The sequence below is a fragment of the Curtobacterium sp. PhB115 genome, from assembly GCF_003752025.1.
In the GTDB taxonomy this organism is placed as follows: domain Bacteria; phylum Actinomycetota; class Actinomycetes; order Actinomycetales; family Microbacteriaceae; genus Curtobacterium.
The window spans coordinates 113,468-298,122 of sequence record NZ_RJKR01000008.1 but is presented as its reverse complement, the minus strand read 5'-3'; the positions used below and the strand labels follow the sequence as shown (position 1 = coordinate 298,122).

The 184,655-nt window shown below is 71.7% G+C and carries 189 protein-coding genes, 2 pseudogenes and 1 riboswitch (1 of these 192 cut by a window edge); of the genes and pseudogenes, 87 read left to right on the top strand and 104 right to left on the bottom strand.

Going from position 1 to position 184,655, the window contains the following annotated elements; translation table 11 throughout:
• The 6 genes from ccsB to EDF19_RS12940 form a co-directional block, all read right to left on the bottom strand.
• On the bottom strand, nt 1-938 hold a 938-nt coding region (gene ccsB, locus EDF19_RS12965), incomplete at its 3' end, for a c-type cytochrome biogenesis protein CcsB (protein WP_260217164.1).
• Between the two features lie 5 nt (nt 939-943).
• Nucleotides 944-2,647, bottom strand: a complete 1,704-nt coding sequence (locus tag EDF19_RS12960; protein WP_260217159.1) for a cytochrome c biogenesis protein ResB — start codon at nt 2,645-2,647, stop codon at nt 944-946.
• Complete coding sequence (locus EDF19_RS12955) at nt 2,631-3,329, bottom strand: cytochrome c biogenesis CcdA family protein (RefSeq protein WP_123681313.1); 699 nt, start codon at nt 3,327-3,329, stop codon at nt 2,631-2,633. Before EDF19_RS12955 ends, EDF19_RS12960 begins: the two co-directional genes overlap by 17 nt.
• A 45-nt stretch (nt 3,330-3,374) precedes the next feature.
• The gene (locus EDF19_RS12950) at nt 3,375-3,992 is read right to left on the bottom strand and encodes a TlpA disulfide reductase family protein (protein ID WP_123681276.1); all 618 of its coding nucleotides are present in this window, start codon (nt 3,990-3,992) and stop codon (nt 3,375-3,377) included.
• Complete coding sequence (locus tag EDF19_RS12945) at nt 3,989-4,645, bottom strand: histidine phosphatase family protein (protein WP_123681275.1); 657 nt, start codon at nt 4,643-4,645, stop codon at nt 3,989-3,991. The genes EDF19_RS12950 and EDF19_RS12945 overlap by 4 nt, the downstream gene beginning before the upstream one ends.
• A gap of 68 nt (nt 4,646-4,713) precedes the next feature.
• Entirely contained in the window at nt 4,714-6,204 is a 1,491-nt protein-coding gene (locus tag EDF19_RS12940; protein WP_123681274.1) for a SulP family inorganic anion transporter, read from the bottom strand.
• A gap of 42 nt (nt 6,205-6,246) precedes the next feature.
• Here EDF19_RS12940 and EDF19_RS12935 point away from each other — a divergent pair, with 42 nt between their 5' ends.
• Entirely contained in the window at nt 6,247-6,648 is a 402-nt protein-coding gene (locus EDF19_RS12935) for a MerR family transcriptional regulator (RefSeq protein WP_395860184.1), read from the top strand.
• Here EDF19_RS12935 and EDF19_RS18825 read toward each other — a convergent pair.
• Together EDF19_RS18825 and EDF19_RS12930 are read right to left on the bottom strand one after the other, a co-directional pair.
• Nucleotides 6,625-6,849, bottom strand: coding sequence for a hypothetical protein (locus EDF19_RS18825; RefSeq protein ID WP_148071100.1), 225 nt, complete (start codon nt 6,847-6,849; stop codon nt 6,625-6,627). The genes EDF19_RS12935 and EDF19_RS18825 overlap by 24 nt on opposite strands.
• The gene (locus EDF19_RS12930; RefSeq protein ID WP_123681273.1) at nt 6,818-7,171 is read right to left on the bottom strand and encodes a hypothetical protein; all 354 of its coding nucleotides are present in this window, start codon (nt 7,169-7,171) and stop codon (nt 6,818-6,820) included. The genes EDF19_RS18825 and EDF19_RS12930 overlap by 32 nt, the downstream gene beginning before the upstream one ends.
• 195 nt (nt 7,172-7,366) lie before the next feature.
• On the opposite strand from EDF19_RS12930, the gene aspS reads away from it, so the two are divergent.
• Nucleotides 7,367-8,707: an aspartate--tRNA(Asn) ligase gene (gene aspS / locus EDF19_RS12925; protein WP_123681272.1), complete on the top strand. Its 1,341-nt coding sequence runs from the start codon at nt 7,367-7,369 to the stop codon at nt 8,705-8,707.
• A 168-nt stretch (nt 8,708-8,875) separates the two neighbouring features.
• Here the strand turns inward: aspS and EDF19_RS12920 are convergent, their stop codons facing one another.
• From EDF19_RS12920 to EDF19_RS12900, 5 genes are all read right to left on the bottom strand, one after another.
• Complete coding sequence (locus EDF19_RS12920; protein WP_123681271.1) at nt 8,876-9,169, bottom strand: Dabb family protein; 294 nt, start codon at nt 9,167-9,169, stop codon at nt 8,876-8,878.
• Nucleotides 9,166-9,420, bottom strand: a complete 255-nt coding sequence (locus EDF19_RS12915) for a glutaredoxin family protein (RefSeq protein ID WP_123681270.1) — start codon at nt 9,418-9,420, stop codon at nt 9,166-9,168. The genes EDF19_RS12920 and EDF19_RS12915 overlap by 4 nt, the downstream gene beginning before the upstream one ends.
• An 87-nt stretch (nt 9,421-9,507) precedes the next feature.
• On the bottom strand, nt 9,508-9,606 hold the full coding sequence (locus EDF19_RS12910) for a 30S ribosomal protein bS22 (RefSeq protein WP_003792170.1): 99 nt from the start codon (nt 9,604-9,606) through the stop codon (nt 9,508-9,510).
• 109 nt (nt 9,607-9,715) lie between these two features.
• Nucleotides 9,716-9,910: a helix-turn-helix domain-containing protein gene (locus tag EDF19_RS12905; RefSeq protein WP_017888579.1), complete on the bottom strand. Its 195-nt coding sequence runs from the start codon at nt 9,908-9,910 to the stop codon at nt 9,716-9,718.
• 137 nt (nt 9,911-10,047) lie between these two features.
• Nucleotides 10,048-10,563 carry a helix-turn-helix transcriptional regulator gene (locus EDF19_RS12900; protein WP_123681269.1) on the bottom strand — a complete coding sequence of 172 codons (516 nt, stop codon included), beginning with the start codon at nt 10,561-10,563 and terminating at the stop codon, nt 10,048-10,050.
• Between the two features lie 74 nt (nt 10,564-10,637).
• Between EDF19_RS12900 and EDF19_RS12895 the strand changes: the two genes are divergently transcribed.
• The gene (locus EDF19_RS12895) at nt 10,638-12,080 is read left to right on the top strand and encodes a TrkH family potassium uptake protein (RefSeq protein WP_123681268.1); all 1,443 of its coding nucleotides are present in this window, start codon (nt 10,638-10,640) and stop codon (nt 12,078-12,080) included.
• Complete coding sequence (locus EDF19_RS12890) at nt 12,073-12,768, top strand: TrkA family potassium uptake protein (RefSeq protein ID WP_260217157.1); 696 nt, start codon at nt 12,073-12,075, stop codon at nt 12,766-12,768. The genes EDF19_RS12895 and EDF19_RS12890 overlap by 8 nt, the downstream gene beginning before the upstream one ends.
• 86 nt (nt 12,769-12,854) lie before the next feature.
• Here the strand turns inward: EDF19_RS12890 and proC are convergent, their stop codons facing one another.
• The gene (gene proC, locus EDF19_RS12885; protein ID WP_123681266.1) at nt 12,855-13,685 is read right to left on the bottom strand and encodes a pyrroline-5-carboxylate reductase; all 831 of its coding nucleotides are present in this window, start codon (nt 13,683-13,685) and stop codon (nt 12,855-12,857) included.
• A gap of 64 nt (nt 13,686-13,749) precedes the next feature.
• Here proC and EDF19_RS12880 point away from each other — a divergent pair, with 64 nt between their 5' ends.
• Nucleotides 13,750-14,706 carry a cation diffusion facilitator family transporter gene (locus tag EDF19_RS12880; RefSeq protein ID WP_123681265.1) on the top strand — a complete coding sequence of 319 codons (957 nt, stop codon included), beginning with the start codon at nt 13,750-13,752 and terminating at the stop codon, nt 14,704-14,706.
• Here EDF19_RS12880 and EDF19_RS12875 read toward each other — a convergent pair.
• Nucleotides 14,687-15,121: a nucleoside deaminase gene (locus EDF19_RS12875; RefSeq protein ID WP_123681311.1), complete on the bottom strand. Its 435-nt coding sequence runs from the start codon at nt 15,119-15,121 to the stop codon at nt 14,687-14,689. The two genes, EDF19_RS12880 and EDF19_RS12875, sit on opposite strands and share 20 nt — an antisense overlap.
• A 76-nt stretch (nt 15,122-15,197) precedes the next feature.
• Here EDF19_RS12875 and upp point away from each other — a divergent pair, with 76 nt between their 5' ends.
• The 5 genes from upp to EDF19_RS12850 all read left to right on the top strand — a co-directional run bounded on the left by upp (nt 15,198) and on the right by EDF19_RS12850 (nt 20,802).
• Nucleotides 15,198-15,833 (top strand): uracil phosphoribosyltransferase, encoded by a 636-nt coding sequence (upp, locus tag EDF19_RS12870; RefSeq protein WP_071290729.1) that lies wholly within the window; start codon nt 15,198-15,200, stop codon nt 15,831-15,833.
• Nucleotides 15,834-16,355: 522 nt separating this feature from the next.
• Entirely contained in the window at nt 16,356-17,126 is a 771-nt protein-coding gene (locus EDF19_RS12865) for a winged helix-turn-helix domain-containing protein (RefSeq protein ID WP_185022831.1), read from the top strand.
• 339 nt (nt 17,127-17,465) lie between these two features.
• Complete coding sequence (locus EDF19_RS12860; RefSeq protein WP_185022830.1) at nt 17,466-17,978, top strand: MarR family winged helix-turn-helix transcriptional regulator; 513 nt, start codon at nt 17,466-17,468, stop codon at nt 17,976-17,978.
• Complete coding sequence (locus tag EDF19_RS12855) at nt 17,975-19,324, top strand: deoxyribodipyrimidine photo-lyase (protein WP_123681264.1); 1,350 nt, start codon at nt 17,975-17,977, stop codon at nt 19,322-19,324. The genes EDF19_RS12860 and EDF19_RS12855 overlap by 4 nt, the downstream gene beginning before the upstream one ends.
• Complete coding sequence (locus EDF19_RS12850; protein ID WP_123681263.1) at nt 19,321-20,802, top strand: serine hydrolase; 1,482 nt, start codon at nt 19,321-19,323, stop codon at nt 20,800-20,802. Before EDF19_RS12855 ends, EDF19_RS12850 begins: the two co-directional genes overlap by 4 nt.
• Nucleotides 20,803-20,820: 18 nt before the next feature.
• Here the strand turns inward: EDF19_RS12850 and EDF19_RS12845 are convergent, their stop codons facing one another.
• Nucleotides 20,821-21,792 (bottom strand): carbohydrate kinase family protein, encoded by a 972-nt coding sequence (locus EDF19_RS12845; RefSeq protein ID WP_123681262.1) that lies wholly within the window; start codon nt 21,790-21,792, stop codon nt 20,821-20,823.
• A gap of 138 nt (nt 21,793-21,930) precedes the next feature.
• Between EDF19_RS12845 and EDF19_RS12840 the strand changes: the two genes are divergently transcribed.
• A complete protein-coding gene (locus EDF19_RS12840; protein WP_123681261.1) occupies nt 21,931-22,506 on the top strand; it encodes a hypothetical protein in 576 nt (191 codons plus the stop codon).
• 97 nt (nt 22,507-22,603) lie between these two features.
• Here EDF19_RS12840 and EDF19_RS12835 read toward each other — a convergent pair whose 3' ends face one another.
• From EDF19_RS12835 to EDF19_RS12815, 5 genes are all read right to left on the bottom strand, one after another.
• Nucleotides 22,604-23,218 carry a superoxide dismutase gene (locus tag EDF19_RS12835; RefSeq protein ID WP_111084300.1) on the bottom strand — a complete coding sequence of 205 codons (615 nt, stop codon included), beginning with the start codon at nt 23,216-23,218 and terminating at the stop codon, nt 22,604-22,606.
• Between the two features lie 44 nt (nt 23,219-23,262).
• Nucleotides 23,263-23,772 (bottom strand): flavin reductase family protein, encoded by a 510-nt coding sequence (locus EDF19_RS12830; protein ID WP_123681260.1) that lies wholly within the window; start codon nt 23,770-23,772, stop codon nt 23,263-23,265.
• Between the two features lie 310 nt (nt 23,773-24,082).
• Entirely contained in the window at nt 24,083-25,657 is a 1,575-nt protein-coding gene (locus EDF19_RS12825; protein WP_260217156.1) for an MFS transporter, read from the bottom strand.
• Nucleotides 25,658-25,821: 164 nt separating this feature from the next.
• Nucleotides 25,822-26,853: a LacI family DNA-binding transcriptional regulator gene (locus tag EDF19_RS12820; RefSeq protein WP_123681259.1), complete on the bottom strand. Its 1,032-nt coding sequence runs from the start codon at nt 26,851-26,853 to the stop codon at nt 25,822-25,824.
• On the bottom strand, nt 26,832-28,868 hold the full coding sequence (locus tag EDF19_RS12815) for an aldo/keto reductase (RefSeq protein WP_123681258.1): 2,037 nt from the start codon (nt 28,866-28,868) through the stop codon (nt 26,832-26,834). Before EDF19_RS12815 ends, EDF19_RS12820 begins: the two co-directional genes overlap by 22 nt.
• 202 nt (nt 28,869-29,070) lie before the next feature.
• On the opposite strand from EDF19_RS12815, the gene EDF19_RS12810 reads away from it, so the two are divergent.
• The 5 genes from EDF19_RS12810 to EDF19_RS19190 all read left to right on the top strand — a co-directional run bounded on the left by EDF19_RS12810 (nt 29,071) and on the right by EDF19_RS19190 (nt 33,204).
• The gene (locus tag EDF19_RS12810; protein WP_260217154.1) at nt 29,071-30,381 is read left to right on the top strand and encodes an ABC transporter substrate-binding protein; all 1,311 of its coding nucleotides are present in this window, start codon (nt 29,071-29,073) and stop codon (nt 30,379-30,381) included.
• Nucleotides 30,378-31,412 carry a carbohydrate ABC transporter permease gene (locus EDF19_RS12805; protein WP_123681257.1) on the top strand — a complete coding sequence of 345 codons (1,035 nt, stop codon included), beginning with the start codon at nt 30,378-30,380 and terminating at the stop codon, nt 31,410-31,412. Before EDF19_RS12810 ends, EDF19_RS12805 begins: the two co-directional genes overlap by 4 nt.
• Nucleotides 31,409-32,323 carry a carbohydrate ABC transporter permease gene (locus EDF19_RS12800; RefSeq protein WP_123681256.1) on the top strand — a complete coding sequence of 305 codons (915 nt, stop codon included), beginning with the start codon at nt 31,409-31,411 and terminating at the stop codon, nt 32,321-32,323. The genes EDF19_RS12805 and EDF19_RS12800 overlap by 4 nt, the downstream gene beginning before the upstream one ends.
• Before the next feature lie 95 nt (nt 32,324-32,418).
• Nucleotides 32,419-32,967 carry a TetR/AcrR family transcriptional regulator gene (locus EDF19_RS12795; protein WP_123681255.1) on the top strand — a complete coding sequence of 183 codons (549 nt, stop codon included), beginning with the start codon at nt 32,419-32,421 and terminating at the stop codon, nt 32,965-32,967.
• Between the two features lie 66 nt (nt 32,968-33,033).
• Nucleotides 33,034-33,204 carry a hypothetical protein gene (locus EDF19_RS19190; RefSeq protein ID WP_159574085.1) on the top strand — a complete coding sequence of 57 codons (171 nt, stop codon included), beginning with the start codon at nt 33,034-33,036 and terminating at the stop codon, nt 33,202-33,204.
• 91 nt (nt 33,205-33,295) lie between these two features.
• Here EDF19_RS19190 and ribH read toward each other — a convergent pair whose 3' ends face one another.
• The 3 genes from ribH to EDF19_RS12780 are packed head-to-tail and all read right to left on the bottom strand — an operon-like array spanning nt 33,296 to nt 35,114.
• Nucleotides 33,296-33,775 (bottom strand): 6,7-dimethyl-8-ribityllumazine synthase, encoded by a 480-nt coding sequence (ribH, locus tag EDF19_RS12790; protein WP_123681254.1) that lies wholly within the window; start codon nt 33,773-33,775, stop codon nt 33,296-33,298.
• The gene (ribB, locus tag EDF19_RS12785) at nt 33,772-34,461 is read right to left on the bottom strand and encodes a 3,4-dihydroxy-2-butanone-4-phosphate synthase (protein ID WP_123681253.1); all 690 of its coding nucleotides are present in this window, start codon (nt 34,459-34,461) and stop codon (nt 33,772-33,774) included. Before ribB ends, ribH begins: the two co-directional genes overlap by 4 nt.
• Nucleotides 34,461-35,114, bottom strand: coding sequence for a riboflavin synthase (locus EDF19_RS12780; RefSeq protein WP_123681252.1), 654 nt, complete (start codon nt 35,112-35,114; stop codon nt 34,461-34,463). The genes ribB and EDF19_RS12780 overlap by 1 nt, the downstream gene beginning before the upstream one ends.
• 90 nt (nt 35,115-35,204) lie before the next feature.
• Nucleotides 35,205-35,339: riboswitch (FMN riboswitch) on the bottom strand.
• Between the two features lie 592 nt (nt 35,340-35,931).
• On the opposite strand from EDF19_RS12780, the gene EDF19_RS12775 reads away from it, so the two are divergent.
• Nucleotides 35,932-36,462, top strand: coding sequence for an AAA family ATPase (locus tag EDF19_RS12775; RefSeq protein WP_123681251.1), 531 nt, complete (start codon nt 35,932-35,934; stop codon nt 36,460-36,462).
• A 61-nt stretch (nt 36,463-36,523) separates the two neighbouring features.
• Here EDF19_RS12775 and EDF19_RS19185 read toward each other — a convergent pair whose 3' ends face one another.
• Together EDF19_RS19185 and EDF19_RS19180 are read right to left on the bottom strand one after the other, a co-directional pair.
• Entirely contained in the window at nt 36,524-38,539 is a 2,016-nt protein-coding gene (locus EDF19_RS19185; protein WP_185022829.1) for a cell wall anchor protein, read from the bottom strand.
• 84 nt (nt 38,540-38,623) lie between these two features.
• On the bottom strand, nt 38,624-39,940 hold the full coding sequence (locus tag EDF19_RS19180; RefSeq protein ID WP_185022828.1) for a hypothetical protein: 1,317 nt from the start codon (nt 39,938-39,940) through the stop codon (nt 38,624-38,626).
• Nucleotides 39,941-40,051: 111 nt separating this feature from the next.
• Here EDF19_RS19180 and EDF19_RS12765 point away from each other — a divergent pair, with 111 nt between their 5' ends.
• Nucleotides 40,052-40,483: a GNAT family N-acetyltransferase gene (locus EDF19_RS12765; RefSeq protein ID WP_123681250.1), complete on the top strand. Its 432-nt coding sequence runs from the start codon at nt 40,052-40,054 to the stop codon at nt 40,481-40,483.
• A 25-nt stretch (nt 40,484-40,508) separates the two neighbouring features.
• Here EDF19_RS12765 and EDF19_RS12760 read toward each other — a convergent pair whose 3' ends face one another.
• Together EDF19_RS12760 and EDF19_RS12755 are read right to left on the bottom strand one after the other, a co-directional pair.
• Entirely contained in the window at nt 40,509-41,036 is a 528-nt protein-coding gene (locus EDF19_RS12760) for an Lrp/AsnC family transcriptional regulator (RefSeq protein ID WP_123681249.1), read from the bottom strand.
• A 9-nt stretch (nt 41,037-41,045) separates the two neighbouring features.
• A complete protein-coding gene (locus tag EDF19_RS12755; RefSeq protein ID WP_123681248.1) occupies nt 41,046-41,612 on the bottom strand; it encodes a TetR/AcrR family transcriptional regulator in 567 nt (188 codons plus the stop codon).
• A 116-nt stretch (nt 41,613-41,728) separates the two neighbouring features.
• On the opposite strand from EDF19_RS12755, the gene EDF19_RS12750 reads away from it, so the two are divergent.
• Nucleotides 41,729-43,204 (top strand): MFS transporter, encoded by a 1,476-nt coding sequence (locus EDF19_RS12750; RefSeq protein ID WP_123681247.1) that lies wholly within the window; start codon nt 41,729-41,731, stop codon nt 43,202-43,204.
• A 79-nt stretch (nt 43,205-43,283) separates the two neighbouring features.
• Here the strand turns inward: EDF19_RS12750 and EDF19_RS12745 are convergent, their stop codons facing one another.
• Together EDF19_RS12745 and EDF19_RS12740 are read right to left on the bottom strand one after the other, a co-directional pair.
• The gene (locus EDF19_RS12745; RefSeq protein ID WP_123681246.1) at nt 43,284-43,790 is read right to left on the bottom strand and encodes a hypothetical protein; all 507 of its coding nucleotides are present in this window, start codon (nt 43,788-43,790) and stop codon (nt 43,284-43,286) included.
• A 35-nt stretch (nt 43,791-43,825) separates the two neighbouring features.
• Nucleotides 43,826-44,215: a DUF5997 family protein gene (locus tag EDF19_RS12740; RefSeq protein ID WP_123681245.1), complete on the bottom strand. Its 390-nt coding sequence runs from the start codon at nt 44,213-44,215 to the stop codon at nt 43,826-43,828.
• Nucleotides 44,216-44,248: 33 nt separating this feature from the next.
• On the opposite strand from EDF19_RS12740, the gene EDF19_RS12735 reads away from it, so the two are divergent.
• On the top strand, nt 44,249-45,067 hold the full coding sequence (locus tag EDF19_RS12735) for a LysR family transcriptional regulator substrate-binding protein (RefSeq protein WP_185022827.1): 819 nt from the start codon (nt 44,249-44,251) through the stop codon (nt 45,065-45,067).
• Nucleotides 45,068-45,130: 63 nt separating this feature from the next.
• Here EDF19_RS12735 and EDF19_RS12730 read toward each other — a convergent pair whose 3' ends face one another.
• The 5 genes from EDF19_RS12730 to EDF19_RS12710 form a co-directional block, all read right to left on the bottom strand.
• Entirely contained in the window at nt 45,131-45,946 is an 816-nt protein-coding gene (locus EDF19_RS12730) for a DJ-1/PfpI family protein (RefSeq protein WP_123681243.1), read from the bottom strand.
• Nucleotides 45,947-45,984: 38 nt separating this feature from the next.
• Entirely contained in the window at nt 45,985-46,635 is a 651-nt protein-coding gene (locus EDF19_RS12725) for a DNA-3-methyladenine glycosylase I (protein WP_123681306.1), read from the bottom strand.
• A gap of 38 nt (nt 46,636-46,673) precedes the next feature.
• Nucleotides 46,674-47,090, bottom strand: coding sequence for a VOC family protein (locus EDF19_RS12720; protein WP_123681242.1), 417 nt, complete (start codon nt 47,088-47,090; stop codon nt 46,674-46,676).
• A 302-nt stretch (nt 47,091-47,392) separates the two neighbouring features.
• On the bottom strand, nt 47,393-47,728 hold the full coding sequence (locus EDF19_RS12715; protein WP_123681241.1) for a hypothetical protein: 336 nt from the start codon (nt 47,726-47,728) through the stop codon (nt 47,393-47,395).
• A 23-nt stretch (nt 47,729-47,751) separates the two neighbouring features.
• A complete protein-coding gene (locus EDF19_RS12710; RefSeq protein ID WP_123681240.1) occupies nt 47,752-49,422 on the bottom strand; it encodes a sodium:solute symporter family protein in 1,671 nt (556 codons plus the stop codon).
• A gap of 139 nt (nt 49,423-49,561) precedes the next feature.
• On the opposite strand from EDF19_RS12710, the gene aroQ reads away from it, so the two are divergent.
• Both aroQ and EDF19_RS12700 read left to right on the top strand, forming a co-directional pair.
• Nucleotides 49,562-50,002, top strand: coding sequence for a type II 3-dehydroquinate dehydratase (gene aroQ / locus EDF19_RS12705; protein WP_123681239.1), 441 nt, complete (start codon nt 49,562-49,564; stop codon nt 50,000-50,002).
• Between the two features lie 28 nt (nt 50,003-50,030).
• Nucleotides 50,031-51,083: a Gfo/Idh/MocA family protein gene (locus EDF19_RS12700; protein WP_123681238.1), complete on the top strand. Its 1,053-nt coding sequence runs from the start codon at nt 50,031-50,033 to the stop codon at nt 51,081-51,083.
• 131 nt (nt 51,084-51,214) lie between these two features.
• Here the strand turns inward: EDF19_RS12700 and EDF19_RS12695 are convergent, their stop codons facing one another.
• On the bottom strand, nt 51,215-51,811 hold the full coding sequence (locus EDF19_RS12695; RefSeq protein WP_185022826.1) for an NAD(P)H-dependent oxidoreductase: 597 nt from the start codon (nt 51,809-51,811) through the stop codon (nt 51,215-51,217).
• An 89-nt stretch (nt 51,812-51,900) separates the two neighbouring features.
• On the opposite strand from EDF19_RS12695, the gene EDF19_RS12690 reads away from it, so the two are divergent.
• Nucleotides 51,901-52,368 carry an MSMEG_6728 family protein gene (locus EDF19_RS12690; protein WP_123681236.1) on the top strand — a complete coding sequence of 156 codons (468 nt, stop codon included), beginning with the start codon at nt 51,901-51,903 and terminating at the stop codon, nt 52,366-52,368.
• Between the two features lie 4 nt (nt 52,369-52,372).
• On the opposite strand, the gene EDF19_RS12685 is transcribed toward EDF19_RS12690, so the two are convergent.
• From EDF19_RS12685 to EDF19_RS12655, 7 genes are all read right to left on the bottom strand, one after another.
• Nucleotides 52,373-52,663, bottom strand: coding sequence for a hypothetical protein (locus EDF19_RS12685; RefSeq protein ID WP_123681235.1), 291 nt, complete (start codon nt 52,661-52,663; stop codon nt 52,373-52,375).
• Between the two features lie 238 nt (nt 52,664-52,901).
• Nucleotides 52,902-53,168 carry a hypothetical protein gene (locus tag EDF19_RS12680; RefSeq protein WP_148071099.1) on the bottom strand — a complete coding sequence of 89 codons (267 nt, stop codon included), beginning with the start codon at nt 53,166-53,168 and terminating at the stop codon, nt 52,902-52,904.
• A 79-nt stretch (nt 53,169-53,247) separates the two neighbouring features.
• Nucleotides 53,248-54,423 carry a cysteine desulfurase family protein gene (locus EDF19_RS12675; RefSeq protein ID WP_123681233.1) on the bottom strand — a complete coding sequence of 392 codons (1,176 nt, stop codon included), beginning with the start codon at nt 54,421-54,423 and terminating at the stop codon, nt 53,248-53,250.
• A 2-nt stretch (nt 54,424-54,425) separates the two neighbouring features.
• Complete coding sequence (nadC, locus tag EDF19_RS12670; RefSeq protein WP_123681232.1) at nt 54,426-55,304, bottom strand: carboxylating nicotinate-nucleotide diphosphorylase; 879 nt, start codon at nt 55,302-55,304, stop codon at nt 54,426-54,428.
• Nucleotides 55,301-56,959: an L-aspartate oxidase gene (gene nadB, locus EDF19_RS12665; protein ID WP_123681231.1), complete on the bottom strand. Its 1,659-nt coding sequence runs from the start codon at nt 56,957-56,959 to the stop codon at nt 55,301-55,303. The genes nadC and nadB overlap by 4 nt, the downstream gene beginning before the upstream one ends.
• A 32-nt stretch (nt 56,960-56,991) precedes the next feature.
• Entirely contained in the window at nt 56,992-58,263 is a 1,272-nt protein-coding gene (nadA, locus tag EDF19_RS12660) for a quinolinate synthase NadA (RefSeq protein WP_123681230.1), read from the bottom strand.
• 8 nt (nt 58,264-58,271) lie between these two features.
• Nucleotides 58,272-58,970: an NrtR DNA-binding winged helix domain-containing protein gene (locus EDF19_RS12655; RefSeq protein ID WP_123681229.1), complete on the bottom strand. Its 699-nt coding sequence runs from the start codon at nt 58,968-58,970 to the stop codon at nt 58,272-58,274.
• A gap of 142 nt (nt 58,971-59,112) precedes the next feature.
• Here EDF19_RS12655 and EDF19_RS12650 point away from each other — a divergent pair, with 142 nt between their 5' ends.
• The 3 genes from EDF19_RS12650 to EDF19_RS12640 all read left to right on the top strand — a co-directional run bounded on the left by EDF19_RS12650 (nt 59,113) and on the right by EDF19_RS12640 (nt 62,310).
• Nucleotides 59,113-59,394, top strand: a complete 282-nt coding sequence (locus EDF19_RS12650) for an acylphosphatase (RefSeq protein ID WP_260217152.1) — start codon at nt 59,113-59,115, stop codon at nt 59,392-59,394.
• A 143-nt stretch (nt 59,395-59,537) separates the two neighbouring features.
• The gene (locus EDF19_RS12645) at nt 59,538-61,019 is read left to right on the top strand and encodes an MDR family MFS transporter (protein ID WP_123681227.1); all 1,482 of its coding nucleotides are present in this window, start codon (nt 59,538-59,540) and stop codon (nt 61,017-61,019) included.
• Nucleotides 61,020-61,062: 43 nt separating this feature from the next.
• A complete protein-coding gene (locus EDF19_RS12640) occupies nt 61,063-62,310 on the top strand; it encodes an FAD-binding protein (protein WP_123681226.1) in 1,248 nt (415 codons plus the stop codon).
• A 112-nt stretch (nt 62,311-62,422) separates the two neighbouring features.
• On the opposite strand, the gene EDF19_RS12635 is transcribed toward EDF19_RS12640, so the two are convergent.
• Nucleotides 62,423-62,917 carry a 2'-5' RNA ligase family protein gene (locus tag EDF19_RS12635; protein ID WP_123681225.1) on the bottom strand — a complete coding sequence of 165 codons (495 nt, stop codon included), beginning with the start codon at nt 62,915-62,917 and terminating at the stop codon, nt 62,423-62,425.
• Nucleotides 62,918-63,054: 137 nt separating this feature from the next.
• Here EDF19_RS12635 and EDF19_RS12630 point away from each other — a divergent pair, with 137 nt between their 5' ends.
• Genes EDF19_RS12630 through EDF19_RS12620 form a run of 3 tightly spaced genes read left to right on the top strand, consistent with a single transcriptional unit; the run spans nt 63,055 to nt 65,761 of the window.
• Entirely contained in the window at nt 63,055-64,011 is a 957-nt protein-coding gene (locus tag EDF19_RS12630; RefSeq protein WP_123681224.1) for a MetQ/NlpA family ABC transporter substrate-binding protein, read from the top strand.
• The gene (locus tag EDF19_RS12625) at nt 64,011-65,093 is read left to right on the top strand and encodes a methionine ABC transporter ATP-binding protein (RefSeq protein ID WP_123681223.1); all 1,083 of its coding nucleotides are present in this window, start codon (nt 64,011-64,013) and stop codon (nt 65,091-65,093) included. Before EDF19_RS12630 ends, EDF19_RS12625 begins: the two co-directional genes overlap by 1 nt.
• 50 nt (nt 65,094-65,143) lie before the next feature.
• A complete protein-coding gene (locus EDF19_RS12620; RefSeq protein WP_123681305.1) occupies nt 65,144-65,761 on the top strand; it encodes a methionine ABC transporter permease in 618 nt (205 codons plus the stop codon).
• A 393-nt stretch (nt 65,762-66,154) separates the two neighbouring features.
• Here the strand turns inward: EDF19_RS12620 and EDF19_RS12615 are convergent, their stop codons facing one another.
• On the bottom strand, nt 66,155-66,931 hold the full coding sequence (locus EDF19_RS12615; RefSeq protein WP_123681222.1) for an endonuclease/exonuclease/phosphatase family protein: 777 nt from the start codon (nt 66,929-66,931) through the stop codon (nt 66,155-66,157).
• Between the two features lie 133 nt (nt 66,932-67,064).
• Entirely contained in the window at nt 67,065-68,498 is a 1,434-nt protein-coding gene (locus tag EDF19_RS12610; protein ID WP_221180665.1) for an MFS transporter, read from the bottom strand.
• 149 nt (nt 68,499-68,647) lie between these two features.
• On the opposite strand from EDF19_RS12610, the gene EDF19_RS12605 reads away from it, so the two are divergent.
• From EDF19_RS12605 to EDF19_RS12580, 5 genes are all read left to right on the top strand, one after another.
• Entirely contained in the window at nt 68,648-69,850 is a 1,203-nt protein-coding gene (locus tag EDF19_RS12605) for an alanine racemase (RefSeq protein WP_185022825.1), read from the top strand.
• Nucleotides 69,850-70,695 carry an IclR family transcriptional regulator gene (locus tag EDF19_RS12600; RefSeq protein WP_123681219.1) on the top strand — a complete coding sequence of 282 codons (846 nt, stop codon included), beginning with the start codon at nt 69,850-69,852 and terminating at the stop codon, nt 70,693-70,695. The genes EDF19_RS12605 and EDF19_RS12600 overlap by 1 nt, the downstream gene beginning before the upstream one ends.
• Complete coding sequence (locus tag EDF19_RS12595) at nt 70,692-71,669, top strand: sugar kinase (protein WP_123681218.1); 978 nt, start codon at nt 70,692-70,694, stop codon at nt 71,667-71,669. The genes EDF19_RS12600 and EDF19_RS12595 overlap by 4 nt, the downstream gene beginning before the upstream one ends.
• 82 nt (nt 71,670-71,751) lie before the next feature.
• Nucleotides 71,752-72,411, top strand: coding sequence for a bifunctional 4-hydroxy-2-oxoglutarate aldolase/2-dehydro-3-deoxy-phosphogluconate aldolase (locus tag EDF19_RS12585; RefSeq protein WP_148071098.1), 660 nt, complete (start codon nt 71,752-71,754; stop codon nt 72,409-72,411).
• Complete coding sequence (locus tag EDF19_RS12580; RefSeq protein ID WP_260217151.1) at nt 72,408-74,033, top strand: amidohydrolase family protein; 1,626 nt, start codon at nt 72,408-72,410, stop codon at nt 74,031-74,033. Before EDF19_RS12585 ends, EDF19_RS12580 begins: the two co-directional genes overlap by 4 nt.
• A gap of 109 nt (nt 74,034-74,142) precedes the next feature.
• Here the strand turns inward: EDF19_RS12580 and EDF19_RS12575 are convergent, their stop codons facing one another.
• On the bottom strand, nt 74,143-74,544 hold the full coding sequence (locus EDF19_RS12575) for a RidA family protein (protein ID WP_260217150.1): 402 nt from the start codon (nt 74,542-74,544) through the stop codon (nt 74,143-74,145).
• Nucleotides 74,545-74,742: 198 nt separating this feature from the next.
• Here EDF19_RS12575 and EDF19_RS12570 point away from each other — a divergent pair, with 198 nt between their 5' ends.
• Nucleotides 74,743-75,984 carry a mannosyltransferase family protein gene (locus EDF19_RS12570; protein WP_123681214.1) on the top strand — a complete coding sequence of 414 codons (1,242 nt, stop codon included), beginning with the start codon at nt 74,743-74,745 and terminating at the stop codon, nt 75,982-75,984.
• A 152-nt stretch (nt 75,985-76,136) separates the two neighbouring features.
• On the opposite strand, the gene EDF19_RS12565 is transcribed toward EDF19_RS12570, so the two are convergent.
• The 3 genes from EDF19_RS12565 to EDF19_RS12555 all read right to left on the bottom strand — a co-directional run bounded on the left by EDF19_RS12565 (nt 76,137) and on the right by EDF19_RS12555 (nt 79,047).
• Nucleotides 76,137-76,625 (bottom strand): pyridoxamine 5'-phosphate oxidase family protein, encoded by a 489-nt coding sequence (locus tag EDF19_RS12565; protein ID WP_123681213.1) that lies wholly within the window; start codon nt 76,623-76,625, stop codon nt 76,137-76,139.
• A 460-nt stretch (nt 76,626-77,085) separates the two neighbouring features.
• The gene (locus EDF19_RS12560; RefSeq protein ID WP_123681212.1) at nt 77,086-77,709 is read right to left on the bottom strand and encodes a hypothetical protein; all 624 of its coding nucleotides are present in this window, start codon (nt 77,707-77,709) and stop codon (nt 77,086-77,088) included.
• Between the two features lie 228 nt (nt 77,710-77,937).
• Nucleotides 77,938-79,047: an LLM class flavin-dependent oxidoreductase gene (locus EDF19_RS12555; protein WP_260217149.1), complete on the bottom strand. Its 1,110-nt coding sequence runs from the start codon at nt 79,045-79,047 to the stop codon at nt 77,938-77,940.
• Between the two features lie 175 nt (nt 79,048-79,222).
• Here EDF19_RS12555 and EDF19_RS12550 point away from each other — a divergent pair, with 175 nt between their 5' ends.
• Nucleotides 79,223-80,131 carry an SDR family oxidoreductase gene (locus EDF19_RS12550; RefSeq protein WP_123681211.1) on the top strand — a complete coding sequence of 303 codons (909 nt, stop codon included), beginning with the start codon at nt 79,223-79,225 and terminating at the stop codon, nt 80,129-80,131.
• 553 nt (nt 80,132-80,684) lie between these two features.
• Here EDF19_RS12550 and EDF19_RS12545 read toward each other — a convergent pair.
• Nucleotides 80,685-81,476 (bottom strand): NRDE family protein, encoded by a 792-nt coding sequence (locus EDF19_RS12545; RefSeq protein WP_185022824.1) that lies wholly within the window; start codon nt 81,474-81,476, stop codon nt 80,685-80,687.
• A gap of 64 nt (nt 81,477-81,540) precedes the next feature.
• Between EDF19_RS12545 and EDF19_RS12540 the strand changes: the two genes are divergently transcribed.
• The 10 genes from EDF19_RS12540 (at nt 81,541) to EDF19_RS12495 (ending at nt 90,564) form a co-directional block, all read left to right on the top strand.
• On the top strand, nt 81,541-82,809 hold the full coding sequence (locus EDF19_RS12540) for a phosphopantothenate--cysteine ligase family flavoprotein (protein ID WP_123681303.1): 1,269 nt from the start codon (nt 81,541-81,543) through the stop codon (nt 82,807-82,809).
• Nucleotides 82,810-82,870: 61 nt separating this feature from the next.
• Entirely contained in the window at nt 82,871-83,269 is a 399-nt protein-coding gene (locus EDF19_RS12535) for a hypothetical protein (RefSeq protein WP_123681209.1), read from the top strand.
• The gene (locus tag EDF19_RS12530; protein WP_185022823.1) at nt 83,266-84,057 is read left to right on the top strand and encodes a YqjF family protein; all 792 of its coding nucleotides are present in this window, start codon (nt 83,266-83,268) and stop codon (nt 84,055-84,057) included. The genes EDF19_RS12535 and EDF19_RS12530 overlap by 4 nt, the downstream gene beginning before the upstream one ends.
• Nucleotides 84,054-84,611, top strand: a complete 558-nt coding sequence (locus EDF19_RS12525) for a DUF1810 domain-containing protein (protein ID WP_311317111.1) — start codon at nt 84,054-84,056, stop codon at nt 84,609-84,611. Before EDF19_RS12530 ends, EDF19_RS12525 begins: the two co-directional genes overlap by 4 nt.
• Nucleotides 84,612-84,692: 81 nt before the next feature.
• Nucleotides 84,693-85,343, top strand: coding sequence for a GntR family transcriptional regulator (locus EDF19_RS12520; protein WP_123681207.1), 651 nt, complete (start codon nt 84,693-84,695; stop codon nt 85,341-85,343).
• A 185-nt stretch (nt 85,344-85,528) separates the two neighbouring features.
• Nucleotides 85,529-85,984 carry a MarR family winged helix-turn-helix transcriptional regulator gene (locus EDF19_RS12515; RefSeq protein WP_123681206.1) on the top strand — a complete coding sequence of 152 codons (456 nt, stop codon included), beginning with the start codon at nt 85,529-85,531 and terminating at the stop codon, nt 85,982-85,984.
• 350 nt (nt 85,985-86,334) lie between these two features.
• Nucleotides 86,335-87,216 (top strand): phospholipase, encoded by an 882-nt coding sequence (locus EDF19_RS19175; protein WP_185022822.1) that lies wholly within the window; start codon nt 86,335-86,337, stop codon nt 87,214-87,216.
• A gap of 127 nt (nt 87,217-87,343) precedes the next feature.
• Nucleotides 87,344-88,510, top strand: coding sequence for a low temperature requirement protein A (locus tag EDF19_RS12505; RefSeq protein WP_123681205.1), 1,167 nt, complete (start codon nt 87,344-87,346; stop codon nt 88,508-88,510).
• A gap of 227 nt (nt 88,511-88,737) precedes the next feature.
• Entirely contained in the window at nt 88,738-89,301 is a 564-nt protein-coding gene (locus tag EDF19_RS12500) for an NAD(P)H-dependent oxidoreductase (RefSeq protein WP_185022821.1), read from the top strand.
• 111 nt (nt 89,302-89,412) lie between these two features.
• A complete protein-coding gene (locus tag EDF19_RS12495) occupies nt 89,413-90,564 on the top strand; it encodes an FAD-dependent monooxygenase (RefSeq protein WP_123681204.1) in 1,152 nt (383 codons plus the stop codon).
• Nucleotides 90,565-90,631: 67 nt separating this feature from the next.
• On the opposite strand, the gene EDF19_RS12490 is transcribed toward EDF19_RS12495, so the two are convergent.
• Nucleotides 90,632-91,576 carry a PrsW family intramembrane metalloprotease gene (locus tag EDF19_RS12490; protein ID WP_123681203.1) on the bottom strand — a complete coding sequence of 315 codons (945 nt, stop codon included), beginning with the start codon at nt 91,574-91,576 and terminating at the stop codon, nt 90,632-90,634.
• Nucleotides 91,577-91,729: 153 nt separating this feature from the next.
• Here EDF19_RS12490 and EDF19_RS12485 point away from each other — a divergent pair, with 153 nt between their 5' ends.
• The 4 genes from EDF19_RS12485 to EDF19_RS12470 all read left to right on the top strand — a co-directional run bounded on the left by EDF19_RS12485 (nt 91,730) and on the right by EDF19_RS12470 (nt 94,095).
• Nucleotides 91,730-92,446 carry a YoaK family protein gene (locus EDF19_RS12485; RefSeq protein WP_123681202.1) on the top strand — a complete coding sequence of 239 codons (717 nt, stop codon included), beginning with the start codon at nt 91,730-91,732 and terminating at the stop codon, nt 92,444-92,446.
• Nucleotides 92,447-92,637: 191 nt separating this feature from the next.
• A complete protein-coding gene (locus tag EDF19_RS12480) occupies nt 92,638-93,255 on the top strand; it encodes a hypothetical protein (protein ID WP_123681201.1) in 618 nt (205 codons plus the stop codon).
• The gene (locus EDF19_RS12475) at nt 93,239-93,625 is read left to right on the top strand and encodes a nuclear transport factor 2 family protein (protein WP_123681200.1); all 387 of its coding nucleotides are present in this window, start codon (nt 93,239-93,241) and stop codon (nt 93,623-93,625) included. Before EDF19_RS12480 ends, EDF19_RS12475 begins: the two co-directional genes overlap by 17 nt.
• Nucleotides 93,626-93,627: 2 nt before the next feature.
• Nucleotides 93,628-94,095: a hypothetical protein gene (locus EDF19_RS12470; protein WP_148071097.1), complete on the top strand. Its 468-nt coding sequence runs from the start codon at nt 93,628-93,630 to the stop codon at nt 94,093-94,095.
• On the opposite strand, the gene EDF19_RS12465 is transcribed toward EDF19_RS12470, so the two are convergent.
• From EDF19_RS12465 to EDF19_RS12455, 3 genes are read right to left on the bottom strand one after another with little or no spacing between them, the layout of a single operon-like run.
• Entirely contained in the window at nt 94,023-94,955 is a 933-nt protein-coding gene (locus EDF19_RS12465; RefSeq protein WP_123681198.1) for a family 1 encapsulin nanocompartment shell protein, read from the bottom strand. The two genes, EDF19_RS12470 and EDF19_RS12465, sit on opposite strands and share 73 nt — an antisense overlap.
• Entirely contained in the window at nt 94,952-96,073 is a 1,122-nt protein-coding gene (locus EDF19_RS12460; protein ID WP_123681197.1) for a Dyp-type peroxidase, read from the bottom strand. The genes EDF19_RS12465 and EDF19_RS12460 overlap by 4 nt, the downstream gene beginning before the upstream one ends.
• Entirely contained in the window at nt 96,070-96,882 is an 813-nt protein-coding gene (locus tag EDF19_RS12455; protein WP_123681196.1) for an aquaporin, read from the bottom strand. The genes EDF19_RS12460 and EDF19_RS12455 overlap by 4 nt, the downstream gene beginning before the upstream one ends.
• 157 nt (nt 96,883-97,039) lie before the next feature.
• Between EDF19_RS12455 and EDF19_RS12450 the strand changes: the two genes are divergently transcribed.
• Nucleotides 97,040-99,646 carry a helix-turn-helix transcriptional regulator gene (locus EDF19_RS12450; RefSeq protein ID WP_123681195.1) on the top strand — a complete coding sequence of 869 codons (2,607 nt, stop codon included), beginning with the start codon at nt 97,040-97,042 and terminating at the stop codon, nt 99,644-99,646.
• A 119-nt stretch (nt 99,647-99,765) separates the two neighbouring features.
• Here EDF19_RS12450 and EDF19_RS12445 read toward each other — a convergent pair whose 3' ends face one another.
• On the bottom strand, nt 99,766-100,989 hold the full coding sequence (locus EDF19_RS12445) for an MFS transporter (protein ID WP_123681194.1): 1,224 nt from the start codon (nt 100,987-100,989) through the stop codon (nt 99,766-99,768).
• Between the two features lie 258 nt (nt 100,990-101,247).
• Here EDF19_RS12445 and EDF19_RS12440 point away from each other — a divergent pair, with 258 nt between their 5' ends.
• Entirely contained in the window at nt 101,248-104,121 is a 2,874-nt protein-coding gene (locus tag EDF19_RS12440) for a LuxR family transcriptional regulator (RefSeq protein ID WP_185022820.1), read from the top strand.
• Here EDF19_RS12440 and EDF19_RS12435 read toward each other — a convergent pair.
• The gene (locus EDF19_RS12435) at nt 104,051-104,653 is read right to left on the bottom strand and encodes an acetolactate decarboxylase (RefSeq protein ID WP_123681192.1); all 603 of its coding nucleotides are present in this window, start codon (nt 104,651-104,653) and stop codon (nt 104,051-104,053) included. The two genes, EDF19_RS12440 and EDF19_RS12435, sit on opposite strands and share 71 nt — an antisense overlap.
• 160 nt (nt 104,654-104,813) lie before the next feature.
• Between EDF19_RS12435 and EDF19_RS12430 the strand changes: the two genes are divergently transcribed.
• Together EDF19_RS12430 and EDF19_RS12425 are read left to right on the top strand one after the other, a co-directional pair.
• Nucleotides 104,814-105,173 carry a UBP-type zinc finger domain-containing protein gene (locus EDF19_RS12430; protein WP_123681191.1) on the top strand — a complete coding sequence of 120 codons (360 nt, stop codon included), beginning with the start codon at nt 104,814-104,816 and terminating at the stop codon, nt 105,171-105,173.
• 118 nt (nt 105,174-105,291) lie between these two features.
• Nucleotides 105,292-106,539 (top strand): MFS transporter, encoded by a 1,248-nt coding sequence (locus tag EDF19_RS12425; protein WP_123681190.1) that lies wholly within the window; start codon nt 105,292-105,294, stop codon nt 106,537-106,539.
• A gap of 36 nt (nt 106,540-106,575) precedes the next feature.
• Here the strand turns inward: EDF19_RS12425 and EDF19_RS19170 are convergent, their stop codons facing one another.
• The 3 genes from EDF19_RS19170 to EDF19_RS12410 all read right to left on the bottom strand — a co-directional run bounded on the left by EDF19_RS19170 (nt 106,576) and on the right by EDF19_RS12410 (nt 108,776).
• Nucleotides 106,576-107,112, bottom strand: coding sequence for a phosphotransferase (locus EDF19_RS19170; protein ID WP_185022819.1), 537 nt, complete (start codon nt 107,110-107,112; stop codon nt 106,576-106,578).
• A gap of 366 nt (nt 107,113-107,478) precedes the next feature.
• Nucleotides 107,479-108,150, bottom strand: a complete 672-nt coding sequence (locus EDF19_RS12415) for a DUF4166 domain-containing protein (protein ID WP_123681188.1) — start codon at nt 108,148-108,150, stop codon at nt 107,479-107,481.
• Nucleotides 108,147-108,776: an SRPBCC family protein gene (locus tag EDF19_RS12410; protein ID WP_260217146.1), complete on the bottom strand. Its 630-nt coding sequence runs from the start codon at nt 108,774-108,776 to the stop codon at nt 108,147-108,149. The genes EDF19_RS12415 and EDF19_RS12410 overlap by 4 nt, the downstream gene beginning before the upstream one ends.
• Nucleotides 108,777-108,791: 15 nt before the next feature.
• On the opposite strand from EDF19_RS12410, the gene EDF19_RS19165 reads away from it, so the two are divergent.
• From EDF19_RS19165 to EDF19_RS12400, 3 genes are all read left to right on the top strand, one after another.
• On the top strand, nt 108,792-109,022 hold the full coding sequence (locus tag EDF19_RS19165; RefSeq protein ID WP_185022840.1) for a hypothetical protein: 231 nt from the start codon (nt 108,792-108,794) through the stop codon (nt 109,020-109,022).
• 414 nt (nt 109,023-109,436) lie between these two features.
• On the top strand, nt 109,437-110,648 hold the full coding sequence (locus EDF19_RS12405; RefSeq protein WP_123681186.1) for an MFS transporter: 1,212 nt from the start codon (nt 109,437-109,439) through the stop codon (nt 110,646-110,648).
• 107 nt (nt 110,649-110,755) lie between these two features.
• The gene (locus tag EDF19_RS12400) at nt 110,756-111,205 is read left to right on the top strand and encodes a DUF4279 domain-containing protein (protein WP_148071095.1); all 450 of its coding nucleotides are present in this window, start codon (nt 110,756-110,758) and stop codon (nt 111,203-111,205) included.
• Nucleotides 111,206-111,223: 18 nt separating this feature from the next.
• On the opposite strand, the gene EDF19_RS12395 is transcribed toward EDF19_RS12400, so the two are convergent.
• From EDF19_RS12395 to EDF19_RS12380, 4 genes are all read right to left on the bottom strand, one after another.
• Entirely contained in the window at nt 111,224-111,562 is a 339-nt protein-coding gene (locus EDF19_RS12395) for an ASCH domain-containing protein (protein ID WP_123681184.1), read from the bottom strand.
• 79 nt (nt 111,563-111,641) lie between these two features.
• Nucleotides 111,642-111,896 carry a hypothetical protein gene (locus tag EDF19_RS12390; protein ID WP_148071094.1) on the bottom strand — a complete coding sequence of 85 codons (255 nt, stop codon included), beginning with the start codon at nt 111,894-111,896 and terminating at the stop codon, nt 111,642-111,644.
• 46 nt (nt 111,897-111,942) lie between these two features.
• On the bottom strand, nt 111,943-112,632 hold the full coding sequence (locus EDF19_RS12385; RefSeq protein ID WP_123681182.1) for a hypothetical protein: 690 nt from the start codon (nt 112,630-112,632) through the stop codon (nt 111,943-111,945).
• A 12-nt stretch (nt 112,633-112,644) separates the two neighbouring features.
• Complete coding sequence (locus EDF19_RS12380) at nt 112,645-113,922, bottom strand: NAD(P)/FAD-dependent oxidoreductase (RefSeq protein ID WP_123681181.1); 1,278 nt, start codon at nt 113,920-113,922, stop codon at nt 112,645-112,647.
• Nucleotides 113,923-114,123: 201 nt separating this feature from the next.
• Between EDF19_RS12380 and EDF19_RS12375 the strand changes: the two genes are divergently transcribed.
• Complete coding sequence (locus tag EDF19_RS12375) at nt 114,124-114,666, top strand: hypothetical protein (RefSeq protein ID WP_148071093.1); 543 nt, start codon at nt 114,124-114,126, stop codon at nt 114,664-114,666.
• On the opposite strand, the gene EDF19_RS12370 is transcribed toward EDF19_RS12375, so the two are convergent.
• The 5 genes and pseudogenes from EDF19_RS12370 to EDF19_RS19535 all read right to left on the bottom strand — a co-directional run.
• Entirely contained in the window at nt 114,647-115,477 is an 831-nt protein-coding gene (locus EDF19_RS12370; protein WP_185022818.1) for a helix-turn-helix transcriptional regulator, read from the bottom strand. The genes EDF19_RS12375 and EDF19_RS12370 overlap by 20 nt on opposite strands.
• A 123-nt stretch (nt 115,478-115,600) precedes the next feature.
• Entirely contained in the window at nt 115,601-116,575 is a 975-nt protein-coding gene (locus tag EDF19_RS12365) for a GlxA family transcriptional regulator (RefSeq protein WP_123681178.1), read from the bottom strand.
• A 161-nt stretch (nt 116,576-116,736) separates the two neighbouring features.
• Nucleotides 116,737-117,624 carry an AraC family transcriptional regulator gene (locus EDF19_RS12360; RefSeq protein ID WP_185022817.1) on the bottom strand — a complete coding sequence of 296 codons (888 nt, stop codon included), beginning with the start codon at nt 117,622-117,624 and terminating at the stop codon, nt 116,737-116,739.
• Nucleotides 117,625-117,666: 42 nt separating this feature from the next.
• Nucleotides 117,667-117,864 (bottom strand): hypothetical protein, encoded by a 198-nt coding sequence (locus EDF19_RS19400; RefSeq protein WP_260217145.1) that lies wholly within the window; start codon nt 117,862-117,864, stop codon nt 117,667-117,669.
• A 26-nt stretch (nt 117,865-117,890) separates the two neighbouring features.
• Nucleotides 117,891-118,520, bottom strand: a pseudogene (locus EDF19_RS19535) (helix-turn-helix domain-containing protein); the annotation flags it as partial.
• A gap of 57 nt (nt 118,521-118,577) precedes the next feature.
• Between EDF19_RS19535 and EDF19_RS12350 the strand changes: the two are divergent.
• Entirely contained in the window at nt 118,578-120,989 is a 2,412-nt protein-coding gene (locus EDF19_RS12350; RefSeq protein ID WP_123681176.1) for a helix-turn-helix domain-containing protein, read from the top strand.
• 109 nt (nt 120,990-121,098) lie between these two features.
• On the opposite strand, the gene EDF19_RS12345 is transcribed toward EDF19_RS12350, so the two are convergent.
• From EDF19_RS12345 to EDF19_RS12335, 3 genes are read right to left on the bottom strand one after another with little or no spacing between them, the layout of a single operon-like run.
• Complete coding sequence (locus EDF19_RS12345) at nt 121,099-121,407, bottom strand: hypothetical protein (protein ID WP_123681175.1); 309 nt, start codon at nt 121,405-121,407, stop codon at nt 121,099-121,101.
• Nucleotides 121,404-122,072 carry an Asp23/Gls24 family envelope stress response protein gene (locus tag EDF19_RS12340; RefSeq protein WP_148071092.1) on the bottom strand — a complete coding sequence of 223 codons (669 nt, stop codon included), beginning with the start codon at nt 122,070-122,072 and terminating at the stop codon, nt 121,404-121,406. Before EDF19_RS12340 ends, EDF19_RS12345 begins: the two co-directional genes overlap by 4 nt.
• On the bottom strand, nt 122,069-122,623 hold the full coding sequence (locus EDF19_RS12335; protein ID WP_123681173.1) for an RNA polymerase sigma factor: 555 nt from the start codon (nt 122,621-122,623) through the stop codon (nt 122,069-122,071). The genes EDF19_RS12340 and EDF19_RS12335 overlap by 4 nt, the downstream gene beginning before the upstream one ends.
• Nucleotides 122,624-122,780: 157 nt before the next feature.
• Between EDF19_RS12335 and EDF19_RS12330 the strand changes: the two genes are divergently transcribed.
• Complete coding sequence (locus EDF19_RS12330; RefSeq protein ID WP_123681299.1) at nt 122,781-123,431, top strand: MOSC domain-containing protein; 651 nt, start codon at nt 122,781-122,783, stop codon at nt 123,429-123,431.
• Between the two features lie 76 nt (nt 123,432-123,507).
• Here EDF19_RS12330 and EDF19_RS12325 read toward each other — a convergent pair whose 3' ends face one another.
• On the bottom strand, nt 123,508-123,894 hold the full coding sequence (locus EDF19_RS12325; RefSeq protein ID WP_123681172.1) for an MmcQ/YjbR family DNA-binding protein: 387 nt from the start codon (nt 123,892-123,894) through the stop codon (nt 123,508-123,510).
• Between the two features lie 130 nt (nt 123,895-124,024).
• Here EDF19_RS12325 and EDF19_RS12320 point away from each other — a divergent pair, with 130 nt between their 5' ends.
• Nucleotides 124,025-124,324, top strand: a complete 300-nt coding sequence (locus tag EDF19_RS12320) for an excalibur calcium-binding domain-containing protein (protein WP_221180663.1) — start codon at nt 124,025-124,027, stop codon at nt 124,322-124,324.
• A 57-nt stretch (nt 124,325-124,381) separates the two neighbouring features.
• Here the strand turns inward: EDF19_RS12320 and epsC are convergent, their stop codons facing one another.
• Nucleotides 124,382-124,966, bottom strand: a complete 585-nt coding sequence (gene epsC, locus EDF19_RS12315) for a serine O-acetyltransferase EpsC (RefSeq protein ID WP_260217142.1) — start codon at nt 124,964-124,966, stop codon at nt 124,382-124,384.
• Nucleotides 124,963-125,901, bottom strand: a complete 939-nt coding sequence (gene cysK, locus EDF19_RS12310; protein WP_123681170.1) for a cysteine synthase A — start codon at nt 125,899-125,901, stop codon at nt 124,963-124,965. The genes epsC and cysK overlap by 4 nt, the downstream gene beginning before the upstream one ends.
• 150 nt (nt 125,902-126,051) lie before the next feature.
• Here cysK and EDF19_RS12305 point away from each other — a divergent pair, with 150 nt between their 5' ends.
• The gene (locus tag EDF19_RS12305; protein ID WP_123681169.1) at nt 126,052-126,723 is read left to right on the top strand and encodes a DUF899 family protein; all 672 of its coding nucleotides are present in this window, start codon (nt 126,052-126,054) and stop codon (nt 126,721-126,723) included.
• Between the two features lie 73 nt (nt 126,724-126,796).
• On the opposite strand, the pseudogene EDF19_RS12300 reads toward EDF19_RS12305, so the two are convergent.
• Nucleotides 126,797-127,839: pseudogene (locus EDF19_RS12300) on the bottom strand (dipeptidase).
• Nucleotides 127,840-127,898: 59 nt separating this feature from the next.
• Between EDF19_RS12300 and EDF19_RS12295 the strand changes: the two are divergent.
• Nucleotides 127,899-128,474 carry a GNAT family N-acetyltransferase gene (locus EDF19_RS12295; RefSeq protein WP_123681168.1) on the top strand — a complete coding sequence of 192 codons (576 nt, stop codon included), beginning with the start codon at nt 127,899-127,901 and terminating at the stop codon, nt 128,472-128,474.
• Nucleotides 128,471-128,995, top strand: coding sequence for an SRPBCC family protein (locus EDF19_RS12290; RefSeq protein ID WP_123681167.1), 525 nt, complete (start codon nt 128,471-128,473; stop codon nt 128,993-128,995). Before EDF19_RS12295 ends, EDF19_RS12290 begins: the two co-directional genes overlap by 4 nt.
• Here the strand turns inward: EDF19_RS12290 and EDF19_RS12285 are convergent.
• The 9 genes from EDF19_RS12285 to EDF19_RS12245 form a co-directional block, all read right to left on the bottom strand.
• Nucleotides 128,962-129,795, bottom strand: coding sequence for a MurR/RpiR family transcriptional regulator (locus EDF19_RS12285; RefSeq protein ID WP_123681166.1), 834 nt, complete (start codon nt 129,793-129,795; stop codon nt 128,962-128,964). The two genes, EDF19_RS12290 and EDF19_RS12285, sit on opposite strands and share 34 nt — an antisense overlap.
• A complete protein-coding gene (locus tag EDF19_RS12280) occupies nt 129,792-131,051 on the bottom strand; it encodes an allantoate amidohydrolase (RefSeq protein ID WP_123681165.1) in 1,260 nt (419 codons plus the stop codon). The genes EDF19_RS12285 and EDF19_RS12280 overlap by 4 nt, the downstream gene beginning before the upstream one ends.
• The gene (locus tag EDF19_RS12275) at nt 131,048-132,295 is read right to left on the bottom strand and encodes an alanine--glyoxylate aminotransferase family protein (protein ID WP_123681164.1); all 1,248 of its coding nucleotides are present in this window, start codon (nt 132,293-132,295) and stop codon (nt 131,048-131,050) included. Before EDF19_RS12275 ends, EDF19_RS12280 begins: the two co-directional genes overlap by 4 nt.
• Nucleotides 132,296-132,338: 43 nt before the next feature.
• Complete coding sequence (gene allB / locus EDF19_RS12270; protein WP_123681163.1) at nt 132,339-133,769, bottom strand: allantoinase AllB; 1,431 nt, start codon at nt 133,767-133,769, stop codon at nt 132,339-132,341.
• The gene (locus tag EDF19_RS12265) at nt 133,766-134,530 is read right to left on the bottom strand and encodes an aspartate/glutamate racemase family protein (protein WP_123681162.1); all 765 of its coding nucleotides are present in this window, start codon (nt 134,528-134,530) and stop codon (nt 133,766-133,768) included. Before EDF19_RS12265 ends, allB begins: the two co-directional genes overlap by 4 nt.
• Before the next feature lie 47 nt (nt 134,531-134,577).
• Complete coding sequence (locus EDF19_RS12260) at nt 134,578-136,134, bottom strand: NCS1 family nucleobase:cation symporter-1 (RefSeq protein ID WP_123681161.1); 1,557 nt, start codon at nt 136,132-136,134, stop codon at nt 134,578-134,580.
• 156 nt (nt 136,135-136,290) lie between these two features.
• Nucleotides 136,291-136,788: a GNAT family N-acetyltransferase gene (locus tag EDF19_RS12255; protein ID WP_221180662.1), complete on the bottom strand. Its 498-nt coding sequence runs from the start codon at nt 136,786-136,788 to the stop codon at nt 136,291-136,293.
• A 4-nt stretch (nt 136,789-136,792) separates the two neighbouring features.
• Entirely contained in the window at nt 136,793-138,196 is a 1,404-nt protein-coding gene (locus EDF19_RS12250) for an LLM class flavin-dependent oxidoreductase (protein WP_221180661.1), read from the bottom strand.
• Between the two features lie 84 nt (nt 138,197-138,280).
• On the bottom strand, nt 138,281-138,649 hold the full coding sequence (locus tag EDF19_RS12245) for a VOC family protein (protein WP_123681160.1): 369 nt from the start codon (nt 138,647-138,649) through the stop codon (nt 138,281-138,283).
• 62 nt (nt 138,650-138,711) lie between these two features.
• Between EDF19_RS12245 and EDF19_RS12240 the strand changes: the two genes are divergently transcribed.
• The 7 genes from EDF19_RS12240 to EDF19_RS19160 all read left to right on the top strand — a co-directional run bounded on the left by EDF19_RS12240 (nt 138,712) and on the right by EDF19_RS19160 (nt 144,343).
• Nucleotides 138,712-139,158, top strand: a complete 447-nt coding sequence (locus tag EDF19_RS12240) for a MarR family winged helix-turn-helix transcriptional regulator (protein ID WP_123681159.1) — start codon at nt 138,712-138,714, stop codon at nt 139,156-139,158.
• Nucleotides 139,159-139,258: 100 nt separating this feature from the next.
• On the top strand, nt 139,259-139,816 hold the full coding sequence (locus EDF19_RS12235; RefSeq protein WP_185022815.1) for an HdeD family acid-resistance protein: 558 nt from the start codon (nt 139,259-139,261) through the stop codon (nt 139,814-139,816).
• A gap of 30 nt (nt 139,817-139,846) precedes the next feature.
• Nucleotides 139,847-140,317: a universal stress protein gene (locus tag EDF19_RS12230; RefSeq protein ID WP_123681157.1), complete on the top strand. Its 471-nt coding sequence runs from the start codon at nt 139,847-139,849 to the stop codon at nt 140,315-140,317.
• A gap of 21 nt (nt 140,318-140,338) precedes the next feature.
• Complete coding sequence (gene glsA / locus EDF19_RS12225; protein WP_123681156.1) at nt 140,339-141,373, top strand: glutaminase A; 1,035 nt, start codon at nt 140,339-140,341, stop codon at nt 141,371-141,373.
• Nucleotides 141,370-143,049, top strand: coding sequence for an MFS transporter (locus EDF19_RS12220; RefSeq protein ID WP_260217140.1), 1,680 nt, complete (start codon nt 141,370-141,372; stop codon nt 143,047-143,049). Before glsA ends, EDF19_RS12220 begins: the two co-directional genes overlap by 4 nt.
• A complete protein-coding gene (locus EDF19_RS12215; protein ID WP_123681155.1) occupies nt 143,049-143,885 on the top strand; it encodes a class II glutamine amidotransferase in 837 nt (278 codons plus the stop codon). Before EDF19_RS12220 ends, EDF19_RS12215 begins: the two co-directional genes overlap by 1 nt.
• A 287-nt stretch (nt 143,886-144,172) precedes the next feature.
• On the top strand, nt 144,173-144,343 hold the full coding sequence (locus EDF19_RS19160) for a hypothetical protein (protein WP_185022814.1): 171 nt from the start codon (nt 144,173-144,175) through the stop codon (nt 144,341-144,343).
• A gap of 142 nt (nt 144,344-144,485) precedes the next feature.
• Here the strand turns inward: EDF19_RS19160 and sufU are convergent, their stop codons facing one another.
• The 5 genes from sufU to EDF19_RS12190 form a co-directional block, all read right to left on the bottom strand.
• Nucleotides 144,486-144,935, bottom strand: a complete 450-nt coding sequence (sufU, locus tag EDF19_RS12210) for a Fe-S cluster assembly sulfur transfer protein SufU (protein ID WP_123681154.1) — start codon at nt 144,933-144,935, stop codon at nt 144,486-144,488.
• The gene (locus EDF19_RS12205; protein WP_123681153.1) at nt 144,932-146,281 is read right to left on the bottom strand and encodes a SufS family cysteine desulfurase; all 1,350 of its coding nucleotides are present in this window, start codon (nt 146,279-146,281) and stop codon (nt 144,932-144,934) included. Before EDF19_RS12205 ends, sufU begins: the two co-directional genes overlap by 4 nt.
• Before the next feature lie 144 nt (nt 146,282-146,425).
• The gene (locus tag EDF19_RS12200) at nt 146,426-146,638 is read right to left on the bottom strand and encodes an antitoxin (RefSeq protein WP_123681152.1); all 213 of its coding nucleotides are present in this window, start codon (nt 146,636-146,638) and stop codon (nt 146,426-146,428) included.
• A gap of 143 nt (nt 146,639-146,781) precedes the next feature.
• Nucleotides 146,782-148,065: a chloride channel protein gene (locus tag EDF19_RS12195; protein ID WP_123681151.1), complete on the bottom strand. Its 1,284-nt coding sequence runs from the start codon at nt 148,063-148,065 to the stop codon at nt 146,782-146,784.
• Nucleotides 148,066-148,084: 19 nt separating this feature from the next.
• Nucleotides 148,085-149,068 (bottom strand): magnesium and cobalt transport protein CorA, encoded by a 984-nt coding sequence (locus EDF19_RS12190; RefSeq protein ID WP_123681150.1) that lies wholly within the window; start codon nt 149,066-149,068, stop codon nt 148,085-148,087.
• A 163-nt stretch (nt 149,069-149,231) separates the two neighbouring features.
• Between EDF19_RS12190 and EDF19_RS12185 the strand changes: the two genes are divergently transcribed.
• A complete protein-coding gene (locus EDF19_RS12185) occupies nt 149,232-150,050 on the top strand; it encodes a tryptophan-rich sensory protein (RefSeq protein ID WP_221180660.1) in 819 nt (272 codons plus the stop codon).
• Nucleotides 150,051-150,106: 56 nt separating this feature from the next.
• Here the strand turns inward: EDF19_RS12185 and ald are convergent, their stop codons facing one another.
• From ald to EDF19_RS12165, 4 genes are all read right to left on the bottom strand, one after another.
• Nucleotides 150,107-151,207, bottom strand: a complete 1,101-nt coding sequence (ald, locus tag EDF19_RS12180) for an alanine dehydrogenase (RefSeq protein WP_123681294.1) — start codon at nt 151,205-151,207, stop codon at nt 150,107-150,109.
• 125 nt (nt 151,208-151,332) lie between these two features.
• Nucleotides 151,333-152,721 (bottom strand): FAD-binding oxidoreductase, encoded by a 1,389-nt coding sequence (locus tag EDF19_RS12175; RefSeq protein ID WP_123681149.1) that lies wholly within the window; start codon nt 152,719-152,721, stop codon nt 151,333-151,335.
• A gap of 51 nt (nt 152,722-152,772) precedes the next feature.
• On the bottom strand, nt 152,773-153,732 hold the full coding sequence (locus EDF19_RS12170; protein ID WP_123681148.1) for a helix-turn-helix domain-containing protein: 960 nt from the start codon (nt 153,730-153,732) through the stop codon (nt 152,773-152,775).
• 48 nt (nt 153,733-153,780) lie between these two features.
• Complete coding sequence (locus tag EDF19_RS12165) at nt 153,781-154,743, bottom strand: sugar-binding transcriptional regulator (protein WP_260217138.1); 963 nt, start codon at nt 154,741-154,743, stop codon at nt 153,781-153,783.
• Between the two features lie 191 nt (nt 154,744-154,934).
• Between EDF19_RS12165 and EDF19_RS12160 the strand changes: the two genes are divergently transcribed.
• Complete coding sequence (locus EDF19_RS12160) at nt 154,935-156,686, top strand: glycerol-3-phosphate dehydrogenase/oxidase (protein ID WP_123681146.1); 1,752 nt, start codon at nt 154,935-154,937, stop codon at nt 156,684-156,686.
• Nucleotides 156,687-156,774: 88 nt separating this feature from the next.
• Here the strand turns inward: EDF19_RS12160 and EDF19_RS12155 are convergent, their stop codons facing one another.
• Together EDF19_RS12155 and EDF19_RS12150 are read right to left on the bottom strand one after the other, a co-directional pair.
• A complete protein-coding gene (locus tag EDF19_RS12155) occupies nt 156,775-157,431 on the bottom strand; it encodes a histidine phosphatase family protein (RefSeq protein ID WP_123681145.1) in 657 nt (218 codons plus the stop codon).
• Nucleotides 157,432-157,563: 132 nt separating this feature from the next.
• Nucleotides 157,564-159,084 carry an MFS transporter gene (locus tag EDF19_RS12150; protein ID WP_123681144.1) on the bottom strand — a complete coding sequence of 507 codons (1,521 nt, stop codon included), beginning with the start codon at nt 159,082-159,084 and terminating at the stop codon, nt 157,564-157,566.
• Between the two features lie 210 nt (nt 159,085-159,294).
• Here EDF19_RS12150 and EDF19_RS12145 point away from each other — a divergent pair, with 210 nt between their 5' ends.
• A complete protein-coding gene (locus EDF19_RS12145) occupies nt 159,295-159,819 on the top strand; it encodes a DinB family protein (protein WP_123681143.1) in 525 nt (174 codons plus the stop codon).
• Here the strand turns inward: EDF19_RS12145 and EDF19_RS12140 are convergent.
• Nucleotides 159,816-160,778 carry a sugar-binding transcriptional regulator gene (locus tag EDF19_RS12140; protein ID WP_123681142.1) on the bottom strand — a complete coding sequence of 321 codons (963 nt, stop codon included), beginning with the start codon at nt 160,776-160,778 and terminating at the stop codon, nt 159,816-159,818. The genes EDF19_RS12145 and EDF19_RS12140 overlap by 4 nt on opposite strands.
• 109 nt (nt 160,779-160,887) lie before the next feature.
• On the opposite strand from EDF19_RS12140, the gene EDF19_RS12135 reads away from it, so the two are divergent.
• The 4 genes from EDF19_RS12135 to EDF19_RS12120 all read left to right on the top strand — a co-directional run bounded on the left by EDF19_RS12135 (nt 160,888) and on the right by EDF19_RS12120 (nt 164,432).
• Nucleotides 160,888-161,385, top strand: a complete 498-nt coding sequence (locus tag EDF19_RS12135; RefSeq protein WP_123681141.1) for a ribose-5-phosphate isomerase — start codon at nt 160,888-160,890, stop codon at nt 161,383-161,385.
• An 80-nt stretch (nt 161,386-161,465) separates the two neighbouring features.
• Nucleotides 161,466-162,533 carry an outer-membrane lipoprotein carrier protein LolA gene (locus EDF19_RS12130; protein ID WP_185022813.1) on the top strand — a complete coding sequence of 356 codons (1,068 nt, stop codon included), beginning with the start codon at nt 161,466-161,468 and terminating at the stop codon, nt 162,531-162,533.
• Nucleotides 162,534-162,583: 50 nt separating this feature from the next.
• Nucleotides 162,584-163,546, top strand: a complete 963-nt coding sequence (locus EDF19_RS12125; protein WP_123681293.1) for an ABC transporter ATP-binding protein — start codon at nt 162,584-162,586, stop codon at nt 163,544-163,546.
• Complete coding sequence (locus EDF19_RS12120) at nt 163,533-164,432, top strand: ABC transporter permease (protein ID WP_395860112.1); 900 nt, start codon at nt 163,533-163,535, stop codon at nt 164,430-164,432. The genes EDF19_RS12125 and EDF19_RS12120 overlap by 14 nt, the downstream gene beginning before the upstream one ends.
• A 70-nt stretch (nt 164,433-164,502) precedes the next feature.
• On the opposite strand, the gene EDF19_RS12115 is transcribed toward EDF19_RS12120, so the two are convergent.
• From EDF19_RS12115 to EDF19_RS19510, 4 genes are all read right to left on the bottom strand, one after another.
• Nucleotides 164,503-165,564, bottom strand: a complete 1,062-nt coding sequence (locus EDF19_RS12115; RefSeq protein ID WP_123681139.1) for an NADP-dependent oxidoreductase — start codon at nt 165,562-165,564, stop codon at nt 164,503-164,505.
• Nucleotides 165,565-165,720: 156 nt separating this feature from the next.
• Nucleotides 165,721-166,650 (bottom strand): metallophosphoesterase, encoded by a 930-nt coding sequence (locus tag EDF19_RS12110; RefSeq protein WP_123681138.1) that lies wholly within the window; start codon nt 166,648-166,650, stop codon nt 165,721-165,723.
• A 135-nt stretch (nt 166,651-166,785) separates the two neighbouring features.
• Nucleotides 166,786-169,362, bottom strand: coding sequence for an alpha-L-rhamnosidase (locus EDF19_RS12105; protein ID WP_123681137.1), 2,577 nt, complete (start codon nt 169,360-169,362; stop codon nt 166,786-166,788).
• Between the two features lie 61 nt (nt 169,363-169,423).
• Entirely contained in the window at nt 169,424-170,284 is an 861-nt protein-coding gene (locus EDF19_RS19510; protein ID WP_123681136.1) for an AraC family transcriptional regulator, read from the bottom strand.
• 143 nt (nt 170,285-170,427) lie between these two features.
• Here EDF19_RS19510 and EDF19_RS12095 point away from each other — a divergent pair, with 143 nt between their 5' ends.
• From EDF19_RS12095 to EDF19_RS12065, 7 genes are all read left to right on the top strand, one after another.
• Nucleotides 170,428-170,619: a ferredoxin gene (locus EDF19_RS12095; RefSeq protein ID WP_123681135.1), complete on the top strand. Its 192-nt coding sequence runs from the start codon at nt 170,428-170,430 to the stop codon at nt 170,617-170,619.
• 2 nt (nt 170,620-170,621) lie between these two features.
• Nucleotides 170,622-171,923, top strand: a complete 1,302-nt coding sequence (locus EDF19_RS12090; RefSeq protein WP_185022812.1) for an NAD(P)/FAD-dependent oxidoreductase — start codon at nt 170,622-170,624, stop codon at nt 171,921-171,923.
• Nucleotides 171,924-171,951: 28 nt separating this feature from the next.
• Complete coding sequence (locus tag EDF19_RS12085) at nt 171,952-173,253, top strand: cytochrome P450 (RefSeq protein WP_123681133.1); 1,302 nt, start codon at nt 171,952-171,954, stop codon at nt 173,251-173,253.
• 165 nt (nt 173,254-173,418) lie between these two features.
• On the top strand, nt 173,419-174,786 hold the full coding sequence (locus tag EDF19_RS12080; protein ID WP_221180659.1) for an extracellular solute-binding protein: 1,368 nt from the start codon (nt 173,419-173,421) through the stop codon (nt 174,784-174,786).
• Entirely contained in the window at nt 174,783-175,760 is a 978-nt protein-coding gene (locus tag EDF19_RS12075) for a carbohydrate ABC transporter permease (protein ID WP_208320968.1), read from the top strand. Before EDF19_RS12080 ends, EDF19_RS12075 begins: the two co-directional genes overlap by 4 nt.
• Nucleotides 175,757-176,701, top strand: a complete 945-nt coding sequence (locus EDF19_RS12070) for a carbohydrate ABC transporter permease (protein WP_123681131.1) — start codon at nt 175,757-175,759, stop codon at nt 176,699-176,701. The genes EDF19_RS12075 and EDF19_RS12070 overlap by 4 nt, the downstream gene beginning before the upstream one ends.
• Before the next feature lie 13 nt (nt 176,702-176,714).
• The gene (locus EDF19_RS12065) at nt 176,715-179,384 is read left to right on the top strand and encodes an alpha-L-rhamnosidase (RefSeq protein WP_123681130.1); all 2,670 of its coding nucleotides are present in this window, start codon (nt 176,715-176,717) and stop codon (nt 179,382-179,384) included.
• A gap of 118 nt (nt 179,385-179,502) precedes the next feature.
• On the opposite strand, the gene EDF19_RS12060 is transcribed toward EDF19_RS12065, so the two are convergent.
• The 3 genes from EDF19_RS12060 to EDF19_RS12050 form a co-directional block, all read right to left on the bottom strand.
• A complete protein-coding gene (locus tag EDF19_RS12060) occupies nt 179,503-179,934 on the bottom strand; it encodes a DNA methylase (protein ID WP_123681129.1) in 432 nt (143 codons plus the stop codon).
• A gap of 151 nt (nt 179,935-180,085) precedes the next feature.
• Entirely contained in the window at nt 180,086-180,427 is a 342-nt protein-coding gene (locus tag EDF19_RS12055; RefSeq protein ID WP_123681128.1) for an L-rhamnose mutarotase, read from the bottom strand.
• Nucleotides 180,424-181,785 (bottom strand): MFS transporter, encoded by a 1,362-nt coding sequence (locus tag EDF19_RS12050; RefSeq protein WP_221180658.1) that lies wholly within the window; start codon nt 181,783-181,785, stop codon nt 180,424-180,426. Before EDF19_RS12050 ends, EDF19_RS12055 begins: the two co-directional genes overlap by 4 nt.
• A 606-nt stretch (nt 181,786-182,391) precedes the next feature.
• Between EDF19_RS12050 and EDF19_RS12040 the strand changes: the two genes are divergently transcribed.
• Together EDF19_RS12040 and EDF19_RS12035 are read left to right on the top strand one after the other, a co-directional pair.
• Nucleotides 182,392-183,402, top strand: a complete 1,011-nt coding sequence (locus EDF19_RS12040) for a LacI family DNA-binding transcriptional regulator (RefSeq protein ID WP_123681127.1) — start codon at nt 182,392-182,394, stop codon at nt 183,400-183,402.
• A 271-nt stretch (nt 183,403-183,673) separates the two neighbouring features.
• A protein-coding gene (locus EDF19_RS12035; protein ID WP_123681126.1) for a LacI family DNA-binding transcriptional regulator crosses the window boundary here: on the top strand, nt 183,674-184,655 show its 5' portion. The gene runs 104 nt beyond the window's last position; the window shows 982 of its 1,086 coding nt (coding positions 1-982); the start codon lies at nt 183,674-183,676; its stop codon lies off the right edge, out of view.

Genomic DNA, 184,655 nt, shown 5'->3' with positions numbered 1-184,655 from the left:
GACCGCGCACCGCGCCAGCCGCGGGTCGCACGGGCGTGGATGTACCCGGCGTAGACGACCCAGATGATGAAGGTCCAGACCTCCTTGGTGTCCCACCCCCAGTAACGACCCCAGGCCCGCTCGGCCCAGACCGCACCGGCGATGAGCGTGAACGTCCAGAGCACGAAGCCGACGAGGAGCACGCGGTAGGTCAGGACCTCGAGACGGTCGGCGTCCGGCAGCGTCGCCATGAAGCGGAGCTTGCCGGAGGCGGTCCGGCCCTGGCGGTAGGTCTGCACGAGCTGCGCCACCGCGAGCCCGGCGCCGAGGGCGAAGAACCCGGTGCCGGCGATCGCCACGAACACGTGGATGACGAGCCAGTACGACTGGAGCGCGGGCTGCAGCGGGACGACGGGGACCCAGTAGTTCACCGTCGCGATGCCGAGCAGGATGATCGTCAGGCCGGTGATGAAGACGCCGAGGAACTTCAGGTTCTGCCAGAACTGCACGAGCAGGAAGATCAGCGTGATCAGCGCCGTGCCGGTCAGCGAGAACTCGAACATGTTGCCCCACGGCACCCGGTCGGCCGCGATGCCGCGGAGGACCACCGAGCCGACGTGCAGCACGAGCGCGAGGATCGTCATCGCCATGCCGACGCGCTCGAACTTGGTGCTGCCGGAACCGGAGCCCGATCGGCCGGCGGGGGGCGCTGCGACCTGCTCGAGGACGACGGTGCCGCCCTGCACGGTGGCCACGGTCTTCGCCGAGCGGGCCGCGCCCGCCGAGGCGGTCGCCGCTGCGTCGGCTCCGTCGACGTCGCCGCCCGCGTGCTTCGCGGCCGCGGTCACGTCACCGGAGCGTTTCGCCATGTCCAGCGCGAACGAGATGAACGCGACCACGTACACCGCCATCGCGGAGTAGGTGAGCACGACCGAGTAGGTCGCGAGGTTCGTGGTCATGTCGTTCACTGGGGCATCCTAACTCCGAGGTCCGACGTGTGGCGTTGTGCGATGTCCGCGACGGCCCGTTCGAGGTTCGGGTCCTCACCGCGGGCGAGACCGGCGTACTCCAGGTCGTACTCGCCGTGCTCCGCACCGGTGCGCGGGACGGCCTTCACCCAGATGCGTCGACGCGGGACGAACAGCGAGGTGAGCAGCCCGAGGGTCGAGAGCAGCGCGAACCCGGCGACCCAGGCCTGGGACGGGTCGTCGTGCACGTCGAGCGACACGTAGCGCTTGACGCCGTCGAACGTGATCGATCCGGCGCCGTCCGGCAGCTTCTTCGTCTGGCCGGGCTCGAGCGCGATGCTCGCGGTGTCGGACTGACGACCGGCGATCTGCGTGAGGCCCTTGGTGTCGAGCGTGTAGACGCTCTGCGGCACGCCGTCGTCGAGCCCGAGGTCACCCGTGTAGACCTGCAGCGTCAGCAGCGGGTTCTGGGTGTCGGGGTACGCCGAGGCGTAGGCGCCGGTCGAGGTCTTCGTCGCCGTCGGGTAGAAGAACCCGACCATGCCGAGCTGGTCCGGCACCGAGTCCGGCACCTTGATGACGCCGGTGGACGTGTAGTTCGCGTCCTCGGGCAGGAAGGGGACGACGTCCTTGAACGCCACGTTGCCCTCGCCGTCGCGCACGGTGACCTGCATCGCGTAGCCGTTGCCGAGCAGGTACACGTTCGTGCCGCCGACGTGCAGCGGGTCGTTCACACCGAGGCGGCTCGTCTTCGCCTCGCCGCCCTTCTCCTTGCTCGTGACCGTCGCCGAGTAGTCGAGCGCCTGTCCGAGGGCGTCGAGGTTGCGCTCCTCGTACTTCGTCACGAACTTGTCGAGCGTGAGGTTGTAGCCCTTCAGGTTCGACTGCGAGAACCAGCGGCCCGGGTTGAACGAGTCGTAGGAGCCGAGCACGTTCGAGAACGTCTGGCCCTCGACCAGCAGGCGCTGGCCGGTGAAGCCGAACCCACCGCCGACGCCGACCGCGAGCAGCACGCCCACGAGGGCGGCGTGGAACACCAGGTTGCCGGTCTCCCGCAGGTATCCGCGCTCCGCGCTGACCGAGTCGCCGAACCGCTCGACGCGGTACCCGGACCGCTTCAGGACGGCCATCGCGCGCGTCACGGCGTGGTCGACGGACGGGAGGCCCGTGGCTGCGTCCGTCGCGCGGGCACCGTCGGCGAGCGTGTCGGGCTCGACAGCCACGGTGCGGAAGCCCGCCAGTCGCGTCAGGCGGACGGGGGTCTTCGGCGGACGGGTGCGCAGCGCCTGCCAGTGGTGCTTCGTGCGGGGCACGATGCAGCCGATCAGCGAGACGAAGAGCAGCAGGTAGATCGCCGAGAACCACACCGACGTGTAGGTGTCGAAGACCTGGAGCTTGTCGAGGATCGGGTACAGCGTCGCGTGGTCGGCCTTGTACTGGACGACGCCGTTCGGGTCCGCGGTGCGCTGCGGCACGAGCGACCCCGGGATCGCCGCGAGCGCGAGCAGCATGAGGAGGAAGAGCGCCGTCCGCATGCTGGTGAGCTGCCGCCAGAAGAACCGGAGCGTGCCGACGAAGCCGAGCTTCGGCTGGTTGATGCCGGTGTCCGTGGGACCGGAACCGTCGACGTGGTCGGACGGTCGCTGCGGGTCCGACGTGGTGTCGGTGGAGTCGATGTCGGGTTCAGACCGCGGGGACAAAGCTCTGGATCACCGCCCCCACGCTCGACATGACGGTCGACCAGATTCCGGTGACCATGAGCAGACCGATGACGATCAGGATCGCTCCTCCGATGATGTTGACGGTGCGCATGTGGCGCTTCACGGCGCGGATCGCCCCGGTGGCCCAGCCGGCACCGACGGCGACGAGCACGAACGGGATGCCGAGGCCGAGGCAGTACGCGACTCCGAGCCACATGCCCTGCCAGGCGCTGCCCGACTGCACGCTGAGCAGGTTGATCGCCGCGAGGGTCGGGCCGAGGCACGGGGTCCAGCCGAGGCCGAACACGATCCCGAGCAGCGGCGCCCCGACGAGTCCGGTCGCCGGGGTCCAGCTCGGCTTGATGGTGCGCTGCATGAAGGTGAACCGGCCGACGAAGACCAGGCCCATCGCGATGACGACGACGCCGAGGACCTGCGTGATGAGGTCCCGCCAGCGCACGAGCCAGAAGCCGAGCGCACCGAACACGGTCGTGTACGCCACGAACACGGCCGTGAAGCCGAGGATGAAGAGCAGCACCCCGAGCACGACGCGACCCCGGCGCTGCCCGCCCTCGGCGATCCCGCCGACGTACCCGAGGTAGCCCGGGACGAGCGGGAGCACGCACGGCGACAGGAACGACACGAGCCCGGCGAGCGCGGCCACGGGCAGCGCCACGGCCATCTGGCCGCTCAGGATCGCGTCGGCGAAGGGGTTGGTGGCCACGGGTCAGGAGGCCTTGCCGGCGTCGAGCTCGTCCGTGATCAGGGTCGTCAGGATGCTCGTGCCGTCGACGGCGCCGAGGACCCGAGCGGCCACGCGGCCCTTCGTGTCGAGGACGATCGTCGCGGGGACGGCGTTCGGGGCGATCTGCCCGGACAGCGCGAGCTGCATGTCGCCGGAACCGGCGTCGAGCACGGTCGGGTACTCCACACCGAAGGTCCGCTCGAACGCTGCGGCGGTGCCGGCCTCGTCGCGGACGTTGACGCCGATGAAGACGACGTCCTGGTCGGCGGTCTTCTCGTGCACCGTGTTGAGGTACTTGGCCTCGGCACGGCACGGCGGGCAGCCGGCGTACCAGAAGTTCAGGACGACGACCTTGCCCTTGAGCGCCTTCGACGAGACGGCCTTGCCGTCGGAGTCCTTCGTCTCGAAGCTGACGGCGTCGGAGCGCTTGTCTGCGGCGACCTCGGTCACGGCACCGTCACCCGAGATGTAGTTCTGGGTGGTGCCGTTGCCGTACTGCTTCGAGAGCGAGTCGTTGCCCGACGAGCACCCGGTCAGGGCGAGGGCCGCAACCACGGCCGTCGCTGCGAGGACCGCGAACCGCTTGCTGGTGACGCTCACACTGCTCCTTCGTCGATGGCGGTCGCGCGCAGGTCCTGCGCGGGATCCGTGTACCCGACCTCGGTGAACCGACCGGTCGGCGTGGCGGGCACCCGCTCGACGGTGGTGATGCTCGACAGGTCGCAACGGCGCTTCCGGGGGTCGTGCCAGAGCGACTCCCCCGCCAGGCGGCGGTGGACCATCCAGATCGGCAGCTGGTGGCTGACCAGGACGACGTCGCCCTCGTCGACGCTCTCCCAGGCGGTGGCCATCGCAGCGACCATGCGGTTCGCGATCGACTCGTACGCCTCGCCCCAGCTCGGCCGGAACGGGTTCGCGATCCACGGCCACTCGGCCGGACGGCGGAGTGAACGCTTCGTGAAGCCGGGGGGCTGCCCCTCGTACCGGTTCGTCGGCTCGATGAGCCGCTCGTCCAGGGTCACGTCGAGACCGTAGGCCTCGGCCCACGGCGCCGCCGACTCCTGCGTGCGCTGCAGCGGGGAGGCGACGATCCGGCGCACGTCGACACCAGCGTCCTTCCAGGCAGTCGCGGAGGCCAGGGCCATCTGCTTGCCGAGGTCGCTCAGTCCGAAGCCCGGGAGCCGGCCGTAGAGGACGCGGTCCGGGTTGTGCACCTCGCCGTGCCGGACGAGGTGGATTCGGGTGGCGGGCATGGGCTCCAGTCTAGGTCGCTCACCGGTTCCCACCCGCCCCTCAGCGGATTCCCCGGATGCGGAAGCGCTCAGCCGAGCTCGCCCGAGAGCCGTTCGTGCAGGGCCCCCGAGGCGGTGTCGAGGTGCACGACCTCGACGGTGGAGCCGTGCTTCGCGAACCGCTGCTCGACGCCGTCGAGGGCGGCGACGGTGCTCGCGTCGAACACGTGCGCGTCCGACATGTCGATGACCACGTGCTCCGGGTCCTCGGCGTAGGAGAACCGGGTGACGAGGTCGTTGGACGACGCGAAGAACAGGGCACCGCGCACCCGGTACCGAACGGTCCGGTCGTCGACGGGTTCGCGGACGACCGTCACGACGTGGGCCACCCGGCGCGCGAACACCAGCGCCGCCACCACGACGCCGACCATCACGCCGGTGGCGAGGTTGTTCGTCGCGACGACCACGACCACCGTGATCACCATCACCGCGGTCTCACCGAGCGGCATCCGGCGGAGCGTCCGCGGGCGGATGCTGTGCCAGTCGAACGTCGCCACGCAGACCATGAGCATCACGGCGGTCAGCGCGGCCATCGGGATCCGGGCGACGACGTCGTGCAGCACGATCGTGAGCACGAGGACCGAGGCACCGGCCACGAAGGTCGAGACACGGGTCCGGGCACCGGCGGTCTTCGCGTTGATCACCGTCTGCCCGATCATCGCGCAGCCACCGGTGCCGCCGAAGAACGCGGACGCGATGTTCGCGACACCCTGACCCCACGACTCCCGCCACTTGCTCGAGCCGGTCTCGGTGATCGAGTCGACGAGCTGCGCGGTGAGCAGGGTCTCGATGAGTCCCACGATCGCGACGCCGAACGCGTACGGCGCGATGATCCGCAGCGTCTCGAGGGTGAACGGCGTCGCGATGCCGTTGAACCCCGGGAGCGCCGTCGGCAGCGCGCCCTCGTCCCCCACCGTCGGGACCGCGATGCTGAACAGCACCGTGATGGCGGTGATCACGACGACGGCGATGAGCGGTGCCGGCACGGCCTTCGTCAGGAACGGGAACCCGATGATGATCGCGACGCCCAGGGCGGTGAGCGGCCAGACGATCAGCGGCACGTCGTGGCCGAGCAGGTTGGGGAGCTGCGCGGTGAAGATGAGGATCGCCAGGGCGTTGACGAACGCCACGTTGACGCTGCGCGGGATGAACCGCATCAGGCGTGCGACCCCGAGGAACCCGAGGACGAGCTGGAACACACCGCCGAGGACGATCGCGGGTACGAGGTACTCGATGCCGTGCTCGCGGACGAGCGGGGCGATGACGAGTGCCACCGAGCCGGCCGCTGCCGAGATCATGGCGGGCCGCCCGCCCACGATCGAGATCACGATCGCGATGATCACGCTCGAGAAGAGGCCGACCGCGGGGTCCACCCCCGCCACCACGGAGAACGAGATCGCCTCCGGGATGAGCGCGAGCGCGGTGACGATGCCGGCAAGGACCTCACGCGTGAGCACCCGGGGTGAGCGGAGTGCCGAGAGGACGCTCGGGGCGGAGGGGGCGTGCGTGATCACGGACATCGATCGGAACTCTACCCTCACGTGAGGGTAGAGTCGTGCACCGTGAGCAGCACCGACGTCCCCGACAGCATGCACATCGGTGAACTCGCCGACCGCGCGGGGATGTCACTGCGCACCATCCGCCACTACGACGAGGTCGGGCTGCTCGTCCCGAGCGGTCGCACCACCGGCGGGTTCCGCGTCTACACGGCCCAGGACCTCGAGCGACTGCTGGTCATCCGTCGCATGAAGCCGCTCGGGTTCACCCTCGACGAGATGGCGGAGCTGCTCCGGGTCGTCGACGGGCTGGCCGCGAAGCACCCCGACGACGAACCCGTCCTGGCCGCGAGACTGGACGAGTTCCTCGAGGACGCCCGCGCACGGCACGCGAAGCTCGTCGAACGGGCCGGCATGGCCGAGGAGTTCATCGGCACCCTGGGCTCACTCCGCGCCTCGCTCCCCTGACCGCTCGTAGCGAGCAAGCCATCGTCGTTCCGCTTCGGCCGCTTCTTCCGGGGTGTACTCCAAGCGCGCTTCGACCCGTTCGAACATGGCGATGATCTTCCGCGCCTTTCGTCTCGGGTAGGCATCGAGGATGACCTGGTTGAGCCGGATCTGAGCACGCCGGCGTTCCTCACCCGTCATGTGCATGAACATCCGTTGCATCACGTTCCTCCTTGCCGAGCGTCCTCACGAGCACGATCGCACCCGGATCGTCGATCCGTCCATCAATCTGCATGTCGTACATCGCCCGTGCGACCATCCGGCCGATCTCGCTCTTGCCCACATCGTCCGATGCGACCATCTCCGCCATCCAGACGGCCTGTTGCCACACGTGCGCCCGCTCGGCCGATCGTTGGTCGCGACGCCACCGGACAAGCGACCAGATCGTCGCGGTCCCCGTGCCGACGAGCGTCAGCAACGCGCCCACGACGATCGCGATCGCCGCGGGCGGCCAGGCCGCGAGCCCCTCCGTCCCACCCGTCACTGGGACCCCCTCTCGTCTCACGACCTGGCCACGTCGAGAACGCTACGGATCCTGCGGAAGCACCACGGGCCTCCCGTCAGACCTGTGGACGACGCCGGACGCGAGCCGACCTGTGGAGGACCGACCGGGGCGCCGGACCGCGCGCGGAACCCGCCGACCAACGCGCCGGGACGCAGACGGTTAGACTCGACCACCGTGATCGAACGCACCCGCATCGCCGACCTCGCTGCCCTCCCCGACGGCCCCGTCTCCGTGGCCGGATGGGTCGAGACCGTCCGAGACCAGAAGAAGGTGCAGTTCGTCGTCCTCCGCGACGAGACCGGCGCCGTCCAGCTCGTGAACCCCGCCACGCGCGAGGCCGAGGACGGTGACGACGCCGCCCAGGCCGCGCTCGCCACCACCACCGAGATCTCGGGCCTCGCCCACGGCACCTTCATCCACGCCACCGGCACCCTGAAGCACGACGAGCGCGTCAAGCTCGGCGGCCTCGAGGTCAAGGTCGGCTCGCTCCAGGTCGTGAGCGCCGCGATCCCGGAGACGCCGATCGCCGACGACTCGTCGCTGGACAAGCGTCTCGACTGGCGCTTCCTCGACCTGCGCAACCGCAAGCAGAACCTGATCTTCCGCATCCAGACGACGCTCGAGCACGCGTTCCGCACCTACTGGGTGGACCGCGACTACATCGAGATCCACACGCCGAAGCTGATGGCCTCGGCGTCGGAGTCCCGTGCCGAGCTCTTCCAGCTCGAGTACTTCGAGACGACCGCCTACCTGGCGCAGTCGCCGCAGAACTTCAAGCAGATGGCGCAGCCGGCCGGCTTCGGCGCAGTGTTCGAGATCGCCGACGCGTTCCGCGCCGACCCGTCGTTCACGAGCCGCCACGCGACCGAGTTCACCAGCATCGACGCCGAGTTCTCGTGGGTCGAGTCCCACGAGGACGTCATGGCGATGCACGAAGAGGTCCTGGTCGCCGGCATCACCGCGGTCAAGGAGAAGTACGGCAAGGACATCGAGGAAGTCTTCGGCTTCGAGCTGCAGGTCCCCGCGACGCCGTTCCCCCGCGTGACCCTGGCCGACGCCCGCAAGATCGTGGCGGACAGCGGCTACGACGTGGTCCGAGCCGACGGCGACCTCGACCCCGAGGGCGAGCGCCGTGTCGCCGCCTGGGCAAAGGAGACGCACGGCTCGGAGTTCGTGTTCGTCACCGAGTACGACGCCTCGATCCGGCCGTACTACCACATGCGGAAGCCGGGCGACCCGTCGCTCACGAACAGCTACGACCTCATCTTCAACGGCGCCGAGATCTCGACGGGTGCCCAGCGTGAGCACCGCGTCGACGTGCTCGAGGCGCAGGCCGTCGAGAAGGGCCTGGACCCGGCCGAGCTCGGCTGGTACCTCGACTTCTTCCGCTACGGCGTCCCGCCGCACGGTGGGTTCGGCATGGGCCTCGCGCGCGTGCTGATGCTCATGCTCGGCGAGCCGTCCATCCGCGAGGTCACGTACCTCTTCCGCGGCCCGACGCGCCTCACGCCGTAGTCACGTCGCGCGGCGCCCGCGCGAGCGCACGTCGCGCGGGGCCCGCGCGAGCGCACATGGTGAGCAGAAATGGTCGCCTCCCGATGCGGGAGGCGACCATTTCTGCTCACGAAGCGCCGCAGCGCACGTAGCGCACGCAGCGCCGGGGGGCGGGACGGGAGGCCCGGCTCAGCTCTCCCAGTCGATGGCAGCCCGCCCCGTGACCAGCCCACGGATCTCGGCCGCGGCGGCCTGGTGCTCGGGGTGCACCTGGTACTCGTCGAGCCCGGCGAGGTCGTCGAACGACGCGACGACGGCGACGTCCTGGTTCTCGCCCGGGTAGGCGACGTTCTCGACGACCTCGAGGGACCGGATCGAACCGATGGTGCCGGTCAAGCCGGTCAGGAGTGCACGGATCCGTGCGATGGACTCGGCGCGGTCGAGGTCCTCGCGCAGGGTCCAGGAGACGACGTGGGAGATCATGCGCGGGCCTCGGCCTTCTCGAGCGCACGTGCGAGCCGGTCGGCGTCGACGTGCCAGTTGCTGTGGACGCGCCCGTCGACCAGGACGACCGGGATGTCCTCCGCGTACTCCTGGCGGAGGGCGTCGTCGTCGAGGATCGAGCGTTCCTGCAGGGTGACCCCGGGGTGTTCGGCGACGACGCGCTCGACGATGGGTCGGGCGTCGTCGCAGAGGTGGCATCCGGGCTTCGTCAGGAACGTCACGGCGGGCATGCCCCCAGCGTAGTCCGGGAACGCGAAAGCCCCGGCGAACCGGGGCTTCTCGTGCAGGTCTTCCGACCCGCGCAGACCTTCTTCGATCTACTTCTTGTTGCGACGCTGGTGACGCGTCTTGCGAAGGAGCTTGCGGTGCTTCTTCTTCGCCATGCGCTTGCGACGCTTCTTGATGACAGAACCCATGTGGACCTCGCTCGGACTGATGCTGATGTACGGACACCGGGCCGAAGAGACCGCGGAAAATCAACCTGGGCGAGTCTACCGGCTGCCCGCTGTGATGTCGAACGGGCGCTCAGCCGACGTCCGCCACGCCACCGCGCAGCACGTCGGCGACAGCCGATTCCGGGACGCGGAACGATCGACCGAACCGGATGGCGGGGAGCTCACCGGCGTGCACCATGCGGTACACGGTCATCTTCGAGACGCGCATCATCTCGGCGACCTCAGCGACGGTGAGGAAGCGCACGTCGTCGAAACTGCCGGTCATGATCCGCCTTCGGGGACTCGTGCGCCGGGGCGCACGGGTTGGTGTGACCTGTGTGGTCACTGGTAACTGTAGAGGCGCGTGGGACCCGGTGTCCAGGTGCAGTTCCGGCCGACCCGACCGCCACCGCGGGGCACGGTTCAGTCCTCGTCGCCCCGGCGGGTGAAGCGCTTGCGGCTGCGGTCGACGACCCGCTCCCAGCCCTGCTGCGCGCCGGAGATCGCGGCGGTGGCACGGTACGACGCCTCGGCCATCACGCGTCCGAGTTCGGTGCCGACCTCGACCGTGGCCTTGCCGGCCACGCCGTTGCGTCGGATCGACACCGGCTGGCCGTCTGGCGTCCACGCCGTGGTGGCCGGCGTGCCGTCCGCGTCGACCGCGCCGGTGAACGGCAGGACCCAGTCCTCCAGGTGCACCAGTGGCTCCGGGTCGAGCCGGTAGTAGCGGTGCTGCCCTTCCTCGCGACTCGTGACGAGCCCGATGTCCCGCAGCACGCGCAGGTGCTTCGACACCGTGGGCTGGCTGACGCCGAGCCGTTCGACGAGCTGGCCGACGCTGAGTTCCCCGCCGGTCACGTCCGACCCGTACGCGGCGAGCAGCGCCCCGAGCAGTTCTCGCCGGGTCGGGTCCGCCACGACGGAGAAGATGTCGGCCATGGGGGCAAGGCTAGCCGGGCCACCACGGATGTACCATGACGAACCGTCCTCGCCCATGTCCCCGGAGGCATACGATGCTCGACCGCACGGAGCCGGTCCCACTGCGGGTGGGCGGCACCCGGAGACGGACCACGCGGTTCGGACGCGTGGCCACCGTGCTCCGCTCGTCACCGTCGCGCTTGGCGATCCTGGTGTTCATCGCGCTGATCTTCCTTTTCACGGTGCTCTTCATGACGCCCTGGGCTGCGGCGGACCGCGCCGGGACCGACTTCGCGGACGCCCTGTTCACCGCTGCCTCGGTGGTGTGCGTCACGGGCCTCTCCACCGTCGACATGGCCACGCACTGGTCGGTGTTCGGCAAGGTCCTGGTCGTGATCGGCACCCAGATCGGCGCCGTCGGGGTCCTGACCTTCGCGTCGATCCTCGGGCTGTTCGTGACCAGGAAGCTCGGGCTCCGCGCCAAGCTCATGGCGGCAGGCGACTCGAACCCGCTCCGGACCCACCACGGCGCCGTGCCCGAGGGCCAGGCGGTCCGCCTCGGCGAGGTCGGCACCCTGCTGGCGACGGTCGCGGTGAGCACGCTGACGATCGAGATCGCCCTCGGCCTGCTGCTGCTGCCCTCGGTGCTGATCGCCGGGATCCCGTTCTGGACCGCGGTCGGCGACTCCTTCTACTACGCCGCGATGGCCTTCACGAACACCGGCTTCGCGCCGAACGCCGACGGCCTCACCCCGTTCGCCCACGACTACTGGTTCCTGTCACTGCTGATGGTCGGCGTCGTCGCCGGGTCGATCGGCTTCCCGGTGATCCGTGCGCTCACGAAGCAGCTCCGGACGCCGCGCCGCTGGCCGATCCACGTCAAGCTCACCCTCGCGACGAGCGCGGTCCTGCTCGTCGGCGGCGCCATCGTCTACATCGCCCTCGAAGCGTCGAACCCCACCACCTTCGGCGAGGAGGGCGCCGGACGCACGGCGTTCCAGGCACTGTTCCTGTCGACAATGACCCGTTCGGGCGGCTTCTCACTCGTCGACTTCGACCAGCTGAACGGCTCGAGTCTCCTCGTCACGGACATGCTGATGTTCATCGGCGGCGGCTCCGCCTCGACCGCCGGCGGCATCAAGGTCACGACCCTCGCGGTGCTCTTCCTCGCCGCGGTCGCCGAGGCCCGCGGTCGCCGGAGCATGGAGGCGTTCGGTCGCCGGATCCCGAGCGACGTGCTGCGGGTCGCGGTCGCGGTCGTGCTGTGGGGCGCCACGATCGTCGCGGTCGCCACGGTGGTGCTCCTGCAGATCACGCACGAGTCGCTCGACCGGGTCCTGTTCGAGGTCATCTCCGCGTTCGCGACGTGCGGGTTGTCGTCCGGGGTGTCCGGGAACCTGCCGGAGTCCGGCAAGTACGTCCTGGCGGCCACCATGTTCCTCGGCCGGGTCGGTACAGTGACCATCGCCGCAGCCCTGGCCGCGAGTCAGAGCCGGCAACTGTTCCGCCGTCCCGAGGAGAGGCCGATCGTTGGCTGACCGAACCCGCTCGTCGCACCAGCACGGTGCCATCAGTCACGACGCACCCGTGCTCGTCATCGGGCTCGGCCGCTTCGGCGCCGCCACCGCCGGGCAGCTCGAACGGCAGGACCGCGAGGTCCTCGTGGTGGACACCGACGCCGGCCTGGTGCAGAAGTGGTCCGACCGGGTGACCCACGCCGTGCAGGCCGACGCGACCGACATCGACGCCCTCCGGCAGATCGGCGCGCAGGACTTCCCGATCGCCGTCGTCGGCACCGGAAGCGACCTCGAGTCGAGCGTCCTCATCACCGCGAACCTCGTCGACCTCGGGATCCCGCAGATCTGGGCGAAGGCGATCAGTCGCTCGCACGGCACGATCCTGTCGCGGATCGGCGCGAACCACGTCGTCTACCCGGAGCGTGAGGCCGGCGAGCGCACCGCACACCTGGTGTCCGGTCGCATGCTCGACTTCATCGAGTTCGACGACGACTTCGCGGTGGTGAAGATGTTCCCGCCGCGGGCCGTGCGCGGCAAGGACCTCGCCACGACCGTCATCCGCACGCGCTTCGGCCTGACCGTGCTCGGCATCAAGCCCCCGGGCAGCCCGTTCGTGCCGGCGACCCCGGAGAGCATCATCGGCGAGGACGACGTCATCATCGTCTCCGGTTCGGAGACGGACCTGGAGCGCTTCGCCGCGTTCGAGTGAGGACCACCAGACGGACGGGAGGCCCGTGGCGACGCCGCCACGGGCCTCCCGTCCGTCTGTGGCTGCGCCCACGACGCGGTGTGCGTCTACGACGCGGCGATCTCCTCGGCCCGCGCGATCGCGGCGCGCGACGCGCGGAGGAACGTGTCGGACAGATCAGCGTCCTGCAGCACCGCCACAGCACGCTCGGTGGTGCCCTTCGGGCTCGTGACCGCACGCCGGAGCTCGGCCGGCGACCGGTCGGACCGCTCCAGGAGTTCGACGGCGCCGCGCACCGTCCCCTGCACCATCACAGCCGCCTGCTCGGGCGTGAAGCCGAGCGCCTCGGCCGCCTGCTGCCACTGCTCGACGAGCAGGAAGACGTAGGCGGGGCCGGAGCCGGAGACCGCCGACAGCGCGTCGAGCTGCGCCTCCGGCACCTCGATGACCTGTCCCGACGCCGTGAACACCGACGACGCGAGCGCGACGGCCTCGGCGTCGGCCGATCTCCCGGCGCTGATGCCGGTGACGCCGTGCCCCACGCCGATCGGGGTGTTCGGGAGCGCCCGGACGACGCGGACGCCATCGGGCACCTTCGCCTCCATGCTCGCGGTGGTGGTGCCGACCGCGACGCTGACCAGGACCGCTCCCGGTTCGAGGTCCGCCGCGACCTCGTCGAGCAGGTCCGCGATCATGTACGGCTTCACGCCGACCACGACGAGGGCTGCGCCACGGACGGCATCACGGTTCGCGTCCGGGTCGGTGTCGCTCGCGGTGGCGTCGAGTCCGCGCTCCCGGTGGGCGGCGGCGGACTGCTCGGACTTCGTGGTCAGGGTCACCGTCCTGGGGTCGAGTCCGGCGGCGAGCAGGCCGTCGAGGACCGAGCCGGACATGGAGCCGACGCCGAGCAGCGCGGTACGGGGCAGGTCGATCGTCATGCTCCCGACCCTACCGACCGCCCTCGCCTAGGATCGTCTTCCAGATCGGGAGAAGGGGACAGCTGTGAGCGCTTCTGGAGGCACGAGGGCGATCCTCGCCGCACTCGGTGCGAACGTCGGCATCGCGATCGTGAAGTTCGTCGCCGCGGCGATCAGCGGTTCGGCGTCGATGCTGGCCGAGGGCGTGCACTCGCTCGCCGACTCCGCGAACCAGCTCCTCCTGCTGCTCGGTGGCCGGAAGGCCCGACGTGCCGCCGACGAGGAGCACCCGTTCGGCTACGGCCGCGAGCGTTACGTGTACGCCTTCGTCGTCTCGATCATCCTGTTCTCCGTCGGTGGCGTGTTCTCGCTCTACGAGGGCATCGAGAAGCTCACCCACCCGCACCCGCTCGAGAACTGGTGGCTGCCGCTCGTCGTGCTCGTCATCGCGATCGGGCTCGAGGGCTTCTCGCTGCGCACCGCGCTGAAGGAGGCCCGGCCGCAGAAGGGCACGCTCAGCTGGGTGCAGTTCGTCCGCCGCGCCAAGGCCCCTGAGCTCCCCGTCGTCATGCTCGAGGACACCGCGGCGCTGCTCGGCCTGGTCTTCGCGCTCTTCGGCGTCGGCCTGACGGCACTCACCGGCAACGGCGTCTTCGACGCGATCGGCACGATCTTCATCGCCGCCCTGCTCATCGCCGTCGCGGTCGTGCTCGGGATCGAGACGAAGAGCCTGCTCGTCGGCGAGGGCGCCACCGCCGCCGACGTCGAACGGATCAAGGCCGCCGTGCTGGACGGCCCCGAGGTCGACTCGATCATCCACATCAAGACGCTCTACCTCGGCCCCGACGAACTCATGGTCGGGGTGAAGGTCGCCGTGGACGGGGACCGCCGACTCGGCGACGTCGCCGCCGGCATCGACACCGTCGAGCACCGCGTCCGGACGGCCGTGCCGATCGCCCGGGTCATCTACGTCGAGCCCGACGTCCTCCGCACCGGTCCGCGTCCGCCGACCGAGGCGATCGTCATCCGCGCCGCAGACTGAAGAAGTCGTCGAGGAGCGCGGCGCACTCCCCCTCGAGCACGCCCCCGACGACCTCGGAGCGGTGGGGCAACCGGCGGTCCCGTGCGATGTCGTAGACGCTGCCGCTCGCGCCGGCCTTCGGGTCCCACGCGCCGAAGACGATCCGCGGTACCCGTGCGGCCATGATCGCCCCGGCGCACATCGGGCACGGCTCGAGGGTCACGACGAGCGTGTGCTCCTCGAGGTGCCAGTCCCCCGCAACGGCCGCCGCGGCCCGGAGCGCGAGCACCTCGGCGTGCGCCGTCGGGTCCTGCAGGGCCTCGCGCTCGTTGCGTCCGGTGGCGACGACGACGCCGTCACGGTCGAGCACGACAGCCCCGACCGGGACGTCCCCGGTCGCCAGGCACGCACGGGCCTCGACGAGCGCGCGTTCCATCGCGGGGACGAAGGGACGGGCGGCGGGCGCTTCCACGGGACCTCCTGGCGGTCGGCAGCACGGTAGGCTCGACCCTATGCGAGTCCACGTCGCCGACCACCCGCTCATCACCCACAAGCTCTCGGTGCTCCGCGACCGGACCACACCCTCCCCCACGTTCCGCGCCCTCACCGAGGAGCTCGTCACGCTCCTCGCGTACGAGGCCACGCGCAACGTCCGGGTGACGGCGACGCCGATCGACACCCCGGTGGCACACACCATGGGCGTCTCGATCGCCAAGCCGCGTCCGCTCGTCGTCCCGATCCTCCGCGCCGGCCTCGGCATGCTCGAGGGGATGGTCAAGCTCGTCCCCACGGCAGAGGTCGGGTTCCTCGGCATGGCCCGCAACGAGGAGACCCTCGAGCCGCAGACCTACGCCGAGCGCCTGCCCGACGACCTGTCCGGCCGGCAGTGCTTCGTGCTCGACCCGATGCTCGCGACCGGTGGCACCCTCGCCGCCGCGATCGACTTCCTGTTCGCCCGCGGTGCGGAAGAGGTCACCTGCGTGTGCATCCTCGGCGCACCCGAGGGGCTCGCCATGGTCGAGCAGGCGGTGGGCGACCGCAACGTCTCGATCGTCCTCGGTGCCCTCGACGAGAAGCTGGACGAGAACGGCTACATCGTGCCCGGGCTCGGCGACGCCGGCGACCGTCTCTACGGTCTGGCCGAGTAGCCGTCAGAGGCGTCACCCACGATCGGACGGGAGGCGCGGTGCCAGCTGGCACCGCGCCTCCCGTCCGTTCGTCCGTCCCGTCCACTGCCACCCGTGCGCGGAACGCACCGTCCGTGCGGACGGTTGACACCACGTTGGTATACCGCCGATACTCGTCACATGACTGCAACCGCGTCCACCCGCGTCCTCTCCGAGGCGTGCTCCTGCACAGGGGCAGTGGGGGCTTCCGGCATGATGATGCCGGCGACGGCAGTCATGCGTTGTCGAATGTGTGCCTGATCGGCACCCGTTCCAGCCGGATCCCCCGCGACACCACCCCGGTCGCGAGCGTGTGATCCCCGGGTGACGGACACCGTCGACGACGAGCACAACGTCACGAGGTCTGTCTCCCGTTCCCCCGGGTCAGCCCCGGTCCGCAGCAGGACCGCAGGGCACATCGGCATCCCGCCGTACCCGGGTCGACGCATTCGACACCGGCCACCGCGCCACACGCGCACCGGCCACACCGCCCGGAGAACCACCATGTCGCTCACCATCGCTCAGCCCCGCACCGCGCTCCGCACCGCTGCTCCGGCACCGACGGACCTCGGCACCGTGACGCCGATCCGCCCGCGTCCCGCATCGCCCGCGCCGACCGGCCAGACCACCGTGCCGACGAGCCCCGTCGTCGCACCGCAGCGCAACCGCTCCCTGCCCGAGGGCACCGAGGCCCGTGGCTTCGCGCTCTACGTCGGCATCGACGAGGCGAAGGCCGCCGCAGCCGGCACCACCCTCGCCGCCGTGGTCGAGCAGCTCAAGGCGCTCACCGCCCAGCTCGTGCCGAACTCCGAGACCTACGCGGCCGTCGCCGTCGCCGCGGAGCACTCCGGTGGCCGTGACGTGGACGTCGTCCGCCTCGCGCTGCAAGACCGCTCCGCCGTCGCCGCCCGCAAGCAGGCCGAGAAGCCCGAGCCCGAGGAGACCGGGGTCGTCATCGACATCTCCCGGAAGCGCGTCACGCTCGACGGCGAGGCCGCTCCGCTGACGTACAAGGAGTTCGAGCTCCTGCAGTTCCTCGTCCTGCGCGAGGGGCAGACCGTCGACCGTTCGGCCATCATCGAGGGCCTGTGGTCGGACGGCGAGGACGAGACCCCGAACGAGCGCACCATCGACGTGCACGTCCGTCGGCTCCGCTCGAAGCTCGGCGCGTTCGAGGAGATCGTGCGCACCGTGCGCGGGGTCGGCTACCGGTTCGACCGGCACGCCGACGTCGCCGTCCGGTACGCGTCGACGCCGTCGCCCGACCTCTTCTGATCCTGATCGGCGGCTCTTGGTGAACTCGCAGCGAACGACCCGCGGCGAGGCTAGCGTGCCGTTACCGCTTCGTTATACAGTCGTTCGTGCAGACGGTGTTTGCTGTGGCACCGCCTGCGGAATGTGATTGCAGGACACTCTTGGTGCAAGGGAGAGGGCCGGTCGCTCGGAAGAGCGGCCGGCCCTCGTGCATGTCGGAACTGCTCCGGTCATGCAAGGGAGAGGGCCGTCCATCAGGCAACTGGTGGGCGGCCCTCGTGCACGTCCTGGGCACGTCGCACACCCCTGTCGGGAGCCGTCGGTAGTGTGGACGGACCGTACGAGCAGAGGGAGTTGACCGTGAGCGAGTCACGTCGCAGCGAGAAGGCGACTGCCGTCGCGGCCTGGGAAGCACTGTTCCGCGCCCAGGTGAGCGTGATGCGCAGTCTCAACGCCGACTTCCCCGGCGACGACATCTCGTTCAACGAGTACGACGTCTGCTTCAACCTCTCGACGCAGCCCGGCCGTCGTTGTCGGATGCGCGAACTCACCGGTCACCTGCTCCTGACCCAGCCGAGCGTCAGCCGCCTGGTCGACCGACTCCTCGCCCGCGGCATCGTCGAGAAGCAGCCGGACCCGACCGACGCCCGCGGCGTGATCGTGGCCCTCACCCCGCACGGTTTCGACGTCTACCGCCAGGTCGCGGTGCAGCACGCCGCCAGCATCGCGCAGCAGGTCGGCGCCGGTCTCTCGGACGCCGAGCTCCGCACCCTCACCGAGCTCTGCACGAAGCTCCGGGCCGCCGTCACGACCCCGCCCGCGCGCCGTCCCGTCACCAGGTCGGTGACCGAGCCGGACACGGCCACGGTGTGAGCGGCGCACTCGTCTGGCTCCGCGACGACCTGCGGCTCGCCGACAACCCCGCGCTGCGCGCCGGGATCGACCACGGTGGTGACGTCACGGTCGTGTACGTCCTCGACGAGGACTCCCCCGGCGTCCGCGCGATCGGTGCCGCCAGCCGGTGGTGGCTGCACCACTCGCTGACCGCGCTGGACGGCGAGCTTCGTGACCGCGGATCGCGACTCGTCCTCCGGCGCGGGGCCGCTGCCGCCGAGATCGACCGGCTCGTCGCCGACACCGGTGCCGACGCCGTGTTCTGGAACCGCCGGTACGGCGCGGCCGAACGCGACATCGACGCCGGCATCAAGTCGGCGCTGCACGACCGCGGGATCGAGGCGCACAGCTTCGCCGCCAACCTGCTCTGGGAACCGTGGACGGTGCTGACCGGGCAGGGCGAGCCGTACAAGGTCTTCACCCCGTTCTGGAACGCCGCCCAGGCCATGCCAGAGCCCCGCCACCCGCTGCCGGAGCCACGCGACCTGCCCCCAGCCGCTGCCGTCGACGGGGACTCCCTCGACGACTGGACGCTGCTGCCCACGAAGCCGGACTGGGCCGAGGGCCTCCGCGACTCCTGGGAGCCCGGGGAGCACGGCGCCCACCGGCAGCTCGAGCACTTCGTCGAGCACGCCCTCGAGGACTACGATCAGCGCGACGAGCCGGCGACGGAGGCCACGAGCGGGCTCTCCCCGTACCTGCGGTGGGGCGAGATCAGTCCGTACCAGGTGTGGCACCGGCTGCACGGGCGACTCGAACCCGAACAGCGCAAGCACGCGGCCGCGTTCCTCCGACAGCTCGCGTGGCGCGAGTTCAACTGGAACGAGTACTTCCACTGCGACGACATCGCGACGGTGAACGTCCGGCGGGGCTTCGACGCGTTCCCGTGGCGTGACGTCACCGACGACGAGCTCGACCGCTGGAAGCAGGGCATGACCGGGTTCGACCTCGTCGACGCCGGCATGCGCGAGCTCTGGCACACCGGTGTCATGCACAACCGTGTGCGCCTGGCGGCAGGCAGTTTCCTGGTCAAGAACCTGCTGGTCGACTGGCGGGTGGGCGAGCGGTGGTTCTGGGACACCCTCGTCGACGCCGACGCCGCGAACAACCCGGCGAACTGGCAGTGGGTCGCGGGCTCCGGGTTCGACGCCGCACCGTACTTCCGGGTGTTCAACCCCGACCGGCAGCTCGAGCGGTTCGACCCGCACCGCGAGTACGTGCACCGGTGGGTGCCGGCCGACGAACTCCGACCCGAGCCGATGGTCGACCTCAAGGCCACGCGGCAGCGCGCGCTCGACGCCTACGAGCAGATGCGCCGGTCATGACCGAGCTCCCTCCGGCCGTCCACGACGTCGTCGAGCAGGTCGACGCGGTGTTCCGTGACCGTGTCGAGCGCGGCACCGCTCCGAGCAGTGTCTGGGGCGTCTTCGACCGCTCCGGCCTGATCGCTTCCGGTGGGCACGGCGACCGCGGCGACGGACTCCGGCCGGACGCCGACACCGTGTACCGGATCGCGTCCTGCACGAAGAGCGTCACGGCGGCGACGCTGCTGACCCTGGTCGCCGACGGCCGCCTCGACCTCGACGCCCCGATCACCGCCTTCGTGCCGGCGTTCGGTGCGGTCGCACTGCCGACGCCGGACTCCCCCGTCCCGACCGTCCGGATGCTGCTCACGATGTCCGCCGGGTTCCCCACCGACGACCCGTGGGCCGACCGGCAAGAGTCCATCAGCGACGCCGAGCTCGACGAGGTCCTGCGTGGCGGACTGCTGTTCGACACGGTCCCGGGCACACGCTTCGCCTACTCGAACCTCGGCTACGCGTTGCTCGGTCGCGTCGTCGCGGTCGTCGCAGGTCGCCCGTTCCCCGAGGTCGCGCGCGACACCGTCCTGCGGCCGCTCGGCCTCGACGACACGGTGTTCAGCGCCACCGAGACGCGCGGGTTCGTCGTCACCGGGTTCCGCCCGCACGAGGGCGACTGGGAACCGCTCGGCATGACCGGCCCCGGCGCGTTCTCGTCGATCGGCGGCCTGTTCTCCACGGTGCGCGACCTCGCGCGGTGGGCGACGCACCTCGGTTCGGCGTTCGCGGACCGTCCCGAGCCGGGTCCGGTGTCGCCAGCCGACCGACGGCTCATGCAGCAGGCGATGCGCGTCGTGCCGCCGTCGGTGGTGGCCGGTTCGACCCGTGCGACCGCGTACGGGTTCGGACTGTTCGTCGAACAGGACGACCGCCACGGCGAGCTCGTGTCGCACTCCGGCGGGTACCCCGGGTTCTCGGCCCACATGCGGTGGTCCGTGCGTGACGGCCTCGGTGTCGTCGCGTTCGAGAACGCCACCCAGGCGAAGGTATCCGTCGCCACGGTCCAGGCGCACGACATCCTGCTCCGCGCGACCGTGGGCACGCGGACCGCCTCCGGCGCCGACGCGACCACCGGCTCGACCGACGGCGCGCGCGTCGCCCCCGGCGCCGACGCGACCACCCGTGCCACGCGGGCGGCGCAGGTGGCCGTGACGCGCCTCCTGGCCGACTGGCGCGACGACCTGGCGGACGCGATCTGCACGCCGAACGTGGCGATGGACGTTCCGTACGACCGCCGGCGCCGCGCGGTCGCCGCGGCCATCGCGTCCGTGCACGCCGACCTGTCGGCACCGCCGGTCGACGAGCAGTCCCTCGCGCCCTCGCACCTGCGGTGGTGGATCCCCGGTGCCTGCGGACGGCTCCGCGTCGAGATCCGCCTCGCACCGTCCGCCGCCGGACTGGTCCAGACCCTGCACGTCACCGCCGAGCCCAGCGAGCAGTGACCGGGACGCGGTCCCCGCTCAGACCGGCGGTCGGCCGCCGACGAACCCGAGCGCCCGCGCGGCGACCCGCGTCCCCTCGCGTGCTGCCGCGCCGACGCGCACCGGGTCGGTCGCCCACGCGCGGACGAACCCGGCGGCGAAGGCGTCCCCGGCACCGATGGTGTCGACGACCGTCGCCGGGGTCGCGTGGACCCGCTGCACGCTCCGCCCCCGCCGACCGATGAGCACGCCGTCGACGCCGACCGTGACGACGACGAGCGGGACGTGCGCGGTGAGTCGTCGCACGGCTTCGTCGAGGTCGGTCGTCCCGGTGAGTTCGAGTGCTTCCTGCCGCCCCGGGAACAGCACGTCGACCCCGTCGAGTGCGGCCAGGAGCTCAGTGGCGCCGACCGCCCGGATCACTGCGGACGACGAGGGGTCCAGCGAGACGCGCGCCGACCCGCTCCGGGCGCACGCGACGAGGTCGGCGACCCGCTCGGCACCGCCGCCGAGCATGCCCGCACCGGTGAGGTGCACGATGTCGGCGCGGGACAGGACGTCCGTCGGGACGTCGTCCACGCGGATGGCGCCGCTGGCGGCCGGGTCGGACATCGCCGTCCGTCCGCCGTCGTTCCGCACCGACACGACGACACCGGTGGAGGTCATCGCGTCGTAGCGCAGGTGGGCACGGACCCCGGCGTCCTCGAGGGCGCGTTCGTGCCGGTAGACGTCGTCCACACCGACGCGTGAGACCAGGTCGACCTCGGCGCCGAGCCACCCGAGCCACGCGGCCGTGTTGCCGGCCGCTCCCGCCGGCCGGTGCCGGATGACCGCTGCCGGGTCGTGGATGCCCATGGTGTGCGCCGTGGTGTGGACGAGGATCCCGTCCAGGACGTCGCCGACGACGAGGAACCGTTTCCCGGCGCCACGACGGCGGCCCGCGACCACCCGCCCGGCACGGGTCCCCTCGAGCCGTGACAGGGGCTCGGAGCCCTCGTGCGGCATGGACATCGCAGACAGTCTACGTGGACGCGAGCAAATCTCCGTTTTCACGGTGGGATCGGGGCTGTTCGCGGCACGCAACCGTTGATATACTCAAGGACAGTATGTGAACGGTCGAGCGACCGCCGCGCCCACGACGGAGATGCCATGCCCAGGAAGCCCGACCCGACCTTGAAGCCCGCGATCATCGAGAAGGTCACCCAACACCTGCTCGACACCAAGGTCGAGGACGTGTCGGTACGCAGTCTCGGCCGGGTCCTCGGCACGAGCGCCTACCCGATCGTCTACCACTTCGGCACCCGCGAAGCCCTCATCGACTCCGTCGTCGACCACCTCGCCGAGTCCGTCTCCGCCGCCCCGCTCGACCCCACCGCCGACCGGCACGCCCTCGCCGAGCACCTCGTCGCGACGTTCGGCGGACTCGACGAACCACGACGGTCGCTCGCCGCACGGCTCACCTTCGAGCTCGGCTCGGTCGAGGCGCTGGACGGCCGCGATCGCGAACACGTCCACCACCGAGCGCACGTCGCCGCGATCGCCGCCTGGTGCCTCGAGCACGGCTACGACCGGGCCGACGCCGAGCACGCGGCAGCCGACGCCGTGACCGCTGCCCGTGGCACGCAGTGGAGCACCATCGTCGACCGTGAGCACACCGACACCGATGCCACGCTGCGCGCCATCGCGGACGAGCTCGTCGCGGGCGCGGAGTACCAGACCGCCTGATCGCGCCCACGCGGGACGGGCTGTGGTCCGGACCGACGACGAACGGGAGGCACGGTGCCAGCTGGCACCGTGCCTCCCGTTCGTCAGATCAGGTGGTTCAGAGCGTCACGAAGGACTGCGACTTCGCGTTCGCGAAGCGGGCAGCGACGTTCTCCCAGTCGACGATGTTCCACACGGCCTTGACGTAGTCCGCCTTGACGTTGAGGTAGTCGAGGTAGAAGGCGTGCTCCCACATGTCGAGCAGGAAGATCGGCACGAGACCGAACGGCACGTTGGCCTGCTGGTCGAAGAGCTGGAAGGTGGTCAGCTTCTGGCCGACGGTGTCCCAGGCCAGGACGGCCCAGCCGGAGCCCTGGATGCCGTTCGCGACCGCGGCGAACTGCGCCTTGAAGGTGTCGAACGAGCCGAAGAACTCGTCGATCGCCGCGGCGAGCTCGCCCTCGGGGACCTTCGTGTCCGGGCCGAGGTTGGTCCAGAAGATCGAGTGGTTGACGTGGCCACCGAGGTGGAAGGCCAGGTCCTTCTCGAGCTTGTTGATCGCACCGAAGTTGCCCGACTCGCGCGCTTCGCCGAGCTGCTGCAGCGCGGTGTTCGCACCGGTGACGTAGGCCTGGTGGTGCTTGTCGTGGTGCAGCTGCATGATCTTGCCGCTGATGTGCGGCTCGAGTGCGGCGTAGTCGTACGGCAGCTCCGGCAGGGTGTACTCAGCCATGTGAGGTCCTTTCGATCAGTGGGTTGCGGACTTGGCTCCGCGGCTCACGAGAGCCGGGAACGATCGGAGAGGGAGTGGAATTCCCGGTTGTGGTAGACCAGCGGCTCGCCGTGCTCGAGACCGACGACGATGTCGAGGACCTCGGCGACGACGACGGTCGAGGACCCGATCGGCGTCGTGGAGAGCGGGCGGCAGCGCAGGGCGCTGGCGGCGCTGGGCAGGTAGTGGTCGCCGGAGGGCAGCGTGCCCCAGATCGGGTCGTCGGCGGCGGGACTGCCGGTGGACGCGAACCGTCGGGCCAGCGCGACCCCGAGGGAGTCGACGAGGTGCACGACGAAGATCGGTGCACCGAGCACGGCTCCGGCGGACCCGGAGTTGGTGGACAGGGAGAACACGAGCACCGGCGGGTCGATCGCGACGCTGGCGACGCTCGAGGCGGTGAGCCCGGTCGGGCCGTCCGGTCCCTCGGCGGTGATGACGGCGACGCCGGCAGGGTGACCGCGGAACGCGGCCTTGTACGCGTCGGCGATGGTCGCGGGGGCTTCGTCGGGCATGGAGATCGTGGTCGTTCCTTCGCGAGGGTTGTGCCGCCGCTGCTGGGCGGCCACGTCCCAACGTATGACCTCAACCATGGTTGAGGTCAACGATTCACAGGTTCGGCCGCTCCCGGGCGCGCCGTGTGACCTCGCGTGACGCGTCCGACCGCGGGAACGCGGGACTTCGTGAGCAGAAGAACGCGGGACTTCGTGAGCAGAAATGGTCGGGTCACGTGGCGTGACCCGACAATTTCTGCTCACGAAGCGCAGCGCCGCGCAGCGGGCGCAGCGGGCGCAGCGCGGCGAGCGCAGCGCGCCGCGCAGCGCGTCAGCGGCGCTTCAGCATCACGACGGCGCCCGCTGCCGCGACGACCATGAGCACGGCCGCGACACCCGCGGTGATCGTCACACCGGAGTCGAACGCGGCCCGAGCCGACTCGAGGAGCGCCTGCCCGGCACCGCCGCCGAGCTGGGCAGCCGCCGTCACCGCGCCACCGAGGGTCTCCTGGGCAGCGACGTGCGCCGACGAGGACAGCCCGTCCGGCACCGCGACGTGCGCCCGGTAGGTCGTGGCGAGGATCGTCCCGAGCACCGCCGTGCCGAGCACCGCACCGATCTCGTACGCCGTCTCGGACATCGCCGACGCCGCTCCGGCCTTGTCCGCCGGGGCCGTCGAGATGATGAGGTCGTTCGTGACGGTCTCGGACGCGCCGATGCCGATGCCGAGCAGGACGAACGCGAACGCCAGCGCCGCGATCGACGCGTGGTGCCCGAGGACCGCCACGAGCGCGTACGCCGCCGCCGAGAACAGCAGGGACACCGACACGACCCAGCGCGGGGCGACCCGGGCGACGACGGGCACCACCGCGAGCCCGGCGACGATCGTCAGCACCGATCCCGGCACGAGCACGATGCCGGAGGTGAACGGGTCGAGCCCCGCGACGAGCTGCAGGTGCTGCGCGATGAAGAACAGGAACCCGGTGAGCGAGAACATCGCCATCAGGTTCATGAGCACGCTGCCGGTGAACGCCGTGCTGCGGAACAGCCGGAGGTCGAGCATCGGCGTGCGGGACCGCAGCTGCCGGCGGACGAACGCGATGCCGCACACGACGCCGACGGCGAGCATGGCGACGGCGAACCCGCGCTCCTCCGGGTGCACGACCGACTTGATCGCCCACGCGGTCGGGGCGAGCGCGCCGAGGGAGAGGAACATGCTCGGCACGTCGACGGGACCGGGCTTCGGGTCACGTGACTCCGGCACGCAGAACGGCACCCCGACGAGCATCACGACCAGGATCGGGACCGCCACCAGGAACACGCTGCCCCAGTGGAAGTGCGCGAGGAGCACTCCGCCCACGAGCGGACCGAGGGCGTTCCCCGCGGCGAACATCGTCGACCAGACGGCGAGCGCCATCCGTCGCTCCCCCGCGTCGACGAAGACGTTGCGGATGATCGAGAGCGTGGCGGGCATGAGCATCGCGCCGAACACGCCCATCGCGATCCGGGCGGCGACGAGCATCCACGCGTCCGTCGAGAACGCGGCGGCGACCGAGAACAGTGCGAAGCCGGAGGCGCCGACCACCAGGATCCGACGCCGGCCGATCCGGTCGCCGATGCTGCCCATCACGACGAGCAGGCCGGCGAGGACGAGCGGGTACGCGTCGACGATCCAGAGTTGCGTGGTCGCGTCCGGGTTGAGCGCTCGGGAGATCGAGGGCAGCGCGAAGCTCAGCACGGTGTTGTCCACCGAGATGAGCAGCACCGGCAGCATCAGCACGGCGAGCGCCAGGAACCGACGGGCGCGGCTCCCGGTGACGCGGGTGGCGACGGGGCTGGTGAGCAGTGCGGACACGGCGGACTCCTGGGACTTCGAGCCGGACCAGGTCGACGGCGGGCGGTGCATGGGGCAGACGAGACGGGACGCGGGATGGACACGCGCCCCGTCAGGACTCCGTTAGTGTACCGTCCGGACGGTGATGGTTGCAAATGCAACCAAGAGACGGTCTGGAGGCGCGGTGCCAGCCCGCACCGCGCCTCCAGGCCGTGTCCTGGGTCGCGTTCTCGGACCTACGCCGATTCGCGGAGCAGCAACCGGTGGCGGACCGTGCGCTCGACGGCCGCGCCGGAGCGCGGCAGCTCGCCGGCGAGCATGCCGAGCGCGAGGTCGAGGGCCTCGCGCGCGACGGCGTCGAGGTCGACCGCCAACGTCGTCAGCATCGGCGACACCAGTGCGCCGAGCGGCAGGCCGTCGACTCCGACGACCCGTACCTGACCGGGGACGTCGACGCCCGCGCGGCGGCAGGCCTGCAGCACGCCGAGCGCCATCACGTCGTTGAAGGCCAGGATCGCGTCGAGCCGGCGCTTCCGAGCCAGGATCCGCACGGTCTCCTCGGCACCGCACTCGGCCGTGCCGTGCGGCGCGTGCACGAGCTCAGGCAGGTAGCCGCGGCGCCGCAGGGCGTCCAGCATGAGCAGGCCGCGCGCGCTCGTGTGGTCGGGCGTCGAGTTGTCGAGCACGACCGGGTGCCGGACCCCGGTCGCCACCAGGTGGTCGGCGAGGGCTTCGATCGCGTCGGCGGGGTCGATCCACACCGCTGCCGTCGGTGGGTCGGAGGACGGGTCGAGCTCGACCATCGGCACGTTGCCGAGGAGCTCGCTCCACCGGTGCCGGCGCGAGCCGAGGTAGCCGATGACCACGTCGGTCTGCGCCCCGAGCGCCTGGACCATCCGGTCGGCGTCGCTCGCCAGGTCGACGTCGGCGAGCATGACGTTCCACCCCTGCTCGGCGGCGAGCCGGAACACGGCGGACGCGAGCTGGGGTGTGTACGGGTTCCGCAGGTCGTTCACGACGAGCCCGAGCTGGTGCTCGCCGCCGGTGACCAGCCCGCGGCCGAACCGCGACGGCCGGTAGTCGAGCGACGCCGCGACCGCGAGGACACGCTCCTTCGTGGTCGCGCTGATGCCGGGCATGCCGTTCATCGCGCGGGTGACGGTCTGCCGGGAGACCCCGGCGGCCGCGGCGACGTCGATGATCGTCGCGCGGCCGCCAGGGTGCGGGCCGTCCGGGGGCGACTGGGTCAGTCGCGGAGGTCCAGCCATGCCACCTGCTCGGGAGAGAGTTCGACGGAGAGGCCCGTCATCGAGGAGCGGGCTTCGGCGATCGTACGCGGTCCGAAGAGCGGGAACGTCGGGAACGGCTGGTTGAGGACGTACGCCAGGGCGATCGCGGTGGCCGGGACACCGAACTGCTCGCCGAGCTCCCGCGCGCGACGCAGCCGCTCGAAGTTCTCGTCGGAGTAGTAGCAGCGCACGAGCTCGGCGTCGCTGGTGTCGTCCGGCCGCGCACGCCCGGTGAAGAAGCCGCGCGCCTGGGACGACCACGGCAGCAGGGGAACCTGGCGCTCCTCGAGCCACGCCTTCGAGGCCGCGTCGGTCGCGTGCTCGCAGCCGTCCCACGGCACGTCGTACGCCTCGGCGAGCCCGAAGTGGTTGCTGAGGACCTCGAACTCGTGCTTGCCGTTGGCCCGTGCGTAGGCGTTCGCCTCGTCGAAGCGCGCGGGGGTCCAGTTCGACCCGCCGTACACGCGGATGCGGCCGGCTCGTCGGTGCTCGTCGAGGACGTCGACGAACTCCCCCACCGGGATGTCCGGGTTGTCGCGGTGCATCATGTAGATGTCCGCGTAGTCGGTGCCCTGGCGTTCCAGGCTCTCGAGCAGCTGCTTCGTCAGCGACTCCGGGTCGCAGAACGGCGTGTGCGCGCCCTTGGTGATGACCACGACGTCCTCGCGGACCCCGCGGTTCTGGATCCACTTGCCGAGACGGCCCTCGAGCACGCCGCCGCCGTAGATGTAGCCGGTGTCGAAGACGTTGCCACCCTGCTCGACGAACAGGTCGAAGATCGCGCTGGCGTGCGCCAGGTCGGGCTGGTTGTCGACGCCCATCACCAGGCGCGACAGCCGCTTGCCGACACCCGGGATCTCGCCGTACTTCATGGGGTTGCCGTCCTGCACCCGGAGCGGCCGACCGCTCACCGTGGGGATGTCGGCGGACTCGGCCTCGAACGGGTAGCGCAGGCCGATCGCGGCGCGCCACTTGTCGAGGGTGCGGGCGGTGGCGAGCGACTCGTCGATCGTCATCTGTGCTGCCTCGACCGCACCGGCACGCAGGGCGTCGGTGGTGGCGTCGGCCTCGCGGGCGTAGGGGTGCTCGCCGGCGAAGGACAGGGTGCGCGGGTCCTCGTCGACGGTGCGGACCTCGATGGTCGGGTCGGCACCGAGGGTCCACGGGTCGGTGAGCACGATGCGACCACGTGTGCCGTACACCGCGACGGCGTTGTCGTCCTGCACGAAGACCCCGGTGCGGACGGAGGCGGTGATGCCGCCCTTGTACGTCAGCTGCGCGACGGTCCACTCGTCGACACCGGTCGGTCCGATCGTGCCGCTGGCGGTGAGCTCCGTCGGCTCGGCGACGGCGACACCGGTGGCGGCCTGCACGATCGCGGCGGCCATCGTCACCGGGTACCCGCCGACGTCGAGGATCCCGCCGCCGGCCGTGTCGACGTCGAAGAGCCGGCCGGCCCGCTCGCCGGTGCGGAACGCGAACGAGGCGTCGATGTGGGTGACCTCACCGATCGCGCCGTCCCGCACCAGGTCGAGCAGTGCGGCGGTCTGCGGGTGGAAGCGGTACATGAACGCCTCGACCAGCGGCAGGCCGGCCTGGCGCGCGGCGTCGGCGAGGGCCATGGCGGTGCCGTGGTTCGGGGCGAGCGGCTTCTCGCACAGCACGGCCTTGCCGGCCTCGAGCGCAGCGAGGACGAGCTTCGCGTGCCCGGTGTGGACGGTGGAGACGTACACGGCGTCGACGCGCGGGTCGGCGAGGACCTCGTCGTACGTCGCAGCGGAGACGTCGGCGAACCCGAGCCCCGCGGCTTCGTCGGCGAATGTCTGCGCCCGGTCGGTGGAGGAGCTGCCGGCCGCCACCAGGGTGCCACCGCTCGCGGGCAGCTGGGAGAGGAAGCGGCGGGCGATGCCCCCGGGGCCGAGGACGGCCCAGCCGGGGCGGTCGGCGGCCGTCGGAGTCGGGGTGCTGGCGGTGTTCGCGGTCTGCGCTGACATGCGGATCCTTGTCGTCTCGTGAACCTTCACGGTCACGAAGACGCTAGTGCCACACGCCCGGCGGATCAATGTGGATGTGCTTGACACGGCGTGTCTCACAGAGGATGCTCTGGACCACTTCGTGAGCGTTCACGGTCGAACGCTCCGGGGACCCGATATCGCTGTGTCCAACCCGATCTCAACGACGAGAGCAGGTAGTTTCGTGACGTCATCTCCATCGATCAGTCTCAGCAGGCGGGGGTTCCTCGCCGGCGCAGGTGCACTCGGTGCCCTCGCCACCACCGCACTGTTCGCCGGGTGCTCGACCGGCACCGCCATCTCCAAGGACCCCGACGAGCTCGTCCTCTGGTACTGGAACCGGTCGCTCGACCCGAAGTTCCTGCGGCAGGCCGCCGGGGGGATCGCCGGGCAGGGGTCCAAGCGGCTCCGCCCCGACCTGATCGGCGGCGCCTCGTACGACACCAAGTTCCGGACGGCGCTCGCCGGGAACGCGTTCATCCCCGACGTGCTGATGGTGAACTCGAACTGCTGGCTCTACTTCCCCGACGAGGACCTGTTCACGGACTTCGACGACCACGGCGGCGCGGCGAAGCGGGACGAGTACTACGACTGGAAGAGCGCGCTCGGCCGGACGCCGAGCGGCCGGCAGTGCTTCTGGCCGGTCGACACCGGACCGACCGGCTTCTTCTACCGGCAGGACGTCCTGGCGAAGGCGGGGCTGCCGATCGACCCGGACGAGGTCTCCGACGCGATCGCGACGTGGGACTCGTTCCGCTCCTTCGGCGCGAAGATCCGGAAGGGTGCGGACGCCGCGACGGTCATCACCGCCAACCAGCTCTTCAACCAGTACATCTACGCAAGCCCCACGCGGTACTTCGACCGCGATGACCAGCCGGTCTTCGAGCAGGACGACAGCTCGGTGCGGCAGGCGTGGGAGAACGCCGTCGCCTGCGTCCGTTCCGGCCTCACCGGCAACCTGCAGTCCGGCACCGACCAGAACGCCGGGTGGGTGTCCGGCCGGGTCGCGGGACAGATCGAGGGCGCGTGGTGGACGCAGGTCATCCACGACACCGCGCCCGACGCCGCCGGCAAGTGGCGGGTCGCCCGGCAACCGGATCGGCCGGGCAACAGCGGCGGCTCGTTCCTCGCCGTCCCGAAGACCTCGAAGGACCCGGCCGCGGCCGCCGCGTTCGCGCAGTGGATCACCTCGCCCGAGGTGCAGTCGCACACGTACAACGACATCCAGCTGTTCCCCTCCACCCAGGCGTCGTTCGACAACGAGATCATGCAGAAGCCCGGCGACTACTTCGGCGACCAGGACCCGCTGGCGTTCTTCAACGCCTCGGCGATGGACGTCCCGGTGACGTACATCTCGAACTCCGAACGGTTCATCGGCGCGTTCGCGACCGAGATCACGAACGTCGAGGCCGGGGGCAAGGACCCGGACCGCGCCTGGCAGGACGCCGTCGACCAGACCAACCGGGTCCTCGACAAGCGAGGAGTCCGCGCATGAGCACCAAGCAGGCACCACCGACCACGAGCATCCCCGCGGTCGTCGGGACCCCGACGTCCTCCATCACCACCGCCGCGACCGGCAAGCGGTTCGGGCTCCGCCGGTTCTGGCCGCAGTACGTCGCGATCGCGCCGTTCTACGTGCTCTTCCTGGTGTTCGGGCTGTTCCCGATCGTGTTCTCGATCGTGTTGTCGTTCACCGACTGGGACGGGGTGGGCTCCCCAGCGTTCGTCGGTCTGGCCCAGTACCAGTACCTGCTCGGCGACCCGCGGTTCTGGAACGCCGTCGGCAACACGTTCCTCATCTGGATCATGTCGACCATCCCGATGCTCTTCCTCGCGCTCGTGCTCGCGTTCCTGCTGCACGGCAACATCCGGGCCAAGGGCTTCTACCGCGTCGCGTTCTTCGTGCCGAACGTCACGAGCATGGTCGCGATGGCGATCGTCTTCGGATCGGTGTTCTCCGACGGCTTCGGACTCGTGAACGCCGCACTGCGCGCACTCGGAGCGGATCCGGTCGGGTGGCTGTCCTCGTACTGGGGCGTCAAGGTCACGATCTCGGTGATGGTGATCTGGCGCTGGACGGGCTACAACGCGATCATCTACCTGGCCGGACTGCAGGCCATCTCCACGGAGTTGTACGACGCCGCGAAGGTCGACGGCGCGAACGCGTGGCAGATCTTCTCGCGCATCACCGTTCCGCTCCTGCGCCCGGTGATCCTGTTCACCCTCATCACGTCGACGATCGGTGGCCTTGGCCTCTTCACGGAGCCGCAGATCCTGTTCAACGGACAAGCGGTGGGCGGCCCAGACGAAGCCGGCATGACGATCGTGCTCTACCAGTACGAACAGGCGTTCAACCAGTTCGACTTCGGGTACGGCTCGGCCATCGCCTGGGTGCTGTTCCTGTTCTCCGTGGTGTTCGCGATCATCAACTGGCGTCTGCTCAGTGAACGCGACGGCCTGAAGACCCCACGACGACTCCGCGCGCCCCGCACCGTCCGCACCAGCACGAAGGGGGTCGACGCATGACCGCGACACCGACCACGACGACGACCAACACCGCCGCGGCACTCGGGCGACCGGGGGCGGCGGGGAACGACCGTGGCCGCGGGTTCCGCCGCGGCTGGCTCGGGACCGCCGTCACGCACCTCTGCCTGATCGTCGGGGTGCTGCTGTCGATCTTCCCGTTCTGGTGGCTGCTCGTGATGTCGACGTCCACGAACGCCGAGATCTTCGGGTACCCGCCGTCGCTCTGGTTCGGGGACAACGCCCTCGCGAACGTGGCGTCCGTGTTCAGCAACGTCGACATGCTGCGGGCGCTCCTCAACACGGTGCTCGTGGCCGGCAGCACGGCTGTCCTGGTCATGCTGTTCGACTCGCTCGCCGCGTTCGCGTTCGCGAAGTACGAGTTCCCCTTCAAACGGACGCTGTTCACGGTCATGCTCGCCACGTTCCTGGTGCCGGGCAGCCTGTCGCTGGTGCCGAGCTTCGTGCTCATGGCGCACCTCGGGTGGATCGGTGGCCTGCAGGCGCTCATCATCCCGGGGGCGGCGAACGCGTTCGGCATCTTCCTGCTCCGGCAGTTCGCCACCTCGTCGATCCCGAACGAGGTCATCGACTCGGCACGGGTGGACGGAGCGGGCTTCTTCCGGACCTGGTGGGCGGTGGCGGTCCCGATGCTCCGTGGAGGCCTCGCGTTCCTCGGCATCTTCACCTTCATCACCGCCTGGAACGACTACGTCTGGCCGCTCATCGTCCTCATCGACCCGAAGGGGCAGACCCTGCAGGTGGCCCTGGCCGGACTGAGCTCGGTGAACGCGACCGACCTCGGGGCGGTGATGGCCGGAGCCGTGATCAGCGTGTTCCCGCTCATCGGCGTGTTCATCATCGGCTCGCGGCACTTCATCGCCAACATCGCCGCCGGAGCGCTGAAGGGCTGAACGGCCGAGCACCCCGACCGGCAGGGTGCAGGCGTCGCGGGACGGCCCGCGACGCCTGCACCTGCTCGTGCGCAACTCCTCCTAGACTCGTGCGCATGGCCAGTGCCCGCGACCGCGTCCTCGACAGCTTCGTCGCCATCGTGTGCGAGGAAGGCGAGCGTCCCGCCACGCTCGACGCCGTCGCCGCACGAGCGGGCGTCTCCAAGGGCGGACTGCTGTACCACTTCGGTTCGAAGGCCGCACTGGTCGAGGGCCTCTGCGAGCGGCTCTCCGACCTCTCCGCGATCGACGTCGACCGCATGGCCGACGCCGAGGACGGCGCCGCCCGGTACTTCGTCCGCAACTGCCTCTTCGTGGGCAGCGAGCTCGACCTCGCGCTCCTCGCCGCCAGCCGCCTGCAGCAGGCGGGGTACGAAGAGGCCGGCCGGACCCTGGACGACACCGAGAACGCCTGGCTCGCGACCCTCGTCGACGCCCTCGGCGACGAGCCGACCGCGCAGGCCGTCAAACTCCTCGGCGACGGGCTGTACCACCAGGCCTCCCTCGGTGCCGCGAGCGACGGGCGACCGAAGCGCAGCACCGTCGACATGGAGGCGCTGCTCGGCGTCGTCGACCGCCTGATCGCGACGAAGCCCGGCGCGTGAACGACCATCCCCGTTCCTGGGGATAGACTTGGCGTCGTTCCACTCGTCGACACCCGGAGGTATCCCGTGGGCCGCGTCATCGCCGCTGTTTTCTCGATCCTGCTGCTGCTGGTGTCGATGTACCTGTTCGGGTTCGCGTTCCAGGTCGACTCCGGCCAGGCGTTCATCTTCATGGGCGGCCTGATCCTGATGACCCTCTCGTTCTTCCTGCCGATCCACGTGTTCGGCAAGCGGTAACCAGCCCGCACCATGCAGAACGGCCCCGCACCTCTCGAGGTGCGGGGCCGTTCTGCGTGCCAGCGCCGTGTCGGGAACCAGGTTCCGCGCGCTACGCGAGGACGCGCAGCGCGCGGAGCGTCACCGCCGTCGCGACCGCGGCGTGCACGGCCTCGGCACCCTTGTCCTCCTTCGACCCTGGCAGGCCCGCCCGGTCGAGTCCCTGCTGCTCGTCGTCCAGCGTGAGCACACCGAACCCGACGGGCTTGCCGGTGTCGATCGCCACGCGGGTGAGCCCGCTCGTGGCAGCGTCGGAGACGTACTCGAAGTGCGGGGTGCCGCCGCGGATGATCACGCCGAGCGCGACCGCCGCGTCGAAGCCCGCCTCGAGCGCGGTCTTCGCGACGACGGGCAGCTCGAAGCTGCCCGGGACGGGGATGACCTCGGCGGTGGCGCCGAGCCGTTCGACCTCGCGCTGTGCCCCGGCGAGGAGCCCCGCCGCGATGGTGTCGTGCCACTGTCCGGCGACGATGGCCACCCGGATCCCGGTGCCGTCGACGGGGTCGCGGTCTGCCGCGCCTGCTCCGCTCATCGTGTCGTTCCTTCCGTGGGCGCGGCAGCTGCTGCCGCTGCCCGGTCTGCCGCGTCCAGCCACTCGACGAGGGCGGCGATGGTGATGACGGGCACGCCCTCGCGCGCCCCGAGTGCGACGAGCGCCGGCAGCCGCATCATGCTGCCGTCCTCGTCGACGATCTCGCAGATCGCCGCAGCGGGCCGGAGCCCTGCTGCCGTGACGAGCTCGATCGCTGCTTCGGTGTGGCCCGCACGCTCGCGGACCCCGCCCGGTCGGGCGCGCAGGGGCACCACGTGGCCGGGTCGGTGGAGGTCGTCCCGCACGGACCCCGGGTCGGCGAGGACCCGCAGCGTCCGGGCACGGTCGTGCGCACTGATGCCGGTGGTCACCCCGACGGCGGCGTCGACCGTCACCGTGTAGGCGGTGCCGCGGACGTCCTCGTTGTGCTGGACCATCGGGGGCAGGTCGAGTGCGTCCGCGATCGCGGCGCTGACCGGGGCGCAGATGAACCCCGACGAGTGCGCGACGGTCCACGCGATCCACTCGGGTGTCGCGAGTTCCGCCGCGAGGATGACGTCCCCCTCGTTCTCGCGGTCCTCGTCGTCGACGACGATCACCGGGCGCCCGGCCGCCACCGACGCGATCGCGTCCTCGATGCTCGAAGGAGCGAGGGTCTGCGGGACCGAGCCGATCTCGGCGACCATCACCGGGCCTCCGATCCGACGCTCTCCAGCGGACGCGCGGCGGCGTCGAGCCGGAGCATGCGCCGGACGTGTCGTGCCAGGACGTCGGTCTCGACGTTCACGCGGTCGCCGGGGACGCGTGCACCGAGGGTCGTTGCCTCGAGGGTCTCCGGGATGAGGTTCACCTCGAACCACGCGGCTGACGGATCGGTGTCCTCGGACGAGACCGCACTCACGGTGAGGGAGACGCCGTCGAGTGCGATGGACCCCTTGTCGACCACGAGCGGGCTGAGCTCGGGCGTGAGCGCGAACCGCACCCGCCGCCAGCCGTCTCCGTCCGCCGTCTCGAGCACCGTCGCGGTGCCGTCGATGTGCCCCTGCACGATGTGCCCGCCGAGGCGGTCCCCGACCGACGCCGCGCGCTCGAGGTTGAGGCGGTCCCCCACCTGGAGCGAACCGTGGGCGCTCATGTCGAGCGTCTGCTTCATGACGAAGGCCGTGAAGGTCTCCGGGGTCTGCTCGACGACGGTCAGGCAGACGCCGCTCGTGGCGATGGAGTCGCCGTGGTGGGCGTCCTGCAGGACGATCGGACCGCGGACGGTGAGCGCGACGGAGTCGCCGTGCTGCTCGACGGCGGTGACGGTGCCGAGTTCCTCGATGATGCCGGTGAACACTGGTGTCCTCTCAACGGGACTCCGGGGGCGTTCGACGATCGTCGGCATCGACGGACGGGTCGCGCCACACGAGTGGTCACGTCTCGTCCGCCAGCGCGCCTCCCATCCGGACTTTCACCGTCGGTCCCGGAGTTTCACCGGATCAACATCTGGCGGGTCTGCACCCGTCGTCAGTTCGTGGACTGTCACCACCGGTTCGGACTTGCACCGACCCCGGAGCGCTTGCGTAGTCCGAACGATACCCCACACCCATGACGGTGACGTTGCGCCGGTCGCGCCGGCGTAACGGGGCGTCGCGGGGGTTGCGGGCGCGGTGCGGTGCCGGTGCGGGTGCGGGTGCGTCGGCGTCGGTGCCGGTGCCGGTCGCCGGTCGCCGGTGCCGTTGCCGGTGCCGGTCGCCGGTCGCCGGTGCCGTTGCCGGTGCCGGTCGCCGGTGCCGTTGCGTCGGTGCCGGCCGCCGCGGCGTCGGCAGCCTCGGCCTCGGCCTCGGCAACTTTCGGCCCGGCCGACAGTTCACGGCCTCCGGTGCCCACGAACTGTCGGCGGGGTTGCACCCCGTCTCGGGCGTTGCGCCCCGACTCTTCGGGGCGCGATGCCCGTGGCGGGGCGCAACAGGCGCGGGCCCGGGGCGCGTCCGCCGCTCGGCAAGCATCCGATGGTGGCCGAGTCGTCGCCGGATCGTGACTGGCCGACCGACCCCGATGAGGCATGCTCGTCTCGTGCGGAACCCTCGGCTCATCACGACGGCGGGCGAATGCCTGGCGCTACTCCCCCTCCTCGCGGCGTGCGTCGCTGACGATCCCAGCGAGGCCTGGCAGTGATCGTCTGGCTGAACGGGACGCACGGGGCGGGGAAGACGACGACGAGTCGCCTCCTGCAGCCGCTCCTCCCTGGCTCGCAGGTGCTCGACGCCGAGAAGATCGGCGAGGTCCTGATGGACGTCCGACCCGGGTTGCCCACGACGGACAACTTCCAGCACTGGGACCCGTGGCGGCCACTCGTGGTCGAGACCGCTCGACGCGTGCACGAGTACATCGACGGGCCGCTCATCATGCCGATGACGGTCCTGGTCGAGGCGTACTGGCGGGAGATCAGCGCCGGTCTCGAGTCCTACGGCGTCCCCGTCCGGCACTTCGTCCTCCACGTCGACGGTCCGACGCTCGTCGAGCGGATCCAGAACGACCCGTACATGGGTCCGTCGGTGTTCCGGAAGGCGTACGTCGACGCCTACGCGGAAGCGGCGCGAACGTGGCTGCACGACGAGGCCGAGGTCGTCGACGCGACGTCGGTCCCGGCTGACGAGGTCGCGCAGCGGATCGCGGCCGAGGTAGTCGGTCGCGCCCAGTAGCCAGTTGCCCGGCGCGGCGATGAGGGGCGCCGCAGGTGCGGCGTCCCTCATCGACCTCCGGTCAGTGCCGACGACGGAGCACGAGCGTGCCCGCTCCGGCGAGGAGCAGCAGCAGCGCGAACCCGGCGGGGACGACCGGCGAGGTCGCTCCCGTGTAGGCGAGCTCGGTCGCCCCGGTGCCGGCGGCGGCAGCTGCCACCGTGTCGGCCATCGTGCTGGCGATGGTCGCGACGCCGCTGGTCACGGCGGTCGTGGTGGCCACCACACCGGCCGGGGAGGCACCGGTCGCGCCGTCGACGCCGGTCGCGGTCGCGGGGGTCGTCACGATGCCGGGCGTGGTGCCGTTGCCGGCACCGTTCCCGTCACCAGGCGTGGTGCCCGGGTCGGTGCCGTCACCAGGCGTGGTGCCCGGGTCCGTGCCGTCACCAGGCGTGGTGCCCGGGTCCGTGCCGTCACCAGGCGTGGTGCCCGGGTCCGTACCGTCGCCGGGCGTGGTGCCCGGGTCCGTGCCGTCACCAGGCGTGGTGCCCGGGTCCGTGCCGTCACCAGGCGTGGTGCCCGGGTCCGTGCCGTCGCCGGGCGTGGTGCCCGGGTCGGTGCCGGTGGCCGGGGTCGTGGTGCTCGTGCCGTCACCGACGATGCCGATCCCGTTGCCACCGATGGTGATCGGGAGGCTGAGCACCGGAGTGACCTGGGTGCCGGAGAGGACTCCGTCATCGCCGCTGGCGGTGCCACCGGTCGTCGGGGTCGTGCCGGTGCCACCAGCAGCAGGCGTGGTGCCCGTGCTCATGCCGTCACCGAGCAGCCCGATCCCGTTACCACCGACCGTCACGGGAACCGAGACCACCGGAGTGACCTGCGTCCCCGACGCCGTACCGTCCGAACCATCCGTCGTCGAACCACCAGCAGCCGGAGCCGAACCGGTGCCGGTGCCGGCACCAGCAGCAGGCACCGAGCCCGCCGAGGTCCCGTCACCGAGCAGCCCGATCCCGTTGCCACCGACCGTCACGGGAACCGAGACCACCGGAGTGACCTGCGTCCCCGACGCCGTACCGTCCGAACCATCCGTCGAACCACCAGCAGCCGGAGCCGAACCGGTTCCGGTGCCGGCACCAGCAGCAGGCACCGAGCCCGCCGAGGTCCCGTCACCGAGCAGCCCGATCCCGTTGCCGCCGATCGTCACCGGGACGTCGACCAGACCGCCGATCTGCGTGCCGGAGAGGAGCCCGTCCTCGCCGGACGTGCTGACCGGGGTCGCGGAGCCGTTGGCGGGCGTCGAGGCCGCCGGAGCTGCCGGCGCGGAACCCGTTGCCGAACCGTCGCCGAGGACGCCGATCCCGTTGCCGGAGACCGTCACCGGGACCGACACGGTCGGGGCGACCTGGGTGCCCGAGGCGGTGCCGTCCGAGCCCGACGTGCTCGAGCCCGAAGCGACCGGCTCCGCCGGAGCAGCAGCCGGAGCAGCAGCGGGCGTCGAGGTCGACACCGCATCACCACCGACGGCCACGGCGTTGCCCGAGGCGGTCACCGGCGCGGTCACGTCACCGGCCACCTGCGTGCCGGAGGCGATCCCGTCCGACCCCGAGGTGCTCGGCGCCGAAGCCGCCGAAGCAGCCGAAGCAGCCGAAGCAGCCGAAGCAGCCGAAGCAGCAGCGGGCGTCGAGGTCGACACCGCGTCGCCACCGACGGCCACCGCGTTGCCGGAAGCCGTCACCGGCGCGGTCACTTCCGGCACGACCTGCGGGCCGGATGCCGTGCCGTCCTGCCCCGACGTGGTCGCGGCGGGAGCGGCAGGAGCGGCAGGAGCGGCAGGAGCGGCAGGAGCGGAGGGAGCGGCGGGAGCGGAGGGAGTCGCTGCCGCCGCGGGCGTGGTCACCGACGACACCGCGTCGCCGAGCAGCCCGAGGGCGTTGCCCCCGATGGACACCGGGGCGTCCACGGCGGGGGCGATCTGTGTTCCTGACACGGCGCCGTCTGCGCCGGAGGTCGTGGCCGCGTTCGCCGCAGCCGTCCCTCCGAGCGTGAGGCCGCCGACGAAGAGGGCGAACCAGAGCCCTCTCGAGACGTACTTGTTCATGGTCGTTGCTCCTGATCGAGATCTGTGACCGATCGCGGTCGCGATCGGTGGGCATGCCTGCCGTGTCGGACAGGCGCACCGATCTCAGTCAGGGGCGACGTCGTGCTCGCCGACGACCGATGCGGGGAGCACGTCGTCGGAGAGGCTGCCGCGAGACCCCGCGGCGAGGGAGAACTGGTCGTCGGAGGATCCGACGATGCCGACGGCTGCGACGCCGCCGGAGGTCGAGGTGGCCGTCCCACCGAGGACGCCGACGCCGTGTCCGTCGAACGGCGCGGCCGGGTGGCCGTCACCGTCCTCGGGGACCAGCAGCGCGCGGCCGCCGAGGGTCGCGTCCTGCACGTCACCGGTGGCGACGGTGGCTGCAATAACGCCGCCGGCGAGCGGGCCGATGACGAGCGAGCTACTGACGTGCGTCGACGTCGAGTCCGCGTGCCGGGTCGTCGCGGGAGCGGACGACCGCGCAGCACCGGGGATGGCCCCGGAGCGAGGTCCCGTCGACGGCGTCTCGGCGACGCCACCGGGCGCGTCTGCGGTCGGGACCGACCCTGCGGGCGCGGGCGGCGGGGTGGTCGTGCCGCCCACCGGGAGCGAGGGGATGTCGATGACGGGGGTCGAGCCTCCAGGCAGGGTCTCCCCCACCGCCGGGACGATGCCCGTGACGACGTCCGGGACGGAGCCGACGGTCGTGCCGACCCCGCTGAGGGTGTCGTCGACCAGGCCGGTGACCGGTCCGGTGACCGTCCCGAGCGTGTCGTCGCCGAGGACGGAGCCGACCACCGGGACGCCGCCGACCACGTGGTCGACGGTGCCGACCACGGCGGTGACGGGGCGCGCATCGGTGACGCTCTCGACGGTGCCGGTGACGGGGCGGAGCACGTTCGCGACGGTGTCGGTGAGCGGCCTGGAGGCACGGCTCACGGTGTCGACGACGGCCTTCGTCGGGTGCGTGGTCGCCGCGGCCGCGGGGGCGGTCGTGGCTGGCTGCGCGGGTGCGGCAGGTGCCGGTGCAGCGGCCGGAGCGGGGCTCGACGGCGCGGGGGCTGCGGGGGCCGCGGGCTGTGCTGCCGGTGCGTGCGCGGGGGCGGAGGCCGCAGGGGCGGGCGCCGGTGCCGGTGCCGGTGCCGAGGGTGCTGCGGGCGCTGGTGCAGGGGCTGCGGGGGCGGGCTTCGCCGGGGTCGGCGCGACCGCGTTGCGGACCGGGTCCACCACGCCGCCGACGACTCCGCCGACGCCGTTCGTCACACCGTGCACGGTCTTGCCGAGCTCGTCGACGACGGACGCCGAGGCGGGCCGCGCACCGAACACGAGGGACAGCAGCACCAGGGCAGCGAGGGTCCCGATGCCCAGCAGGGCGATGCGGAGGACGGCGCGCCAGGGTGCGCGCAACGCCTTGTCCATGCGCTCACCTCCTGATCTCGGCTGCGCACGTAGAGTGGTTGACCGGCACGGTACGCCACTCCCTCCCGGAACGCACCAGGTTTCGGAAGAAATCGTCAGGAAAGGCCGGTCTTGGTCTCGATCTTCAACGCTCCGACTCGCAACCTGGACATCGTCACGCTGCACGAGGTCCTCCGACTCCGGCAGGACGTCTTCGTCGTCGAACAGGCGTGCGCGTACCCGGACATCGACGGCCGCGACCTCGAGCCCGGCACCGTGCAGTTCTGGGCCGGGCAGGGTTCGGTCGACGCGACGCTGCGACTCCTGCGCGAGCCCGACGGCACCGAGCGCATCGGTCGTGTCGCGACCGCACGGGACGCTCGGGGCCAGGGGCTCGCCGGGCAGCTCATCGAGGCCGCGATCGCCGAGTCCCGGTCAGCGTCGATCGCCCTCGACGCCCAGGCGCACCTCGAGCAGTGGTACGGGCGGTACGGCTTCGTGCGTTCCGGCGAGGAGTTCTTCGAGGACGGCATCCGACACGTCCCGATGACCCGCACGCGCTAGGCGCGGCAGCGGTCGTCGGGCCGCGTCAGGCCCGCCAGCGCCGGAGCTCGTCGAACGAACGCGCCTGCGTGGTCCGGTCGGCGACGAGCCGCTCGAACACGATGTTCGTCTGGGTCGTCGCGACCGACGGGTCTCCGCTGAGCTCGTCGGCGACGAAGTCCCGGAGCTGCTCCGTCGACTCGCACGCGATGTGCACGAGGAAGTCCTTGTCACCGGCCAGGAACGACACGTCCTGCACCACGGGGACCCGCAACAGGCGCTTCGCGAACTCGCGGAGTTCGTGCCGGGCGGCGGCGTGCACCCGGACGGACACCATCGCCTCGATCGAGAAGCCGAGCCGCGCGATGTCGACCTCGGCCCGGTAGCCCCGGATGACGCCGGCGTCCTCGAGCGCGCGCACCCGTGTCAGACAGGTCGACGGGGCGATGCCGACCGCGGCGGCGAGCCGGTTGTTGGGGATGCGGGCGTCCGCCGCGAGGGTCCAGAGGATGCGCTCGTCGACCTCGTCGAGGCGCGGAGCGGGATCGGGGCGGCGAACGGGTCGGTCGGACACGGCTCGACGCTACCGTGACGGCGTGAGCAGGGCGCGGAGGGCGTCGGCCAGCGGCACCGCGACGGCGTCCTCGTCGGCGGACGCGAGTGGTTCCACCTGCGTCGACGTCCGCAGCATCGTCATGCCGAGGACGATCGACAGCGCGATCTCGGCCCGGATGAGCAGATCGTCGGTGACGCTGCCACCGACCGCGTTCGCGAGCCGTTCGGCGTACCGCCGGAGCGTCTCCCGCCGGATCGCGTCGGCGCCGTCGTCCCCGGAGGAGCGGAGCAGCAGCATGAGCTGCATCGAGTCCTCGTCTGAGGGCGCGCGCACGACGTGTCCGATCAGGTCGGCGAGCGCCCGTTCGGCGTCCGGGACCCGGCGTTCCGCGTCCCCGAGGTCCTGGACCACGCGGTCGAGGCAGGCGCGGAAGAGGCCTTCCTTCGACACGAAGTAGCGGTTGATGAGCGCGACGTTGACCCCGGCGTCCGAGGCGATGTCCCGCACGGTCGTCGCCCGGAACCCGTCGAACGCGAACCGTCGCCGTGCAGCCTGCACGAGCAGCAGTCGGGTGGCGGCGGCGTCCTTGCTCATGGTCGCAGCGTAGCGGGCCGAGCCGTGATGTAAGCAAGTGTTGACATCGGGCCAGAAATGCGTACCCTCGTCGAGTCAGCAATTGTTTACATCACCCGAGACGACCACGGAGCACGATGACCGACACCATGCAGAGCCCACGCACGGGCTCGCACCCGACCACCTCGGGACGACGACCGAACAGCACGGCGATCATCGTCTACCTGTCGCTCGGCGGCCTCTCCTTCGCCGTCCTGCAGTCGCTCGTCGCCCCGGCGCTGTCGACCATCGGCCAGGACCTCGGCGCGTCCACGAGCGCGACGAGCTGGGTGCTCACCGCCTACCTGCTCTCCGCCTCGGTGCTGACGCCGATCCTCGGTCGCCTCGGTGACATGATCGGCAAGCGCAAGGTCCTCATCGTCGTGCTGTCGATCCTGCTCGTCGGCGCCGTCCTCGCCGCCCTCGCACCGAACCTCGGCGTGCTCATCGTCGGCCGTGCACTCCAGGGTGCAGCCGGTGCGGTGATGCCCCTCTCGATCGGCATCGTCCGCGACGAGCTCCCCAAGGAGAAGGTCAGCGTCACCATCGGTCTCCTCTCGGCGATCTTCGGCATCGGCGCCGGTGTCGGCATCGTCGCCGCGGGCCCGATCGTCGAGCACCTCTCATGGCACTGGCTGTTCTGGCTGCCCGCCGTCCTCGTCGTCATCGCCCTCATCGGCGCGATCTTCGGCATGCCCGAGTCGCCGGTCCGGAAGCCCGGCCGACTCGACATGGCCGGCACCTTCGTGCTCGCGGTGTCGCTCGTGGCCATCCTCCTGGCGATCAGCGAGGGCGAGACCTGGGGCTGGGGCGACGTCAAGACCGTCGGCCTGCTCGTGCTCGGCGCGGTCGCGCTCATCGCGTTCGTGCTCGTCGAGCTCCGCGTCGCCGAGCCGCTCATCGACGTCCGGCTCTTCGCGGTCCGTGGCGTGTGGACCGCACACGTCGTCGCCCTCGTCTTCGGTTTCGCGATGTTCGGCACGTTCGTCCTCGTCCCGACGCTGCTGCAGCTCCCCACCGCGGTCGGCTACGGCTTCGGCAAGGACGTCACGCAGGCCGGGCTCTTCCTGCTGCCGACCGTCATCATGATGATCATCGCCGGACCGATCGCGGGCATCCTCGTCCGCAAGGTCGGCCCGAAGCCGCCGATGCTCATCGGCGGGTTCGCGATCGTCGCCGCGTTCGTCCTGCCGGCGATCGCACACGGTGAGCTCTGGCAGGTCGTCGTCTCCGGCATCCTGACCGGCATCGGCATCGGCATGGCCCTGGCGGCCTGCTCGAACGCGATCATCGAGAGCGTCCCGGCGAACCAGACGGGCGAGGCCATCAGCGCCAACACCGTCGTCCGGACCATCGGCTCGAGCGTCGGCACCGCCGTCATCGCCGCCCTCATCACCTCGCACAGCACGCCGCAGGGCCTGCCGACCGACGACGCGTTCACGATCGGCTTCTGGGCATGCGCCGGCGTCGCCGTGCTCGCGGTGCTCGCCGCCCTCATCGCTCCGTCGATGGGTGCGCGCCGCGCAGCGGCCGCAGCCCGCGGGATCGACGACCTCGACGAGGTCACGCAGTAGGGGCTCTCGAGCCCACCACCCTGGAGGCCCGTCCCGCGTCGATGACGCGGGGCGGGCCTCCAGGCGGTTGCGCCCGTCGCTACATCGCGAGCGTCATGCCGACGACGGCCACCGTCATCGCGAAGACCTCGCCGCTCCGGACCGCACGGCGGTCCTCCTGCGCCCACTCGTGACGGAGCAGCCACCCGCTGAAGGCGCAGTAGCCGATCACCCCGGCGCCGAGCACCGCGGACAGTGCGATGCCGTGCCCGGCGTGCCCGTCCGACACGCCCGTCGCGTGGCCCATGAGCAGCATGCCGGCCATCACGACCGCGGAGAGTGCGCGGTGCAGGTCCATCGGCTCGCCACGGCGGCCGTCCGCGCGACGACGGCGCATCACGGGCAGGGGTGCGAGGAGCAGCAGCAGGGTCGCCGCGAACAGCGTCCACACCGCGCCGGCGTGCACGACGGGCATCAGCATCGCGACGAGCATCACCGCCGCGGGGACGATCACACCGGGCCGCGGACGGTACCGATCACCGACGATGCAGCACACCGAGGCGAACTGCGGCACGACGAGCATGGCGTCAGCGACGGTCTCGTGCACGGCGTGTCCTCGGGGCGGAGTGGTGCGGGGTTCGGTCAGTCCTCGGCGCGGGCCGCGGTCTTCGCAGCGCGGTCCTGCTTCACGCGGGCGTTCTCGGCGTGCACGGCGGCCTGGGTCGCACGCTCACGGACGAGCCACTCGGGCTTCTGCTCGAGCAGCGTCTTGATGTCGGCCGTCGTCAGCGCGTCCTCGATGCCCGCACGGGTCAGCCCCGAGATCGACACACCGAGCTTCTGCGCCACGACGGGTCGCGGGTGCGGGCCGTCGCGTCGGAGGTCCTCGAGCCACGCCGGGGGTTCGGTCCGGAGTTCGTCGAAGGCAGTCCGCGTGACCGGAGCGTCCCGGAAGGACTCCGGGGCGGCCGCCAGCAAGATGCCGAGCTTCTTCGCAGCCGTCTCGGGCTTCATGGTCTGTTCCTGCGCCATGGTGACCAGAGTACGGCCCGTATGCTCGTCTGCATGACCGCGGCACTCACCATCGCCTTCGTGCCGGGGGTCTCCCCCGCCAAGTGGGCTCGGGTCTGGCGGGAACGCTTCCCCTCCATCGACCTCCTCCTCCGTCCGATCGGGGCGGACGGCGTCGACGACGCACTCGCCGGCGAGGCCGACATGGTCTTCGCCCGGATGCCCGTCTCCCCGGCCCACAACGCGATCCCGCTGTGGACCGAGACGGCCGTCGTCGCGATGCCGAAGGACTCCCCGCTCGCCGAGCTGGCCGAGATCGACCTCGCCGACGACGAACTCGACGTGCACGTGATCGACGCCGGCCCCGTGCCCGCGGACATCGCAGCGACGCTCGACCTGGTCGAGGCGAACGTCGGCGTGGCGGTCCTCCCCCAGTCGTTGTTCCGCGCGGCCAGCCGCAAGGACCTGGTCGGACGCCCGCTCCTCGGCGGAACCGGCACCCGGATCGCGCTGGTGTGGCGCGATGCCGACGCCACCGAGGTGACGGAGGACTTCATCGGCGTGGTTCGTGGGCGCACCGCCAACAGCTCGCGCAGTGCGCAGGACCAGCCTGGAGGCACGGATCGCGACGGTGCCGACGCCTCGCGTCCGGCTCGTGGGGGCGCCAAGGCCGGGTCGGGTTCCGGCGCGGGCGCGGGCTCCGGCGGGTCCGGGGCCGGTGCCGGCGCCGGCGCCGGCGGCAAGGCGAAGGCGAAGTCGCCCGGCAGCGGGAAGTCCGGCAGTGGCAAGAAGTCCAACACCGGCAAGGGGCCCACGCCCGGTCGCGGGAAGATGCGCGGCAAGCCGAGTCGGGGCTCCAAGGGCAACCGCTAGCCGAGGCGCCGCAGCCGTTCTGCTGTGCAGCTGTGCTGCTGTGCTGCTGTGCAGCTGTGCTGCTCAGCGCATCACGGCCGCGGCGGCTCGCGCCACACGCTCACCGCGGGAGTCCTCGGCGGCAGCCCGCGCCGCGGTGACGACACGGGTGTCCGCCCGGACCGACGACCCCGCGTCGAACGGCGGCTGCGGGTCGTACTCGATCTGCAGCTGGATCGCCTCGGCCGCGGGCTGCCCAGCGAGCTCCGCCGCGAGCCACAGCGCCATGTCGATGCCCGCACTCACCCCGGCCGCCGTGACGACCGCGCCGTCGTCGACCACCCGGTCCTCCACCGGTTGGGCACCGAACGCCGCGAGCATCGGCTTCGACGCCCAGTGCGTGGTCGCTCGCTTGCCGGCGAGCAGGCCGGCGGCACCGAGCACGAACGCACCCGTGCACACCGACGTGATCCAGGTGGCCCGTTCGGCCTCGCGCCGGATGAACCCGATGACCTCCGGGTCGAGCATCGCGTCGAAGGCGCCGTCGCCCCCGGGCACCACGAGCACGTCGGCTGGCCCGGCCTCGGCGATCGTCGTCGTGGGCACCAGGGCGAGCCCGCAGTCACTCGAGACGGGGTCGAGCGTCGCCGCGACGTACTCCACCCGCGCGCCGGGGACCCGGGACAGCACCTGCGCCGGGCCCGTGAGGTCGAGCTGCGTGAGGTTCGGGAACAGCAGGAACGAGATGCGGATCTCGTCGGGGTCGTGTGCGGGGACCACGTCGTCCGCATCTGGCAGTCCCTCGGGTGCGGGAGGCTCGACATCGACCGGCACCTCGACGATGTCGGATTCCACGGGGTGGACGGGGGTGACCCGGGGATTCGGCTGGTCCGTGCTCATGTCGCGACCCTAGCCCCGCGCGTCCCGCACTGCTCCGGTCAGTCGGCGCTGCGGCCGTCGGTCGGGGGCACTGCCGCCCACACACCCGAGGTCCCGCGGCGGTGACTGCCCAGCAGGTGCGTGTCGACGATGCCGAGCGCCTCCATCAGCGCGTACATCGTCGTCGGCCCGACGAAGGCGAACCCCCGCTTCCGGAGCGCCTTCGACAGCGCGACCGACTCGTCGGACTTCGTCGGGACCTCGGTGTACGTCCGCGGCTCGGGCGTCGTGTCCGGCCGGAAGGACCACACGAACTCGGCCAGCCCGCCGTCCTGCCGCAGTGCGATCGTCGCGTTCGCGTTCGTGATCGTCGCGAGGATCTTCGCGCGGTTGCGGACGATGCCGGCGTCCGCCATCAGCCGGGCCACGTCGTCCTCACCGAAGGCCGCGACCGTGTCCGCGTCGAAGTCCGCGAAGGCCGCACGGAACGCGGGCCGCTTCGCCAGGATCGTGCGCCAGGACAGGCCGGACTGGAACGCCTCGAGCGAGAGCCGCTCGAACACCCCGCGCTCGTCGCGCACGGGCATGCCCCACTCGGTGTCGTAGTAGGTCCGGAGGAGCTCGTCGGACGACGCCCACACCGGACGTGCGAGTCCGTCGCCGCCGACGACGAGGTCCGACGGGGGTGCGGCGACGGGCTCGGTGCTCATGTGCACCATCCTGGTCGACGCCGCCGACACCCGTGCCGTCACTCCGACGGCGGGCCGTCCTGTGCGGCCTGCGGGTCCATCCACACGTACTCCCAGCGGTGGCCGTCCGGGTCGGTGAAGCTGCGCTGGTACATGAACCCGAGGTCCATCTCCGGCCGGTCCTCGGTACCGCCGGCTGCGACTGCGGCGTCGACGATGCGGTGCACATCGTCCTTCGACTCCGCGGTGAGGGAGTTGATGACCTCGATCGTGTCGGGTGAGGCGATCGTCTTGTCCGTGAACTCGGCGAACTTCGCGGTCGTCAGGACCATGAGGTAGATGGTGTCGCTCACGACGACGCACGCCGCGGTGTCGTCGCTGAAGGCCGGGTTGATCGAGTACCCGAGGGCCTCGTAGAACGCCTTCGAGCGCTCGAGGTCGGCGACGGGGAGGTTGATGAAGACCATCGTGTCCATGGGTGGTTCCTTTCGTCGTGCTCAACCTGGCGCAGCCGCGGACGCTCCGCAACCGTTTCATCGGCGAAGCAAGTGGAACGCAAAACCACTTCTCGCGCTGGCTGACATCGCCTGCGGCGCACACGGCGCGGGCCTTGCTGGGGACCACGACCTGACGACGGCTGTGATCGTCTCCTGAGTCCTGAGGTTCGTGGCGCCGGGAAACGCAAAAAACGGGTGAGCGGGGCCGTCAACCGGACCCGAACGCGGACGGGAGGCGCGATGCCGACCGGCACCGCGCCTCCCGTCCGGGGTGGGTCTGCTCAGGCGAGCTCGCGGCCCTCGCCGGCAGCCTTCTGGTGCGCCTCGGCCTCGGCCTGACCGATGATGTCCTCCGCCGGCACCGGGTTCAGGTGGTCCCAGAGGAAGAACAGGAGCCCTCCGACGAGCATCGAGAGCCCGACCCAGAGGTTGATGTGGATGCCGCCGGTCTTCTCCGGGTCGGTGTCCCAGTGCACGATGCCGACGATCGTCGTGATGACGCCGTAGACGACGAAGAGTCCGCCGAGGATCCGGCGCAGGTCGAGTCGCCGGGTGGACCGGACGAGAGCTGCCTTCTGCTCCTCGGTCATCGAGCCCGGGGTGGTGGTGTCACTCATGGTTGGTGATCTCCTTCGCGGATCTAGAGGAACGGGAGGTAGAGGACGACGCACAGCACCAGGGCGACGGTGCCGAGCAGTGCCGGCGAGCGGTACCAGGCGGTGTCGGTCGCCACGGAGTCACTGTGCAGGTCGATCTTGCCGACGCCGTAGACCAGGCCGCCGAGCTCCTTCTCGTCCTTCGGCTTCGTGGCCATCGACACGACGAACCCGACGATCAGGACCGTGACGAACGAGATGATCGCGCCGTAGAGGGTCTCGGCGGTCGCCGTGGCGAAGAGCTCCGGGTTCACGAGGTACGCGATCCACGTGATGGTCGGCGTGACGATGCCGAGGATGTAGCCCCACAGCGCGCCCTGCGTGGTCATCCGCTTCCAGAGGAGGCCGAGGATGAACACGGCGAACAGCGGCGCGTTGAAGAACGAGAACAGCGTCTGCATGTACGTCATGATGTTCGACGCCTGCGCGGCGATGAACGCGGTCGCGATGCCCACCAGGACACCGACGACGGTCACCCAGCGCCCGGTCTTCAGGTAGTGGATGTCGGGCATGTTCGGCTTGATGTAGCGCTGCCAGATGTCGTACGTGAAGACGGTGTTGAACGAGGAGACGTTCGCCGCCATGCCCGCCATGAACGAGGCGAGCAGACCGGTCACGGCGACGCCGAGCACACCGGTCGGCAGGTACATCTGGATGAGCTTCGGGATCGCGTCGTTGTAGGTGAGCGACCCGTCGGCGAACTGGTTGCCGACGACGGCCGCGGCGATCAGGCCGGGGACCACGACGATGGCCGGGATGAAGAGCTTCGGGATCGCGGCGATGAGCGGCGTGCGACGGGCGGCGGACATGTTCTTCGCCGAGAACGCGCGCTGCACCTCGGTGAAGTTCGTGGTCCAGTAGCCGAAGCCGAGCACGAAGCCGAGGCCGAGGACGATGGCGAGCCAGTTCGCACCGATCGGGTTCGTGACGTCGCCGAAGCCGGTGCCCGCCCACGCCTGCAGGTGCTGCACGCCCTGGGTCTCGACGATGGCCGACTTCAGGCCGTCCCAGCCGCCGACACGGTGCAGACCGACGATCGTCAGCGGGATGAGCCCGGCGAGGATCACGAAGAACTGCATGACCTCGTTGTAGATCGCGCTGGAGAGGCCACCGAGGGTGATGTAGACGAGGACGAAGCCCGCGGAGACGATGATGGCGATCCACTCGGGCCAGCCGAGCATCGCCTCGATCACGATGGCCATCGCGTAGAGGTTGATGCCCGCGATGAGGACGTTCGACACCGCGAACGCGATCGAGTTCACCAGGTGCGGGGCCTTGCCGAAGCGACGGAGCATGAACTCCGGCACGCTGCGGACCTTGGAGCCGTAGTAGAAGGGCATCATCACGAGCCCGAGGAACACCATCGCCGGCACCGCGCCGACGAGGTAGTAGTGCAGGGTCGCCATGCCGATCTGGGCGCCGTTCGCGGCCATGCCGAGGATCTCGGTCGCGCCGAGGTTCGCGGACACGAAGGCGAGGCCCGTGATCCACGCGGGCATCGACCGACCCGAGAGGAAGAAGTCCATGCTCGTGCGGACTTGCTTCCGGGCGGTGAACCCGATCCCGATGACGACCGCGAAGTACACGATCACCATCACGTAGTCGACCCAGCCCAGATCGAGCCGGATCCCTGTGTTCGCTGCAGCGAGAACCATTCACATCTCCACGTCAGTGTGTTGCAGTCGGCAACTCAGCCGACCCGGACGGGAACGTTACACCGAATTGTGACCGTTCACATAGCCGGGGTATACATCGCGGACGTCATGGCTCCGAGCACGTCGGTACGCTCGATCCATGACCGACCCGGTGCGCATCCTCGTCCTCAACGGACCGAACCTCGACATCCTCGGACGGCGCGATCCGGAGCAGTACGGGACCGTGACGCTCGCCGAACTCGAGGCGATCGTGCACACCGAGGCGGCGGTGCACGGCCTGGACGCCGACTTCCGGCAGACGAACCGCGAGGGCGAGCTGGTCGAGTGGCTGCACGAGGCGCTCGACGACTTCGCTGCCGTCGTCATCAACCCCGCTGCCTACGCCCACACCTCCGTCGCGCTCCACGACGCGGTCGAGGCCCTCTCCGTCCCGGTGGTCGAGGTGCACCTGTCGAACACGTGGAAGCGTGAGCCGTTCCGGCACGTCGATCACGTGGCGACCGCTGCGACGGCGGTCATCGCCGGCGCGGGTGCCGACGGCTACCGACTCGCGGTCGCGCACGTCGCGTCCTTGCTCTGAAGCGGGCGACGCGCCTAGGTTCATATGTATGGACAAAGTGCGCATCGGTCTCGTCGGCTACGGCATCGGAGGGCGGGCGTTCCACCGCCCCTTCCTCCTGGACGCGGAGGACGTCGAACTCGTCGGCGTCGTCGCGCGCTCCGCGGCGAAGCGGGAACAGCTCGAGGGTGACGTGCCGGGCGTCCCCGTGCACGACTCCCTCGGTGCGCTGATCACGGCCGGCGTCGACGCTGTCGTCATCACCACTCCCCCGTCGACCCGCCGGGACCTCGTGCTCGAAGCGATCGCAGCCGGTGTCGCCGTCGTCGCGGACAAGCCGTTCGCCCCGGACCCGGAGACCGCGCGCGCGATCCGGCAGGCCGCGGCCGACGCCAGCGTGCTGATCACGCCGTTCCACAACCGCCGGTGGGACACCGACCTCGTCACCCTGCGCGGCGTGCTCGACTCGGGGCAGATCGGGACGCCGTTGCGCTTCTGGTCACGCTTCGACATGGTCGAGCGGCACGGCATCGCGACCGGGATCGGTGGCGGGGTGCTCTCCGACATCGGCTCGCACCTGGTCGATCAGGCCGTGTCACTGTTCGGGCCGATCGCGCGGGTGTCGTGCACGCTCGACCTCCGCGACGCCCGCAGCCTCGGCCGCGACCAGGACGGACCCATCGACGCGGGGTTCACGCTGACCGCGACCCACGTGTCCGGTGTCGAGTCCGTGCTCACGTCGAACAAGGCCGGGTGGCTGCCGGCGCGACGACTCCGCCTCGACGGGGTGGACGGGACGTACGAGGCCACGAGCACCGACGTGCAGGCGCAGGCTGCGGTCGCGGGGGCATCGCCGTCGGACGACCGATCGGGCTGGGGCATCGAGCCGTCGCCGGGGACGCTGACGACGGAGTCCGGCACGGTCGAGGTGCCTTCGGCGCAGAGTTCCTACACGGACTACTACGAGCGGTTCGGCCGTGCGGTACGGGGCCTCGGCTCGGTGCCGGTGCCCGTGGACGACGCGGTGCACGTGGTCGAGGTGCTCGACGCAGCGCGGCGGTCGGCGGCGTCCGGCGAGACCGTGGCGGTCCCCGCGCCGTAGGCGGGCCCTCGCGGCGGCGCGGCGCGCGGCGACGTCGGGCACAACCAAAGTGCATCGGAACCGCGGATTCCCACGGTTCCGATGCACTTTGGTTGTGCGGCGCGGCGGGCGCCGCCGCCGGGCGCGGCGGGTCAGAAGTCGGCGGGACGCCGCACGTCGGTGAGGCCTGCCGTGGCGAAGCCGCCGCGGATGATCGGGAGCGCCCGGCGCACGGCCTGGTCGATGCGGAGCTCGAGGTCCACGTTGCCGATGTCGTAGCCACCCTCGCGCTTGGTGAAGTCGCGCTCGTTGCCGAACACCCCGATCGGCAGGGTTGTGGACTGGAAGAAGCCGAACAGCGGTCGCATCTGGTGCTCGACGAGCAGTGCGTGCCGGTCGCTGCCACCGGTGGCCGTCAGCAGGACCGGGGTGTCGACGAGGTCGTACTGCCCGATCCAGTCGAAGAAGAGCTTGAACGCGCCGGAGTACGCGGCGCGGAACGCAGGGCTCCCGACGACCAGGACGTCGGCGGCCTCGACGGTCTCCAGCGCGCGCCGGGTCCGCTCGGACATCGCCTCGCGGGTCGAGGCGGCACCGAGGTCGGCCAGCAGCGGTCCGATCTCGATGGTCTCGGTGCGGGCGTCCTCGATCTCCTCGCCCAGCCGGGCCACCGTCGCTCGGACCAGGGTCGACGTCCGCGACGGGTCGGAGGGGCTACCGCTGACGCCGACGACCAGTTCTCCACTCATGCGATCGATGCTCACACGCCTGCCGTCCGGGCGGTTCGCGTGTGACGACATGTGTCGGGTGCCAGTGCCGTCGGCGTACCGTCCGCGCCATGCAGACCTTCCTGCCGTACGCGGACTTCCGGGCCTCGGCCGAGAGCCTCGACGACCGGCGACTCGGCAAGCAGCGGGTCGAGACGCTGCAGGTGATGCGGGCGCTGACCCTGCCGGGGTACGGCTGGCAGCACCACCCGGTGACGGCGATGTGGCGCGGCTACCGACCGGCGCTGATGTCGTACCAGGACGCGACGTGCCGGGTGTGGCTCGAACGCGGGCACGTCGACACCTGCCTGGAGAAGACCCTGCTCGACCTGGGGCGGGTGCCGGAGGACCTCGCGGCGTACGAGCGCGGCGACGTGCCGCTCCCGCCGTGGAACGACGACGAGGCCCTGCACGAGTCGCATCGGTCGAAGCTGGTGCAGAAGGCGCCGGAGCACTACCGCGAGCTGTTCCCGGACGCGCCCGACGACCTGGACTACCTCTGGCCGGGCACCCCGGAGCCGGCGACCCGCACCACCTGACGGGTCAGGCGACCGGGATCCACCGTGCTCCTTCGCGCCGGGTGACGACGTCGGAGCGGATCTCGACCACGTCGCGCAGTCCGAGGACCGTGGCGTCGCGGACGTGTGCGGCCGTGGCGTCGTCCTCGGCCTCGAAGCGGACGACCGCGCACGGGACCCCTCGGAGCAGCCGGACGTCCTGCGCCTCGACGACGGCGTGGCCGCTGACGAGTCTCGCGGCCGCCGGCAGGACCGCGTCGGGCGCCGTGCCCGCGGCGAGCGCACCGACGGCGATGGTCACACGGTACGAGGGCATGCAACGACGCTAGCGCGGATGCCGGCGCGGATGGGGAGCACCGGGAACCCGCCGTGGGCTGCAGGGGAACGGACGTCGTTCAGGGGTCGACGTCGGCCCACGGCGGGTCGCGGTGTGCGGCGGGACACGACGACAGGGGAACGTCGCGCCCCGCGCCGGACGTCGATCAGGGGGTCGGCGTCCGGTCTGGTGCACCGCCCGGTCCCCTGAGCGGGGAGGATCCGGACGGTGGTGGACCTCAAGGGTGTTCGGTGTCCTCTCGGTACCGGTCCGTCTCGATCGGTGCGGGCATCGATCGTCGATCGGCGGCGGGTCGGATCATGGGGAGCAGGGCACTCCCGACGGTCGCGAGGGCACCGACGACGGCGATGAGCCCGAGCGGGGCGGTGCCGAGGTCGTGCTGCGCAGCCAGGGCGAGCGCGACGAGGGTCGCGGGAGCGGGGAGGAGCTGCACCGCTCGGAAGCGGTCGTCCCGTCCTGCCCGAGTCACCATCACGTTTGCCATGTGAACACTCTGACGCAGATTTCGTGTCCGCAGAAGGGGGGACACGTACCCAGAGATGGAGTAGAACGTCTAGTACACCCTAGCCGAGTGCGCGGACGGTCTCGACGGCATCGGCGACGGCCCTCACGACGACCGCGGCGTCCGACGGCTGCAGCCCGGCGTCGAAGGTCAGGCGCAGCGCGGTCCGGGCGACGTCCTCCGGGATCCCGAGCGCGGTGAGCACGTGCGACGCCTCGGTGCTGCCCGCGGCGCAGGCGCTCCCGGAGGACGAGACCACGTCCCGCTGCTCCAGCTCGAGCAGCACGGTCTCACCGTTGACACCGGGGAAGCAGAACGACGCGTGCCCGGGGAGCCGGTGCTCCCGCGACCCGGTGACGAACGCCCCGGGGACGGCGGCGAGCACCCCGTCGAGCACGGCGTCACGGACGGCGGACGCGCGCGACACCGCGCCGGCCGCACCAGCCGCGCCGGCCGCACCAGCCGCGCCGGCACCGCCGGACGACACGAGCCCGAGCGCCGTCGCGACCGCCACGGCACCGGCGACGTCCTCGGTGCCCGATCGTCGTCCGCGCTCCTGTCCCCCACCGTGCAGCAGCGGTTCGACGCGCACCCCGGCCCGGACCGCGAGCACCCCCGTGCCCTTCGGCGCCCCGAGCTTGTGGCCGGACAGGGACAGCGCGTCGACCCCGAGCACGTCGAGCCCGACGGGCAGCCACGGCGCGGACTGCACCGCGTCGGTGTGGAAGCGGGCTCCGACCTCGTGCGCGACCGCGGCGAGCGCCGGGATGTCCTGCACCGTCCCGATCTCGTTGTCGGCATGGGCGACGGAGACGAGCGTGGTGTCGGGCCGGAGCGCGTCGCGCAGCACCGCCGGGTCGACGCGGCCGTCCGGCGAGACCGGCAGCACCGTGACGTCGAAGTCGTGGAACCGAGCGAGGTACGCGCAGCTCTCCAGGACCGCCTCGTGTTCGATCGCGCTCGTCACGACGTGGCGTCCGCGCGGCTCGGCGAGGGCGATGCCCTTCACCGCGGTGTTCGCTCCCTCGGTGCCCCCGGTGGTGAAGACGACCTCGGCCGGTCGGCAGCCGAGGACCTCCGCGACCTGCTTCCGTGCGGCGGCGAGCCCGCGCGCGGCTTCGTCGCCGACGCCGTGGGTCGACGAGGGGTTGCCGAAGACTCCCGTGAGGTACGGCCACATCGCCTCGAGCACTTCGCGGCGGACGGGCGTGGTGGCCGCCCGGTCCAGGTAGAACACGCTCAGTCCCCGGCTGCCACCGCGACGTCGAGCCCGAGGTCGAGCGCGCGCGCCGAGTGCGTCAGCGCCCCGACCGAGATGACGTCGACCCCGGTGGCCGCGATCGCCGCGACGGTGTCGAGGGACACCCCGCCGGACGCCTCGACGAGCGCCCGCCCGGCCACGATGCCGACGCCGGTCTCGAGCTCGGTGGTGGTGAAGTTGTCGAGCATGATCGTGTCGACGCCCGCGGCGACCACCGGTTCGATCTGGTCGATGCGGTCGACCTCGACCTCGACGTGCACGGTGTGCCCGAGGCGCTTCCGGGCGGCCGTGATCGCCGTCCCGATCGGGGTGCCGCCGGCGAGCAGGACCGCGAGGTGGTTGTCCTTCGCGAGCACCGCGTCGGAGAGCGACGTGCGGTGGTTCTGCCCGCCGCCACACCGCACCGCGTACCGCTCGATCGCACGGAGGCCCGGGGTCGTCTTCCGGGTGTCGACGATCCGCGCGCGGGTGCCCTCGACCGCGGCGACGTACGCCGCGGTCGCGGTCGCGATGCCGGACATCCGCTGCACCAGGTTGAGGGCGACGCGCTCGGCACGGAGCACCGCACGCGCCGGACCCGTCACGGTGGCGAGGGCGTCTCCGGCGGCGAACGTCGTCCCGTCCGCTGCGTGCACGACCGCCGTGATGGACGGGTCGACGGTGTGCATGACGGCGACGAACACCGCACCGCCGCTCAGCACGCCGGGCTCACGCGCCGCGAGCGTCGCCGTCGCGGTCGCGTCGGCGGGGATGAGGGTCTCGCTGGTGACGTCGCCCCAGGGCGCGTCCTCCTCCAGTGCGGTGACGATGACCCGGCGCAGGGCGTGCGGCGGGATGGTTCCGGGGTCGATTGTCATGCGGGTACCTCCTGCGGGACGACAGCGGGTTCGTCGACGTGTTCGTCGACGGGCTCGTCGACGGGTGCGGCGACCCAGGCGTACGAGGCCCGGGCTGCGGGGTCGGTGTCGGGGTGGTCGGTGCGGGCGTGCGCACCACGGGACTCGGTGCGGGTCTCGGCCGCGAGCGCCACGAGCCGTGCCAGGTCGAGCAGGGCACGGTCCTCGTGCTCGCGGACGCCTCCGGTGGGCGCGGTCGTCAGCGCGGCGAGCTCGCGTCGCGCGCTCGCCAGTCCGGCTGCGTCTCGCAGCAGGCCGACGCGGTCCGTCATGACGGACTGGACCGCCTGACGGACGTCGGCGGTCGGGTCACGGCGATCCGTGCCTCCAGGCCAGGTCTGACCGGGGGAGGCGCGGATCACGTCCGCCGCGCGGGGAACGCTGGTCACGTCGAGGTCTGCGTTCCCCCGCAGGCGGAGCAGGCCGGGTCTGGGCCCGGCGACCGCGTCCGCTGCGCGGACCGCGAAGACGAGTCCCTCGAGCAGGGAGTTCGAGGCCAGGCGGTTCGCTCCGTGGACGCCGGTGCAGGCGGCCTCGCCGATCGCGAGGAGTCCTGGCAGGCTGGTGCGCCCCTCGGCGTCGGTGGCGATGCCGCCCATCGAGTAGTGCGCGGCCGGTGCGACGGGCACGCCCTGGCGGGTCCACTCGAACCCGGCGGCACGGGTGGCGCGGGTGAGTCCGGGGAAGCGGCGGGTCAGGCGGTCGGCGCCGAGGCCGGTCGCGTCGAGGAGCACGGGTGCGCCGTCCTGTTCCCGCATGGCGGCGGCGATGCCGCGGGCGACGACGTCGCGCGGGGCGAGTTCGGCGTCGGGGTGCACCGCCGTCATGAAGCGTCGACCGGCTGCGTCGCGGAGCACGGCGCCCTCGCCACGGACGGCCTCGGAGACGAGACCACCACCGGGGACCGCGAGCCGGGTCGGGTGGAACTGCACGAACTCCAGGTCGGCGACGACCGCTCCGGCGCGCCATGCGGCGGCGATCCCGTCACCGGTGGCGACGAGCGGGTTGGTGGTCTCGCGGTACAGGTGCCCCGCTCCCCCGGAGGCGATCACGACGGCGTCGGCGTCGATGCGGCGGGGTTCGCCGAGCAGGTCGAGCACGTCGACACCGACGACCGCGCCGTCACGGACGACGAGGTCGGTCAGGCAGGTGCGCTCCAGGATCGTGACGTGCTGGCGGTGCAGGGCGGCGATGAGGGTGTGCTCGATCGCCGCACCCGTCGCGTCACCGTCGGCGTGGACGACCCGCCAGCGACCGTGTGCGGCCTCACGACCGCGGGCGAGGTCGTCGCCGTACCGGTCGAGGGACGCCGGGTCGGTGGAGCGGTCGAACGGCACCCCGAGGGCGAGCAGGTCGCGGACGCGGGCGGGCCCGTCGGTGCAGAGGACCTCCACCGCGCGGGCGTCGGCGCTGCCGGCCGCCGCGACGTGGGTGTCCGCCTGGTGGAGCGCTGCGGAGTCGTCGGCGCCGAGCGCGACGGCGACACCGCCCTGGGCGTACGCGGTGGCGCTGTCGGCGAGCGCGCCCTTCGTCACCAGGGTGACGTCGTGGCGGGCACTCGCGCGGATCGCTGCGGTCAGCCCGGCGATGCCGGACCCCACGATGACGACGTGCACGGTGGTCTCCCTCGGTCGTTCGGGCTCGCGGGTCAGGCTCGGGGCTTCGCGGCGAGCATCCGCTCGAGCGCGACCTTGGCGTCGGCCTGCACGTCGGCGGGCACGACGATCTCGTTGAGGACCTCGCCGCGGACGAGCGCCTCGAGCACCCACGCCAGGTAGCCCGGGTGGATCCGGTACATCGTCGAGCACGGGCAGACGACCGGGTCGAGGCAGAAGATCGTGTGCTGCGGGTACTCGGCGGCGAGCCGGTTCACCATGTTGATCTCGGTGCCGATCGCGAACGTCGTGGGCTCGGTGGCCGCCGCGACGGTCTTCCGGATCAGGTCGGTGCTGCCGGCGTGGTCGGCGGCGTCGACGACCGCCATCGGGCACTCCGGGTGCACGATGACCTGCACGCCCGGGTGCTCACGGCGAGCCTGGTCGATCTGGTCGACCGTGAAGCGGCGGTGCACCGAGCAGAAGCCGTGCCAGAGGATGACCTTCGCGGCCACGAGTTCGTCGGCGCTGTTGCCACCTCCGGGCAGCCGGGGGTTCCACATCGGCATCAGGTCGGTGCTGATCCCCATGGCCTTCGCGGTGTTGCGGCCGAGGTGCTGGTCCGGGAAGAACAGCACGCGCTGCCCCCGCTCGAACGCCCACTCGAGGACCGTCGCCGCGTTCGAGCTGGTGCAGACGATGCCGCCGTTGCGCCCGCAGAACGCCTTGAGGTCGGCCGCGGAGTTCATGTAGGTGACGGGGATGACCGGCACCCGGCCGTCGGCGTCGGGCTCGGTGCCGTAGACGGCGGTGAGCTCGGCCCACGCCGCCTCGACGCTGTCGATGTCGGCCATGTCCGCCATCGAGCAGCCGGCGGCGAGGTTCGGCAGGATGACGCGCTGGTCGTCGCGGGCCAGGATGTCCGCCGTCTCGGCCATGAAGTGCACGCCGCAGAACACGATGGCCTCGGCGTCGGGCTTCGTCAGGGCGGCGTTCGCGAGCTGGAACGAGTCACCGAGGAAGTCCGCGTGCCGGACGACCTCGTCGCGCTGGTAGAAGTGCCCGAGGACGACGACCCGGTCGCCGAGCGTGGCCTTCGCGCGCTCGATGCGCTCGTGCAGCTCGTCGGTGGGGGCCGTCTTGTACTCGTCGGGCAGCACGCCCTGGCGCGGGGCGCTCGTCGGGATGACGTCGGTCATCGAGGAGCCGGGGCCGTAGCCGGGGCGGGAGTCGAAGTCCCACGTGGGCATCGCGAGGTCGGGCGTGCAGGTGCTGCCGCCGGCCTGGCCGTTGGAGATGAGTTCGATCGTCGTCGCGATGGACACGGTGGTTCCTATCGAGTGGGCTGCGTGGTGCTGGTGGAGAGCGGGCCGTTGTCGGCGTACGCCAGGTCGGGGTTCGAGCGGTACAGCCGAGCCGGACGGTGCCGACCCCCGCTCGTGGTCTCGTCGGTCGGCAGGATCGCGTCGGTCTTCTCGACCTGCCGGCGGAAGTTCGCGGGGTCGAGCGCACGCCCGAGCACCGCCTCGTACACCCCGCGGAGTTCGGCGAGGGTGAACCGGTCCCCCAGGAACGCCTGCGCGATCCGGGAGTACGACATCTTGTTGCGGAGGCGCCAGAGCGCGTACTCGACGATGCGGTCGTGGTCGAAGGCGAGCGGCGGGTGCTCGTCGGCCAGGAACCAGCGGACGTTCCAGTCGTCGGGGACGACGTTCGCCTCGTCCGGGTGCACGAGCGCCCAGTACACGATCGACACGACCCGACTCGGGGACCGGCCGACGTCGCCGAAGGCGTAGAGCTGCTCGAGGTACCGCGGCTGCACGTTCGTCGTCTCGCGCAGTCGTGCGGCGGCGGAGTCGTCGAGTCCCTCGTCCGGGCGAACCCATCCGCCGGGCAGCGCCCAGGATCCCTCGAACGGTTCGGCCACACGACGGACGAGCGGCATCCACAGCGCCGGGGCCCCGGTGTCGGGGTGCGGCCGCAGCGCGACGATCACGGTCGAGACCGCGACGCGGATGGCTGGATCGTCCATGTCTACCGTTGCCCGTACTTCGTGTCATGTTGACCCGAAGTGTTCGGGTTGCAATGACACTATCACCGAGCGTCACGAACCGGAAACAGATCGTCACGGGACCGAAAACTCCGGACCGTCCGGCCTGGATAGCGTGAGCGGCATGACAACGGTGACGAGGATGCATGCCGTGGTGTCGGGGACCGTCCAAGGGGTCGGCTTCCGGTACTGGACCGCACGGAAGGCCGACGGACTCGATCTCGTCGGGTACGCCAGGAACCTGTTCGACGGCACCGTCGAAGTCGAGGCCGAGGGGCCGTCACCCGCCGTGGACTCCCTGATGGAGTGCCTGCGGACCGGCCCACCCTCGGCCACCGTGACCGACGTGGAGATGCGGCCGGTCGTCCCGCACGGCGACGCCGAGGGCTTTGCGATCCTGCACTGAGCCAGCTGCGGCGAGGTCGCGCCGACTGTGCACCCGCGGATGTCGGCGCGGCGCGGAATAATCGAATCCACTCAGGCGGTTGCCCTGTCTGCGCGTTCCGCGCCCCCTCGTTCCACCAGTCGTGATCCACCAGGAGCCCCCGCATGACCCAGGCCGTCGATTCCGCACCCCGCACGGGCAGTGTGTCGCAGCCGACCGCTGCCGAGACCCGACTCGTGATCGGGCTGCTGCTCGTCTCCGCGTTCGTCGTCATCCTGAACGAGACGATCATGGGCGTGGCGCTGCCGCGGCTCATGGACGACCTCGACATCAGCGCCGCGACCGGCCAGTGGCTCACCACCGGCTTCCTGCTCACGATGGCCGTCGTCATCCCGATCACCGGCTTCCTGCTGCAGCGGTTCAACACCCGCCCCGTCTTCATCTGGGCGATGGGCCTGTTCTCAGCCGGCACCCTGATCGCGCTGCTCGCGCCCGGGTTCACGCTGCTGCTCGTCGGCCGCATCGTGCAGGCGAGCGGCACGGCGATCATGATGCCGCTCCTGATGACGACGGTGCTCACCCTGGTCGAGCCGGCCCACCGTGGCCGCATCATGGGCAACATCTCGATCGTCATCTCGGTCGCGCCGGCCATCGGTCCGACGATCTCCGGACTCATCCTCAACGCCTTCGACTGGCGCTGGCTGTTCGGCTTCGTCCTGCCGATCGCGATCGCCGCGCTCATCCTCGGCATGCTCAAGGTCCGCAACGTCTCGACGCCCCGCCGGGCACCGCTCGACGTGTTCTCGGTGATCCTGTCCGCGTTCGCGTTCGGTGGGATCGTCTACGGCCTGTCCAGCATCGGCGAGGCCGGCACCACCGGCCTGTTCGTCCCGGTCACCGCGCTCGTCGTCGGTGCCGTCGCCCTGACGGTCTTCATCCTCCGTCAGACCCGACTGCAGCGCACCGACAGCGCCCTGCTCGACCTGCGCACCTTCCAGACCCGCGGCTTCACCGTCCCGATCGTCGCGATGGCGCTGAGCTTCATGGCGATGTTCGGCACGCTGATCCTGCTGCCGATCTACCTCGAGCGGGTCCTCGGGCTCGAAGTCCTGAACGTCGGCCTGCTGCTGCTCCCCGGCGGCCTGCTGATGGGGCTGCTGTCCCCCGTCGTCGGCCGTGTCTACGACCGTCGTGGTCCGCGGGTGCTGCTGATCCCGGGCTCGATCATCGTCAGCGCCGTGCTCTGGGCGCTCTCCACCGTCGGCGTGGACACCAGCGTGTGGTTCGTCCTCGGCGCGCACGTCGTGCTGAGCATCGGCCTGGCCCTGACCTTCACCCCACTGTTCACCGCCGCACTCGGTGGCCTGCCGCCGAAGCTGTACTCGCACGGCAGCGCGGTCCTCGGTACGGCACAGCAGCTCGCCGGTGCCGCCGGCACGGCGCTGTTCGTCACGCTGCTGACGATCGGCGCGGCGACGGCGGCGACCGGAGCCGGAGCGGACGCCGTGGCCGCTGCGACGGCCTCCGGTGTGAAGACGGCATTCCTCGTCGGCGCGATCATCTCGCTGTTCGGGATCCTGGCGTCGGTGTTCGTCACGCGTCCGGCCGTGCCCGAGGGTGCGCCGACTCCCCCGCCCGTGCACTGAGCCCCCGGTGCCGCCCACTGCCCGACGTGGCATCGTGGGCGGCATGCGGTCGACGGCGAGCGAACTCAACTGGTCCGGCACGCTCACCTACACGGCAGAGCGGATCGTCCGACCGGGCACCGTCGCCGAGGCCGCCGAGATCGTCGCCGGAGCACCACGGGTGCACGGGCTCGGCACCCGGCACTCGTTCAACGACGTCGCCGACGGCCCCGGCGTGCTGCTCGACCTCACCGGGATCCCGACGGACCTGGTGATCGACGCCGACGACCGGACGGCGACGCTCGGTGCCGGCACCCGGTACGGCGTCGTCGCCCCGGACATCGACCGCGCCGGGTTCGCCCTGCACAACATGGGGTCCCTGCCGCACATCTCCGTGGGGGGCGCCGTCGCCACCGGCACCCACGGCTCCGGGACGACGCTCGGCTCACTGTCCGCCGCCGTCCGGTCGTTCGAGATGCTCGGGCCGGACGGCTCCCTCCGCACCCTCGACCGCACCGACCCGGCGTTCCCCGGCACCGTCCTGCACCTCGGGCTGTTCGGGATCGTCACCCGCGTCACGCTCGACCTCGAGCCCACGTACCGGATGCGACAGGACTCCTACGGCCCGTTCCCGTGGAGCACGTTCACCGACCACGTCGCCGACATCCACGGCGCCGGGTACTCGGTCTGCTCGTACACGGTGTTCGGGGACGAGATCAGCGAGGTGCTCGTGAAGACCCGGCTCCCCGCGGGCGCGGACGACGCCGATGCCCCCGACGAGCTGTTCGGCGCGCCCCGGCTGCCGGGCTCCCCCGGCGACGGCCACCACACCGCACGGGACGGGTCGGTCGGACCGTGGTGGGACCGACTGCCGCACTTCCCGATCGAGTCCGTGCCGAGCCACGGGTCCGAGGTGCAGAGCGAGCACTTCGTCCCGATCCGGCACGCGGCGGCCGCGCTCGACGCCCTGCGCGGACTCGCCGACCGGATCCAGCCGCACCTGCACGTGTGCGAGCTGCGGACGATGGCCGCCGACCCGTTCTGGCTCAGCCCGACCCAGGGCGAGGACGTGCTCTGCATCGCCTTCACCTGGAAGAAGCACCCGGAGGCGGTCGCCGCGCTGCTGCCGGACCTCGAGGCACGGCTGGCCCCGTTCGACGGCCGCCCCCACTGGGGGAAGATGAGTTCCCTCGACGGCGACGCGATCGCAGCGCTGTACCCGCGGGTGGCGGACGTCCGTGCGCTGATCGCACGAGCCGACCCGGACCGGACGTTCGCATCCGCGTTCGGCGAGCGGGTCCTGCGGGCCTGACCCGCACCTCCAGGCCGGCCCTGCCGCGCCCCTGCGCCCCTGCGCCCCCTGCGCCCCTGGACCAGCGCAACCGCGCCGACCGGGAGGCCCGGTGCCGGTCCGCAAGGGCGCGTCAGCGCAGGCGGGTGACCACCTTCGCATCCCCGTCCCAGTGACGGAGACCGGCTACGGTGAGTACCTCGGGCAGGGGTGCGTCGGCCGTCAGGACCCGGAGCGCCGCGGGCAGGTCGACGTCGCGGATGCGCCGAGCGAGCGTGACGTGCGGCGCCCACCGGCCGGGCAGCGACGAGTCGACCGATCCCGGAGCGGCGGCGTCGACCGCGCGGTGGAAGCGGGCGAGTGGCTCGTCGATGACCACGCCGAGTCCGAGCACGTGCCGACCGGGTCCGGCGGGGAAGAGCAGGATGCCGGCGACGCGCAGGGTCTCCGGCACGGCGACGCCCAGGTCCGTCGGGACGGGCAGTGCCTCGCCGGCGACGAGCGTCACGTGCGGGTCGTTCGTACCCGAGTGTCCGAGGCTCGGCAGCTCCCCGGCGACGAGGGTCTGCCAGAGCGCCCGGACCGCCGCGTCCGACGGGCCGTCGAGGACGAGTTCGATGCTGCGCACCCGTCGGAGTCTGCCCGTGTCGCCTGCGTGTAACACGGCGGAACGCAACTCGCACCGGACGCTCGCTCCCGTCACACTCGACTCCACGCCGCGGACCACCGCGGCGCCCCCACAGCACCGCCCACGAGGAGCACCCCATGTCCGCAGCCCCCGCACTGCCCGAGAAGCCGAAGGGCAAGCGCCCGATCGGCTGGATCATCGCCGCCGTGATCGTCGTCGTCGCGATCGTCGTCGCCGTCATCGTCGGGGTCGTCCGCTCCGGGAGCAACGACGGCACCGGCGCAGCCGCCGGCGACGCCGCTCCGCAGACCGTGTCGATCGGTGTCTCGGACAAGTCGCTGCCGTACTGGGACACCTACGTGAAGGCCGCCAAGGAGCAGCTCAACGTCACCGTGAAGCTCCAGAACTTCTCCGACTACTCGCTGCCGAACCCTGCGCTCAAGGACAAGCAGATCGACATCAACCAGTTCCAGCACATCCAGTACCTGGCGAACTACAACGTCACCTCGGACGACGACCTGCAGCCGATCGGCGCGACCGCCGTCTACCCGCTGCCGCTGTACTCGACGAAGGTCTCCGACGTGGCGGACTTCAGCGACGGCGCGAAGATCGCGATCCCGAACGACGCCATCAACGAGGCACGTGCGCTCCTGGTCCTGCAGGCCGCCGACCTGCTCGAGCTCAAGGACGGCGGCAACGCGTTCTCGACCACCGCCGACATCACCTCGAAGAAGGTCGACGTGCAGACGCTCGACGCCTCGCAGACCGCGAACGCGCTGCAGCAGGGCTCCGTCGAGGGCGCCATCGTCAACGTGAACTACGCCACCTCGGCAGGGCTCGACACCAAGGACGCGATCTTCCAGGACGACCCGAAGAGCGCCTCCGCCGCCCCGTACGTGAACGTGTTCGCCGTGCGTGACGCCGACAAGGACAACAAGACGTACCTCGCCCTCGCGAAGCTGTTCCAGGACGACGCCGTGCAGAAGGTCTTCGCGAAGGACTACCCGGACGCCGTCCCGAGCGACGAGAGCGCTGCCGACCTGCAGAAGGAACTCGCCACGGTGCAGCAGGACGCGACGGCGGCAGCGAAGTAGTGCCGGTCCTCGTCGAACTCCGCGGCGTCTCGAAGCACTACCGCCGCGCCGACACCGGCGAGACCGTGGTGGCCGTCGAGGACGTCTCCCTGGACGTGCACCAGGGAGAGGTCCTCGGCGTCATCGGGTACTCCGGTGCCGGCAAGTCCACCCTGGTCCGGCTCGTGAACGCCCTCGAGCTCCCCTCGTCGGGCTCCGTCACCGTTGCCGGCAAGGAACTGACGGCGATCCCCGAGCGGGACCGCCGTCTGGCGCGTCGCAACATCGGGATGATCTTCCAGCAGTTCAACCTGTTCCGGTCCCGCACCATCGCCGGCAACGTCGCGTACCCGCTCAAGGTCGCCGGTGTCCCGAAGGACGAACGCGACCGCCGTGTCGCGGAGCTGCTCGACTTCGTCGGGCTCCTCGACCGTGCCTACGCGTACCCGGAGCAGCTGTCCGGTGGCCAGAAGCAGCGCGTCGGCATCGCCCGGGCACTCGCGGCGTCGCCCGACCTGCTGCTCGCCGACGAGGCCACCAGCGCCCTCGACCCGGAGACCACCTCCGAGGTCCTGGGACTGCTCCGTCGGGTGAACAAGGAGCTCGGCGTCACGATCATCGTCATCACGCACGAGATGGACGCCGTCCGGCAGATCGCCGACCGCGTCGCCGTGATGGAGCAGGGCCGCGTCGTCGAGGTCGGCGACGTGTACGACGTGTTCTCGGCGCCGAAGACGGGTGCGGCGCAGCGGTTCGTCCGCACCGCGCTGCACGACCGCCCGTCGGTCGACACGCTCGCTCGCCTGCGCGAACGCCACCCCGGACGCCTGGTGACCGTGCAGATCACCGACGAGGCCGGGCTGCAGAACCGGATCGACGCCGTGTTCCGGTCCGCCGGGGTCACCGCCGAGCTCGTCTACGGCGGGGTCGGGGAGATCCGTGAGCGGCGGATCGGGTCGTTGACGTACGAGCTGACGGCCGGCGGGGTCGCCGGCGGGGTCGCTGGTGCTGGTGCTGGTGCTGGTGCACCGGACGCCATCGACCGCGCCGTCGCTTCGCTCCGCGCCGACGGCGTCACGACCGACGAGGAGGCAGCAGCGTGAACAACTCGTTCCAGAGCGTGATCGACACGTTCGACGTCTTCCTCGCCGCCATGCGCGACACCATCGTGATGTCGCTCGTGTCGCTCGTCATCGCCGGCGTCATCGGGCTCGCCCTCGGGCTGCTGCTCTACGCGACCCGTCCGGGCAACCTGCTCGGCAACCGCACCGCGTACACGATCATCAACGTCGTCGTGAACCTGGTCCGCCCGATCCCGTTCGTGATCTTCCTCGCCGCCATCGCACCGCTGTCGCGCGTGGTGGTGCAGACCACGATCGGCGTGCCGGCGGTCACCTTCGCGATCTCGCTCGCGGCGGCGTTCGCGGTGTCGCGCATCGTCGAGCAGAACCTGCTCGCGGTGGACCCCGGCGTCGTCGAGGCGGCTCGCGCGTCAGGTGCGCACCCGGTCTCGATCCTGCTGACCGTGCTCATCCCCGAGGGCCTCGGACCGCTCATCCTCGGCTACACCTTCATCTACATCGGCATCGTCGACATGACGGCGCAGGGTGCGTTGATCGGTGGCGGTGGCCTCGGCGAGTACGCGATCACGTACGGCTCGCAGCGGTACGACTGGTGGATCGTCTACGTCTCGGTGGCTGCGATCGTGGTCATCGTGCAGCTCGGCCAGTTCGTCGGGAACCGTCTCGCGAGGGCGACCCTGCGTCGCTGACGCGGGGCGCGGGCGCGCCGCGCGCGGCGCGCGGCGCGCGGCGTGTGCTGCGACCTCGGCACGTCGCGGGCTCGCGACTCCCCGCTCGCGTCCGCCGAGTGGTCACGACGTGTCGCTCGGCGGAACGCTGGCCGACAGTTCGTGACCACGCGACGGCGGGCGCGGCGCGTTTCGTCGCCTCGCCATGTGCTGTGGCCGCAACCGTCTGGAGGCCCGGTGCCGGTACACGAGACCGGCACCGGGCCTCCAGTGCGTTGCCGGCTCCACCGGCGCGCCCAGCGTCGCCCGCCGAGCAGTCACGACTTCCCGCCGTCGCCCGCGGAGTGGTCACGACGTGTCGCCTGCCGGACCGCCGGCCGACACTTGCTGACCGCTCGACGACATGCCCGCGGGTCAGGCGGCCGGGGACTCCACGGTGGCGACGGTCCCGGTCGCGCCGGGGTGCTCGTAGTGCGCACGGACGAGGATCGGGCGGTGGTCGGAGATGCCCGCAGGCAGGGTCTCGACGCCGGCGATGTGCAGCCCGACGCTCGTCGCGAAGTCGAAGTGCCCGGTGAACTTGCGGTAGCGCAGGTACGTGGGCTGGTCGGACAGGGACAGCGCGAAGCCGTGCTGCTCGATCTTCCGGCGCAGGTTCGTCTGGAACCAGGGGTAGTTGAAGTCGCCGACCATGATCGCCGGGGCGTCCTTCGACAGGTCGCGGACGAACTGGTGCGCGGCCTCGATCTGCTTGCGGCGCAGGGAGTTCGTCGCGGTCAGCGGCGAGGCGTGGAACGAGGCGACGATGACCTCGGCGTCAGCCTCGTTGTCACGCAGGTGCATCGCGATGAGTCGCTCGTGCGCAGGGGCGAGGACGCGGTCGTGCAGGGACTTCTGCAGCGAGTGGATGCTGAAGTCCTGCACCTCGAAGCGGTCGTCGCGCTTGTAGATCGCGAGCCCGAGTCGGTTGGCGCGGGTGGACGCGGCGAGCGAGAGGCCGCCGATCGACGGCGCGAGGTCGTTGCTGTCGCACTCCTGCACACACAGGACGTCGGCATCCGAGGCCTCGGCCAGTGCGGCGAGCTCGCTGTTCGCGGTGTGCTCTCGGAGGTTGTAGCTGACGACCCGGAGGGCGGTCGGAGGCACGCCTGCGTCGGTGGCGATCGTGCTCTGCTGCTCTGGCGCGGCCATGCTGCCTTCCTGTCCGGGTGGTCCGGTCACCCTGCCGCGGCAACCGTACTCGGCGTCGGCAAACGGATGCTGAGACTGTAACGCCTGCCGGGTTTCGTGGGTGTGACCGTGTCGGAAACGGACAGCCCGCGGGTCAGGCGCGGACGCGCTTCCCGTCGGCGCGGACACGGCGGGCCGGCCGGACCGTGTCCCCTGCTGTGCGACTCATCAGGACACCTTCGACGCAGGCCACCACGAGGAGCGCCGCGATGACCCAGAACGCCGCCGTGTACGGGCCGTCGCCGCCGAGGCCGGAGGCTGCACGGATGACGACGGCTGCGACGGCGACCCCGAAGCCCGCCGCGGTCTGCTGCAGCGTCGACGACAGGGTGTTCGCCGGGGTCATGTCCGCCTGCTCGACGTCGGCGAAGGCGATGGTGTTGTAGGCGGTGAAGCCGACCGAGCGCGCGGCACCGCTCACCACGAGCAGCACGGCGAGCAGCCAGAACGGGGTGTCCTCGGTCATGAAGGCCATCGCGACGACGCTCGCGGCGGCCACGGCACTCGACACGATGATCACCGGCCGGTAACCGAACCAACGGAGGAACGGGGTCGTCATCGGCTTGATGCCGAGGTTGCCGACGAACACCCAGAGCACCGCGGACCCGGCGAGGACCGCGCTCCACCCCCATGCGTCCTGGAAGAGCAGCGGGAGCACGAAGGGCACGGCCGACACCGCGAGGCGGAACAGGCTGCCGCCGGCGTGCGACACCCGGAAGGTCTCGAGCCGGAACGCCTCGAGGCCCATGATCGGGTGCGGTGCCCGACGGAAGTGCCGGATGGCGAACCAGCAGCACACGGCGCCGACGACGCCGGACACGACGACCGCGGTCACCGGGATCGTGTCGAGCGCGAGCAGCGAGGCCATCACCACGAGGGAGCCGAGGCCGAAGCACGCGAGCAACGACCCGAACCAGTCGAACGGCACCCGTTGCGCCGCGCGCTCCTGCGGCACGAGCACGAGGGCAGCGACGAAGGCGACGATGCCGAGCGGGATGTTGATGAGGAAGATCCAGTGCCACGACAGGGTGTCCACGAGCACGCCGCCGACGAACGGGGCGATGATCGGTGCCGCGAGCGCCGGCCAGGTGAGGATCGCGATCGCCGTGACGAGCTGCTCGCGCCCCGCGCTCCGCAGCACGACGAGCCGGCCGACGGGCACCATGAGCGCGCCGCCGAGCCCCTGCAGGATGCGCCAGAGCGTCAGGTCGACGAGGCCGGTGGAGAGCGCGCAGAGCGCCGACGCGATCGTGAAGAGCGCGATGGCACCGGCGAAGACCGTGCGGGAGCCGATGCGGTCGGTCAGCCAGCCGGAGACCGGGATGAAGACGGCGAGGGTGACCAGGTAGGCGGTGATCGCGACGCCGACCGCGGCGGAGTCGACGCCGAGGTCGCGCCCCATCGCCGGCGCCGCGGTGGCGAGGATCGTGCCGTCGAGGAGCTCCATGAAGAAGGTGCCCGCCACGAGCACGGCGACCGCCGTGCTGCCCGCCCGTCGCCTGGATGTCGTCGTCATCGTCGTCGCCATGTCACATCAAATGCTATGCCCCAACCGACGTCGGTCCCGCGCCTTCCGAGCGCGCCTTTGTGCATTGCAGAATGATGAGGAGGGTGGCGTTGCCCCACGGACCCGTCGAGCGGGAGCGTGGGGGCAGCGCGACGACAGGAGGCTCGACGATGACCGACAGCGTGACCACGAAGGGCGCACCGGACCCGGCAGCACCGGCGCAGCGCCACGTCCTCGACGACGCGCACCTGCCCGTGATGACCCTGCGGGAGTCCGCGCTCGCGAACAACACCGCGGTCATGCAGGACTACGTCGAGCGCCACGGGCTGCTGTTCGCGCCGCACATGAAGACGCACATGGCGCCGGACCTCGCTGCACGGCAGGCCGCCGCCGGCGCCTGGGGCGTCACGGTCGCCTCGGTCCAGCAGGCGATGGTCGCGTGGGAGCACGGCACCCACCGCATCCTCGTCGCGAACGAGGCGCTCGACCCCGCGGGGCTGGCATGGCTCGCATCACGTCGCGCCGTCGACCCGGAAGCCGACGTGCTCTGCTACGTGGACTCCGATGCCGGGGTGGCCGCCGCCGTCGCCGCCCAGGACTCCGTCGACGGCGAGCTCCACGTCCTGGTCGAGATGGGGTTCCCCGGCGGGCGCACCGGGGTCCGCTCCCCCGATGCCGCACGTTCCCTTGCACAGGTCGCCCACGACTCCGGGCTCGTGTTCCGCGGTGTCTCCGGCTACGAGGGCGGGCTGCCCGGGGTCGACGCCGCCCGCGAGTACGTCGTGGGGGTGCTCGCGGTCGCGGCCGACGTCCGTGACCTGGTCAGCGGTCGCGCACTGCTCAGCATGGGCGGCAGCGCCTGGTTCGACGCCGTCGTCGACGCCGTCGCCGCCCGACCTGACGACCTCGACGTCCTGCTGCGCTCCGGCGCGTACCTCACACACGACGACGGCTTCTACGCCGAGCGCACGCCGTTCGGTCGACACCCTGCCGAGGGCTCGCTCACCGCCGCGATCGAGGTCTGGGGTCGGGTCACGAGTTGCCCGGAACCCGGGCTCGCGTTCGTCGCGGTCGGGAAACGCGACATCTCCTTCGACGAGGGGCTGCCGGTGGTGCGGTCGGTCCGGCCTGCCCGTCCAGGAGGCCCGGCTGACGCCCCACAGGTCGTCCCACCGCCCGGGGCGGTCACCGTCACCCGCCTCGACGACCAGCACTGCTACCTCGCGCTGGCGGAGGGGGCCCCCGCGCTGACGCCGGGCGACGTCGTCGTGTTCGGCATCTCCCACCCCTGCACCGTCTTCGACAAGTGGCGCGAGGTCCAGGTCATCGACGATGACGACACGGTCCTCCGAACGATCGCGACGTGGTTCTGATGCGCGCGACGACCCCGGCCCCCGTGCCGATCGAGGGGGACGGCCCCGCACGGAACGCCGCGCTCTCCCTCCGTCGGGGGCTCCGGCTGCTCGACCGCATCGCCGACCGCACCCGGAGCGGGGCGACCTCGGTGAGCCTGTCCGAGCTGGCGGCGGAACTCGGCACCTCGAAGTCGACGGTGCTCCGGCTCACCGCGCCGATGCTCGAGAACGACCTGCTGCGCCGCACACCCGACGCCGGGTTCACACTCGGCCTCGGAGCACTGCTGCTCGGGCAGAGCTACCTCGAGGGCATCGACCTGCGCTCCGCCGCCGCGCCCTTCCTCCGGCGCACGGCTGAGCAGACCGGCCTGACGTGCCACCTGGTCGTCCCTGACGGCACGGACATCGTCTACGTCGACAAGGTCGAGACGCGTGGCACCGTCCGGATGGGCTCGCGCATCGGCAACCGGCTCCCGATGCGGAACACGGCGTCCGGCAAGGCCATCGTCGCGTTCGGCGAACCGGAGTTGCTCGAGCGCGTCCTCGCCGAGCCGGTCGAGGTGATGACCGAGCACACGATCACGGACGACGACCGGTGGCGACACGAGGTCGACCGCACCCACGGCCGTGGCTACGGCATCGACGATCGCGAGAACGAGCCGGACATCCGCTGCGTCGCCGCTCCGGTGCTCGACCACGCGAACCAGGTCGTCGGTGCGATGAGCATCTCGGGGCTCGCGTCCCGGTTCCCGGCGGCGGCGGTCCGCGAACTCGGGGACGGGGTCGTCCGCACGGCGCACGAGATCTCCGTGGCACTCGGGTCCTCCTCTGCCCAGCTCGCACTCGCACGGGGTGCCCGATGAGCGGGCCCGTGCTGACCTTCGGCGAGACGATGCTGCTCCTCACCGGGCGCGACGTCGGAGCCGTGCCGGACCTCGAACACATGCGCGTCGACACCGGCGGGGCCGAGAGCAACGTGGCGATCGGACTCGTCCGGGCCGGCGTCCCCGCGACGTGGGTCGGCCGCGTCGGCACGGACCCCGCGGGTGACCGCGTCGCCGCGGACGTCCGTGGCGAGGGTGTCGACGTCGTCGCGGTCGCCGACCCCGAACGCTCGACCGGCATCATGATGAAGGAGCGCCTGCTCGACGGGCGCACCCGGGTGACCTACCACCGCCGTGGATCGGCCGGCTCGGCCATCACGGCGACGGACCTGCCGGGCAGTGTCGTCGAGGCCGCGGCGCTCGTGCACGTCACGGGCATCACGCTGGCCCTCTCGGATTCGGCACGAGCCACCGTCGCGGCAGCGCTCGACCGGGCCGACGCCGCCGGCGTCCCCGTGTCGTTCGACGTCAACCACCGGCCGAAGCTCATCGACCCGGACGCCGCACGGTCCCACTACCGCCAGGTCGCCGAGCGGTCCGCGGTGGTCTTCGCCGGCGATGACGAGGCCCGACTCGTGCTCGGTCGCGACGAACAGGACGACGACGAGGAAGCGCTGGCTCACGAGCTCGCAGCCCTCGGCCGTGGTCGTGCGGTGGTGAAGCTCGGTTCCCGGGGGGCCGTCGCCTCCATCGACGGGGTGTTGTTCCGGCGACCGGCGACTCCGGTGCGCGTGGTCGACCCGGTCGGTGCCGGGGACGCGTTCGTCGCCGGCTGGCTCGCGGCGATGCTCGGCGGCGCGGACGCGACCGAGGCACTCGACCGCGCGGCCGACGCCGGAGCCCTCGCCTGCACCGTCGAGAGCGACTGGCGCCGGCCCGACCCGGACGCCCTGCACCACGCCCCCGACCCGTCGGACACCGACCACGCCGTGCACGACCACGTCGACCGCTGACGCTGTGCGCGACCAGACCGTGCCCACCCACACCGTGCGGGACCAGACCGTGCCCACCACCGACCACTCGAGGAAGAGCACCATGACGAACAGCACCACGAGCTCCGCACGGCACGCCGGCATCCGGCACCGCCACGAGGCCGGTCCGGCGATCGCGATCCTCCGCGGTGGCACCGGCGACCACGTCGAGGACGTCATCGCGACCCTGGTCGACGCCGGGGTGTCCGCGATCGAGATCACCACGAACACCCCGCGGTGGCGAGAGGGCATCGCCTGGGCAGTCGAGCGGTACGGCGCATCGGCGTCGATCGGCGTGGGCACCGTGCTGGACGTCCGACAGCTCGACGAGGCCGCCGCCGCCGGCGCGACCTTCGCCGTGAGCCCGCACCTCGACGCCGACCTCGGGGAACGGGCGCACGAGCGCGGACTCGGCTGGTACCCGGGGGCGGCGACGCCGACCGAGATCGTCCGCGCGTGGCAACTCGGCGCCCGCGCGGTCAAGGTCTTCCCGGCCGCGCAGCTCGGCGGACCGGCGTTCCTCAAGCAGGTGCTGGCCCCGCTCGACTTCGTCGACGTGATCCCGACCGGCGGCATCGGGGTCGACGACGCCGCCGACTACCTCGCCGCCGGGGCCGTCGCCGTCGGGCTCGGTTCCCCGCTGGTCGGGGACGCCCTGACCTCGGGCGACCTCGGCGCCCTGCGTGAGCGCGCCGCCCGACTCGTGGCAGCGCTCGGCCGATGACGGACAGCAGTGCTCGGCTGATGACGGGCAGCCCGGGCGCGGCAGGGGCCGCCGGGGCCGTCCTGCTGCGTGGTGGTTCGGTACTCGATGCCGACGGGGAACAGGTCCGTGCGGACGTCCTCGTCGAGGGCGGCACCGTCCGCGCAGTCGGAACCGACCTGCCCGTCCCTGCCGGAGCGCACGTCGTCGCCTGCGACGGCCGACTCGTCATGCCCGGGTTCGTGGACGCGCACTCGCACGGGGGCTCGCTCGTGTTCGACGAGCAGGTCCAGCTCGCGCTCCTGCGGCAGGGCGTCACCACGATCGTCACCGGCCAGGACGGCGTCGGTCCGGCACCCGGCGACGGCTCGTACGCCGACACCTACTTCGCCGCGATCGACGGCCCGCACCCGACCTACCGGGGCGGCGGCATCGACGGACTCCTGGCGACGTACGACGGCACCACCCCGCTCAACGTGGCGACGCTCGTCCCCGCCGGCACCGTGCGACACCAGGTGATGGGCGACGAGTCCGGACCGGCGACCGCCGACCAGCTCGCGGCGATGCGGGCGCTGGTGCGTGAGGGCCTGGCGGCCGGTGCCGTCGGGCTCGCGACCGGGCTCGACTACGTACCCGGGCTGTTCGCCGACACGGACGAGCTCGCCGTCCTCTGCGCCGAGGTCGCTGCGGCCGACGGCCTCTACGTCTCGCACATGCGGGGCGGCTACGAGGGCAATGCTCGTGCCGGCCTCGACGAGATCGCGGACATCGTGCGCGCTTCGGGCGTCCGGGCGCACGTGTCGCACCTGCACGCACCGGTGGACCTCGCGGTGACCGCCCTCGACGAGCTCGCCGCGAGCGGGGCGCCGATGTCCTTCGACGCCTACCCGTACTCGCGCGGCTGCACGATCCTGTCGATGCTCCTGCTGCCGGCGGCCCTGGCCCGACCCGGCACCGACGACCTCGCCCTCGCGATCGCCGACGACGCCGGACGAACCCAGGTGCGCGGTGCGGTGCTCGACCGGGTGCTCACCCGTGCTGACCTCGGGACCGGGTGGGCGGAGCAGATCACCCTGTCGCACGTCCCCGCCGCGGAGTTCCACGCGTTGCAAGGCCGCACCCTCGCCGAGGCCGCAGACGCCACCGGGACGGACCCGGTCGACCTCGCCCTCGACGTCCTGGTCGACTCGGACCTGCAGGTCACCGCAGTGATGCGCGTCCCCCGGCCCCGCACCGCCGACGAGCTCGCGCCGCTCTTCCGCCTGGCCGGGCACACGGCGGGGTCGGACGGCATCTTCGTCGGGACGCACCCGCACCCGCGGGCGTACGGCACCTTCGCGCGCTACCTGGAGGACTTCGCCCGCACCGGCCGACTCAGTTGGCTCGAGGTCCAGCAGCACCTGTCGACCACGGCCGTCGAGCGCCTGCGGCTCGGGCGACGGGGGGTCCTGGAGCCCGGCGCGGTCGCGGACCTCGTCGTCGTGGACCCCGAGCGGGTCACGGCGGGATCGACCTACGACCAGCCGATGCGCCCGGCCGAGGGCATCGACGACGTCCTCGTCGCCGGGGTCCCCGTGCTCGTCGACGGACGGCTCACGCACGCCACACCCGGAGCTGGACTGCGTCGGCACGAGCGGTGGTGACACAACCCGCCTGACACGGTCCGCCTGACACAGCCCGCTCCGGCACAGCCCGGTCCGGCGCAGCCCGCCTGACACAGCCCGGTCCGGCGCCGCAGCGCCCCAGCGCTGGTCAGGCGCCGGTCGGCAGCACCGCCACGACATCGATCTCGACCAGGATGTTCGCGAGGTGCGACTGCACCGTCGTCCGCACCGGGTACGGCTGGGTGAAGTGCTTCGCGTACTCCTCGTTGAAGGCCGGGAAGTCGCGGTCCGAGTGCTCGAGGTGCACGGTCGACTTCACCACGTCGTCCAACGTCGCCCCGTGCTCGGCGAGGACAGCGGCGACGTTCGCCAGCACCTGCGCGGTCTGCCCGGCGACGTCGTCGGCGATCGCACCGGTCGCCGGGTCCTGCGGGCCGAACCCGGCGGTGTAGATGAACCCGTTCGCCACGATGCCCTGGCTGTACGGGCCAGCGGGCTTCGGGGCGTTGTCGGTCACGATGGCGGTCTTCGGCGCGGTGGAGTTCGGCACGGTGGCTCCTCGAGGGTCGGTGGATGGAGACTCCAGGCTAGGCGGACGCCCGCTGCCGGACCCGGCCACCCACCATCCGCTTTCCGCCATGCAGAACGCAGCCACGGGCCTCCAGGCCGTCGTGAGGATCACCCAGGGTGAGGGCGACTACCCTGGCTAGGTGTCGTCAGCCCTGCCCGAACGCCGAGGAGCACCCGCGTGAGTCGTCTCGACGGCGTGGCCACCGAGGCCCTCGCGAACGGCCGGCGACGTGTGCTCGACACCGTCACCGCCCTGCCCGCGTGGGCGGCGGTGCTGCTCGTCTGGACCGGCGGACGGATCCTGTCGACGTTCTGGCTCGCACTGGCGTACCCCCTCATCGGCCGGGCGCTGCCGGACAACGCGATCTGGGGCAACGAGCACGGCTTCCTCTCGTTCCTGACGGCGTGGGACGGCCAGTACTACGAGCAGATCTCGCTGCACGGCTACCCGGACGCGTTGCCGCTCGACATCACCGGCAACGTGGCGCAGAACGCGTGGGCGTTCCTGCCCGCGTTCCCGTTCACCATCCGGATGCTCACCGCCTCGACCGGGGTGCCGTTCGAGGTCGGCGCGCCACTCATCGCCGTGCTCGCGGGCTTGCTGGCCGCCTACCTGCTGCACCGGTTGGTCCGTGACCGCGCGGGTGACGCCGCCGCGATGTGGGCGGTCTTCTTCTTCACGTGCGGCCCGCTGTCGTTCCTGCTGCAGGTCGGCTACGCGGAGAGCATGTTCCTGGCGCTGTCGTTCGGTGCGCTGCTCGCCCTCGAACGCCGGCGCTACTGGCTCCTCACCCTGCTCGGCGTCGTGGCTGCGTTCACCCGCCCGGGGGCCCTGGCGATCCCGCTCGTCCTGGGCGTCGTCGCGCTCGTCCGCTTCGTCCGGGCACGCCGGTCGAACGGCCGCGTGTTCGAGGCATTCCCGCTCCGCGAACAGCTCCGGGTCGTCGTCGCCGGGCTCGTGATGATGGCGGCGGGGCTGGCGTGGCCGGTCATCGCGTCGCACGTCACCGGGACGCCGAACGCCTACCTCGAGACCGAGATGTCCTGGTGGGTGAACTTCATCGGTCGCGTGGACTTCATGCCGCTGAGCCCGTGGTTCCTCATCGCGGCGCGGTGGCTCGGCGTCGGTGGGGTCCTGATCGTGGTGTTCCTGCTCGTCGGGTACCCGGTGTGGCTGCTCCGCCGGTCCACGCGGCGGCTCGGACAGACCACGGTGCTGTACTCGGCCGCGTACGCGCTCTACATCTTCGCGGTGTCGTTGCCGATGGCTTCGACGCCCCGGTTGCTGATGCCGTTGGCGCCGCTGTTCGGGTCACCCGAGCTCGTCGCGAAGCCCTGGATGCGGTGGACCTTCGTCACAGCGGCGCTCGCGGGGCAGCCCGTGCTCGTCGCGGTGCTGTGGCTGCTCGGCCCGCCGTAGCGAACGACGAAGCCGCCGTCGCACGACAACGGCTTCGTCGTTCGGCGTCGGACAGGCCCCGGCCAGGCGTCGGACAGGCCCCGGCCAGGCGTCGGACAGGCCCCGGCCAGCCCGGCCAGCCGGCCCGGCGTCGGCTAGGCCCGGCCAGCCCCCTAGAGCTCGATCGTCCCGTGGTCGCCCGTGTCCGGCTGGCTCTGCTTGCCCAGCGCTGCCTTGAGGGTCTGCACCAGACTGCCGACCGGCCCGGTGTCCTGCGTCCAGTACTCCACCGAGTCGCCCGACACCGTGAGCAGTCGGATCGAGGGGTCGTCGCGGCCCTCCGGGAACCAGGCCTCGGCGAACGGGGACCACAGCTCGTCGATGACGCTGTCGTCCTGGGTGACGGTCGCGGTGCCGGCGATGGAGAGGTAGCCGCCCTGCGACTCGATCGAGACGTTGACGTGCGGGTTCCTCGCGATGTCCTCGACCTTCTCGCTGCCGTCCTGCACGAGGAAGCGGAGGGTCCCGTGGAAGGCCTTGTCCTGCACGGCGAGCGGGCGGGCGTGCAGCTGTCCGTCCTCGCTCACCGTGGTCAGCAGCGCCGTGTGTGCGCCGTGGACGATGTCCGAGATGGCGGCGCGCTGCTCCTGTGTGTCGGTCATGGTGCTCCTTTGCGTCGTGCGCCCCGTTGTGCCCGACGTGCGACCGCGGGTTGTGCGGGGCCGTACCGTTCCGGCCAGTCTGCCCCTCGACTCTGGATGCGTCCGGCAGACGGGTCACCACCCCCTCGACTCTGGATGCGTCCGGCAGACGGGTCACCACCCCCTCGACTCTGGATGCGTCCGGCAGACGGGCCACCACCCCCTCGGCCTGGAGGCGCGGCACACCTCCCACGGGCAGGGCAGCGCCCGGCGGTCGCCCGGCTCGCAGCGCCCGTGCCCGGTCCGGCGCGCACCATGCGTCCGCAACGAGCGACACTCCACCGGACGATCGACGCGTGGATCGTCGGAACATGCACACGCACCGGATGCGTGCGCAACGGACGACGATCCACGAGTCGATCACCTCGTGGATCGTCGGAACATGCACACGCACGGGCCCGGTCGGCCGGACGCGGACGGGTCAGGCGGGCTCGCGGATCGTCGTCTCGACGTCGACGACCTGCGGGATCCTCGGCATCGAGGCGAAACCGAACGCCACCGGCGGGTCGAGCGGCGCGAGGTCGCCCAGGTCTTCTCCGGCCCAGGTCCCCCGGACGCCGGTGACGTCGTGTGCCCCGGTCACGCCGTAGTACTCACGGCGGCCGTTGCCCGCTGAGCCCGCGGTACCGGAACCGGGAGCGACGAGCCGCGCCACGGGGTCGATCACTGCGAGCCAGCGCGGATCGCGCGCGATCGACTTCGGGACGATGCGGAGCACCCGGCCGAGCGGCGAGATGGCCCCGACGTCGACGGACACCTGCAGCGCGCCGGCGTCGAGCTCCAGGCCGGCGGCGGTTCGGCGGGCCCGGACGTCGACGACCGACACGGTGTCGAAGCGGTAGGTGCCGGAGACGTACGCGGCGACGATCTCGTCAGGGGCGAGCAGCACGCTGGTGCCGTCGGGCAGCTCGAGGAACACGTCGGTGAACGCGCCGAACGGGGAGTTCGCCCACATCCCGACGACGACCCGCACGCCAGATGTCGTGCCGACCCCCATGATCCGGCCACGGAACCGACGTTCGAGGAGCGCACCAGGTGACGACATGCCCTGGACCGTACCCGGCGCACCCCGTGAGCCGGTGCTCGCGGGCCGCCCCGCGCCTCCAGGCCGACCTCGCCCACCTGCCCGCCCGCGGCTCCCGCCCGCCCCGCCGCCCAGCTGCAGAACACCGGTGTTCGCGCTCGGAACACCCGCGAACCGCGGTGCACCGCACGAACACCGGTGTCTTGCAGACCGGAACGCCCGACCAGCGGACCCGACCAGCCGCGACCGCTACGGGACCGGGACGGGCTCCGCCAGGAGCTCGCGCACCCGCGGCGCGACCTGCGTGCCGTAGAGCTCGATCGAGCGCATCATGTCGTCGTGCGGCAGGCGACCCGTCGCGTACCGCATGTCGAAGCGGGAGACCCCGAGGATCCGCATGTTGCGCGCGATCTTCCGCGCGACGGTCTCGGGCGAGCCGACGTAGAGCGAGCCTCCGGCGGACAGGCCCGCGCGGTACCCGGCGACGTCGAGGGGCGGCCAGCCGCGCTCCCGGCCGAGCTGGTCGGTGACGGCCTTGTGGTACGGCCAGTAGCGGTCGGCGGCTTCTTCGTCGGTCGCGGCGATGAAGCCCGGCGAGTGCATCGCGATCGGCTGCTGCGGGACGTCGAGCTGCGCGAGCGCCTGACGGTAGAGCCGCGAGAACGGGGCGAACTGCGCCGGCTGCCCGCCGATGATCGCGAGGAAGAGGGGCAGGCCGTAGGTGGCGGCGCGGATGACCGACTGCGGGGAGCCGCCGACGCCGATCCACGTCGGGATGGCGCCGTGCTCGAGCTTCGGGAAGACGTCCTGGTCGACGAGCGCCGCGCGCTTCGTTCCTGACCACGTCACGGCGTCCCCACCGCGGAGGGCTGCCCAGAGCTGGAGCTTCTCCTCGAAGAGGACCTCGTAGTCGGCGAGGTCGTAGCCGAACAGGGGGAACGACTCGGTGAAGGAGCCGCGGCCGAGGATGACCTCGGCGCGGCCGTTCGAGATCGCGTCGACGGTGGCGAAGCGCTCGTAGACACGCACCGGGTCGTCGGAGGACAGCACGGTGACCGCGGAGCCGATGCGGATGCGCTCCGTGCGGGCGGCGATGGCGGCGAGGACGACCTCGGGGGCGCTCACCACGAAGTCGGCGCGGTGGTGCTCGCCGACGCCGATGAAGTCGAGGCCGACCTGGTCGGCGAGGACCGCCTGGTCGACGACGTCGCGGATGCTCTGCGCGTCGGACTTCAGGCTGCCGTCGGCGAGTTCGGTGACGTCGCCGAAGGTGTCGAGGCCGAGCTGCAGCGGGCCGATCCGCTCGGGTGCGGGCGGCGGCACGTCCGAGGGGCGGTCGGTACCGAATGCGTTGCTCATGGTCTCCTCCTGGTCGCAGGTCGATGCAGGTGCATGTTCATGCGTTTGCATCAATCTAGCACGGCCGCGTCCGCACGGCCAGCCCCGGGCTGGCTCGGCTGTTTCCGCACGGCCAACCCCGGGGGCTGGCTCGGCCGTTGCCGCACGGCCAGCCCCCGCGTGTACGGTCGCCCGCATGCCGAAGCTCCCCGATCAGACCGGACGCCGGATCGTCGTCACCGGTGCCAACAGCGGAACCGGCAAGGAGACCGCCGCTCGGCTCGCCGCCGCAGGTGCGAACGTCGTCCTCGCCGTCCGCAGCACCGAGAAGGGCGACACCGCCGCGGCCGAGATCCGCGCCGCGCACCCCGGCGCCGACCTCGAGGTCCGCGAGCTCGACCTCGCCGACCTCGCGAGCGTCCGCCGGTTCGCCGCCACCATCGTCGACGAGGAGCGCCCCGTCGACGTCCTCGTCAACAACGCCGGCGTGATGGCGCCGCCGAAGCGCTTCGAGACCGTCGACGGTTTCGAGCTGCAGTTCGGCACGAACTTCCTCGGCCCGTTCGCGCTCACGAACCTGCTGCTGCCGTCGCTGCTCCGCGCCGAGGCGCCCCGGGTCGCGACGATGTCGAGCCTCGCCGCGATCCCCGGCCGGATCCGGTTCGGGGACCTGCAGTGGGAGCGCGGCTACAACGGCTGGCGCGCGTACGGGCAGTCGAAGCTCGCGGACCTGCTGCTCGCGCTGCACCTGCACCGCCTGACCGTCGAGGCGGACGTGTCCCTCGTCAGCACCGCGGCGCACCCGGGTTACACCCGCACGAACCTGCAGTCGGCCGGGCGTTCCCTCGGACGCTCGAAGCCGGTGCGCGCCAGCAACCGCGCGCTGCCGTGGACCCAGGGGGTCGAGCAGGGTGCCGAGCCGCTGCTGTACGCGGCGGTGGGGCCGAAGGCCGTCGGTGGTGCCTACTACGGGCCCGCCGGGCCGTTCGGGATGACCGGGCCGACGACGACCGTGTCGATCCCCGGGTCAGCGCGGAGTGCCGACCTGGCCCGCTCGCTCTGGGCGGTCGCCGAGGACCTGACCGGGACGCGTCCGCCGCTCTGAGCGCGGGGCCGCGCGGCGCGGGGTCGCACGGTGCGGGGTGTAGTTCCCCCGAGGTCGCACGGTGCGAGGGGCGGTTCCGTACCGTGCGAGGTTTCGTGCACGGTGCGACGGCATCGGAGCCGCACAGTGCGCGGAACCTCGCACACTGCGGGGGCGCGGAGCGCGGGGTCGCACGGTGCGAGGGGCGGTTCGGCCGGGGTCGCACGGTGCGAGGTGTGGTTCCGCACGGTGCGAGGTTTCGTGCACGGTGGGACGACTCGGCCCCGCACGGTGCGCGGAACCTCGCACACTGCGAGGCGCGCAGCGCGGGGTCGCACGGTGCGAGGGGCGGTTCGCCCGAAGTCGCACGGTGCGAGGGGCGGTTCCGTACCGTGCGAGGTTTCGTGCACGGTGGGACGACTTCGGGGTCGCACAGTGCGCGGAACCTCGCACACTGCGGGGCGCGCGGGCGCGGGCACGGGCCCGCGCACGGGCGGGCGGGGGCGGAGCGCGGGTGGGCGGGGCGGGCCCGCGCGGCCGGGAGGCACGGGGCGCGTCCGGCGGGCCGCCCGAGTCAGGCGCGGTGCAGCTCCACGGACCCGTCCAGGCGACCGGGTTCGGTCAGGCGGGCGTGCTGGAGCACGGTGCGGCCGGGGCCGATCGCCGCGGCGACGATCGAGAGCGTCGCGAAGTGGCCGTCCCGTTCGTGCGCGTCGCGGAGGATGGCGTCGGGGTGGTCGGCCGGCAGCTCCGCGGACTCGGCGAGGAGCCCGAACCACCCGCCCCACCCGTCACCGGGGTCGTCGCCGGCATCCGCTGCCCGGAGTTCGTCGAAGGGGCCGAGCACCGGCGGTCCGACCGGAGCGTCGACGGCGCGGAAGGCCTCGAGCCACCGGCCGATGCGCGGCGACGCGGGGTCGTCCGGCTCACCGTGGGTGACCATGTGCACCCCGGCTCCGAGTTCGGTCGTCCGGACGCGGGTGCCGTCCCACGTGAGCACCGCTGCACCCTCGGCCGTCGCCCGCACCAGGTTGAACGCGCGGGTGGTCGGCAGGGTGCCGTCGTGCCCGGGCAGCAGGTCGTCGGCGACGGCGTCCACCGGCACCACCCCGCGGGTCGTCCACGTGCCGTCCGCGCTCGGCACCGGTTCGCCGCGGTTCAGCACCACGGCCAGGCCGGCACGGTCGGACGCTGCGAGCCAGGCGCCACCGGCGGTACGGTCACGGACACCGCGGACCTCCGGGTCTCGATCGGGCCACCACGCCGCCGGAGGGTCCCACGGACGCTCCGGGGACTCGTCCCGCAGGGCGAGCACGGTGACGGGCCACGCAGCCCCGGGGTCGACGCGGACGACGACGGTGCACATGCCGTCGATCCTCGCACGTGCCCCCGGTAGCGTGATCGACGTGAACGCAGCAGCAGAGCGCGCCCTGACCGTCATCGTGGGGATCACCGGGGGCATCGCCGCCTACAAGGCCGTCGGTGTGGTCCGCGACCTGGTCAAGCGCGGCCACGAGGTGCACGTCGTGCCGACCGAGGGCGCCCTGCGCTTCGTCGGGCTGCCGACCCTCGAAGCCCTCAGCCGGAACCCCGTCACGACGAGCGTCTGGGACGACGTCGCCGAAGTACGGCACGTGGCGCTCGGTCGTCGCGCCGACCTCGTGATCGTCGCCCCGGCGACCGCCGACTCGTTGGCACGGATGGCGAACGGCCTGGCCGGGGACCTGCTCGGTACCACGCTGCTCGCGACCGAGGCGCCCGTCGTCGTCGCCCCCGCGATGCACCCGCAGATGTGGGAGCACCCCGCCACGCGCGCCAACGTGGCCACCCTGCGCGAGCGCGGCGTGCACCTGGTCGGCCCGGTGGTCGGTGCCCTCACCGGCGACGACGCGGGGATCGGACGGATGGCGGAGCCCGAGGACATCGTCCGGGCCGCGCTCGCCGTGCTCGACCGTCCTGCCAGCGCGGGCCGGCGTGCCGGGGACCACCCGGGCCTCCCGGCCGCCACCGGCGCACGCGGCGACCAGGGCGACCTCGCCGGCGTCTCGGTCGTGGTCAGTGCCGGCGGCACCCGCGAGCCCTTCGACCCCGTCCGCTTCGTCGGCAACCGTTCGAGCGGACGACAGGGCATCGCGATCGCCGCGGACGCCGCGGAGCGGGGTGCGAGTGTGACCCTGGTGGCGGCGAACGTCGACGCCGGACTCCTCGCGGACCTCGATGCCACGGTCGTGCCGGTCGGGTCCGCGCTCGAGCTCGCCGAGGCGGTGCACGCGGCAGCGGTCGACGCCGACGTCGTCGTGATGACCGCCGCGGTGGCCGACTACCGACCGGCCGAGGTCCACGCCGAGAAGCTCAAGAAGGACGCGCAGGGCGAGACGATGACGCTCGAGCTCGTGCGGAACCCGGACGTCTTGGCCGACCTCGTCGCGAACCGGCGCACCGGCCAGATCGTGGTGGGCTTCGCCGCCGAGACCGAACCGGACCGAGCGGCACGCATCGAGCTCGGCCGCGCGAAGATCGCCAGGAAGCCCGCCGACCTGCTCGTGGTGAACCACGTCGGTTGGACGGCCGGGTTCGAGCGCGAGGAGAACGCCATCGAGGTCCTGGTGCCCGGCGGCGAGGTGGTCCGCGAGACCTCCGGCACGAAGGCCGAGGTGGCGACGGCGGTGCTCGACCTCGTCGCGACCGCACTGACTTGAGTAGCACGCCCCTGAGCGGCACGCCCGGGTGCCTCCGAGGACCGGCGAGCACGATGGGGGCATGCGACGACGTGAGCGGATCCGACGTGCGACCCGTACTGCCACCCTCCTCGCGGTGATCCTCGGCGGAGCCGGCGTCACCCACTTCCTGCGACCCCGCGGCTACGACCGGATCGTGCCGGACGCACTCCCTCCGCGCCTGACGACGGTGGCCTCCGGTGCCGCGGAGCTCGGCATCGCCGCCGGACTCCTGGTGCCGGCAACCCGACGCGCGTCAGGGTGGGCTGCAGCCGCCCTGTTCGCGGCGGTCTTCCCCGCGAACCTCAAGATGGCGAACGACCTGCTGGACAGCCCGCGGTCGAGTCGGGCGATGCGGCTGGTGTCCGTGCTGCGGCTCCCACTGCAGGCCCCGCTCGTCCTCTGGGCCGTGCGCGTCGGTCGGCACGCGCCGAAGCCGTGACCCAGCCGTCGTGGACCCGGGCGGCCGTCCCCCTGCTGCACCGGCCGGTGACCCAGCACGCATGGGAGGACGTGGTCTTCGCACACTGGCGGCACGAACCGGAGTCGCTCCAGCGGCTCGTCCCCCGCGGCACCCGCCCGGACGTCGTCGACGGCAGCGCCTGGGTCGGGCTGACGGCGTACGTGTTCCGCGAGACCCGGGTGCCGCCGTTCCCCTCTGCCGGCCGGCTCGGCACGATGACCGAGGTGACGATCGAGATCCTGACGGTGGACGGCGAGGGGCGTCGCGGGGTGACGTACCGGACGGTCGACACCGACAATGTGCCGGCCATCGTCGCGGCGCACGCCCTGCTCGGGGTGCCGTACACCTTCGCGCACGCGGGCTCCCGCCGACGTGGGGACACCGTGGCACACCGCTCGGTCCGGCACACCGGTCGGGTGCGGCACCCGGTCCGGTGGGTGCGTTCCCTGCGGCAGGAGCGCCCGGCGGAGACGGTTCGTCCGCGGCACGCAGCCTCGGTCCGGGTGACCGCCGGCGACCCCGTCGACACCCCGCTGGCCGCCGAGCTCACCACCCGGGCCGGCATCCACGCCCGGTACCTCGCGCAGACGCTCTTCTGGCAGCGGCAGCACCCACCGCTCGTGGTCCGCTCGGCGCGGCTGGACCGTCTTGACGGCGACCTGCCGGACGCCGTCGGGATGCCGGGGCTGTTCGACCGCGAGCCGGACTCGCTCCTCGTGCTCGACGGCACCACGGTCCGGTACGCCTGGGGCGGTGTCGTCCGGTGAGTCAGGAGCACGCGCCGGCCGGCACCGACGCGGGCCACCTGTTCGACCTGGACCGCTTCGTCCGGGCGCAGCAGGGCGTGCAACACGACGCCCTCGCCGAACTCCGGAGCGGCCGGAAGCGCACGCACTGGATGTGGTTCGTGTTCCCGCAGCTCGCCGGTCTCGGACGGAGCGCGACCGCGGAGCGGTACGGCATCGCCGGGCTCCCCGAAGCCCGCGCGTACCTGGAGCACCCGGTGCTCGGCCCGCGTCTCCTGGAGGCCGCCGCCGTGGTCGCGGCCGCTCCGGCCCGCTCGGCCGACGAGCTGCTCGGCGGGATCGACGCGATCAAGCTGCGGTCCTCGATGACGCTCTTCGCCCGGGCAGCGACCGACCCGGCACCGTTCCGGGCCGTGCTCGACCGCTGGTACGGCGGCACGGAGGACCCGGCGACCACCAGGATGACGCACGAACACGACCAACGCGACCAACGCGACGAGCGCGATGAGCGCGACGCCCGCGACGCCCGCGACGCCCGCGACGACCGGACCGCACCGTCACGTGACACTCCCTGATCCGAGCGCAACGCCGGTCGCATATCAGGTACGGTGATCCGTGCGCGTGCATCGACCGCGCTCGATCCCGAAGGAGAACGCATGCCGGTCCCCACCAGTGCCCCGACCGAGCACCAGCTGCTCCGCGACACCGTCCGGCACAAGATCCACGCCGCGATCATGGACGGCACGCTGGAACCGGGCGAGCGCCTCAACGACGACGAGCTCATCGCCTGGCTCGGCGTCTCACGCACCCCCATCCGCGAGGCCCTCAGCCAGCTCGCACGCGCCGGCCTCATCGAGATGGCCCCGAACCGGTACACGCGGGTCACCACTCCGGACCCGGACGAGGTGCTCGAGGCGATGCAGACCCTCGGCGTCCTGTTCGGCGGAGTGGTCCGTCTCGCGGTTCCGCGCCTGACCGCCGGGACCCGCAAGAAGGTCCTGGCGCAGCTCGACAAGACCATCGCCGAGTTCGAGTCGCACGACGTCCCGGCCGTCAACCACGACGCGCTCGACGTGTTCGCGCTCTTCGTCGCCGAGTGCGGCAACGACAACCTGCAGCGCGTCTGCCGCGACACCATGGACGGCCTGGCCTTCCGCCTCCGCCTGCCGAACCTCGACGAGCTCGTCGACTGGGACCAGATGACCGCCGACTTCCGCCGCCTGCGCGAGGCGACGGAGTCGGGTGACAACATCGCCGCGGAGCTCGCGACCGAGGCGATCCACCTCTTGCCGGGCGAGAAGCGCTGAGTCCGGCTGTACCGTCGTACAGGAACCCGTCCGTCTCGTCAACGCGAGGCGGGCGGTCTGCGTTCCACGGGCCTCCAGGACGACCGTCTCGGGACCGATGGACGCGCGGACGGCGCTCCCAGTCTGCTGCGCCCGTGAGCCGATAGCATCGCTGCGACCACCCGTTCTCCCACCCGGAGCAGCACATGAGCACCCGCCCGACGGACCGCACCGAGGTCGCCGCACGCCTGGCCGCCGCAGTGGGGCGGATCAACCGGCGGGCACGCACCGACTCCGCCACACTCGGCTACGGGATCGTGTCCGCGCTCGCGACGATCCAGCGCGAGGGACCGCTGCGTCCCGGCGACCTGTCGCGGATCGAGGTCGTCACGAAGCCGACGATGACCCGCATCCTGACCGAGCTCGAGCAGCGTGGGTTCATCGAGCGCGAGGCCGACCCGCGCGACGGCCGCGCCTTCATGGTGACGGCGACTCCAGCCGGCATCGAAGCGGTCGAACGGGCCAGGACGACCCGGACCGGCATCGTCGCCGAGCTCATCGCCGAACTCGGCGAATCCGACGTCGATGCGATCGCCGGAGCCCTCGACGCCCTCGAGCGCGTCGCGCAGGGCGAGGGCACCCAGGAACCTCACACGTCCTGAGCGCGATCGACCCCTGATCGGGCCGTTACCGAACCGTTACCAACGGGTGGACGGACCGTTCTGCCAGTGTTCCTGGACCCGTCGTCCAGGTCCGCGGGTGAGGGTGTCGACTTCGCCAGCCGGCGGTCCCCCACGGCCGCCCCGGCGGACGGACGGGCCCCACATCACCGTCCGGTCCCCACCGGCTCGCGGACTCCCCCAACGACGACGTCACCGTTGTGCGACCAGCACAGCTGCGCAGCGATGCTGCGCAGCACTGCCGCACCCGACGCGCGTCACCAGCACGCCGCACCACCCCCGGCGCGCTGGTCCAGGAAGTCCGCCCACGAGCCGCCGAACCACCGGAATCGATGACAGGACGCACCTCGGACCTCCCCACCACCACCGCCTCGACACGACGTGAGGCCCTGGACTCCCCCACCCGCCGGATGCGCCGAGCACTCCGGCACCGCGCGACGCTCATCGTCGGCGGAGCAGCGGTCCTCGCCGTGGCCGGCGGCGCCGTGACCGTCGGCACCCAGCCCGCGATCGGCGAAGCGCTCGGTGTCCCGACGATGTCGGCGAGCGCGACCGCGAACGGCACGGCCGACCCGGCGCTGCACGGCACCGCGCTCGACCGGGCGCAGGCCGCGGCGACGATCTCCACCGCGAAGACCGTCGTCGCGACCGCGAACGACAAGACCGACACCGCCTCGCTCGAACGGCACATCGATGCGCTCAGCGACTACCCGGAGCTCTCCGGCGCCGCGCTCACGAGCCGCATCTCGACGACGGTCACCTCCGTCGAGCACGTCGCCACCGCCAGCGCCACCCAGGACAAGCGCGACGTCGACGCGAAGGCCGCGGCCGTCGCGAAGGCCGCGGCGGCGAAGCGCGCAGCTGCTGCAGCGGCCGCAGCCGCGGAGAAGCTCGCCGCCGGCAACACCGTCGCGGGCGCGAAGGCGACCGCGACCTCGCTCGCGTCGTCGGAGTACGGCTGGGGCGCCGACCAGTTCCAGTGCCTCGACAACCTGTGGACCAAGGAGTCCGGCTGGAACTACCAGGCCGTGAACGCGAACGGCGGCGCGACCGGGATCCCGCAGGCGCTGCCCGGTTCGAAGATGGCGACGATCGGCTCCGACTGGCAGACCAACGCCACCACCCAGATCAAGTGGGGCCTGCAGTACATCAGCGCGGCGTACGGCACCCCGTGCTCCGCATGGGCGCACTCGCAGGCCAGCAACTTCTACTGAGCACGAGTGCGAGCGCGCACGCACGCACGAACGCACGAACGCACCGCGAGCGCGCACACGCAGCACGAGCACGCACACGAACGGCCCCGGGTACCGCCCGGGGCCGTTCCTCGTGTAGGCATACCGAGTGACGACGATCGGACTGCGCCGGATGGCGCCCCGCGACCCCGCCGAGGGCCACCGCGCCGCCAGCCCCCTCGAGCTCCTGTTCGACCTGGTCTTCGTCGTCGCGGTCGGGTTCGCCGCGACGAACCTGCACGAGATCGAGACCGAGGGCCACGTCAGCTCCGCGATCCTGTCGTACGCGATGGTGTTCTTCGCGATCTGGTGGGCCTGGCTGAACTTCACGTGGTTCGCCAACTCGTTCGACACCGACGACTGGCTGTACCGCATCATGACGTTCGTGCAGATGGCGGGGGTCCTCGTGCTCGCCGCCGGGGTGCACGCCGCGATGACGGAGGGCGACTTCACCATCCCGGTCATCGGGTACGTGGTGATGCGCCTGGCCCTCGTCGCGCAGTGGCTCCGCGTGGCGGCGTCGTCCCCGCGGTACCGCCGCACCGCGCTCCGGTACGCCGTCGGGATCGTGATCGTGCAGGCGCTCTGGGTCGGCATGCTCGCGCTGCCGGACGGGTCGATGCCCTTCGTCGCTCCGGTCCTCGTCCTGCTCGAGGTGCTGGTCCCGCCGATCGCCGAGGGGACCTCCGAGACGACGCCGTGGCACACGCACCACATCGCCGAGCGGTACGCGCTCTTCACCCTGATCGTGCTCGGCGAGGGGCTCGTCGCCTCGGCGAACGCGGTCATCGACGGCCTCGCGCACGCCGACCACATGGGACCGTTGCTCGTGCTCGCGGCAGCCGGGCTCGTGATCGTGGCGGGGCTCTGGTGGATCTACTTCTCGCGGGAGCAGCACGAGCACATCAGGAGCCTGCCGACCGCGCTCGTGTTCGGCTACGGGCACTACTTCGTGTTCGCCGCCGCCGGGGCGATCCCGGCTGGCATCGAGGTCGCGGTGAGCGCGGACGCCGGCGAGGCCGACCTCTCGCACGCGTCCGTCGCTGCCACCATCGCGGTGCCGGTCGCGCTCTTCGTGCTCGCGATCTGGGCGCTCGCGCTCCGGCCGTCGCTGTCGGTCGGCTGGAACACCGTCGTGGTGGTGCTCGCCGTGCTGATCCTCGCCTCGATCGGGGTGCCCGGTGCGTCGCTGGTCGCGACGGCGCTGCTCGTGGCGGCGATCGTCGTGGTGCTCGAGGTCGCCGAGCGACGGCCGGGCCGGCGCCCACTCGCCTGACGCGCGCCCGGCGGTCGACGGGACCGACCGTCGGCCTGGAGGCGGGGGCGGGCCCGCCACGGGCCTCCCGTCCGCCGTCGCGGCAGCGACAGCCCCCGAACCGCTCGCGGGACGCGCCCGCGTCGGGTCAAACGTCGCTAGCCGCGCATCGCGCGGCCTCCGTAGCCTCGTCGGACACCCAGCGATGCGCCAGACGCGACGCGGGAGACGCGGAACGGAGCCGGCCAGTGCGAGCGAACACCCGATCCGTCGAGGCGACCCGGTTGCTCCTCGTCGTCGCACATCCGGCGCTCCCGCTGTCGCACCTCGACCAGCACCTGGTGGCCGCGGTCGCCGACGTCCCCCGCGCGACGGTCCGTGACCTCTACGCGACGTACGAGCACGACGCCTTCGACCCGGACGCCGAACGTCGTGCCGTGACCCGGGCGGACGAGGTCGTCCTGCTCCTCGCGGTGCACGGGCGCCGCGCCCCGCGGTTGGCGCGGGCCTGGTCCGACGCGGTGCTCGACGGCTCGCGGTACCCGGAGCACGCGTTCGGCGTCGTGGCGCACGGCGGCGTCGAGGAGCCGGCCGTCGAACCCGACGCCGTGCAACGCCTGGCGTTCGATCCCGAGGTCCACCGCCTCCGTCACCTGGCGCACCGTGCGGAGATGCGGTGGCGGGGTGCGCTCGTCCTGCGCGGCAGCGCCACGCCCGCGATCGGGCCGGCCGACGTCGTCCAACACGTCCTCGCGTTCCTGACCGGAGCCCGGGAGACCACGTCCACCACCCAACGAGAGGACCGACGATGACCGACAAGACGCCCCGCGAGGAAGCGATCGAGAAGCTCGAGGAGGCCCGCGAGGAAGAGAAACGACGGGCCGAGGAAGACGAGAAGCGACGCCTCGAGTAGGAACCGGACCATGACGACTCGACACCCTTCGTTCACGCCCCGTCGCGTCGCCGTCGTCGGCGGCTCGCTCGGAGGCCTGTTCGTCGCGACCCTGCTGAAGCAGGACGGGCACGACGTCACCGTGTTCGAGCGGTCCTCCCGGGGACTCGCTCGACGCGGTGCCGGGCTCGTCGCCCAGCAGGACCTGTACGACGTGCTCCACCGGCTCGGTCTCGACCAGGCCGCGGACGTCGGGGTCGTCGCGGCGGAGCGCATCACGCTCGACCGGTCCGGCCGGGTCGTGCAGCGCGACCGGACGCCGCAGACCCAGGTGTCCTGGGACCACCTCTGGGTCACGCTCCGGGAGCTCCTCGACGACGACGAGTACCTGCTCGGCCACCGCGTCGAGGAGGTCCGCTCGGACGACACGCACGCCGAGGTGGTCTGCGACGACGGACTGGTCCGCTCCTTCGACCTGGTCGTCGGCGCGGACGGTGCGAACTCGGTGGTGCGGCAGTTCGTCGCACCCCGGGACCACACGAACCAGTACGTCGGCTACAGCACGTGGCGGGGACTCGTCCCCGAGGGTGCGCTCGACGACGATGCCGCCGCGGTGCTCCTCGAACGGTTCGCGTTCTACAACGGGCCCGGCTCGCACATGCTCGGGTACCTCGTGCCCGGGCCGGCCGGCGACACCGGGTTCGGCTTCCGTCGCTACAACTGGGTCTGGTACCGGCCGATCACCGCGGAGCAGCTCGCGCGGATCATGCGGGACTCCGGCCGGAGCGCCACCGACCAGTCGCTGGCGCCGGGCGACCTGCCGGAGTTCCTCCGCGACGAGCTGCGCGCCGATGCGGTCGCCGAGCTCCCGACGGCGTTCGCCGCGGCCGTGGTGGCCGAGCCGGAACCGTTCCTGCAGGGCATCGTCGACTACGTCGCACCGGCGCTGACCGCGCACCGTGTCGTCCTGACGGGCGACGCCGCCGCGGTCGTCCGGCCGCACACCGCGATGGGTGCGGCGAAGGCGGCCGGGGACGCGCTGGCGTTGAGCGACGCCCTCGGTCGCTGGCCGCTCGAGGCCGCGCTCGCGACGTACGACAGCGACCGGCTCGAGGTCGCGCGTGCGGTGGCGCAGTACGGGGTCCGGCTTGGCCGCTCGCTGCCGTTCGCGGCACGCGTCTGACAGCGGGGAACGGGGCGGACGGTGCGCACCAGGCGCGCCGCCCGCCCGCGCCCCCGCGCGGGACGTGTCAGCCGCGGGCCCGGGCCGCCGTGCGCGCGTGCCGCAGCACCAGCACGAGCACCGTCACGCCGATCGCGGCGTCCACCGCGATGCCCACGACGTAGAGCGTCGTCGCGAGGTCCCCGACCGCCTGCTCCATCCCACTGGGCAGGAACCCGCGCCGGAGCGCCGCCGCGTTGCCCGTCAGCACCAGCGCGAGCGTCGACGCGATCTCCGACGTGGAGTCCCAGAGCGCGTGCAGCATCGCCACCCCCGCGTACGCCAGCGGGACGGCGAACGACCAGCGGAACCGGTCACCCCGCGAGGCGACGCCGAACACGACAGCCCCGAGCAGTGCCGTCCACAGCACGTGCCCGACGGGCGACAGGATGGCGCGCACGACCTCGGTCTGCAGGAGCGACGGCAGGTCGATGCCGCCAGCGCTGATCGCCGCGTTGAAGGCGTACCCGGCCGACTCGAAGGCGGCGAACCCGGCGCCGATCGTCGCACCGAGCAGCGCACCCTGCCGAGCGGTCTTCGGCACCACCCGCCACCCGACGACCACGAGGATCGCTCCCTTGACGAACTCCTCGATGAACCCGACCACCACGAACACCCACACGCTCTCGTGCAGGCGTGACTCGAGCACCGACGCCCCGAGGACGCCGCAGATGCCGCCGACGAAGAACGCGAGGACGAGTTGCAGGGTGCTCACCGACCCCTGCACCCGCTCGACGGCGAAGAGCACCACGCAGAACGGCACGAGGAAGCTGCCCAGCAGGACCAGCGTCGGCACCAGGTTCACGTTGCCCGTCGCGGCCGTCACGACGATCGTCACGACCCAGAGCGCGAACCCGACGAGCAGCGTCTTCCACCACCACCCGCGTCGGTGGTGCCGGTCCGGGTGCAGCGCGGCGGTCGCACCGGAGATCGTCGGGTTCGTCGGGCTCGTCGGGTTCGTCAGCTTCGTCATCGTGGCTCCAGTCGGGTGATCGGCAGCGTCCCGGTCATTCTCGGAGCACACGGACCCTCGACGACAGAGTCGCGTGACTCACTTCCCCGGCACGGGCGCGGATCGGGCCATCCGACGCTTCCCGGCCGTCCCGCGGCGCACGAACCTGAGCGCATGACATCCGAACCGCGCACCGCGATCCCCGAGCACCACGCTCCCCCGTCCGACTCAGGCGTGCACGTGGCGCTGGTCCTGCTCGCCGTGGCGTCGGGAGCGGCGGACGCCTTCGCCTTCCTGCAGCTCGGCGGGATCTTCACCGCCAACATGACGGGCAACCTGGTGCTCGCCGGCATGTTCACGCGCCCGGGGTGGCCGGTGACCCTGGCGGGTGCCTCGACCGCCGTCGTCGTCTTCGCCGCCGCGACCTACTGGGGGTTCCGGGCCTCACCAGCCCCCGTCACCGGGAACCGGTACCCGCGTCGGTCGATCGGCGTGCTGGCCGGCACCGCACTCGCCGCGCAGTGCGCCCTCGTCGGCGTGTGGATCGCCGTGTGGAGCGTCGACGGAGCACCCGTCCCACTCGTCTGGAGCTGCGTCCTCGTCGCGTTGTCCGCGGCCGCGCTCGGGGTCCAGACCGTCCTGGCGAAGCGGCTCTCCGGGGCGTCCGGTCTCACGACGACGTTCGTCACGGGCACGTTGACGAGCCTGATGGAGGGACTCGCCGAACGCCGCCGCGGTGCACGGGCGGTGCAGGCAGCCGTCGTCGTCGCGCTGGTCGGCGGCGCCGTCGCGGGCACCACCCTCGCACACCTGGTGCCGCCGGTGGCACCACTGCTGCCGTTGCTGCTCGTGGCGGTCGCCTCGGTCGTCCTGCTCCGTCGCGCACGGTGACGCCGCGCGCCGGTCCGTGGCCGGTCCCGGTGGCCGGCACCGGGTCCTGCAGACGGGACGAAGCGGCCTGGAGGCCCGTGGCGGGCCCGCCCCGCGCCTCCCGTCCGACCGCCGAAGCGGTCATTTGACCGACTCGGGAAGCCGCGTCGGCCTCGGAGGATCGGATCCTCACCGAACGCGAAGGAGACCCCGTGGAACGCACCATGCGCATCGCGTCCGCCGTCACGGTGGCGGTGCTCGCCGCCGCACTCGGCGGCTGCACGTTCACGACCCCGCAGGAGACGAAGGACATCAAGCAGGTCGTGAACGGCACGAACGCGGACGTCGGCCACGTCGAGGTCCGGAACGCGATCGCGCTGACCCGGGACGGCGACGTGGTGAGCCTGAGCATGACCGTGCTGAACGCCGGCGAACGCCAGGCGGACGTCCGGTTCTCGTACCCGACGACCGTCGGACACGTCACGCAGGTCCTGCCCGTCCGCCCCGGGGCGACCGTCTTCCGGGGCACCAGGCCCGGCGACGAGCAGATGCTCCTGGAGGACACGGACGCCCGGCCCGGGGCTCTGCTGCGGGTGTTCGTCGACGCCGGCGGACGGGCCGGACGGACGCTCGAGGTCCCGGTGCTGAACGGGCTGCTGCCGGAGTACACGGACCTGCTGCCGACCGCGCCCGCTGCGGCGCCGGTCGCCCGTCGTGGCGCCACGACCGTCACCATCACCGTCACCGATCCCGTCACCGACCCCGTCACCGACCTCGTCACCGACCTCGTCACCGATCCCGGAGGGAAGCACCATGTTGGAACCCATTGACGACGCCGTCGCGAAGATGACCGCGTCGATCGAGAACGAACTCGTCGTCCGCGACTTCCTCGACAACTTCCGGGCCCGGGAAGTCGAGCAGCTCGTGCCGTTCCTGGACGCGGACGTCGTCTACCAGCCGAGCACCTGCAGCCGCGTGCACGGCCGCACCGAGGTGCTGCGCCTGTGCCAGGCCATCCTGGAGAGCTTCGAGCTGTTCGAGATCGTCCCGAACCGGGTGGCGGCGAGCGGCTCGATGGTCCTGCTCGACCAGACGCTCCGGATCCGCTTCCCCGGCGAGGACGAACGCACCCTGATGAGCCTCGCCTGCTTCGAGGTGCACCACTTCCAGATCACCAGCTGGCGACAGCTGCAGGGATGACCGTGGCCAGGACACCAGCCGTCGCGCTCCGGCCGACCGGGGTGCAGACCGTCGTGGTGGCGGACATCGCCGCGGCTGTCACGTGGTGGGCGCACCTGACGCAGCTGCGCGCGGTCCGCTTCGTCCGCTCCGGCGACCTGGCCGCGGTCCACCTCGCCGGCGCAGAGGTCGGGCGCGCCCGCACCCGGCTCGTGGTCCTCAGCGGTCCGGGCGCCGAAGAGGCACACGTGACCACCCTGCGGCACACGCTCGACCCGGTGCTGCGGCAGAGCACCGCCCCGGCCGGGCGGGCGGTGCGGTCGGCACTGCCGATCGCCGACCCGTGGGCGAACACCGTGCTCGTGACGGCACGACGCGACCGGTTCACCCCGGTGGTCGTCCCGTCGAGCGCCGGCCGTCAGAGCGCTCGGCGCAGGACCACTGCGGCTTCCGGGGTGTTCACCCGGAAGGCGAACGACTCCTCGACGTAGAGGGTCACCGCGTCGGCGTCGTGGTGCAGGTACCCGAGGCTGAGGTCCTCGCCGACGGTGAGCACGAAGTCACCGCCGCGCTGACTGATCAGCACGGACTCGTCGATGCCGGGGGTGCGCTCGACGTCGCCGCCGGTGATGCCCTCGAGCTGCTTGCGGAGCGGGTACCCGCCGTCGTCGGTCTCGACGATCTCCGCCCAGTCGACGGGCCCACAGGCGAGCGCGTACGGCCCGGCGACGCCGGCGTCGCGCAGTGCCGCGACGGCCGCGGTGACCGCCGTGCGGAACGACTCCGGAGTGCCGTCGTGGGTCTGGGACCGCTGCGTCGAAGCCGCACCGACACCGGTGATGCCGGCCTCGGTCCAGCCGCGGAGCGTGGCCCGGTTCTCGTGCGCCGCGAGCCGCAGAGCCGCCTGGTCGAGGTCGGTCAGGTCCACGTCGGTGGCGCCGCGGGAGAAGTCGACCATCTCCTCGAGGCGGACCGTGAACGTCGCGCGGACCTCGCAGAGGGGCAGGACCCTGCGGCGTCGGGCGACGATGCCGGCGGTGCTGGCGGTGCTGGCGGTCGCGGGCTCGGTCCGGGTCTCGGCCCCGGTCGCGGGCTCGGTCCGGCTGTCGGGCCCGGTCACGGGCTCGGTCCGGCTGTCGGGCCCGGTCACGGGCTCGGTCCGGCTGTCGGGCCCGGTCACGGGCTCGGTCCGGCCCAGGTCGACGGCGGAGTACTGCCAGCCGCGGGGGCCGTCGAAGTCGACCACCCGGCGTGCGGTCAGGGCGGGGACGAGCCGGTCGCGTGCCTCGGCATCGAGCATCGCCCAGGCGTCGTCGCCGAACGGTGCGAGTTCTCGGAGGAGGTGGTTCATGACGTGTGTCCTTCCGTGCGTCGGAGCGAGCCGATGCCGAGGCCGGTGTCGTGGTCGTCTCGGTGTCGGTCGGTGTCCGTGTTCCGGTCTCGATCGGTGTCGGTGTCGGTGTCGGTGTCGGTGTCGGTGTTCCGGTTCCTGGGTTCCGCTGGGGGCGTCGCGAGCCCGGCGAGGTCGACGAGCCGGTCCCGCGACGGGGCGAAGAACGTCGTACCGGTGACCGCGCGGGAGAAGTCGAGGAGGCGGTCGTAGGTGCCCGGCGGATCACCGACGAACATGCGCTCCAGCATCCGTTCCAGCACCCACAGCTGCCCGCTGTACCCGATGAAGTACGTTCCGTACTCGCCGCTGCCGGGTCGGCCGAACGGCATGTTGTCCCGGAGGATGTCGTGTTCGACGCCGGCGTCGTCGACGATCGTCGCGAGGGACTTGTGCGACGGGCGGACCTCGGTGTCGCTGTCCCGCTCGACGTTGTCCGACTTCGAGCGGCCGATGATCCGCTCCTGCGCCTCCGTGCCGAGCGCGTTCCAGGCGGCGAGGTCGTGCAGGTACTTCTGGACGACGATGTAGCTGCCCCCGGTCCACGCCGGGTCCTCGTCGCCGACGAGCGCCGAGGCAGCGATCTCCTGCGCGACGGGGTTCGCGGTGCCGTCGACGAACCCGAGCAGGTCGCGGGTGTCGAAGTAGCGGAAGCCGGTGACCTCGTCGACGACCTGGACGTGGGTGCCCAGCGCCTGGAGGAGCAGGCGCTCGAACTCGAAGCAGACGTCCTGGCGCTCAGCGCGGATGTGGAAGAGCAGGTCGCCGCCGGTCGACGGAGCGTCGTGGACCGGCCCGGACACGGGGACGAACGAGTGGAGTTCCGCGGGCGCCGAGTACGGCGAGAACCGGCTCCACGCCGTCGCGCCGATCCCGACGACGCACGACAGGTGCGCGTCGAGGTCACGGAAGCCGACCGTCTTGAGCAGCCCGTCGATGCCGCTGACGACGTCACGGACGGCGGCGAGGTCGTCGTCGTCCGGGCCGATGTCGAGGACGAGGAACACCGCCGACCGGGACAGCGGGGCGTCCACGCTCTGCGCGTCGATCGGGACGCGCCCGCCGGCCGCCCCCGTCATCGCTCCACCCGCTGCGGCACCGGAGCCGACGCCGCGGTCTCGAAGAGCACCCGGTTCGTCGCTCCGGCGATGACCGCACCGGCCAGCGGCGCGAGCACGAAGAGCCAGAGCTGCGCGGCCCACGGCCCGCCGGCGAACACCGCCGTCGCGACGGACCGCGCCGGGTTGAAGCCCGCGTTGTCGATCGGGATCGCGACGAGCAGCAGCAGCGTCAACGTGATGCCGATCGGGATCGGGGCGATCGAGGGGGTTGATCGGGCGTTGGTGACGCCGAGGATCACGAACACGAAGACCGCCGTCCCGACGACCTCGACCAGCAGCGCGGACGGCAGGGCGACACCGCTCGGCGAGTGCGCTCCGTACCCGTTCGACGCGAAGCCCCGGGCGAGGAGCTCCCGCACCGCTCCGCTGCCACGTCCGGCCACGAGACCGAGGACGCACGCCGCCCCGAGGAGTCCGCCGACCAGCTGCGCCACGACGTAGCCGGGCACCTCGCGCCACCGGAGCCGTCCCGCCACTGCGAGCCCGACGGAGACCGCGGGGTTGAAGTGCCCTCCGGAGACCGGGCCGAACGCACACGCCCCGACGATCACGCTCACACCGAGGGCGATCGCGACCCCGAGGATCCCGACCGGGGCCGGAGTGGAGTCGGCGCCGCCCGCTGCGGCGCCCGCGGCGGCGTCGGCCGTGGCGGAGAACGTGGCCGTCCCGATCAGACCGAGGACGAGGACGAAGGTCCCGGCGGTCTCCGCGGCCCACTTGCCCGCGCGGGTGGGGGTCGCCGGTCTCGGCGCGTCCGGGAAGGTCATCTCCCGAGCGTCGCAGCCCCGGACCACCCACGCCTGAGTCGGATGACCCGCTCTGCCGACTCGGCCGACGGGGGATGCCGCTGCCGTCCCCGGGGGATGTGGCGCCCTCGGTCACCCCGTTAGCGTCCGGAGCAGCCGACGAGACCAGGAGCCATCGATGAGCATCAGCATCCCGGACGCGCGAACGATGCGCGGGACCCTGCACGACGACGACGTCTTCCGACGGGCGATCCACGCCTCGTCGAGCACCACCGACCGGTTCGTGGTCGTCGAGGGGCCGCGCGGGTCGGGCAAGTCCCATGCGCTCGCCAGCATCGCGGCCGCAGCACGCGCGGACGGCCACGGGGTCGTCGAGCTGCGGTCCTCCGGCGGCGACCCGGTGATCGCCGCGTCGTCGCTCGGGCAGTGGCTGTCGCTCGTGCAGGACGTCGAGGCACACCGCACGGCCCGGACCGTGGTGCTCGTGGACGATTTCGACGCGCTCGCCGAGAGTGCCAGGAGCACGCTGCAGACGGTGTTCACCGGACTGGTGCACGAGACCGACGTCGTGTGCGTCGTCGCGGTCGAGGACCGTCGCAGCGTGCCCGGGTGGATCGACCTGCAGTACGTGCCGCTGCGTCCGCTCGACGACGCTGCCGCGGAGGACCTGCTGCGTCGCGACCGGGTCGATCTCCCCGCGACCCGGATCGCGATGCTGCTCCGCCTGGCGGAGGGCAACCCGTTCCTCCTGCACGCGGTCGGCGCGGCGTGGTCGTCCGCGCCAGCAGCCGATCGTTCCGCGTCCTTCCCGACGTCCTACCCACGCCTCGGTCCCACGACCGACGCTGCCGCCCACGCGTTGGACGGGCTCTCCGACGGAGCGCGCGAAGCGGCCCTGGTCCTCGCGGTCGCATCCGTCGAGTTCGCCGACGACGTCGCATGGGACGGACAGGCGGCACCGGTCCTCGACGCGGGCCTGCGCCCGCTGGTCGTCGAGGGTGCGTCGGGACCGGCGTTCCGCGACCCGTTCGTCCGGGTGCACCTCCTCGCGACGACACCCCCGGCCGAGCTCCGCCGTGTCCGGTCGCTGGTCGCGGCCTCGACGGGCGTGCCGGAGCGGCTCCGGGTACTCGCAGAGGCGTCCGCGTCCCCCAGGCACGACGACTGCCTCGTCCCCCGGCTGATCGCCCTCGTCGACGAGTCCTTCCGGCTCCGCCGCCCGGACGACGCCGCCACCGCGCTCCTCGAGGCGGCCCGCCTGACCTCGTCCGACACCCGTCGGGCCCGGCTCCGCGCACGTGCCGCGGCGATCGGGGCGTTCACCGGCGACTTCGGACTCGTCGATGCCGAGGCCGAGCGGGCCGCGCTCCGCGACGAACGCCAGGAGCCCGCCCTCGTCGGCGCGCTCGAGTTCGTCCGCGCGCTCCGGACCGGTGACGTCCGGGCCGGGAAGCGCGCCGTCCTCACGGCACTCGAACGCCCCGACGGCGACGACGACGTGCTCGTCGTCGCCCTGTTCGTGCTCTGCTGGCTCCGCGGTGACGGTTCGTGGTGGGACGAGGCACTCGCGATCACCGCGGAACGTGACCTCGACCCCGTGCTGCGACTCGTCGAGGACTGCCTCGACCCCGACCGTCCCGACGCCGATCGCGACGCGATGTACCGCGAAGCGCGGATCTCGGCGGCCGACGCGCAACCGTGGAAGGCCGTTGCGCTGCACGTCGCGTGGACGCTGCTCGACGCGACCGACCCGCGTCGCGAACTCGTCGACGCGATGCTCCGCCGCAGCGGGAACGACGGGCTCCTCGGGTACTTCACGACCTGCCGCGAGGCCGTCACCGCGTACCAGGCCGGCCGCCTCACGACCGCGAGCCGGGCGTTCGAACAGGTCCGCGAGCGCGCCGAGCAGTGGGGCGCCGGGACCCTCGTCGCGCTGGCCGAAGCGCTGCAGGCCCTGATCCACTCGCTGCAGGGCGAGAGCGAGGCCGCGACCGAGAAGGCGGACAGCGCCACCCGGTGGGCGCTCCAGCACGGTGCGCCGCTCGTGGCCCGAGCGGCCGACCACGCCCGGTCGTCGCTCGACGTCGCCACCGGACGGTTCGAGGAGGCCTACGCCCGCTCAGCGACGCGACCGCCCGCCGTGGGCAGGTGGTTGGAGAACAGCTACGGGCCGATCGAGCTGCTCGACGCCGTCGAGTCCGCCGCCCGGCTCCGCCTGACCGACCACGGTGTCTCCCTCGTGGTCGCGGCCGAACGCGCGCAGGGCGCGCAGACCACCCCGCGGCGGTCGATGATCCTCAAGGCCGCCAGAGCCGTCCTCGACACCGGCGCCGATGCCCGGTCCCTGTTCGAGGAAGCACTCGCGACCGTCGAGAGCGAGGTCGCACCGTTCGAGGTCGCGCGGGTGCGGCTGGCCTACGGCGACTGGCTCCGACGGAGCATGCACTCGCTCGAGGCGCGGACCCAGTTCCGGCTCGCCGCGAGCACCTTCGAGGTCCTCGGCGCCACGCGCTGGCGGACCCGGGCCGAGGGTGAGCTGCGCGTCGCCGGCGGAGCCGGTGTCCCGTCCACGACGGCCGTCGACCCGTCCGTCGAGCTCAGTGAGCAGGAACGTCGTGTCGCGTCGCTGGCTGCGGCGGGGTTCACGAACAAGCAGATCGCGAACCAGCTCTACCTGTCACCGCGCACGGTGAGCGGTCACCTGTACCGCCTGTTCCCGAAGCTCGGCGTGACCACCAGAGCGGGCTTGCGGGATGCGCTCCTCGGGTTGGGCGGGCAGCAGTAGGGGTGGTGCCGGTACCGGTTTCGTTCACCGGCGCTGGTGCCGTTCACCGGTCCTGGTGCCGTTCACCGGTCCCGGTGCCGTTCACCGGTCCCGGTGCCGTTCACCGGTCCTGGTGCCGTTCACCGGTCCTGGTGCAGGAGCCGCGTCGCGGAGACGAGCACCGCGACCAGCAGGAGCGCGGCGAACGCGACCAGGACCGTCGCTGGTGCGAAGACCAAGAGCGCGGCCCCGACCAGCAGCACCGGGACGGACAGCCCCGCGTACCCGATGAGGAACACCGCTGCGAGGACCTCGCCACGCGTCTCGGGACTGCTCGTGGCCCCGGCCCGAGCGAGCGCGCACCGGAAGAGCAGGCCGACACCGGCACCGGAGACCACTCCCCCGACGGCGAAGAGGGGCAGCGACGCGAGCAGCGCTCCGGCGGACAGCAACACCAGGCCAGCCGGCATGAGCGTGAGCACCAGCCGCAGTTGCCGGCGGATCGAGAACCCACGGAACAGCACCTGTGCGACGCACGCCGCCGCGAAGACCGAGAACGACACCGCCCCGGCCACCAACCGGTCGGTCTCGTGGAGCGACACGACGAGGAACGTCGGTGCGAGCGACGTGAACAACCCGAAGACCGCGAACGCCGAGAACGCTGCGGCACCCGCGGCGACGAACGTCGGACGCGCAGCCGGCGGTACGGAGATCCGCTGCGGACGGTAAGGACGCGACTCGGCCGGACGCGTGACGGTCTCCGGCACCATGAGCAGCGCGACCAGCGACACCACGAACAGCACCAGGAACACCAGGTGCGGCAAGAGCAGCGGGGCGGGCAGGAACTCGGCGAAGAGCCCGCCGATGAGCGGCCCCAGCCCCAGGCCGCCGAGGTTCGCGATCCCGGAGACCGTCACGGCGTTCGCCGGGTCCTCGTCCGGACGGGCACGGGACCGCAGCTCGCTGATGTGCGCGGTCGCGGTCGCGGTCAGGAGCCCGACCCCCGCGCCGTTGACGAACCGAGCGACGAGCAGGCCGGGGAGTTCCGACCACACGAGGAACACGACCGCAGCCACGATCTCGACGCCCACCGCGATCAGGATCATCCGACGGCGACCGACGACGTCGCTGAGGTGACCGGCGAAGTAGAGCGCCGCGACGACACCGACTGCGTACGCCGCGAACACGAACGTCACGACGAACGGCGGGAAGCCGTCGGCTGCCTCGTACAGTCCGTAGAGCGGGGTCGGGACGGTCGAGTACGCCATCACCGCGGTGAACGCGACGGCGACGACCCAGAACCCGACGCTGTGTCGGAGCGTCGGGAGCCTTGCGGGCGCGGAACCTTCTCCGAGAGTCGACATCCCTCGAGGATCCTCTCCGCCGGAGATGCGCCCAAGCGTCAATCGGCTCGAACGTCGGGTGGCGCTGCGACGTCGTGGTCCTCCGAGGGACACCCTCCCGTCCCGCACGCCCCAGCGGAGCCGGCGACCCGCGGTTCCGGCGTGCACCTGCTCCCGTGACGCGCCGCACCGCGCATCCGCGGACCCGGCTGGGGTAGTCGCAGGGCCAGTCGGGAACGTCCGGTCCGTTCATAGACTCCTGCCACCCGACGAGATTTGGTGGCCGCCGTGTTGACGAACGAGGAGTACCTCCCGCGAGAGGGCACGTCCCTCCCGTCGGTGCTCGCGGCGCGCGACACCGACGGTCCGATCCGCGGACGTGCGACCGAACAGACGGCCATCGCGGACGCGCTGGCACGCTTGCGCCGCGGTGCCGGCGGAGTCGTCCTCCTCCGGGGTGCGTCCGGCATCGGGAAGTCCCGCCTCCTCCAGGAGACCGTCCGGCTCGCCACCGGTTCCGGGTTCCGCGTCGCCGAGGCGCGGACCGACCGGGATGCCCGGCTGATCCCGCTCGCACCGGTCATGGACGCCTTCGGGACCGGGGAACGCCCGATCGTCGACCGGACGCGGTTCGGGTCGATCGCCCGCGACCCGGAAGCCCGGTACTGGCTCCTGCAGCAGCTCCAGGACGACCTCGAGCGGGCGGCGTCGGCGACCGGCGTCGTCGTGGCCATCGACGACCTCCAGTGGTGCGACACCACGACCCTCGCCGTGCTGCGGTCCCTCACCCGTCGTCTGGCCGACGTCCCCGTCCTCTGGGTCCTCGCGGTGCGCACGGAGGACGAGGACCCATCGGTCGCGGCCACCGTCGACGACCTCGCGACGAAGGGGCGGGTCCTCGACCTGGACCCCCTCGACGTCGACGCGACGGCCGCGATGATCGCCGACCTCCTCGGGGCGGAACCGGACCGGACCGTCCTGCAGGCGGCGGACCGCGCCGAGAACACACCGCTCCTGGTCGTCGAACTGGTGCGTGGCCTCGTCGAGGAGGACCTGCTGGACTTCGCCGACGGCACGGCGACGATGCCGCGGCCCGGGCTGCCCGTGACCTTCGGCGCTTCCGTCCGCGAGACCCTGCGCCGGTTGTCGCGCCCGACCCAGCAGGTCGTCCAGGTCGGCGCGGTCCTCGGGCGGGCGTTCACCGTGCAGGCGCTCGCCGCCCTGCTCGAGCGCCCCGTGCACCAGCTCCTGCCCGAGGTGCAGGAGGCGATCGGCGCCGGTGTCCTCGTCGACGAAGGGCAACGCCTCGCCTTCCGGCACGACGTCATCCGGGAGGCGGCCGAGTCGATGATCCCGCTCGCCGTCCGCGACGTCCTGATCCGGCAGGGAGCCGAGGAGCTCCTGCGTCAGGGGGTCGAGCCACTCTCCGTCGCATCACGCATCGCCGCTGTCGCGGAGCCCGGAGACCTCCGGGCCACTGACCTGCTCCGGACCGTCGCGATCGAGCTCGCCGAGACGGACGCTGAGCAGGCGAGCGTGCTCGCCCTCCGCGCGGCCGACCTCGCCCGCGGCACCCCGTCGATGCCGGCGGTCGTCGCCGACGTGCTGCCACTGCTCTGGCACAGCGGGCGCGTGGCCGACGCGCGAGCGTTGATGGAGGACGTGGGTGGACAGCTCGAGCCCGAGGACGACGCACGCTTGCGCCTCGCCCTCGCACGGTTGCAGACCGAGAGTTCCGCGGCGGACGCGTTGCACTCCGTCGAGGCGGCGTTGCGACTCCCGGGGGTGAGCGCCGGCCTCCGCTCCCGCCTGCTCGCCCTGCGTGCGCTGAACCTCGCCCACTCCGGCCGCCACGAGGACCTCCGGACCGCACTGGAGTCGACCGGACCCGAAGCCGACCCCGCCGCGCTCGCGACGTTCGAGGCGAGCGCCTCGGTCCTCGCGTTCAACGAAACACGGTTCGCCGACGCCACCCGGCTGATCACCTCGGCGATGGGCCGGATGGCCGGACTCGAGCGGTCGTCGACGACCTGGCTGCCGGAGGGACTCTGGGTCGCGTTCCTCGCCAACTCGCTCGGTGAGACCGAGCGAGCCGCGCGGATCGCGGAGGCGAACGCCATCGAGACCCGGAGTAACCACCTGGCTCGCGCCATGGCGTCCTGGATGATGCTCCGGACCCGTGTGCTGTTCGACCTCGGTGCCTTGGAGGAGGCGAAGACGCTCGCCGAGTCGGTACTGGACCTGGCGCAGGACCTCGAGCTCGGGGGCTTCGCGGCGCTCACCGCCGGGGCGGTCCTGTTCCGTGTCGCGCTCGCCCAGGCCGACCGTGCCGCGGTGGAGCGGTACCGGCACTTCGCCGATGCGCTCCGCTCGGACCCCACCTTCGAGCGGGCCGGCACGTGGTTGCTCGCGCTCGAGGCCGACGCGTGCGGCGCGGCCGACGACGCCGTCGCCCTCTCCGAGGCAGCGTGGCAGACGTTGGAGGACCCGGTGTCCTCGATGTCGAGCCCCGCGGACTTCTCGGACGACGTCCACCTGGTGCGGATCGCGCTCCGGGGTGGCCGCCACGACCGGGTCACACGGATCGAGGACGTCGCGCGCCGTCGGGCCGAGGCGAACCCGGAGAACGACCTCTGCGCCGGGATCTGGCTCCACGTGCACGGTCTGGTCCACGAGTCCGCGGAGAGCCTCCGGCAAGCCGTGGCACTCCTGCGCACCGTTCCCAGACGCCTGGTGCTCGCGGCGGCGCTCGAGGACCTCGGGCAGTTCGTCCGAACCGAGTCGCTGCCCGAAGCGGTGGAGGCCTGGCAGGAGTCCGCCCGGCTCTGCAACGAGGCTGCGGCGACCCGCGACGCCGAACGCGTTCGCCGGCGCCTGCGCGAAGCCGGTGCCACCTACCGGGCGGCGACGACGGAGCAGGCCGTCACGGGGCTGACCGCCCGCGAGCTCCAGGTGGTCGAGCGGATCGCGGCGGGCCTGACCACGCAGCAGATCGCATCCGACCTGTTCATCTCGACCCACACGGTCATCAGCCACGTGCGCCACGTCTACACGAAGTGGGGCGTGTCCTCTCGCCGGGAACTCACGGCTCGGTTCTCGGAGCAGTCGACAACCGCGCTGCGGTCGAGAACCCCAGCTCCACTCGTCCGCTGAAGTCGTCGAAGTCCACGAGCGATCCCCCGTGCCGCTGGGCGGTGTCGAGGAAGACCAGGTGGTGGTCGGCCCCTTGGACTCCCGATGACCGTGGCGCCCGGAACCCGACCAGACTGCCCGTGGTCGTGCGGTGTTCGACCGTCTGCACCGGGCCGACCCCCGTGCAGACCCGACCGAACCGGCCCGTCGCGTGGACCGCCACCACGAAGTCCCCAGGCGGCAGCGCGTCGTCGATCAGTTCCTCCAGTGCCGCACGCGAGCCGACGGAACCGACGGTCATCGCCAGGTCGGGCGAGAACGTCGTGGTCATCGCGAACGGCACCCGGTCCGCATCGTCCGCCGGGGACGCCGTGCCGTCGGACCGGAGCCGGACGGCCTGGCGGTCGACCACGACGACCTCGTCGCCCGCGTCCGCGAGTGCGCCGATGCCGAGGGTCCCGTGCCGGAGGAGCTCCGCGACGGTCGTCTCCGACGGACGGGGCCAGTGCGCCCACCGGCGGAGCGCCTCGACGGCCGACACCTCGTCACCCATGTCCTGCACGCCGCACGCTCCTCACGAGTCCCGTCGGCTTCGACGATAGGAACGGGCATCGGGACCGAGTAGCGCCGTTTGACTCTTCTCCGGTCTCGCCGGTTGCCTTCGAGTCGAACGACTCTCGCGCGATCCGCCGGATCGGAGCAAGGTGTGCGGTATGACCGACCTCGCGAAGATGATCTCCCCGACCGTGCCACCGTCGGGAACCGGCTGCGTGGAGTGCGACGAGACCGGCTCGTGGTGGGTGCACCTGCGCCGGTGCGCCGCCTGCGGTCACGTCGGCTGCTGCGACGACTCGCTGAACCGTCACGCGACGGCGCACTTCGCGACCACCGGGCACGAGGTCATGCAGTCCTTCGAGCCCGGCGAGGACTGGTTCTGGGACTTCGTGTCACAGGACTACGTCGACGGTCCCCGCCTCGCCGACCCGCAGAGCCATCCACGCCACCAGTCCGTCCCCGGTCCGGCGGACCGCCTACCCGAGGACTGGATGCAGCAGCTCAGCGATCGCCGCTGACGCGCCGTCCACGTGGCCACCGGCTGCCGGCACGAGCCGGGGAGCCGGGCGACCTGCACGGTGCTGCACCGGTGCGAACTGCCTTGCTCGCAGCGTCGCGGTCTGCCAGCGTTGGGGCATGGGCGACGACGTGACCACACTGCGTCGAGTGCCCGGGTTCCGCCCGTACTGGTCAGCCGCGACCGTCTCGTCGTTCGGATCAGCGGTGAGCGCGGTCGCCGTACCGGTCCTCGTCGTCACGGTGCTGCACGCCAGCCCGTTCGAGTTGGGCCTGGTGAACGCTGCCCAGTTCCTGCCGTACGCCTTGTTCGGTCTGATCATCGGCGCGTCCGTCGATCGCTTCCGGCGCAAGCCACTCCTGATCTGGGCGAGTGTCGGTCGTGGCGTGTGCCTGGGCGCGATCCCGGTGCTCTGGTTGACCGGGCTCTTGAACCTCTGGGTGACGGCGGCGGCGTTGTTCGTGTTCGGCATCTTGTCCGTCGTGGGATTCGCCGCGACGCAGTCCCTCCTCCCTCGGATCGTCCCTCGTCCTCTCCTGCTGGCGGCGAATGCACGGGTGGACCAGAGTGACGCGGCAGCGCAGACGGTGGGCCCGGCTCTCGGCGGTGTCCTGGTCAGCATCGCGACCGCTCCGATGGCGATTGCGCTCGACGCGGTGAGCTACTTCGTCGACGCTGTCCTCATCGCCCGGGTCCGCGTCGTCGAGCAGACGGCAGCACGCGTGGCGGGCGCGCGGCTGCTGAACGACATCGCTGACGGTCTGCGGTGGACGTACGGTCATGCGACGCTCGCACCCCTGGCGCTGTCCACGCACCTCTGGTTCCTCGCCAACGCCGCCGGACTGACGGTCTTCGCGACACTCGCGCTCCGCACCCTCGCGCTCCCAGCGGCCGTGTACGGGGGCATCCTCGCCGTCAGCGGCATCGCGATGCTCCTCGGCGCCACTGCGGCACCGCGCCTCGGCGCCCGCTTCGGCGCCGGCCGGACGATCATCGCCGCTCGAGCCGCCTACCCGATCGCGTGGGCGGCCATCACGCTCACCACCGTTGGCCTCGGCGTCGCAGCACCACCGGCGACCGTCGCGGTCTTGTTCGCCGCCTTCGCCGTGCACGGCGCTGCCGCGGGCTGCGAGAACGCGAACGAGATGAGCCTTCGCCAGACCGTCACACCCGACGCGCTTCTCGGTCGGATGAACGGCACGATGCGCAGCGCGAACAGAACCCTTGCGGCTGCGGGAGCAGTGAGTGGCGGTGCTCTCATGACCGTCGCCGGGGACGGCGTCGCCCTCCTCGCAGTGACCCTCGTGTTCGCTGGCGCCGTCGTCGTGGCGATGTGCTCACCACTCAGGACGAACGCCGTTCGGTAGCGGATCCCCCATCCGGAACAGCGTGGCGCACGCGGTTCAGCCGCGCACGGCGGCCGCGAGGGCGTCCTCGTTCTCTGCGAGCCATGTTCGACGGCGGAGGATGACGTCGCCCAAACCGTCCTCCCACATCCGTCGCCAGCCGCCGCCGAGATCGTCAGCGCGGCGCTTCATGGTGTGCCATGAGCGGTCCGCTACCTCGCGAGAGACGGGCACGAGTCGGCGCCGACCGTCGTCATCCAACCCGTTCGCGTCTACCAGGAGCGCGCCGCGCGCGAAGGGATCGGTGGCGCGGACCGCTTCCTGCCGGTCGCGCTCGGGCCTCCACGGCGCCCACCACAGCAGGAGGTTCGCCACCTCCTCCACACGTGCGGCTGGACGCGCGAGGTCGAAGTCGATCAGCGCCGCGGCCTCGTGATCGCGGAACACGACGTTCTCCGGCGTGATGTCCCTGTGTCCGATGAGGGTGGCGGGACCTGCCGAGGCCAAGGCTGGGGGGTCGGACGCGGCGCGGGCCCATGCGGGGAGTCCTACCTGCTCCGCGGCATCGTCGTAGCGCCGCAGAAGACGAGCCACGCTCTCAGCGCGACGGTCGTCACCGACCCATGTCGGCCAGGGTCTAGCAGCGACCTCGCCGGGGACGAAGGTGAGGACCTCGCGCCCTTCGTTGTCGGCGCCCAGGTACCGGGGTGCGTGGTCGAACCCTCGGCGCTCGAGCTCCTCGAGGAGTCGCTGCACTCGTGCTGATGACGGACTGACCGGTCTCCGCACCGTCCAGCCCTTCCGAACCAGACCCTCCGTGACGTCCCCGCCGACGAGGGGAATCTCCGGCTCGTCGGGCAACGGCTCCGTGAACGTCATTCGTCCACGATGACATGCGGTCACAGCCAGCCCCCGCAGAGTCATGGCGGCGGTGGACAGTTCCGGTTGCTGGGTCCTGCGTCAGGTGCGTGCTTCGGTCCGGACAGGCTTCAACCGGGTGGGTGCGTCGGTGGCGGGCGTCCACTCGCACGTGAAGGTCCCGCGGTAGCCGAACAGGAATCCGAACACCCGGTTGTGCACCTCGAGGTCGACGTGGAATGCCTGGTCCTCGTCGGACCACCACTCGTGCAGGGTCGCGCGACCGCTCAGGAGCATCGGGAACCGGAACGAGGCCGGCCCCTCGTGGAACCGCTGCGCGTCGGAGCGCAGCACGAGGCCGCCCCGTTCGTCGACGTCGAGGTCGAGGTCGACCGCCAGGTGCTGATGGGTCCCGAGGTAGTCGAGCACCCTGCCGTCGACGAGCACCATCGTTGCGTCGAAGCGTGCCGTCCGGCCCGGCTTCGTCGCGTACGTGCGGACGAACGTGACAGTCTCGCGTCCGAGCCGGTCGCGGTACGGGTAGTTCTCGATCGTGAACGGCACGTCATCGCCGACGTCCGGCACGAGGATGTTGCGCAGCCGACCGATCTGCAAGAACGGCACGGTCCACCACGGGCCTCGTCGGATCGACGACATGACGCCGCGGCCGATGCAGGCTTCGGCGGCGTCGAGTCCGACCCCGAAGCGTCGGCGCATCATCGGGTGCAGCCGCTGGAAGTCGGCGCCGAGCGCCTCCTCGAACACTGACGTCATCGGTCGCCTCCTGGCTCGGGCAGCGCTGCCAGCGTGGCTGGCGCGTCGTGGAGATGGTGGCGCCGGCGCGGACCGCCAGCGGGTGCGCGGAGCGTCCGGGAGGCTCGGGGCCGGCCCCGTCGCCAGGGCTGCAGCGCCGAGATGAGCGGCCAGGTCTCCGGCTCCGGCCCGCCTTCGAGCCAGATGCGGAGCCGGTCGAAGCTCCAGGCGGTCGCCCATCCGAGGAGCGGCCGAACCACCAGGTCGAGCGGACCCCACCCGCCGTCGTAGTCGTAGCCGGTGATGAAGCGGGTGCGGCCGTCCCCGGTCGGGGCGTACCGCCAGTAGCCGCGGCCCGTGCGGATCGGTGACAGCCGGTCGGCAGTGCTGAAGCGCAGCGCCGACGTGCGGGAACCATCGGGACGCCGCCGTTCCCCGATGCTCACCCCGCTGCCGTGCACGTCGTGCACAGCCGAGCGTCGGACGTACCTGAATCGTGTCGGCTCACCGTCCTGCGCGGGCTCCGGCACGATCTCGGAGAAGCGAACGTCCCAGCGAACGTGCTGCTCGGGGTCCTGCGTCGCGGCCCACACCCGATCGAGGTCCGCGTCGATGACCGTCTCCACGTAGATGCCCCTGGTCCCCACGCTTCGACAGTAGCGTTGGCCATCGCCGAGCATCGCGTCCTCGCGGTCTCGCCACCTCGAAGTCCCGCTCGCGAACGCTCGTTTGAGCCCGTGGGCCAGATCATGCAGGTGTCGGAGGTCGTCGCTCTGCTGCTGCCGATGTTCCGCAGCATGCTCCGATCGGACGAACTCGCTTCACTGCGGTTGGAGATCGTGTCGAGGGATGACCGGCAAGGCGCTGCGCTCGAGGATGACGACCTGCCCTGATCCTGCCGTCGATCTGGTAGCGGCGAGCAGCCAGCAAGCTGATCGTCCCGAACAGGCTCGCTGTCTTCGGCAAGAGGGAGTGAGACCCCGCGGAAACGGGGTCCAGCAGAACCTCTCTACCGTCCGGACAGCCGCTCTACGGTGGGTGGCATGGACGACCGAGCCGGCGTCCAGCAGCTCGGGACCCGCAGACGTTTCCCACACCGTCCCGGGATCGCCGACCGCTTCGGTGAGCGTTCCCGCAGTCACGAGTTCCCCGCCCGTTGGGCCGCCCACAACGTCCGCCGCCACTCCTCCGGCGCCGAAAGTCTCCAGCACGCCACGCCACGCCACACGCGCCGCGACCGGGTAACGCGCAATGCGCGCTCCGCCCAGACGCGCCGACGCCGCGATTCCCGAAACGAGACCCCTCCGATGAACGCACCGACCTCCACCCGCGTACCCGTCCGCGTGACCGCTGGCGCGCAGCGACTCCCGATCGTCGTGCCGGTCCTCGCTGTCGGCACGTTCCTGATGATCACGACCGAGTTCGTCATCGCCGGCATCCTCCCCGGAGTTGCCGCCGACCTGCACGTCTCGCTCGGCCGCGCAGGACTGCTCATCACGGTCTTCGCGATCGGCATGATCATCGGTTCCCCGTTGATGACGCTGCTGACCATCCGCCTCCCGAAGCGCCGGGCGCTCCTGCTCGCGTTGGCACTGTTCGTCGCCGGCCACTTCGTCGTCGCACTCGCAGAAGGCTTCACCGTCCTGTTGATCGCCCGGCTCGTGACCGCCTTCGCGACCGGAGCGTTCTGGTCCGTCGCGTCCGTCGTCGCAGCCCGCGCCGCAGGCCCGCAGCTCGGCTCTCGTGCGCAGGGCGTCGTCGGGGCCGGCGGCTCCCTCGGCACCGTCCTCGGGGTGCCCCTCGGTGCGTTCCTCGCCCAGGCAGTCGGTTGGCGCGGCACCTTCTGGGCCATCGCCGCCGCCGCAGTCGTCCTCGCGGTGCTCGTCGCCCGGTTCGTTCCCCGCGACGCCGCGACTGGTGGACACATCTCGATCCGTGGCGAGTTCAGTGGGCTCCGCTCCGGACGGCTCTGGCTCACACTCCTCGCCTGCGTCACGACCAGCGGCGGCGTCGTCTCCGCCTACTCGTACATCGCCCCGGTGCTGACCGACCGCGCTGGCATCGCGGCCGGCCTCGTGCCGGTCGTGCTGACGGCGTTCGGTGTCGGGTCCTTCATCGGCACGCTCCTCGGTGGCCGCCTCGGCGACGCCCGGCCCGGACTGGTCACCATCGTGACCCCTGCGGCCAGCACGGTCCTGCTCGTACTCATCGGACTCGTCACTGACCAGCCGATCCTCACCGCGGTCCTCGTCGCCGTCCTCGGCCTCTTCGGACTCAGCGCGAACGGCGTCCTGATCCACACCGCCGTGCACGCTGCCGGCGATGCAGCACCGCTCGGGTCCGCGCTCACGGTGTCCGCGTTCAACCTCGGTACCGCCATCGGGACCGCACTCGTCGGCGTATTGCTCGACACCACCGGAGTTGCCGGTCCTGCACTGATCGGAGCTGGCATCGTGGCACTCACTCTCATCCCCACGACCCTGCTCGCGACCGTCGCGGCGAGGCAGAGGAGAATCTGACCGCCGGGTCGACTCCCCGCGAGACCACCCGGTACCCGATCGATGAGCGGACGTCACCGTGTCAGGGGGCCGTGATCTCGGCACAGCGTGAGTGGGACACTGCCGGAGTGATCAAGAGCATCCAGGTGGAGCTGAGCATCCACGGCCAGCGGGGTTCCTCGGCGCACGTGACACAACTGATGGGCGTCACTCCGGACGAGCTGTACGAGATCGGGGACCTCCAGGGTGACGGTCCCCGCGTCTTCGACGTGTCAATCTGGAACCTGTTCAGCGTCCTTCACGTCGACGAGATCCGCGCTGAGTACGGGCAAGACCCTTGGGGTCGTGTGCAGTGGGTCCTGCAGCTGCTGCCGCACAACGCGGCGGATCTGTTCGCAGGTCTGCGCGACGAGGGCTACGAGATCACGTTGTCGGCGTTCCTCATCACCGACCACAAGGAGAACACCTTCACGGTGCCGGCGGAAGTCTTGCGACGGTTGGGGGCCGCTGGGCTCGATCTCGAACTGACACCCGTTTCGACCGAGCACATGGAGATCTCGTACCGCGACTCCTGGTGAACTCCGGCGCTGTCAGCGTCAGGCGCGGACGATCGTGACCAGTCGGGCCACCTCGACCAGCGCGTCGGAAGGCATGTCCGGGTAGTGGTTCTCTCGGAGCTGCTGCGCGAAGAGTTGCATGTCGGTGCCTGGCGGCTGGTGCGCCTGCTCGGCCGTGAGGGTGTCGAGCCGGTACTGCCGCACGGCGGTCACGGTTCCGGCGACAGCCTCGGCCGCCGGAAGCTCGTCGAAGACGAAGATCGCGGCTCCCACCGGTACGGACTCGTTCCACCGGACGGTGGTGACCTTCTCGCCGCTCGTGATCGCTTCGTGGTGCTGGCGGTGGAAGTGGATCGTGTTCGGAGCTGTACTGACCATGCTCCCACTCTGCCTCAGGGCACAAGCCACCCTGACGGGGTCGCCGTCACCTGCGCTCGGGCGGCCATCGTCGACGATGTCACGCGGCGGAGTCTTTGCCCGTGTCCTCGCCCTGGATGCGTCGCCGTTCCTGCCGGCGGGCGAGGTGGACGGAACCGAGTTGGACGGCCGCGAGGATCGTCCAGGTGATCGCCATCGTGGTGTGGAATCCGGACGGGTCGACGAAGGCGAGGACGAGCCAGATCGCTGCGAGGACCACCCACGCCCATCCGAGCCACGGGAGGGGCTTGCCGACCAGCCGTTCGAGGATGCTGCGCTGCTTCGTCTCGAGCATGCGCGTGACGCTACCCGAGGCGGAGCCACCGCGTTCGGCGTCCGCGTCAGCGCTGCGCGGCACGGTCGTCGAGCGCCTCCGACCGGGCGATCAACTCGTGCGCCGACGCGTACGCCCGAACCTGGTAGGCGAGGTGCACGACGGCCAGCACCGCCGACGCCACGACGCCCCAGACGATGGAGGCTGGGTCGTCGGCGCCGAGCTGGTCCACGAGGATCGCGATGCCGGCCCCGGCGACGATCGAGTTCACGACCGCCACGGCCGACGACATGGTGAACAGCAGCCGGTACCAGGACGGGGCACGGCCGATGTCGAGGAGTTCGTTCGACGCGTGTCGGCCGTGCGGCATCGTGAAGTAGGTGTCCGCCTCGGGCAGGAGTCGGCCGTAGTAGCGACGGATCCGCTGCATCGCGGCGAGCGCGGCGACGTCCTCCAACGCGGTCTCGACGAGCCGCTCGTACGTGAAGACGCCGAGCAGGACGATCACCGGGATGATCGCGCCGAGGAACCCGAGGGCGAACGGCGTGTGTGCGAGGAACCCGAAGGCCACGAGGGAACTGGAGAGCGTCGTGAGGTACAGCGACGACCGACTGCTCGACTCGCTCACGGTGATGCTGCGAGCGCTCTCCAGGACGAAGTGCTCGGTCATCAGGGCGTTGAAGAACGCGGAGGGGCGGTCGAGGTGTGCGACGGACTCGGACGCGGTGGGGAGCGGCGGGTCGGGTTCTTCGGACATCGTCGTCGCCCCTCAGTCGCTCGTCGCCAGGTGGCGGTGGACGAAGGTGACGGCCATCGCGCCCTCGCCGACGGCGGCGGCGACGCGCTTCACCGAGCCGGCACGGACGTCCCCGGCGGCGAAGGAACCGGGAACGCTGGTCTCGAGGTAGAACGGCCGACGCGTCGGCGCCCACTGCGTGAGCGAACCGGGCACGTCGTCGAGGTCCGGGCCGGTGACGAGGTACCCGAGGCGGTCGCGGACCATCGGGGTCTCCGCAGCCCAGTTCGTGTCGGGCTCGCCCCCGATGCAGATGAAGAGGCGCGACGCCGGCCGTTCCGAGGCCGAGTCCCGCCCGTCGGTGACCTCGATCGCCGCGAGCCGGGTGTCGCCGAGGAGTCCCGTGACCCGGGTGCCGGTCTCGACGGAGATGTTCGGTGCGGCGGCGATCCGGCTGGAGAGGTACTCGGACATCGTGGCCGCGAGCGACGCACCGCGGACCAGCATCGTCACGTGGGCGGCCGATCGGGCCAGGTTCATCGCGGCCTGGCCGGCGGAGTTCGCTCCCCCGACCACGAAGACCTGTTCGCCGACGCACCCGTCGGCCTCACCCGTGCCGGCACCGTAGTACACGCCGCAGCCGAGCAGCTCGTCTTCGCGCGGCAGGCCGAGGCGCCGCCAGGCGACCCCGGTCGCGCAGATGTTCGCCCGGGCGACGACGTGTCCGCCATCGGCGAGGTCGGCGTGGATGCGGTTGTCGTGGAAGACACCACGGACGCCTTCGCGCATCACCAGGAGCTCGGCGCCGAAGCGGATCGCCTGTTCCCGCGCCCGCTCGGCCAGTTCGGCACCGGGGACTCCCTCGGGGAAGCCGAGGTAGTTCTCGATGAGGCTGCTGGAGCCGGCCTGGCCGCCGACCGCGTCACGTTCCAGCAGCACGACGTTCAGCCCCTCCGACGCGGCGTACACGGCGGCGGACAACCCGGCGGGGCCGGCGCCGTAGATCGACAGGTCGTACTCGCTCCGGCGGGCCGCGTGGATCCAGCCGAGCCGGTCGGCGATGTCACGGAGCGCCGGGGCGACGAGCCTGGTGCCGTCCGGGAACGTCACGATCGGCAGGCGGGCGTCGTCCAGCCGGACTCCGGTCACGGTCATCGCTTGGTCGTCGTCCCGCAGCGGCACCCAGTCGAACTGGACGACCGACCGCGACAGGAAGTCCCGGACCGCGTAGGTGTCGGCGTCGAACTCGCGTCCGTACACCCGGACGCGCCGCGAGGGCACCCGGTCGACGGTCTCGTGGTCCTGCTCCATGGAAGCACCGTACGGAGCGGGACGACGATCCACGTGGCCCTGTGAGGACCCGGGCGAGGGTGCGGCGGTGCGGCGGGGCGGCATCGGGGCGGCCCGAACCCGTCCCGGGCACCGGTGGATCGTTCCGAGCAGCCCGGCGTGCGCAGAAGTGGTCCTCGAAGGGCCACCCTCGGCCACGAGCCGGGAGCTAGCGTGGCCGTCATGAACCGCAACGGTGCCGGGGACGTCGGTCGTGACGGTGTCAACGAACTGGTGAGCGCGATCCGGTGTCTGCCCGCGGTGGTGACGGACCGGCACCTGACGGTCGTCACCTCGAACCCGCTCGCGCGGGCGTTGAGCGGGGCGTTCCACCCGACGGTGAACATCGCGCGGTACACGTTCCTCAACCCCGTCGTGGACGACGACTCACCGGAGTGGCGGGATGCCTCCGGTCAGATCGCGGCGATGCTCCGGGACTCGCTCGACCAGCACGAGGAGGACGCCGGGTTCCGGAAGCTCGTGGGCGAGCTGTCGTCGCAGAGCATCGCGTTCGCCCAGGCGTGGGCGCACGACGACCGTCGGCCGGCACGCAGCGCGGCGGTCCGGTTCGTGCAGCCGTTCGTCGGACCGATCACGATGGTCTTCCAGGAGCTGCTGATCCCGGACGACTTCGCACTCCGGATGCTGCTGTGGCGCCCCGTCGACGACCCGGCCGAGCGGGATGCCTTCGCGCGCCTCGTCGCCTTCACTGCTGAGCAGGACTGACGGACGGCGCCGACTCCATGAGGTAGGCGAGCACCGCGGCGCCCCGAGACCCGGTCGGCGCGTAGAGCGTGTTCAGTGTCAGTCCCTCGCGCCCCGGGATGACGAGCCCCTCCCACTCGAACTCGAGGACTCCGAACGGCTGCACGTGCTCGAAGCAGGTGCCCGAGGTGTAGACGTGCACGTCGTGCCTGGCCCACATCGCCGCGAACTCCGGGTCGCGGATCGACAGCTGGCCGATCAGGTCCTGCGTGCGGGGGTCGTCGAGGTCTGCCCGCATCCGGAACACTGCCACCATCTCGGCGGCGCGCCCGGACCAGTCCGGGTACGTGACCCGGTCCACGACGGTGAACATGCGGACCAGTCGGTTCGCGCCGGCACGCATGCTCGGGCCGAGTGCGCTGGCGAGTGGTGTGCTCGCCACGACGTCCATCCGGTCGTCGACCACGAAGGCCGGCACGTCGGCACGCCGCGCGAGGAGGCGCTGCACGGCCGGGTCCTCCGCTGCCGGGACGGGGTCACGGGGTCGGCGGACGGCGGGACGCGCGAGCCGTCGGAGGTGGGTCAGCGCGTGGTCGTCGAGCGCCAGGGCACGGCCGAGGCAGACGATGACCTGCTCGGACGGCTGGTGGTCCCGGCCCTGTTCGAGGCGGAGGTAGTACTCGGCGCTGATGCCGGCGAGGGCGGCCACCTCCTCGCGCCGCAGCCCGCTCACCCGGCGGTTCGGCTCCCGCGGAAGACCGACGTCCTCGGGCTGCGTGATGTCACGGCGCGCACGGAGGTACTCGCCGACCAGGGAAGCGTGTGACTTCATGCCGACTCCTGCCAGGTGGTCCGGTGAGCGGTGCGGGACGGTTCCAGCTGGTGGTGCCGACCCTCGATCCGAGGATGGCATCGCCGGGTGCGGTCCGGCCGCACTGTACGGGCCACGTTTCCCTCACCTCGGGACACGTTGGGTGGACAGGAAGCGGCGTCGGTACCGCGACGGCGAGATCCCGAGCCGACCGATGAACGCCCGTCGGAGCGCCTCCGGGCTGGAGTACCCCGACTCCTCTGCCGTCCGCGCGACACTGAACCCGCGGTCGAGCATCGCCTTCGCGATGTCGAGGCGGAGCGACGCCACGAAGTCGGACGGCGTGCGGTCGACCTCTTCGCGGAACCGGCGGGTCAGGTGTCGCGGGCTCACCGAGACCGCGTGCGCGAGGCTCTGCACCGAGTGCACCGCGGTCGGGTCCGACTGCACGATCTCGACGACGGCCCGGACCAGCTGCGTGGTCGGGGCGGGCAGTTGCAGCGGCGCGGAGAACTGCGACTGCCCACCGGCACGCTGCATGTAGACCAGCAGGCCCTGCGCGACCTGCCGGGCGAGGTCGGCCCCGTGGTCCTCCTCGACCAGTGCGAGTCCGAGGTCGATGCCCGCGGCGACCCCGGCCGACGAGTACACGTCGCCGTCCTTGACGAAGATCGCGTCGGACTCGACGACGATCGACGGGTACCTGGTGCGGAGCTCGTCGACGAACTTCCAGTGTGTGACGGCTCGGCGGCCGTCCAGGGTGCCGATGCTCGCGAGCACGAACGCGCCGCTGCAGATCGATGCCACGCGGGTGGCGCCGTCGACCAGGCGGCGTGCCGACTCGGCGACCTCTCGGGTGACGAAGACGGGCGGGGCGAGTTCGCTCCCGGGGATGACGACCACGTCGAACGGCGGTGCGTCTGCGGCGCTCACATCGGCTCCGACGCGCGTCCCGATCGAGGTCGACACGTCGCGTCCGTCGGGTGAAACGTACGTCAGGTGGTAGGCGGCGCCGAACAGGTTCGCCTCGGCGAAGACCTCCGCCGGCCCGGCGAAGTCGAGCATCTTCACGCCGTCGAAGACGAGGACACCCACGGTCACGGTGCTGCTCGACGGCATCGCGCCTCCTGGCCGGGTCGTCCGATCGGCGCCTCCGCGGGCACCGACGGTCCGTCAATCGTCCGGCGTCGAACGTCCGACACGCGGCAGTGGTTCGCATCGTGCACAGACGGCCTTCGCAACCTGCACAGCGCACGAGCGCACGAGCGCACGAGCGGGCCTCAGCGCGCGCCGTTGCGCTCCCGGTACTCGCTCGGCGTCGTCCCGTGGTGCGCCCGGAAGGCCCGGCTGAACGCCGAGGCCGACCCGAACCCGGCTCGTCGGCCGATCGCCTCGAGCCCCATGTGCTCGGTCAGCTCGTCGTCGCGGAGCATCTCGGCGGCGCGCACGAGGCGGGCCTCCGCGATGAGCCGCCCCGGCCCCCGGTCGTCCTGCTCGAACGCCTTCTGCACCGTGCGGGGCGAGACCTGCATCGCCTGCGCCAGCGACGCCACGGTGAGCGTCGGGTCGCCGGAGTACAGCTCGATGTGCCGGAGCGCTCGTGCCCGGAGTGCGAGACGCGCGGCGTCGGGCGGGACGTGTCGCACCGTGGCGTCGATCGCGAACCCGTTCGCCAGTGCGATGAGCGCCTGGGCGGCAGCAGCCTCGCTGGCGGCATCACGACCGTTCCCCAGGCTCGACCGGAGCACACTCGTCGCCACCGACGCGATCATCACGGGCACACCGGAGGTCAGCGGGAACACCCCGTCGGTCAGCGCGTCGAGCTCGCTCCCCCGCAGGTGCAGCGCCGACCGGTCCATCCGCACGGACACCGCCTCGAACCCCGGGCTGACGCTGAACTCCTGGATCCGCTGCATGCGGTCGACGCTGAGCGTGCCGGCGCTGTTCACGGTCTCGCTCGACGACCGCCGCACCCGGATCCGTCCGGCGACGATGAACGCCCACACGACTGCGTCGCCCGGGTCGACGTAGGCGAAGTCCTCGGGGTCGGTGGACACCGGCGCACGGGTCTTCGTCACGCTCACCGGCCCGAGCGCGCGGCTCTCGACGGTCGCGACGCTGCGCCCGGGGAACCGGCCGTCCTCACGGCGGGCGAAGGGGAGGTACATGTCCGCTCCTCCCGTCCTCGCCCCCATCCTGGCGCAGGACGGTCACGCGCGCGAGGCGACAGCCGGACCGCCGGACGCCGGAGCACGCGAGTCGACAGCCGGCTCCGCCGCGACCGCGAGGTACGACAGCGCCGCCGCCGCCCGCGACCCGCGCTCGGCCCAGAACGTGGTGAGCCGCTGCCCCGTGCCGGGCACCTCGAGGTTCTGCCACGTGAGCTCGATCCACCCGAGCGGCTGCACCAGATCGCCGGGAAGTCCGGGTCGTCCACGGACAGCAACCCGACGACCTCCCGGAGCCTGGCGTCGTCCGGGTTGCCGTGCGCTCGGAGGTCGGCGACGACCGCCCGCGCGACGCTCGGCCACTCAGGCGCGGTCCGCCAGCCCCGGTCGGCGAAGGTCTGCAACACGAGGTTGCTGCCGGGGTCGAGGGCACCGGAGCCCAGTGCCCGGGCGATCCGGTTCGCCTCGAGGACGTCCTGGTTCGCGTCGACGACGATCGCCGGCACGCGGTCGAGCGCCTCGAGCAGCGACCGGACGTGCGGCTCGACCGTCCGCGAGGTCCGCGGGAACGACGCGTGCGTGAGGCGCCGCATGTGGTCGAGGGACTCCGCGTCGAGGCACAGCGCCCGCGCGAGTGCCTGCAGGACCGACTCGGACGGCTGGTGCCCACGGCCCTGTTCGAGTCGCAGGTAGTACTCGGCGCTGATCCCGGCGACGGCGGCGACCTCGGTGCGTCGGAGTCCTGCGACCCGACGGTCGCCTCCTGGCGGCAGGCCGACGTCCTCCGGCCGCACGAGGGCCCGGCGGGCGCGGAGGAACGCGCCGAGGGTGAAACCCGAGCTGTCCACCGCACCATCCGAGCGCCCGCGGACGGCGCGCCACCATGCGTTCGTCATGCAGTTTCGGGTCGTCCGGCTCATGAGCGGTCGCCGCCGGTGTGCCATCCTCCAGACATGGCACCGACCCCGGGCACCGAACGCGCCGACCCCAGCGCCGAACGCGCCGACCCCGGTACCGCCCCCGGCCCCGGCCCCGGCACCGGCACCGGCACCGACCCGACGGAAGCCCTCCCCGAGGCGCTCCGACGCCTCCGGAACCACGCCGGGCTCACGATCGAGGCCCTCGCCGAGGCCTCCGCCGTGAGCCCGCGCGCCATCAGCGACATCGAGCGGGGCATCAGCGCCGCCCCGCGTCGACACACCATCGCGAGCCTCGGCGACGCCCTGCACCTGGGATCCGAGGCACGAGCCGCACTCGAGGCCGCCGCCCGCCGGAGCGCCCGCAGCCAGACGACCGCCGGCAAGTTCGCCGCCGTCCCGCCGAGCCCCATCTCGGACTTCACGGGACGCAGCGACGAGCTCGCCGCGCTCGCCACTGCCCTCGCCACTGGCCTCGGCCGGCCCGACTCCGACGCCGGAGCCCGCACCGACTCCCCCGTCACCGTCGTCCTGACCGGCGCCCCGGGGATGGGCAAGACGGCCCTGGCGCTCGAGGCGGTCCGCCGCGCGGAGACCGAGTCGCTGTTCGTCGACCTCGACGGGCTCGCGGCGTCTCCGCGGTCGCCCGCGCACGTGCTGCGGGCGCTGCTCCGGCAGGTACCCGGCGTCGGCGAGGACCTCCCGCGCACCGCCGACGGCCTCGCTGTCGAGTGGCGGCGTGTGGCCGCGGGACGTCGCTTCGTCGTCGTCCTCGACAACGCCGCCTCCGAGGCGCAGGTGCGGCCGGTGATCGCTCCGACGATGCGTGGCCCCGTCGTCGTGACCTCGCGTCGTGTCCTGGGTGGACTGGCTGGGGTCGAGCGGATGACCGTCGCGGCACTCGGCATCGACGACGGCGTCGCGCTCCTGGAGAGCACGATCCCGGAACCGCAGCGCCGCGGCGCCGACCTCACCACCCTCGCTGACCTCTGCGACCGGATCCCGCTCGCTCTCCGGATCGCGGGCAACCGCATCGCGACGCGGCCGAACTGGACCGTCGAGGACTTCGTGCGCAGGCTCCGGTCCGAGGAACGCCGGCTCGCTGACCTCGTCGCGGGCGACCTCGCGGTCGAGGCGGCCTTCGCACTCTCCTACGACAACCTCGACCCCGCTCGGGCCGCGTTGTTCCGGAGCCTCGCAGTCGTGGAGGGGCAGGACTTCGAGGCCCGGACCGCCGCAGCCGCCGCCGACGTCGACGTCCTCGCCGCCCAGGACGGCCTCGACGAGCTCGGTGACCTGGGCCTCGTCGAACCCCTGTCCGGCGACCGGTACCGACTGCACGACCTCATCCAGCTCTTCGCGCGGCAGCGGCTGCAGGCCCACGCCCCCGACGCGTTCCCCCGGCTCCGGAACCGACTCGACCGCAGGCTCCTCGGCATGCTCGAACGCGCGGGCGCCTGGTTCGAACCCGACCGGGAGGCCCGCGAGTCGAGCGACGCGGCGCCGGGGTTCCCGGACGCCACGACGGCTCGCGCCTGGATCGAACGGGAGTGGCCGCTCTGGTGGGGCGCGTTCCGCCGTGCGGCCGAGGCCTCGGAGCACGACGTGGTCCTCGACGTCGCCGATGCCCTGCACTGGTACTCGGACCTGTGGTCGCAGTGGGGCCACTGGCGGGACCTGTTCGCGCTCGCGGTGGACTCGGCCCGCGCCGTCGGGGACCCCCGGCTCGAGGCCGTGCACCTCGGCTACCGCGCGTGGGCGGAGCTCCGCGAGCAGGCCGACGACGCGGCCGCGGTCGCGACCGCCCAGCTCGCCTTCGCCGCGGCGGTCCGCGCCGACGACGTCGAGCAGCAGGGGTGGGCCCGGCTGTACGAGGCGTGGGCGATGTCCCGGATCGAGGACCGGAGGACGGAGGCGGTGGGGTTCGCGATGGACGCGACCGCGCGCTTCGCGCAGACCTCGAACGACGACGCGAAGCTCCAGGCCGAGAACCTGCTGACGTTCGTCCTCGAGCGGACCGGCGACGTCGAGGCCGCACTCCGCACCACGGACCTGGTCGTCGAACGGGCACGACGCGCGGCGAGCGTCGACGACACCACGATCGGCGTCTTCACGCTCACGTCGGCGCTCGCGAGCCGGATCCGGCTCCTCCGTCGGGTGGGGCGCCTCGACGAGGCCATCGCGGTCGCGGACGAGGCGGTCACCCTCGCGATGGGCATCCCGTGGGCCGGCGGCGAGCTGCAGGCACGCTACGAGAGCGGCGACGCCTTCGCGGCGAAGGGCGAACCCGAGGCGGCACGGCGCGAGTGGACCCGTGCGCTCGAGATCCTCGACGGCGAGAACGAGACCGGCTTCGCTGCCCGGTGGCGCCCGGAACTGCAGGACCGGATCCTGCACGTCCACGACCCCGACGCCGAAGAGCGCCGCCGCCGCGGCCCGATGTCCTGACCGCTGGCGAGACGCCGCAGCCGGTGCGCGGTCCGAGAACGCGCGGGGGGCCGGCCTGGAGGCGCGGGGCGGGCCCGCCACGGGCCTCCCGGCCGCCTCGGGTCGCCCTTCAGCCCACCCGGGCGACGCGCACGTCGACCCGCGTCAGCACCAGGCCACCCGCGGTCGCCGCGGCGAGCGCCGCGTCGTGCACGGCTCCCGCGACCTCCGGAGCCGGGCGGAAGCCGTCGGTACCGATGACGAGGCGGAGGACGCCGTCGTCGACCACGACCCGGAACGGTGCGGTGCTGCTCGTCAGTCCGCGGACGGCGTGCACGGCGCTCGCGACGGTCGGTCGTGCGCGGTAGAGGTCGGTGACGCCGGGAACCGCGGTCACGGCGGCCTCGACGGCGGTGAGGGTCTCGTCTGCGGTGCTCATCGGGTCCCCTCCGTGTCGGTCTCGGTCTCGGTGTCGGTCTCGGTCTCGGTGTCCGTCTCGGTCCCGGTCTCCGGCAGCAGGTCCCGCACCACGATGTCGACGGCCTCGATCAGCAGGTCCGTCTGCTCGCGGAGCGCCGTCGCGACCGCCGTCCGCACGAGGTCCGCCGTCGCCGGGATCGCCGGACCGGACGCGATCGCGATGTCCACGACCACCCGGATCGGGGCGGCGAGTGCCGTGACGTCGCCGTCCAGGTGGCAGCGCGCCACGAGGACGCCGGGCACCGAGTCGCCGGTCCGGCGGATGAGGGAACGGATCGCACCCTCGGTCATGACCGGCTGCTCGGTGGCGGAGCGGGGACGGAGCGGGACGTCGCGACCCGAACGGGCCTCGATGGAGATGTTCGCCAGGACGCCGCCGATCCAGGACTCGTCGGCCGGGGGTTCGTCGAGCGCCGCGGCCTCGAGCGATCCGAGTGACGCCTGTCGGACGCGCAGGATCGCCGCCATCGCGTTCTGGCACGCCGGGGAGCCGTCGATGCTCGGGTCCGCCGGCTGCATGCCGGCGTCGAGGTAGTCGGCGAGTTCGTCGATCGAGTGGCCGTCGAGGTCGTGGGGCTCGAGCTCGTCGAGTGCCTCGGGCAGGGTGCCGTCTGAGTCGGTCATCGCCATCCCTCCATCAGTCGGATCATGTTCTTCCTCGCTCGGGACAGGAGCCCGCGGACCGTGGAGAGCGGTAGGTCGAGTTCCGCGGCGATCTCCTCGTAGCGGTACTCGAGCACCTCCTTCATGATCCAGCACCGTCGTTGGGCCTCGGGGAGCTCCGCGAGTGCGCGTTCCGCCGCCTCTTCTCGGGACCGTGCCTCGGCGACCCGGTCGGGAGCGCCGTCGGCGGGAGCCGCCACCTCGAGTTCGGTGACGTCGTCGTGGGGGCGGCGGGCACGGATCCGGTCCAGGCACTTGCGGCTGAGGATGCGCATCAGCCACGACTTCACACGGGCCCGGTCCTCGAGACCGTCGAGCCGGTCCCACGCGGTGATGAAGGTGTCCTGCACGACGTCGTCGAGTTCGTCCGTCGAGCCGAGGGTGCGCCGTGCGTAGGCGCGCAGCAGCGGCGCGTGGCGTCGGATGAGGACCTCGAACGCACGGACGTCGCCGTCGGCGGAGCGACCGGCGAGGACCGCGTCGTCGAGATCGGCCAGGGACTGGTGGTGCACGCTTACCTTCTACTGGTGGTGGGTGGTGTTCGGCTGGGTGCTGTTCGGCTGGGTGCTGTGCGGGTTGGTGCTGTGCGGGTGCTTGCTCCCCTTCATGTGACGGGTCCGGGTGGTGGATCGTCACGTGGTCGACACGAAGATGCGTCAGAGTGGTCCCATGTCGCTCGTCACCGCCGTCTGCCGCGTCGACCGTCTGCTGCCCGACTCGGGCACGATCGGGGTGACCGCGATCGACAAGCGCCCCGTCGACGGCAGCGTGCGGGTCCGGCCGCTCGGCCTGTACGCCGACGTCCAGGCCGACCGGAAGCACCACGGCGGCGAGGACCAGGCGGTGTACGCCTACGCCGACGAGGACGCCGCGTACTTCGCCGACCTGCTCGACCGCGAGATCCCGCCCGGACTGTTCGGCGAGAACCTCCGGACCTCGGGCATCGACGTCACCGGCGCCGTGACCGGAGAGCGCTGGCAGATCGGTGCGACCCTGCTGCTCGAGGTCACCATCCCCCGCATCCCCTGCGGCACCTTCGCCCGGCGGATGCGCATCGACAAGTGGGTGAAGCGCTTCGCGGAGGAGGGCCGACCGGGTGCGTACTTCCGGGTGCTGAAGTCCGGGCCCGTCGCGGCCGGCGACCCGATCGTGGTGACGCACCGGCCCGAGCACGGTGTGACGATCGGCGAGATCTTCGCCGGACTCACGCCCGAGCGGGCCCGGGCCGTGCTGGAGTCCGGGGAGTCGTTGGCGCCGAAGGTGGTCCGCGACGTGTCGAAGGTGCTCGCGCGGGCCGGCGCTGGCGCTGGCGCTTCGTGAGCGCTTCGTGAGCGCTTCGTGAGCGCTTCGTGAGCACAAATGGTCGAGTGGGCGCCGGCCACCCGACCATTGCTGCTCACGAAGTGCTGTCGTCGCCGCGCGTCGGGTCGAACGGACGCTTGGCCCGGGGCAGGCCGGCGACGACCAGGTCGTAGGCGTTGGCGACGAGGTCCTCCACCAACGCCACGTCGATCCCGTCCCCCGGGGCCAGCGTGATCCAGTGCCGCTTGTTCATGTGCCACCCGGGGGTGATCTCGTCGTGGTCGCGCACCAGGGCGGCTCCGTGCGGCGGCGCGCACTTGAGGTTCACGATCCGCACCCCGCGGAGCTCGCTCGTCATCACGAACATCTTGTCGACGACCTTGTAGACGAACGCGCCCTCGCCGAACGGCTGCGTCTCGAACACCGCCGGCAGGCCCATCGCCGTGCGGCTCGCGACCTCGTGCAGCTGCGCTCCGTCCATCCGCCCAGCATGCCCCACGCCCGCCCGTTCGGGGGCATGTCATGAGCGCCGGTCACATCGTAGGATCAGCTCGCCGCGCACCCGACGCGGCGGTCGCTCCGGCGATCACCACCAGTTCCAGGGGGAACCCGTGCGCATCATCCGTACCCTCGGCATCGCCGCCGCCACTGCCGTCCTCGCCACGACCGTCGTGGTCGGCGGCGCCACCACCGCGCAGGCCGCGCCGAAGACCTACGCCAACTGCACCGCGGTGCACAAGGTGTACTCCGGCGGCATCGCGAAGAAGTCCGTCACGAAGAACAAGGTCGTCTCCGGCGGCAAGACCACCACGCGGGCGCTCAAGGGCACCGTCAAGAAGGACGACGCGCTCTACAAGGCGAACGCGAAGCTCGACCGCGACAAGGACGGGATCGCCTGCGAGAAGAGCTGACGCGTGCCGCGCTGCTGCCCCTCCGGCGGCAGCAGCGGCAGCGCCAGCACGCTCTCGTCAGAGCGGCGGCACGCCCTCGTGCCCCGATCGCGGCCGCGCGGTCCCGGCGACCCCGGTGACCACCGACCCCGCGGGGACGTCCTTCGTGACGACGGTGTTCGCCCCCACGACCGAGTCCGCCCCGACCCGGATGGCCCCGATCAGCGACGACCCCGCTCCCAGCACCACGCGGTCCCCCACCACCGGGTGCCGACGAGCGCCGGGTCCGTGGTCACCGCCGCGCCCACCGAGGGTCACCCCGTGGAACAGCACGACGTCGTCGCCGATGACCGCGGTCTCGCCGATCACGACGCCCATGCCGTGGTCGATGAAGAACCGCCGGCCGATGCGTGCGCCGGGGTGGATCTCGATGCCGGTCACCGAACGAGCGACCTGCCCGAGCACCCGCGCGGCGAACCGCGATCCGGGCAGCCCACGGGCGAGCCAGAGCCGGTGCGTCAGCCGGTAGGTCCAGATGGCGTGCAACCCCGAGTAGACGATCACGTTCTCGAGGTCGCCCCGAGCCGCTGGGTCACCGCGGCGTGCTGCGGCGAGGTCCTCTCGGACCGTCCGCAGCACGCCTCGTGGGACGGGACGACTCACGCAGTGAGTCCCTCGAAGAGCACCGTCGACAGGTAGCGCTCCCCGGTGTCGCACACGATGGCGACGATCCGCTTGCCCGCGTTCTCGGGCCGGGCGGCGATCTCGAGCGCCGCGTGGATGATCGCGCCGGAGGAGATCCCCGCCAGGATCCCCTCGTCGGTCGCGAGCGCCCGTGCCACCCGGAGGGCGTCGTCGAGCTCGACGTCGAACACCTCGTCGATGACGGACTGGTCGAGGACCTCGGGGATGAAGTTCGCCCCGATGCCGGCGATCTTGTGCGGCCCGGCCTTGCCCTCGGTCAGGAGCGGGGAGTCCTTCGGCTCCACGGCGACGATCTGCACGCCGGGCACACGCTCCTTGAGCACCTGGCCGACGCCCGTGATGGTGCCGCCGGTGCCGACGCCCGCGACGAACACGTCGACGTGCTCCTCGGTGTCGCGGAGGATCTCCTCCGCCGTGGTCTTGCGGTGGATCGCGGCGTTCGCGGCGGTCTCGAACTGGTGGGCGAGGATCGCACCAGGCGTCTCGTCGACGATGGCGCCGGCCCGCTCGACCGCGCCCTTCATGCCCTCGGAGCCCGGCGTGAGGACGATCTCGGCGCCGTAGGCACGCATCACCGCACGGCGTTCGACGCTCATGGTCTCGGGCATCGTGATGATGACCTTGTAGCCGCGGGCCGCACCGACCAGGGCGAGCGCGATCCCGGTGTTGCCGGAGGAGCCCTCGACGATGGTGCCGCCGGGCAGCAGGTCGCCGGATTCCTCGGCCGCGTCGATGATCGCGACGCCGAGGCGGTCCTTGACGCTCGCGCCGGGGTTGTAGAACTCGAGCTTCGCGAGGACTTCCGCCCCGCCCGCCTTCGGCAGGCGGTTCAGCTTGACGAGCGGGGTGTTCCCGAACGCCTGCGAGATGTTGTCGTAGATCGTGCCGCTCATCCGGTCCGTCCTCATCGGGTCTGGTCGCGCATCGCTCTTCCTGGAGGCGCGGTGTGCGCCCGATCCTAGCGACCGGACCCCACGTGCTCCTGTCCGGTGACGGACGCTCCGCGCGCGGGTACGGTGCGGGGCAACGACGAGGAGGTAGCCATGTCCAAACTGCAGCAACCCGAGGTCGCACCGCCGGTGGTGGACCGCGCCGCGTTCGACGATGCACTCGCCGCCCAGGTCCGCGACGAGAAGGAACTCACGCGGCACGGCGACCGCGTCTCGGCCGCCCGACGACGGCTCCCGATGGTGCGGGTCGAGGACTACGAGTTCCAGGGGCCCGACGGTCCGGTCCGGCTCTCCGAGCTCTTCGACGGCCGCTACCTGTTGCTCGTGCAGAACGTCATGTTCGCGCCCGACTGGGACGAGGGGTGCCCGAGCTGCACCTGGGCGGTGGACAACCTGCCGGCGAACACCGGCCGCCTCGACGAAGAGGGCATCGCGTTCGCGATGATCTCGCAGGCACCCGTCGAGAAGCTCGAGCGGTGGCGGGAGCAGCGCGGGTGGCCGCACCGGTGGGTGTCGTCCGGGGCGACGAGCTACCACGACGACTGGGGCTGGACCCTGCACCACGACGACTACGACGGACCGGTGCCCGGCTACTCCTACTACCTGCTCCGCGACGGCGTCCCCTACCTGACCTACGCCACGGGGTCGCGCGGGACCGAGGCCATCCTGCCCGTCGCGCACATCATGGACCGCACCGCGTACGGCCGCCAGCAGGACTGGGAGGACAGCCCCGCGGGCTGGCCCCAGTACCCCACCTACGCCTGACCGCCGGGGTCACGCGGATCGAGGTTCCGCGCTCAGCGACACTTCGCGGGGCGAACGGCCCGAGAGATGTCGCTCAGCGCGAAACCGGGCCCAGCCGGAGCGCGAACCGCTCGTCGGTCGCTTCGAGCACCCGCAGCACGTTGCCGCCCGCCAACGCCCGCAGGTCCGACGGCCCCCAGCCGCGCCGCTGCAGCTCGGCAGCCAGCACCGGGTACCGTGACACGTCCCGCAGGTCCGGCGGCAGCACCGGCGTGCCGTCGTAGTCCCCGCCGAGGCCGATGTGCAGGGCGCCCGCGACGTCCCGTGCGTGCTCGACGTGGTCCGCCACGTCCGACACGGTGACGGCGGGCGGCGACCCCACCGAGCCCGCGTCCTCCCACTCTGCCCATGCCCGCGAGACGAACGCCGGCACGAACGTGATCATCACGACGCCGCCGTTGTCCGACAGTCGGGCGAGCACGTCGTCGGGCACGTTCCGCGGGTGGTCGTTGACCGCGGCGGTGGACGAGTGGCTGAAGACGACGGGCTGGGTGGCGACGTCGAGGGTGTCCCGCATCGTCGTGGGTGCGGTGTGCGAGAGGTCGACGAGCATGCCGATCCGCTCCATCTCGGCGACGACCTGCCGACCACGGTCCGTCAGCCCGCCGTGCGCACGCGCGCCGGTCGCCGAGTCCGCCCACGGGGTGTCGTCGTTGTGGGTCAGGGTCATGTACCGGACGCCGAGCCGGGCGAGGTCGCGGAGCACGGCCAGGTCGTCGCCGATCGAGTGCCCGCCCTCGGCACCGAGCAGCGATGCGATCCGGCCGGACCCGATCGCGGCGCGGACCTCCTCCGCGGTCCGGGCCAGGGCGAGCGACTCCGGGTACCGCTCGATGATCCGGTGCGCGAGGTCGACCTGCTGCAACGTGGTGCGCACCGGGTCGGCTCGTCGGCAGGCACGAACACGGACCAGAACTGGCCGACGACCCCACCGGCGCGGAGCTTCGGCAGGTCGGTGTGCAGGGAGTCGTCCTCGCGGTCGATGCCCTCGACCCCGGAGCCGTGGCTGTCGCGGCGCTCCCACGGCAGGTCGTTGTGGCCGTCGATGACCGGGAACGGGAGCGCGTCGAACGTCATGGCCCCGACGCTACCGCCCGCCCTCGCGTCGCTCGGATCGGCGTCGCTAGGCTCGGCGGATGGACCCCGTCACCCTCCGGACCGAGCGCCTCGTGCTCTCCGTCCCCGAGCCGTCCGATGCCGAGGACGTGGTCGCCTACGCGAACGACCCGGACGTGATCGCGTACACCCCGGTGCCGGTGCCGTACGGCCACGCCGAGGCTCGGCACTGGATCACCGAGGTGGTGCGGACCGGCTGGGCGAACGACACCCGCTACGAGTTCGGGATCCGGCGTGCCGACGATCCCCGGCTGCTCGGCACGGTCGGGCTCTTCGGGTTCACCGACGGCGCCGCGGAGATCGGGTACGCCGTGCACCCCGACGGTCGTGGCCGCGGGTTCGTGACCGAGGCGGCGCGACGGGTCCTCGACTGGGCGTTCTCCCCGGGGCCCGACGGGCTCGGGTTCGTCCGGGTGCAGTGGCGTGCGATCGCGACGAACACCCCGTCCGCCGCGATCGCCCAGCGGCTGGCGCTCCGGTACGAGGGCCGACTCCGCTCCGGGGTGTCCCACCGCGGCGCGCGCCACGACCAGCTGATCGCGGCGGCCCTCCGCGACGACGACCGCTCCGTCCCGACGGTCTGGCCGACGTCGTGACGGTGTCGTTCCGCGTCGTCACCGAGCTCGACGCCCCGCCGGAGCGCGCGTTCGCGCTGTCGCTCGACATCGGCGCGCACGAGCGGTCGATGGCCGCCACCAGCGAGCGTGCCGTGGCCGGCACGACGTCCGGCACCATCGGCCTCGGCGCGACGGTCACCTGGCGCGCCCGCCACTTCGGGATCGTCTGGCGGATGACGAGTCGGATCACCGCACTGGAGGCCCCGCACCGGTTCGTCGACGAACAGGTGCGTGGACCGTTCGCCCGCTTCCACCACGTCCATCGCTTCGAGCCGTCGGCGCGCGGCACACGGATGGTCGACGAGATCACCTTCCGCGCTCCGCTCGGCCCGCTGGGCCTGGTGGCGGAGCGGTTGGCGCTCGCGCGCTACCTGCCGCGGCTCATCGCCGACCGCAACGCCTCCCTCGCCGCCGAACTCCGCGACGAGCGCCGCGGCGAACTCCGCGACGAGCGCCGCGAGGGCGGTCAGGGCGCCGCGAGCTCTCCCAACGCGTCGTAGGCACTGGCCACGGCGTCGACCCTCGTCCGACCGGCGGGACCCGACGCCTCGTACACGTCGTTCGCGATGGCCGCGACGACCGCGAACAGCGCCGCCATCGAGTCGAACGCCGACGGGGAGTCCACAGGGCAGAGCACGGCGGTCTGTGCCGGTGCGGCGATGACCGCGGCGGTCGGGTCGCCGAGCACGACGACGTCGGCGCCGGTCGAGACGCAGTGCCGCACGATCCGGTCGACCCCGGCGGTGTGGCGGCGAACCGTCACCAGCACGACGAGGTCCCGGCGGTCGAGGTCCGCGACCTCTTCACCGAGCCGCTGCCCCGGTGCCGGGCCGACCCGCACGTCGGAGCGGACCTGTGCGAGCTGGGCGCGGAGCTGCAGTGCGACGGGGTAGGCGCCTCGTTCCCCGAACACCAGGACGCGGCGGGCACGGACGATCCGCCGGGCGAGCCGTGGACGATCGGCTCGGGCCAGGGACGCGAAGGCCGCGTCGAGGTTCCGCGCCTCGACCGCGCGCTGGTCGACGTGGGCGGCGTCCTCGGCGACCCAGGGCAGCCCGGTGCCGCGCGCCGACATCAGGTTCTGCCGGACCTCGGCGGCGTCCTGGAACCCCAGGGACCGGACGAGCCGCGAGACCGTGGCCTTCGAGGTGCCGGACTCGGCGGCGAGCTCGGCGGAGGTCCCGACGAGCAGCAGCTCCGGGTCGTGCCGCACCATCGCGGCGACGCGTCGCTCGGCAGGCGAGAGCTGCTCCCACACGGAGTCGATCCGCGCGCGGACGTCGGGGCCGGCGGTGCTCATGCCCGGGCCACCCGTTCGACCGCCACGGCGAGTGCGTCGAGTCCGAGGGCGATGTCCGGCGTCGACACGAACTCGTCGGGGTGGTGGCTGATGCCGTCCGGGTTGCGCAGGAACAGCATCCCGACGTCGGTGACGAGCCCGAGCGACATGGCGTCGTGCCCGGCTCGCGAGAAGAGTTCCATCGGTGCGGTCTCCCCGGTCGACTCGATGCCTGCGCGGACGGCGTCCATCAGGCGCGGCGCGCAGAAGACCGCCGGTGCCCGGTGCACCTCGGTGGGCGTGACGCTGACCCCGCGTCCTTCGCCGATCAGGGAGAACGCCTTCGTGAGCTCGTCCCACACCGCGTCGCGGCCGTCGTCGAACTCGCCGCGCAGGTCCACGGAGAACCGTGCGAGGCCGGGCACGACGTTGACGGCTCCGGGCTCGACGGTCATGGTGCCGACGGTCCCGACGTGGTGGGACGCCCGGCAGATCCGTTCGACGGCGAGCGCCGCCTCGGCCGCGGCGAGCAGTGCGTCGTGCCGTCGCTCGTAGGGGGTGCCGCCGGCGTGCCGGGCCTCACCGACCGCCTCGACGCTGAACCGCCGTGCGCTGGCGATGCTCGTGACGACGCCGAGCGCCTGCCCGGCCTGCTCGAGGTACGGGCCCTGCTCGATGTGCGCCTCGAGGTAGCCGACGAGCTGCGCGGGGTCGACGGCTGCGTCCCCGACGCTTCCGGGATCGAGCCCGAACGTCGTGAACGCCTGCCGCAGCGTGGTGCCGTCGCAGTCCTCGAGGTCCCACCAGGTGTCGTCCCAGACCCCGGCGACGGCGGACGACCCGAGCAGGGCCTTGCCGAACCTGGTGCCTTCTTCGTCGGAGAACGCGATGACCTCGAGCGCGACGGGCAGCGGGCCGTCGGCGGTGAGCCGGGCCGCTGTGCGGATCGCCATGAGCACCCCGACGATGCCGTCGTACCGTCCGGCGTCCACCACGGTGTCGAGGTGCGAGCCCAGCAGCAGCACGGGGGCGTCGGGCGTCGCACCGTCGACCCGGCCGTGCAGGTTGCCGGCGGCGTCCTGCCAGGTGGTGAGGCCTGCGTCCTGCATCCACCCGGCAACGATCGTGTTGACGCGGGCGTGCTCGGGCGACAGGTACACGCGGGTGATCCGGCCGGGCTCCTCGGTCACCAGCGCCAGCTCATCGCACCAGCGCGCGACGAGGTCGGCGTCGGCCGTGGCGAGGGCGGACGCGGTCACGACGGGGGCCGCGCTCATGCCAGGGCCTCGACCGGCGAACCGGAGACGGCGCTGTCACGGTAGGTGTCCAGGGCGGCGTCGACCCCACCACCGTGCGGCACCGCGTGCCCGGCACGACGGAGCGCGTGTTCGAGCGCGGCGAGCGTCGTGACGACGGTGTCCTTCCGGGCGTTGTAGCCCATCGTCCCGATGCGCCAGACCTTGCCGTGCAGCGGCCCGAACGAGGTCCCGATCTCGATGCCGTGGTCGTCGAGCATCGATGCCCGGACCTGGTCGCCGACGACGTCGGACGGGATCTCGACCGCGACGACGTTGTGCATCTTGTGCGCGGTGTCGCCGAAGACCCCGAGCCCGAGCGCCTGCACCCCCTGGAGCATCGCGCGGCCGGCGAGCTCGTGTCGCGCGACGACCTGGTCGCGCCCTTCCTCGAGCAGGATGCGGGCGCACTCGTTGGCGGCGTAGAGCATCGACGCGGCCTCGGTGTGGTGGTTCAGTCGGCGGGGACCCCAGTAGTCGAGGATCATCGCGAGGTCGAGGTAGTTCGACCGGATCGGCTCGTCCGCGACCTCGTCGCCCGGCTCGCGGATGCCCGCCTCGACGCTCCGCCGCTGGTCGAGCACGGCGACCGCGCGCGGCGAGACCGACAGCGGTGCGCTGCCGGAGGGGCCGCCGAGGCACTTCTGCAGTCCGGCGCTGACGGCGTCGATCCCCCACGCGTCGACCTCGAGCGGGTTGCCGCCGACGGTCGCGGTGGCGTCGGTGTAGAACAGCACGCCGTGCCGCTGGCAGATCGCCCCGAGCTCGTCGAGGGGCTGGTTCATCGTGGTCGAGGTGTCGCCCTGCACGATGGCGAGGAGCTTCGGCCGGACGCGGACGATCGCGTCCTCGATCGCGGACGGCGTGAAGACCTGCCCCCACGTGGTCTCGATGGTGTGGACCTCGGCACCGGCGCGTCCGGCGATCTCGGCGAGGAGGTGTCCGAACCGCCCGAAGACCGGGACGAGCACGCGGTCCCCGGGGGCGAGGAGCGAGACGAGCGCGGCCTCGATGCCGGCGCGGGAGGTGCCGTCGACGAGCACGGTCGCGTCGTTCGTCGTGCCGAACACCCGGCGGTAGAGGTCCTGCGTCTGGTTCATCGTGGTCGTCATCCACGGGTCGTACTGCCCGACGAGCGGGGTCGAGAGGGCACGGAGCACGCGCGGGTCGGCGGTGATCGGCCCCGGTCCCATGAGGAGACGGGCGGGTGGGTTCACGGGGTGCATGGTTGATCCTTCCGTTCCGGTGACGAGCGTACCGGAACGATCGTTACAGACGTGTTTCCGTCGCGGACGCAGACGCAGACGCAGGAGCAGACGCAGACGCCGACGCCGTCGCCGACGCGAGCACGGGCCGCGTCACCAGCTGCCCGGAGACCGACGTCACGCCGTCCTCCGCAGAGGCGACCGACCGCCCGCGCAACCAGGTCTCGGTGACGCCGCCACGGGCCTCCAGGCCGGCGAACGCGGAGACCGGGTTGCGGTGCGCGAGGCCGGCCACGTCGATGACCGCCGTGGCGGACGGGTCGAAGACGGCGAAGTGCGCCAGCGCGCCCGGCGCGAGCACGCCGCGGTCGGTGAAGCCGGCGAGCGCCGCCGGTCCGGTCGTGAAGGCCGGCAGGATGCGATCGAGCGCCACCCCGCGCCGGACCGCCTCGGTCCAGACCGCGCGGAACCCGACCTGCAGCCCGGCGATCCCGCCCCACGCGAGCCCCCAGTCGTCGACCTTGAGGTCGGCGGTGGAGGGCGAGTGGTCCGAGACGACCATGTCGATCGTGCCGTCGAGGACCCCGGCCCAGAGCGCGTCGCGGTTGTCGTCGTCGCGGATCGGCGGGCAGCACTTGTACTCCGTCGCACCGTCCGGGATCGTGCCGGCCTCGAACGACAGGTAGTGCGGGCACGTCTCGACGGTGATCCGGACGCCGTCGTCCTTCGCGGCACGGATCATCGGGATCGCTCCGGCGTCGGACAGGTGCAGGATGTGCACGCGTGCGCCGGTGGCTCGTGCACCATCGATGACCTGGGCGATCGCGGACCGTTCGGCCTCGACCGGGCGGGTGACGAGGAAGTCCTCGTACCGCCCGCCGAGCGCGTCGTGGCCGACCAGGTACTCGGGGTCCTCGGCGTGCACGATGAGCAGGGCGTCGAGGCTGGCGACCTCCTCGATCGCCTCGCGCAACTGCGAGCCGTCGAGGTGCGGGAACTCGTCGACGCCGGACGGTGCCGTGAAGCACTTGAAGCCGAAGACGCCGGCGTCGTGCAGCTCGCCACGCGAACCGGCGTTGTCCGGCACGGCACCGCCCCAGAAGCCGACGTCGACGGCGACCCGTCCCTCGGCGCTCGCGCGCTTCACGGCGAGCGCGTCGACCGTGGTCGTCGCGGGGATCGAGTTGAGCGGCATGTCGATGATGGTCGTGACCCCGCCGAGGGCGGCGGCCCGGGTGGCGGAGGCGAACCCCTCCCACTCGGTGCGGCCGGGTTCGTTGACGTGCACGTGCGTGTCGACCAGGCCCGGCAGCAGGACCTGCCCGTCCGGCACGGTCCGCTCGTCGACGGCGTCGACGGTCGCGTCGACGGGCAGGACGTCGGTGATCCGACCGTCGACCACGACGATCGCGGCCGGTCGGAAGGCGCCGTCCACCCAGGCGCGCTGGGCGCGGAACACGAGATCGGCCGGGGCACTGCCCGGGAGGCCCGTCACGCGCCCGCCCCGACCGTCGCGACGACAGCGGGGTGGCGTTCGAACCCCGCCAGCAGTCCCGACATCGGCTTGGCCGGCGGGGTGGCGTACTCGCCGTGCTTGCCCGTCGTCAGCCCGAGCCGCACGAGGGACTCGGCGAGCACCGTCGCCGCGGCGACGCCGTCGACGACCGGCGCACCGATCGCCCGGGACACCTCGGCGCAGAAGTCCGCCATCCCGGCGCAGCCGAGCACGACGGCGTCGGCTCCGCCGGCGATGACCGCACGGCACTCGTCGGTCACGAGCTGCCGCGCGCCCGAGGCGGGGTCGTCGAGTTCGAGCACCGCGACCTCGCACGCCCGGACCTCGGTGACGAGGGGTGCGAAGCCGTACCGTTCGGCGAGCTCGTGCGCCCGACCGGTGGTCCGGGCCAGCGTGGTGACGACGCCGAAGCGCCGTCCGAGCATCGCGGCCGCGTGGAAGCCCGCCTCCGCGATCCCGATGACGGGTCCGGTGGCGAGCTCCCGCGCGGCGTCGAGGCCCGGGTCCCCGAAGCAGGCGACGACGTACGCGTCCACGCCGTCACGTTCCCCGAGCGCGATCTGCTCGAGGAGACCGGGGACGGCGAGTGCCTCTTCGTAGTGGCTCTCGATCGAGGCGGGGCCCATCGTGGGGTTGACCGCTTCGACCACCGTCCCCGGTCCGGCGACCGCGGCTGCGGCGATGCCGATCGAGCGCGTCATCGACGCGGTGGTGTTCGGGTTGACGACGCGGATGCGCATCGGGGTCCTTCCGGTGGTGCGGGTGGCGCGGGTGTCGCGTGTGCGTCTCAGGCTCGTCCGACGGCGGCGCCGTCGTTCACCGTGGGGTCGGCCGCGTCGAGCACCGGCATGCTCGGCCGTGCCCGCTCGAGGGCCCAGAAGACCACGAGCCCGAGGCCGCAGCCGATGAACCAGCTGTAGCTGCTCAGCCAGGGCAGCACACCGAGGGCCGGCGGCAGGACGGCGCTCGCGACCGAGATCGCACCCGTGACCACGAGGGTCCAGATCGCGTTCGGGTTGAAGCCGCCGCGGTACCAGTAGCGGGCCGTGGGGCTCTTCGAGTACATGTCGTCGATGGCGACGCGCTGCTTCCCGACGATGTAGTAGCCGGCGATCAGGATGCCGAACAGCGGGCCGATGAGCGCCCCGAGCACGCCGAGCGTGTACAGGATCGCCTGGTCGTTGCCGTACCAGTTCCACGGGGTGAGGAGCACGGAGCCGACCGCGGCGATCATGCCGCCCGCCCGCCACGAGATCTTCCGCGGCGCGACGTTCGAGAAGTCGAACGCGGGGCTGATGAAGTTCGCGACGATGTTGATGCCGACGGTCGCCGTGACGAAGGTCAGACCGCCGAGCAGGATCGCGAACGGAGCGCCGATCGCCTGCACCGTCTCGATCGGGTCGGTGATGAGCTTGCCGAACACCGGCACCGTCGCGCTGGCGCAGAGCACCGTGAGCACGGAGAAGAACAGGAAGTTGATCGGCAGGCCCCAGAAGTTGCCGCGCTTCACCGCCTGGAACGACTTGCCGTAGCGGGAGAAGTCACCGAAGTTGAGCATCGGACCGGAGAAGTAGCTCACGACCAGGGCGATCGCGGAGAGCATGACCGGGATCGAGGCCCCGAAGGACAGGGGCTCCCCCGCCGACAGGGTGAACGAGATGTTCCCGATGCCGGCCTGGCTGACGAGGTAGATCGCGAGCGCGATCATCACCACGTACACCGCCGGACCCGCCCAGTCGATGAACTTCTTGATCGCCTCCATCCCCATCCAGAACAGCGCGCCCTGCGCCACCCAGAGGATCGCGTAGGAGATCCAGCCGAGCGCCGACAGTCCGAGGAACGAGTGGTCGAGCAGGCCCGCGCTGGCGGGGATGAACTTCAGGAAGATGATGTTGAGCGACTGCGCCGCCAGGAAGGTCTGCACGCCGTACCAGGCCATCGCGATGAGGCCACGGATGATCGCCGGGACGTTCGCGCCGAGGACCCCGAAGACGGCACGGTTGATCACCGGGTACGGCACGCCGGTGCGCTGCGACGGCTTGGCGACGAGGTTCGCGAAGACCTGCACGATGAGGATGCCGACCACCAGGGCGATGAGCACCTGCCAGCTCGCGATGCCGAGGGCGAAGAGCGACCCGGCCGTGACGTAGCCGCCGACCGAGTGCACGTCGGACATCCAGAACGCGAAGAAGTTGTAGCTCGTCCAGCTCTGCTTGCGCAGCGGGGCGAGGTCCTCGTTCGTGAGCGCCGGGTCGTACCCGGGCTTGACGACGCCGGCACCTGCGGGTGCGGCGGCGGTGGGGGCGTGGGGCGCTGCGACGGGTGTCGCGGTTTCGAGAGCCAATGCGTCCTCCGAGGGAGTGGGAAGCGGGGCGGTGCTTGCTTGTCCACGAAGCTAGGGAGCCACTTCGCCCCCACCGTTTCCCTCGTGTAACGGTCGTGTGTCACGACCCCGGTCCTGAAACGCTCGTTCCGGACCGCCCCGTCACCCTCCGGCTCGTCAGGCCGTGACGTACACCCGCGTCCGCACCCCGCTCAGGGCGTGCGCGAACTCGTCACCCGTCGGCACGAACCCGCCGGCCTCGTACAGCCGCACCGCGCGGGCGTTGTCCCCGAGCACGTGCAGCACCACCCGCCCGTGTCCGGCGGCACGCGCGTCGTGCACGGCCTCGGCGAGCAGGGACCGGCCGACACCACGGGCCTCGACCCCCGGTCGCACCGCGAGCATCGACAGGTACGCGGCATCGGCGGGGTCCGACGGTCGGCCAGAACCCGGCGCGGTGACGAGCACGAACCCGTCGATCGATCCGTCGTCGGCCGGCACCACGAGCCACGCCACGTGCGGCGCGGCGAACTTGGTCCGTGCGCGCGCTCGGACCGCCGGGTCCTCGTCGACGCCGTCCCGCGCCGCGACGGCCGCCGCCCACAGGTCGATGCAGGGCTCGGCCTCGGACCCGTCCGGGGCGGCAGGGCGCACGACCACGGACGACTCGATCACCCGATCAGCCTACGACCGCGTCGCTGCCGATCCGGTACGAGGCGCCGCGGTGCTCGTCGGGCAGGCGGTCGCCCCGGCCGTGCAACTTCTGGCGCAGCGACCCCGGCGTGTACGCCGACGGGTACGCACCACGGGCACGGAGTTCGGGGACCACGAACTCGATGACGTCCTCCCAGGTGCCCGGGGTCACTGCGTACGCCAGGTTGAACCCGTCGACGTCGGTCCGTTCCTGGATCTCCTGCAGCCGGTCGGCGATGGTCGCTCCCCCACCGACCGCCACCGGACCGAGGCCGCCGATCGCCGTGTGCCGGGCCAGGTCGCGGATGGTCCACGCCGAACCGTCCTCCCCCGTCGCGGCTGAGATGTTCGCCGCCGCCGACTGGATCGCGTTCGACTCGACGTCACCGAGCGGCTCGTCGAGGTCCCACTGCGACAGGTCGACGCCCATCCAGCCGGAGTTGAGCACGAGCGCGCCGAGCTCGGACGCGTAGGACAGGTAGTCCTCGTACTTCGCCTGCGCCAGCTCGTCGGTGGCGTCCGTGATCACGGTGAGCAGTGTGTAGACGCGAGCGGCGTACCGGTCGCGACCAGCTGCCTCCAGGGCGTCACGGACCTTCGCGACGGTCGACGCGAGCTGCTCGAGCGTCGGTGCACCCACGAAGACCGCCTCGGCGTTCTCCGCTGCGAAGCGGATGCCGCGCGGTGACGCACCCGCCTGGTAGATGACGGGCGTGCGCTGCACCGACGGCTCGGACAGGTGGATGCCCGGCACGTCGAAGTGCTTGCCGTGGTGCTCGATCGGGTGCACCTTCGCCGGGTCGGTGAAGACGCCGGACGCGCGGTCCTCGACGACGGCGTCGTCCTCCCACGAGCCCTCCCACAGCTTGTAGAGGACCTCGAGGTACTCGTCGGCCACGTCGTACCGGTCGTCGTGGGACAGCTGGTCGGTCTGGCCCATGTTCCGCGCCGCACTCGGCAGGTAGCCGGTGACGACGTTCCAGCCGACGCGGCCCTTCGTCAGGTGGTCGAGCGTCGAGACGCGGCGCGCGAACGGGTACGGGTGCTCGTAGGCGGTGCCCGCGGTGATGCCGAAGCCGAGGTGCTCGGTGACCGACGCCATCGCGGACACGAGCAGGATCGGGTCGTTCACGGGGACCTGCGAACCGGTGCGGAGCGCTGCCTCGTCCGATCCGCCGTACACGTCGTAGGTGCCGAGGACGTCGGCGATGAAGATGCCGTCGAACGCACCGCCCTCGAGCGTCTTCGCCAGGTCCGTCCAGTAGCTCAGGTCGCGGTAGCTCCGCGACCGGTCGCGCGGGTGCCGCCACAGCCCGGAGGACTGGTGCGCGACGCAGTTCATGTCGAACGCGTTGAAGCGGATCTGCCGGGGCTCGCTGCTCGTGGTCACGCTCCGCGACGCTACGTGGGGTGCCCGCGCCCGGCACGTCCCGTGACGAAGCGTGACGGGCCGCGTGGGTGACGACGGTGCGGCTCAGGCGCGGTCGTGGAGCGTGACCTGGTAGCCGTCGGGGTCGGCGAACGTGAACGTGCGACCGAACGGGCCGTCGATCGGGGCAGCCACGATCGTGTGTCCGTCGTCGAGGAGCGCGTCGTGGATCGCCTGCACGTCGGTGGCGTGCAGCCAGATCGCTGCACCGATGCCGGGCTGCGACACGGAGTCCAGGTCCGTGCCCGGTACGACGTCCCGCAGGGCGAACGTGATCGGGGTGGTCTCGAAGACGACGGCGTGCGGCGGGCCGGCCTGCGAGCGGACGAGGCCGAGGTACTGCTCGTAGAACGCCTGGGACGCGGCGAGGTCGCGAGCCTGCAGGGAGATGAAGTCGGGGCCGGTGACGGGCATGTGGTGCTCCTTCGATGCGTGTCAGTCTTCTGACACCGAGCAATCTATGTCAGACTACTGACATGAGTCAAGACGGCGACGGCATCGACCTGGAGACCTCGCTCGGCTACCTGCTGAAGGAGGCCTCGAGCGCCCTCCGTGCCGCGATGGAAGCGGTGCTGCGACCCCTCGGGATGACCATGACGCACTACTCGTGCCTGGAACTCCTCGCGCAGCGCCCCGGTCTGTCCAACTCCGAGCTGGCGCGCGGGACCTTCGTCACCCGGCAGTCGATGAACGTCCTGCTGCAGGCCCTCGAGCGCGACGGGTTCGTGACGCGTGCGACCGAGGCGCCGGTCGGCAAGGTGCTGCCGACGCAGCTCACCGCGAGCGGTCGACGGAGCCTCGCCCGGGCGAGCGCAGCGGTCCGCTCCGTCGAGCAGCGGATGCTCGGCGGCCTGTCCGAGGACCAGCAGGTGGAGGCCCGCCGGATCCTGCGGAGCATGGTCGGAGCACTCCGCGACGGCTGATGCGTCCGCATGGGTGCTGGACATGAGCATGGTTCGAGGTGTACGCCTGAGCCAGAAAGCGCAACGAGTTCCAGATCCTCTCAGGGAAGGGCGGACGGGCATGGCGCTGGACAACGAGACCGAGCGCGCCTCCGACGTGGGGCGGCGCCTCCGGACACCGCTGCTCATCGTGGGCGTGGTCGCCGTCCTGGCCGGGGTGGCCGCCCTCGTGCTGCCGCACGCCACGCTCTTCGCCGTGGCGTGGGTGTTCGGCGTCTACCTGCTCGTGTCCGGCATGTCGATGGTCGGCCGGGCCTTCGTGCGCGGGACGGGCACCGGGCGACGCATCGGGCTGATCGTGCTCGGGATCCTCGTGGTGATCGGCGGGTTCGTCGCGATCGTCCACCCGCCGATCGGTGTCCGGTGGGTGGCACTGCTCATCGGCTTCGCCTGGCTGGTCGAGGGCATCGCGTTGCTCTACGCGCCGACACCGGCGCATCGAGCCCTGACGATCGGGGCCGCGGTGCTCAGCATCCTCAGCGGCATCCTCGTCATCAACCTGCCGGCACTCGGCGCAGCGCTCGCGGTCGCCGCGGTCGCCGGCGTGCTCATCGTGTTCGGCATCGTGCAGATCGTGATCGCGATCGGCATCGGACGCTCCGGCGAAGCGGCGGACTGAGCCGGTCGGGGCAGGACGGAGACGCCACTCATGGACGAAACGACCACCGGCATCGTCGTCGGGTTCGACGGATCGGAGGAGTCCATCGCGGCGCTCCGATGGACACTCGACCTGGCCGACCGGCTCGACAGCACCGTGCAGGTCGTCGTCGCCTGGCGATGGCCGACGTCGTGGGGCAGTCATCCGTCGACGCACACGGGATGGTCCCCGGAGCAGGACGCCGAGGAGATCGGCCGCGAGGCCCTCGCCGTCGTCGCGGACGGTCCCGTCCGGTCCGTCGACGGCGCGCGGTCGGTCGCCGTCAGTGCGGTGCACGGTCCTGCGGCCGAGGTGCTCGTCGCCGCGGCCGAGCACGCGGAGCTGCTGGTCGTCGGGAGCCGCGGCCGAGGCGGGTTCCGCGGCATGCTGCTCGGCTCGGTCAGCACGGCGTGCGTGCAGTACGCCACCTGCCCCGTCATCGTCTTCCACGATCGTCGCCCCGCCTCGGACGGCGGTGCGTGATGCTGCAGCGGAGCGTGCTCGGTGTCGTCGACTGAGCCGCCGGCCGGAGAGGAGCGGTTCGCGGCCGGGGACGCGCAGTTCGTCTCGACCGGTGCACTGCCGGACGGGCGGCGCATCGACGAGCTCCTCGACGAGGCCCTGCGGCGGTTCCGCCCCGAGCAGGCCGGCGTGGTCGCGGACTACATCCCCGCGCTGGCCGCCGCCGACCCGGGGCTGTTCGGCCTGAGCGTCGCCGAGGCCGCCGGCGGACGGCACTCGGTCGGCGACGCCCTGGAGCCGTTCTCGATCCAGTCGATCTCGAAGGCGTTCGTGTTCGCCCTGGTCTGCCAGGAGCTCGGGTCCCGGCGCGCGGCCGAACTCGTCGGGGTGGACAACACCGGGCTGCCGTTCGACTCGGTGACGGCGATCGAACTCAACGACGGCAGCCCGATGAACCCGATGGTGAACGCCGGGGCCCTCGCGACGACCGCACTCGTGCCGGGGGCGACCAGTGCCGCGAAGTGGAAGGCCGTGCAGGACGGGCTCTCCGCGTTCGCCGGACGGCCGCTGCACCTCGACATCCCGGTCTACGAGTCCGAGGCCTCGACGAACCTCCGCAACCAGAGCATCGCCCGCCTGCTCGAGAGCTACGGACGCCTGGCGTTCGACCCGCTCGCCACGACCGACGTCTACACGAAGCAGTGTTCCCTCGCCGTCACGACGGAGGACCTCGCCGTGATGGGCGCCACCCTCGCCGACGGGGGCGTGAACCCCGTGACCGGCCGACGGGTCGTGGACGCCGACGTGTGCCAGCACGTGCTCGCGGCGATGGCGACCTCGGGACTCTACGAACGCTCCGGCACCTGGCTCTACGACATCGGGCTGCCCGGCAAGAGCGGGGTCAGCGGCGGGATCCTCACCATCGCTCCGGGCAAGGGCGGACTCGCCACGTTCTCGCCGCCCCTCGACACCGCCGGCAACAGCGTGCGCGGCGTGCTCGCCACCACCTGGCTGTCCCGCACGCTCGGCCTCAACCTGTTCGCGTCGTCGGACCTGCACCACTCGGAGACACCATGACCGACTCCTCCTCCACGTCCACCACCGGGACGGCACCCGCGGCTGGTCCACCGCACCGCGCGTCGTGGGCGCCGATGGTCGCACTCGCCCTGGCGCAGGTCCTCATGTCGTTCAACGTCGCAGCCCTGCCGGTGTCGCTCGGCGGGATGGTGCAGGACTTCGGGGTCCCCCCGACCACCGTCAGCACCGGGATCGTCACGTACGGCCTGGTGGTCGCGGCGCTCGTGATGACCGGCGCGAAACTCGGCCAACGGTTCGGCTGGGTGCGGGTCTTCCGGATCGTCATCGCGGTCTTCATCCTCGCGATGGTGCTCATGACGATCGCCCCCAACGTCGGGGTCGTGATCACCGCGCAGGCCCTCGCCGGTGCCGCCGCCGCCATCATCGTCCCGAGCCTCGTCGCACTGATCGCCGAGAACTACGAGGGCGACCAGCAGGCCACGGCGGTCGGCTCGCTCGGGTCGGCACGTGCCGCGTCCGGCGTGAGCGCGTTCGTGATCGGCGGCCTGCTCGGGACCTTCATCGGGTGGCGCCCCGTCTTCGCGATCCTGATCGCACTCGCCGTCGTCGTGTTCGTGCTGAGCTTCCGACTCCGGTCGGACGCCGGCAACCCGCGCGTGAAGATCGACCTCGTGGGGGCCGTCCTCATCGGTCTGGCGGTCGTGGGCATCACCCTCGGTTTCAACAACATGAACGGGTGGGGCTTCTTCCGCGCCACGTCGGGCGCCCCGTTCGACGTCGCGGGGGTGTCGCCGGCACCGCTCGTCGTGGTGGTCGGGATCGTCCTCGGGCAGGCGTTCTTCGTCTGGACCCGTCACCGCGCGCGCACCGGGAAGGTCCCGCTGATCAACCTGTCGGTCATCGGGTCGTCGCGCGAGCGGTCCGCGATCACGGCGCTGTTCGTCATCGTCGCCATCGAGGCAGCGGTGAACTTCAGCGTGCCGCTCTACATCCAGATCGTGCAGGGCCGGACACCCCTCGACACCTCGCTCGCGATGCTGCCCTTCAACCTCACCGTGTTCGTCTCCGCGCTCGTGGTCGTCCGGTTCTACGCGCGGTTCAGCGTCAGGGCGATCGCCTGCTCCGGGTTCGTCCTGAGCACGGTGGCGCTGCTCTGGCTCGCCTTCGTCGTGACGAACGACTGGGAGACCCTGCCGACGATCCTCGGGCTCATCGTCTTCGGTGCCGGACAGGGGGCGCTCGTGACGGTGCTCTTCAACGTCCTCGTCACGTCGTCGCCGAAGCAGCTCGCCGGTGATGTCGGATCGGTGCGCGGCACCGCGCAGAACCTCGCCTCGGCGGTCGGCACCGCCCTGGTCGGGGTGCTCCTCGTCACCCTCCTCAGCACCGGCGTCACGCAGGCGATCTCACGAGAAGCCGCGCTCACCCCGGAGCTGCAGTCCCAGGTCGACCTCGACGACATCAACTTCACGAGCAACGACGACCTGCGGGCCGCACTCGCCGAGACCGACGCCACCCCGGCCCAGGTCGACGCCGCGGTGCGGATCAACACCGACGTGCGGCTCCGGACGCTCCGGATCGGGTTCCTCGTCCTCGCCGCGCTGAGTGCCCTCGCGATCCTGCCGTCGAGCCGGCTGCCGAGACTCGAGCCCGGGACGATCCCGGAGCGTGCCGCGAACGGCGACGGCTCCGCCCAACCCACCGGGAGCCTCTGATGTGCCGGTGGTTGGGGTACGTCGGCGACCCGATCGAGCCGCGCGAGCTCCTCTACGACACCGAACGCTCGCTCATCGAGCAGAGCCGGTTCCACTCACCCGAGGCACCCGTCCCGAACGGAGACGGCACCGGGCTCGGCTGGTACGGACGCCGCGAGCGCCCGCCCCTCTTCCGGAGTGCCGCGCCCGCCTGGGGCGACGAGAACCTGCGGGAACTCGCGTCCGAGGTGTCGAGTGGGCTCTTCCTGGCCCACGTGCGCGCCGCGACGGGCACACCCGTGCAGGAGACGAACAGCCACCCCTTCCGGTACGGCAACTGGCTGTTCGTGCACAACGGCTTCGTCAAGGACTTCCCGGCCATCCGGCGGCAGCTCCTCATGGCGGTGCGCGAGGACCTCTTCCCCTGCATCCTCGGGTCCACCGACTCCGAGCTGCTGTTCCACCTGGCGCTGACCTTCGGGCTCGAGGAGGACCCGATCGGCAGCCTCGAACGCATGACGGGGTTCGTCGAGTCCGTCGCGGGCGAGTCGGGGATCGACGGTGCACTGCAGATGACGATCGGCCTCACCGACGGGCACTCGCTGACGGCCGTCCGGTACGCGAGCTCCGGGCCGGTGAACTCCTTGTTCGTCAGTTCCGACGTCGCAGCGGTCCGGCAGCTGTACCCGGAGATCGGGCGGCTGTCGCACGTGCCCGAGAACGCGCGCGTCGTGGTGTCCGAACCGCTGGCCGCGCTGCCCGGGCTCTGGCGCGAGGTCCCGGCTGGTTCAGCACTGACCATCTCGGTCGGCAGCGAGGTCGACGAGCGGCCCTTCCAGCCGATCGCACCGCGCTGACCCCGCCCGGGTCAGATCTCCAGCACACCGTCGGCCGGGATGAGCGGGTCCCGGCTGCAGCCGCGCCCCGAATCCAACGGCCGCCCGGGTCGCGCCGCCCTGGACGCCTACTCGTCCCTTGAATAGGCATACTGTTCAAGCGTTGCGTGACCGCGACCACGACCGTGATCGGGAGCGGCTCTGAACGGGGCGCGCGGCGGCGTCGGGAGACACCGGCGAAACGCCCGACGCGCTGCACTGGGTGTCCGAGGCCGCCGACGGGGTGGCCGGACGTCGAGGAGCACACCATGCCCGCCATCCAGAAGACCGTCGCCACCGCGATCGTGCTCGCCACCGTCGGCATGACGGTGCTCACCGGTGCCACCGTCGCGACCACCGCCGCCCCGGAGCGCACCGCGCTCGCCACCATCGAGCACCGCCACGGCATCACCGTCCTGATCGACCCTGATCGCCCCTGATCGTGTCGCCGACCGACGCGACGCGACGCGACGGCGACCAGACGGAACGATGACCGGACCGACAGGCGGACGGGAGGCGCGGGGCGGGCTCGCACCGCGCCTCCAGGCCGTCAGCTGGTCGCGATCGCGAGCCGCACCCGGCTCAGCGGGACGCGGTCGCCTCGCGCGCGGCGGCTTCTGCCGCGACCCACGCGAGCATGCCGCACTTGACGCGCATCACGAACTTGGAGACACCCTGGAAGGCGACGAGGTCCTCGAGGACGTCCTCGTCGGGTTCGCCGACACCGCGGGAGCGCATCATCGTGCGGAACGCCTCGGTGAGCGCGAGGAGTTCGGGGACGGTGCGGCCCACGGCCATGTCGGTGAGGACCGACGCCGAGGCCATCGAGATCGAGCAGCCGTCACCCTGCCAGGCGAGGCCGGCGATGCGGTCGCTGCCCGGTTCGAGCCGCAGGCTGACGGTGATCTCGTCGCCGCAGGTGGGGTTCCGCTCGAAGTGCGAAGCGTCCGCGTCGGGCAGTTCCCCGTCGCCGTGCCGCGCTTTGGCGTGGTCGAGGATCACCTGCTGGTACAGGCCGTCCAGGGCGTTCATGCGTCGGTCGCTCCGAAGTACGCGCGGATCTCGCCGACGGCGGCCAGGAACCGGTCGACGTCCTGCTCGGTCGTGTAGACGTACGTGCTCGCGCGGCTGGTGGCGACCAGGCCGAGCCGACGGTGCAGGGGCTGTGCGCAGTGGTGGCCGGAGCGCACCGCGATGCCCTGCGCGTCGAGGTACTGCGAGACGTCGTGGGCGTGCACCCCGTCGACGTCGAACGACACCAGACCGGAGCGTGGGACCCCCGCGGGCGGGCCGACGACGCGGACGCCCGGGACGGCGGCGAGGCCGTCGAGCATCCGCTGGGCGAGGTGCTCCTCGTGGGCGCGGACCCGGTGCATGCCGATCCGTTCGAGGTAGCGGACGGCCTCGGCGAGCGCGACGGCCTGGGACACCGGCTGCGTGCCTGCCTCGAAGCGCTCGGGCGCTGGCATGAACTCGGAGTGCTCCATGGTCACGGTGGTGATCATCGAACCGCCGGTGCGGAACGGGGGCAGGGCGTCGAGGAGCTCGGCGCGGCCCCAGAGCACGCCGATGCCGTTCGGCCCGAGCATCTTGTGCCCGGAGAACGCGGCGAAGTCGATGCCGAGCTGCTGCACGTCGAGCGGGCGGTGGGGCGCGGACTGGCAGGCGTCGAGGACCGTGAGCGCGCCGTTCGCGCGGGCGGCCGCGACGACGGCGGAGACCGGGGCGACCATGCCGGTCACGTTGCTGACGTGGGCGAAGGCGACGACGCGGGTGGCCGGGCCGATGAGGGCGACGGCGTCCTCGGCGGTCCAGGTGCCGTCGTCGCGGACGGGCACCCAGCGGAGCGTCGCGCCGGTGAGTGCCGCGAGCTCCTGCCAGGGCACGAGGTTGGCGTGGTGTTCGGCCTCGGTCACCAGGATCTCGTCGCCGGGTCCGATGCGGAAGCGTTCGGCGTCGACGCCGCCGCGACCACGGCTGGCGTTGGCGATGCCGTAGGCGACGAGGTTGAGGGCGTCGGTGGCGTTGGCGGTCCAGACGACCTCGGTCGGGGCCGCTGCGCCGATGAAGCGGGCGACGGTGGCGCGGGCGTCCTCGTAGGCGTCGGTGCTCAGCGCGGCCAGCGTGTGGGCACCACGGTGGACGGCGGCGTTGTCGTGCTCGAGGAAGCGGCGTTCCGCGTCGAGGACCTGCGTCGGACGCTCGGCCGTGGCCCCGGAGTCCAGGTACGCCAGCGGGTACCCGTTCACGTCCTGCGCGAGGATCGGGAAGTCCCGCTTGATCGTCTCGACCTCTGCCTCGGTGAGCGGCTGGTCCGTCGTCGCCACGACTGTCACGTCTCGTCCTCCTGGTGTCGCTGTCCGGAGCAACCCGTCCATGGTGTCCGTTGTTCCCCGTCGCGTCCAGTCGGCCGGTCCCGGTCGCGTACGGGCGGCGGCTCCCGGCCGCTCCCCGTCGCGCGGCCGCTCCGCGCGGGAACGGCCCGGGACCGCGACGGGGCCCGGGCCGTTCGTCGGTGCGGGCTACTCGTTGCCGATCTTCTTGTCCGCAGCGTCGCGGGCACCGTCGATCTTGTCGTCGTACTTGCCGCCGGTCGCCTTCTTGACCGCGTCGGCGACGCCTCCGAGGACCTTGTCGCTGATGTCCTCGGCCTGCTCGCTCTTCAGGGCGTCCTGGACCTTGTTGTCCTTCAGGAAGTCCTGGGCCTTCTTGGTGATGTCGTCGAATCCGGCCACGTCGCGCTCCTCACGGTTGCGCGGGGCCGAGTGCCCCGCCTCGTGCCGCCGATGGTAGGCCGCCGGTGGCCCCGCGTCCGGACCGCCCAGCGTCCGGCCTGCCCTGCGGGCGGTCGGCGCCGCGCCCGGTCGATGCCGCGTCGTCACGCCATCTGCGCACTGCGGCGACGGCTGAGCACGTACCCGACGGCCACCGCACCACTCACCGCCAGGAGCGACGGGATGAGGATTTCGGTGCCCTGCTGGGTGAACTCGACGACGAGCACGAGCGCGGTGAACGGTGCCCGCATCGTGGTGGCGAGGAACGCCGCGGCGCCCACGAACGCGAAGGCCGCGAGGCTCGAGCCGTCGGCCGGCCAGAGGAGCAGCCAGGCACCACCGAGGCCACCGCCGATCGCCGAACCGATCGCGATCGAGGGGGTCAGGGTGCCACCGACCGCTCCGGCGCCGATCGTCGCCGAGGTGGTGATCGTCCGGATGACGCCGAGCAGCAGGAGCAGGACGATGGGCGAGAGCCCGGCGAGCGAACTGTCGTCGAGTGAGCTGTTCATGGCGACGAGGCCGAGCGCGCGCCCGTTGCCGAGGATCTCCGGGAACGGCACGGCGATGAGCCCGACCATCGCGAACACGAGCGGCAGCACCACGAGCAGGTGCCAGCCCTTCGGCGCCTGCTTCTGCAACCCGTTCGTGAGCGTGATGAACCCGACCCCGGCGAGCCCGAGCACCGGGCCGACGACCACCGCCCACACGAGCAGCGACGGCGACATCGGCATCGCGGGCACGTGGTACAGGACCTCGTCGGGGATCGCGAGGCGGGCGACGAGCGCGGCCACGGCACTCGTCGCGAAGGCCGGCAGCGCGGTCGCGAAGCTGATCTCACCGAGCAGGACCTCGACCGCGAACAGGGCCCCGCCGAGCGGGACGTCGTACACCGCCGCCAGGCCGGCCGCGGCACCGCAGGCAACGAGGATCTTCGTCTCGCGGGCGGTCAGACCCGCACGACGGGTGACGAGCTGGGACAGCCAGGCACCGACCTCGCGCGGCGCAACCTCTTTGCCGATGGAGGCGCCGAGGCCGACCGCCAGGATCTGGATCCCCGCGTTCGCCAGGGTCGCGAGCGCCGGCATCCGCTTGCCGTCGACGGCCGCCGGGACGGACACGATCGGTCGTCCCCAGCGCCGGAGCGCCCACCAGGCGAACCCGGTCAGGACACCGGCCGCGGCGAGCGCGAGGAACCGGTTCCACCCCGAGGACGCGTCGGCCGCCTCGCGGTGTCCGCCGAAGCCGTACCCGAAGGCGACGAACTGGATCAGCTGCAGCGCGAGCCACACCGAGATGCCGGCGATGCCCCCGGCGACTCCGACCAGGGCCGTGACGACTGCGAGCTTGAGCGCCCAGACAGGGGTGGCGTGACCGGTTCGCGGCATGCCGAAGACCCTAGCGGCTTCAGAACCAGCGCTTGACCTTGAACACCACCCAGAGGATCGCCGCGAAGAGGATCATCGCGACGATCGACAACGGGTACCCCCACGTCCAGGTGAGCTCGGGCATGTGCGTGAAGTTCATGCCGTAGATCGCCGCGATCAGGGTCGGCGCGAACAGGATCGCCGCCCAGCCGGAGATCCGCTTCGTGTCGTCGTTCTGCTTCTGCGCCGCCAGCGTGGAGTCGACCGTCAGCGCGTTCTGCAGCAGCTGCCGGAACGTGTCGAGCCGCTCCACCGTGCGGATCGCGTGGTCGAGGACGTCCCGGAACCGGCGCTGCATCTCGATCGGCAGGTGGTACTTCTCGGCGCCTCTGTGCAGGTTCTCGATGATGTGGATGAGCGGGCGCGCCGCGCGCTGGAAGTCGACGACCTCGCCGAACAGCTCGTAGATGCGGCGGGAGACCCCGGCCTCGCCGGCGAACAGCTGGTCCTCGATCTGGTTGATGTCCTCTTCCAGCCCGTCGATCACCGGCACGTACCCGTCGACGATCGTGTCCATCAGGGCCCAGAGCTGCGCTTGCGGGCCGACCGTCACCAGTCCGGGCTTGCCGCTCATCCGCTGCAGTGCTCGCGGGACGGTCGGTGCGCCGCGCGGGTCGGCCTTGACGACGACGAGGAAGAAGTCCTCGCCGACGAAGGCGTGCACCTCGCCGAACTCGACCTCTTCCTGACGGTCGTTGTAGAGCGCGGGCTTGAGGACCACGAAGAGGGTCGACCCGTACCGCTCGAGCTTCGGTCGCTGGTGCCCCTCGGCGGAGTCCTCGACCGCGAGTTCGTGCAGGCCGAGGGCGACCGCGACGTCGCCGAGCTCCTGCGCGTCCGGTTGGTACAGCACGATGCACGCGCTCGCGCCCTGCTCGTCGAGCATCCGGAAGGTGTCGTCCAGCGACGGACTCGCCATCGGGGCGATCCGGTCGACGTACACGGTGTTCATCTCGACGCTCACGCGACCACCGTACGCAGGTGACCGGCTTTCGGACGGGAGGCCCGTGGCGGGCCCGCCCCGGGCCTCCAGGTCCGTCCCCCACAGGCTGAACGCACGCTGCGCGCCCGACAGGACCGCCCGCCTACGGTGCTGGTCATCAGCATGCTGACGAAAGGGGACGGTCATGAAGAGGATCTGGAAGCGCATCGCCGTCGTGGTGAGCGCCGTCGCTGCGGTCGTCGGCGCCTTCGTCGGGTCGGGAGCGGCCGGCGGGACGCCCATCCAGGACGCAGCCGGTGGGGCGCTGTCGGCGTCCTCGACCGCGATCGCTCCTGATGGCCCGGCGTTCTCGATCTGGAGCGTCGTCTACGTCGGGCTCGTCGCCTACGCGATCCGGCAGCTGTTCCGCACCGCCGACGACTCCCGGCACGCACGGCTCGTGGTGCCGGCGATCCTGTCGCTGCTGCTCAACGCGGCGTGGATCCTGTCGGTGCAGTTCGGGTTCCTGTGGGCGAGCGAACCGATCATCGTGGCCCTGCTCGCCGTGCTCGTCTGGACGTTCTCGATCCTGCGGCGGACGAAGCCCTCCGGCGTCGTCGAGGCGATCGTCACCGACGGCACCTTCGGGCTCTACCTCGGGTGGGTCTGCGTCGCGACGGCCGCGAACACCGCTGCGGTGCTGACCGCCGCCGGCTTCCGCGGGTTCGGCCTCGGGCAGGACCTCTGGGGCGTGGCAGTGGCAGCGGTCGCCGGGCTCGTCGGGGTGCTCCTGGCGGTCTGGGGTCGTGGACGCCTGGCTCCGGCGGCGTCGCTGGCCTGGGGGCTGGCGTGGGTCGCGGTCGCGCGGCTCGACGGGCCGCTCGTGTCCGTGCCGACCGCCGTCGCCGCGGTGGTCGCAGCCGCCGCGGTCGTGGTGGTGACGGTCGCCGTGCGGGTTCGGCGGCGGGTTCGGCGGCGCGGACTTTCGCGCTCAGCGACACCTCACGCACCCGGCGCCGCGTGAACTGTCGCTGAGCGCGAAAACCGCCGCGCCTGCCGCGCCCGCCGCGCCCGCCGCGCCTACCGCCCCGCCGGCACCAGGCCGTGCGCGGCCGCCACGGCCTCGTTCGTGACCTGGCCGGCGTGCACGTTCAGCCCGAGCGCCAGGGCCGGGTCCGCCGCCAGCGCGTCCTCCCACCCGCGGTCGGCGATCGCGACGGCGTAGGGCAGCGTCGCGTTCGTCAGCGAGATCGTCGAGGTGCGGGGAACGGCTCCCGGCATGTTCGCCACGCAGTAGTACACGGTGTCGTGCACCGCGAAGGTGGGGTCGTCGTGGGTGGTGGGGTGCGAGCCCTCGAAGCAGCCGCCCTGGTCGATCGCGATGTCGACGAGCACCGACCCGGGCCGCATGTCCGCGACCATGGCGTCGGTGACGAGCTTCGGTGCGGACGCCCCTGGGATGAGCACGGAACCGATCACCAGGTCCGCCTCCCTGAGTTCCGAAGCGATGGCGTGCGCCGACGACCGCAGCGTGGTGATGCGTCCGTCGAACCGCGCGTCGAGGGCACGGAGTCGCGGCAGGCTGATGTCGAACACGGTCACGTCGGCACCCATGCCGAGCGCCATCGTCGCGGCGTGCTCCCCCGCGACCCCGCCACCGATGACCACGACGCGGCCCTTCGGCGTGCCGGGGACCCCGCCGAGCAGCAGGCCACGACCCCCGTTCGTGCGCATCAGGTTGTACGCGCCGACCTGGGCGGACAGGCGCCCGGCGACCTCGGACATCGGCGAGAGCAGCGGCAGCGACCGGTCCGGCAGCTGCACGGTCTCGTAGGCGATCGCGGTGGCACCGGAGTCGATCAGCGCATCGGTCAGTGCGCGGTCCGCGGCGAGGTGCAGGTACGTGAAGAGCACCTGCCCTGGGCGGATCAGCGGGTACTCCGCGGCGATCGGCTCCTTCACCTTGAGGATCAGGTCCGCCTGCGACCAGACGTCCTCGGCGGTGGGCACGATCGTCGCGCCGGCGGCCGTGTACTCGTCGTCGGGGAACGCCGACCCGGTGCCCGCTCCGGCCTGTACGAGGACCTCGTGCCCGTGCAGCGCCAGCTCGGCGACACCCGCCGGCGTCGCCGCCACGCGGTACTCGTTGTTCTTGATCTCGGTGGGGACGCCGATGCGCATCGCGGACTCCTTCGTGGGTGGTGCAGCCGTCCACACCATTCAGCGCCGGATTCGTTGCCACGGTGTTTCGTCCGAACATCCGGATGAACGAGCCACGATCCGTGCCACGAGATTCGGCGGGATCCTCAGAAGACCTTGCCTGGGTTGAGGATCCCGGCCGGGTCGAACACCCGCCGGATCCCGCGCTGGAGCTCGAGGACGTCGTCGCCGAGCTCGTCGCCGATCCACCGTCGCTTCAGGATCCCCACCCCGTGCTCCCCGGTCAGGGTCCCGCCGAGCTCGATCGCCGCCCGGAACACCGCGTCGGCGGCATCCCAGACGTGCTGCGGCACCTCGTCGCCGTCGAAGACGAAGTTCGGGTGCAGGTTCCCGTCGCCGGCGTGCGCCACGGTCGGGATCGCGACGTCGTACCGTCGGCCGATCGCCTCGACCTGGGCGAACATCTCCGCGAGCCGGCTTCGCGGCACGGCGACGTCCTCGATGAGCACCCGCCCCCTGGCCTCCATCGCGGCGTGGAAGGAGCGGCGGATCGTCAGCAGGCGCTCGCGTTCCGCCGCCGACGCGGCCAGGTGCACGGTTCCGCCCTCGGCCTGGAGGCGCGGCACGGCTCCCAGCGCCGCCTCGGCTGCGCCCGGGCCGTCGAACTCCACGAGGAGGAACACCGAGCCGCCGCTCGTCGACCCGACCGTCTCGGCGATCACCGCCGGTCCGAGGTACGCCGCGATCCCCTCCAGCGCCAGGGCGTCGAGGAGCTCGACCGTGGCGGGGCGGGCCGCACCGGCGACGACGGCAGCGGCAGCCGCCGCGGCCTGCTGCACGGTCGGGTAGACGGCACCGAGCGTCGAGGGGTCCGCGGCGGGCACCGGGACCAGCCGGACGGTCGCCCCGACGATGACCCCGAGCGTGCCCTCGGAGCCGACGAGCAACGCCGTCAGGTCGAGTCCGGTCACGCCCTTCACGGTGCGGTGCCCGGTGGAGACGAGCCGTCCGTCGGCCAGCACGACGTCGAGTCCGAGCACGGCTTCGCGGGTCACGCCGTACTTCACGCAGCGCAGGCCGCCGGCGTTGGTGGCGATGTTCCCGCCGATGCTGGCGATGGCCGCGCTCGCCGGGTCCGGCGCGAAGCGCAGCCCGTGCTCCGCGACCACGGCGTTCAGCGCACCGTTCAGGACCCCCGGCTCGACTACGGCGAGCTCGTCCGCGACGGAGACCTCGAGGATGCGGTCCATCCGTGCGACCCGCAGCACGACGGTGCCGTCGGTGCCGTTCGCGCCGCCCGCGAGCCCGGTGCCGGCACCCCGCGGCACGACGGGGACGCCGAGCGCCGAACACGTCCGGAGGGTCGCCTGCACGTGCGCGACGGTACGGGCCTCGACCACTGCGACGGGCACGCCGGGTGCGACCCAGCCGGACTTGTCGGTCCGGGCGGCGTCGAGCACGTCCGGGTCGGTCAGGACGACGTCGCCCTCGGGGTCCTCCAGTGCGGAGCGGAGCGCGGTGACGACGGTGTCCATGCCGTCACGCTACCGACCGGCGCGGTCGGCGTCAGCACGGAGCGGTCGGGGTCAGCGCGCGCGGAGCGACTCGCTCGGCAGCTCGCCGAAGCGCGCACGGTAGGTCGCCGAGAACCGGCCGAGGTGCCCGAACCCCCACGCCCGTGCGACGTCGGCGACCGAGGTCTCGTCACGGTCGTTCCCGAGCAGGTCGTCTCGGGCGCCGTCGAGGCGGACGCTGCGCAGGAGTTCCCCCGGGGTCTGGTCGAGGTGCCGACGGAGGGACTGCTGCAGGCCACGCGGGCTGAGCCCGGCGGCTGCGGCGATCTCCGGCGTCCCGATCGGTTGCCGGGCGTGCTCGTGCACGAACTCCAACGCCCGACGGAGCCGGTCGTGCTCCGGCCCCGTGCCGGAGATCGTCGCGCCCAAGCGGCTGCGGCGCGGGAAGGCCGCGAGCGCCGCGGTCGCGAAGTCCTCCGCGATGGTCCGCTGTGCCGCGGGACCGAGCTGGTGCTCGACGTCGAGCCAGGTCGACGAGTGCCGACGCACCACCGACTGCCAGGTCCGCAGCCCCTCGGCCGTCGGGCGCCGCAGCGGGTCGAACGTGAAGTCGTCCTCGCCGATGACCGACCGGACGAAGCCGCTGTCGAGCTGCACGATGTTCATGCCGATGTCGTGGTGGTGCAGCTCGAACGCCTCGGCGAACGGCAGCACGACGGGCACGCCGACCTCGAGCGCGTGGTCGTCGCCGGCGTGGTGCAGGGTGCTCGAACCGCTCCGGGTCCAGGCGATGACGAACTCGCCGTCGGTCCGGCTGTCCGTCCGGAGATCGACGAGGAACCGTGAGGACCGCAGTGACATCCGCTCGTCACCGACGCCGGCGAAGTCCCAGTGGGCTCGCGGGCGGGTCCGTCGCACCTTCGGGGACCTGAAGTCGTAGTCGCCGCCGAAGAAGGTCAGGGCCTGATCGACATCGGTACCGACGAGCCGCCGGGAGTACCGGGTGGCGGGTTGGTCGATCGAGAGCACCATGCACCAGAACCTACGCGCGGCCACCGACAAAGTGGGTCACATGCTGACTCAGGGCTGCAGGATCGCCTGCCCGACGCTCTCGTCCAGGATCAGGTCGGTGATCAACCCGGCGGCGAGCGCGCCCCGCAGCGAAGCCGCCTTCGAGCGCCCGGCGACGACGCAGACCCGACGCGGCGCGCGCTTGATCGTGTCGAGGTCGGGTGCGCCGGCCCGGGCGTTCACCCCGATGTCCTTCCACGACCCGTCGGCCCGGTAGAAGACGGTCGAGACGTCGCCGACGACCCCTGCCTCCGTGAGCTCGTCGCGGTCCTCGGGGTCGAGGTAGCCGCCGGAGTACACGTGCGACGGCACCGGGGCCTGCGGGGCGCCGACACCGAACACGACCAGGTCCATCCGCTCGTGCAGGTCGAGCACACGGCGGATCGAACGCTCCCGGAACAGTGCCTCCTTCGTCGCGGGGTCGTCGAAGAACGCCGGCACCGGGAACTGCTGCACGAACGCGCCGTACGCCTCGCCGAACCGGCGCAGGATCTCGGAGGCGTAGACGATGCCCGTGGTCCGGGTGTTCGCGGCGCCGTTGATCTGCACGATCGTCGAGCCGTGCGTGGTCTTCGGCACGAGGTACCGGCTGACCGCGCTCACCGTCGAGCCCCACGAGATCCCGATCACCATGTTCGACTCGACGTACTGCGTCAGGATGCGTGCGGCGGACAGGGCGACCCGTTCGAGCCGGTCGACGTCGCTCGTGTGGTCCGGCACCGGGACGACGTGCGCGTGCACCCCGAACCGCGACCGGATCGAGCGGCTCAGTGCGGCGGCCTGGTCGAGGGGCGAGCGGATCTGGATGTCGACGAGTCCGGTGTCCCTGGCGTACTTCAGCAGGCGGGACACCGAGGAGCGCGACGTCGCGAGTTCATCGGCGATGGCGTCCATCGTCAGGTCCTGCAGGTAGTACAGGTGTGCGGCGCGCAGCGCCTGCTGCGTCCGCATGGGCTGAGCCGCATCGCTCATGGTGCTCCGATCTGTCGAACGCAACCATGCACGGACGTGCAGGGCCTCTGCAACCCCTGTCGCGCCTCCTGGCCGCCGGATCGCGCCGTGCGACACGTGTGCTGCACGTTCGTGCACGCGAGTTGCCCGGCCTCTCACCGAAGGCGCACGATCGTTGTCGACCCACGAACAGACGAAGGAAGCGACGAACCATGTCGAAGAAGACACAGCCCCGGAACACGGTGACCGCCCTCACCGAGCGCCCGAACGCGCAGGTCCTCGTCGTCGGCGGCGGCATCAACGGCATCGCCACGTTCCGCGACCTCGCGCTGCAGGGCGTCGACGTCGCGCTCGTCGAACGCGGCGACTACGCCTCCGGTGCGTCGGCCGCGTCGAGCCACATGATCCACGGCGGCATCCGCTACCTGGAGAACGGCGAGTTCCGCCTGGTGCGCGAGAGCGTGCAGGAGCGCAACGGCCTGATCCGCATCGCCCCGCACTACGTCAAGCCGCTGCAGACGACCATGCCGATCTTCTCGACGTTCTCCGGCATCATGAACGCCCCGCTGCGCATGCTCACGCACAAGCAGCGCTCCACCAAGGAGCGCGGCGCGATGCTCATCAAGATCGGCATGACGATCTACGACTCCTTCTCGCGCGACGGCGGCTCCGTCCCGAAGCACGTCTTCCGCACCAAGAAGGCCGCGCTCGAGGACATGCCGGCCCTCAACAAGGACCTGAAGTACACGGGCACCTACTACGACGCGAGCGTGCACGAGCCCGAGCGTCTGGCCCTCGACGTCCTCAAGGACGGCCTGGCCGCGGGAGCCGACAAGGCACGCGCAGTCAACTACGTCGAGGCAGCCGGCACCCGCGACGGCGGCGTCCTGCTCCGTGACCGCGAGACCGGCGACGAGTTCGTCTTCACGGCCGACGTCGTGATCAACGCGTCCGGCCCCTGGACCGACCTGACGAACGAGGCCTTCGGCGGCGAGACGAAGTTCATGGGCGGCACGAAGGGCTCGCACATCGTCGTCCACAACGACGAGCTGCTCGAGGCCACCAAGGGCCGCGAGCTGTTCTTCGAGAACGACGACGGCCGCATCGTCCTCATCTACCCGCTCAAGGGCCGTGTCCTCATCGGCACGACCGACATCGACGCCGACCCGTCGAAGCCGGTGACCACCACCGACGAGGAGATCGACTACTTCTTCGGGCTCGTGAAGCACGTCTTCCCGCAGATCGAGGTCACCCGCGACCACATCGTCTACAGCTACTCCGGCATCCGTCCGCTCCCCCGCCACGAGGACACCGCCCCCGGCTTCGTGTCCCGTGACTACCGGATCGTGGACACCCAGATCGCCGGGCTGCCGGACTCGACCGTGCTGTCGCTCGTCGGTGGCAAGTGGACGACGTTCCGTGCCCTCGCCGCGCACCTCTCCACCGAGGCGACGACCAAGCTCGGCATCGAGCGCAAGGTCGACACCACCGGTATGGCGATCGGCGGCGGCAAGGAGTACCCGACCACGGACGCCCAGCGCGCTCTCTGGATCAAGTCGCACCGCGACGGCCTCGACGCCTCGCTCGTCGAGGGGCTGCTCGAGCGCTACGGCACCCGTGCCGCCGAGGTCGTGGACGTCCTCACCGACGGCCCCGTCGAGCCGCTCGAGTCGGACCCGTCGCTCACCCGCGCCGAGGTCGCGTACTTCGCCCGCCACGAGCAGGCCGTGCACCTGGTCGACGTGGTGCTGCGCCGCACGAACCTCGCGTTCGTCGGTGGCGTGACGATCGACCTGCTCGACGAGCTGGCCGACGTGCTCGCCGAGACGCTCGGCTGGACGCCCGAGGAGCGTGCGGACGAGGTCCAGCGCACCCTCGACGTCCTGCGTGAGTCGCACGGCGTGATCGTGCCGCTGACGTCCGCAACGGCGTCGGCGTCGGCGTCGGCGTCGCAGCTCGCGTAGTCGACGCGACCACGGGACGGACGGGAGGCACGGTGCCAGCTGGCACCGTGCCTCCCGTCCGTTCGTCGGTCGCGTTCGCGACCGCGTGTCAGAACCGTTCGCCGGTCGGGTCCTGCGCCGTGCGGTCGATGAGCTGCTCGCCGCCGACGGGCTCGCCCTCCCAGTCGACGAGGCGCCAGCCGTCCTCGAAGGACCCCTCGACCTCGACGATGCCGGTGTTCTCGAGGTTCCGCTGCGTGCCGAAGTGGTCCGGCGTGTTGCGGGACGCCGCGCTCGCCCAGGTCCGGATCGCCGCGCCGTGGCTGAACGCCGCGGCGACCTCGACCCCCGACGCAACGATCTGCCGCACGGCGTCGTCGTAGCGCTCGAAGAACTCGGTGCCGCTCTCGCCGCCCGGCATCCGGGTCGTGCGGTCGCCGCCCGACCAGCCGTGCACGGTCGAGATGTAGGTCTGCACGGAGACCTTGTCGCTCTTGCCCTGCGTGTCGCCCGCCTCGATCTCGCGGAGGCCGGGCAGCGCCACCGGCTCGAGGCCGAGCGAGGCCGCGAGGGGCGCCGCGGTGATCTGCGTCCGGACCATCGTCGAGACGAAGAGGCGCTCGATCCCACGATCGGCGAGCGCCGCGGGCAGCGCATCCGCCTGCTGCTGGCCGAGGTCCGTCAGGCCGGGCCCGGGCACTTCGGCGTCGAGGACACCGTTCACGTTCGCGGGGGTCTGGCCGTGGCGGATGAGCAGCAGTCGCATGGATCCACCCTACGGAACGCCGCCGACGTCGCCCCGCCGCTCGGGGGGGGCGACGCCGCACGCGCTTTCCGACGAACCACGAGACGAACGACTCGTGGATCGTCGGAACATGCGCATGCAACGTCGCCAGGGTCAGCGCACGGCGGCCATCTCGCGCTCGCGGGCCTCGCGGGCGGCGTCCTCCGCGGCGAACGGCAGGTCGCCGAGGTCCAGGTTCGGGTTCGTGTCCTGGGTGAGCACGAGCTCCTTCGCCTCGGCCTCGGTCTCGACCGCCGGCATCGAACCGGGGAGCGGGCGACGCGACGACTCCTTCATGCAGAACACCCCGACGGCCCCGAGCACGCTCATCGCCATCAGGAAGTACGCCGGCGCGAGCTCGTCACCGGTCGCCGTGAGGAGCGCCTGCACGATGAGGGGTGTGGTCCCACCGAACACCGCGATCGCGATGTTGTAGGCGAAGCCCATGCCGCCGTAGCGGGTCGAGGTCGGGAACAGCGCCGGCAGCGAGGCGGCCTGGTTCGAGACCCACAGCGCCGTCATCAGGGCGAGGAGTGCGAGACCGAGCAGCGTCGACCACTGTGCGCCGTGACCGATGAGCAGGAACGCGGGGACGACGAGCACGACGGTCGTCGCGGCACCGATCCACATCACGACGCGGCGGCCGAGCTTGTCGGACAGCTTGCCGGTCAGGGGCAGCATCACGGCGAGCAGCACGAGCACCGGGATGGTGAGCAGGGTGCCGTCGAGTGCGGAGTAGCCGAGCGAGTCGGTCAGGTACGTCGGCATGTACGAGGTCAGGGCGTAGCCGACGGTGTTCGACGCTGCGACGAGCATGATCGCGATGAGGATCGGACGCCAGTGCTGCCGGATCATCGCGAGGACGCTCGCGGGGCGCTGGCCCGAGGCGTCGGCGCGGGCCTCGGTCACGGCCTCCTGCGCGGCCTGGGTCGCCTGGAACACCGGCGACTCCTCGATCCGGAGGCGGAAGTAGATCGCCACGACGCCGATGACACCGGCGGCGAGGAAGGGGAAGCGCCAGCCGTACGCGGTCATCGCCTCGTCGCCGAGCGTCAGCTGCAGCACCGTCACGACCGAGGCACCGAGCGCGAAGCCCATGTAGCTGCCGAAGTCGAGGATGCTCGCGAAGAACCCGCGTCGGCGGTCCGGCGCGTACTCGGTGATGAAGGTCGTCGCCCCCGCGTACTCACCACCCGTCGAGAAGCCCTGCGCGAGCTTCAGCACGACGAGGACGATCGGCGCGAACACCCCGATCGAGGCGTAGGCCGGCAGCGCACCGATCAGGAACGTCGACGCCGCCATCATGATGAGCGTCGTCGCGAGGACCTTCTGTCGGCCGATCCGGTCACCGAGCCGGCCGAAGACGATGCCGCCGAGCGGCCGGGCCACGTACGTCGCCGCGAAGACCCCGAGGCTGAAGAGGATCTGCACCGCGGGTTCGGCGGTGGGCAGGAAGACCTTCCCCATCGTGACGGCCAGGTAGCCGTAGACGCCGACGTCGTACCACTCCATCGTGTTGCCGACGACCATGCCGCTCACCGCGCGGCGCATCATGCTCTTGTCGACCACGGTGACGTCGCTCTCGCGCAGACGTCGGTGCGGCCGGGTAGGGGTATGGCTGGGATCGGAGCCCATGTCTCTCCTCGAGGATCGTGTCGAGCCAGCAGGGACCGGCTCGGGCCGGCGGAGACCGGCTCAGGAACAGCGAGCGACGTTACCGAGCAACCGAAATGTCATTGGCCGGTGATTCTCAGGCAGCGGCGTGTCACCCGAACGGGGGGAGCGCCCGATCCCCTTGTGTCCGGGGATCGACGAAGCTGAGTAACGAGGTCGTAACATCGGCCCATGGCGATCGAACCCGAGACGAAGAGCTGGACCTGGGTCATCGAGGGCACCTGCCCCGAGTGCGGCTACGACGGCACCGCGGTGTCGATCCGCGACGTGCCGGGCATCATCGACGCGAACACGACCGCCTGGCCGACCGAACTCGGCCGGGCCGACGTCCGTGAGCGTCCCGACGACCGCACATGGTCACCGCTGGAGTACGGCGCCCACGTCCGCGACGTGCACCGGAAGATGACCGAGCGACTCGCCCTCATGCTCGCCGAGGACGCTCCGACGTTCCCGAACTGGGACCAGGACGCCACCGCGGTCGAGGACCGGTACGGCGAGCAGGACCCGGCCGTCGTCGCACGGGAGCTCGGCGACGCGGCGCACCGCGCGGCCAGGGCCTTCGACGAGGTCCGTGACGACCAGCTCGAGCGCACCGGCCTGCGGTCGGACGGCAGCGCCTTCACCGTCGCGACGCTCGCCACCTACTACGCGCACGACCCCGTCCACCACCTCTGGGACGTGCGGCGCGGGCGTTAGGCCAGCGCGTCGAGCAGGGCGCGGGCCGTCGCGGCGTCCGACACCAGCTCGTTGACGAGCCCCCCGCGCACCGCGCCGACGATGCTGCCGACCTTGGCACTGCCGACGGCGACGCCGACGGCGTGCGGCACACCGGACAGGACCTCGCGTGAGGTCCGGACCATCCGGTCGCTGCCCGGGAACTCGATGGGCGAGCCGTCGGCGGCGTAGAAGTTCAGGCACACGTCACCGGCGGCCTGGTCGAACGCGGCATCCTCGACGGGGATGCCCCGCGCCAGGGCGTCGCGCGTCGGGGTCGGCGCCCCGATGCCGAGGATCGCGCCCTTCGCCCGGCTCCACAGTCCGACGACGTGCTGGAACGCGGGGTCCTCGTCGAGGGTCGAGCGCATCGCCGGGGACGGCAGCGCCTGGGCGAACAGGAACGCCGGGATCGCTCCGGAGTGCTCGGCGGCGGTGCGCGTGATCTCGTTCGTCTGGAACCACGGCATCGGGTCCGCCTGACCGCCGACGGTCGGCACGATCTGCACGCCGGCGAGCGGCGGCATCCCTCCACGGGCGACGTCGTAGACGGTCCGCCCCGATGCCATCAGCAGCGCGTCACCGGGCGCGAGGCCCATGCCGGCCACCGCGGCGGCCAGTGGCGCGGCGAGGTCGGCGCCGAGCGTCGCCGTGTGGGTGACCGCGGCGAGGTGGACGGCACGGAGTCCGAGCACCACCTGCAGCCGCTCAGCGAGCGCGACGGTCTCGTCCTGGAAGGGGTCGACGACCTCGATGCGGACGAGCCCGGCCTTGCGGGCCTCTGCGACGAGCCGGCTCACCGTGGGACGCGAGACGCCGAGGCGGGAGGCGATCTCGACCTGGGTGGCGTCCTCGAGGTAGTACATCCGCGCGGCCTGGTAGACGGTGTCGAGGGGGAACCGGGTGCGGGCTCCGTCCGGGGTGGGGGTCTCGGCCGACATGGTGCGATGCTACCGCGACACGCAACGCAGAAATTGTGTGCTGGACAGATGTCACAGGGCCGCGCAGACTGGGACGGCAGCCCACACCGGGCAAGGGAGGAACACACGCATGACGTACCGTCTCGTGATCGGCTCGGACGACGCCGGGTTCGACTACAAGGAGATCATCAAGCAGGACCTGCTCGCCGACGAGCGCGTGTCGGACGTCACCGACGTGGGTGTCGACGCGGACGGGCACACCGCGTACCCGCACGTGGCCGTCGACGCCGCGCGCCTGGTCGCGAACGGTGAGGCAGACCGGGCGATCCTGATCTGCGGCACCGGGCTCGGTGTGGCGATCGCGGCGAACAAGGTCCCCGGCATCCGTGCCGTCACCGCGCACGACTCGTTCAGTGTCGAGCGGTCGATCCTGTCGAACGACGCCCAGGTGCTCTGCATGGGCCAGCGGGTCGTCGGCGTCGAGGTCGCCCGCCGCATGGCGAAGGAGTGGCTCGGGTACGAGTTCGACCGGACCAGCGCGAGTGCGTCGAAGGTCCAGGCGATCTGCTCGTACGAAACGGGCACAGCCGACGGCAGCGCCGCGGCCGGCGTCGACGCACAGGCGTAGGGGCGCTCGAGACGCCCAGCGTCCTGTCGGGGGCCGGACGTACGGTACTCGCGACTCCGATGCTCCACGAGGGGAACCCGATGAAGAAGTCAGCCTGGCTGCCAGCAGTCATCGCACCGGTCGTCGTGGCCGGCGCCGTCGCCGCTCCGATGATCGCGAACGCCGCGAACGACCCGATCGCCGGCACGAACCCGAGCGCGGCGGACGTCATCGCCAGCATCGCGCAGTCCTCCGACGCGCAGTACTCGGGCAAGCTCGAGCAGACCAGCGACCTCGGACTCCCCGAACTCCCGACCGGCTCCGGCGGCTCCTCGCTCGAGGGCGACGCCTCCGACGTGCTCGGGTTGCTGACCTCGTCGCACACCGCACGTGTCTACGTCGACGGCCCGGACAAGCAGCGCGTGCAGCTGACGCAGCAGCTCGCCGAGCAGGACCTGATCCGCAACGGGTCCGAGGTGTGGACGTGGGACTCGAAGGAGCGCACGGCCACGCACGTGACCCTGCCGGAGGACGCCACGAAGGACCCGCAGGACGGCACGGCGACCCCATCGGACATCGCCGAGCAGGCCGTCGACGCGATCACCCCGAGCACGACGATCTCGAAGCCCACTTCGGTGCGCGTCGCCGGGCACGACGCCTGGCAGATCACGCTGACGCCGAAGTCGTCGGACACCCTGGTCGGCACGGTGCGCCTCGCGGTCGACCAGCAGACCGGACTCCCCCTCCGCGCCACGATCGAGGCCGCTGGCCAGGACGACCCGGCGGTGCAGGTCGGGTTCACGAGCCTGGACTACGGCGCGCCGGCCGCGCGGCTGTTCGACTTCACGCCGCCCTCGAACGCCAAGGTCGAGACGAAGGACCTGTCCGACGCCGACGCAGGCGACCACGCGAAGGGTGACGTCGAGCACGCCAGCGACGAGCCGACACTGACCGGCTCCGGGTGGAGCACGATCGCCGAGCTCCCCGCCGGCAGCGCCGACCAGGCCGACCTCGGCACCGACGCCTCGGGCCTGCTGAACCAGCTGACGAAGGCCGTCGACGGTGGCCGCGCCGTGCAGACCTCGCTCGTGTCGGTGTACCTGACCGACGACGGCCGCGTGTTCGCCGGCGCCGTGCCGGTGTCCTCCCTGGTCGCCGCCGCGAAGTGAGCGCGACCGACCCGACCGCCGCAGCGGGCGCGTCCGGGCCGGCCGCCGCGGTGAGCGCGACCGACCCGACCGCCGCAGCGGACCTCGCGATCCGCACCACGGGCCTCCAGAAGGTCTTCCGCAAGCAGCACGCCGTCGACGGCATCGACCTGTCGGTCCCGCGCGGCTCGGTCTTCGGGTTCCTCGGACCGAACGGGTCCGGCAAGACGACCACGATCCGGATGCTGCTCGGGCTCTCGAGCGCGACGGGCGGCACCATCGAGGTGCTCGGTCAGTCGATGCCGGGCGCCCTGCACCAGGTGCTCCCCCGGGTCGGTGCCCTGGTCGAGGGTCCGGCGTTCTACCCGTACTTGTCCGGCCGGGCGAACCTGCACCGCTTCGACGCCGCCGATCCGACCTCGGACCCGCGCAGTCGGAAGGAGCGCGTGGCCGGTGCCCTCGACCGGGTCGGGCTGACGCACGCCGCCGACAAGAAGGCGCACGCCTACTCGCTCGGCATGAAGCAGCGGCTCGGGCTCGCGAACGCACTCCTGTCGCCCCGTGACCTCCTCGTTCTGGACGAGCCGACGAACGGCCTCGACCCGCAGGGCACCCGCGAGGTCCGCAACCTCATCCGGTCCCTGGCGGACGACGGCACGACGGTGTTCGTGTCGAGCCACCTGCTCGCCGAGATCGAGCAGGTCTGCACGCACGCCGCAGTGATGCGGACGGGCAAGATCGTCGCGCAGGGGCCCCTCGACGAGCTGCGCGCCGCCGGTGCCCGCACGGTGACGGTCCGGACGCCGGACCTCGGGCAGGCGAGCACCGTGCTCACCCGCCTCGGCCTCGTGCCACGCCACGACGGCGGTGCCGAGGTCCTCGTCGCCGACCTGCCCCACGAGCTCCTGCCCGAGACGATCACCGCCGAACTCGTCCGCGCCGACGTCCGCGTCCGCGGGCTCACGGTCGGTGGCGGCACCCTCGAGGACCTGTTCGTCGCGCTCACCGGAGAGGGATTCGATGTCGCAGCCTGACGCGGCCGAGCAGACGACCGGCAGGCAGCAGCCCACGTCGCACCCGCACCCGCACCCGACCGCGCCCCGCCGGCAGCGCCCCTTCGCGCTGCTCGGCTCCGAACTCGCACTCGTGTTCCGCCGTCGCCGCACCTGGGCGATGCTCGGCGCCCTCGCCCTCGTGCCGATCCTCATCGCGATCGCCGTCCGACTGGCCACCGACGGTGACGACGGCGGCCCGGCGTTCCTCGGCGACATCACGAACAACGGCCTGTTCGTGGCGTTCACCGCGCTGACGGTGTCGATCCCGCTGTTCCTGCCGTTGACCGTCGGCGTGGTGTCCGGCGACACCGTGGCGGGCGAGGCGAGCCACGGCACGATCCGCTACCTGCTCGTGGCCCCGACCGGGCGGCTCCGCTTCATCCTGGTGAAGTACGTCGGCGCCGTGGCGTTCTGCCTCGCGGCGACCCTGCTCGTCGTGGTCGTCGGCGCTGCGATCGGGGCGGTGCTGTTCCCGATCGGCCCGGTGACGCTGCTCTCCGGCACCCAGGTCGGCGGCTGGTCGTACGCCGGCCGGGCCCTGCTGCTCGCGCTGTACGTCACGCTGTCGATGCTCGGGCTGTCGGCGATCGGACTGTTCGCGTCGACCCTGACGAGCGTGCCGGTCGGGGCGATGGCCGCGACGGTGGTGCTGGCCGGGGCGTCGCAGGTCCTCGACCAGCTGCCGCAGCTCGACTGGTTGCACCCGTTCCTGTTCTCGCACCAGTGGCTCGGGTTCGGGGACCTGCTCCGCGACCCGATCTCGTTCGACTCGTTCGGGTCGAACGCCGTGCTGCAGCTCGGCTACGTCGTCGTGTTCGGCGCCCTGGCGTACAGCCGCTTCGCCACGAAGGACATCCTGAGCTGACGGCGCGGCGCCCCCGCACGCGCGCCGCACGCGCGCCACGCGCGCCACACGAGTGCGACGCCCCCGCCCATCAGCTCGCCGGCGTCGCCGATCCCCCGGCCATCGTCTCCGTCTCCGAACCGCGCTCGTCGGCGTACCGGTCACGCAGGTCCCGCGCCTTCTCGGAGCGGTACCAGTCCAGCCGCGCACCGGTCTCGACCGTCTGCATCCCGATCACGACCTTGCCGCGCGACTTCATCTCGGCGAGGTCCTCGTAGGCCTCGACGATGTACTCGAACGGGTAGAAGCCCGAGATGAGCACCTGCACGCGACGGTCCTGCACCGCCTTCGCCAGCAGGGTCAGGAGTTCGCGGGCCTCCTCGTCCTCCGCAGGCGCACGGAGGAACCGGACCTCGACGTCGCGGCGTTCCTCGGAGGACACGAACCGCTCCGCCGGGATCCCGAGGCGCTCGGCCAGCACCTCGGCCTTGCTCTCGCCGTGGTTGTCGATGAACGCGGTGATCGGCCGGCCGTCGGCGATGTCACGGATGCGGGCCTCCTCGCCCTCGCCGTACGCGACCGGCAGCGTCCCGATCTGCCGCAGGTAGTCGTGGTTGCGCGGGCTGCCGAGCGCGATCACGGTGGCACCGGCGTCGTGCGCGAGCTGGCACTCGATGTGCCCGACCCCGCCGGCAGCGGCGGAGATGACGACGGTGTCGTCGGGACCGAGGCGGAGTGCGCGGACGATCGAGACGGCGGTGCAGCCCGCCAGGTACAGGCCGCCGGCGACCTCCCACCCGACGTGCTCCGGCTTCTTGATGACGGCGCCACGCGGCACTGTGATCCAGTTGGCGTGCGCCCCACCCTGCGGTGCGTGCCCCATCACCTCGTCGCCGACCTTGAGGTCCTTCACCCCGTCACCCCGCGCCCGCACGATGCCGGCGAAGTCGACGCCCTGGTGTGCCGGGAACTCGAGGTCGACGAAGTCGCGGAGCTTGCCCTCGCGGAGGAACCGTTCGATGTGGTTCAACCCCGCGGCGACGATCTCCACGACGATCTCGCCGGGTCCGGCCGACGGCTTCTCCTGGGGGACGAGCTCGACGACGTCGAAGTCCCCGTACCGGTCGTACTGCACTGCGCTGCCAGTCCGCATGGTGTGCTCCTTCGCTGGAGGTGTGGGACCGGCCTACTCGGTGTTCCCGCATGCAACCCGAGCAGGTGGGGTACCGGCCCGCAGACGCGACCGCAGGACGGACGGGAGGCCCGTGGCGGCGCCGCCACGGGCCTCCCGTCCGTCACGACGCGCGTTTCAGTGCTTCCCGGCAGCCGCGATGACGGCCCGCACCGACTCGGCGTCCAGGTGGAACGCGAGCGGATCGGCGTCCGGTCGCGGGACGCGCACCGGGGTCGACCAGACGGAGCCGTCCTCGGCGACGTCGACGACGAGTGCGCCGGCGTCGACGTACGCCTGCTCCTCGTCGTAGCGGCCGGTCACATCGGTGTCGTTCGCGACCCCGGGGGCGACGAGGACCGGGACACCGGCCAGCGCGCCGGAGAAGTGGTGGTGGTAGTGCCCGGCGAGCACGACGCGCACGTCCGAACCGCGGATCACGTCGGCGAGCGCCTCCGGGTTCTGCAGCCGGAGCGCGTCGTGGAGCTCGGTCGGGGCCGGCAGCGGCGGGTGGTGCAGGACGACGATCGTGCCGTGCGGTGCAGCGCCGTTCGACGCCCGGTCGTCGTCGAGCGCGGTGCGGAGCCGTTCGAGCACGGCGTCGCTGAGCTCGCCGTAGCCGGCACCGGGGACGCTCGTGTCGACGGTGACGATGCGGCGACCGGCGACGAGCGACTGCCCCCACACCGGCACGGTCGGCGGGTGGTACTCCATCGTGTGCATGACCGGGCGGCCACCCTCCCCCAGCACGTGGCCGTTCGCCAGCACCTGGCGGAACCCCTCGCGGAGGTCGTGGTTGCCGGGCACCGCGACGAGTGCAGCGCCGTGCCGTTCCGCCCAGCCGCCGACCCGCTCGAGGACGGCGGCGTAGGACTCGGGGCTGCCGTCCTCGGACACGTCGCCGGAGATGACGACGAGGCCGACGCCCGGCAGGTCGTCGACGCGGGCGAGGACGCTCTCGAGCGCCGCCGTCGTGTCGACCGAGCCCTGGTGCAGGGCGCCGTCGCCGGTCAGGTGGGTGTCGGAGAGGTGGAGGACGCGGAGGGTTCCTGGTGCGGGCGGCTGCATGCGCACCACGGTAGCCACGGTGGTGATGGGTGGGCTGGGCGGGCGTGGGCGGGCGGGTCGCGGGCGCTTCGCGGGCGCTTCGCGGGCGTGGCGCTTCGCGGGCGCTTCGTGAGCAGAAAAGGTCGGGTCAGGGCGTCAGACTCGACCATTCCTGCTCACGAAGTGACTCGTGCCGGGGCCGACGACGCGCTGCGTGCCGTCGGGCAGGACGACGTCGGCGTCGGAACCGGGCGGCACCGTCACGGTGAGGGACACGGTGCCGTCATCGGCGGTCCACGCCACCGCGGCGTCGCCGTACGGAGTCCGCACCGTGCAGGACGCCGACCCGACCGGCCCGCAGACCGCCGGCGCCACGGTGAACCGCCGCCATCCGGGCTCGGTCGGCCGGATCCCGGCGACGGAACCGGTGAGCCAGTCGTCGACCGTCCCGAGGAAGTAGTGCCCGTGCGACCGAGCGGCGAGGTCCCAGTGCTCGAACACCGACGTCGCCCCGGCCGCGCGCCACGCTCCCCACGACGGTGGCGTCGTCTGCCGCGCGACGGCGAGCGCGAGGTCTGCGTAGCCGGCGTCGGTCAGGACCGGCAGCAGCCACTTGGTCCCGATCGCTCCGGTGTCGAGGTGGTCACCCCGTGCGCGGACGTCGGCGGCGAGTGCTGCGGCGATGGCTGCACGGTCGGATGGCGTACGGACGACGTCGAAGGCGAGCGCGAGCACCTGGTGCGACTGCCGGAAGCCCTCGTCCCGTTCGCCCCGGACCACCCCGTCACGCAGGAACGCATCGACGAACGCCGCGCGGACGGCATCGGCAGCGGATCGTGCCCAGGAGCCGTCGCGCCCGAGCACCTCGTCGATCGCGGCGACGGTGTCCAGGATCCGGACGAGGAACGCGGTGGCCGGCACGCGGGAGTCCTCGGGCGGGTTGCCGCCGCCGGGGCTGGTGCCGGGGGCGACCCAGTCGCCGAGGATCGTGTCCGCGATCCCACCGGGTGACCGCTCGAGTTCGAAGCGGGCGTACTGCTCGATGACGTCGACGTGCCACTCGAGCACCGCCGGGTCCCCGGTGTGTCGGTACACGTCCCACGGCACGGTGACGAGCGCTGCGTGCCACACCGGCGCACGCGCGTCGACGCCGAACACGCCGGCGTTGGGGGCGATCAGTGCCGGCGGGTGTCCGGGCGACACGGTCTCGGCGAGGTCACCGACCCACTTCGTGAGCACCGCCGCGGTGTCGAGGTTCGTCAGGAACATGTCCGCGCCGACCGCTGCGTCGCCCGTCCACCCGTTCTTCTCGTACTTCGGGGTGTCGGTCGGGTACCCGTGCAGGTTGTTCTCCATCGTGTGCACGGTCGCGTCGTGCACCCACTGCAGCAGGGCGTCGTCGGTCCGGAAGTCCGCGGTCCGTGCGACGTCGGTGCGCACCACCCGGGCGACGACATCGGACGAGTCCGGTCCCCCGGCACCGGGCCAACCGGAGAGCTGCACGAACCGGAATCCCTTGTACGAGAAGCGTGGCTCCCACCAACCGCCGCGGTCGTCGAGGGTGACCTCGTCGGTCTGGAACCCGTCGGCGAAGTAGTGGTTGTCGTCATCGGCGTTCGGCAGCCCGTCGGCCCGGAGTCGCTCACCCGACCGGATCCGGACCGTGCTCCCTGCGGCACCGCTCGGCAGCCGGAGACGCACCCACCCGGCGATCACCCGCGGGAACGCCACGACCCACTCCCCTGGTGCCGCCTCGGTGACCGAGGAGGCCGCGAGCTCCTCGACGACCCGGATCGGCTGCTCACGTCGCGCCTCGAGCGCACCCGCGGGTCCGGGCACGACCGTGGCCGGTTCCGGTGCTGCCGCCAGGGACCCACCGACGCGACGGCGCAGGTCCGCCAGTTCGCCGCCGTACAGGTCGTCCAGGAGGATCGTGCCGGCCCGCGCGGTCCAGTCCGGACCGGTGGGCAGCACCTCCACGGCACCGTCAGCGCGTTCGATCCGGAGCACCGCACGGACCGATGGCTCCGCGTGCCACGGCGCCCGTTCCCACGCCCACACGTTCGCGTTCGTCATGCCGTGGAAGCCGCGGCCGAGTTCGAGACCGACCTCGTGCGCGTCCCCGTCGCCGAGCGTCGCCGTCAGGTCGTGCACGACGACCTGGACCCGGCGGTCCCAGTGGGTGGTGGTCGGCGCCAGGACCTCGTCGGTGGCGAGCGCCCCGTCGATCCGCACATCGGCGTGGCCCCCGACAGCGAGGGCGAGCAGTACCCGTTCGATCGGCGGTCCGGCCGGCACACCGATCGAGAGCACCGGCGCGGCGAAGCTGCCGTCCGCGCTGCGTTCACGCGGCCCCCGGCCGTCGTCGACGGCGTCACGCGCGGCGGCTCCGGCGCTGGCCGGGCCCCCGATCCACTGCGCACCGGACCACTCGGCGTCGGCGAGCGGCGCCGGGGTGAACCTGCCACGTGCCACGGCGACGCCCGTGGCGGACTCCACCCGGGCCTCCCAGGCGTGTTCGGTCCACGCGGTGAACCGCAGGCCGGACGGCGAACGCAACCAGGGCGTCGACGTCGCCGTGCGGCCGGAGTCCCAGACGACGTGCTCGCCGGCACGGACCACCACCTGCGTCGCGGTCTGGGTCTCGTCCGGACGCCAGGCGAACCGCAGGCCACGTTGTGCGGTCCCGATCGGATCGTGCTGGCCGTCGACGTCGTGCTCCAGGAGCTCCATCGCACCTCCAAGTCGGGTGAAACGATTCAGGACGATCCGAGCGCTGTCAACCCGTGCGGCATCAGGGCCGGATGCGGTCGGAGCCGTAGCGGCTCGGCGGGACACCGAACGCGGCGCGGAACACCCGTGAGAAGTACAGCTGGTCGGCGAACCCCACGGCCGCAGCGACCTCTCCGACCCGGAGCCCACTCGTCACCAGGAGCTCGGCGGCGTGCCGCATCCGGGTCTCCCGCACCCAGGTCGACACCGACGAACCGAGGTGTGCGGCGAACAGCCGGCCGGCCGTCGACTCGCTGCAGTCGCCGGCCGCAGCGATCTCGGCGACGCTCATCGGGCGCTGCAGGTTCCGGAGCACGTGGTCCGTCATCCGGTCGAGCGCGACCGGGACCGTCTCGTGTTCGCCGTCGCGTGCGGCGCGGGTCTCGGCGAGCACCACCGCCCCGAGCGCGCGGAACACCGATTCGTCGAACGGGCCGTCGGCGAACCGCTCGACGACGTACCGGCCGAGCGACCCGAGGCGACGCGCGACACCGCTGCGCCCCGGCCAGAGGATCGGGAGGTCCGCGCCGTCGGGGTCGTCGGAGCGTGCGGAGTCGTCCAGCACCTGGCCACCGGGCGCGTGCGCGACCTCGGGCACGACCGGCCGACCGCACGCATGGCGCGGGACGACGTGCACCGTGCCCAACCGGAACGGCGAGCGGCCGTCGGCGCGGTAGGCGACGTCGTGCCCCCACGGCAGCCGGAGGACGTCGCCGGCGGTCAGGTGGAACCGCTGCCCGGTGGACTCGACCACCCCGCTCCCGCTCAGCACCCAGAGGCAGCACACGCTGTGCACCCACAGGTGGTGGATCTGCTCACCCGGGCGGAAGCGGTACCAGTTCGCCGCGACGACGACGGGGCCGGCCGCAGCGCGTTCGTCCATGCGGACACTGTACGCATCGGTGCAGGTGGCCCAGCGTTGACCGGATCGTCCATGTTCTGCCAGCGGAACCCATGCCGCCGCCACCCGGTCCGACCGTAGCGTCGGGGCACCGGTCGACGGCGATCGGTGACAGGAGGACGACCATGCGGATCACCGCGGACACGGACATCTGCGTCGGGGCCGGGCAGTGCGCCCTGGTCGCCGGAGCGCTCTTCGACCAGGACGACGACGGCATCGTGGAGCTGCTCGACGAGCACCCGGGCGCCGCCGACGAACCAGCAGCCCGACGCGCGGCGGCGCTGTGCCCCGCACACGCGATCACCGTGCAGGACTGACCGTGCACGTGGTCGTCGTCGGGGCCTCGGTCGCCGGCCTGACGGTCGCCGAGGCGCTCCGGGCCGAAGGCCACAGCGGGCCGGTGACCCTGGTCGGCGACGAGCCCCACGTGCCGTACGGTCGCCCACCGCTCTCGAAGCAGGTCCTGACCGGAACGTGGGATGCCGATCGTGCGGCGCTCCGGACCGCCGCGGAGCTCGACGCCCTCGACGTCACGATCCGCAGTGGCGTCCGAGCCACCGGTCTCGAGCCGTCGGCACACCGACTGCTGACCGATGCCGGCCCGATCGCGTACGACGTGCTCGTCGTCGCCACCGGGACGACCGCGGTCCGACCCGCAGTACCGGGCGCCGAACGCGTGCACCTGCTGCGGACGCTCGACGACGCCGTCCGGCTGCGTGCCGCGTGGGCGTCGGCCGAGCGGGTCGTGGTCATCGGCAGCGGGGTGCTCGCGTCCGAGATCGCCTCGGCGGCTCGAGGCAGCGAGCGTGCGGTCACGATGGTCGGACGTCGTGGCGGACTGTCGTTCGGCACGGTCGGACTCGCGCTGTCCGACCGGCTCACCGCGCTGCACCGGGCCGCCGGCGTCACGGTCGAACCGAGCGCCGGGGCACGGGCGGTCGAGGGCACGGGGACCGACGACACGGGGCGCGGCGGCACGGGGCGCGGCGGCACGGGGTGCGGCGGCACGGCGGTCGTGCTCGGCGACGGTCGGCGCGTGCCGGCCGACGTCGTCGTGGCCGCGACCGGCGGACGCCCGAACACGGCCTGGCTCGCCGGCTCCGGGGTGGTCGTCGACGACGGCGTCTGCTGCGACGCGCGCGGGGTCGCGGCGCCCGACGTCTTCGCGATCGGCGACGTGGCGCGGTGGGCGGCGCCCGGGCTCGTCCGGGCACCGGCTCCCACGTCCAGCGTGTCACTGCCGCCCCGCGTCGAGCACCAGACCAACGCGATCGAGCAGGCCCTGTCCGTCGCCGCGACCATCACCGGCCGCGACGACCAGACCGAGCGCGTGCCGTTCTTCTGGTCCGAGGTGCACGGCGTGCTCGTGCAGGCAGCCGGCACCTTCGACCCCGCCACCCCGCTCGAACCGTGGGACGACGACCCGGCCGTCCTCGTGCAGCACTCCGACGACCGCGGCAGCGCCGACGACCTCGGCGGAGCCGGCGACCGCGGCAGTACCGGCGACCGCGGCGGTACCGGCGACCGCGCGGCCACGGGCGTCGTCGGTTGGGGTGCACCGCGGTCCTTCCGACGCGCACGACGGCTCCTGGTGGCCGGCATCCCGACACCCACCCGATGACCCGCACCGCCCCGACCCGGAGGACCCCGTGACCACTTCGACCGAACCCACCACCTGCCCGTTCGCGCACGCACGCACCCTGCCCGTGGACGGCACGCCGCTCGCCCCGTCGCCGACCCTCGCCGCGTGGCGCGCGTCGGACGCCGCGGTACCGCTCGAGTACCAGGACGGCCACGTCGGCTTGGTCGTGACCCGGTGGGAGGCCGCGCGAGCGGTGCTCGGCGACCCGCGCTTCAGCCAGCTGCCGCACCGCATGCCACGGAGCGACGCCGCACCGGCCCACGACCCGGCGCACGCAACCACGGCGCCTCCACCGGACACGCTCGACGACGACGCGCGCCGGTCGATCGACGCCGCCAACCTGCTCGCCCTGGACGGCGACGTCCACCAGCGGATGCGCCGCGGCGTGACGAGCCGGTTCTCGGTGAAGCAGGTCCGTGGTCGCGAGCCCTGGGTGCACGAGATCGTCGCCGCACAGCTGGAGGCGTTCCGCGCGATCGGACCCGGTGCCGACGTCTTCGCCGACTTCGCCCAGCCGATCGCCGCACGGACGCACTGCCGGGTGATCGGGGTGCCGGACGACCTGGTGCCGCAGTTCGGCGAGCTGTTCGTCGACCAGGTGGCGACCACCACCACGCAGCAGCGGTTCGACCACATCCGGACGGTCCTCGACCGGCGGACTGGCGATCCCGGCGACGACGTGGTGAGCGACTTGCTCGCCTCGGACTTCGAGCGGTACGAGGTCGAGGGGCTCGTGTTCCAGCTCATGAGCGCGGGACACGACTCCGTCGCCTACCTGATCGCCACCGCCACGGTCGCGCTGCTCACGAACCCCGACCAGCTGGCTCTGCTCCGCGACGACCCCGACCGCATCGCGCCGGCCATCGAGGAGTTCATGCGCACCGGTGCGATGTTCCTGACCCTGTTCCCACGAACGGCGACCGAGGACATCGTCGTCGACGACCAGCTCATCCCGGCCGGCACGACGGTTTCGGTCTCGCCCGTCGGTGCGAACCGGGATCCGGAACGGTTCCCGGACCCCGATCGCCTGGACGTCGGGCGGGACGCCTTCGGGCACCTCGGGTTCGGGCACGGTCCGCACGGGTGCGTCGGACAGCAGCTCGCGCGGCTCGAGATCCGGCAGGCGCTCACGCAACTGCTCGCTGGCCTTCCCGGGCTCCGACTGCTCGACGCCGACCAGCTCCATCCGCTGCCGTTCGCGAACCCCGTCGCCACGTACGAGGCGGGAGCGGTCCATGTCGCCTGGGAGCAGCAGACCCCGCCGATCCCTCCGAAAACCGATCCCCATTCAATTTGTCCATCGATCTGAATTAATGCTGGCGCTCCGGCCCGGAGCGTCGTACATTTGTCGCCAGCCGCCCGGTGAAACGATTCACCTGCACCGGACGGTGTGCCGATTGTCAACGAAGATGACCGGAGGGACTCGATGTCGAGCCGACCACCACACCCACCCACCAGGCCCGCGCCGCGCGACGTGTCGCGTCGGGCGTTCCTCGCAGCGATCGCCGCCGGCACAGCGACGATCGGGCTCGCGGGATGCACCGTGATCAGCGGCGGCGCGGTCGCCGCCGACCAGCAGGGCATCCGACTCAGCAAGGACCCGGCACCGGGCCGCGACCACGTCATCGAGCTCTACAACATCTGGGGCGGCACCCTCGGCAACGCCTGGGTGCTGCTCGGGGAGCTCTACGAGAAGTCGCAGTCGCACACCGGCGTCCGGGTCACGTACGCGCCGCTGTCCGGCAACACCCAGATCCGTCTGCAGACCGCCATCGCCGCGGGCACCCCGCCCGACCTGGCCTTCTGCACGCCCGAGGAGTACCCGCAGTTCGCCGGGTACGGCGTCGTCACGAAGCTCGACGGCTACATGGCGAAGGCCGGTCTGGGCGAAGCCGACTACGCCCCAGCGGTGTGGAAGCAGATGACCGCGACCGATGGCATCTACGCGCATCCCATCCTGGTCGACGTCAACTTCCCGCTGTTCTGGAACAAGAAGGTCTTCGCCGCCGCCGGCCTCGACCCCGAGACACCGCCGAAGACCATCGACGAGCTCGACCGGTTCTCGGACAAGATCCTGCAGAAGGACGGCCGACGGATCACCCGCATCGGCACGATCCCGTGGGACTACTACGGCTTCAGCAACTCGATGTTCACGCTGGGCTTCGCCTTCGGCGGCAAGTTCATGAGCGAGGACAACCAGGTCGCGACCCCGGACGACGACAACATCGTGCAGGGGCTGCAGTGGATGTGCGACTACGCGAAGAAGGTCGGCGGGGCCAGCCAGCTCGCCGTCACCGCCCCGTCGCAGACCCTGCCGTCCATCGCGAGCGGCAACGTCGGCATGGCACCCATGACCACGACCGACAGCGCGAACGTCTACAAGCAGGGCGACGCGTCCAAGGTCGAACTCGGCGCCGCACTCTTCCCCTACGCCGAGGGCCTCGGTACCCCCGGCAGCGCCACCTGGCTCGGCGGCTACGACCTCTTCATCCCCAAGGAGTCGAAGGAGCACGACGCCGCGTGGGACTTCCTGCAGTTCGCGACCACGTCCGACGAGGGCACCCAGGCGAACTTCACGAACGGCACCCTGCTGCCCGGCTACACGAAGTCGCCGGTCCTGCAGGAGTTCCGCGAGGACCCGACCGTCGCGATCTACCGCGAGGGCCTGCTGTCCGCACGGAACATCCGCCCGACGATCCCGGTCGCCAGCACCTACGCCACGGCACTCGACGTCGCCGTCAGCAGTGCCATCTACGGCAAGACGACCCCCGAGCGCGCCATGAAGAGCGTCGCCGCGCAGGTCAACTCCGCCCTCGACGAGTTCCGGAAGGAGCACCCGTGACCGTCACACGGAGCATCACGACCAGCGGACCGCGCTCGCGCGACAAGGGATCCAGCTGGCTCACCCACTGGATCCCCCGCACGCGCGCGCAGCGGCAGACGTTCCTGTGGGGGCTGTTCTTCACCGCACCGGCGATCATCGGTCTCGTCGCCTTCACCGGCGGGCCGATCATCACCAGTGCCGTGAACAGCTTCACGAACGCCAACCTGCTCGGCGGCAGTCGCGACTGGATCGGCTGGGACAACTACCGGACGCTCTTCGCGGACGGCCAGTGGTGGCTGTCGCTCGGCAACACGCTCTTCATCACGGTGATCTCCGTCCCGCTCGGCATCGCCGTCGCGCTCGGCCTGGCACTGCTGCTGAACTGGCGGGTGCGGGGCCTCGGCTTCTACCGCGTGGTCTTCTTCGTCCCGTCCATCGTGCCGATCGTCGCGAGTGCGGTGATCTGGGCCTACGTCCTCAACCCGCAGTACGGCGTCATCAACAACGTGCTCGGCCTGTTCGGCATCCAAGGCCCCGGTTGGCTCTCCGACCCGGACTGGTCCAAGCCCGCGCTGATCCTGTTCGGGCTGTGGGGTGTCGGCAACCTCATGGTGATCCTGCTCGCCGGCCTGCAGGGCGTGCCGCAGGACCTCCTCGAACAGGCGTCCCTCGACGGCGCCGGCACCTGGCAGCAGTTCCGCAACGTGACCCTGCCGTTCATCAGCCCGCAGCTGCTGTTCGCCACGATCACGGGCCTGATCGCCGGGTTCCAGTACTTCACGCAGGCGTTCGTGATGACGGGCGGGTACGGCGACCCAGCAGGATCCACCCTGGTGTCCGGCGTCTACCTGTACCAGTCCGCGTTCTACCACTACCAACTCGGGTACTCGAGCGCGGTCGGATGGGTGCTCTTCGTGATCATCGCCGCCGTCTCGATCCTGGCGTACCGGATCATCGGCCGGCGCGTCTACTACGGAGGTGAGGCACGATGACCGCCATCGACAGTCCGACCGGCGCGGCCGCTGCCGCCCTCGAGCCGGGACAGCCCGGCCGCCCCGGCACCGCCGAACCCAGCCGCGCGGTCCCGAAGCACCGCAAGCGCACCTGGCCGCAGGTCGCCGAGTCGATCGCGAAGCACTCCGTCCTGATCGTGCTGAGCGTCGTGTTCCTGATGCCCCTGTTCTGGATGGTGACCGGTGCGTTCAAGACCCAGGCGGACATCGGGGCGTTCCCCGTGAAGTGGTTCCCGGACACCATCACGACGGGCAACTTCTCGTACGGCCTCGCCACGTTCCCGCTGCTGCAGTACTTCTGGAACACGCTCGTGATCTGCGTGCCCTCGATGATCGGCGCGGCACTGTCGAGCGCGATGGTCGGCTACGGCGTCTCGAAGATCCGGTGGCCGTGGCGGAACGGGATCTTCACGATCCTGATCGCGACGATGATGGTGCCGTTCTACGTCACGATGGTGCCGCTGTTCGTGGCCTACCGCGACATCGGCTGGACGGGCACGTACCTGCCGCTCATCGTGCCGACGTTCTTCGGCATCCCGTTCTTCATCTTCCTGATGCGCCAGTTCTTCCTCGGCATCCCCGAAGCGCTGTCGGACGCCGCACGCATCGACGGCGCCGGCGAGCTGCGCGTGTTCTTCCAGGTGATCCTGCCGCTCTGCAAGCCCGCGCTGGCGGCCGTGATGCTCTTCCAGTTCCTGGCGTCCTGGAGCGACCTGCTCGGCCCGCTCCTGTACCTGACGAAGTCGAGCCAGTACACCCTGTCGCTCGGCCTGACGTTCTTCCAGGGCGCACAGGGCGACACCGCGGTCGGCCCCCTGATGGCCGTCTCGACCATCATCCTCATCCCCATCGTGGTCCTGTTCTTCTTCGCCCAGAAGACCTTCATCCAGGGAATCACGATGTCCGGCATCAAGGACTGACGAAAGGCACCGCATGACCGACACGACGACATCCACCGCCCGCCGTGTGGCCGGCTCCCACCCGGCCGGGAGGCCCGACACCGGCCCGCAGGACACGGTCGCCCCGTCGGGGCTCCGCGTCGAACACCTCCGCGAACCCCTCGGGATCGGCTCACCGACACCGCGCCTGTCGTGGCTCGTGCCCGACGCCCCCGCGGGCTGGTCCCCGACCGGAGCCGACATCGAACTCGTCTCGCGGTCGGCGGGCGACGACGCCGGCTCCACCGCCCGGGTCGACGGCTCCGGCGTCCTCGTCGCGTGGCCGTTCGCAGCGCTGGCGTCCCGCGAGCGCGCGGTCTGGCGCGTCCGTGTGGTGGGCGACGACGGAACCGGAGCCGAGCACGCGACCGACTGGAGCGAGCCCCTGGAGGTCGAGGCGGGCCTCCTGGCCGACAGCGACTGGACCGCCTCGTTCGTCGCCGCGCCCTGGCGGGAGAACACCCGTGTCGACCAGGCACCGCCGGTGCTCCGGCGACAGGTCCCGCTGCGCGGGCCGGTCCGCCGGGCGCGACTCGCGGTCGCGAGCCTCGGCCTGCACGAGGTGACCATCGACGGGGTGCGCGTCGGCGACGCCGAGCTCGCGCCGGGGTGGACGTCGTACGGACACCGCGTGCGGTACCTCGTGCACGACGTCACCGGACACCTGTCGCAGGGCGGCGACGTCGTCCTCGGCGCGCGCCTGGCGGACGGCTGGTACCGCGGCCGGATCACCTGGGACGACCGCATGCGGAACGTCTACGGCGACCGCCTCGCACTCATCGCCCAACTCGAGGTGGAGTACGAGGACGGCACCGCCGAGACCTTCGGCACCGATGACTCCTGGCGCGCCGCACGCGCCGGGATCCTGCTCTCCGGCCTCTACGACGGAGAGAAGTGGGATGGCAGGGTCGAACCCGACGGTTGGCAGGCCGTCGGGTTCGACGACTCCGACTGGGACCCGGTCGACGTCCTGGACCGCCCGTCCGCCTCGCTCGTCGCCGCCGACGGCCCGGTCGTCCGGGTGACCGACGAGATCGAACCGACGTGGTCACGGCGCTGGGACGCCGGCGCGATCCAGCTCGACTTCGGGCAGAACCTGCCGGGCCGCCTGCGGATCCGGAACCACCCGGTCGGACCGTTCGGCGTCACGATCCGGCACGCCGAGGTCATGCAGGACGACGAGCTCGCCACCAGGCCACTGCGCACCGCGAAGGCCACCGACGTCTTCTACTCCGGGCCGTCCGACGACGGCACCGGCACGTGGCACCCGCGGTTCACGGTGCACGGGTTCCGCTACGCCGAGGTCGAGGGATGGCCGACCGCGACGCTCGAGCCCGGGGACATCGTCGCCGAGGTCCTGCACTCGGACTTGCGCCGCACCGGGTGGTTCCACTGCTCGGACCCGCGACTCGAACGGTTCCACGAGAACGTCGTCTGGTCGATGCGCGGCAACTTCGTCGACATCCCGACCGACTGCCCGCAGCGCGACGAACGGCTCGGGTGGTCCGGCGACCTGCAGGTGTTCACGCCCACCGCGGCGTTCCTGTACGACTGCGCCGGCGTCCTGCGGTCGTGGCTGAGGGACCTCGCGCTCGAGCAGCGACCGGACGGCGGCGTGCCGCACTACGTGCCGACGCTGCCCGGCGCCGACCCCGAGGGCAACCACGCCGCCGTGTGGGGCGACGTGGCGGTGCTCACACCGTGGGAGCTGTACCGGGCCTACGGTGACGTCGGGCTGCTCGAGGACCAGTGGGCCTCGGCGAAGGCCTGGGTCGACGGGGTGCACGCGACCTCGGACGAGTCGTTGGTGCGCGTCGACGGCTTCGAGTTCGGCGACTGGCTCGACCCGCTCGCTCCGCCGGAGGACGCCGCCGCCGCGAAGGCCGACAAGTACTGCCTGGCGACGGCGTACTCCTACCGATCGACGTCGGTACTGGCGGCGTGGGCGGCGGTGCTCGGGGACCAGTCCTCGTCCGACCACTACGCGGCGCTCGCCTCACGGATCCGGGACGCATGGCGCGAACGGTTCCTGTCCGACGCCGGCGAGGTGCTCGACGACTCGCAGGCGTCGTCGGCGCTCGCGATCGTGTTCGGGCTCGTCGATGCCTCAGGACCGGTCGGCGAACGGCTCGCCGCCCTGGTGCGGTCGAACGGGCACCGGATCGGTACCGGGTTCGCCGGTACACCCGTGGTCTGCGACGCACTGCTGCAGGCCGGACACCTCGACGACGCCTACGCGATGCTGCTGCAGGACGAGTGCCCGTCGTGGCTGTACCCGGTGGCGCAGGGCGCGACGACGATCTGGGAACGGTGGGACTCGCTGCTGCCGGACGGCCGCGTGAACTCCGGCGGGATGACGTCGTTCAACCACTACGCCCTCGGGTCGGTCGCGGACTTCATGCACCGGGTGGTCGCCGGCATCGCACTCGCGTCGCCCGGCTACGGGGACATCATGTTCGCCCCGCGTCCCGGTGGTGGCCTGACCTCGGCCGGAGCGGCGCTCGACACCCCGCACGGGCGGGCGTCGATCGACTGGGAGGTCGTCGACGGCACGCTGTCGGTCACGGTCACCGTGCCGGTCGGCGCGACCGCGGTGCTCGACCTGCCGGGAGCCCCGGCGGCGCCACTGACCCACGGCACGTGGCAGGCGTCGGTTCCCGTGTAGGCGAGGCGGGCGCTTCGCGGGCGCTTCGTGAGCAGAAATGGTCGGGTCGGGTCACCCCACTCGACCATTCCTGCTCACGAAGTGACTCGTGGCTCGCGGACTCGCGGACTCGCAGCGCTCAGTCCGGCAGGACCTCGTCCGGGATGTCCCGCAGGAAGATCTCGATGGTCTTCGGCCCGATCCCCTTCAGCTGCCCGAGCCGCTCACGCAGTTCCTTCCGCGACGCCGCGGTCTTCACCAGGTGCGACACGGAGCCCTCGTCGGCGTCGAGCGTGCGCATCGTCTCGTGCAGGGCGTCGGTCATCTGGTAGTCGAACCGGCCGTACCCGCCCTCGTCGAGCACCCCGCGCAGCTGCTCACGCCCGGCCCCTGCGAACTTGCCGGGGCTCGTGAAGCCGTGCTCGATGAGCGCGTGGTACGTCTCGGCCGCCCGCTCCTGCCGGATCGGCCGCCCGAACAGCATGCTGGCGAGGAACCAGCGGTAGAGCTGCTGGGGCTTGCCGTCGGACAGGTCGATCCCGAGGTCGGAGGCATGGGTCACGTCAGCCATACCGCGGACGGTACCCGGGGCGCTGCGCTTCGTGAGCAGGAATGGTCGGGTGCCTGATCCGCACCCGACCATTCCTGCTCACGAAGTGGCTCGCGGCGCGTGCGGGGCGGCCCGGGCGGCGCGGCCCGGGCCGCCCGGCCCCCGCGGCGCGCTACTCGCCGGCGGCGGCCAGCTGCTCCTCGAGGTTGAACACCTCGGGCAGCACCCGCGCCGTCCGGTCCGCCCGCCCCGAGGCGCCCGCGAAGAGCTCCTGCATGTGCGCTTCCCACGCACCAGCGACCTCACTGGCCGCGAGTGCCGCATCGGCGTCGGCGACCGAGTCGGTCTCGTAGTAGCCGATGAGCAGCCCGTCGTCGTCGAGGAACAGCGAGTAGTTCCGACGCCCTGCCCCGGCGATGGCCCGGAGCATCGCCGGCCACACCGCCGCGTGCCGCTCCCGGTAGGCGTCGAGCAGCTCGGGCTGCACCTGGAGGCGGAAGCAGACCCGGGTCACCGGTCGGCCTCGGCTTCGGCCCGACGGCGCTGCTCGGCTTCGTGGACGGCGTGCTCATCGGCGGTACGGACGGTTCCGGTGACGGTCGTGACGGTGCCGTAGCGCTCGGCCTCGATCGCCTCGAGGGTCATCCCCTGCGTGCGCGGTGCCCAGATGGTGCCGATGAGGAACGACAGCGCGAGCAGCCCGATGATGAGTCCGCCGAGGCCGCGCAGCCCGATGTCCGACAGCAGGAGCGGGAACCAGATGCTGAGCAGGCCGACCATGACGCGGGCAGCGAGGAACAGCACACCCTGGGCACTCGCGCGGTACCGGGTCGCGAAGAGTTCGCTCGTCCACAGGCCGTAGAACGCCTGCGCGCCGATGCCCGACGAGATACCCCATGCGATCGCGAAGAAGAGCAGCGTGCCGAGGTTCGCCGGCGCGTAGATGAGGACGGCCCAGGCGATGATCGCGAGCACGGCCCCGAGGGCGAACAGCAGGCGACGGCTCACCCGGTCGCCGTACCGCATGAAGCCGAAGTAGGTCGCGGCCACGGTGCAGCCCCACACCAGGATCTGCAGTCCGTACTGCTCCGGCACGCTCGTGACACCGGTGGCCGAGTAGACGCGCGGCTGGAAGATGCCGGCCTGCCCGGCGACGGTGTTCCAGAGGGCGTACACGCCGAACAGGAAGAGCATCGCGGTGAGGTTCTTGCGGCGGCTGAACAGCTGCGTGATCCCGTGGAAGAAGTTCGCGGTGCCGGTCGCGGCGCGCTCGTCCTTCCAGATCGTTGACTCGGGCAGGCCGCGGCGGAGCCACCACACGACCGCGGCGACGACGAACAGGTGCGCGAAGATCAGGCGGCTGCCGAGCAGGCCGAGGGGTGCTGCGGCGATGGCGAGTGCGAACCCGACCATCGGGCCGATCGACCAGGCGAGCTGCGCGGTGCCGACGTGGGCCGCACGCTTGTCGGCGGGGGCCTGCTCGGCGATGTAGGTCCAGCTCGCCGGGACACCGGCGCCGACCGCGATGCCGGTCAGGATGAAGCCGACCAGGAGCATGCCGTAGCTGCCGGCGAACACCGCGAGCAGGATCCCGAGCATGTAGAGCAGCAGGTCGTACGTGTAGATGAACTTCCGGCCGTAGCGGTCGCAGAGGGGGCCGCCGATGATGGCTCCGGCCGCGGCGCCGAACGCGTTCGCGGACAGGCTCGCGAGGAGTCCGACCTCGAGGTCGCCGACGTGGAACTGCGCCTGCCAGAGGCTGAGGCTCGTGGCGATCGCGATGATCGACCCCGACTCGATGTAGTTCGACATGGCCACCGAGATGGTGGCCTTCCAACCCGTGGTGTTCCGGGCTCCGATGCGGACCGCCATTGGTCCTCCGTTCGCGTGTTCGTCGGTGAATCGTTTCAACGGGTCAGCGAGGACGATAGCGCCGCCCACCACGAACTGGCAAGTCCTGCGTGTGCGCGCCCCGTGCTCCGCCCGCCCCGCGCTCCGCCCTGCGCCGCGCTCCGCTCCGCCTCGCGCTCCGCTCCGCCTCGCGCTCCGCCTCGCGCTCCGCAGCGCGCTCCGCAGCGTGCGAGGTTCCGCGCGGTGTGGCACCCCGCGCGCCCTGCACCATGCGCGGAAGCTCGCACCGTGCGTCCGGCGCGACCACGCGCGCGCCCGCCCCGCACCGTGCGCGGAACCTCGCACGGTGCGACCCGCCCGCCCCAGTGTGCGAGGTTCCGCACTGCGTGCGACCCCAAGCACGCCGCACAGCGCGCGGAACCTCGCACCGTGCGTTCCGCGGCGAGACGGACCGCACCCTCCACGCGCCCAACGCACCATGCGCGGAAGCTCGCACCGTGCGGTGGTCAGGACCACCCACGAGCCTGGAGGCGCGGGTCCAGCCCGCACCGCGCCTCCAGTCCGGGTTTTCCACAGATCACGGCGCGCACCGCCCCGGAAGACCACCCGCGATGCCAGGATGACCACATGGCGGTCAGTGTGCGGGAGGTGGCAGCGCTCGCCGGCGTGTCCCTGGGCACGGTCTCGAACGTCCTGAACCGGCCGGACAAGGTCGCGCCGAGCACCGTCGAACGGGTGCAGTCCGCGATCGCGACGCTCGGCTTCGTGCGCAACGACTCCGCCCGGCAGCTCCGGGCCGGCCGCAGCTCCACCGTCGGGCTCATCGTGCTCGACGGTGGCAACCCCTTCTTCACCGACGTCGCTCGCGGTGCCGAGGACGCCGCGATGGACAAGGGCCTCGCGGTCCTGATCGGCAACTCGGACGAGTCCACCGACCGCGAACGCACCTACGTCGACCTGTTCGAGGAGCGCCGGGTCGCCGGACTCCTCATCTCCCCCGCCGGCGACGACCTGACCCGGCTCGCCCGCCTGCGCGACCAGGGAACAGCCGTCGTCCTGGTCGACCGGCGGGCCGACGACGAGCACTTCGCCTCCGTCTCGGTCGACGACGTCGCGGGTGGGCGCATCGCGGTCGAGCACCTCGCGGCCATCGGGCGGAAGCGCATCGCGTTCGTCGGCGGACCGTCGAGCATCCGCCAGGTGGCCGATCGGCATGCCGGAGCCCTCGCTGCCGCACGTGCCGCGGGGATCGGGCTCGAGGTCCTGTCCACCACCTCGCTCTCCGTGCTCGAGGGGCGGCGCATCGGCGAGGCGATCCAGGCGCGTCCGGTTGCCGATCGACCCGACGCCGTGTTCGCCGCGAACGACCTGCTCGCCGTCGGCCTCGAGCAGGCGTTCATCATGCGCGGCACCATCGCCGTCCCGGAGCAGATCGCGATCGTGGGGTACGACGACATCGCCTTCGCCGAGGCAGCGGTCGTCCCGCTCACCTCGGTGCGGCAGCCAGCGCAGGACCTCGGGCGCCGTGCCATCGACCTGCTCACCAAGCAGGTGGAGCTCGGGCAGGACATCGACCTCGAGCACGTCGAGTTCACGCCGGAGCTCGTGGTGCGCCAGTCCACCGTCGCCGAGGCGTAGCGCGCGGGGCGGGCGCGGGTGGTGGCGCGGGCGCGGGCGCGGGCTGCTCGCGGCCGCGGGCGCGGGCCGCGCGCGGGCGCGAGCTGCTCGCGGGCGCGGGTGGTGGCGCGGGGCGCGGCCGGCCGAGTTTCGGGCTGAGCGACATCTCACGGGCCAGCTCACGCGAAATCTGTCGGTCAGCGCGAAACTCGCCGCCGCCCGGCCCGGGCCCGCCGCCCGCCCGCCCGCCCGGCACGGCACGGCCCCGCCGCCCGCCGCCTACGATCGGAGCATGGTGCATGTCCCCCGGCGCGACGGACCGCCGAGCGTGCACCACGTCGCCGCTCGCGCGGGTGTGTCCCTCGCGACGGTGTCGAACGTCCTGAACCACCCCGAGCGCGTCGCCGACGCCACCGCCGCACGGGTGCACGACGCCATCGCCGAGCTCGGGTACACACCGAACCGGAATGCCCGGGCCCTCGTTTCCGGCAGCACGCGGGCGATCGGGCTCGTCGTCGCTTCACTGCGGAACTCCCTGTTCACCGACGTCGTCAGCGGCGCACACACCACGGCCCGCGAGCGCGGCAACACCCTGTTGGTGGCGAGCAGCGAGAACGACCTCGAGGCGCAGGGCGAACACCTGGCGTTCCTCGAGAGCACCCGGGTGTCCGGCATCCTGCTCGCCTCGATGACGGAGTCCCGCGAGCAGGTCGACGCCGCGAAGCAGCACGGACTCCCGGTCGTCTACGTGAACTACGAGCCCACCGAGGTCGACGCCTGCTCGGTCGTCGTCGACAACGAGCAGGCCGGGTACGTCGCCGCGCAGCACCTCATCACGCAAGGCTGCCGACGCATCGGGTTCGTCAGCGCCCGTCCCGATCTGCAGCCCGTCGGCCGACGTCGCGCCGGCCTCCTCCGGGCCGTCGCGGCCCATCCGGGAGTCGAGCTCATCGACATCGACGCCGGGGACATCGATCCGCCGGGAGGCACCGACGCCGGCGTCCGCATCGCCCGGATGCCCGAGCACGAGCGCCCGGACGGAGTCCTCGGCGTCACCGACCTGCTCGCGATGGCGGTCGTCTCGGAGCTCCGCGCCGCCGGGATCCGCGTCCCCGAGGACATCCCGGTCTCCGGCTGCGACCACAACTCGGTCGCGTGGGGCGGAGCGGTGCCGCTGACCTCGGTGACGATGCACGGGTCCGAGATGGGGGCAGCGGCCGTGGAACTCCTGCTCGAGGAACTCACCGACCCGATGCACGTCCACCGCACGGTCG

What these genes read in the sequence shown, in the direction of transcription:
- EDF19_RS12285 (WP_123681166.1), bottom strand. Translation starts at nt 129,795, where the DNA reads ATGAGCACCGCCGGCCCCGACGTCCGCGCGCGGATCGACTCCGTGTGG.
- EDF19_RS12275 (WP_123681164.1), bottom strand. Translation starts at nt 132,295, where the DNA reads ATGCACCCCGTGAACCCACCCGCCCGTCTCCTCATGGGACCGGGGCCG.
- EDF19_RS12700 (WP_123681238.1), top strand. Translation starts at nt 50,031, where the DNA reads ATGGACAAAGTGCGCATCGGTCTCGTCGGCTACGGCATCGGAGGGCGG.
- EDF19_RS12425 (WP_123681190.1), top strand. Translation starts at nt 105,292, where the DNA reads ATGGGCGACGACGTGACCACACTGCGTCGAGTGCCCGGGTTCCGCCCG.
- sufU (WP_123681154.1), bottom strand. Translation starts at nt 144,935, where the DNA reads ATGAACGCCCTGGACGGCCTGTACCAGCAGGTGATCCTCGACCACGCC.
- EDF19_RS12365 (WP_123681178.1), bottom strand. Translation starts at nt 116,575, where the DNA reads ATGCCGTCGAGCAGCACCGTGACCGTGGGTGTCCTCGTCTTCGACGGC.
- EDF19_RS12740 (WP_123681245.1), bottom strand. Translation starts at nt 44,215, where the DNA reads ATGGCGCAGGAACAGACCATGAAGCCCGAGACGGCTGCGAAGAAGCTC.
- EDF19_RS12485 (WP_123681202.1), top strand. Translation starts at nt 91,730, where the DNA reads ATGACATCCGAACCGCGCACCGCGATCCCCGAGCACCACGCTCCCCCG.
- EDF19_RS12305 (WP_123681169.1), top strand. Translation starts at nt 126,052, where the DNA reads ATGTCCAAACTGCAGCAACCCGAGGTCGCACCGCCGGTGGTGGACCGC.
- EDF19_RS19180 (WP_185022828.1), bottom strand. Translation starts at nt 39,940, where the DNA reads ATGGACAAGGCGTTGCGCGCACCCTGGCGCGCCGTCCTCCGCATCGCC.
- EDF19_RS12545 (WP_185022824.1), bottom strand. Translation starts at nt 81,476, where the DNA reads ATGTGCACCGTCGTCGTCCGCGTCGACCCCGGGGCTGCGTGGCCCGTC.
- EDF19_RS12655 (WP_123681229.1), bottom strand. Translation starts at nt 58,970, where the DNA reads ATGGACGATCCAGCCATCCGCGTCGCGGTCTCGACCGTGATCGTCGCG.
- EDF19_RS12650 (WP_260217152.1), top strand. Translation starts at nt 59,113, where the DNA reads ATGACAACGGTGACGAGGATGCATGCCGTGGTGTCGGGGACCGTCCAA.
- EDF19_RS12405 (WP_123681186.1), top strand. Translation starts at nt 109,437, where the DNA reads ATGAACGCACCGACCTCCACCCGCGTACCCGTCCGCGTGACCGCTGGC.
- EDF19_RS12390 (WP_148071094.1), bottom strand. Translation starts at nt 111,896, where the DNA reads ATGCTCGAGACGAAGCAGCGCAGCATCCTCGAACGGCTGGTCGGCAAG.
- EDF19_RS12070 (WP_123681131.1), top strand. Translation starts at nt 175,757, where the DNA reads ATGACCGCCATCGACAGTCCGACCGGCGCGGCCGCTGCCGCCCTCGAG.
- EDF19_RS12555 (WP_260217149.1), bottom strand. Translation starts at nt 79,047, where the DNA reads ATGAGCAACGCATTCGGTACCGACCGCCCCTCGGACGTGCCGCCGCCC.
- EDF19_RS12110 (WP_123681138.1), bottom strand. Translation starts at nt 166,650, where the DNA reads ATGCAGCCGCCCGCACCAGGAACCCTCCGCGTCCTCCACCTCTCCGAC.
- EDF19_RS18825 (WP_148071100.1), bottom strand. Translation starts at nt 6,849, where the DNA reads ATGCAACGGATGTTCATGCACATGACGGGTGAGGAACGCCGGCGTGCT.
- EDF19_RS12645 (WP_123681227.1), top strand. Translation starts at nt 59,538, where the DNA reads ATGACCCAGGCCGTCGATTCCGCACCCCGCACGGGCAGTGTGTCGCAG.
- EDF19_RS12955 (WP_123681313.1), bottom strand. Translation starts at nt 3,329, where the DNA reads ATGGCCGTGGCGCTGCCCGTGGCCGCGCTCGCCGGGCTCGTGTCGTTC.
- EDF19_RS12840 (WP_123681261.1), top strand. Translation starts at nt 21,931, where the DNA reads ATGCCCAGGAAGCCCGACCCGACCTTGAAGCCCGCGATCATCGAGAAG.
- EDF19_RS12830 (WP_123681260.1), bottom strand. Translation starts at nt 23,772, where the DNA reads ATGCCCGACGAAGCCCCCGCGACCATCGCCGACGCGTACAAGGCCGCG.
- EDF19_RS12550 (WP_123681211.1), top strand. Translation starts at nt 79,223, where the DNA reads ATGCCGAAGCTCCCCGATCAGACCGGACGCCGGATCGTCGTCACCGGT.
- EDF19_RS12605 (WP_185022825.1), top strand. Translation starts at nt 68,648, where the DNA reads ATGACCGACAGCGTGACCACGAAGGGCGCACCGGACCCGGCAGCACCG.
- EDF19_RS12105 (WP_123681137.1), bottom strand. Translation starts at nt 169,362, where the DNA reads ATGGAGCTCCTGGAGCACGACGTCGACGGCCAGCACGATCCGATCGGG.
- EDF19_RS12385 (WP_123681182.1), bottom strand. Translation starts at nt 112,632, where the DNA reads ATGTCCGAAGAACCCGACCCGCCGCTCCCCACCGCGTCCGAGTCCGTC.
- EDF19_RS12845 (WP_123681262.1), bottom strand. Translation starts at nt 21,792, where the DNA reads ATGTCCATGCCGCACGAGGGCTCCGAGCCCCTGTCACGGCTCGAGGGG.
- EDF19_RS12900 (WP_123681269.1), bottom strand. Translation starts at nt 10,563, where the DNA reads ATGGCCGACATCTTCTCCGTCGTGGCGGACCCGACCCGGCGAGAACTG.
- EDF19_RS12865 (WP_185022831.1), top strand. Translation starts at nt 16,356, where the DNA reads ATGTCGCTCACCATCGCTCAGCCCCGCACCGCGCTCCGCACCGCTGCT.
- ald (WP_123681294.1), bottom strand. Translation starts at nt 151,207, where the DNA reads ATGCGCATCGGCGTCCCCACCGAGATCAAGAACAACGAGTACCGCGTG.
- ribH (WP_123681254.1), bottom strand. Translation starts at nt 33,775, where the DNA reads ATGAGCGGAGCAGGCGCGGCAGACCGCGACCCCGTCGACGGCACCGGG.
- EDF19_RS12720 (WP_123681242.1), bottom strand. Translation starts at nt 47,090, where the DNA reads ATGGACACGATGGTCTTCATCAACCTCCCCGTCGCCGACCTCGAGCGC.
- EDF19_RS12445 (WP_123681194.1), bottom strand. Translation starts at nt 100,989, where the DNA reads ATGTCGACTCTCGGAGAAGGTTCCGCGCCCGCAAGGCTCCCGACGCTC.
- EDF19_RS12715 (WP_123681241.1), bottom strand. Translation starts at nt 47,728, where the DNA reads ATGAGTGACACCACCACCCCGGGCTCGATGACCGAGGAGCAGAAGGCA.
- EDF19_RS12565 (WP_123681213.1), bottom strand. Translation starts at nt 76,625, where the DNA reads ATGACCGACACACAGGAGCAGCGCGCCGCCATCTCGGACATCGTCCAC.
- EDF19_RS12350 (WP_123681176.1), top strand. Translation starts at nt 118,578, where the DNA reads ATGGCACCGACCCCGGGCACCGAACGCGCCGACCCCAGCGCCGAACGC.
- EDF19_RS12610 (WP_221180665.1), bottom strand. Translation starts at nt 68,498, where the DNA reads ATGGCGACGACGATGACGACGACATCCAGGCGACGGGCGGGCAGCACG.
- EDF19_RS12600 (WP_123681219.1), top strand. Translation starts at nt 69,850, where the DNA reads ATGCGCGCGACGACCCCGGCCCCCGTGCCGATCGAGGGGGACGGCCCC.
- EDF19_RS12375 (WP_148071093.1), top strand. Translation starts at nt 114,124, where the DNA reads ATGAACCGCAACGGTGCCGGGGACGTCGGTCGTGACGGTGTCAACGAA.
- EDF19_RS12160 (WP_123681146.1), top strand. Translation starts at nt 154,935, where the DNA reads ATGTCGAAGAAGACACAGCCCCGGAACACGGTGACCGCCCTCACCGAG.
- ribB (WP_123681253.1), bottom strand. Translation starts at nt 34,461, where the DNA reads ATGGTCGCCGAGATCGGCTCGGTCCCGCAGACCCTCGCTCCTTCGAGC.
- EDF19_RS12245 (WP_123681160.1), bottom strand. Translation starts at nt 138,649, where the DNA reads ATGCCCGTCACCGGCCCCGACTTCATCTCCCTGCAGGCTCGCGACCTC.
- EDF19_RS12040 (WP_123681127.1), top strand. Translation starts at nt 182,392, where the DNA reads ATGGCGGTCAGTGTGCGGGAGGTGGCAGCGCTCGCCGGCGTGTCCCTG.
- EDF19_RS12455 (WP_123681196.1), bottom strand. Translation starts at nt 96,882, where the DNA reads ATGACCTTCCCGGACGCGCCGAGACCGGCGACCCCCACCCGCGCGGGC.
- EDF19_RS12115 (WP_123681139.1), bottom strand. Translation starts at nt 165,564, where the DNA reads ATGCGGACTGGCAGCGCAGTGCAGTACGACCGGTACGGGGACTTCGAC.
- EDF19_RS12370 (WP_185022818.1), bottom strand. Translation starts at nt 115,477, where the DNA reads ATGAAGTCACACGCTTCCCTGGTCGGCGAGTACCTCCGTGCGCGCCGT.
- EDF19_RS12945 (WP_123681275.1), bottom strand. Translation starts at nt 4,645, where the DNA reads ATGCCCGCCACCCGAATCCACCTCGTCCGGCACGGCGAGGTGCACAAC.
- EDF19_RS12520 (WP_123681207.1), top strand. Translation starts at nt 84,693, where the DNA reads ATGCCGGTCCCCACCAGTGCCCCGACCGAGCACCAGCTGCTCCGCGAC.
- EDF19_RS12680 (WP_148071099.1), bottom strand. Translation starts at nt 53,168, where the DNA reads ATGGCAAACGTGATGGTGACTCGGGCAGGACGGGACGACCGCTTCCGA.
- EDF19_RS12465 (WP_123681198.1), bottom strand. Translation starts at nt 94,955, where the DNA reads ATGAACCACCTCCTCCGAGAACTCGCACCGTTCGGCGACGACGCCTGG.
- EDF19_RS12495 (WP_123681204.1), top strand. Translation starts at nt 89,413, where the DNA reads ATGACGACTCGACACCCTTCGTTCACGCCCCGTCGCGTCGCCGTCGTC.
- EDF19_RS12205 (WP_123681153.1), bottom strand. Translation starts at nt 146,281, where the DNA reads ATGGACGGGTTGCTCCGGACAGCGACACCAGGAGGACGAGACGTGACA.
- EDF19_RS12695 (WP_185022826.1), bottom strand. Translation starts at nt 51,811, where the DNA reads ATGAGTGGAGAACTGGTCGTCGGCGTCAGCGGTAGCCCCTCCGACCCG.
- EDF19_RS12490 (WP_123681203.1), bottom strand. Translation starts at nt 91,576, where the DNA reads ATGACGAAGCTGACGAACCCGACGAGCCCGACGAACCCGACGATCTCC.
- EDF19_RS12475 (WP_123681200.1), top strand. Translation starts at nt 93,239, where the DNA reads ATGTTGGAACCCATTGACGACGCCGTCGCGAAGATGACCGCGTCGATC.
- EDF19_RS12460 (WP_123681197.1), bottom strand. Translation starts at nt 96,073, where the DNA reads ATGACGGGGGCGGCCGGCGGGCGCGTCCCGATCGACGCGCAGAGCGTG.
- EDF19_RS12630 (WP_123681224.1), top strand. Translation starts at nt 63,055, where the DNA reads ATGTCCGCAGCCCCCGCACTGCCCGAGAAGCCGAAGGGCAAGCGCCCG.
- EDF19_RS12835 (WP_111084300.1), bottom strand. Translation starts at nt 23,218, where the DNA reads ATGGCTGAGTACACCCTGCCGGAGCTGCCGTACGACTACGCCGCACTC.
- EDF19_RS12620 (WP_123681305.1), top strand. Translation starts at nt 65,144, where the DNA reads ATGCGCGACACCATCGTGATGTCGCTCGTGTCGCTCGTCATCGCCGGC.
- EDF19_RS12325 (WP_123681172.1), bottom strand. Translation starts at nt 123,894, where the DNA reads ATGGACGGAGCGCAGCTGCACGAGGTCGCGAGCCGCACGGCGATGGGC.
- EDF19_RS12450 (WP_123681195.1), top strand. Translation starts at nt 97,040, where the DNA reads ATGAGCATCAGCATCCCGGACGCGCGAACGATGCGCGGGACCCTGCAC.
- EDF19_RS12920 (WP_123681271.1), bottom strand. Translation starts at nt 9,169, where the DNA reads ATGATCTCCCACGTCGTCTCCTGGACCCTGCGCGAGGACCTCGACCGC.
- EDF19_RS12150 (WP_123681144.1), bottom strand. Translation starts at nt 159,084, where the DNA reads ATGGGCTCCGATCCCAGCCATACCCCTACCCGGCCGCACCGACGTCTG.
- EDF19_RS12820 (WP_123681259.1), bottom strand. Translation starts at nt 26,853, where the DNA reads ATGGCTGGACCTCCGCGACTGACCCAGTCGCCCCCGGACGGCCCGCAC.
- EDF19_RS12735 (WP_185022827.1), top strand. Translation starts at nt 44,249, where the DNA reads ATGACCGCGGCACTCACCATCGCCTTCGTGCCGGGGGTCTCCCCCGCC.
- EDF19_RS12230 (WP_123681157.1), top strand. Translation starts at nt 139,847, where the DNA reads ATGGACGAAACGACCACCGGCATCGTCGTCGGGTTCGACGGATCGGAG.
- EDF19_RS12065 (WP_123681130.1), top strand. Translation starts at nt 176,715, where the DNA reads ATGACCGACACGACGACATCCACCGCCCGCCGTGTGGCCGGCTCCCAC.
- EDF19_RS12615 (WP_123681222.1), bottom strand. Translation starts at nt 66,931, where the DNA reads ATGGCCGCGCCAGAGCAGCAGAGCACGATCGCCACCGACGCAGGCGTG.
- EDF19_RS12215 (WP_123681155.1), top strand. Translation starts at nt 143,049, where the DNA reads ATGTGCCGGTGGTTGGGGTACGTCGGCGACCCGATCGAGCCGCGCGAG.
- EDF19_RS12395 (WP_123681184.1), bottom strand. Translation starts at nt 111,562, where the DNA reads ATGGTCAGTACAGCTCCGAACACGATCCACTTCCACCGCCAGCACCAC.
- EDF19_RS12515 (WP_123681206.1), top strand. Translation starts at nt 85,529, where the DNA reads ATGAGCACCCGCCCGACGGACCGCACCGAGGTCGCCGCACGCCTGGCC.
- EDF19_RS12940 (WP_123681274.1), bottom strand. Translation starts at nt 6,204, where the DNA reads ATGTCCGTGATCACGCACGCCCCCTCCGCCCCGAGCGTCCTCTCGGCA.
- EDF19_RS12415 (WP_123681188.1), bottom strand. Translation starts at nt 108,150, where the DNA reads ATGACGTCAGTGTTCGAGGAGGCGCTCGGCGCCGACTTCCAGCGGCTG.
- EDF19_RS19510 (WP_123681136.1), bottom strand. Translation starts at nt 170,284, where the DNA reads ATGGACGAACGCGCTGCGGCCGGCCCCGTCGTCGTCGCGGCGAACTGG.
- nadC (WP_123681232.1), bottom strand. Translation starts at nt 55,304, where the DNA reads ATGACAATCGACCCCGGAACCATCCCGCCGCACGCCCTGCGCCGGGTC.
- EDF19_RS12895 (WP_123681268.1), top strand. Translation starts at nt 10,638, where the DNA reads ATGCTCGACCGCACGGAGCCGGTCCCACTGCGGGTGGGCGGCACCCGG.
- EDF19_RS12815 (WP_123681258.1), bottom strand. Translation starts at nt 28,868, where the DNA reads ATGTCAGCGCAGACCGCGAACACCGCCAGCACCCCGACTCCGACGGCC.
- EDF19_RS12685 (WP_123681235.1), bottom strand. Translation starts at nt 52,663, where the DNA reads ATGCCCTCGTACCGTGTGACCATCGCCGTCGGTGCGCTCGCCGCGGGC.
- EDF19_RS12875 (WP_123681311.1), bottom strand. Translation starts at nt 15,121, where the DNA reads ATGGAACGCGCGCTCGTCGAGGCCCGTGCGTGCCTGGCGACCGGGGAC.
- EDF19_RS12155 (WP_123681145.1), bottom strand. Translation starts at nt 157,431, where the DNA reads ATGCGACTGCTGCTCATCCGCCACGGCCAGACCCCCGCGAACGTGAAC.
- EDF19_RS12135 (WP_123681141.1), top strand. Translation starts at nt 160,888, where the DNA reads ATGACGTACCGTCTCGTGATCGGCTCGGACGACGCCGGGTTCGACTAC.
- EDF19_RS12265 (WP_123681162.1), bottom strand. Translation starts at nt 134,530, where the DNA reads ATGCGCATCCGCGTCGTCAACCCGAACACCACCGCGTCGATGACGCGC.
- EDF19_RS12295 (WP_123681168.1), top strand. Translation starts at nt 127,899, where the DNA reads ATGGACCCCGTCACCCTCCGGACCGAGCGCCTCGTGCTCTCCGTCCCC.
- EDF19_RS12185 (WP_221180660.1), top strand. Translation starts at nt 149,232, where the DNA reads ATGAAGAGGATCTGGAAGCGCATCGCCGTCGTGGTGAGCGCCGTCGCT.
- EDF19_RS12825 (WP_260217156.1), bottom strand. Translation starts at nt 25,657, where the DNA reads ATGCACCGCCCGCCGTCGACCTGGTCCGGCTCGAAGTCCCAGGAGTCC.
- EDF19_RS12140 (WP_123681142.1), bottom strand. Translation starts at nt 160,778, where the DNA reads ATGTCGGCCGAGACCCCCACCCCGGACGGAGCCCGCACCCGGTTCCCC.
- EDF19_RS19160 (WP_185022814.1), top strand. Translation starts at nt 144,173, where the DNA reads ATGCCCGCCATCCAGAAGACCGTCGCCACCGCGATCGTGCTCGCCACC.
- upp (WP_071290729.1), top strand. Translation starts at nt 15,198, where the DNA reads ATGCGAGTCCACGTCGCCGACCACCCGCTCATCACCCACAAGCTCTCG.
- EDF19_RS19185 (WP_185022829.1), bottom strand. Translation starts at nt 38,539, where the DNA reads ATGAACAAGTACGTCTCGAGAGGGCTCTGGTTCGCCCTCTTCGTCGGC.
- EDF19_RS12220 (WP_260217140.1), top strand. Translation starts at nt 141,370, where the DNA reads ATGACCGACTCCTCCTCCACGTCCACCACCGGGACGGCACCCGCGGCT.
- EDF19_RS12380 (WP_123681181.1), bottom strand. Translation starts at nt 113,922, where the DNA reads ATGGAGCAGGACCACGAGACCGTCGACCGGGTGCCCTCGCGGCGCGTC.
- EDF19_RS12755 (WP_123681248.1), bottom strand. Translation starts at nt 41,612, where the DNA reads ATGAGCAAGGACGCCGCCGCCACCCGACTGCTGCTCGTGCAGGCTGCA.
- EDF19_RS12595 (WP_123681218.1), top strand. Translation starts at nt 70,692, where the DNA reads ATGAGCGGGCCCGTGCTGACCTTCGGCGAGACGATGCTGCTCCTCACC.
- EDF19_RS12750 (WP_123681247.1), top strand. Translation starts at nt 41,729, where the DNA reads ATGACCGACACCATGCAGAGCCCACGCACGGGCTCGCACCCGACCACC.
- EDF19_RS12165 (WP_260217138.1), bottom strand. Translation starts at nt 154,743, where the DNA reads ATGAGCGATGCGGCTCAGCCCATGCGGACGCAGCAGGCGCTGCGCGCC.
- EDF19_RS12580 (WP_260217151.1), top strand. Translation starts at nt 72,408, where the DNA reads ATGACGGACAGCAGTGCTCGGCTGATGACGGGCAGCCCGGGCGCGGCA.
- EDF19_RS19175 (WP_185022822.1), top strand. Translation starts at nt 86,335, where the DNA reads ATGACAGGACGCACCTCGGACCTCCCCACCACCACCGCCTCGACACGA.
- EDF19_RS12360 (WP_185022817.1), bottom strand. Translation starts at nt 117,624, where the DNA reads ATGTACCTCCCCTTCGCCCGCCGTGAGGACGGCCGGTTCCCCGGGCGC.
- EDF19_RS12170 (WP_123681148.1), bottom strand. Translation starts at nt 153,732, where the DNA reads ATGGTGCTCTCGATCGACCAACCCGCCACCCGGTACTCCCGGCGGCTC.
- EDF19_RS12795 (WP_123681255.1), top strand. Translation starts at nt 32,419, where the DNA reads ATGGCCAGTGCCCGCGACCGCGTCCTCGACAGCTTCGTCGCCATCGTG.
- EDF19_RS12725 (WP_123681306.1), bottom strand. Translation starts at nt 46,635, where the DNA reads ATGAGCACCGAGCCCGTCGCCGCACCCCCGTCGGACCTCGTCGTCGGC.
- EDF19_RS12560 (WP_123681212.1), bottom strand. Translation starts at nt 77,709, where the DNA reads ATGTCGTCACCTGGTGCGCTCCTCGAACGTCGGTTCCGTGGCCGGATC.
- EDF19_RS12050 (WP_221180658.1), bottom strand. Translation starts at nt 181,785, where the DNA reads ATGGCGGTCCGCATCGGAGCCCGGAACACCACGGGTTGGAAGGCCACC.
- EDF19_RS12850 (WP_123681263.1), top strand. Translation starts at nt 19,321, where the DNA reads ATGACCGAGCTCCCTCCGGCCGTCCACGACGTCGTCGAGCAGGTCGAC.
- EDF19_RS12800 (WP_123681256.1), top strand. Translation starts at nt 31,409, where the DNA reads ATGACCGCGACACCGACCACGACGACGACCAACACCGCCGCGGCACTC.
- proC (WP_123681266.1), bottom strand. Translation starts at nt 13,685, where the DNA reads ATGACGATCGACCTGCCCCGTACCGCGCTGCTCGGCGTCGGCTCCATG.
- EDF19_RS12175 (WP_123681149.1), bottom strand. Translation starts at nt 152,721, where the DNA reads ATGGACACCGTCGTCACCGCGCTCCGCTCCGCACTGGAGGACCCCGAG.
- EDF19_RS12060 (WP_123681129.1), bottom strand. Translation starts at nt 179,934, where the DNA reads ATGGCTGACGTGACCCATGCCTCCGACCTCGGGATCGACCTGTCCGAC.
- EDF19_RS12805 (WP_123681257.1), top strand. Translation starts at nt 30,378, where the DNA reads ATGAGCACCAAGCAGGCACCACCGACCACGAGCATCCCCGCGGTCGTC.
- EDF19_RS12730 (WP_123681243.1), bottom strand. Translation starts at nt 45,946, where the DNA reads ATGAGCACGGACCAGCCGAATCCCCGGGTCACCCCCGTCCACCCCGTG.
- EDF19_RS12585 (WP_148071098.1), top strand. Translation starts at nt 71,752, where the DNA reads ATGACGAACAGCACCACGAGCTCCGCACGGCACGCCGGCATCCGGCAC.
- cysK (WP_123681170.1), bottom strand. Translation starts at nt 125,901, where the DNA reads ATGAGCGGCACGATCTACGACAACATCTCGCAGGCGTTCGGGAACACC.
- EDF19_RS12910 (WP_003792170.1), bottom strand. Translation starts at nt 9,606, where the DNA reads ATGGGTTCTGTCATCAAGAAGCGTCGCAAGCGCATGGCGAAGAAGAAG.
- aroQ (WP_123681239.1), top strand. Translation starts at nt 49,562, where the DNA reads ATGACCGACCCGGTGCGCATCCTCGTCCTCAACGGACCGAACCTCGAC.
- EDF19_RS12330 (WP_123681299.1), top strand. Translation starts at nt 122,781, where the DNA reads ATGTCGCTCGTCACCGCCGTCTGCCGCGTCGACCGTCTGCTGCCCGAC.
- EDF19_RS12710 (WP_123681240.1), bottom strand. Translation starts at nt 49,422, where the DNA reads ATGGTTCTCGCTGCAGCGAACACAGGGATCCGGCTCGATCTGGGCTGG.
- EDF19_RS12235 (WP_185022815.1), top strand. Translation starts at nt 139,259, where the DNA reads ATGGCGCTGGACAACGAGACCGAGCGCGCCTCCGACGTGGGGCGGCGC.
- EDF19_RS12240 (WP_123681159.1), top strand. Translation starts at nt 138,712, where the DNA reads ATGAGTCAAGACGGCGACGGCATCGACCTGGAGACCTCGCTCGGCTAC.
- EDF19_RS12120 (WP_395860112.1), top strand. Translation starts at nt 163,533, where the DNA reads ATGTCGCAGCCTGACGCGGCCGAGCAGACGACCGGCAGGCAGCAGCCC.
- EDF19_RS12340 (WP_148071092.1), bottom strand. Translation starts at nt 122,072, where the DNA reads ATGACCGACTCAGACGGCACCCTGCCCGAGGCACTCGACGAGCTCGAG.
- EDF19_RS12535 (WP_123681209.1), top strand. Translation starts at nt 82,871, where the DNA reads ATGCGACGACGTGAGCGGATCCGACGTGCGACCCGTACTGCCACCCTC.
- EDF19_RS12435 (WP_123681192.1), bottom strand. Translation starts at nt 104,653, where the DNA reads ATGGGTGACGAGGTGTCGGCCGTCGAGGCGCTCCGCCGGTGGGCGCAC.
- EDF19_RS12345 (WP_123681175.1), bottom strand. Translation starts at nt 121,407, where the DNA reads ATGAGCACCGCAGACGAGACCCTCACCGCCGTCGAGGCCGCCGTGACC.
- EDF19_RS12130 (WP_185022813.1), top strand. Translation starts at nt 161,466, where the DNA reads ATGAAGAAGTCAGCCTGGCTGCCAGCAGTCATCGCACCGGTCGTCGTG.
- EDF19_RS12145 (WP_123681143.1), top strand. Translation starts at nt 159,295, where the DNA reads ATGGCGATCGAACCCGAGACGAAGAGCTGGACCTGGGTCATCGAGGGC.
- EDF19_RS12195 (WP_123681151.1), bottom strand. Translation starts at nt 148,065, where the DNA reads ATGCCGCGAACCGGTCACGCCACCCCTGTCTGGGCGCTCAAGCTCGCA.
- EDF19_RS12430 (WP_123681191.1), top strand. Translation starts at nt 104,814, where the DNA reads ATGACCGACCTCGCGAAGATGATCTCCCCGACCGTGCCACCGTCGGGA.
- EDF19_RS12640 (WP_123681226.1), top strand. Translation starts at nt 61,063, where the DNA reads ATGCGGTCGACGGCGAGCGAACTCAACTGGTCCGGCACGCTCACCTAC.
- EDF19_RS12905 (WP_017888579.1), bottom strand. Translation starts at nt 9,910, where the DNA reads ATGACCGGCAGTTTCGACGACGTGCGCTTCCTCACCGTCGCTGAGGTC.
- EDF19_RS12690 (WP_123681236.1), top strand. Translation starts at nt 51,901, where the DNA reads ATGCAGACCTTCCTGCCGTACGCGGACTTCCGGGCCTCGGCCGAGAGC.
- EDF19_RS12915 (WP_123681270.1), bottom strand. Translation starts at nt 9,420, where the DNA reads ATGCCCGCCGTGACGTTCCTGACGAAGCCCGGATGCCACCTCTGCGAC.
- EDF19_RS12095 (WP_123681135.1), top strand. Translation starts at nt 170,428, where the DNA reads ATGCGGATCACCGCGGACACGGACATCTGCGTCGGGGCCGGGCAGTGC.
- EDF19_RS12280 (WP_123681165.1), bottom strand. Translation starts at nt 131,051, where the DNA reads ATGAGCGCGGCCCCCGTCGTGACCGCGTCCGCCCTCGCCACGGCCGAC.